The organism is Paraburkholderia sp. BL9I2N2 (genome assembly GCF_004339745.1).
Lineage (GTDB): Bacteria > Pseudomonadota > Gammaproteobacteria > Burkholderiales > Burkholderiaceae > Paraburkholderia.
In genome coordinates, this window is sequence record NZ_SMGP01000002.1 from 807,403 (window position 1) to 1,036,307 (window position 228,905).

The following is a 228,905-nucleotide window of genomic DNA, read 5'->3' on the forward strand; positions in this document are numbered from 1 at the left end:
GAAAAAATTTCACTATGCGCATTCCACCGGTCAAAGCCATCGTCGCGTTCGAGAGCGTGGCCAGAACGAAAAGCGTCAACCGGGCCTCCGAAGAGCTCGGCTTGACCGCGTCGGCCGTCAGTCATCAGATCAGCAATCTCGAGTCGGTGATCGGCCAGCCGCTCTTTTATCGCTCGGGCCGTGGGCTCGTCCTCACGCCGACCGGCGAGCGTTATCTGTCCGATGTGACGGGATCGCTGGCGGATCTGAGCCGCGCCACTGAGCGCGCGTCGAGTCGCACCGACGTCGATATCCTGCGGGTGCACTCCAGTCCCAGCTTCGGGCTCATGTGGCTGCTGCCGCGGCTCGCGTCGTTTCAGGAAGCCAATGGCGATATCCAGTTGAATCTCGCCTGCTCATATGAGGACGTCTCGTTTACCAGCGGTTATTACGACATCGACCTGCGCCACGGTTACGCGAATTGGCGCGACCTTGAAGTCAGAACATTGCGCGGCGAATTCATCACACCTCTCGCGTCGCCGACCTATCTGGAGAACCATCCGGTAAAAACGCCTGAAGACCTGCTGCAACATCGCCTGATCTATTCGGAGACGCCGCTCGTACAGTGGAAGCAGTGGTTCGGGCGTACCGGCGTATCGGCCGCCCACAAGACCTTCGACTTCTCCTTCGACCGCTCGTACATGTCGTTGGAGACAGCAGCGCTCGGCCTCGGCATCGCGCTGGAAAGCGTGATGCTCGCCTCGGTTCGGATCAGGGAAGGCAAGCTCGTGCCGGTATTCGACGAGACGCACGCCGTGGAGGTCGGCGCGCATCATCTGGTCTACCCGCCGCAAAACGCCGAGCTTCCACGTGTCACGCGCTTTATCGCGTGGATCGAGCGCGAGGTCGGGCGCATGGAGCGCAAAGCCTGAGTCCGCGTCGATCTTTGCCAGGGTTTTCCAGCATCACATGCGCTGAGAGTGCGAATGCGGCGTCGCACCATACAACGCCTGCTTCGAAGCAGCACGTCACCTGAAAATTTCTCAAACATAGTTGAGCAGTACGTCGTTGATGCGACCGGCCGCGCAGTAGACACTTCGGCCATCACATCAACACTCAGGAGACAATCATGCTGTTGGAGAACAAAGTCGTCATCGTGACCGGCGCCGCCTCACCGCGCGGAATCGGCAAGGCAACCGCTAAAGCACTCGCCGCTCAGGGCGCACGCATCGTCATTCTCGATCTGCGCGAAGAAGACGCGCAGCGCGCCGCCGCCGATCTCGGCGACGCGCATCTGGGCCTCGCCTGCGACGTTACCGACAAAGACGCGTGCGTCTCGGCCGCCAAAGCGACGCTCGAGCGCTACGGCCGCATCGACGGCCTCATCAACAATGCCGGCATCACGCAACCGGCGCGCACGCTGGACATCACGTCCGAAAACTTCAACGCGATCGTCGACGTCAATCTGCGCGGCACGCTCTACATGTCGCAAGCCGTGCTGCCGGCGATGAAAGAGCAGAGGAGCGGCAGCATAGTCTGCATGTCGTCGGTCTCCGCGCAACGCGGCGGCGGCATTTTCGGCGGCCCGCACTACAGCGCGGCGAAAGCCGGCGTGCTCGGGCTTTCGCGTGCAATGGCCCGCGAGTTCGGCGGCGACAGCATTCGCGTGAACTCGATCACGCCCGGTCTGATCCAGACCGACATCACCGGCGACAAGCTCACTACGGACATGCGCGCCGACATCATCAAGGGCATTCCACTCGGCCGTCTCGGCGACGCGAGCGACGTGGCGAACGCGTGCCTGTTCCTCGTCAGCGACCTGTCGACCTATCTCACGGGCATCACGCTCGACGTGAACGGCGGCATGCTCATTCATTGACGCGTTGCCGCTTGCAGAGAGCGGCAAAGTGCCCGGCACCCTGGCCATCCCGGGGCCATGGAAGGAGACACACATGAAAACGAAATACCCCGCGGCATCCCTTGCCGCCGACCTACCGAACCAGGCGGACTCGACGAGCTTCGAGTCGAAAACCTACGCGAAAGTCAGCCGCCGCCTGATCCCGTTCCTGATGCTGTGCTATCTCGGCGCCTATCTCGACCGTGTCAACGTCGGCTTCGCGAAGCTGCAGATGCTCAACGACCTGCGCTTCAGCGAAACCGTGTACGGCATGGGCGCAGGGATTTTCTTTCTCGGCTATTTCCTCTTCGAGGTGCCGAGCAACCTGGTGCTGCATCGTGTCGGCGCACGCAAGTGGCTCGCGCGGATCATGTTGACGTGGGCGGTGATCTCCGCGTGCTTCATCTTCGTGAAATCGCCTACAGCCTTCTACGTGCTGCGTTTTATGCTCGGCGTCGCCGAGGCCGGCTTCGCGCCCGGTGTGATTCTCTATCTGACCTACTGGTTTCCGGCCGCGCGCCGCGCCAAAGCGTTGTCGCTGTTCTTCATGGCGATACCGCTGGCCGGCATTATCGGCGGCCCGCTGTCGGGCTGGATCATGCACTCGCTGCAAGGCGCGATGGACATGGCCGGCTGGAAGTGGCTGTTCCTACTGGAAGCACTGCCTTCGCTCGTGCTCGGCGTCGCGATCCTGCTCTATCTCGACGATGGCATCGCGAAAGCGAAGTGGCTGACGGATTCCGAAAAGACGCTGCTCGCCCGCAATGTGGCCGGCGACAACGCGCATAAGATCGCCCACGTCTCGGTCAAGTCGTTCATCGGCGACCGCCGCTTGTGGCTGATGGCTGCGATCTACTTCTGCGTGGTGCTCGGCCAGTACGGCCTGACGTTCTGGCTGCCGACCATCATCCGCAAATCCGGCGTCGCTGATCCGCTGTGGATCGGCGTGTTCACGGCGATTCCTTATCTGTGCGCCATCATCGCACTGCCGTTGGTCGGCATGAGCGCGGACCGTCATCGCGAACGCCGGCTGCATCTGGCGATTCCGATGCTGATCGCCGCGGCGGGCTTCATCCTGCTGCCCGCAATCGGCAGTGTGCCGGCCTCTATCGTCTGTCTGAGCGTCGCTGCCGCCGGCATTCTCGCGTCCTCGTCGCAGTTCTGGTCGCTGCCGACCGCGTTGCTCGGCGGCATGTCGGCCGCAGCCGGGATCGCCGCGGTGAACTGCATCGCCAATCTCGCGGGCTTCTTCTCGCCGGCGATCGTGGGCTGGCTCAACGATCTGACTGGCAAGTCGACAGCTGGACTGATCTTTATCTCGGTGGCCGTCACGCTCGGCGCTTGCCTCGTGTTTCTGGTGCCCGCGAAGTCCGTGAACCGCTGAACCCTTCTTACTCTTTACGACTGATCACAGGAGACAACATGAACAGTCCAGAACGCGTGCCGACGGCAAGCCTTGCCGAACACGCATACCGTATCCGTAGAAACGCACTGTTGATGGGTGAAGTGCAGGGCCAGGGTTATATCGGCCAGGCGCTCGACATCGCCGATGTTCTCGCTGTCGCTTACTTCGGCGCCATGCGCTACCGGCCGGAAGATCCAGAATGGGAGGAGCGCGACCGCTTCCTGCTGTCGAACGGACACTACGCGATCGCACTGTATGCGGCGCTTTTCGAAGCCGGCATTCTGCCCGCGGAAGAACTCGAAACCTACGGCAGCGACGACAGCCGCTTGCCCATGTCGGGCATGGCGAGCTACACGCCCGGCATGGAGATGTCCGGCGGCTCGCTCGGCCAGGGCTTGACCATCGCGGTGGGCCGCTGCCTCGGCCTGAAGCGCAAAGGTTCGAAGTCGTTCGTGTACACGCTGTTCTCCGACGGTGAGCTGGACGAAGGCGCGATCTGGGAAGGCCTGATGTCCGCGAGTCACTGGAAGCTCGACAACCTGATCGCCGTGGTCGACGTGAACAACCAGCAGGCCGACGGTCCATCGACGCAGATCATGGCGTTCGAACCGCTCGTCGAGAAACTGGAGTCGTTCGGCTGGTTCACGCAGCGCGTGGACGGTAACGATATCGCCGCCGTGGCGGCCGCGTTCGATGCGGCCCGCCAGCATCCGGTTGCGCAACCACGCATCATCATCGCCGATACGCGCATGGGTTGCGGCGTGCCGTTCCTCGAACAACGCGAGAAAAACCACTTTATCCGCGTCGATGCCCATGAATGGCAATTGGCGCTCCAGGCACTCGAAGTAGGGAGACAAGCATGAGCAACGCAACCGCGAGCAAACCGCGCCTGAAGACCTCCGCGATGATCGCGTCGATCGCGAGCGAAGGGCAGGTCACACGTTCCGCGCCCTTCGGCCACGCGCTGGTGGAACTGGCTCGGCAAAAGCAGAACGTGATCGGCATGACCGCCGACCTCGGAAAATATACGGACCTGCATATCTTCGCCAAGGAATTTCCGGAGCGTTTCTACCAGATGGGCATGGCCGAGCAATTACTGATGGGCGCGGCATCGGGATTCGCGCATGAAGGCGCGCAACCGTTCGTCACGACCTACGCGGTTTTCGCCACGCGCCGCGCGTACGACTTCATGCATCAAACGATCGCCGAAGACAATCTCGACGTGAAGATCATCTGCGCGCTGCCGGGCCTGACGACCGGCTACGGTCCCAGCCACCAGGCCGCGGAAGATCTCGCCCTGATGCGCGCGATGCCGAACATGACCGTGATCGATCCGTGCGACGCGCTCGACATCGAGCAGATGGTGCCCGCGATCGCCGCGCATCAGGGCCCTGTCTATGCGCGCCTGCTGCGCGGCAACGTGCCGGCAGTGCTCGACGAATACGACTACACGTTCGAACTCGGCAAAGCCAAGCTGTTGCGCGACGGCGCGGAAGTACTGGTCATCTCGTCCGGCATCATGACGATGCGCGCGCTCGAAGTGGCGAAGGCATTGGAGAACGACCGGATCGGCGTAGCCGTGCTGCATGTGCCGACGATCAAGCCGCTCGACACGGAAACGATCGTGCGCGAAGCGAAGCGCTCGGGGCGGCTCGTGGTGGTCGCCGAAAATCATACGGTGATCGGCGGTCTGGGCGAAGCGGTCGCCGCGGAACTGATGCGCGCGGGCGTGGCGTGTCACTTCCGGCAAGTGGGTCTGCCCGATGCGTTCCTCGATGCCGGCGCGTTGCCGACATTGCACGACCGCTATGGCATTTCGACTGCCACGATGTCCGAGGCGATCAAGGGCTGGTTGAACTGAACGTGTGTTGATCGGCGACGCCGGCATGCAGCCGGCGTCGTCTTATCCGACCAGCGCGGCCTTGCGGATCGACTCGCCCGCCCGCGCCACGCTGATGACAATCAACTCATTTCAGCCAGCAGCCACGACGTCGATCCGCAACGCTTCGCCACCCGCCGCGATCGCGAGCAGGATGTCGACGTTCGGGTGCGCACCCGACCGATTGCGCGCATCGGCCGTATGCTCGGCGAACACCACGAGGCCGTGCTCGGCCGCTTTGGCGTCGAGCGTGCCGAACGCTTGCCGCAGATAGTTGTACACCGCAAGCGAGCCCTGCTTGCCCGGCTTGTTCTCGATGCTGGCCACCACGGCGCCCTTGCCGTCCAGCAGATCGATACGCGCGATACCGTCGATAGCCGGCATCTGCGCGAGGTTGTCCTTGAATACGTTGCCCGGTTGAATCATTGAAACCACTCCTTGTGTTCGGAAAATTGCGGCGCGGGCCGTATCTTATCCGATAGGGAGTGTCATAGCCGAGCGCACGGTCGTCATGGCGTCCAGCGATACACCACCATGCTCGAACCGTTGTAGTTGTCTTTCGTGATCACATACTCGCCCGCGGCTCTGAGATACGCCCGCAGGCCGTACATCGAATCGACGTCGTTGCCGACATCCACGGTTCCCGGACTCGAATTGATCAGCGTGGTGACGAGCTGACCCGTAGTGAGATTGAAGACGTCGATATTCGGCACTGTGTGCACATAGCCGACGAACAGATAATTGCCCGCCGCCGTGATCGACTTGGGATTGGCGCTGGTGAGAGTGATCACCGGGTCGGGCCGCGTGGCGTTGCCCGCGCTCCAACCGTGATAGACCTCGATGCGTGACTGCATGGCCGTCCAGTCCCAGCTTCCCGCAATGCCCTGCGCGAGGATCATGGTGTCGCTCTCCGCGAGGTAGAGGATGCGCGTGAGCGGCCGGATGCTCTGCGGAATGGAGATCGTGACCGCCGGGCCCCAAGTCGGTTTGCCGTTGCCGTCGAAGCCGCTCAGCGGATAGTGGTAGATGTGATTCGTCCGGTCCAGACCGGCCCACACGTCGCCCCTGCTATCGATGCTGAAGCCGCCCGTGACCTGCAGATTCGTATTGAACGCCGCTCCCGGAATCGACGCGTCCGGTATTGCTATGTAGCCGCTCGCCGGATTGAAATGGAAAAAATAGAAGACGCCGGGGTTCTGTCCGGACGCCACCAGAATCCGGTTGCCGCCGACCGTGACGAGCTGGCCGAAGTGCTCGTCGCGCTGCGTGTCGTTCATGTTCAGGCGCGGATCGGACGGATACGTGAACGGGTCGACCGTGTTCGCGACGAAGGTGCCGCCCGCCGTGCCGGTGTAAATGTGCGTACCGCTGTAGAAGTAGGCGCCGTCCGTCGACGGGTCCGGGGCCGCGACCGCCTCGAAGTTGAGCGACTGCAGCTTCCATTCGAGGTTGCCGGCGCCGTCGTAGGCGTGAAGGTCGGTGGCGCCGTTGCGCCCGAGGTCCCAGCCGCCGCCCCACGGGTTGTTGAGCACGTACAGGTTGCCGGCGGCGTCCTTGCCGATGCCGACCACACGTGTGAAGCGCTTGTCGCCCACCTGCCCTTTGATACCGCTGGTGGTGTCGAGATAGCCGCCCTGAATGCCGAACGTGCCGATGAGCGTCGGCGTGCCCGCGATCGTGTAGCGCTTGATATTCATGTCCGGCCCCTGGTCGCCGACCATGAGTTGCGCGGACGCGGCATCGAAATACAGCGCCGAGGGCCGCGACGTCGCAGGCATCTGGATGGTGTTCAGCAGCGCGCCGGCCGGACTGAACTCGACGATCGTGGCCGCGCTCTGCTGCGCGACCCACAGATTGCCGGCGCTATCCAGCGCCAGCGCACCGGGACCCGATACCTTGATGTCTTGCTGCCAGACGCCGTCGGTCGTGAAGACGCGCACGCGATTGCCGTAGAAGTCGCTTGCGTACAGCAATGAGCCCACGGTCGCGAGACCGGTGATGACATCGGCATGCGGTATCGCCGTCCACACGCTGACGGGGATGATCAGGTCACGCGTCTGGGTGGCGCGGTTGTACCGCCCCACCGAGCCGCTGCCGAACGACCTGTTGTATTGCAACGCTGCGAAGATCGACGTGGCATTGCCGGTAATGGCGCTGCCCTGAAAGTCGGCGTGCGTGCCGATCGAGCCAAGGCTCTGGCCGTTCTGATAGATCGCGACGCCGCCCTCGTTCTCGTCCCACAACGAAGCCGTGTAGATCACGCCTTCCGGCGCGACCCATAGCGAGCGCGCGGTGTTGCCCACGTGCGCGGCGAGTGTGCCGAACGTATTGCCCAGCCAGTCGGTGGTGTATTGCGCGTAACAGGTCTGCGCGAACAAGATCGCCGCGCACAGGAGCGCGGCACGGATTTGGTGCTTGACCATGAGTAATGCTCTCCGAACAATCATTTCTCGACAATGTAACTCGCCAGATATGAAAAGTCGGTGATTCGTATGAAGATATGTTCAAGGCACAGCAGTTAAACCATGCAGCGTGCATGTAAATGGAAATGGGCCGCCCACGAGCAAGCGGCACACCCCTCTTTTTCGCACTTTACCTACGCCTGGTCTCAGGCGCACAATCTCTGCGGATAGGACGGTCCGCCGTCGTCTCCGGTCCATGCAGACCGTTCGCGCCGATGCGGCATCCGGCAGCAAGCTCACCACGGCGCGCAGCACGCGCCCTCCATTCGGAACGCCCCATGAGCAATAAGTCGTCAAGCAGACGTGAAGACCTGGTGCCCGGCGGCAGCCGCCACCATCAGATTTTTCCAACGCTCGATGAACGTCAGTTTGCGGTGCTGGAACGATACGGCGAACGGCGCCGGCTGAAGGCAGGCGACATCCTGTTCACCGAAGGCGACCGGCACATTCCTATGTTCACCGTCGTCTCCGGCGCGATCGAGGCGACGCGAGGCGCCGGCGACAAGCGCCACGTTCTGGGCACGCACGGCCCCGGCTGCTTCACCGGCGAGGTGGGCACGCTCGCGGGCCGCGGCGCGGTAGCGACGGCCCACGCCATCAGCGATTGCGAAGTGATCGTGATCGACGAGGAATCGCTGCGGGCGCTCGTCGTCGCGGAAGCGGAGTTGAGCGAAACGATCATGCGCGCGTTCATCCTGCGGCGCGTCGCGTTCATTCAGGATCAGCACGGCGGTCTGCTGGTAATCGGCAGTTCGGCTTCGTGGAGCACGCTCGTGCTGCGGCATTTCCTGAGCCGCAATGCGCAGCCTTTCGCCTACTTCGATATCGTCGAACACGAGGAAGCCAAGGGGTTGCTCGAGCGTTATGACGCAACCGAAGCCGATATTCCCGTGATCGTCACCCTGCAAGGCAATGTGCTCAAGCAGCCGACCAACCGGGCGGTAGCCGATGCGATCGGCCTGAGCCCCGACCGGCTGAACGGCGAACGGTTCGACGTGGTCGTGGTCGGCGCGGGACCGGGAGGTCTTGCGGCCGCGGTGTACGCGGCCTCCGAAGGACTGAGGGTCGCGGTGCTCGACACCAAGGCGCCCGGTGGCCAGGCCGGCACCAGCTCGAAGATTGAAAATTACTTTGGATTCCCGACCGGCATCTCGGGACAAGCGCTTGCCGGCCGGGGCCTGTCCCAATGCCGCAAATTCGGTGCGGAAGTCGGCGTGCCCATCGAAGTGCTCGGCATCGAATGTGAGAACGCGCCGCCCTTTCACCTGCGCCTCAATTACAACGAGCACGTGTATGCCAGCGCGGTCGTCATCGCGACCGGCGCGCGCTATCGAAAGCCACTCCTGCCGCGCCTCGAAGAGTTCGAGGGCAGCGGCATCTATTACAGCGCGACCTATATGGAAGCCGCGTTCTGCAACAACCAGGAACTGGTCATAGTCGGTGGCGGGAATTCGGCTGGGCAGGCCGCGGTGTTCCTGTCGGGATTCGCGCGTCACGTGCATATCGTGATTCGCGGCGACGGACTCAGCGCGAGCATGTCGAACTATCTGATCCGACGGATCGAAGCGGCGGCGAACATCAGCGTTCATATGCGCACGCAGATCGTCGAACTGAACGGCGAGGCCCAACTCGAATCGATCAAGTGGGACAGTCAAGGCCGCATCGAGGAGAAACCGATCCGCCATGTGTTCCTGTTTCTCGGCGCACAGCCGAGTACCGGTTGGCTAGGCGATTGCGTCGCGCTCGACAAACACGGCTTCGTCCTCACGGGTCCCGATGCGGTTCCGCAGTGGTCGTCGGACCGCCCGCCTCATTATCTGGAGACGAGCCGGCCCGGCATCTTTGCGGTAGGCGACGTGCGCAGCGGCTCGGTGAAGCGGGTTGCGGCCGCCGTCGGCGAGGGAGCGGCCGCGATCCAGTCGCTGCATCAATATCTGGCGCTGAACAGGTGAGACCGGGCGCTGCGTGCGCCTGGCCGCCGGCGACAAGCGCAACTACGCCTTGCGCAGATTCCTCAGCGTCAAGCGCGCGTCCAGGCCGCCGCCGGGACGGTTGTGCAGCGTGAGTGTCGCATCCATCGCCATCGCAAGTTGCCGCGCGATGGCGAGGCCCAATCCCGTGCCGCCCGTATCGCGATTGCGTGAGGCTTCGAGCCGGTAGAACGGTTCGAACACCGCCTCCAGCGACTCAGCCGGTATGCCGGGGCCGCGGTCGAGCACGGCGATCGCTGTTTCTCCGCTGGGCAAAGTGGCCGCCGTGATCTCAGCCGCGCCGCTGAACTTCAACGCGTTGTCCACCAGGTTGCCGAGTATGCGGCGCAATGCCTGCGGACGCGTCACCAGCGAATCGCCGAGCCGCCCTTCCAGGCTGACCGCCTGGCCGGCGTCCACATAGTCGCAGACGAGACTGTCGAGCAGCGCGTCGGGATCGACGCGGCAAGGCACTTCCGTCGCGCCGTGCAGCGTGCGCGCGTACGTCACGCCCTCCTTCACCAGGCTTTCCATTTCCTGCAGATCCTGGCGCAGCTTCGCGCCCTGCGCGTCGTCGTCCATCACGTCGACGCGCAGGCGCATGCGCGTGATCGGCGTTTGCAGATCGTGCGAAATCGCCGCCAGAATTTGCATGCGTTCGGTCATGTAGGTGGCAATGCGGTCCTGCATCGCGTTGAAGGCGCGCGCGGCGCGCGACACTTCCGACGGCCCGTCCTCCGGCAGGCGCGCCGCCTTCAGGTCGGGGCCGAGCGTATCCGCGGCGAGCGCCAGCTGATGCAACGGGCGCGTGGCGAGCCGCACCGCCAGCCAGCAGCACGCGACCAGCATCGCCAGTTGCAACGCGAGCACGAGTGGCAACCAGCGCGACAGCGGCGCGCCCGACATGGGGCGCATATCGATCGTCAGCGGCGTGCCGTCGCTCAGTTGCAGATGAACCTGCAGGCGCTCCTTGTCGCCGGGGACGGCATTCACCGTCAGCGGATAGTGCCTGCCGATGCCGTCCGCGATGGATTGCGCCACACGCTCGGACAGATGCGCATCGATCGGGCTGCCGGCAATGCCCGGCCCCAGAATGAACTCGTAGCTGCGCCGCGCGAGCCGCGGCAGCCACTGCGCGCGTTCATTCGGCGGCAGATGATCGAGCAGCGCCACCGAGCTGCTCACTTCGCGCTCGATGTAGCCCATCATCACGTTGGTCATGGTCTGGTCGCGCTCGGTCAGCGTGAGCCAGAACGACAAGGTCTGCGCCAGCGCGAGGCCGACGAAAAGAATCAGCGCAAGCCGCGCGAACAGCGTGCGCGGCCAGTGCAGCCAGGACCAGCGGTTCATTGCGGATCCTCGATGGCAGTCACCGCCGCGGAAAAGACATAACCCTCGCTGCGCAGCGTCTTGATGTAGCGCGGCTCGCGCGCGACGTCGCGCAACCGTTGACGCAGACGGCTCACCATCAGATCGATCGAACGGTCGAACTGGTCGGCCTGACGGCCCTGCGTGAGGTTGAGGAGTTGATCGCGCGTCAGTACCCGCTGCGGATTGTCGAGAAACACGCGCAGCAAGCGATACTCGGCGCCGCTCAGTGCCACCATGGTGCCTTCGGCGTCGAGCAGATGCCGCGCGGTGGTGTCGAGTCGCCAGTCGCCGAAGGCCAGCATCGGAGCGGATTCCGTCACCTGCATGCCGGGCGGCAGCATGCGGGCGCGGCGCAGCACGGCGCGAATGCGCGCGAGCAATTCACGCACGGCGAAGGGCTTGGGCAGGTAGTCGTCGGCGCCCATCTCCAGGCCGACGATACGATCGGCTTCCTCGTTGCGCGCCGTCAGCATCAAGACCGGCACCGAACGGAATTTGCCGGCACGCAGTTCGCGGCACAGCACCAGACCGTCCTCGCCGGGCATCATCAGATCCAGCACGATCAGATCGGGCGCGCCCTGCTCCAGCGCCGCGCGCATCTGGCGCCCATTCGCCGCGAGCGACACGCGCATGCCGTTCTTCTCGAGATAACCGGCCAGCAATTCGCGGATGCCGCGGTCGTCGTCGACAATCAGTACGTGATCGATGGTTTCCATCAATGCATCATCTCTTTTGGCGTTTCAACTGCACCCGGCTCGCATACATCAATGAACACTGCACCGGATGCGCCAGTTCGGCGGCAAGGCCGCCCGTCACGAAGACGACGATAGCCAGCAGGCGTTTCATGCGTCCTCCAGCACGGAGAGGCCCGCGCCGTCCGCGACTCCCGCTTCCAGACTATACGGATCGACGCCTTCCAGGCAACCGATGTTGACTCGCCACTGCTGCGGGTCTTTACGCGTCTGATGAAACGGATAGACACCGCAGTGTTTGCAAAAATAGTGCCGGGCCACCCGCGTGTTGAACTGATAGAGCGTCAGTGAATCTTCGCCGCTCAGGATCTTCAACTGGCTTGCCGGGAACAGCGGCGTCATCAAGGCGCCCTTGCGGCGGCACAGGCTGCAGTTGCAGCGCCCGGCCGGGACGATCGGGGTACGCACTTCGAATTTGACGGCCCCGCAGTGGCAGGCCCCTTGCAGCAAGTCGGCGCTCATGGTGCTCTCCGTGATTGGCAATGCCTGCTTTATAGCCTGGCTCGCACGGCGAATTGTGTCGCAGTGTATCTGGACCCCGTACAGATACACAACATTGCACCCAGGAGGTCTAGACGACACATGCCAGATACCTGCGGAGGCTTCAATACAGTCATTCGCGGCTGATACGCGAACTGCCGTTTTTAGCCTCCTCCTGAAAGGACACTGACATGCTCTGCGCATCCAAGATCAAAACATTCGCCGTCGCAACCGTGATCGCCGCCGCAGCCGCGAGCGGTATTGCCGCCTTCGCGGGGTCGCCCGAACCGAGCGCGCCCGCCCTCGCAGCCAACGCCCCGGCCCCCGAATTCGCCGGCATTTCGCAATGGCTCAACAGCGATCCGCTGACGTTGCAGCAACTGCGCGGCAAGGTGGTGCTGGTCGATTTCTGGACCTACACCTGCGGCAACTGCATCAACACGCTGCCCTACGTGAAAAGCTGGAATCAGAAATACAAGGACCAGGGGCTGACGGTTATCGGCGTGCACACGCCCGAATATCCGTTCGAGCGCGACACCGACAACGTGAAGACCGCCATCAAGCGCTTCGGCATCACTTATCCGGTCGCGCAGGACAATCGCTATGCGACCTGGAACGCGTACAACAATCAGTACTGGCCGGCTTTCTACCTGCTCGACAAGCAAGGCCGGATCGTCTACACGCATTTCGGCGAAGGCGACTATGCGAAGACGGAAGCGAAGATTCAAGCCCTGCTCGCGCAGCAAGGATAAACGCGGGTTCGTATCGGAATGTATCCGCGGTTTCCGGCGATACACAACATTGCAATTCGCCGCTTTCTCGACACATGCCCGATACACCCGCGCGGTTCAATACATCAACGCCGCGACTCTGAGAAGAATCGCATCGCAGCAAGTCCAGGTCGACCTCTGCTCGTGCTTTCTGATCCGCGGACGTCTCTTATCCAACCGTTCAAGGAGAACGATATGAAAGTTTCCATGATTGCTTTGACTCTTGCTGCCAGCGTGATCGGAAGTGTTGCTCACGCTGCGGTACCGACGCCCTCGACCGGCACTGTGGATTCTTCGCAGATCGCTCAGGCTGCGCAGCCGCAATGGTCCGCGAGCACGGCCAGCGTTGCCGGCAAAACGCGCGCACAGGTCCGTCAGGAACTCGTGCAAGCGGAGAAGGATGGTCAACTGGCCAACCTGAATCGTTCGCTTTATATGGGTAGCTGAGTGGCGGTTTGGCGTTGACGTCGCGAGGAGTGCTCCGGGCGTTCCTCGTGATGTCGGGTGCCCGGCGCTCGTGATGAAGCTGACGATCGACGCGGGTCAACTTTATTCCGGCGACGTATCAGGTACTTTCGTGCCGACGCCTTCGTTCAAATTCATGCCTGCGAAGACGTCTTGAAGCGGCTTTGAACTGAACCGCGTTCGTCACGCGGCTTGAGTGGTTCGCGCGATGAGCGCTTGCACGGCGCGCAGATCGGCCGCCGAGGCCGGCGAAAACACGACCATGCTCAAGCCGTCTCCACCATCCACCGCGAAGGCCGAATACTCGAGCGTGATCGGCCCGGCCTGCGAGTGGCGCAGACGTTTTGTTCCAATCCAATGACTGCGCACGTCGTTCTCCGCCCACAGGCGGCGAAAGTCCGCGCTGCTCGCCTGCAATTCGGCCGCAAGCGCCGCGGCTTGTGCCGACCCGCCGATGCGCGCGATATCGATGCGAAAGACGGCGAGTGCGGCACGCGCGCTTTCCTCCCAATCCGGCTGGCTTTCTCGCACTGCCGGGTCTCCGAACAGACGCCTTAGCACATTGCGCTCGCGCGCCGGCACAGCCGCGTAGTCGCCGAGCACCGCGACCGCGGCCGCGTTCCAGGCCACGACATCCCACGTCGGCGTCTTCACGATGGCGGGACTGCCGGGCATGCCGTCCAGTACGCGCTGCAAGGCAGGCGTGACTTGCGGCGGCGCAAACGGGCTGAGCGGCGGCGGCCGTTGCTGGGCCAACAGGAACAGCATCTCGCGGCCCGCGGCGTCGAGTTCCAGTGCGCGGACGAGCCGCTCCAGCACCTCGTTCGACGGCAGGCCGCCACGTCCCTGCTCCAGCCACGTGTACCACGCGACGCTGACGTTCGCCCGCGCCGCCACTTCTTCGCGCCGCAAACCCGGCGTACGACGCCGGCTCGGTGCGTCCGGCCCCGGTTGCAAACGCGAGCGGCGATCGCGCAGGAAGCCGCCCAATGAATTGCAGGCGGCGCCGAGCGGATCAGGCAGAGTGTTGACGGGCATAGAGGATCTCGACAATTCGCGGGTTCGGCGGAATGCGTGGAATCGCGGCGGGGCCGCTGTCGATACTCTAGCGCGAATGGGTACCTGGATGCTGCGGGTCGTGCGTTAGCCTATTCTCGACCCGCGGCAACTCAGTACTCGACGAGAATAGTCACACGACGATTCGCGGCGCGCGCCGCCGCGTCATCGCCGATGATCAAGGGGAAATTGTCGGCCCGCCCGATCGCGGCCATTCTGTGCGCTTCGATGCCTTTGTCCGCGAAGAAGCGAACCACCGCGCCGGCTCGTGCGGAAGACAGCTCCCAATTAGACTCGTATTTCGCCGTCGAGATCGGCGCGTTGTCCGTATGTCCTTCCACGAGAATGTTGTTCTTCGACTTGTCACGCAGCACGCCGGCAATCTGATTCAACACGCCAAATGATTCCGGCAATAAACGCGCGTCGCCCGAATTGAACAGAACCTTTGCGTTGATGGCGATTTCCACGCCGTGAGCCGCGTTCGTAATCGTAATCTGGCGATTGTCCTGAAGTGGCTCCAACAGAGAAAGAAGCCGCTTCTTCGAGGCATCCGGCGTAGCGGACGTCGCCTCTGTTTTCACGTGGCGCTCAAGCGCGTTGATTTCCAGCTCCCTCGTTTTTGCCAATTGGAGCACATAGAGCGCGAGGAACAACACCATCAGCGTCGTGATGAGATCGGCGTAGGAGATCAGCCAGCGCCCCGACTGCTCCTCGCCTTCGTCGGCGGCGTCATAGCCGGTCTTATCCGCCGTGAGGCGCTTGTTACCTGAGGAGGTGTTCATACCCGAAAAGCCCGCGTCCGAAATTACGTGTGATGGGTTCCGGCTCGCTCGTCGTATGCGCGAGCCGGACCCGGCTAGCCCAGCAACTCGGCCGATCTTTCCCGCACGTCACCCGCGAGCCGCGTCTCGATGGTGTGAGGCGACTCCTTGCGCGAGATCGCGAGCAAGCCGTCGAGATATAAACGCCGGAAGCGCAATTCACTATCCACCTGCGCCCTGATCTTTCCGTACAACGGCAGAAAGACCAGATTAGCGAGAGCGAGGCCATATAGCGTCGCGACGAAAGCCACCGCGATACCTTGCCCGAGTTGCGCGGGCTCGAGCATATGGCCGGTCACCTGAATCAGACCAAGCACGGCGCCCAGAATGCCGAACGTCGGCGCGTAACCGCCCGCCTGTTGCCAGATCCGCGCGGCCGCCATGTGATTGCGCTCGTATGCATCCAGTTCCCGTTGCAAGGCGTCTTCGAGCACAGCCGTCGAAACACCGTTTGCCAGCAGTTCCAAACCTCGTTTGGCAAACGGATTGATGCCCCCCGCCTCGATCGACTCGAACACCAGCATGCCGTTCAGCTTCGCCTGATCGCCCCATTCGAGCAGGACGGACAGGCTCTCGCGATCGACCTGCCGCGCCTTCACAAAAGCCAGGCGCAGTTGCTTGATGCCGTCGTAAAACCTCGCCCAGGTGTTCTGAATCATCACCGCACCGAAGGTGCCGCCCAGAACGATGACGAATGCCTCCAACTGAAACAGCGAAGTGAAGTGCCCGCCCTCGAGTGAAAAGCCCGCGACGATCGCGCTCACGCCGAACACCGCGCCAAATAGCGTCAAAAGATCCATACGTCCTCTCGAATGGCCGCCCGCGCCTTCGAAGCTCGAAGTCGACAGTGCGTGCCGTTTGCGTGTTGCGCGTCAGGCGTCCAGATTGGACAGCGGCGCAGGCGCGGCCGCCGGAGCTTTGATCGCCCGCACGGTCTCGAGAAAGCGTTCTTCGATCTCGGCAATTTCGAGCGGATCGATCTTGATCTCACGACGCATGACCCACGAGACTTCTTTCTTTCTCGCCTCGGTCATCACCGAGAGCAGGCGCTCGGCGATCGGCTGGCCCGTCACGGCGGAAAGCAGTTTCGCGAGGTCGTATGTGTCGAATGCGCTCACCGCTTCGAACAAGGTTCGCTGGTCGACAAACTCCAGATCGTCGAGCGACTTCAGTTCGCTCAGACCACGAGTATTGCGGCGCGAGAAATAGCTGATGCCCTTTTCTTCGACATAGTTCAGCACCCTGGTCTTGCGAAAAGCGAAGATGTCTTCCGCGATTTCAGCGTGGGACAGCTTGTTGAGAATCACCTTCTTCTCGACGCCGATCAAGGCTTCCAGGTCGTCCAGTTCGATCAGTTCCAACTCGCTGCTGATGGAGAGATCGAGATCGTGGTCCGCCACCTGTTGCGCACGCTCGGTGATTCGAAGCGGATCGAACGTGACCAGTTGCCGGCTCGTCGCGCCGTCCTGCGCGGAATAGCGCGCCGACGTGTTGCTCGAGCGATCGGAGCGGCCCGGTTCGAGCGAGACGAGATTGAGTTTCTCCATCCGTTTGAGCATGGCCATCACATGCGGACGCGAATGACCGGCAATCGCATGGCACTTCCTGATCACGTCGGGCAGTGGTACCGAGAATTCCTCGCCTTGCGCTCGGCGCATGCGGCCGTCCGGTCTGTCGGCGTTCTCGCCGCCCGCCATCAACGAAAGGACATGCGCGTACGACACGACGCCCGGCAGAAAATCAGCGTGCGTATTGGTGGCGAGAACGTCGTCCTTCTTTTTCACTCGCCGGATCAGCGTGCGTACGATATGGCGAAGCAACGGCGAGACGCGCTCGAGTTCGTCCTCCACCACGTTGGCCGCGATGACGGTCAATTGGCAGAAGCTCAGCGCTTTCGCGGTATGTGCCCGTGGTTCGGGCGGCAACAAAGCCGCCTCGCCGAAAAACTCGCCTTTGCCTAGTGTCGCGAGAATCACTTTCTTCTCGTCGCACTGGGTGGAGATTTCGACTTTGCCATCCGCAATGACGTAGACGACGGCGTCGCCCGCGAAGCCTTCGGAATAGATGACTTCGCCCGGAGCCGCTGTACGCGACCATGGCGATCGTTGGTGATTCAAGATGATTCCCCCGAAGAGCTATTTCCTCGTCCAGCGCCAGCCGTGCTGAAGGCTCGCGCATGTCCGATGGTCCACATTATTGGACTGGATAACGACATGCAAAACGCAAAGCTTTAATAAACGTAATCCTCAGACTTAACAGCGCAAACGTTTGGGAGCCTTACTGGACAAGGATTGGCGCGATGCAGCTTTTTTCGACAGATGACAGAAAGGTCCGCCGTCGACGCACCGGACGTTCATGAAAATGTAAGACTCAATTTTTTCGTCACAATCGCGAAAAAATTTGGAATAAGCGGAAACCCGAGGTGTTTGCCCCTACATGACAGCGACGAACGCTGCACGGTAGTGACGAAACAGACATGTACGCGCTGCTCTCGTTGCGAGCGGGTCATGTCAGTGGACGAGTAAAGACGTAGCTTCACTTAATTCGCAAGGCATCTTCAATCTTTTACTAGTTAGGTATCCAAATGAAAAGCAAACTTTCCATCATTCTCTCGCTGATCGTTCTCGCTTCGGCAGGTTTCGCTACCCAAGCCTCGGCGAAGGAACATATGCACACGAACACGCAGCAGTGTGTCGGCCCCGCAGGTTTCTGCACCCCGTACTTCGGCAGCTAATTCAGCACGCTTTCCAGGCAATCGTTGCCACCCAACTCATCGCATTTACGAAGGAATTTTTATCATGAAAAAAGCTCTTGTTTGTTTCGCTCTCGCCGTCGGCACGTTGGCCGCTCCTGTTCTGAGCTTCGCACAATCAAATGCCCCCGTCACACGCGCCGAAGTGCGTGCCGATCTGGTGCGCCTCGAACAGGCGGGCTACAACCCTTCGCTCGGGGACGATGCTAATTACCCCGCCGCCATTCAAGCCGCCGAAGCGAAGGTCGCCGCGCAGAACGCTCCGCAAACGACGCAGTCGTCGTACGGCGGCGTGGCGCAGGACGGCAGCTCTTCGTCCGGCATGCACAAGCACGCGTCGACGGATTCCAGCTGCGTCGGCCCCGTCAGCTTCTGCAACGTCTTTTTCGGCAGCTGAATGACACGTATCGGGAATCCTGTTCCGCCTTCGATATCAACAGGATTCCTACTTTTCACAAGAAATTAGAAATACATTCAAGAAGAATCTCTCACTTGTAAACCGGAGTTTGTCATGAAAGTTTTGCCTCTCGTCGCCACGGCCTTGTCGTTGTCCTGACAGACTGACCAAAGACGGTTATCACGTCACCATCGTGCAGGAGCCGCTGACCTCGCTCGACGACGACGTCGCCGCGACCAAACGCGTGCTCGATCAGCAGAACGGTCCGACGATTCTCGTGGCTCACAGCTACGGCGGTTCGGTCATTACCGAAGCCGGCGTGAACCCGAACGTGGTGGGCCTGGTGTACGTGGCCGCGCACGCACCGGCAGTCGGCGAAGACGAAAGCGGCCTTGGCAAGGGCATGCCGAGCTACACGTCGAAGCAGCCGGGCGCGATCATGAAGACTAGCGACGGATACACCTATCTGAATCCCGCGGACTTCCCCAAGGATTTCGCTGCCGATTTGCCGCTCAAGCAAGCGCAGTTCGAATCGCATGCGCAAATCCTGACAGCCGCAAAAGTCTTCTCCGCGCCGATGACAGTCGCCGCGTGGATGACCAAGCCGAGCTGGGGCATCGTAGCGGCCGACGACAAGATCATCAACCCCGATCTCGAACGCTGGTATTACGCACGCGCACATAGCCACACGACGGTGATGCCGGGCGCGAGCCACTCGGTCTACGAATCACGGCCGAAGGAAGTGACCGCTGTCATCGAGGACGCGGCAAAGCATGCGCAGTCTTGAACTGCCGTATCGACAATCCACAGCGATTCGAAGAGCCTCATTTCGCCAAGCAATCGCTCTCTGCCCGCCACGCTGCTCTCAGTGTGGCGATGCTCGTGCATCTGCAACAAGCCATCCTCTGAACTTTAGCGCCCACGGCTGCAACTTCGTCGCAGCCGGATGAGCGACGTCGTCTGCGACGGCAACAATTGCCTGGTCGGCTCGACAAAACCGCTCGACACGCGATCAAAAACCGCCCTCCCGCCGCCTCAGCCGGCGCGCGACACGCACGACCGACAAGACGCGCCGAACGACGACGACTGTCCGAAACCGGGCAGCCGCGTGCCTACGAATTACGCTCGCCATCTCATCCCGCGCCGCAAAACCAACGCGCCATCAACTTGTTATTGTTTTCCATGAATGTAATGATATAACATTCCGGCGACGTTTCAAAAGACTACCGCAGTTGAAAGGAGATCCGCACCGCTATCCAGCGCCGCGCACGTTCAGCCCCAGGAAATCCGTCGACCAAAACAGAAAAAACGCATCGACCCAGTCGCCAACACACTCGAATACATAACGATGAAAAACCGCACGCGCGTCTCCTCTGCAGCCTTGATGCTGTTCGCAATGGCCGCCCACGCCCACGCCGCAATCGACGAAAGTTCAATAAGCGGCGCAGTCACAGATGCCACTGGCCACCCCGTCGATGACGCCACAGTGACCGTGCAGAACGCGAGCGGCGCCGCTGTCAGCGAGGCGAAAACGAACGCCGAAGGCCGCTTTGCCATCGCGCACGTGACACCGGGCACCTACGCGGTCGTCGTCACCGCAGCGGGCTTTGCGAGCGGCAACAGCATCACGACCACGAGCGCCGGCACGGAAAGCACCGTCAGTGTCAGTCTCGCGAAGAGCGGCACACTCGACGTTCAGGTGAACGCGAAACGACTGGACAGAGCACGCAATGGGTTGTTGCCGGAGACCGGCAGCAGCGTGTACCGCTTCAGCCAGGCCGATATCGATGCGCTACCCGCGGGCCAGGACACGCCACTGAATCAGGTGCTGCTGCAGGCGCCCGGCGTAGCCGGCGATTCATACGGTCAATTGCACGTGCGCGGAGACCACGCCAATCTGCAGTACCGTATCAACGGCATCATGATTCCCGAGCCGATCAGCGGTTTTGGGCAGGCGCTCGACACGCGCATCATCGACCAGATCAATCTGCTGACCGGCGCGTTGCCGGCACAGTACGGCTACCGCACGGCCGGTGTCGTGGACATCCGCACGAAGACGGGCGATGCGGGCAATGGCGGCACGATCGACGTATTCGGCGGCAGCCACCAGACCCTCAAGACCAGCGCGGACGTGTTCGGCACGCAAGGTCCGTTCAGCTACTACTTCAGCGGCTCGCTCGGCGTCAACAACCTCGGCATCGAGAATCCCACTGCAAGCGCAAACGCCATTCACGACCACACCCGTCAGGGCGACGCGTTCGGTTATATGTCGTACATCATCAATCCACTCACGCGCGTGAGCCTGATGTTCGGCACCACGAGCAACCAGTTCGAAATCCCGAACACCCCCGGTCTGCCGACCAATTTCACGCTCAACGGCAACAGCACGTTCGATTCGAGTCAGTTGAACGAAACGCAATCGGAGTTGAACAATTTTGCCGTGGTGGCGCTTCAGGGTACCAATGGCGGCGCACTGGACTACCAGGTAGCGCTATTTACCCGCTATACGCGAACGCAATTCAATCCCGATCCGGTGGGCGACCTGCTGTTCAACGGCGTAGCGTCGCAGGACTTTCATAGCAACTCGGCCAATGGCGCGCAGGTTGACACCACGTGGCGACTCAACGCCAAGCATACGATTCGCGCCGGCCTGTTCTTCCAGCAGGAACACGCCGTATTCGACGACAGCGTCAACGTCTTCGCAACGGACGCCGACGGCAATCAGCTATCCGACCAGCCCTTCAATATCCACGACTCGAGCAGCAAAACCGGCTACCTGTACAGCGCTTATGTGCAGGACGAATGGAAAATCACCGACAACCTCACACTCAACTACGGGCTACGTTACGACAAGATGGACGAATACGTCAGCGCGAGCCAGCTGAGTCCTCGCATTGGGCTTGTCTATGCGCTGACGCCGACCACCACCTTTCACGCCGGGTACGCGCGCTACTTCACGCCGCCCGCGTTCGAACTGGTATCGGGCTCAACCATTAGCCGCTTCAACGGCACGACAAACCAGAGTCCGTCGAGCCAGAACGATCAGGTACAACCCGAACGCAGCCACTATTTCGATCTCGGCGTCACGCAGCGCCTCGGTTCGAACGTGACAGTCGGCATCGACGCTTACTACAAGAAATCCACCAACCTGCTCGACGAAGGACAGTTCGGCTCCGCCCTCATCTTCACGCCGTTCAACTATCAGTACGGACGCGTGTACGGACTCGAGTTCACCGCGAACTACAAGCAGGACAACGTGTCCGCCTATCTGAACCTAGCCTACAGCCGGGCGCAGGGCAAACAGATCGATTCCGCCCAGTTCAATTTCGAAGCGGACGAACTCGCCTTCATCAACGACCATTGGGTGTATCTGGATCACGACCAGCGCGTGACCGCGTCATTCGGCGGAACGTACGACCTCGGCAGAACGACGTTCACCTTCGACGGCCTCGTGGGCAGCGGCTTGAGAAGCGGTTTTGCCAATACCGATCGCCTGCCCGTCTATGCGCAGATCAATCTCGGCGTGATCCAGCACTTCAACCAGCCTCTCGTCGGCAAGTTCGATGCACGCTTGCTGGTCGTCAATGCATTCAATCGGGTCTATGAGTTGCGCGACGGCTCGGGCATCGGGGTGGGCGCGCCGCAATACGGCCCGCATTTCGCCGTCTATGCCGGTATCACCAAGCATTTTTAAATCTGTCACACGGCAACGAGGTCGGTTATGCAGGATTGGACGAATATTCTGGCGGCGGTGCGTGTGGGCGGATGGGTTATCTATCCGCTCACGGTACTCGCTGTTCTGGCGGTTGCGATCGTCCTCGATCGCGCCTATGTGTTTTTGCGTTTTGGCCGCTTGCCGCCAGGCATTCAGGCCGCACACGATATTCAGAAGGTTGGATCAACCATTCATCTGGATAACGGATTGAATCACGCCGCGAGTCAGAACGCATTCAGGCGGATGAACGCACCGTGGCTGCCCGACCCGTCCATTCCGCTGTGGTTGCGCGAAGCCAATGCGCAGTCGGTCGCTTCGCAAATCGAGCGCGATATGAGCAAGGGTTTCTGGGTGCTGGAGACGATCGTCACGGCCGCGCCGCTGCTGGGCCTGCTCGGCACCATCGTCGGCATGATGCATTCGTTTCAGTTGTTCGGCGGCACGGGGCTCGTCGATCCGGCCGGCGTCACCGGCGGGGTGGCACAGTCATTGGTGGCGACTGCGATCGGTCTCGTCGTCGCGCTGTTCGCACTCTTCGCGTTCAACTACTTTTCACGGCGGCTTGAACGTCTGATGGATGAACTCGAATCGTTCGCGAATGCGCGGCTCGGTGAAATCCGCCTTGCCGCTGCCGCTGCCGCTGCCGGAGCGCACTCGTGAAGTTCAAACGCTCGCGCGCGGCCAGGCGCGGCCGCATCGAAATCATCCCGATGATCGACGTGATGTTCTTTCTGCTGGCGACGTTCATGCTCGCTTCCCTCGCCATGCAGCGGCTCAATGCCGTCAAGCTGACCTTGCCCGCGGGCCGCGCGCAGCAGATGGACGCGCACGAACCGTTGACCATTTCGGTCGATCGCCGCAATGAGATCTTCGTGAACCATCTGCCCGTGCGTCCCGATCAGATCGAGCCGACGATAAAGCGCCTGTTGCAGCCCGACGCAAATGTCGTCATTGCCGCCGACGACGCAGCGGGCCACGGCACGGTCGTGCAAGCCATGCTCGCCGCACGCCGCGCCGGCGCGGCGCATTTTCTGATCGCCGTGCATCGTGAATAGCGCGATGCGTCTGACCACCACCGTCGATGGTTCGCCGAAGCTTCGGATCGGGCTGGCGATTTTTATCGCGCTCGTGCTCTGGCTCGTGTTTCTGTTCGCGCTCGGACATTGGCTCGACGCAACGACATCCAAACCGGCACCAGACAAGCCGCTGGAGGTGCGCGTGGTGGAACTCGATCCACCGGCGGCAATACATACCGAGCCAACGCCTGTGGTTAAGCCACCGCGGCCGGTTGAGCCACGCCCGCACGTCGTGCCTAGACGCACTGAAGCACCCGCTCCACGGACGCCGACGCCGGATAGGCACCCAGCCCAGATCGCTGCTCCCAATGAACCCAGCGCGCCCGCCGAGGCCCCCGTGCATTCAACCAACTCGTCGGAGGAAAGACAAAGCACATCACAACCCGCCGTCTCTGCCGGTGATGCAGCCGCGCGCGCCATCGCGCAACCGTTACCTGAGTTGCCCGACGACCTACGCGAGCAGGCCTATCAAACCGTCGCGACCGCGCGCTTCGTAATTCACGCCGATGGCTCGGTCGATGTCGAACTGCTCAAGCCGACTCCCAGTCCACGCCTCAACCAGCTTCTCCTCGAAGCCCTTCGCAAATGGCGCTTCTTTCCGGCGTTGCAGAGCGGCCGTCCGGTCGAAAGCCGGCAGGACGTCCGCGTGCATTTCAACGTGAACTAGCGCGCCGAGGCGTCGCGCCCACCGACGCGCCATCACCGCCGGCAACTACTGTGCACTAGCAGTCGTCGCGTTCGCAGCGGACTCGCCCTTCATCTTCCGAACCGCATCGGCCGCCGAAGGCGCAAGGTTCTGCCCGGCCAGCGACGCGTCGAACGCGTCGCGGCGCGCCTGCTTCGCTTGCTCGTAGTCGGCGTCCAGTTCAGCGATACGGCGGTCGTACCAGCTCTTCACGCAAGCCTGATCGGTACAGTTGTGCTGGCGCCACAGCCATTGATGCGTGCGCGCGGCTTCAAGCGCGGCCGTGTCGAGCGTGGTGTCTTTCGCGCGCTGCCACGCCGCGGCGAGACGGTCGTCGAGTGCCGACAGTGCCGGATCTTTACAGACGATCTTTTCCGACGCGGACGACTTGCTCGTGCACTTGAAGCTTGCTGCGGACGCATCCATGGCGAGCGTGGCGCCTGCGACCAGTAAGCCGATCGACAGCAATGCGCACGGCGTCGTGAGGCGTTGAAGGGTGCGGGAGAAAACGGTGTTCAAGGTGGACATACCGGGCCTCTGTTCAGGGAAATAACCAGGCTCAGGCGCGGCGAGACTGTGTCGCGGCCTGCTGCCATGCAATCAAGGATTGCGATAGCGGTGACAGCAGGATAGCGCTCATGAAATGGCCCGATGACGGGAGAACATGCCGTGATTCAAAAGTGCTTACACGATATTTCCACACAGCACCGGCGGCTTCGATGACGGTATCGATCAGGCAACGATTGCGAAAGTTATGCAATCCAATCTATTTTTCTTATCGGGTGGAATGACACACGCGACGGAGTCGCTCGACGCGCCACCTCGTCGAACCACCCGACACCCTGCCCTACCCCATTGATTTTGCGGCGCTTTCTAATTAATGAAGCGCTCCAGTTCGCGCCCGCAATTAGCGGCAACAACCAGAAAGATTCGGATAGCTTATTTCGATCGTCTTCTGGCAGCCGCGCCACGCCTTCTTTCCCCTATCACGCCCGCCTATATTGAACCCGCGCACCGAGGTCGATTGCGGTGCGCATCGAGCGGTCCCCATTCCGATGGCCGCGGACAATGTCCGCCCCGCGTCAATCGACGACAATGACAGGAGACAAAGATGCCTGGTCTTTTCAAAACAGGATGTGCAACACGAGGCTGGCTGCTAGCAGTGCGGACCTGGCTTCTTCAACAGACCGTCGGCGGCAGATCATTTGCCGCGCTAATGGGCGCCGCGCTGATTGCGATGCTCGGCATGCCGATCAACGCAAGCGCTGCCACCACCGGTTTAGCCAACCTCCCCGCCGTCATGCCGGCCATGAACTGCGCCGCCGTGATGAGCATGGACCTCAGCGGCGTCACCGATGGCACGGTCACCATTACGTCCGCGACGGTGCTCCCTGCAGGCACCGTCGTGGGACAGAACACACTGCCGGCAGCCGTGTGCGACGTGAAGGGGACGATCGGACCGGGCGCCTCGCTATTCGAGTTGCAATTGCCGACACAAGGCTGGACGCAGCGCTACTTGCAGGCCGGTTGCGGCGGCCTGTGCGGCAACCTGTCCGTCAATGCGCCGATGGCCTCGACCTGCGTACCGGTGACCAACGGACAGATCGCGATGGCCGCGACCGACATGGGCCACGAAGGTGGTAACGACGGCTCGTGGGCACTCAATCCGCAAACCAGGATCGATTTCGCGTATCGTGCGGGGCATGCCACCGCACAGGTCTCCAAGGCGATCATCAACAAGTTCTACGCGCGGCCAGCGAAGTACTCGTATTTCGATGGTTGTTCCGATGGCGGACGTGAAGCGTTGATGGAAGCACAGCGTTTCCCGGATGACTTCGACGGCATCGCGGCGGGCGCGCCTGCAAACGACCTCATCGTTCAGAACACATTCCATCACGCGTGGCCCGCGGTGATGAACCTCGATCCCAAGACCGGCAAGTACATTCTGCTCGCGAGCAAGCTGCCGCTGATTCACGCTGCCGTGCTGCAAGCGTGCGATAGCATCGACGGTGTGACTGACGGTGTGATCGACAATCCGCAAGTGTGCCACTTCAATCCGCAGTCCATGCTGTGCGCAAAAGGCCAGGCGGCATCCACCTGTCTGTCGCAAGCCGAAGTGAATGTCGTACGCGAGATTCATGACGGTGCCACCGATGCGAACGGCGTCCACCTCGAGCAACCGGTCTCGCGTGAATGGGGCGGCGAGTTGAACTGGAGTCTGTTCGTGCCGGCCACCGACGCCGGGCCGAGCGGGAGCATCAACTTCGTTCTGCCGTTCCTGCAGTACCTCGACTATTTCAACGGTTCGAATCCTTCCGCCACCTTGAGCAACCTCAAGTTCACGATCGAAGGCTTCCTGAAGACCGTGCCGGTGTCGAGCTATCTCGCGGCAACCGATCCGGACCTGAGCCCGTTCGCCCGCCGCGGCGGCAAGCTGATCCTGTGGCACGGCCTCGAAGATCAGCACATCACGCCGCGCGGCACGATCGAGTACTACGAGCAGATGAAGTACTACATGGGTAGCGACAAGGTCGATCAATTCACGAGGCTCTATCTGTTCCCCGGCGTCGCGCACTGCGGTAGCGGCAACGGCCCGAACACGTTCGACATCGTGACGTCGGTGATGGCGTGGGCGGAGACCGGCACCAAGCCGGGCAAGATCGTCGCCTCGATCGTGGACGCGAACGGTCAAACGACGCGGACGCGTCCGGTGTTCCCGTATCCGGCCGTAGCTCACTACACGGGCTCGGGCAGCACGGACGACGCCGCCAACTTCGTGGCCTCCACGCCGTCATCGGATCCGCACGTCGATCTGCACTGGATCGGCGAGTGGCTCTACTCACCGGGTTATGAAGTCTGGTGTCAGACCCACGGTTCGGATCTGATCTGCAAAGGCGGCAATAACTGGAGCAGCTATCGTAAGGTTCCGACTCACTGGAACAATAACTGAGGCCATTCAGGCTTTAGTGAACTGAAAAGACTAGGCTCCTGCTATCCGCACCTCTTGCGAGGCAATGCGGTTAGCAGGAGTTTCAGCAACAAAAAAGCCCGCTTTCGCGGGCAACCCTTCTCGATACGACACACAACCCCTTCAACCCTTCGTCGCCCCAAACGTCAACCCGGCCACAAAATGTTTCTGCATCGCAAAGAACATCGCCACTGACGGCAATGCCGCGAGAATCGATCCCGCCGAAACAAGATTCCACGCCGTGGTCCACTGCCCTTTCAATGCGGCCACGCCCACGGTAATCGGCGCGGCGTCGTCGCCTTGGGTCAGACACAGCGCCCAGAAGTAGTCGTTCCAGACAAACGTGAACACGAGGATCGCCAATGCCGCGAGTGCCGGCCGGATCAACGGCAGCACGATCTTGAAGAACACTGTCCACTCATTCGCGCCTTCGATGCGTGCCGCCTCGACCAGTTCGAACGGCAACTGTTTGATGAAGTTACGCAGAAACAGCGCGCAAAATCCCGTCTGAAACGACACGTGAAACAGAATCAGCGCACTGACGGTATTGAAGAGACCAAGTTGCAATGACAGATCCCGCACCGGAATCATCAGCACCTGCACCGGCACGAAATTGCCCGCCACGAACGTTGCGAACAAAGTCGAATTGCCACGGAACCGGTAGATCGCCAACGCGAAACCGGCCATCGCCGCCAATGCAATCGAGCCCACCACGGCAGGCACCGTGATCAACACACTGTTCCAGAAGTAATGCAACATCGGCGACGTGGTCAGCGCCTCGCGATAGTTTTCGAACATTGCGAAGTGCTTCGGCCAGCCCCAATAGTTGCCCTCGCTCAACTCTTCTGTCGAACGCACGGACGTGACGAGCACCGCGATCATCGGCAGCAGCCAGATCAGCAGCGCGACCGGCAACGTTAGTTTGTACATGCGGCGAGTGGCCGGCTTCCATTTGTCGATGGGAATCGGAAACATGGTCGGCTCCTTATTGCTCGGCGCGCAGCATCCGCCGCAAGTGATAAACGATGTACACCAGCATGATGGCAAACAGCACGACCGCCACCGCCGCCGAATAGCCGATGCGGTAGTACTTGATCGCCTGGTCGTACATGTAATACGCGAGCACGGTCGAGCTTTCGAACGGACCGCCGCTCGTCATCACCGAGATCAGATCGAAGCTGCGCAGCGCGCCGATGATGGTCACCACGATCGCCATGAAGGTGGTCGGCCGCAGTTGCGGCAGGATCACGTGCCACAGCATCGACCAGCCGCGCGCGCCTTCCATGCGCGCGGCCTCGATCTGTTCGGCGTTCAGCGACGTGAGGCCGGTCAGATAAAGAATCATGCAGTAGGCGGTTTGCGGCCACAGCGCCGCGAACACGATGCCGAACGTCGCATAGCGCGGGTCGCCGAGCACCGGCACGCCGTGGCCGAGAATCATCGCGAGCAGGCCGAAGGTCGGGTCGTAGAACCACGAGAAGATCAAACCGACCACCACGCCCGACAACACGAACGGCGCGAAGAAAAGCGATTTGACGATACGGATGCCGGCCACCGCCTGATTCAGATACAACGCGACGGCGAGGCCCATCGGCGGAGCGAGCAGGAACAGCAGCAGCCAGATGACGTTGTTCTTGAGCGCCGTATAGAACGTCTGCGCATGGAACAACTCCACGTAGTTCGCGAGGCCGACGAACGACGGGTCGCTCATGCCATCCCAGTTGAAAAAGCTCAGGCGGATGGTCGACAGGATCGGCCACACCACGTAGATGGCCACCATCACGCAGGCCGGCGCCAGAAACAGAAAAGCGGCGCGCCGCTGCCGGCGCGCGGTGGGCGACGGACGGCGGCGCCGTGCGGTGGCCGGCTTGCGGCCACGCAAGGCGCCGCCCGGCGTGGGCAAACCCGGACCGCCGGGTTCAGCGGGACCGCCGACAGTGTGGCGGGTGACGGAATGCGACACGATCGTTCTCTCCAGATCAGATGCAACGGAAGGCGGCCTCGCGGCCGCCGCCGCTCACTTCTTGTAGATCCGCTTGCGCGTCTGCTCGAGTTGCGCGAGCACGTCGTCGAGCTTCGTGGGATCGGAGATGAACTGCTGCATCCCCTTCATGCCTTCGTCGGCCATTTCCTTGGTCATGTCGCGATCATAGAACTGCGCGATGCCGCCCTTGGTGTTCGCAAGAATCTGGAAGCCGATCTTGGAGATCGGATCTTCCGGTTCCGGCGACTTGCTGTTCGCCGACAACGAGCCGAGCCCGGTTGCCAGCTTTGCGCCGATTTCCGGTGTCTCGACGAACGCCAGGAACGTGTGCGCGTCCGCCTTGTTCTTCGCCTTCGACGGAATATGCAGCGACTCCACCGGACCGTCTTCGGCCGTCGGCACCTTCGCGTCGATGATCGGGAACTGGAAGTAGCCCATTTCCGGCTTCACGTTCGGCGGGAAACCAGCGGTGATGAACGTGCCCATCAGCATCATCGCGGCCTTGCCCTGGAACAGGAACGGCTGCACCGAATCGAGATCGTAGGAGAGCGAGTTGTCGATGAAATAGCCCGCGTCGATCAATTGCTTCCACGTCGTGTAGACCTTCTTCACGCGTGGATCGGTGTACGCGATCTCGCCCGCCATCAGCTTCTGATGGAACGCATTGCCGTTCAAACGCAGGTCGAGATAGTCGAACCAGCCCGCAAGCGTCCATGCGTCGCGGCCCGCCACGGCGATCGGCGTGATGCCGGCCGCCTTCAGCTTCTTGCAGTCTTCGAGAAACTGATCCCACGTTTTCGGCTCGCCGCTAATGCCCGCCTTCTGAAACAGATCCTTGCGATAGAACATGCCCCACGAGTAGTACACGGTCGGGGCGGCGTACTGCTTGCCCTTATACGACGACGCTTCCTTGGTCGACGCATACATCTCGTTCCAGCCGTTCTTCGCCCAGTCGCCGCTCAGGTCTTCGAACAGGCCGCGCTGCGCGTAATAGGCCATGCGTTCGCCGTCATGCCAGTTGACGATGTCGGGCGCGACCGTTGTCAGCCAGCCGGGCAGTTGCACCTTGTACGCTTCTTCGTCGACGAACGACACCTTTACGTCGATGCCGGGATGCGCCTTCTTGAAGTCGTCGACGACCGATTGCCACACCGCGCGCTGGCTCGCGCCCTTGAACGCGATATTGGCCGTGAGCGTACCCGCCTGGGCCGTGCTGACGGCCGACGTCCCCACAGCCGCGGCGGTCAGCGCAAGTGCCAACAGAATTTTGCGTGGTTTCAGTTCATGTTGCCTGTCTCCTTTATTCCTTGATTTTGCGTCGTTGTCTTTACTGCATGGAATTTCGTTGGACACTGCGTCGGTGCATCAGACCACTATCGGGTTCGATAGACTGCCACGCCTTGCGGTTCGATTGCATGCGAACCGATCACGAAGGCATCGTCGGCTACATCGGCGAGCGTGTGCGTCGCGTCGCCGTAGTTGAACACGTAGGTCAGCGCGCCGCGGCGGCTCACTCGCACGCTATCGCCGAGCGGCATCGTTGCCACACCCGCTTCCTGCGCGATCCGCTCGAACAGGCGCAGGGTAAGTGCATCATCGAACAGACTCGCGAGGTAGTGGAACGCGCCGCTTCGAACATACGCGGGATGGCCGTCCGCGAATCGGGCGCGCACGTCAAGCGAATCAGCCGCATCGCTCTCAACGAAATCACGCCAGTGACGCGCGAAACCGTCCGCTTCACTCGAGGCCGGATTGCCCAGTAGCCGCACTGCTTCGGTCACATTCGGCCGCATCGATTCGACACGCCATACGCGCAATGGCAGCACCGACCCCAGCGCGCCAGGTGGCAGGCTCGCGGGAATCTGCAAATCCTGAGTCTTCGAACCCGTGCGCGGCCCGAGTACGACCTGCGCGCCCGAACTCGCCAGACGCTCTGCAAAATCAGCCGGCACGACCGGCAGCGGCGGCACGACGATCAGACAGTAACCATCCAGCGGCGCGTCGACCGGCACGATATCCACGTCGAGGCCGAGCGCGCGCAGCGCCGAGTAATACTCGAAGGCAAAGCGCGGATAGTGAAAGTCCGCTCCCTGCGGATGAATCTCGAACAGCCACTTCGCCTCGTAGTCGTAGACGAGCGCGACTTTCGAGCGGATCGCGGCATTGGCGTCTGCATTCGCGGCGAGCACTGTGCGAATCTCGCCGGCAACTTGCGCCGCCTCGTTGCCTCCCACGTCGAGCCGGTTATCGGGCCTGTTCAGTCCCGCATGCATCTGTTCCTGCGCGAACGGCGCCTGACGCCAGCGGAAGTACGACACGCAGCCCGCGCCGTGCGCGAACGCTTCCCAACTCCACAGCCGTACCATGCCCGGCAGCGGCGCCGGATTCCACTGCGCCCAGTTCACCGGACCCGGCTGCTGCTCCATCACCCAGAACGGCAGCTTCGACATGCCACGATAGACATCGTGATTGAACGACGCGAAGTCGGGATGCCCGCTGCGCAGCCAACGCGCCTTTACCTCCGGCGCGAACCATTGTTCTTCGAGCGCGCCGAGCGGATAGCTGTCCCACGTCGCCACGTCGAGATCGGCGGCGACCTTGTAGTGATCGAACTCGGTGAAGAGTTGCATGAAGTTGTGCGCGACCGGCCGTCCCGGCGAATGCGCGCGGATGATCTCGACCTGCATGCGGTTATAGCGCGCCACCTCGTCGGACGCGAACCGCCGGTAATCGAGGCGATGCGAAGGATGCGCTTCCGTCACGGTCGCCACCGGCGCGTCGATCTCGTCGAAGCTGCGGTACTCCATGCTCCAGAACACCGTGCCCCATGCGCGGTTCAATGCGTCGATGGTGTGATAGCGCGCTTTGAGCCACTCGCGAAAGCGCCCCACCGCCGCCGGCGAATAACTGACCACCGTCTGATGGCAGCCGAACTCATTGTCGGTTTGCCAGTACGCGACAGCCGGATGCTTGCCGTAGCGCTCGGCCACCGCCGTGCAAATCCGCTGCGACGCGGCGAAATACGACGGCGAAGAAAAGTCGTAATGACGACGCGAACCGAACGCACGGGGACGGCCGTCCGCACCGACCGGCAGAATGTCGGGATGGCGGTCGATCAACCACTTGGGTGGCGTCGCTGTCGGCGTGCACATCACCACTTGCAGGCCGGCTGCACCCAGCACATCGATCGAGCGGTCGAGCCAGCCCCAATCGTATTCGCCCGGCGTCGGCTCGATCCGGCTCCAGGCAAATTCGGCGATTCGCACCTGTTCGATGCCGAGGGCTTTCATCCGGCGAGCGTCGTCTTCCCACATCGACTCCGGCCAGTGTTCCGGGTAATAACAGACTCCAAGGCGCATCCGAATGTCCTCTATGCGTAGTGTTCGACGGATTCGAGCGAAGCGGCGGCAAAGCCGTCTTCGGTAAACAAATGACAGGCGGGACGGGGCACGCGCAAGCTCGCGCGCTCGCCGGGCGCAAGGCGTGTATTGCCCGGCGCTTTGGCGATCAGCGCGGCGCCGCCAGGCTGATCGAGGTGGACATAACTGTGTTCGCCGAGTTGCTCGACGAGCGACACGGTGCGCGTCAGCACGGCGTCGTCAGGCGCGACGGACGATGCGTCGACAAACTCCAGGTGTTCAGGACGCACGCCGAGCGTGACCGCTTGCGAGGTTTGCAGCCCCGCGCCGTTCACCGGCACGCGCACGGTTTCTTCCGTGTGATCGAGCGTGACGGTTACGCCTTGCGCATCGACCGAGGCCACTCTTCCCGGCAGAAAATTCATCCGCGGCGAGCCGATGAAACCCGCGACGAAACGGCTCTTCGGACGGTGGTACAACTCGAGCGGCGCGCCGATCTGCGCGATGCTGCCGTAGCGCTCGGTGTCCTTACCGGCATGCAGCAGCACGATCTTGTCGGCGAGCGTCATCGCTTCAATCTGGTCGTGCGTCACGTAGACCACGCTGGCCTTGGCGAACTGCTTGTGCAGCCGCGCGATTTCGATGCGGGTTTGACCGCGCAGCGTGGCATCGAGGTTGGAAAGCGGCTCGTCGAATAGAAACACGCCGGGCTCGCGCACGATCGCACGGCCAATCGCCACACGCTGCCGCTGACCGCCCGACAACGCCTTGGGCTTGCGATCGAGCAACGCTTCGAGTTGCAGAATGCGCGCGGCTTCACGCACCTTGCGGTCGATTTCATCCTTCGGGGTTTTAGCGAGTTTCAGGCCGAACGCCATGTTCTCGAACACGCTCATATGCGGAAACAGCGCGTAGCTCTGGAACACCATCGCCACGCCGCGTTGCGCGGCCGGCACGTCGTTCATGAGTTGGCCGCCGATCGAGAGGTCGCCGTCGCTGAGGTCTTCCAGGCCGGCGATCATGCGCAGCAAGGTGGACTTGCCGCAGCCGGACGGACCAAGAAACACGCAGAACTCGTTTTCGCCGATTTCGAGATCCACGTCGCGGATCACCAGCGCGCCGTCGCCATACGCCTTCTGCACGCCTCTTAACGAAATGCTCGCCATCTCATCGACTCCGTGATTTAATCGGCTCGAAGTCGGAGATTAAGCGCTTAATCAGCAGGGCCGAAAAAATCGATCGCTTTGGATCGTTGGGGCCTTGCCTGTCTCCGAGATCGTTTTGTCTGTGCGACAGATGGTGCCGCGCCTTCGCTCGTGATGCAAATGTCGGGCAGGCATCCCAAATACTGAAAACTCATGCCCACACTCAGCGAAGTCGCGCGTCATGCCGGCGTCACCCCGGCCACGGTGTCCAACGTGCTGCGCGATCGCGGCCGGGTCGGCGCGAGCACGCGACAGCGCGTGCTCGAGGCCGTCGAAGCACTCGGCTACCGGCCGCATCTGGCCGCTCGCGCCCTCGCCGAAGGTCGCGCGCCGACGCTCGCGCTGATGGTGTCGAGCATCGCCAATCCGTTCTATCCGGAGTTCGCGCTCGCCGTCGAACGCGCGGCGCGCACGAGCGGCCACTTCGTGATCATCTGCAATACGAACGAAGATCCGCTGACCGGCCGCGCGTATCTCGACCAGATCGCCGGCACGCTTTCCGAAGGCGTACTCGTGACGAATGCGAACCTCGATTTCGCGGACCTTCATACGACTGAATCGCGCGGCACGCCGGTGGTGCTGTGCATGTGGGAACGGCCTAACGAGCCGCCGGGACTGCCGTGCGTCGCTGTCGATTTCCGACGCGCCGGCGAGCTGGCCGGCGCGCATTTGCTGGAGCTCGGCCATCGACGGATCGGCGCGATTGTCGGCAGTAAAGCCTCGGGCATTCATGCGGCGCGTTACGAAGGTTTCGTCGACGCACTACGCGCCGGGGGCGCGCCGAAAGGCCGCGTGAAACATGGCGCCGACACGATTCAGGGCGGCTACGAAGCAGCACGCGCATTGCTCGAAAGCGATCCGAAGCTCACCGCGATCTTCGCGACCAACGACCTGCCCGCGCTCGGCGCGATGCACGCCGCCGCCGACCTCGGCCTGAACGTGCCGGCGGATTTGTCCGTGATCGGCATCACCGATATCCAGCTCGCGCGCGAGTCGCGCCCCGCGTTGACGACGGTCGCCGTCCCGACGGTCGAAGTCGCCGGGCTCGCGGTATCCCTGTTGCGTGAGTTGATCGAGACATCGTACGGTCAGGCGACTCGCGGCGCGGCAAGCGTGCCGATGCGGGTCGCCTCGCCGCCCGAACTGGTCGTACGCGCATCCACCGGCGTGCCGCGTCCGCGGTGATGCGGCCATAGCAGCGTCGCGCACATTACGCGGCGAATCCTTCATTCGCGCACGCGGTCTTGCGGGCAAGCACTCGCGCCTCAGACGCCGATAAAACCTCAATCTGCCTTCAATTACCTTTCAATCGAGCCAGGACTTTCCCCAACTCCGAACGCTCGATCTCGCACCGCACAACTCTATCCAAGCCCCACCACATAAGGCGCGCAGCCTTCCGACGAGTTTCTGCACGTCATCTTCCATTCCGATCATTTCCTTGACGCGCGTCGACGCGCCTGCTGTACTAAATCAACCAAAGTGATTTAGGCGGCGCGAATCAACCCGAGTCCAGGTCGTTTCGAACCACCTTCATCCTGCATCAGGCCATAAACCAGGTTGTCAGCGCGCAGCGTTCGCGCAGGCAGCCGCCAGCAGTCCACAACGTCGTTGCCAAAAACCGGAGGAGCGTCCCATGAATCTGAATTCCCGCAGGCTTCCTGTCGCCAGGAAAATCGTGTCGATGTGCGTCGCGGCATCGGCGGTATGGTGTGCGAGCGCGAGCCAGGCGGCTGACCAGCCTGTCGTCGGCCTCATCACCAAGACCGACACCAACCCGTTCTTCGTGAAGATGAAACAGGGCGCCGAAGCGGCCGCCTCGAAAGACGGCGCGAAGCTGATCACCGCCGCCGGCAAGTTCGACGGCGATAACGCGAGCCAGGTCACCGCCATCGAAAACATGATGACGGCCGGCGCGAAAGCGATTCTGATCACGCCGAGCGACACCAAGGCGATCGTGCCGAGCATCAAGAAAGCGCGCGCCGCCGGCGTGATGGTGGTCGCGCTCGACACGCCGACCGATCCGCAAGACGCCACCGACGCCCTCTTCGCCACCGACAACTTCAAGGCCGGCGTGCTGATCGGCAAATACGCGAAAGCCGCGCTGAACGGCAAGCCCGCGAAGATCGCCACGCTCGATCTCGCGCCCGGCGTCTCGGTGGGCGTGCTGCGTCATAACGGCTTCCTGGAAGGCTTCGGCGTGAAGGAAGGCGATCCCTCGGTGGTCTGCAGCCAGGACACGCGCGGCGATCAGGCCAAGGGCCAGACGGCGATGGAAAACTGCCTGCAGAAGTCGCCCGACATCAATGTGGTCTACACGATCAACGAACCGGCGGCGGCGGGCGCGTACCGCGCGCTCAAGGCGGCGGGCAAGGATAAGAGCGTGATGATCGTCTCGATCGACGGCGGCTGTGAAGGCGTGCGCAACGTCAAGGCCGGCGCCATCGCCGCGACCTCGCAGCAATATCCGCTGAAGATGGCCTCGCTCGGCGTGACGGCCGGTGTCGAGTATGCGAAGACCGGCAAGAAGGTCTCCGGCTATCAGGACACCGGCGTGACGCTGATCACCGACAAGGCGATGTCCGGCATCGACAGCAAGGACACCAAGTTCGGCCTCGACAACTGCTGGGGCAACAAGTAACGCGCACTGAACAGCGGCCCGCTTCGCCGGGCCGCCATCGGATTTGCCGCGTGGCCAGCCCGCCACGCTCATGTATCGAGGTCATCCATCATGTCGACTCCTTCCGCGCCCGCCGGCCACTCGCGTTCGTTCGCCGAGCGCATGCCATCGCTTGCCGAAGTCGGGCCACTCATCGCACTGGTACTGGCTTGCGGCTTCTTCATTTCGCAGAGCGACCGCTTCCTGTCGTTCCAGAACCTCTCGCTGATCCTGCAGCAAACCATGGTGGTCGCGGTCATCGCCATCGGCCAGACGCTGATCGTGCTGACCGGCGGCATCGATCTGTCGTGCGGCATGGTGATGGCGTTCGGCTCGATCATCATGACCAAATTCGCGGTCACGCTCGGCGTGCCACCGGCGCTCGCGATTCTCTGCGGGGTTGGCGCGAGCACGCTGTTCGGCGCGCTCAACGGCGTACTGATCACGCGTATCAAACTGCCGGCCTTCATCGTTACGTTGGGTACATTGAATATCGCGTTCGCGCTCACGCAGATCTATTCGAACGCCGAGAGCGTGTCGAACCTGCCGGACGCGATCATGTTCTTCGGCAACACGTTCAAGCTCGGCCCCGCGGATGTCACGTACGGCACCGTGCTCACCTTGCTGATGTATCTCGCCACATGGTTCGTGTTGCGTGACACCGTGCCGGGCCGGCATCTGTACGCGCTCGGCAACAATCCCGAGGCCGCGCGCCTGATGGGCTTGTCGTCGCAGAAGATCCTGCTGACCGTGTATTCGCTGGCCGGCGCGATCTACGGCATCGCTGCGCTGTTGTCCGTGTCACGGACCGGCGTGGGCGATCCGCAGGCGGGGCAAACCGAGAATCTCGACAGTATCACCGCGGTCGTGCTCGGCGGCACGAGTCTGTTCGGCGGACGCGGCTCGATTGTCGGCACGTTGCTCGGCGCGTTGATCGTCGGCGTGTTCCGCAATGGTTTGACTCTGATCGGCGTCTCTTCGGTCTACCAGGTGTTGATCACCGGCATGCTGGTGATTCTCGCGGTGGCCGCGGACAAACTTTCCCATCGTCGCGGTTAAAAACGCAATCGCACTTCGTGCATGGGGCCGGAGTAAGCGCTGAAGCGCCAACTCCGGCCAACAGAGGAGCCCGTCATGTCGACACCAATTTCCGCTTCTGCCGCGATGCCCGTTCTGCAGGCGCGCGGACTCATCAAACGCTATGGCAACGTGACCGCGCTCGACGGTTGCGATTTCGAAGTGATGCCCGGCGAAATCATGGCCGTGATCGGCGATAACGGCGCGGGAAAATCGTCGTTGATCAAGGCCCTTTCCGGCGCCACGGTGCCGGACGAAGGCGAGATTCTGCTCGACGGCAAGCCCGTCAAATTCCGCAGCCCGCTGGATGCCCGCGCGCAAGGCATCGAGACGGTGTATCAGGAACTCGCGGTGGCGCCGGCCATGAGCATCGCCGAAAACCTGTTCCTCGCCCGCGAACTGCTGAAACCCGGCTGGCGCGGCTCGATCTTCAAGATGATCGACAAGCGCCGCATGCTGGACGAAGCGACCGCGCATATGAAGGACCTGCAGATCGGCATCCGCTCGATGCGCCAGGCCGTCGAAACGCTCTCGGGCGGCCAGCGTCAGGGCGTGGCCGTGGCGCGCAGCGCGGCGTTCGCGCGGCACGTGGTGATTCTCGACGAACCGACCGCCGCGCTCGGCGTGAAGGAAGGCAATATGGTGCTGGAGTTGATCCGGCGCGTGCGCGATCGCGGCTTGCCGGTGATCCTGATCAGCCACAACATGCCGCACGTGTTCGAGATCGCGGACCGCATCCATATCCAGCGGCTTGGCCGGCGCGCGGCGCTGGTGAACAGGAAAGACATACATATGTCGGAAGCCGTGGCGATCATGACGGGCGCAAAGGAAGCGGACGTCAAGGCGATTGCATGATGCGTGCATCCTGCTGAGCGGGCTCTCACCATGGAAACCACCGGCACCCGCTCGCCCCTCAAACGCACGGTCGGCTCGAATCAGGTCGGCATGCGGCAGTTCAACGAGCGCATCGTGTTGCAGGCGATCCGCTTGCATGGGCCGCTGCCGAAAGCCGACGTGGGCCGTCTCACGCGTCTTTCGATGCAGACGGTGTCGATGATCGTCGAGCGTCTCATCGAGGACGGCCTGCTCGAAAAGCAGGCTCGCGTGCGCGGCAGGATTGGCCAGCCATCCGTGCCGATCGCGTTGCGCGCGCAAGGCGCGTACACCATCGGCGTCAAGGTGGGACGTCGCAGTCTCGACGTGCTCGCGATGGATTTCGCCGGCCACGTGGTGCACCGCGATGTCTTCGACTACGCCTACCCCGATCCGCGCACGCTGTTTCCCGCGCTCGAAAGCAAGCTGGCGCGCGTGAATCAGACGCTCGGCGCGAAGGCCAGCCAGGTGGTCGGCGTGGGCGTCGCGGCGCCCTTGTGGCTCGGCGGCTGGCGCGACTTTCTCGGCGCGCCACCCGATGCGCTGGAAGCGTGGCACGAGATCGATCTGCGCTCGCGCATCGCCACCATGACGGGCCTGCCCGTGGAGTTCGCCAAAGACACCACGGCCGCCTGCGCCGCCGAACTCGTCATGGGCCAGGGCCGCGGCATCCACAACTTTCTGTATCTGTTCGTCGGCACGTTTATCGGCGGCGGTCTCGTCATCGACGGCCGTTTGCATAGCGGCCCGCACGACAACGCGGGCGCGGTCGGTTCCATTCCGCTGCGCGAAGGCGGCGCGCGCAAACCCGCGCGGCAGCTGTTGCACGCGGCCTCGGGTTTCGTGCTCGAAAAACTATTGACCGATGCCGGCGCGCCGGCCGCGGCCGCGCACGATCATCGCGCGTTGTCGCCGGAATTGTGGCGGCATACCGAGCAATGGCTCGATAGCGCGTGCCCCGCGATAGCCAACGCGCTAACCAATGCGGCGGCCCTGCTCGATCTCGACGCGATCGTGATCGACGGCGAACTCGACCGGCAACTAGTGCGGGAGATCATTCGACGCACCGAGCGCGTGCTCGACCGTTTCGAATGGGAAGGCATGGTGCGGCCGCAATTGCTGGAAGGCGCGATCGGCGCCGATGCGCGTGCGATGGGCGGCGCGATTCTGCCGCTCTACGCGCATTTCGCGCCGGTGCATGAACTCTTCCTGAAGCCGGCGGCGGAGACGGCTTACTAGGCGCTGCCGATGTGGCCATCGACACCGGCACGCTTCACTTCATGCTCATTGCTCGGCGACCTTCGTGATGGAAGCCGTTTTCGCAGGCGGATTGTCGAGCAACGGTTGCAACACGGGCGCCAGCGACTTCAGCAATTGCACCGACAGCGCGCTGGTGAACTCGTAATGCGCGGCATACGGTTCATGCACCCAGGCGGTCAAGGTGCCATAGAACCGGTCGCCCATCGCGAACACGAAGGTCGCGCTGCGGTTCACCTTGCGCGACTCGATCAGCCGCGCGCCTTTGGCGAACACATTGAAGCGCTGATCGCCGGTGCCGGTCTTGCCGTACACCTGGAGCGTCTGGCCGTCGGGGAACGTCATGCCTTGCGCGAGACGCCGCGCCGTACCGCCCGTCACCACATCGCGCAACAGCACTTTTACGACGCCGGCGATTTCCGGCGACAACTGCTGTTGCGGCGCCACCGCCGCGCGCTGGAAATGCGTTTCGTAAGGCGTGTCTTTCGCGAAGTCGAGTTGCGTGAGGCTTTCGGTCGGCACCTTGTTGCCGTTGTTGGCGATCACGCCGATCAGTTGCGCGAGCGCAGCCGGCCGGTCGCCCGACGCGCCGATTGCGGCCGCATACGAAGGCGTGAGCGTCGCGAACGGATAACCAAGCGCCTGCCATGACTTGCCGATGGCATCGTAGGCACGCAGTTCGACCATCCGTTTGATGCGGCGGTCCTGCGTCGCGTGATAGCGCGTCTTGAAGAGCCACGAATACGTCGACAGACGCACATCGCGGCTCGCGCTCTGGATCTGTTCGAGCGTAGCGTCGGGATGCGCGCGCAGATAGTTGAGCGTCCACAGTTCCAGCGGATGCACGCTCGAGATATAGCCGCGATCGTTCAGATTGAAGCGGTCGATCGCGTATTTGGCATACAGGTTAGCCAGGTCTTCGTCGTCCAGCACAGAGGCGGCGGGTGTGTTTTTCAGCGCGGCGCGCATCCTGGCATTGAACCACGCATTCGACTCGTCAGGCGCGACGCTGCGCAACACCGTCGCCACCTTCGGCGGCGATTTGCGCACGCCGAGCAGAAGCAGCGCCAAGGCCTGATCGGGTGCCTTGCCGTGATACTTCGTGTAGAAACGGTTCATGTACACGCGGCTTTCCTGATCCGCGAAACGCGTCAGATACATCTTGCGCATCTCTGGATCACCCAGCCATTGCGCCGACGGCCCGGTGGTCTGCACCATTTCGTAATGGACGATGTCGCGCATCAGCCGCACGAACACCAGATTCACCGAATGCTGGAACGCGCGGTGCACGGTCAGGATGCGGCCGTTGTCGTCGGATTCGAAATTGTTGAAGGTTTGCGCCCCGCCGCCCGTGTAGAACGTTTCACCGGGACTAGCCGAGTATTTGCGCTCCACGGCCGCGTCGAGCATGGCCTGCAGCGAACGGTCCGAAGTGTGCGCGAGATAGTTGAGCGCCCAGCGCGTGAGCTGGTCGTTCGGATCGTACTTGACGGCTTTCAGCTCCGCTGTGCTCAGCGGTGCATAACGCTTGTGCAGATCCGAGACGATCTGCAAATACGTCACCACAGTACGCAGTTTCGCCGTCGAACCGAGGTTCAGGCGTGCGCCGGAGTTGATGTCGAACGGCTGGTTGACGCTGTCGGTTTGCACCCGCACGAGGTTGGCGCCGTCGCGCCGCTCGAACAGCGTGAAGCTATAGGCGATTCTCGACGGATCGTCCGACGCGCGCAGCATTTCGAAGCCGACCAGACCCGCCGCTTTCGCGCCATCGCGCGTGGCGGCGGCGGCAAGCCGCTCGCTCACGGCCTGCTGAACGGCGTTGTTGAGCGTGCCCTTCGCCTGCAGATCGAGGCGGTCGAGTTCGTAAAAACTCGGAATGCCGAGCGCGGCCAGTAGATGCGAACGCATGGACGTCACCGCCTTGCGCGACACGAAGGAATCCGTGCTGGCCGTTTTGACGGGCGCGCGGTGCAGATCGACTACCGCGGACAGCGCGGCGTCGCGCAACGGAATCGAAACGATGCCGCCGTTCGCCAGCAGCCGCAGATAACTGTCGGTCAGCCGTTCGAGTTCCTTGTAGCCGTGATGCAGGAAATACGACGGCGCGCGTTGCGCGATCATCAACGAGAGCACCTGCCGGAACGCCACGCCCTGCTCCGGCAGATTCTGTTCGGTCGACGGCGCTGCCAGGATGCGGTTGACATCGTTGAAATCGCGGCCATACCAGGCGGCGAGACCGTCGCCGATCCCGTTGATTTCGCCGATGCCCGGCTGCGCGGCCAACGGCACCGAGTTGAGATAGCGGACGACGATCTGCCGGCGCGCCGGCATGGTTTGCGGGCCGTTCAGATAGGCGCGCACCGAAGCCGATGCAATTTGCCGCAATTTCTCCGGCGGCGTCGCCGTGCGGCCGCCCGCGGAGTGGCGGAATTTTTCGATCTGCGTGGCAAGCGTGCTGCCGCCGGGCTGCGACTGATGGTGATTGAACACGCGCACGCCCTGGTCGGCCAATGCACGGCTGAAGCGCCCCCAGTCGATTGCCGGATTGCGGTTCGGCTGGTTCGGATCGAGCAGATAGCGGTCTTCGATAAACAGCAGCGAATTCACGACCAGCGGCGGAATCGCGTCGAAGTCGTCGTACACGCGGCCGGGAAACTGCGCGGCGAAGAGCGGCGCGCCGGTGCCGTCGAAGAGTTGCAAGCCCGCCCGATCTTTTTCTTCGTACGGCAGAAAGAGGCCGTTATCCGCCAGCGATAGCATCCGGTCGGAATCGCGCGCCTGGGCGGTGATTTCAAATCCGCGTTGCAGCAAGCGCTGCTGGATCGACGGCAGCAGCGCGTAGCCCAGTCGGCTATCGTATGGGCCGTTGTCGGCTTGGGGAAAACGGATGGAATGACTGGCACCGTCGGCGACGGAAAAGCCCACGTCGCGAGTCAATTCGGAGAGATAGTGCGCCTGCAATCGCGAGGTTTCGATCTCGTTCTGGCAAAAGCGTACCGCCAATGCCAGCGCAAGCAAGAATGCCGCCACCAGCGCCCATTTGAACCACTTGCGCACAGACGTCGTGCCCGTCGCGCGAAACGGTAATCGAACCAGCGGCCGATTCATGGTGCTCTCCCCGAGCGGACGCCGGTTTCTTCTGGCCCGGCGCACCTTCAAGGCAGTGTAGCGCGGAACGCGAACCCAGGATCGGTTCGGATTTACCCGAGAGTGTCGCGGCTACAACACCTCTTCGCAAGACATGGCGCGGCGCCAATTGCCATGAGATATTCAACGTCTTTCGCGTGATGAAAAACCGCCGCTTCAGGCGGTTTTTTGCTTTCGAGCCGCATGTGCTGGCAAGCGGGCTTGCGCCTGCTCCGCCGGCTGCGTACGCAGCAATTCGATGAACTGTTCCGCCGGTGGCGACAGCACCCCGCCCTTGCGCGTCACGACGCCGAAAGTTTGCGAGGGCGACTTGAGCTTCACCGGCACGAGACGCAGCATCTTTTGCCTGACGAACAGCGCGGCGATCGCCGTCGGTAATAACGAAACCAGGTTGTGACTGCTTTGCAGGAGCGCGACCGTCACGAACGTCGAGGCCGTCGAAACCGGGTTATCCGGCATCTCCAGACCGGCCAGATCCATCTCACGCTCGAGCAGCGCGTGCAACGGCATATGCGACGGATACATCACCCAGCGGTGTCCGGCCAGATCGCGCAGTTTCACCTCTTTCTTCGGCAACGGCGGATGGCCGTAGCCCACCACCACCGAGAGCGGCTCGTCGCCTAGCGGACGATAGTGATATTTCGACGGATCGGCCGCTACCGCAGCGCGGCCGATCACCAGATCGAGCCGGCCGTCGTCGAGTTGCTGGAGCATTCGCGCGCTCGTGTCTTCCACCACTTCGACGGAAAGATTCGGCTGGCCCGCATGCAGTTGATTCAGTGCCGGCACGACGCACTCCGGAATCGCCCCCATGATCGCGCCGATCGCGAGACGCCCGCCGCGCCCGGAACGTATCTCGGCGACGTCCTGGCAGAGCGCGGTGAGATCGGTCGCCACGAGGCGCGCGTAGCGGATCACGCAGTGGCCGAGCTGGTTCGGGATCATGCCGCTTTTGGAGCGCTCGAAGAGCGGCGCTTCGAGCATCGACTCCAGTTCCTGCAAGGCCTTGCTGGCGGCCGACTGTGTCATTGACATCGCACCGGCGGCTTTGTGCAGCGACTTCAGGTCGTCGAGCGCGATCAGCAATTGCAGTTGTTTCATGCGCAGTTTCGACAGCAGGACGTTGAGGGTGTCTTTCATGGCAGCGTATCGGGGCTAAAGCGGGGGGCTAAAGCGCGGGCTGAAGCGGAGGTGAGTCGCAAAAGCGATCACAAGATGGAAACAATTCAATATACCCGCCGTGTTCAGCGCCGTATAGTCGACTGCGTTGCATGGGATCCGAGTCAGCGCCAAAGCGCAAACTCGGGTCGACACGGAGACATTCCAAACTACGAAAACACCTATCATCATGACCCAGTCATCCCATCCTGCTGCATTGCGCGGCGTGTTCCCCGTCGCGCCGACCATCTTCGACGACGCCGGCCGTCTCGACCTCGAAGGCCAGAAACGCTGCATCGACTTCATGATCGACGCGGGCTCGAACGGGCTGTGCATTCTGGCGAACTTCTCCGAACAGTTCGCGCTATCCGACGACGAGCGCAATACGCTGATGCACGTGGTGCTCGACCACGTCGCGGGCCGCGTGCCGGTGATCGTCACGACCACGCATTTCAGTTCGTACCAGTGCGCCGAGCGCAGCCGCAGTGCGCAGGCCGCGGGCGCCGCAATGGTCATGGTCATGCCGCCATACCACGGCGCGACGATCCGCATCGGCGAACGCGGCATCTACGAGTTCTACCGCACTGTGTCCGACGCGATCGGCATTCCGATCATGATTCAGGATGCGCCGGTCAGCGGCACGCCGTTGTCCGCGCCGTTTCTCGCCCGCATGGCGCGCGAGATCGACAACGTGTCGTACTTCAAGATCGAAGTGCCGCAGGCGGCGAACAAGCTGCGCGAGCTCATCGAATTGGGCGGCGATGCGATCGTCGGTCCGTGGGACGGCGAAGAGGCGATCACGCTGATGGCCGATCTGGATGCGGGCGCAACCGGTTCGATGACGGGCGGCGGCTACGCCGACGGCATCCGTCTGATCATCGACGCCTATGCGTCCGGCGACACCGAGGCGGCCGCCGCGCACTATCAGCAGTGGCTGCCGCTGATCAATTACGAAAACCGCCAGGGCGGTCTCGCATCGTGCAAGGCGCTGATGAAGGAAGGCGGTGTGATCCGTTCGGACGCGGTGCGCCATCCGTTGCCGCAAATGCACCCGGCCACGCGTGAAGGTCTGTTGAAGGTTGCGCGGAGGCTCGATCCGCTGGTGCTGCGCTGGGGCCGTTAAACGCCCATTCCGGTCCAGGGCGGTTGCCGATCGGTCGACAACCGTCCCGGACCTCATCAGGAATGAGCCGTGCCCCCCCGTACTTCGTCATACCGCCCGCAACGCGTTAACCGCCCTTGCATCGCGTGGCTCCGTTGCCGGTCTTTCACTTTCAGCAGACCAGCGCAACGGCCCCGCCCTCGCTGCACACCACCCCGTGTCCCGGACCATCCGGCAAGCACACCCAACGCCGGACTCTGCTCCACATACGTTGACATCTCATCAACGGATGCACGTCGAAGAAAAAAACCCGCATATAAGGCAGTGGAGAAATTGAGTACCATAGGCGCGCAAGCTCACCCTATCTCCTTCCATGACCGCCCATCCTCGAGAACTGACGCCGGACACGCTTGCCGAGCTGCTCGAACGTGTCGCCAAGGAAGACGCCGCGGCATTGCGCGAGCTCTACGATCTCGCCGCCCCGAAACTGTTCGGCCTCGCCCTCCGTATATTGAACAAGCATGAGTGGGCCGAAGAGGTCTTGCAGGACAGCTTCGTCAATATCTGGCGCTTTGCCGGCGACTATCGCCGCGCGCTGTCCGCCCCGATGACGTGGATGTCGGCGATCGTCCGCAACCGTGCTCTCGATCACCTGCGGCGGGTCAACACCCAGGAAACGGAATGGAGCGATGCGTTGGACGATCTCGTGGCAACCGGCGATCCAGATCCCGAAGCGCTGACCGCGGTCAGCCTGCAGGCGCGTCTGCTCGCCGGTTGCATGCAACAGCTGGAACCGGCGCAGCGCCAGGCGGTGGCCCTCGCGTACCTACGCGATCAAAGCCATAGCGAGATCGCCGACGTGCTGGCAGTGCCGCTCGGCACCATCAAGTCATGGATCCGGCGCGGCCTCGCCAAGCTGAAGACCTGTCTGGGAGGCGAGTGATGAATCTCCATCGCTATCCTCAGCTGGTCGACCTGCTGGCCGCCGAATATGTGCTCGGCACGCTGCGCGGCGGCGCACGGCGCCGCTTCGAACGCTACGCGGACCACGACACGACGATCCGCCGTGCCGTCGACGAATGGCAGCGGCGCATCTCGCCGCTGGCCGAACTCGCCGAGCCGCGCATGCCACCGTCCGCCGTATGGGACGCCATCGAACGGCGTCTCGGCCTCGCGGCCACGCGCGAGGCCGCACGTCCCCGCACCGTGGTGGCAACACCGGCGCGGCCGTCGCGCAGCGTGTTCGAGAACCTGGCGTTCTGGCGCGGCTGGGCACTCGGCGTCACGGGCCTCGCCGCGGTTGCCGTGGTGGTCGCCGCGCGCTCGCTGTTGCCGTCCACCACGGCGCCTGTCACCGCGCCGACCGTGGCTCAGCAACCCGAAACGGCGGTATCGCATGTCGCCGTGCTGAACAACAAGGACGCGCATCCGGTCATGCTGGTCGCGTGGGACGAAGCCCATTCGACCATGACGGTGCATCCGCTCGGCAAGGTCGAGCTGCCCGCGGGCCGGGCGATGGAACTGTGGGGCATTCCGGCGAGCGGCCATCCGGTCTCGCTCGGCATGCTGCCGGACAGCGCGAACGGCAAGGTTACGGCCGGCCAGCAGAAGCCGGAGAATTATGCGGCGCTGGCCGTGTCGATCGAAGCGCCGGGCGGCTCGCCGGATCACAACGCGCCGAGCGGTCCGGTGGTGTTCACCGGCAAGCTGTTGCCGGTGTCGTAGGCGTTTCATGATCAGCCGGAGAAGGTCGGCATTCGCTCGAGGCGAGTGCCGGTCTCTGTTTCATCCGCCCTTCGACTCGGCAATCGCGCGACGGCTGGACGTGAGCGCGCGATTGCCGCTAACCTAGCCCTTATGCAAAGCTTTTACGAAGCCACTGTCACCCGTTCGTCCGCCTATGCGCCGTTGGCTGGCCGGCGAAACGCCAATGTCTGCGTCATCGGCGGGGGCCTGGCGGGCTTGTCCACGGCGTTGGGACTCGCCGAGCGGGGCGTCGCCGATGTCGCCGTGCTCGAAGCCCGGCAAGTGGGTTTCGGCGCATCCGGGCGCAATGGCGGGTTTGTGTTCGGCGGCTACAGCCTCGATTGCGCCGATCTGCTCAAGACCCTCGGAGCCGTGCACGCCCGCGAACTCTATACGCTGACTACCGACGCCGTCGATCTGATGAGAAAGCGCATCGCGCGCTATCACATCGACTGCGACGCGACCGACGCCGGCGTGATCCTCGCCAACTGGTTCGACGAACCGGCGCGGCTCGAGTCGCAGCGGCGCCTGATGCGCGATTCGTTCGGCGTCGAGTGGGAACCGGTGGCAGCGGAGCAGCTCGCTGCGCAACTGAAAACGCGCCGTTATCACGGTGGTCTGTTCGAGCGCAACGCGTTCCACTTTCATCCGTTGAAGTACGTCCTCGGCGTGGCTAACGCCGCTGCGCATGCCGGCGTGCAGATCCACGAGGACTCGCCGGTCGTGCGTCTGCAGCGCGACGGCGCCGGCTTCGTGGTGCACACGCAGCACGGCGCGCTCGACGCGCAACACGTCGTGATGGCGGGCGGCGGCTACGCGCGCCGTGTCTACCCGCTGGTCGAACGCGCGGTGCTGCCGATCGCCACCTACGTGATGGCGACCGAACCGCTCGGGTCACGTCTGCAAGACGCAATCGATACACGCGCCGCCGTCTACGACACCCGCTTCGCCTTCGACTACTACCGGCCGCTGCCCGACACGCGCATTCTGTGGGGTGGCCGCATCTCGGTGCGCGACCGCGCGCCCGAGGTGATCGCGCGCCTGTTGCGGCGCGATCTGCTGAAGGTCTATCCGCAGTTGCATGACGTGGGTATCGAGTACGCGTGGGGTGGCCTGATGAGCTACGCGCGGCACAAGATGCCGCAGATCGGCCGCAGCGCGGATGGCGTCTGGTACGCGGTCGGCTTCGGGGGACACGGCATGGCGCCGACCACCGTGTCCGGCGAACTGCTGGCGGCGGCGATTGCCGGTGAGCGTCCGGTGCCCGAGGCATTTGCGTCGTTCGGCCTGACACCCGCTTACGGCGCGCTCGGCCTCGCGGCCGCACAACTGACCTACACCGCCATGCAGACACGCGACGCGCTCGCCGCACGCCGGCGGCCTGCCGTTTGACGTCGACCAATACGTTGCCGCTCATGCCCGAGACCCGCTCCAGAGGCCAATTTCGCCATGCTAGAATGCGCCGTCACTGCCGCTCGAATACACAATGAAAAAGGGAAGCAAGGCCGCCGAGCCTGATACCAACGGCATCCCGTCCGACAGTCCGCGTACCGACGCCCGGCGCAAGTACGATCCCGAACAGACGAAGCGCAACATCCTCGAGGTCGCGACCCAGGAGTTCTCCGCGATGGGACTGACGGGCGCACGCGTCGACGCGATCGCGGAGCGCACGAACACCACCAAGCGCATGCTGTACTACTACTTCGGCAGCAAGGAAGGGTTGTACCAGGCGGTGCTGGAAAAGGTGTATGGAGACATTCGCGCGCTCGAACAGGATCTGCACGTCAGCGAACTCGATCCGATCGAGGGGATGCGCGCACTCGTCGAGTTTACGTTTGACTATCACGACAGGCAGCGCGATTTCGTGCGCCTCGTGACGATCGAAAATATTCACGGCGCGAAGTACGTCGAGCAGGTCAAGACGTTCAAAGGCCGCAACGTCACCGTGATTCATACGATCGAGGATCTGCTGACGCGCGGCATCGCGGCCGGGCAGTTTCGCAGCGACATCGATCCGATCGATCTGCATCTGCTGATCAGTTCGCTGTGCTTTCACCGCGTCGGCAATCGCCATACCTTCGGCACGGCGTTCGGGCGCGATCCGTCGCATCCGCGTTTGCGTGCGCGGCATCGCGCCATGATCGTCGATGCGGTGCTGCGGTTCGTGCGCAAGGACGATTGACGCCTGTAAGCCTCAAGTAAAAACGGGACGTGGCCTGCGTCACGTCCCGTTTTTTTCGTCCGGCGCGAGGCCGCTCAATCCACCAGCACGATCCGCTTGATATCTCCGACGATGAAGATGTACGACAGCGCGCCGACCAGTGCGATCGCGCCGATGAACACCAGCGCCCCGACAAACGAGCCGGTTGCCGCGACGATGAAACCCACCACCAGCGGCGTCACGATGCCGGCCAGGTTCGCCGCGAAGTTGAAGATGCCGCCGGTCACGCCGAGCAGGCCGTCCGGCGCGATGTCGGACACCAGCGTCCAGCCGAGTGCGGCCATGCCCTGCGCGAAAAACGCCACCGACAGAATCGCGATCACCAGCAGGTTGCTCTCGACATAGTTGGCGAGAATGATGGTCGACGCGAGCAGCAGGCCGGCAATGATCGGCAGCTTGCGCGCCACGTTCGGCGACTTGCCGCGGCGCAACAGCCAGTCGGAGAAGAAGCCGCCGAACATCACGCCGATCGACGCGGCAATGAACGGCATGATCGCGAAGAAGCCGATCTTTAGCCACGCCATATGGCGTTCGGTGGCGAGATACGTCGGAAACCAGGTGAGGAAGAACACCAGCGTCGAGTTGCCGGCGAACTGGCCGAGGCAAATGCCCGTCAGTTGACGATGCTTGAGCAAGCGTCCGATGGTGCGCCATTCGAAGCCGCTCTTCGCCGATACGAGCTTGCTGGCTGCCGCCTCAGCGTCCTTCTTCCGATGCGTGAGACCGCCGCCCGCTTCGATATAGTCGAGCTCCGCCTGATTCGCCGACGGATGATCGCGCGGCTCACGATAGAACATCCACCAGATCACGCCGAACACGAGGCCCACGCCGCCCACCACGTAGAACAGCGAACGCCAGCCGAACGCGCCCATCAGCATGAACAGGAATGGGCTGAAAAAAGCGAGGCCGATATATTCGCCGACCGTGTACGTGCCGGTCGCCATCGCGCGTTCGCTCTGCGGGAACCACGTGGCCACCACGCGGCTATTGGTCGGGAAGCACGGCGCCTCCGAGACGCCGAGGCCGAGGCGGAATGCGAACAACGCGCCGATGCCATGCACCAAGCCTTGCGCTAGCGTGCACAGGGACCAGAAGGTCATCGACAGGAAATACGTGACCTTGCTGCCGAAACGGTCGAGAAACAGGCCGCCCGGAATTTGCGCGGCCACATAGCTCCAGGAAAACACGGAAAACAGCAGCCCCATCAGCGCGGCGTTGATGCCGAGCTCCTTGGTCAACTGTGGCGCCGCGATGCCGAGCACCGTACGGTCGAGATAATTGATCATCGTCCCGACCGCGAGCAGCGCCAGAATCTGAAAGCGGGCTTTCGAGCGGCGCCCGGTGCTCACCGTGACGCCTTGCGGCGTGGCGGTGTCGATGGGACTGGATTGAATCGGTTGCTGCATATGGTGTGCGTCTCCTCGATCGGGTTGTTACCGGTTGGCGCGCTGCCGGTTAGCGTTGCAACAACGACTGAAAATGGGTGTAGACCCGTTCCCCGTCCGGTTCGAGACCGGTGAAAATGCGCATGGCGTCGACCGCCTGATACACCGCCATGCCGCCGCCGCTCAGCGTGCGGCAGCCGAGCGCTTCCGCCGCTTGCAAAAGCGCGGTGCGGATCGGGAAATAGACGATGTCCGAGACCCACAGATCGCGGTGCAGCAATTCGACCGGCAACGGCAAGCCGGGCAATTTCGCCATGCCGGTCGGCGTCGCGTGAATCAGGCCATTGGCGGCCGCGAGCGATTCGGCGAGCGAACTGCCGGCGCTGACGGTGGCGGCCGGAAAGCGCTTCTGCAATTCCTCGGCGAGCGACGCGGCGCGCGTGGCGTCCACATCGAATAGCGTGAGCGATTTCGCGCCCATGTTCAGCGCCGCGTGCGCGACCGCCGCGCCGGCGCCGCCCGCGCCAAGCTGCACGACGCGCTCCAGCGACACGTCCGGCAAACCGCGCTGGAATGCACGCGCGAAACCTGACCAATCCGTGTTGTGACCGATGCGTTTGCCGTCCTTGAACAGCACCGTGTTGACCGCGCCGAGTGCGCGCGCGTCGTCGGACAGTTCGTCGAGCAGAGGAATGACGGCCTGCTTGCACGGGTACGTGATGTTCAGACCGTTGTAGCCCATGCGTTCGGCGGCCATCAGCAGATCGGGCAGCGAGGCGACGTCGAGTTTCAGCGCTTCCAGATCGATACGCCGGTACACATAGTGCAGACCGAGCTTGCTGCCCTCTTCCTCGTGCATCGCGGGCGTCAGCGATCCGCTGATGCCCGCGCCGATCAGGCCGACCAGATAGGAATGAGGTGTTGCCTGTGAGTTCGTTTGTACGTTCGCTTGTGAGTTCGCTTGTGAGTTCATTTCGCCGCCCTATCCTTAAGAATGGTCGCCATCCGCTCCAAAGCCAACACATAGCCCTGCGTGCCGCAACCGATGATGATCGCGTCCGCCACGGCCGACACGTACGAGTGATGCCGGAACGCCTCGCGGCGATGCACGTTTGAAATATGCACTTCGATGACCGGCTTTTCGATTGCCGAAAGCGCGTCGGCGATGGCCACCGACGTATGCGTGTAGGCCGCCGGATTGATCACGATGCCGTCGACCTTGGTACGCGCCGCGTGCAGCCAGTCGATCAGTTGATGTTCGGCATTCGACTGGCAGAAGTCGATCGCGAGATTCAGGCGCTCTCCCGCATCGCGGCAAAGCTTCGCGACGTCGTCGAGCGTTTCCGAGCCATAGATGGTCGACTCGCGCGTGCCGAGCAGATTGAGGTTTGGTCCGTTGAGGACCAGTACTGACGCAAAACTCATGACAACCACTCCTGCTAAGTAAGGCAAGAAGCCAGCCACGGCGAGCGCCGTGGTTTTGCAACCTGAGCGAAGTGTGCGCGCATTGAGCGCCGCCGTCATTCGGGGTTTCTACGAATTTGTACCATCTAGTTAGTTTGTATAAACTGTCGATAACTTCGGTTACAGTGGGTGATTGTGGCCTGCCTCTTGCCGATGCGTGTAACGAACTGGTCCATTTTCCGCATTGCAGCATGCCAGCCAGCGGGATCTGCGAGCGGTCGCGCGCCCCGGCCGTTGCGCGCCCTATTCAACAGCCGTTTGATTGTTTTAGCAGGAGCCGTCCATGCAACGTTCGATTGCCACCGTGTCGATCAGCGGAACCCTCGTCGAAAAGCTGACCGCGATCCAGGCGGCGGGCTTCGAAGGCGTCGAGATCTTCGAGAACGATTTGCTGTATTTCGACGGCTCGCCCGCCGACGTGCGGCGCATCGCTGAAGATCTCGGGCTGAAGATCATGCTGTTTCAGCCATTCCGCGATTTCGACGGTGTCAGCCCGGAGCGCCTCGAGCGCAATCTCGACCGCGCGAAGCGTAAGTTCGACGTCATGCATGAACTGGGCACAGACCGCATTCTGGTGTGCAGCAACGTTTCGCCCGACACCATCGGCGACGATGCGCTGATGACCGACCAACTCGGCGCGCTGGCCCGCGCGGCTGAGGCGGCCGGCGTGATCGCGGGCTATGAAGCGCTTGCGTGGGGCAAGCACGTCAAGACCTACCGGCACGCGTGGAAGCTCGTGAACGCCGTGAATCATCCCAATCTCGGGCTCGTGCTCGACAGCTTTCACACGCTGTCGCTCGACGACACGGTGGACGCGATCGCCGACATTCCGGGCGACCGCATCGCCTTCGTGCAGATTGCCGATGCGCCGAAGCTCGCCATGGACGTGCTCGAATGGAGCCGCCACTATCGCTGCTTCCCGGGCCAAGGCGATTTCGATCTGGCCAATTTCACGGCGCAGGTCGTGAAAACGGGCTACAGCGGGCCGCTTTCGCTGGAAATTTTCAACGACGGCTTTCGCGCCGCCCCCACCACCATCACAGCCGCGGACGGTCATCGCTCGCTGCTGTTCCTCGAGGAACAGACTCGCGCGCTGCTCGACAGCACGCAGCAGCCGATCGGTGACCTCTACCGCTCGCCGGCGGCGCCCGCGCACGTCGGCTATCAGTTTCTCGAGTTCGCGGTGGACCACACCACGCGCGCGCAACTCGTCGACTGGCTCGGCAAACTGCGCTTTCGCGAGGCGGGCCGCCATCGGTCGAAAGAAGTCACGCTGTATCAGCACGGCGCGGCTTCGATCGTGCTGAACGCGGAGCCGGATTCGTTCGCCAACGCGTTTTTTCCAGCAGCATGGCTTGTCGCTGTGCGCGTCGGCGTTTCGCGTGGACGACGCCAATCAGGCGTTCGAGCGCGCCGCCGGCTTCGGCTACGCGCCGTTTTCCGGGCAAATCGGCCCGAACGAGCGTGTGCTGCCCGCCGTGCAGGCGCCGGACAGCAGCCTGAACTATTTCGTCGACGAAACGCCGGATCAGCCCACCTTGTTCGAGGCCGATTTCGTCCTCACCGACATCAACGGCCCGACCGAAGTGGGGCCGCTCAGCCGCATCGACCATGTGTGCCTATCGGTGCCGGCGAATTCGCTGGATACGTGGGTGCTGTTTCTGCGGACCGCTTTGGGCTTCCAGGCCGAGCCCGGCGTGCTGGTGCCCGATCCATACGGCCTCGTGCGCAGCCGCGCGCTGCGCAGCCACGACGGCTCGGTGCGCATCGTGCTGAATGCCTCCGTGGACCATCACACGGCGGTGGCCGAGGCGCTGCATACCTATCACGGCTCTGGTCTGAACCACGTCGCCTTCAGCACCAGCGACATTTTCAGCGCGATTCCTGAGTTCGTCGCCGACGGCTTGCCGGTGCTGCGCATCCCGCGCAATTACTACGAGGATCTGGCCGCGCGCTACGCGCTGCCGGACGACACGCTCGACGCATTGCGCGTCAATAACATCCTCTACGACCGCGACGAGCGCGGCGGCGAGTTTTTCCACGCTTACACGGAGCAGCTCGACCAGCGCTTCTTCATGGAGATCGTCGAGCGGCGCGGCGGTTACGACGGCTATGGCGCGGCCAATGCTGCCGTGCGGCTCGCCGCGCAGGCTCAGCGGCGCAAATAGGCATCCAACGCGTCACGCAGGCGAATTCGGGTCCGGCGATTCCGGCCAGGCGGGCACGGCGTGTGCGGCATCGGCGGGGGTAGCCGCGCCGCACCGATATAATGTCGCCTGATTCGCGGTCGATGCCGCGCGGCTGTGGCACGTGCGGGCGTCGCACGTATCGTCAGCCGAATGTAACGCCAGGAGAGATATGAAGAAGTTTGCCGTAGTCCTGTCAGTTCCCCTGCTCCTCAGCGCTTGCGCGTACTTCCAGAAGAATCCGGATGCCGGCGAGCCGGTCACGGACACCAACACGCAGCGCTCCGTCAACGACGTGGTCGCGTGCCTCACGCAACTGGCCACCAGCCACGACGCCGCGTTCAAATCCACGGCGATCCCGCAAGGCCAGATGCTCGACTTCGGCGACTCGAATATCGTCAAGGTGCGTAGCGACAACGGCGCGACGACTTACCGTTTCTATGCGGGCAAGCGCCACGTGAACAACCTGTGGATCGAGTCGGCGGGCAAAACCTGCGCCCCGTAAGGGTTTGCGGACGTAAGTGTGACAATCGGTAACATGGTCAGGTGCAATCATCGTGTCACGGTGTTACAGGACAATGGTGTCTTAAGAATCGTTTAAGACTTCGTCCGCATCATCCACCCGACACTATTCCGCACAAGGTGCGACCATGAACCAGCCCGATCACAACACGAACGACGCACCGGCGCCGGCCAAGCGGCCTACCATCCTGCGCCGCCTGCTGAGCCACCACGAGCTGGCGACGTTGCTGCTGTTGCTGCACGCGCCGATCGACGCGTCCGCGAAACCCGAAATTCCGCAGCTTCACGAAGCCGGCCTGATCGAAACGATTTCCGGCGACGCCGGCGCTTCGCATATCCGTTTGACGCCCGAAGGGAACGCCGTGCTGCGCGGCCTCGGTGTGAAGTGACGCGCGCTGTTCAATTGCGTTCGAAGGCGCGCACGTACAGGTCTCGGGCCCTTTTTTAACAGCCGAGCGCCGGCCGGATCCTTTGACGAACGCCACGCCGCATTACACGGCTCACGCCTGCCACACGCCGTACCCCGCTTCACGTAGTCCGATCGCCAATTCCACTTCCATGTCCTGTGCGCCGCGGTAAGGCATGGGATTGAATACCTCATACAGTTCGGGCACGAGGCGCAAGCCATAATCGCGCACATAGCGATTGGCCTGGATGCCGGCCTTATGCCGGTCGAAGCGCAGATCCGGGTCCAGTCCCGTCATTCCCACATACACGCAAGGCTTGTCGAACCGGTAGTCCGGATTCGCACGGCGAAAACGCGCCTCGTTCCAGACCTTGTCGTCCAGCGCGACGACGTAGACGTAGTAATGATGCTTGCGACGGGCCATGTGCAGCGGTTCAGCTCCGCGAAGTACCGTGCAGCAGCATGCGGTATTCGGTCGGCGTCACGCCGACTGTCGCCTTGAATTGCCGTGTGAACGCGCTGTGGTCGGTGTAGCCGCACAGCGCGGCGACGTCGGTGACCTTGTCGTGCGAAACCAGCAGCGCGGTGGCGGCGTCCAGCCGGGTTTTCAGTAGCACCTGACGCGGTGTCAGATGAAACACTTTGTGAAAGTAGCGCTCCAGTTGCGCGACGGACATATCCGCCATGGCCGCAAGCTGCTTCAGATTCAACGGCTGAACGTAATTTTCCTGGATGGACTGAACGACCGCGGCGAGACGGCTGTAGGCCGGGTGACTGCTTTCGTCCGCTTTCAGATCGCGGGAAATGCCGGCGAGGCCGACCACCTTGCCGGCGGGATCGCGCAGCGGCTGCTTGCAGGTCAGACACCAGCCCGGCTGGCGGCCGGGATACAGATGCAGTTCCAACTGATCGATCATCTGATTGCCGACGTTGATGATCGCCTTGTCCTGCGCCGTGTAGATGCGCCCGAAGCGGCGCGGGAACACGTCCTCGGCGGTCCGGCCGAGCAGCGCGGACTTTTCTTTGAAGCCGCAACGCGACGCTAGCGTGCGATTGACCAGCGCGTAACGCGCCTCGGCGTCCTTGACGAAGAACACGACGTCCGGCATCGCGTCGAACACCGGCTCGAGCAGCCTGAAGTGCGACAGCATGCCGGACAGCGTTGCATCGTCCGGTTCGAGCGGATGAGCCAGCGTGTTCATCGTGCGGGTTCCGTTGGTCCGTGCGTTGATGGGGGCGGTCGGGCGAGCGTTCGGTATTTTCGGCGTTGGGTTGTTACGGTTGCTCTGTTGCCGGGTGACGGTTGCCGCCTGACGAGCGACGCTCGGGGCTTGCAGCCTCGTGCCAGCGGCCTGGTCCGTGCGGTCGATTATAGGGCCGCGCCGCCGCCGACAATATCCGTTGACTTGTCGGTGAACGGGTCATTCAAGCTGGGGCGGCTCCGCGACCGCCGCCATCAACGTGCCGATTTGCGCTGGACTGAAGGGCGGGCGCGGCGCGCCGGACTGCCAGCCGAAGTACAGGTTCGCCGCCGTGCCGCAGATTCGTCCCTGGCAGGCGCCCATGCCGCAGCGGGTGTGGAGCTTGGCTTCGCGCCAGTCGGCGAAGGCGCGCACCTCGCCGATACTCACGTCCTCGCAGCGGCACAGCAGCGTGGCATCGGGCGGCGGTGTGCGCGCGGCGCCCCGCAGGGCGAAGGCGGTTTCGACGCGGCGGCCGAATCGGCGCCAGCGCGCGCGCTGCGCGTCGAGGGCGGCATGGTCCGCGGCGGCGCCACCGCTTGCCAGGAGGCCGGCAACCTCACCTTCCACGCCGGCCAGTTCAGCGCCGCCGATGCCGGTGCACTCGCCCGCCGCGAATACGCCCTCGACAGACGTCCGCTGCTCGTGGTCGACGACGATCTCGCCCGCTTCACTGATCGCGCAACCGAGCGCCTGAGCCAGCGTGATGTTCGGCACGAGTCCATAGCCGCAGGCGATGCGGTCGCAATCGAGCGTGACGCGTTTGCTGTCGCGGCCGCGCCGGATGGTGACACGCTCGACTCGGCCGTCGCCCTGCGCCTCTTCCACGATGCTGCCGGTCCAGTAACGCAGGCCCGCGAACCCGCGCGTCATGCCGACGGCTTGCCGCAACTTGGCCGGCGCGGCCAGTAGCGAGATGCCGAAACGCGCGACGTCAAACGCCGAAGCTTGCTCCACCACTGCCACCACCTGTGCGCCCGCCGCGCGCGCAGTGGCGAGTGCCGCGATCAGCAAAGGCCCGCTGCCGGCAATCACGATCCGCTCGCCACCCACCGGCATGCCGCCTTTGATGAGCGCCTGCAGCGCGCCCGCGCCGGTCACGCCGGGCAAGGTCCAGCCGGCGAACGGCAGAAGCCGCTCATGTGCGCCGGTCGCCAGGATCAGGTGCTCATAGGTGACGCAGACGCCGCCGTGCTCCGCCGATTCGAGCAGCAAGCCGCGTAGACCCAGCGGCGCGATCACGCGAGTCGACGGCCAGTGCGTGATGGTGCTTTGCCCGCTGACCGCAGTGAGGAGGTTATGCAACGGCGCTTGCGGCGCGTGGCCTGGACCTTGACGCCAGATCTGGCCGCCCGCGCGTGGATTGTCGTCAAGGAGCGCCACAGATGCGCCCGCGCGCGCAGCGGCCGCCGCGGCGTTCAGACCAGCGGGACCGGCGCCGACGATGACAATGTCGAAGCGCTGTCTCATCGCGTGCCCGCCCCGTCCTGGGTATGAACGTTCTGGCCTTCGCGGCACAGAGTCTGACACGCCAGCGCATGCGCCCGGCCGTCGATCGTCACGCGACACTCCTGACACACGCCCATGCCGCACAGCGCGGCGCGAGGCTGGCCGTTCACCGATAGGCGCGTGCCGTGAACGCCAGCCAGGACGAGCGCCGCGGCCACGGTTGTGCCGGCTTCGACATCGATACGGTGGCCGTCGATCGTCAAGCTGACGCGTGTCGTGGCGCTCGCGCTACTCATGAATCACTTTCTCAACAAAACGAACCGGCAAATAAGGCTCGACAGGAATCGGCGCGAGGGTCCCTACAATCTGCGCGGCAAGCAGCTTCGCGGTGGCAAGCGATGTCGTCACGCCCAAACCCTCATGACCGGTGGCAAGCCATACGCCGGGAGCAAATTCGCCGGCCGGACCGATCAGCGGCAGGCCGTCCGGCGAGGCCGCGCGAAACCCGGTCCACGCGCGAATGCCGTTGAGCGTCGGCAGCACCGGCAGATAATGCGCGGCACGTTGGAGCATCTGCGCGAGCACAGGCATCTCGACGGTGGGGTCCGTGGTGTCGAACTGGCGCGACGAGCCGATCAGCAACTGCCCCGTGGGCCGCGGTTGCGCGTTGAACGCCACCGAGGTGCCGACCGCGTGATGCGCACTCTTGATGTACCCGAGCTCGAGCAATTGATGCCGGATCAGTCCGGGATAGCGGTCCGTGATCAGCAGATGGCCTTTCTTCGGCTGCAAGGGCAGCGACGGCACCAATTGCTGCGCACCCAACCCATTGGCCACGATGACTTGCCCTGCGCCAACACGCTCGCCGTCAGCAAGCGTCACACCGCTCGCGTCAACCGACGTCACCGTCGCGCCCAGTCGCACACGGATATTCGCGGCGCCCGGCGACCGCGTCAGCAGCCATTCAGCGACGGTCGGCGCATACACGATGCTGTCGTGCTCGATCCGCAAACCGCCCGCCATCGACGCCGCCAGCGCCGGCTCGCAAGCCCGCAACGCGGGCGCGTCGAGCAATTGCGCGACAACGCCCTGAGCCTCGAACGCGGCATGCATTGAACGGGCGGCCTGCCACTCCTCATCGTCGGCGGCGACCCAGAGCGTGCCGCAGCGCGCGAACGCGTCGCGTGGACGCAGTTGCGGCGCGAGATCCAGCCACAAGTCTCGTGAATAGCGGCTCAGCGCGAATTCCGCCGGCGAGTCATTCATCACGACGATGTGACCCATGCCCGCCGCCGTTGCGCCGCCACCGATGCCCTGCGCGTCGAGCACCTCGACGCGCATGCCGAGCGCCGCCAGTTCCGCCGCGCACGCCGCGCCGACAATCCCCGCCCCGACGATCAGCGCGTCCGCCGTCATGCCGTGCGGATGCCCCAGGCGAAGGGATCGCGCTCATCGAAGCACAGGCGCGCCTCTGCCGTGACGTACGCGTGACCGGTGATGGTGGGAATCACGTGAGCGCCATCGCCGGCATGGCGATAGCTCGCCTCGAACACGCTGCCGATAATGCTCTCCTGCCGCCATACCGCGCCTTCAGCCAGTTTGCCGTCGGCCGCGAGGCAGGCCACCTTGGCGCTCGTGCCGGTGCCGCATGGCGAGCGGTCGTAAGCACTGCCGGGGCAAAGCACGAAGTTGCGGCTGTCGACGCCATCGCGCGAACCGGGTCCGAATAACTCGATGTGGTCGATCAACGCGCCATCCGCGCCGGTGATGCGCTGCGCGATCAGCGCGTCGCGAATCGCCCCGCTGAACGCCGTCAATTCGCCGATCCGCGACGCCTCCAGCGCGCGCCCGTGGTCGGCGACGAGAAAGAACCAGTTGCCACCCCAGCCGATATCGCCGGTCAACACGCCGTGGCCCGGCACGTCCACCCGCACGGATTCGCGATAGCGATACGCCGGCACGTTGCGCACGGCGACACTGCCGTCGTCGTTGAGCGTCGCTTCGACAATGCCGACCGGCGTCTCGATCCGATGCCGCCCCGGCCCGATCCGTCCCAGGTACGCCAGCGAGACGACGAGGCCGATCGTGCCGTGCCCGCACATGCCGAGATAGCCGACGTTGTTGAAAAAGATCACGCCGGCCGCGCACGTCGGGTCGTCCGGCTCGCAGAGCAGCGCGCCCACCACCACGTCCGAGCCGCGCGGTTCGGTGACGATGCCCGCGCGCCAGTCGTCGAACTGGGTGCGGAACACGTCGAGCCGTTGCGCCAGTGTGCCGCCGCCGAGATCCGGGCCGCCCGACACCACGAGGCGGGTCGGTTCACCGCCGGTGTGCGAGTCGATGATGTCCAAGGTTTTCATGATGCTCATGGTAGAAACCGCGGCCGGTCGAGTCTTGGTGTGCTTGCGCGTGGATTGTGACGATTTCGGCATAGTTTCGCGATGCCGGGCGACCTCACGCCGCCGCCCGGACCGCGGCCCGTGTACCTGCGCTGGACGCACGACGGGCATGACCCCGAGCACATGCCGTCGTGCCGGTCACGCGCTCTAGACGCGCCTCGCCCGCCATCCTGAAATAGGCCATCCGCCTTGTTCCGGCGATACTACGGGCAAAGCGACTGTGCTGAAATCGTCATCCGTCGCGCGCGATTCACGCAAGACGGCGGGATTTTCCCTGCTTACACTGCGCTTGAACTCATCACACTCAGGAGAGCAGTCGTGGCGCATATCTGGGAAGGCGTATTGCCCGCAGTCACCACCAAATTCAACGCGGATTTCAGCATAGACCGTGCGTGGACCGGCAAGAATATCGAGGCGCAGATCGACGCGGGTGTGGACGGCATCATCGTGTGCGGATCGCTGGGCGAAGCGTCGACGCTCTCGCTGGATGAAAAGCTGCAAGTGCTCGACATCGCTGTCGAAGCCTCGCGCGGCCGCGTTCCGGTCCTGTTGACGATCGCCGAGAACAGCACGCTCGACGCCTGCCGTCAGGCCGAAGCGGGCAGCCGTCATGGCGCGGCCGGTTACATGGTCCTGCCGGGGCTGCGTTACCTGTCGGACCGCCGCGAGACGCTGCACCATTTCCGCAGCGTCGCCGACGCGAGCGCGCTGCCGCTGATGATCTACAACAATCCGCTCGCCTACGGCGTCGACATGACGCCCGACATGTTCGCGGAAATCGCCGACGAGAAGAAGATCGTCGCGATCAAGGAATCATGCGGCGATGTACGGCGCGTGACCGACCTGATCAACGCGGTCGGCGACCGTTTCGCGATTCTCTGCGGCGTCGACAATCTCGCGATGGAGGCGATCCTGATGGGCGCGCATGGCTGGGTGGCCGGTCTCGTGTGCGCGTTTCCGCGTGAGACCGTGGTGATCTACAAGTTGCTGAAGGCGGGACGCCTCGAGGAAGCGCGGGCGATCTACCGCTGGTTTGCGCCGCTGCTCGCGCTCGACGTATCGGCGAAGCTGGTGCAGAACATCAAGCTCGCCGAAGCGATCGTCGGACTGGGCACGGAGCCGGTGCGCCCGCCCCGTCTGCCGCTGGCCGGCGACGAACGCAAGGCGGTCGAAGCATTGATTCGCAAGGCGCTCGAAACACGCCCCGCGCTGCCGCAGATTTGATCTGACGCGGCTGGTTGACTTCAGGCCGCTTTCTTCTCGACATCGATATCCGCATCGATATCGGCGGCTGCGCCCTGACGCAAATGCAGCAGCCGGTAGCCGCTTTTATACACCGGCTGCAGCCGGAATTCGTTTTGCGGCTCGATTTCGAGCAGAAGGCGCAGCCGCGAAACGTGACTGTCGATCGTGCGGGTGAATTCGCGGAACTCGCGGCCCCACACCATCGCAAAGATGTGATCGCGCGACAGCACGCGTCCGATGTTGGAGAAGAACAGCGACGCCAGACGGTACTGCGTGCCGGACAACTGGACCGGCTCGCCGCGCAGCATGACGAGTTGGCGGTGCGTGTCGAAGTGGTACGGACCGACGTCGAAGCTCGCGGAGCTGAAGCGGTCCGGATACGCCCGCCGCAGCAGCGCCGCGACCCGCTCGCGGAACTCGGCCGCGCGCAGCGGCAGCGCGACATAGTCGTCCGCGCCGGCGACGAACGCGCGCACGATGTTTTCCTCCGCCGTGTCCACCGATGCGAACATGACCGGCAGACGGTCGCCGCCCACCGCGCGCGCCGCGCGCAAAACATCGGCGCCGGACAGACGCAGGCCGTGCCAGTCGAGCACCAGCAGATCCACGGTGGAACGCGCGAGCGTTCTCGACATGCTCAGGCCGTCGTCAAAGGTCGTGCAGGAATGCCCGGTGGCCGTCAGGACCTTTTCGATCGACTGACGCATGACCAGGTCACGTTGAAGAATGGCAATACGCATGGGATGACTCGTAACTGATAGCTCGGACGCGATTCTCAGAGGCGGGCCCGATCCATCCCATAGGAGCAATCCTAATTTACATATGAATCAATCCGCTCGGACAAAGCCGCTCTGCATTCCTACATTCGCCAGGGAAAAGTCCCGAAAACACTGTCGTCGCGCTCGCTTCCGAAAAGGCACATTCCCGGGAACTTTTCTCAATCTAATTAAGGACTTCCCGAAGCATTCCGCTTTCATCCTGTAAAATCCCCGCCTGGCCTTAATCGTCATCGCGCTTGCCCTACCCGGGCGGCGTGCCGGTGTCCCGTGCTCTACCCAGCGCTTGCCACACTTCTCGCCCGACGACCGCCGTATTTCCACGCGCTACGTGTGGCTCCCAATTCAAGACAAGACACAAGCAATGCAAGCGACAAATCTGGGTGGAGCGCAGGCTGTCACCCCACGCCCTCTTGGGCGCAGCGATTACAAGACGCTCGGCCTCGCCGCCCTCGGCGGGGCGCTGGAGTTCTACGACTTCATCATCTTCGTATTTTTCGCGCCGGCGATCGGCCAGCTATTCTTCCCGGCGGCAATGCCGGACTGGCTGCGCCAGGTGCAAACCTTCGGCATCTTCGCCGCGGGCTATCTGGCGCGGCCGCTCGGCGGCATCATCATGGCGCACTTCGGCGATCTGTTCGGCCGCAAGCGCATGTTCACACTGAGCGTGCTGCTCATGTCGGTGCCGACGCTGATGATGGGCCTGCTGCCCACCTACGCCAGCATCGGCGTGCTGGCGCCGGTCCTGCTGCTGCTGTTTCGCGTGATGCAAGGCGCGGCGGTCGGCGGCGAAGTGCCGGGCGCCTGGGTGTTCGTCTCGGAGCACGTGCCGCAGCGGCACATCGGCTATGCGTGCGGCACGCTGACGGCCGGCCTCACGGCGGGCATCCTGCTCGGCTCGCTGATTGCCTCGGCGGTGAACCGCAACTTCGCGCCGGCGGAAATCTCCGCGTACGCGTGGCGCATTCCGTTCCTGGTGGGCGGCGTGTTCGGCATGTTCTCGGTCTACCTGCGCCGCTGGCTGCATGAGACGCCGGTGTTCGCCGAACTCAAGCAGCGCAAGGCAATCGCCGCCGAAGTGCCGCTCAAGGCCGTGCTGCGCGACCACGGCCGCGCCGTGATCGTCTCGATGCTGCTCACGTGGATGCTCTCGGCCGCGATCGTCGTGGTGATTCTGATGACGCCGACGCTGCTGCAAAAGCAGTTCCATATCGCGCCGGCCACCGCGCTGCTGGCGAACTGCGTGGCGACGCTGTGCCTGACGATCGGTTGCGTGATGGCGGGCTCGATTGCCGGGCGCATCGGCGCGGGGCGCACGATTTTCATCGGCGGCCTGGCGCTGGCGGTGACGTACTACGTGATGTTTCAGCAACTCGCCGCCGACACCTCGGCGCTGGTGCCGCTGTACGCGCTGGCGGGCCTGTTCGTCGGCGTGATTGGCGCGATTCCGTTCGTGATGGTCAAGGCGTTCCCGCCAGTGGTGCGCTTCTCGGGCATCTCGTTCTCGTACAACGTGGCGTACGCCGTGTTCGGCGGCCTTACACCGATCGCCGTGTCGCTGATGATGAAGTCGAACCCGATGGCCGCGCCGATGTACGTCGGCGCGATCTGCATTCTCGGCGCACTGACCACGCTGTTCATCAAGGACGCGCCGCAGAAGCGCTGATCGGCTGCTTGTGCTTTGCAACGACGGCGCACCGCAAACGGTGCGCCGTTTTTGTTTGCACCATCGGTGCTCGACGCCCTGCGCTTGCGCGTGACATCCACACTTCACGCCGCCCCGAAACATGGTGCGCTGCATCGGGCCTACGATGTATCGCATGAACTCCTCAAATTCCCCTCACTCGTCGGCACTCGGCCGTGTTCTCGCGACGGTCAGTGTCGGCTTCGTCGTCACGCAACTCGACGTGACCATCGTCAACATCGCGTTGCCGAAAATCGGCGCGGATCTGCATGCGAATGTCGCGGGCCTGCAATGGGTCGTCGACGCCTACACGCTCGCGTTCGCCGTGCTGATGTTGTCCGCCGGCGCGCTCGGCGACCGCTTCGGCGCGCGACGCCTGTACGCGGCCGGCATCGTGCTGTTCGCGCTTGCGTCGCTCGCCTGCGGCCTCGCGCTCGACGCAACCATGCTGGTCGCCGCGCGCGCAGTGCAAGGCATCGGCGCCGCCGCCATGCTGCCGAACTCGCTGGCGCTGCTCAATCAGTCGTACGGACACGATCCCAAACTGCGGGCTCGCGCAGTCGGTCTGTGGACCGCGGCGGGCGCGATTGCGATCGCGGCGGGGCCGGTGGCCGGCGGCCTGCTGATCGCGGCGTTCGGCTGGCGCAGCATCTTTCTCGTCAATCTGCCGATTTGCGCCGCCGGCTTTCTGGCCACCCTGCTTTGGGTGCCACGGCCCGAGGCCACGACGCGTCAAGGCCCGCAAGCGGCGGCAGCCGCTCGTTCCGACATGAAGCCGCGCGGCATCGATCTGAGCGGCCAGTGTCTGGCCATCGTCGCGCTGACCGCGTTCGTCGCCGCTGTGATCGAATGGCGGCCGCTAGGGCTCGGTCACCCGCTCGTGGCCGGCGGCTTCGTGCTGGCGCTCATCGCAGCGGGCGCCTTTATCGTGGTGGAATCGCGCGTCGCGGCGCCGATGCTGCCGCTCTCGCTCTTCGGCAAGCGCTCGTTCAGCGTGGCGGTGCTGTTCGGCATTTGCGTGAATCTGACCTACTACGGCATGGTGTTCGTGCTGAGCCTGTATTTGCAGCGCGTGCGCGGCTACACGCCGTTGCAGGCGGGCCTTGCCTTCCTGCCGCTGACGGGCGGCTTTCTGCTGTCGAACGTGGCGAGCGGCTGGGTGGTCGGCCGCTTCGGCGTGCGCGTGCCGATGATCGCGGGCGCGATCACGGCCGGGCTCGGTTATGGCCTGCTGCATTTCGTCGACGCCGGCACGCCGCTCATCGGCCTGCTGCTGCCGTTCCTGCTGATTCCGTCCGGCATGGGCCTCGCGGTCCCAGCGATGACCACGGCCGTGCTCGCCTCGACGGACGCGGCACGTGCAGGCACGGCGTCCGCCGTGTTGAATACCGCCCGGCAGGCAGGGGGCGCGGTCGGCGTGGCGGCTTTCGGCGCGTTGGCGAGCGGCGCGGCCGCCACGCAGATCGTCTCGGGCATGCGGGCATCGACTGCCGTCTCGGTCGGCTTGCTGGCGATCGGCGGCGTGCTGAGCTGCTTCGTGCATCCGCAACCGCAGTCGTCGGACTCCGCGCGTCGCCCTGCATGTCGCGAACGGGCCGGCGAATCGCGCTGAGTATGGCGCCTCCCGATATCGCGCGCACAAAAAATCGACCCCCGCGATGCTTGCGCATGGCGGGGGTGGTTACGGACAGTTTGTCAGTAGCGCGCTACAACCTTGTACTGCGTGGCTATAGCGACGCTTCCTGGATCGTGCCGGTGTCGATTGCGCGCTCGATCAGCCCTTCGTCTCGCGCTTTGGCGATGGCGTCGGCGATCAGCTTTTCCGGCTCCTCGATCTCGGCCTTGATCGTGCTGATGAACCCGGACGCATCCAGAACCACCAGTGTCTTCGCCGAATCAGCCAGGCTGATAATCACCCGATGCGGCGTGGGCCCTTCACCAAGACTCGCGCACAGCTGCGTAACTTTGCCGCCAATGGTTTGCTCAAAACTTTGAATCATTATTTGCTCCCTTGGTTACAGCCAGAATCGAAAGCGACCCGCACAGACTACCTCAACTGCCGTGTCAAAGCCCGAGTCCGCCACGCGGCGCTCGCGCACCGTCGATGCTGAGACGCCCCGCGCCCGTCACGAACAGCAGCAGGAAACCGCCGGCAATGCCGATGTTCTTCCAGAAATGGATGACCATGTCGCGTTGCAAGGCGGCGTCGGTGACATTCCAGAAATCGTGGCCCAGCACCGCCGCCGCCACCGTGTACACCGCCAGGATCAGCGCGAGCGGGCGCACCTTGAAGCCGACGATCAGCAACAGACCGCCGAGCGCCTCGACCGCCGTAGCAATCGGCGCGGCTACCTGCACGAACGGCACGCCCTTCGAATGCAGGTAGCCGACAAACCCCGCATAGCCCAGCAGCTTCATCACACCGCCCCACAGGAACAGCACGGCAAGGGCGATACGAGCGATGAGGATAACGCCGGAATCGACGGGACGCGACATGAGGGGCTCCTGTAAATGAATAAGCAGCAGACCCCGCCGACAGCCCGCAGTTCCCGACTTTGCACCTGACAATAGGCGGTTTGGCCGCCTTTTCCTAGCTCGGACCAGAATGAGCGGCGCGGGACGCGCCGCATGTCGGGAAGGAAAAAGGTGTCCGGGCGATCCGCTCGTTAGCGTCCGCGGTGCATGCCGACGGCGGAATCGCCGCCGTGTTTATGCTTGAGGATACGTTGCGACTTCGATCAGATTGCCGTCCGGATCGCGGCAATACACCGAGGTCATCTTGCCGCGCGCGCCGTCGCGCTCCACCGGTCCGGCCTCGATTTCGACGCCTTGGGCGAGCCAATGCGCCTTGACCTCGGCCGGGCTCGTGGTCGTGACGAAACACAGATCGGCGCTGCCGGGCACCGGCTCGCGGCCGGTGAACCACGCGACGGTATCGGCGGTCGCGGGACGCAGATTGATCTTCTGATTGCCGTAAAACATCGCCACCCGCGTGCCCGTGCGCGACTCGAACTCGGCGCGCCGCATGCCGAGCATACGTGCGTACCACGCCGCGCTGACTTCCACGTCGGCGACGTTCAGAACGAGATGATCGAGACTGTCTATCGAGAAGCTCATGGTTTTCGTCACCGTGATGTCAAGCGATGCGCCGTGGCGGATCAGGCTGATCAGCCGACGGCGATCAGACGAAAAGTTAGCACGTGCGCGAGATTCGCGTGCGGCGACCGGCACGTTGCGCGCACGGCGTTGCGCCGCGATGGCACTGACGAAAGTTACGACTGAGGCGCGTCCGGCGCGAGCAGAACGCCCTTCGTGAAGACGAAGCAACCATAGCCGCGCTCTTCACCGGTCGCGATCACGCAATACGCTTTGCGCGCCCGCTCATAAAACGCAAACCGCTCGATCGACGCGAACGGCACATCGCGCCCTTCCGCTGCGTTGATCTCGACCTGTGCCTCGCGCTGCACGGTGGGAATCGTGTGCGGCTCGCCCACCACTTCCATGCGCGACGCGGGATGCTCGATGAAGGTATCCAGCGGCATCACCGACAGCACCGCGCGAATCGCGCGCGGCGCACTCACGCCGTCGAGGCGCAGCACTTTGCCGAGGACACTCTCACGCGCAACCGAGTCGCCGGGAAAATTGGCGTCGCAGATGACGAGTTCGTCACCATGGCCCATCGCGCGCAATGCATGCAGTATGTCGGCGTTCAGCAGCGGGTCCAGATTCTTCAGCACGGTGTCTCCTTGTAGTCCAATTGGCGGTTGGCCGCCGAGGTTTGGACGGTGGTTATCGGGTCGCGCGAAGCGAGCGGTTCACGCCCGCGTTCGTGTCGGGCCGAAGCAGCAGCTGCCCGGCTAGACCGAAGCGTGTCCGCGCGTCGAATAGCATTCCAGCGGACGATTGTAGCAAGCAACGTCGCGGCCATTCGTCGAGGGTGGCGCGTGGCGGCTGCACGTTGCGTTGCCGGAGCGAGTCGTCGGCCGGACGTTTCGCATCGCCGGTAGAGACTCGGCTGCGCCGCACTGCCAGCGCAGCCAGCCGACCACCGCCAGCAGCACGAGACCCGCGCCGCCCAACACCGGCTCGCGCCAGCCCAGCAGCGCGATGAACATGAAGGCACGCGCACCGGCGAGCAGCGCGAAGCCGGCGATTGCGCTGGAAAGCGAGTCGACGGCGCCCGACAGGCGCGCCAACGCGATGGCCGTTTGGGGTGCCGTGGCAGCAGCGGGCTCGTGCATGATTGTCTCCGTAAAAAAAGGCGGTGCTCAGGCGCCGTCCGGCACCTGGTCGAGGAAGCCGGTGACGGCCCGCAAGCGTCCATGCGGATCGACCACGCCGAAGTCGGATCCCTTCACGATCGCGTCGCCCGCGGGCGTGGTCAGTTCCCATGCGAAACGCAGCCGGTCGGCAAAGCCGTCGACCTGGCCCGTACGGCGAAACGTGTGATGCGGGAAGCGCTCGTGCACCGCGCGGATCATCGCGTCGATGCCGTCGTGGCCCGCGCCTGCCAGCAGCGGGTCGCGATAGTCGGCGTCGGCGCTCCATGTCGCGGCGATCAACTCGCGACGGCGCGCGCCGTCGGTTTCGTTCCAGGCGTCGAAATAACGGTCGATCAGATCGGTATGCGCGTTCATCTTGAGACTCCTTCGTTGGCATGACTGAGCACTACGCTCGGCAGACAGGTTGTATGCGGCGGGCTCGGAGTGAAGATTGACGGCTTGGGCGCGGTGCGTCGATTACGCGGGAGGTAAGCATTCGCGCGCGTTTCGTTGTCCGTCGAATTGGCCATCCGGCCGAGTCGTCAGCCGCGGCGGCAGCCGCTAACCTCGTGTGGCGAATGGGGCCGCGCGGCGCGGCGCGCGGCATACGACGTACTCGACCGACACGGACACGGGGGCGCTTTTTCAATATGGTTTTCACACTTGCAAGACCGTATCCACACGGATACAATTCTCAACAGATCGGTTCACCACCTGTGTACACGGTCAACCGCACCGAGGAATTCGACGCCTGGCTTGCGCGGCTCGCGGATGTACGAGCGAGGGCAAAGATACTCGTGCGGATCCGGCGTGCGGAACGCGGGCATTTCGGCGACGTGAAATTGCTGGAAGACGGTGTATCCGAGATGTGCATCGACTGCGGACCGGGGTATCGGGTCTACTTCGCGCGTGAAGGGCGCATGGTGTATCTGCTGCTCTGCAGTGGTGACAAGTCCACCCAGCCGGCCGATATCAAGCATGCCAAAACAATGTGGATAGCAATCAGAGAGGAACTGTCATGAGCAAGATCAAAACCGCGCGGTTCGACGCGTCGGACTACCTCGATAGCGAGGAAGCGATTGCTGAGTATCTCAACGCAGCGCTTGAAGACGGCGACGCCGACGTCCTGCTCGCCGCTATCGCCGACATCGCCAAAGCGCGCGGTATCGCCAGAGTTGCGGCAGACGCCGGACTCGGGCGCGAAAGCCTCTACAAAACGCTCGCGCCCGGTTCGAAACCGCGCATGGACACGGTGTTCAAATTGCTGCGCGCGCTCGGCGTCAAACTCAACGCGGTGCCGGAAGGTGCGGCGGCGGCCTGAATCGCGTTTGCCGTTCTGCCGGTGCCGCAGTTCACCAGTACGTTGGATTGACTTTGCTATCAGACGCGTTTCCGGGGTTTCGTAGGCGTGGCCGGGTGTATTCCGGGGTATTCCATTACCTCCCAGGTAATGGATCGCTGGCGCGGTTTGGCTATCATCGGTGGCATGAATACACTATCTCTTGCGCAAACCGTCCCGTCGCATGCGCCGGCGGCCAGCCGCACAGTCGGCGATCTGCTGCGTGAATGGCGTCAGCGGCGAAGAATGAGCCAGTTGCTGCTTGCGGCTGAAGCCGATATTTCGACCCGGCATTTGAGCTTCGTCGAATCGGGCCGCGCGGTACCGAGCCGGGAAATGGTCATGCATCTTGCCGAACGGCTCGACGTGCCGCTGCGAGCACGCAACGCGCTGCTGGTCGCGGCCGGTTACGCGCCGCTGTTCCGGGAGCGTCCACTATCGGATCCGCAATTGGCCGCCGCGCGCGAGGCCGTCGACCTGGTGCTGAAGGGACACGAGCCCTACCCGGCGCTCGCCATCGACCGGCACTGGACCATCATTGCCGCGAACAACGCGCTCGCGCCTCTGCTGACCGGCGCCAGTCCGGAACTGCTGAAGCCGCCGGTCAATGCGCTGCGCCTGAGCTTGCATCCGGAGGGCATCGCGGCGTCGATCGTCAATTGGCATGCCTGGCGCGAGCACATACTGGCTCGGCTGCAGCGGCAAATCGACGTGAGCGGCGACGACACGCTGAGCGCGCTGCGCGAGGAGCTGGCCACCTATCCTGCGCCGCCGGACGCGGAACCGGCCGAGCACGACAACGCCGCCGTCAATCAGATCGCGGTGCCGCTGCGGCTGCGCACGCCGATCGGCGTGCTGTCGTTTTTCAGCACGACCACGGTGTTCGGCACACCGGTGGACGTGACACTCTCGGAGCTCGCCATTGAGGCTTTCTTTCCGGCCGATCAGCAAACTGCGGCGGCACTGCGCGAATTCGGCGAAAGCCATCGCGCCGAGGCAGCACGCCAACCGTAGCCTGACGGTAGAAGACGGAGCACACTCCTGCATCGAACCTTTGTCCTTTCACTCGCTGATTTACGCGGAGAGATGCACTTGAACGACAACGCCGTACTCGTACGCCAACTCGGTCCGAATGACCGCGACGACTACTTCCAGCTTCGCCTGCGTGGGTTGAAGGCGCATCCGGATTCGTTCGGCCAGAGTTACGAGGAAGCGCTCGCCAAAGGTGCGTCACAACACGAGGCAATGCTGAAGGACTCGCGTGCGGCTGAAGGCGATTTTTTGCTCGGCGCTTACGCATCGGCTGGAACACCGTTGATCGGCGTGGTCGGTCTGATCCGCAACCCTAGCGACAAGCAGCGGCACAAGGCCGCGGTGATCGGCATGTATGTCGCCCCGGAAGCCGCGGGCCGCGGCGTTGGGCGCGCGTTGCTCAACGAGTTGCTGGCGCGGGCCTCGCGCGTCGAAGGTCTACGGCAAATCCAGTTGCTGGTCGGCAGCCGCAACGAAGCTGCGAGAAAACTGTACGAGTCGTTTGGCTTTCGCAAATATGGCTGCGAGGTCGGCGCGCTGAATGTCGGCGGTGTGTTTCATGATGCGGATCTGATGGCGCTGTTTATCTAGTCGATACTGGACGCGGCGGGTATCGCCCCTCGTCACTCTCATTCAACCGCCCTGCCGCAGCACACGATCCGTGCTATCTTTTTTGACTGCCCTTTCGGCATACTCGCCCCGAACGTGGCTATCCAGCCGTCCTCGGGCTGCCTTCGACCCGTCGCTTGTCAGTCAACTCACACATGTCCGACCTCTCCACTTCGCTCCCGCGTGTGCCACGCCGTTTCGATATCAATCCGAAACCGCTCGGCGCCGCCCTCGTTCTGATCGCGCTCGGCGCCGTTTATCTGGCGCAGACGGTCAGCGGCCGCCAGGCGGCGCTCTATCTTGTCGGCGCCCTGCTCGGCATGTCGCTTTACCACGCGGCATTCGGCTTTACGTCGGCATGGCGGCTTTTTATCGCCGACGGCCGTGGCGCCGGCCTGCGCGCCCAAATGCTGATGCTCGCGCTCGGCGTATTGCTGTTTTTTCCCCGCGCTACAGGCCGGCACGCTGTTCGGCCATCCGGTCGTCGGGCTTGTCGCGCCGGCGGGCACGTCCGTGCTGGTCGGGGCGTTCATGTTCGGTATCGGCATGCAATTGGGCGGTGGCTGCGCGTCCGGCACGTTGTACACCGTGGGTGGCGGCAGCACCCGCATGATCGTTACGCTGGCGGCATTCGTTATCGGCTCGGTCGTCGCGACCGCGCATATGCCGTTCTGGACCGCCTTGCCGTCGCTCAAGCCGCTCTCATTGGTGAGCGCGCTCGGCGCGGGCTGGGCCATCGCGCTGAACCTGGTCATGTTCGCGGCCATCGCGGCACTTACCGTTCTGATCGAACGGCGCCGTCATGGCCAACTGATCAATGAGCCGCCGCGCCAGCCGCATACGTCGCCGTGGCTGCACGGTCCGTGGCCGCTGTTCGTCGGCGCGATTGCGCTGGTTCTGCTCAACTTCGCGACGCTGGCGCTCTCCGGGCGCCCGTGGGGCGTGACGTCGGCGTTCGCGCTCTGGGGCGCCAAGTTCTTTGCCGTGCTCGGCATCGACGTGGCCAACTGGCCGTATTGGGCCGCTCACGCCAACGCGGGCTCCCTCGCCGCTCCTGTTACACACGACGTCACCTCGGTGATGGATATCGGCATCGTGCTCGGCGCGATGGCGGCCGCGGCGCTGGCCGGACGTTACGCACCGGTGTGGAAAGTGCCGGCGCGCTCACTGATTGCGGCGGTGGTCGGCGGCCTGATGCTGGGCTACGGAGCCCGTCTGGCCTACGGTTGTAACATCGGCGCCTACTTCAGCGGCATCGTGTCAGGCAGCTTGCACGGCTGGCTGTGGCTGGTCGCCGCCTTTGCCGGGAATGTGCTGGGCACACGCCTGCGGCCGGCGTTCGGTCTCGAAGTCGAACGCGTTCGCGCTAACGGCTGCTAGAAGTTACGCAAGAAGTTACAAATGCGGCTCCGTTTGTAACTGGGGTCGCTCCAACCTGTTACATCTCTGTTTTGTCCCCATAGCAGCGCTTTAGAGCGGTATTTATTACTCTATATTGAGCTCGCTTTCTATTTCCTTTCTGCGCTCACCTGGAATTACCGACCGACTTGCGGGCAGCGCCGTTTGCTCATACGAATGAACGAAACGCCCGTCATACAAGGGTTTTCATGGATCAGACAAAAATCCTCGATGGCGGAAAATTCGCTAGGCATCGGCTATTACAGGACCGTGAAAGAGTTACCGAAATTTGATGTATCTTTTTGAGATATTTTTTTGAGAAGGGATTGATTTCTTGTTTTACCCTTCATACAATTCGTCCCAAGCTGTTACGAAATGTAACGCGATGTATCAAAAGGTCGCTGACTGTATCAGGCGGTGACAGTAGCCGGAGGACAACGTTTCCGGCGAGGCACAAAAGACATAACGGCAAAAAATGCCGACATAGTAATTCGGGGCTTCGGAAAACACAGAAATGGACCGTAGCAGCGAGACGCTGGATTCAATCCGCGAGATCAACTTGTCTTACATCATGCTCGCGCAACGTATGTTGCGCGAGGACAAACCGGTCGGCATGTTCCGGCTGGGATTGTCGTCGGAACTGGCTGATTTGCTTGCCGGGCTGTCGCTCGCGCAGATCGTCAAGCTGGCCGCTTCCGATCAGCTTTTGTGCTTCTTCCGCTTCAACGACCACTCGATGTTGTCGGCGTTGACGCAAACGACGAAGCACGCCGCCGTTGCACCGACTCACGCGGCGATCCTGCTTGCAGGCCAGCCGGCTGAACAGTTCGCTTAATCGAGGTGACTGCGATGCTCAAGCGTAGCCTGACGGAAGACGCACAGGAAGTATTCCGCGCCATTGCGCTGATCGAACTGGGCGCACGCATGCAAGTGCTCGAGAGTGAATTGACGCTCTCGCGCGATCGCATGATCCGCCTGTATCGTGAGGTCAAGGGCGTATCGCCGCCCAAGGGCATGCTGCCGTTCTCGGCGGACTGGTATATGACGTGGCTGGCGAACATCCACGCGTCGTTGTTCTATAACACGTACCTGTTCCTGAAGAACGAAGCGCGCTGCTCGCATCTGGATGCGCTGACCAAAGGGTATCGGCTGTATCTGGAACATTGCCAGCACAGCGAAACCGAACCCGTGCTGGACTTGACGCGTGCGTGGACGCTGGTGCGTTTCTTCGACGCCGACATTCTGCAATTGACCAAATGCTGCCGCTGCACCGGCAAGTTCGTGGCGCACAAGCACGATCTGCAACATAACGTGGTGTGTGGCGCATGCCAGCCGCCGTCGCGTGCCGGCAAGACGAAGAAAGCCGCGGCGGCTCGCCAGGAAGCGCTCGAAGCAGCGCAGATCGCGCAAGCAGCGTGATCACCTCGAAGAGGGCAGGTCCAGCCCGCTTCGAACCGAAGCCTTGATTAGAAAGTCCGCCTCCGCGCGGACTTTTTTTTCGTCCCCTCTCTGCCGTGGCGGTCGGCAGCGGGCAACCAGCGGCCGGCGGCCACACAAGGCACGCGTCGAAAGGCCGGATCAGCCGGCCAATCCCACCGTCTGCACCACCAGCCACAAATTCGCCGCACTGATCACCACGAACAGCGTCCACGCGACGAACCGCGTCAGCAGCGTGTTGGCGAATTCGCCCATCAACGAACGGTCGCTGGTCATGCGGATCAGCGGATAAAGCGCGAACGGCAATTGCAAGCTCAGCACGACCTGGCTGGCAACCAGCAGTTTGCCGACTGCGCCATTGCCCATCATCTGCACGCCGATCAGGGCGGGGATCAAGGCGAGTGCCCGCGTAATGAAGCGCCGTTGCCAGCACGGAATCTTCAGCTTCAGGAAGCCTTCCATGATGACCTGCCCCGCCACGGTGCCGGTGAAGGTCGAGCTTTGTCCCGAAGCGAGCAGGGTCACGGCGAACAACACCGCCGCGAAACCGGTGCCGACGATGGGCGCGAGCAGCTTGTAGGCATCTTCGATTTCGGTGACCTGATTGTGGCCGGTGGCATGGAACGCCGCGGCGGCAAGAATCAGGATCGCCATGTTGATCAGCAGCGCGAGCACCAGCGCGGCGATCGTGTCGATGCGCGACATGCTGATCGCCGAGCGGATGCTGGCGGGGTCGCGCTTCACCGCGCGTGTCTGCACAATCGACGAATGCAGATAGAGGTTATGCGGCATGACGGTCGCACCGAGAATGCCGATTGCCAGATACATGGGTTCGCGCGAACTCAAAGCCTGCCACGACGGAATCAGCCCCTGCGCGACCGACGGCCAATGCGGCTGCACCAGCGCCAGCTCGATGATGTATCCCACGCCGATGGTCGCGATCAGCCCGAGCATGATCGCTTCGAGGTCGCGAAAGTTCTTGCCCTTCAGGCCGAGCACGATCAGCGTATCGAACGCGGTCAGCAGGACGCCGGTGGTCAGCGAGCATTTGAATAGCAGATGGAAGGCGAGCGCGCCGCCCAGTACTTCGGCCAGGTCGCACGCCACAATCGACAGTTCCGCGAGCAGCCACTGAAAGCGCGCCACAGCCGGCGAATAACGATCTCTCGACAACGCCGCGAGATCACGCCCGGTCGCGATGCCAAGGCGCATGCTCAGGCATTGCAGCGCCATCGCCGCGAGACTCGACAGCATGACGACGAACAGCAGGCTGTAGCCATAGCGCGATCCGGCCTCGATGTCGGTGGCCCAGTTGCCCGGATCCATGTAGCCGATCGAGATCAGCAGGCCGGGCCCTGCGAACTGCAGGATTTTCTTCCAGAAAGGCGCGCCTTGCGAGACGGCCACCGAGCCTTGCACTTCGGATGGGCAAAACGGCGCCGTTGCGGTGGTCGGTAATTTGAACTGCAATCCGGGAATCTCTTGAAGGGGATCAAACACGGCGCCTCGTACAGGCCGCCGCGAACCGCCTCAAGTGTACAAAGAAACTTCCGGCAACGCGCCGGTGAGCGCGTACCGGCCGACGTCGCGCACCCGATAGTCGAGCGGATCATGCAGCGTATGCACACGGGCGTTGCGCCAGAAACGGTCGAGCGCGAGCGGCGCGTGCGTGGCGCGGGCGCCACAGGCATCGAACAGTTTTTTCGCTGACGTCGAGCGCGGCGCGATGCGCGACGATCTTCGCCTCCGACGTGGCGAGCGCAACCTGCGCGCGTGTTTCAGCGCTAAGCGATGGGCCTTGCTGCCAGGCGTCCTCGAGCAACCAGGCCGCACGCATGGCCAACGCTTCCGCGCTCACTGCCTGCAGGCGCATCTCGCCGAAACGCTGGATCAGGTAGGGATCGTCGGTGGCCTTGTCGACGCCGGAATAGATCCACGCCTTGCCGTGTTGCGTGACGTAAGCACGCGCTTCGTCGAGCGCGCCTTGCGCGATGCCCACGAACAGATTCGTCAGCACCTGCTGCGAGATCAGCGTGCGCAAACTCGCGTGCGGTGTGTCGGGCCGCACCATCACTTCATCGGGTTCGAGCTTGACCCGCACGAAGGACACGCTGCCGCTGTCGGTCTGCCGCTGGCCGATCGGATTCCAGTCCTCGTGAACGGTGATACCTTCGCGCGTGGTCGGCACCACGCCGAAGACCGGTTTGCCGGTGAGCGGATCGTGTGCGGAAACCGTCATCATGTGCGAGCCACGTGTGCCGGAGCAAAAGCCTTTCTGGCCGTCGAGCAGGTAGCCGCCGTCATCCGTTGCACTTGCAACGAGTCGCGTGTCGAGCGGATTGACGGCGTTGCCCCACCACCATCGTTCTCTCACGGTGCCGCCGAGATAGCGGGCACGTTGTTCTGGATTGCCCCATACATTGACGCTGACCACCTGCAAGCAGGTGAAGCCCAACAGATGCGCGAGCGCGCTGTCTACTTGCGCAATCTTGCGGATCGTCTCGTAGATGTCAGGCCAACGCGCGCCGAGGCCGCCGAATTCGCGCGGCACCGCGAGCGTGAGCAGCCCCGCGTCGGCGATCCATTGTTTCTCCTGCGCGGCATGGCCGCCATCGATATCGCGCTGCGCGGCACTGGCGTGCAATGCGTCGAGCAAACCCGTGAGATCGCGCACCGCCGGCGCAGCGAATGCCTGAGGCGTTTGCAACGCATCGGCATGACGAGGATCGTTCATGCAATTTCCACGTGAAGAGATTTTGGGCGAGCGGCGGCAAGCGGCACGCCTACCGCGGCGCTCAATGCCCTAGCTAGCATGATAGGCCTTGATGTAGGCGCCGCAAACTTGCGCGGTTATTCTTCATGCAAATAGCGGCCGCGCGGTAAATACGATCACGTCCGCTGCGCAAGCCGCCGCGCGAACCGGTCGCCGACGAACTGCACGGCCGTGACGATCGCGATCAGCAGCACGATCACCGTCACCATCACAGTCGTATCGAAACGCTGATAGCCGTAGCGGATTGCCAGATCGCCAAGGCCGCCGGCGCCGACCGCGCCCGCCATCGCCGACGAACCGATCATCGCCACCACGGTAATCGTGAAGCCGCCGAGAATGCCCGGCAGCGCCTCGGGCAAGAGCACATGCCAGATGATATGCCGGCGTTGCGCGCCCATGGCCTGCGCGGCTTCGATCAAACCGCGGTCCACTTCGCGCAGGCTCACTTCAGCCACGCGCGCGAAAAACGGAATCGCCGCGATACTGAGCGGCACGATCGCCGCCCATACGCCGATCGTCGTGCCGATCAGCAAACGCGTGAGCGGCAGCAACGCAACCAGCAGAATGATGAAGGGCGTCGAGCGGAACGCGTTGACGAGCGCACCGAGCGTGCTGTTCACCGCCCGCTTCTCGAAGATGCCGCCGCGCGTCGTCGTGACCAGCACCAGCGCCAGGGGAATGCCGACCAGCGCCGCGACGAATGCGGACACGCCAACCATGACGATGGTGTCGCGAATCGCGTCGGCGAGTTCGGAAAGCCACAACTCAGACATAGCCCAATACCTCGACATGGTTGGCGTAACGGCGCGCGCCTTCGAGCAGCGTCGCGATCTGTTTCTGCACGGTGGTGCCCGCATTCGCACGCACTTGCGCCGACACGACAAGGCGCCCTTGCGCATGCCCCTGAATCCGGTCGATGCCGCCATGCACGAAACTCACGTTTCCGCCTTCGACACTCAACGCCGCGGCAAGGCCACCGAGATCGGGCTCACGCGCATCCACACCGGTGAAACGCACGTCCAGCAGAATCTGCGCATCCACTTGCGCGATGTCGTGCAGCGGCTTGACCCGTTCCGCAAGGTCCGTCGGCAAGTCATGCACCAAGGTCCGCAACAACGCGCGCGTCGCATCATGTTGCGGATCGCCGAACACGCGCCACACGGGGCCGGTCTCCACCACCTCGCCGCGCTCGATCACCGCAACCGTATCGCAGACCTCGCGAATCACCTGCATCTCGTGCGTGATCAATACGATAGTCAGGTTCAGGCGCTGATTGATATCGCGCAGCAGCGTAAGAATGGCTTGCGTCGTTTCCGGATCCAGTGCGGAGGTGGCCTCGTCGCAAAGCAGAATGTCCGGGTCGGTGACCAACGCGCGCGCAATGCCGACGCGCTGCTTCTGGCCGCCGGACAAACTCGCCGGATACGCGTCGCGTTTGGCGGACAAGCCCACCAGTTCCAGCAGCGCATCGACTTTTTTATCGATCGCCGCTTTTGGCACACCGGCGATTTTCAGCGGCAACGCAATGTTCTCGCGCACCGTCTTCGCCGAAAGCAGATTGAAGTGCTGAAACACCATGCCGATGCGCCGGCGCAACGCCACGAGGCCGCGCTCGTCGAGTTCGCCGACGCTCACGCCGTTCACGCGCACCGCGCCTGAACTCGGTTTCTCCAGGCCGTTGACGAGCCGCAACAATGTCGACTTGCCCGCACCGCTGCGGCCAATGATGCCGAACACTTCGCCTCGCGCCACATTCAACGTGACGTTGGCGAGCGCCGCAGTCGACACGCCGCGCGCGTTGGCGAACACTTTGCCGACATCGTCGAATATCACGGCGGCTTGCGTCGCTGTCTGATCCGAACCGGAATGCACAGCGAGAGACGGCGCGTCTTCGATGAATAGCGGCACGTCGAAAAGATTGGCCATGGTTTCGCTCCCCTCTTACGCTTCCGCAGTGGCCGGCGCGGCGGCTTGCACCCGGCGACGATGCTGCGCACCCGCATGTACGTCGGGCAGCCGGGCACGCCCGCCGCCGAACAGTTTCTCGCGTAGCGTCGGCGCAGGATCGTAATCCTCCTTGTACACGCCGCGATTCTGCAATTCCGGCACCACCAGATCGACAAAGTCTTCGAACGATTCAGGCATCACGGTGCGCGTCAGATTGAAGCCGTCGACGCCCGCTTCCTCGATCCACGACACCAGTTCATCCGCGATCTGCTGCGGCGAGCCGACCACCGGCTTTGCGCGTCCGCCGAGCGTCATCTGTTCGAGCACTTTGCGTTTGGTCCACACGCCGCTCACGCTCTTCTTCGAAATCGCCTCGACGGCCGATTGCATCGACTCGGTCTTCACGTAGGAGATCGGTTCGTCCAACTCGTATTGGGAGAAGTCGATGCCGGTCGAACTGGAAAAATGCGCGATGCCGCCTTCGGCGCTCGCATACCGGCGATATTCCTCGAATTTTTCCTGCGCGGCCCGTTCTGTTTCACCGACTACAACGGTGATGCCCGCGAAGATCTTGATGTCGTCCGGTGCGCGGCCGAAACTCACCGCACGTGCGCGGATGTCATCGACAATCGAGCGCGTCAACTGCTTGTTCTGACCGCCGACGAACACGCATTCCGCGTGACGCGCCGCGAAATCGACGCCACGGCTCGACGAGCCCGCCTGATACAACACCGGCGTGCGTTGCAGCGACGGCTCGCTCAGATGAATCGCGTCGATCGAATAGTACGGACCGTCGTGCTTCACGCGATGCACCTTGTCCGGATGCGAGAAGATGCGCGCCGCGCGGTCGCGCACCACGGCGTCGTCTTCCCAGCTCTGTTCCCACAGCTTGTAGACCACGTCCATGTAATCGTCGGCACGGTCGTAGCGGTCGTCGTGGCTGATCTGCTGCGCGAGGCCCATGCCGCGCGCCGCGCTGTCCAGATAGCCCGTCACGATATTCCAGCCCACTCGGCCTTTAGTCAGATGGTCGAGCGTCGACATGCGGCGCGCGAACAGATACGGCGGCTCGTATGTCAGATTCGACGTGACGCCGAAACCGATGTGTTTCGTCACGTGCGCCATCGCGGGCACGATCAGCGACGGATCGTTGATCGGAATCTGCACCGATTCGCGCAGCGGCGTTTCCGGGCCGCCCTGATAAACGTCGTACACGCCGACGATATCCGCGAGAAAGATGCCGTCGAACTTGCCACGCTCCAGCGTTTGCGCGAGGCTCGTCCAATAGTCGAGATCGGTGTAATGCGCCGAACGGTCGCGCGGATGCGTCCACAACCCGTGATTGATGTGGCCGACCGCATTCATGTTGAAGGCGTTCAGCAGGATCTTTTTCTTGGCCATCATGCGGCTCCTTTGGCTTTCCGGTTTCGGCTAACCGCGCGGGTTACCAGGCAACGGCGTAGAGATTGCCGAACGCCTTGTCGAGTGCGGCGCGCACTGCCGGCGAATGCTGATAGATCGAGATGAACTTGCGGATACGCGGATCGTTCGCGCTTTCCGGACGCACGACCCACTGGATCGCGTAGTTCTTGTTTTCCAGGCCGTCGAACAGCAGCGCGCTATTCGGATCGGTGGTGCCGGCGAGCTTGATGAAACTCGGGTAGCCCTGTGCGAGATCGACGTCGTCGAGCGAACGCGCCAGTTGCGATGCTTCGAGCTGCACGATCTTCAGGTGCTTCGGGTTGTCGATGATGTCGAGCGTGGTGGCGCGATAGTCGATGCCCGGTTTCAGCTTGATGAGACCGGCGCGCTGCAGCAATAACAGGCCACGTCCGCCGTTGACCGGATCGTTGGCGATCGCGACCGTGGCGCCGTCTTTCAATTCGTCGAAGCGTTTGATCTTCTTCGAATACAGGCCGATCTTCATGATCGTGCCCGGTGCGATCGCGACGAAGTTATAACCGCCTTGCTTCTTTGCATTCTCGAGAAACGGAATGTGCTGGAAGTAGTTGACGTCGATGTCCTTGTTCGCGAGCGCCGCGTTCGGCGTGTTCCAGTCGGTGAATTCGATGATCTTCACGTCGAGGCCCTGTTCTTTCGCTTCGCGCGCGGCGATTTTGAGCGCTTCGATTTGCGGACTGGTCGCGGTGCCGATTTTCAGCGTGGGCGAGTCGGCCGCTGAAGCGGGCACGGCCTGCAACGCGAGTGCGAGACCGAACGCACTGATGAGCGAGACAGCCGGTGTGTGGAAAAAGCGCTGCACGGTGGATAGAAAAATGCGCATGGTGAACTCGTGAGTTTCGGGCGTGGTTCGATTCGAGGCGAGCCGATCCAGCGGCATGCGCCGAAGCGTCTACAAAGGGAGCCCCTTCGAGGCGCAATCAGGCTTGCCGGATAGGTCGGGCAACGGAAAATCCACTACGTGCGGCTTAAACCGCGCGTGGCAGCGACAGGACGCGCAATCGGGTCAGCTCGGACAGCGGAAGGTCGGACAGGTCATCGCCTCTCTCCAGATGAGGTGCGACTCATCATAGTGGGCGGCAAAGCGGCGGTCTACGAAGGGATTTTCGGAAGGAAAGCGGGAAAAATGATTTGGGCGTGACCGTGCGTCGTGGCTGGTCCTTCGCCGCGTTACTCCCGCTTTTCCGAGCAATTGTGTTAACGAAAAAACGCCGGGCCGCGCTTTCGCGCGACCCGGCGTCTACCGCTCGACTCTGACTTGAAAACTTACTGCTTCGCTACCTGCTGGGCAGAAGCGGAAGCGAGCACAGGACCAGACGCAGCCACCGGCGCAACCGCACCCACCGCCGTATCCGACGCCGTCACATCACCCCAACCGCCGCCCAGCGCGCGAATCAGATTGACCGTCGCCACCGCTTGTGTACCAGACAGATGGCTCGCCTGCAGTTGCGAAGTCAGCACCTGCCGTTCACCATCGATCACATCCAGATAGCTCACTGCGCCCTCCGTGTACTGCGTACGCGACAAGTGCGCCGCCCGTTGCGAGGCCTGAACCGCATCGTTCTGCTCGCGCATCTGATCGTCGAGCAGACGCAAATCGGCCAGGTTGTCCTCCACCTCACGGAATGCCACCAGCACCTGCTGACGATACTGCGCCACGTCCTCGTCATACTTCGAACGGGCCTGCGCGAGGTTCGCCTTGCGGCGGCCGCCGTCGAACAAAGGCAGCGTCAACGCCGTGCCGGCAAACGGCCCGAGAATGAACGCGCGGCTCGACCACTTGAACAGATCGCCGAGCGTCGCCGATTCAAAGCCTGCCGCGCCGGTGATATCGAGTTTCGGGAAGAACGCCGACTTCGCGAGACCGACACGCGCATTCGCCCCCTGCATCGCCCGCTCCGCCGCAGAAATATCCGGCCGGCGTTCAAGCAACGCCGAAGGCAAGCCCGGCGGCACACGCACCGTCACCGGCGCGAGCGGCGCTTCCGCGAACGAGAAATCCGCCGGCGGCTTGCCGAGCAGAATCGCGAGGCTATGTTCCGACGCCGCCCGCTGACGCGCCACACCCACGGCGTCCGCACGCGCACTGGCGAGTTCATTACGGGCCCGCGATACATCCAGCTCGCCGATATCGCCTTCCTTGAAACGCCGCTGGACCAGCTTCAGCGTGTCCTCGCGCAATGCTACGGTACGGCGGTACAGGTCCTGATCCGTATCGAGCTCACGCAACTGGAAGTAGTTCTGTGCGACGTCCGCCTGCAGCGACAGTTGCACCGAACGGAACAGCGCTTCGCTTTGCTGCTCGTCCGCACGCGACGCGTTCACGTTCGAGCCGACCCGCCCGAACAGATCCGCTTCGTACGATACCGTGGTTTGCGCGCGCCAGATCGTGCCGGTGGTGCCACCCGCGCTATCCGGCTGGAATTGCGACGCTGCAGAAGCGCGCTCGCGCGTCGGGCCAAAGCCCGCGTCGATCTTTGGGAACCAGTCAGACTTCGCCGCCTGCGTCACCGCACGCGCCTGCTGCACGCGCGCCGCGGCCGCCTTCAGGTCCTGATTCGCGGCAGCAGCCTGCTCCTCGAGCGCGTTGAGTTGCGGGTCGCCGAAAATCGTCCACCATTCGCCACGGTGCGCGTCGTCGGCGGGCTGGGCCTGCTTCCACGTACCGTTGTCCTGCGCCGATGCACCCGGCGCAGCCGAAGGCGCTGAAGCAGCCGACGTTGCCGACGCCGCAGGCGTTTCCTTGAACGCAACCGGCGTATCCACCTCCGGCCGCTTATACGTAGGTTCCAGGGAGCAGGCGGCGAGCAACGCGACCAGCAAACCGCTGGCAGCCGCCCGGCCCCACCCGCTCAAAGATTCAAAGCGTTTCATTATTGTTTTCTCCTCAGGCGTCCGTCACCGGCGAGCCATAGTGCGGCGAATCTTTCTGCGCGACGTGAATCGTTCCACCCGCCAGCGTACGCAGCACCACATAGAACACAGGGGTCAGCATCAGACCGAACAGCGTGACGCCGAGCATGCCGAAGAACACCGCGATCCCCATCGCATGACGCATCTCCGAGCCAGCTCCGCTCGACAACACCAGCGGCACCACGCCCATGATGAAAGCGATCGACGTCATCAGAATCGGCCGCAAACGCAAGCGGCTCGCCTCGATTGCCGCTGACAGCGGCGTATGCCCGTCATGCTCCAGTTCGCGAGCGAACTCGACGATCAGAATCGCGTTCTTCGCCGACAAGCCCACCAGCACCATCAAACCGATCTGCGTGAAGATGTTGTTATCACCCCCCGTGAGCCACACCCCGGTCAGCGCGGACAGCACGCTCATCGGCACGATCAGGATCACCGCGAGCGGCAGCGTCAGACTTTCATACAGTGCGGCGAGCACGAGGAACACGAGCAGCACGCTGATCGGGAACACCCACAAGCCCGCATTGCCGGCCAGAATCTGCTGATACGTCAGGTCGGTCCACTCGAGCTTCACACCGCGCGGCAAGACTTCCGCCGCCACGCGTTCGGCCGCGGCTTGCGCCTGCCCCGACGAGAAGCCCGGCGCCGGTCCACCGTTGATGTCGGCAGCCGTATAGCCGTTGTAGCGCACCACCATTTCCGGACCGAACGTCGGCGTCACCGTCACCAGCGACGACAGCGGCACCATATCGCCCGCGGCGTTGCGCGTCTTCAGTTGCAGGATGTCGTCGGCGCGTTGACGGAACGGCGCGTCCGCCTGCACCCGCACCTGATACACGCGGCCGAAGCGGTTGAAGTCGTTCACATACAGCGAGCCGAGATAAATCTGCATCGTGTTGAACACGTCCGTGACCGGCACGCCGAGTTGCTTGGCCTTCACGCGATCCAGGTCGACGTTCAATTGCGGCACGTTGATCTGATAGCTCGAGAAGGTCGGGCCGAGTTCAGGCGTCTGCGCGGCCTTCTTCACGAACGCCTCCGCTGCCTTGTTCAACTCCGCGTAACCGAGCGCGCCGTGATCCTCCAACTGCATCTTGAAGCCGCCGAGCGTGCCGAGACCGAGCACGGGTGGCGGTGGGAACACCGCGACGAACGAATCCTTGATCGCACCGTATTGCTGGTTCAGCGCACCGGCAATCGCACCGGCCGAGAGTTTCTTGTTGCCACGATCCTTGAAGGGCTTGAGCGTGACGAACACGATGCCCGCGCTCGAGCTATTCGTGAAGCCATTCACCGACAGACCCGGGAACGCCACCGCGCTCTCCACGCCCGGCTGCTTCAGCGCAATCGAGCTCATGTCGCGAATCACTTTCTCCGTGCGATCCAGCGACGCACCGTTCGGCAATTGCGCGAAGGCAATCAGATACTCCTTGTCCTGCGCCGGCACGAAGCCGCCCGGCACGACGCGCGAGATCAGCACGGTCGCGCCCAGCAGAATCGCGTACACCGCGAGCATCGCGCCTTTACGGCGCAGCACGCCGGTCACGCCGCGGCCATACTCCGTCGAACCGCGATGAAAGACCTTGTTGAAACGCTTGAAGAAACCGCCCAGCAGGCGATTCATCACACGCGTCAGGAAGTCTTCCTTGGCGCCGTGGCTGCGCAACAGCATCGCGGACAACGCCGGCGACAAGGTCAGCGAATTGAACGCCGAAATCACCGTCGAAATCGCGATGGTCATCGCAAACTGCTTGTAGAACTGGCCCGTCAAACCGGTCATGAACGCGAGCGGCACGAACACGGCGACGAGTGTCAGCGCGATGGCGATAATCGGTCCGCTCACTTCCTGCATCGCCTTATAGGTCGCGTCGCGCGCACTCAGCCCGTTTTCGATATTCCGCTCGACGTTCTCCACCACCACGATCGCATCGTCCACCACGATCCCGATGGCGAGCACCATGCCGAACAATGACAACGCGTTGATCGAAAACCCGAACGCGAGCAGCAACGAGAACGTCCCGACGATCGACACCGGCACCGCGATCAACGGAATGATCGAAGCACGCCACGTCTGCAGGAACACGATCACGACGATCACCACCAGCGCAATCGCTTCGAGCAGCGTATGCACGACCGCCTCGATACTCGAACGCACGAACTGCGTCGGGTCGTAGACGATCTTGTATTCGACGCCCGCCGGCATATCTTCCGCGAGTTCCTTCATCGCGGAGCGCACCTGATCGGAAATCGCGAGCGAGTTCGCGCCCGGCGCCTGGTTGATGGCGAGCGCCACCGCCGGCTTGTTATCGAGCAGCGAACGCAGGCCGTATTCCGACGCCGCGAGTTCGATCCGCGCAATATCTTTCAGGTAGGTCACGCCGCCGTCCGGCGTGGTCTTGACGATGATGTCGCCGAATTCACCCTCGGTCCTCAGACGGCCACGCGCATTCACCGACAACTGCAATTGCGTGCCCGGCACCGAAGGCGATGCGCCGATCACACCGGCCGCCACCTGAATGTTCTGCTCACGGATCGCGTTGACCACTTCGGTCGCCGTCAAACCGCGTTGCGCCACTTTCTGCGGATCGAGCCAGACGCGCATCGCGTAGTCGCCCGAACCCCACAACTGCACTTCGCCGACGCCCTGAATCCGTGCAAGCCGGTCCTTGACGTTCAGCAGCGCGTAGTTGCGCAGATACGTCATGTCGTAGCGATTGTTCGGCGAGATCAGGTGGACCACCATAGTCAGCGTGGGCGAACTCTTGATCGTCGTGACGCCGAGCCGCTGCACGTCTTCCGGCAGACGCGGCAGCGCCTGGTTGACGCGGTTCTGCACGAGCTGCGTCGCGAGGTCCGGATTGGTGCCGAGCTTGAAGGTCACCGTGAGCGTGAGATTGCCGTCGCTATTCGCCTGCGACTGCATGTACAGCATGTTCTCGACGCCGTTGATCTGCTCTTCGAGCGGCGCCGCGACGGCTTCGGCGATCACTTTCGGGTTGGCGCCCGGATATTGCGCGTGTACCACCACCGAAGGCGGGACCACTTCCGGGTACTCCGAAATCGGCAGCTTGAAGAGCGCAATGATGCCGCCCAGCAGGATCAATACCGACAACACGCCGGCAAAGATCGGCCGATCGATGAAGAATTTGGATATGTTCATGGGAAGCTCTTAACGTTGGAGCATGCGCCGCGCAATCAGGCCGCGGCGCGCGAGGCTCACGAATTCTTGTCCGCTTTGGTGCGCGTCTGCGATTGGGCCTGCGATTGCGACTGCGGTTGCGTCTGCTTCTGTGCGAGCGGTGCGCTGTTCGGATCGTCATCCGTGGTCATCGGCACCATGTGTGCGCGCACCGAATCGCCCGGACGCACACGCTGGATGCCGTTCACGACGATCCGGTCAGTCGCTTTCAGGCCGCCCTTCACCACGCGCAGATTGCCCTGCATGCCGCCCACGTCGATCGAGCGATACACGACGTGATTGCCCTGATCGACCACCAGCACGAACTTCTTGTCCTGATCGGTGCCCACTGCGGCGTCGTCGATCAACAGCGCCGGATGCGGTTCGCTGCCGCCCACTTTCACGCGCGCATACAAGCCAGGAATCAGCGCGCCGTCCTGGTTATCAAAACGCGCACGCACGCGGATCGTGCCCGACGACGTGTCGAGGCGGTTGTCCACCGACTCGATCACGCCGCTGCGCGAGTAGCCGCTTTCGTCCGCGAGACCGAGTTCCACCGGCACCTTGCTGCCGTCTTTCGCGCGGCTCAGGTATTGCAGGTAGGTTTGTTCGTCCGCGTCGAACGATGCGTAGATCGGCGACACCGACACCAGCGTGGTTAGCGGCGCCGCGGTCGCGCCCGCCGAGATCACGTTGCCCACCGTGATTTCCGCGCGCGACACGCGGCCCGAAACCGGCGCGACAATCTTCGTGTAGCCGAGATTGATGCGGGCGGTTTCGAGCGCGGCTTGCGCGGCCTTCAGGTTGGCACTCGCTTCACGCGCGGCGTTCTGCTTCTCGTCGTAGTCACGCTTGGCGATCGCGTTATCGGTGATAAGACGCTGTGCGCGCTCCCAATCGCTTTGCGTGTAGCCCGTGCGCGCCTGCGCGGCGGCGAGCTGCGCTTCGGCGCGATCCACTTCGGCGGCATACGGACGCGGGTCGATTACGAACAGCGTGTCGCCTTTCTTCACGAGCGCACCGTCCTTGAAGTTGACGGACACGATCGTGCCCGGCACCTGCGAACGCACGTCCACTTTCTCGACGGCTTCGAGACGGCCCGAGTAGCTCTGCCAGTCGGTGATCGTTTTTTGCACCACCGTGGCCACATCGACTTCCGGCACGATGGTCGGCGCGGCGGGCGAGCTCGCGTCCACGCGAATCGCGCCGAACGTGCCCAGCCCGGCCACGACGATGACGGCAAGTGCGGCAATCGCCACGCGGCGACGGGAAAGAGGAAGGATAGTCATGTGAAGCTCCCGAGATCGTTGATTAAAGTTCTGCTTATTTCTGTTTCAGCGATGGGCGCATGCATCGAAGCGCCACTGAAAAAATCGCACCGCTTCCTGCAAGGCGGGCGGATGATCGGCCAGCGCGGCATGCGACACGCTCGGATAGCGGACCACCTGGGTCAGCACACCCGCGTCGATCAGACTGCTGGCGTATTTCTCCGCTTCCACATGCAGCACGTCGTTTTGCGCCGTCGCGATCAGCGTGGCCGGCAGGCCCGCGAGCCGCGACGATTCGAGCGGCGCGGCATACGGATGCATGCGCTGCGACGCTTGCGGCAGATACGCGCGATAACACGCCGCGCACTCTTTCGCGGTGATGTCCGAGCCGAGGCGCTTTTCGTCGCCCAGACGCGTGAGGCTCGGATCGAGCATCGGCCCGAACAGCGCCTGCGCGGAAATCCGCACGTCACCGCGATCCCGCGCGATGAAAGCGAGGCAATTGGCCAATTGCCCGCCCGCATCGTGGCCGGCTACGCCGACCTTCTTGCTGTTGCCGCCGAACGCACGCGCCCGCGTTTGCACCCACAGCGCCGCGCGGTGCGCGTCTTCAGGCGCGGCGGGAAACGGAAACTGCGGCGCCAGCGAGTAATCGACCGACACGACCAGGGCCGGTAAGTGTTCTGCGAAATACCGCGAGGCGAAGTCCGCCTGGTCGATCGATCCCTTCGTAAATCCACCACCGTGGAAATAAAGCAGTACCGGCAGTGCGGTTTTCTTTTCCTGCCGGTACAGACGCAACGTGATGTCCTGCGCGTGCCCTTCGATCTGCACGTCAGTGACTTCGAGTGCCGTGCTGTCGGCCTCTGCCGGGCTGCTGCCGGCGGGCACAAAGGAGTACGGCGGTTTAAATGCTTGCATGTCGAGCCGCGCAATGCGCATAGAACTTCAATGGTGCGAATTGTGGGTTCGGCAGACTCGTAAATAAATGCCTATAATCCGGCAACACAATTCGGCGCCCCTGAACAATCGAATGCGATTGTCTGCGGATTCGCGGTGGAGTCCATTCCTGCTCAGTGCGCCAGCCCCTATTGGAGGTCTGCAATGGACCGGCTTCAGGCCATGCAAGTGTTCACGCGTGTCGTCGACACCAACAGCTTTACCCGCGCAGCGGAAACGCTCGACCTGCCGCGCGCATCGGTTACCACGATTATTCAGAACCTCGAAGCGTTCCTCGGCACGCGTCTGATGCATCGGACCACGCGCCGTTTGTCGCTCACGCCGGACGGCGCGGCGTACTACGAACGCTGCGTGCGCATTCTCGCGGACGTCGAAGAGACCGAGGCCAGTTTTCAAAGCGGCAATAAAAAGCCGCACGGCAAGCTGCGCATCGACATGCCGGGGTCGATCGGCCGCTTGCTGGTGATTCCTTCGCTGTGTGAATTCCACACGCGCTATCCGGACATCGACCTGCAACTCGGCCTGACGGACCGGCCGGTTGACCTGCTGCAGGAAGGCGTGGATTGCGTGGTGCGGGTCGGCGCGCTACAGGATTCCTCGCTGGTCGCGCGTCGGATCGGTTTGTTCGAGGGCGTGACCTGCGCGGCCCCCGACTACATCGAGCGCGCGGGCATGCCGACTTCGCTCGACGACCTGGAGAATCACAAAGCAGTCAATTACTTTTCGAGCCGCACGGGGCGCACGATCGATTGGGCCTTCATGGTTGATGGCAAAGAAGTCGAAGTGAAAATGAAGAGCATCGTCTCGGTGAACGACGCGGACGCTTACGTGACTTGCGGGTTGGAAGGCTTCGGCCTGATTCAGCCTGCGCTCTTCATGGTGCTGCCGCATCTGCGTTCGGGCCAACTGGTGGAAGTACTGCCGGAGCTGAAACCTTTGCCGATGCCAATTTCCGCAGTCTATCCGCACAGCCGGCATCTGTCGCCTAAAGTCCGCGTTTTCGTAGACTGGATCGCGGAGCTGTTCGACCGTTGTCCGTTATTGAGTGGACGTGGCAGTCTCGACGCAACGTGTACGAAACGCACTTTCGAAGAACGCGAGTCTGCTCCGATGCTCGACACGCCGGTGATAACGGAATGGGTCGCTTGATACGCGCGAGTTGAAGGACAGAATCTGGAACAGTGAATTCCAACCGCGGCTCTAATGCCGCGGTTTTCATTTGCGACAACGCCCGCAAGGCGTTTCACGAAGCGTTAACGCGATTGTTCCGAAATCGCGACAATTCATTTCGCGAAAGCGCGATTTATCCACACTGCCTCGAAGTCTACATTTCACCCTGTCGCAGCGCCGCTCGTGCTGCAAACGAATCGACAGGAGTGAATCATGAAACGCAATCTCTTAGCAGGTCTGGCTCTTTCGCTGCTCGTGAGCGCACCGGTGTTTGCACAAAGCAGCAGCGGCGGCATTGGCCGCGCCGGCACTTATGAAACACTGCCGACTCCGACCGCCAGCGCGAAGACGCGTGAAGAAGTGAAGGCCGAACTCGTCGCGGCCTATCGCGACGGCTCGCTGCCCGCACTGAATCGCACGACGTATCCGAACAAAGGCCTGATCGGTCAAACCCAGGCCGAACGCATCGCGCTGCAGGAAGGCACGGGCGGCGACGTCACGCGCGTGGCCAACGGACAGTAAAACCAGCTTGCCGCAATGATTCGGTTTCCAGAAGAAATAGTCGTTGCGGCGCCATTCATGCACTCTTCAAAAAGGAGCTCATCATGACACCCTCGGAACTCGACCATTGGGATACCGACACCCCTGTGTGGACGCCGTACCGCGCGCCGCAACACTAAGTGTCGAAAGTAGCAGCAAGTGCCCGCGGACCCGGTCCGCGGGCACAGTCGCATTTGCAAAGACCTAGCGCCTCGGCACGCCGTCGCGCCACTCGCCCCAGTGTGTGGAGATATCCTGCACGAGCGGATTGCCCGAGAGGAACAGGTTCTGGATGGCGATCGTAAAGCCGCCTTGCGCGGCGTAGTTCAGCAAGTTGTCCGCACTCGTCTGCCCGTCGTAGGGCCGGTCGAAATCGGAGCCCGCCCGCAACACGGCAACCCGATTCAAATCGACTTTATGGACTGAAGCCGCGCGCTTGAGCGCCTCGTAAGTGGCGTTGTCCTCCTGCTGCGTGGTGCAGTAGACGCCCTTTCCATCGGTCAGAATCTTGGTCCAGTCGCGGGCTCTCTGCCCGAGGAGCGTGCCTGACCACCACGTATCACCGGCCAGCGTATCGCATTGAATGACAGTCGGCGGCCGATTGGCTGGTGCGTACGAGTACTTCGCCCGTGCAGCCTGAGCCTGCGGGTTATCGGAAAGCGTCACGTTGCGAGATAAGGCGAACGCCGTATGCGCGAGCCGGGGGTTCAACTGGAACACTTCGGTGCGGTAGTCGAGCGGCGGCTTGGCCGAAGGACTCGTGGTGTTGATGCCAAGGTAGCCGGTATCCCAGCCGGGCGGAATCTCGCGCCCGTCGATCTCCCATTGAATCCCGAAGTCGACCAGATAATTCGCCCACGCGGCGGAGCCCACCGTGCCCTGCTGCGGATCGATCCCGGCAATGCCGGCGACCATGAAGTACGTATGCCGCAAATCGAAACGCGGCGAGAACGTCAGCGCCATGATCGACGCAGCGGCGTTGCTATGCCCCATGCCGGTGGTCATCACGCACACGTCCTGCTTGTTGCAATGGACGGTCGGGTAATCGGGCGACAAGCCGTCCACCGCAATCTCGCGCCAGGGTCCGAGGTTATCGAGCCATACCTGCCCCTCCGGCCCGAACATCGAAATGATCATCACCTTGACGGGCTGCCCGCGCGAGCCGCCGTCGCCGTGCGAGAAACCGTCGTTGTCGTCCGCACTGGCCGGTCCGGACGAAAAGGCCGCGCAAGCCGCGAGGGTAATGGCGCAGACGGCGCCGAGTGAGCGAGTCAGCATCGTGATCTTCCTTTTTTTGCTTGTGATGCAGGTTGGGAGAAAGTGCTGCTTTCAAGCCGGAAGAAGTATAGGTGCGAAGAAATTATTTTCCACTACACGATGCGGTATCGATCGACGTCTCTGAACGCAGTAGGGCAAAACCATGCGAATCGGTTCAGCACGCTTTCTTCGGCGTTTTCTTATAATCGATAGTCCCCAGCGCACCGCCTTTGTGCACTTCACAACAGGAGCACCACGATGGACTATGTGAAACTCGGCCGCACCGGCCTTGATGTATCGCGTCTTTGTCTCGGTTGCATGAGCTACGGCGTGCCGTCTCGCGGCACGCATCCCTGGTCGCTCGACGATGAGGCCGCGCGCCCCTTCATCAAACAGGCGCTCGATCACGGCATCAATTTCTTCGACACCGCCAACGTCTATTCCGACGGTACGAGCGAGGAAATCGTCGGCCGGGCGCTCAAGGACTTTGCGAAGCGCGACGAGATCGTGCTGGCCACCAAGGTGAATAGCCGCATGCATCCGGGCCCGAACGGCGCCGGCCTGTCGCGCAAGGCGATCATGTCCGAGATCGACCACAGCCTCAGACGCCTCGGCACGGACTACGTGGACCTGTACCAGATCCATCGGTGGGACTACGGCACGCCGATCGAAGAAACCATGGAAGCGCTGCACGATGTCGTGAAGGCCGGCAAGGCGCGCTACATCGGTGCATCGTCCATGTATGCCTGGCAGTTCGCCAAGGCGTTGCATGTGGCTGAGAAGAACGGCTGGACGCGCTTCGTGACGATGCAGAACTACGTGAATCTGCTATATCGCGAAGAAGAGCGCGAAATGCTGCCGCTGTGCGAAAGCGAAGGTATCGGCGTGATTCCGTGGAGCCCGCTCGCGCGCGGCCGCCTGACGCGCGACTGGAACACCGAAAGCGCACGCTCCGAGACCGATGAATTCGGCCGCACGCTCTATGCGCAGACGGAAGACGCGGATCGGCGGATCGTCGAACGGGTCAGCCAGATCGCCAGGGAGCGCGGCGTGCCGCATGCCCAAGTGGCGCTGGCGTGGGTGTTGCAGAAGAAGCCGATCACCGCGCCGATCGTCGGAGCGACCAAGCTGCATCATCTCGACGACGCGGTGGCCGCGCTCTCCTTGAACCTGAGCGCGGACGAAATCCGCCAGCTTGAAGAACTGTACGTGCCGCACGCGGTGGCCGGGTTCCAGTAAGCGACGCACGTGCCGCTCAAATGCGCGGCACCTCGGGTTCGAAAAACACCCAGCGGACTTGCGGGAACGTGGCCTGCAAGTCCGCTTCGATCACATTGATCGCATCGACCATCGCGCGGCCGCTCGCGTAGTCGATCATTTCCGCCTGCACGGCCACGACCACATGACGGCCCCATTGCAGCGTAATCATATTGATGATGCTGCGAATCTCGGTGCGCCCGCGCAGATGCGCCTCGATGGCGCGCCGCACTTCGGGGCTCGCCGATTCGCCGACGATCATCGACTTCACTTCACGCGCCACCAGCCACGCAATCAGCATCAGCAGCAAGCCGACACCGATGGAGCCCAACGCGTCGTAGACAGGATTGCCGGTCACCATGGTGAGCAGCACGGCCACGAAGGCCATCGCCAGGCCCGCCAGCGCGGCGATATCCTCGCCCGCTACCACCAGCAGTTCGGATTCGCGCGTCTCCCGAAACCAGTGCCACATGCTTTTGTCGGGATGCGTCTTGCGGATTTCCTTGACGGCGCCCCACAAGGAGAGCGCCTCGAGCACCACCGACACGCCGAGCACCACCAGCGCCACATAGGCATACTGCAACGGCTCGTGCACGAACAGACGATGCACGCCCTCATACACCGAGAACGCGCCGCCGACAAAGAACAGCAGAAGCGCGACCAGCAGCGAATAGAAGTTGATCTCGCGCCCGCCGCCCATGGGATGCAGCGGGCTCGCCGGCTTGCGCGCTTCACGCAGACCGAAGAGCAGCAGCAGTTGATTGCCGCAGTCGGCGGTCGAGTGGATAGCCTCGGCGAACATCGAGCCGGAACCGGTGAACGCGGCAGCCGCGAACTTGCAGATGGCGATGCCGAGGTTGGCGGCGAGCGCGTAGAAAATGGCTTTCGGCGATTCTTCTTTCATCGTCGTGGAAGGCGTCCGTGAGTTTGCAAAGAGCTTTCGGTGAGCAACAGCCCGTATTATGGCCATGCCGGGCGGCATGCGTCCAACCGGGTGTTGTTTGCACCGCGCTCCGCTTGCGCTCTACCTCGTTCGCCTTCCCTCGCCTTGCGCCGTGTTATGCCCTTTCGAGCGCCGCCATTTCACGCACGATCACCAGCAGCATCGACAGACTCGCGCCGCCGGTGGCCCGCAGATCAGCCAGGAGGCGCGCGTAGCGCTCCAGTTGCGCGGTGCGCTTCTCACGCCATGCCTCGACCAGCGCCTCGGGTGTGGATGCTTCGTCAGCGTTGGCCAATGCGCTCGTCGTCAACGCGCGTTTGAGACGCGCGATGTCGGCCAGTGCCGTCGCTCGCGCCAGCATGTCCCAGTGCGTGGGCGCCGGCAACGCGGCCGCGCGTTCACTGATCCAGCCGGAATTCAGCAGCGTGCCGAGAGCGAAATAGACACCGGCCACCAGTTCGAGACTGCGCCCGGAGGTCGACGCCACTTCGGCGATATCGAGCAACGCAGCCGAAATCTCGCCGCTCGCGATCCGCACCGCCAATTCGCTATCCACACCGGCGTCCGCGAACACGCGCTGCCGCTCGGAGAGCGCTTCGAGATCGGCGCTCGGCAAGAGCGCAGGCCATTGCGGCGCAAGGCGTTGCGCCGCGTCGCGGCAACGCGCGAGCAGGCCGGCCACGTCGCGGTCGCTGACCGCGCCCGATTGCAGTTGCCGCAGGAACCACAGCGCGGAACGCTCGACGAGCCGCGCGACTTCGACGAACATGCGCGCCTGGATGTCGTCGGCGACGCGGTTGTCGAGCGCGTCGATACTGCGCCAGACGTCGTCGAGATCGAACACGTCGCGCGCCATGATGCAGGCCCGCACGATGTCGCCGGGCTGCGCGTCGGTTTCCTCCATCAGCCGGTGCACGAACTCGCAACCCACCCGATTCACCAACGCGTTGGTCAGATGCGTCGCGAGAATTTCGCGGCGCAGCGGGTGGCGCTGCATCGGCTCGCTGAAGCGCTGCCGCAACGGCTTCGGAAAGTATTCGACCAGCATGTCGCTGACGAGCGGGTCTTCCGGTATCGACGATTCGAGCAGCGCGTCGTACAGCCACATCTTGCTGTAGGCGAGCAGCACGGCGCGCTCCGGCGTGGTGAGCCCCTGTTTGGCGGCTTGCCGTTCGGCGACTTCTTCGTCGGTCGGCAGAAACTCGATCACGCGATTCAGACGCCCCGCACGTTCGAGGTAGCGCATCAGGCGCGCTTCCGCATCGAGCAGTTCGACGCCGTAGCGGCCCGCAATCGACAGCGCCTGCGTCTGGTAGTAGTTGTCCTGCAACACGAGCAAGCCGACTTCGTCGGTCATTTCGGCGAGCAGTGCGTTGCGTTGCTTCTCCGTCATTTCGCCATCGGAGACGACGAGCCCCAACAGAATCTTGATGTTGACCTCGTGGTCCGAGCAGTCCACACCCGCGGAGTTGTCGATCGCGTCGGTATTGATCCGGCCGCCGCGCTGCGCGAACTCGATGCGCCCAAGCTGCGTGAGACCGAGATTGCCGCCTTCGGCCACGACCTTGCAATGCAGATCGGCGCCGTTGACACGGATCGCGTCGTTGGCGCGGTCGCCGACTTGCAGATGCGTTTCGCGGCTCGCCTTCACATAGGTGCCGATGCCGCCGTTGTACAGCAGATCGACCGGCGCCTGCAGTATCGCGCGCATCAATTCAGCGGGCGCGAGCGCCGGCGCGCTGATGCCGAGCACCGACTGCACCGCAGGCGACAGCGGAATCGTCTTGGCGCTGCGCGGAAACACGCCGCCGCCCGCCGAGATCAGCGAAGGGTCGTAGTCGGCCCAACTCGAGCGGTCGAGAACGAACAGGCGCCCGCGCTCGGCAAGACTGGCCGCCGGATCGGGATTCGGATCGAGAAAGATATGCCGATGGTCGAACGCGGCCACCAGCTTGATATGCGGCGACAACAGCATGCCGTTGCCGAACACGTCGCCGGACATATCGCCCACGCCGACCACCGTGAAGTCCATGGTCTGCGTATCCACGCCCATTTCGCGGAAGTGCCGTTTGACCGACTCCCATGCACCGCGCGCGGTGATGGCCATTTTCTTGTGGTCATAGCCGACCGAGCCGCCCGATGCAAAAGCGTCGTCGAGCCAGAAACCGTATTCCTGCGAGATCGCGTTCGCGTAGTCGGAGAACGTGGCCGTGCCTTTGTCGGCGGCGACCACCAGATAGGGATCGTCGGGATCGTGGCGCACCACGTCGGGCGGCGGCACCACTCTCGTGACGGCAAGATTGTCGGTCAGGTCGAGCAGGCCGCGCAGGAAAGTCTGATAGCAGGCAATGCCTTCACGCATCCATGCGTCGCGTTCGGTTTGCGGCGGCGGATTCTTCACCACGAAGCCGCCCTTCGAACCGACCGGCACGATCACCACGTTCTTCACCATCTGCGCCTTCATCAGGCCGAGCACTTCCGTGCGGAAGTCCTCGCGCCGGTCCGACCAGCGCAGGCCGCCGCGCGCCACGCGTCCGCCGCGCAAATGCACGCCTTCCACGCGCGGCGAATATACCCAGATTTCGAACATCGGTTTCGGCTCGGGTAAGCCGGGCACCTGCGCGGGATCGAACTTGAAGGACAGATACGGCTTTGGATGTCCGTCGGCGTCGAAGCGATAGTAGTTCGTCCGCTTGGTGGCTTTGATGACGCCGAGAAATTGCCGCAGTATGCGGTCTTCGTCGAGATTCGGCACCTGGTCGAGCGCGCTGTCGATCGAGCGCAGCCAGCCGTCGACGCGCGCCTCGCGCGTCTCGCCCAATACCGGATCGAAGCGCGCGATGAACAGTTCCACCAGCATGCGCGCTATCGCCGGATTGCCGGTCACCGCGCGTTCGATGTACGCGTCGCTGAAGGTCGAGCCCACCTGCCGCAAATACTTCGCGTACGCGCGCAGGATTGTCACCTCGCGCGCATTCAATTGCGCGCGCAACACGAGTCGATTGAAATCGTCGCTTTCAATCGCGCCGGTCCACACCTGCTCGAACGCTTCTTCGAAGAGATCCTTCACGCGCTCGATGTCGAATTCCGCGTCGTCCGCGAGTTCGAGGCCGAAGTCGTGAATCCACGCGGGCGTCGCGCCCAGCGCCTCGATCAGATAGGGCCGCTCTTCATCGACACGCACGCCGAGATGTTCGAGCATCGGCAAACTGCGCGACAAGGCGATCGGCAAACCCGCGCGATACACCTTGAAGCGAAACGCGCGCGGGCCCAATTCGATCGGGCGGTACAGGTTCATGGCGAGCCGCTCGCTGCCTTGCACGCGTTCGATCAATTCGATATCGCGCACCGCCGTGCGGGCGGGATAATCGTCGCGATAGCCGGCGGGAAACGAATCGCCGTAGTGTTGCAGCAGACGGTTGCCCTGCTCTTCGCCGAAGGCGTCGAGCAACGCATCGGCGAGATCGTCCTGCCAGCGGCGTGAGACCTGCACGAGCCGCGCTTCCAGTTCGCGCGTATCGACGTTGGGCATGCCGCCCGGCTTCGCGTGCACGACGAAGTGAATGCGCGCCAGCGTGGACTCCGACAGCAGCGGCGTGAACTCGACACTCTCGCCGTTGAACGCGTCGGCCAGCAGATTGGCGATGCGCTGGCGCAGATCGGTGTTGTACTTGTCGCGCGGCACGAACACGAGGCACGAGACGAAACGATCGAAGCGGTCGCGCCGTACGAACAGCCGGGTGCGCTGATGCTCCTGCAAACGCAGCACGCCTAGCGCGATATCGTAGAGCTGATTCTCTTCGGCCTGAAAGAGTTCGTCGCGTGGATAGGTTTCCAGCACCGTGACCAGCGATTTCGCGAGATGACCTTTCGGCAGGAATCCGGCTCGTCTCACGATATTCGCGCATTTGCGCCGCACGATAGGAATCTCCGCGGCGGACACGAAATACGCCGTGGATGTATAGAGACCGATGAAACGCCGCTCGCCGGTCACCTTGCCGTCAGGGCCGGTCATCTTGATGCCGACATAGTCCAGATAGCCCGGCCGGTGTACGGTAGCCCGCGAATTGGCCTTGGTCAGAAAGATCGGCGACGAACCGGAAATGATCTCGGCCGCGGCCGGCGGCAAGGGTGTGATCTCGGCGGCGCCGGCGGCCCGCAATGCATCGCGCAGAATGCCCAGACCCGAACCCGGCACCGCGCGCAGGCCGTAGCCGATATCGTGCTGCACCAGTTCGTAATCGCGCTGGCCGAGAAAGGTGAAATGATCGGCCACCATCCATTCGAGGAACGCGCGTGCTTCCAGACCTTCTGGTCCGCCCTCGCCGGCTTTCATGCCTTTGATCGTGACGCGCGCGAGTTCGACGATCTTCGGCCAGTCTTCGACGGCCGCCCGCACGTCGCGCAACACCTTGGCGATTTCGTCACGCAGCGCGTCGAGTTTTGCGGCATCGCCGCAACGGTCCACCTCGAAGTGGATGAACGAGGTCAACTGCGAGCGCGTATCGGTCGCTTCTTCGGCACCCTGGATCAGCCGCGCGATACTGCCGTCGGGCGCACGCCAGATGCGAAACACCGGATGCACGACGGAATGCAGCGCGAGGCCCTGCCGGTTGACCGCCATCGAGACGGAATCGACCAGAAACGGCATGTCGTCATTGACGATCTCGATCACCGTGTGATCGGAGTGCCAGCCGTGCTGTTCGAGAATCGGGTTATAGACGCGCAGCCGTTCGGCGCCGGGCACGAAGCGCTGTGCCGTTTGCCAGTGCGCGAGCGCCGCGCCGTAGAGATCGGCAATCGAGCGGCTTTGCAGATCGTCGGCGTCGACGAAATCGTAGTAGTGCCGCAGAAAGGTCTCGACGACCTTGAAGGTTGGCTCGGGCAGGCGCCCTCGCGCAAATTCGACGACATCGTTCAGCAAGTGCGTGACGGCTTCTTCGTTCTTTGCTTGCATGATCAACTCCCCCGGCTGGGCGGCAATGGCGGGTATCGCTTGATACTCGCCTTGATTCGCATGCATCGTCTGAAGGGGAATTATGCACCTGCCGACCGGTATGCGACGGCTGACCGCACTTAGGTTATACCCGCTGCCGCTGAATGCGCCGCCACGGCGCGTCCGGCCGTTTAAAGCACGGCTCCCGGAACCGCGTGCTCCTGCGCGAGCCACGCGCGAACCTGCTCGCTGGTCCACGCCGGGTCGTCGTGCGGCAGGTCGTGGCCGGCCCACGGATGCTCGCAATGCAGGGCGCCCCACGCCGCCGCGAGCTTCGCCGAGCACACGGGGTCGACGAGTTTGTCGGCCCGCGAAGAAAGAATCAGCAACGGGCACTCCGGTCGCGCCGCGTCCGCGGTGAAACGTGCCGCGGCCCAGAGTTGCCGTAGTGCATTGCCACGGCTCACGGGCGCGCTGTGGCGAATCCGGCTCCAGGTGTCGAGATCGTCGCCCAGCGTTTCCACGTTGTTACACGTCAGCCGATGAATGCCGTGTTCCGCGCGCGGCGCGTCGCGCCAGTGCGCGGCCACGCCGAGCAGGTCCGCCCATGCCGAAGGGCGCAAGCGCTCCTGCATCTGGCTGAACGGCCGCATGCTCGTGTTGATCAGCACCAGCCGTTCGATCTCGTAGGGATGCCGCTGCGCCCAGTCTGTCGCCACCATGCCGCCGAGCGACATCGCCAGCACGCAGTACGGCCCGGGCATGCCGCTTTGCAGAGCAGCATTTCGCACGAAGCCGACCATGTCGGCGACCGTCGACGGCGCGCGCAAGTGCGTGAATTCGCCGTTGCCCGGCAGATCGAGCAGCAGCAGACGGCCGGGCGCGCCCATGTGAAGGGCCGATTCATTGACCGCGCCATGCAGCAAGCCGGGCAAGCGGCCCCAGTGGCGGATTTCACGCGTGAGTCCGCGTAGCAGGATCCACGTACTCATACGCTTTCCGGTTTATACCAATGGTCGATCGCGCTTTGCAGCAATTGCTCGCGACGATTGCCTTGCGGCAGCCAGCGTTGCGACGAGAAGGCCGCACGCGCCAGAAAGTCGAGCAGGTTCGCATGACGCCGCAGCACCCGCGCCGTGCGATGCGCCTTCACCGGATTGAACATGCCCTGACGCGAAAACAACTGGCGCGGATTCTTCTTGATCCACAGCCAGGAGCCGAGTTCGAGGGTCATCGGCAGAAAGACGTTGGGCGCGGGCGTGCGGTCGTAAGCGAAGTCCCACAGATCGCCGTGCAACAGATATTGATGGCTCTGTGGTTCGAATGCGTAGCCATGGTGGGGATGCGCGCGTTCGAACATGGTCTTCAGCACGTACATTTCCGGCAAATGCGGCATCACTTTGCGGGTGCGTGCGTACGGAAACCAGATACTGTCGCTCCAGCCGTAGCCCGAATGGCAATCGAGTGCGATGCTCAATGGCCGCGTGGCCATTTCGGTTTCGACCACCCGCAGGAGCGCGGAGGCCTCAGGTTCCATCGGCGCGCCCTCGCGGCCGCGATACCACGGCAGCCACGCGCCCACGCGCTGGCCGCCGGCGAGCAGCGGCACGCGTTCGTCGGCGTTCTGCGGCGCGTTGCGCATCAGGTCCACGCCGTTCGGGTTGGCGCGCGTGGCCGCCCACATTCCGCCCGGATTGACGATCGGCATAAAGATCAGACGAATCGACTGCAATTGGCGCACCAGCAGTTCGTCCCATTCGAGCCGCGCAAGCAGCGCGCGCATATAGTCGAGCACAAGTTGCGAGCCGATCCGCTCGAGCCCGTGAATGCCGGCAAAAAAGCCGATTGCCGGCGCTTGTGGATCGGTCGAACCGATGCTCGCGGTCTGAACGGCGAATGGCCGGCCGCGCACCGTCGTCTCGCAGACGGTGCGGATCGCGAAGCTCGCGCTGCCCTGCTCGAGGATCGTCCTGAGATCTTCGTACTCCGCAAAACTGTCGGGAAGGAAGCTCAGAGGCTGCATGACGATGTCGCGAGCAATTGCAAGGTTAATGGGGACGGCACACCGATTCACGCAATATAGCCTGGCCGGGCGCCGACATGCTGAAGTGGCGCGGGCCGATGCGAATCATGTCACACCCATGTCATTTTCCATTCGAACGGATGACTCCAATTTGTCTTTCCGCCGACGCAAAAAAAGACACGAGAAGATATAGTCGTCTAGACGTTGCGATGCCTTCACTCAACCGTCACAGACGCTTTCTAGAATGAGCCCCACACATGCCGGCAGCGGCCGGATGCATCAAGGGGTATTCATGGAAGCAATTCGGGAAGCAATTCGTATCGAACGGTTGAGCAAGACGTTCAGCAACGGCCGCAAGGCGCTGGACGAAATCGATCTGCGCGTCGAACCGGGCGAAATGGTTGCGTTGATCGGCGCCTCGGGCTCGGGCAAGTCGACGCTGCTGCGCCATATCGCGGGCTTCACGGCGTCCGACGCGCAGCCGTCGCAGATCGCGATTCTGGGCCGGCCGATTCAGCAGAACGGCCGCATCGTGCGGGAAGTGCGCAGCATTCGCCGCGACATCGGCTTCGTATTTCAGCAGTTCAATCTGGTGAACCGCCTCTCCGTCGAAACCAATGTGCTGATCGGCGCGCTCGCGCGGCTGCCTTGGTGGCGCCGTCTCAGCGGCCGTTTTCCGCGCGCCGAGCGGGCGTTGTCGATGGCCGCGTTGAACGAAGTCGGCATCGGCGAACATGCGCGCGAACGCGCCGCCAATCTCTCCGGCGGGCAGCAGCAACGCGCGGCACTCGCCCGTGCGCTGGTGCAGCGCGCGCGCATCGTGCTCGCCGATGAACCGATCGCCTCGCTCGACCCCGAGTCGTCACGCCGTGTGATGGAGATGCTGCGCACGCTGAACATCGAGCATCAACTCACGGTGCTGGTGTCGCTGCATCAGGTCGATATCGCGATGCAGTACTGCCCGCGCACGATCGCGCTGCGCCGCGGCAAGGTGGTCTACGACGGCCCCTCCGCCGCGCTCACACCGGCCCTGCTCAAGAAACTCTACGGCGACGATGCCCGCGAACTACTCGATGAATCCGCTCAAAGCGCGGACGATATCGACGCAAAAAATGCCGCCGGCGGCACTCCGCTTCAGAACGCCGCATCTGCTTCGACGCGCTACGCGTTCGCTCTCAATCCGGCGCACTCGAACTGAGCGCGCCCATTCAGTCTGTCAACTCAACCGGATCTCAAACGATGAAATTCCTGCGTTCATTGATCACGCTGGCCGTCGGCGCGGCCGCTTTTGCTGCTGTCTCCACCGCGCAAGCCGAAGACCTCAACCTCGGCATCATCTCGACCGATTCCTCCTCCGTGCTGAAACAGCGCTGGGAGCCGCTGATTCAGGACATGAACAAGCAGACCGGCCTGAACGTCAAGGCGTTCTTCGCGACGGACTACGCCGGCATCATCGAAGGCATGCGCTTTAACAAGGTCCAGGTCGGCTATTTCGGCAATGCGTCGGCGATCGAGGCGGTGGACCGCGCGCAAGGCGAAGTGTTCGCGAAGATCCAGTATGCGAACGGCGATGCCGGTTACTACTCGGTGCTGATCACGAACGTGAACAGCCGCTTCAAGACGCTCGATGACGTGTTCAAGAATACGAAGGACGTCACGCTCGTTTTCGGCGATCCGAACTCCACCTCGGGCACGCTGATTCCCGGCTACTACCTGTTCGCCAAGCACAACACGCCGGTCAACACTTCGTTCAAGACCATGCTGCCGTCGAGCCACGAAGCGAATCTGCTGGCAGTGGTGAACAACAAGATCGACATCGCGACCAACAATACCGAGATGCTCGACACGCTGAAGAAAGAACACCCGGACAAGTTCGCGCAAGTGCGTGTGCTGTGGAAGTCGCCGCTGATTCCGTCGGATCCGCTGGTGTGGCGCAAGGATCTGCCGCAAGCCACCAAGGACAAGCTGCGCAACTTCTTCCTGAACTACGCGAAGACCGATCCGCACGAAAAAGCGGTGATGGCGGCCATTACCGGTTACAGCGGCTTCGCGGCATCGTCGGATGCGCAGTTGCTGCCGATCCGTCAGGTCGCCTTGTACCAGCAGAAGCAGAAGATCGAGAGCGACGCGCATCTCTCCGATGACGATCGCAAAACCCAATTGGCCGCACTCGACGCGAAGCTGAGCGCGCTGAACACCGCGCAATCGAAGCAATGAACACAGTCGATCTGATCACGTCGCCGGCGCGTGCGAGCGAAGCGCTCGACGCCCAGGCGGCGCGTCATCGCGCGCCTGCTGCCGGCAAGCGTAGCTGGCTGTCGCTGCTCGGCTGGATCGCGCTGCTTGCGGTGTTGGGCGGCGCATGGCACAGCGCCGACATGCGTCCGCTGGATCTGCTCAGCGACTCCGGCAACATGGGCCAGTTCGCCAAGGACTTCTTTCCGCCCGACTTCACCGAATGGCGCAGCTATCTGCACGAGATGATCGTGACGCTCTCGGTGGCGGTATGGGGCACCGCTCTTTCGCTCGTGTGCGCGGTGCCGTGCGGACTGATGTCGGCTCACAACATGGCGCCGATGTGGATCGTGCAGCCCATGCGCCGCATGATGGACGCGTGCCGCGCGATCAATGAAATGGTCTTCGCCATGCTGTTCATCGTCGCGGTCGGCCTCGGTCCTTTTGCGGGCGTGCTGGCGCTGTGGGTGCACACCACCGGCGTGCTCGCCAAGCTGTTCGCCGAAGCGGTCGAGGCCATCGATCCGCGTCCGGCCGAAGGCGTGCGCGCCACCGGCGCAACCAGTCTCGACGAAATCATTTACGGCGTGCTGCCGCAAGTGCTGCCGTTGTGGATTTCGTACGCGTTGTATCGCTTCGAATCCAACGTGCGCTCGGCGATGGTGGTCGGCATGGTCGGCGCGGGTGGTATCGGCGTGGTGTTGTACGAAGCGATCCGCTCGTTCAACTATGCGCAGACGGCCGCGGTGATGATCATGGTGATCGTGGTCGTGACGGTGATCGATCTCGCGTCCGCGTGGCTGCGTGAGCGCGTGACCTGAAGCTGGCGGCCTGATTGCCCGGCGGGAAGTTTGGCGAAGCGCGGCTTCGTCTGCTTTCCGCCGCGCGCCGTTGCGCTGGCGGTTCGATTCGCATTCGCCGGTGTTCGCCCGCCTTCAGCGTCTTTTTGACGCCACAAATCGCCTCAATTTTCCAAATAAAACCCCTTCATTCGAGTCGTCCACTCCTCTATTCCGGCGTTCTGCTGGAATAATCACGGGCTCATGGCCCGGACCTGGGCCTTCGCTTCTCCTCTCCCCTGGTCTTCGATGGACACCTTTGTCGTTTTGCTGGTGCTGCTCTCCGCGCTGCTTCACGCTACGTGGAACGCGTTTCTCCATCTTTCCGAAGATCGCGTCTGGCTGCTCGGCATGATGGCGATTCCGTATCTCGTCGTGAGCGCGGTCGGCGTGGTCGTGCTGCCCATGCCGGCGCCGGCGGCGTGGCCGTACATCGTTGCATCGGTGCTGCTGGAATTCGGTTATCTGCTGGCGCTGATCCGCGCCTACAAGAGCGGCGACTTCGGGCAGATCTATCCGATTGCGCGCGGCCTTTCGCCGATGCTCGTGTTCGCCGGCGCATTGGTGTTCGCGCACGAAGCGCTCAAACCGCTCGCGGCGATCGGTGTGGCGCTGGTGTCGATCGGCATCGTCTCGCTGGCGTTTCGGCGCGGCATGCGCTTTTCGGGCGAGAGCGTGCCTTTCGCACTTCTCACCGGCTTCTTCATCTCGGCATATTCGGTTGTCGACGGAATCGGCGCGCGCCTGGCGGGCAATGGCCTGAGCTACGTCATGTGGGTCTATCTGATCTGGAACATCCCGCAGTTTCTGCTCGCCTGGCGTTGGCGCGGCGGCGCCAAAGGGCTGTTCATCGGCCGCGCGGTGGTGCTCAAGGGCATGGCGGCGGGCGTGCTCGCGTTGAGCGCCTACTGCCTGATCATCGAGGCCTACCGCTATCTGCCGATTGCGATGGTCTCCGCGCTGCGCGAAATGAGCTCGATCTTCGCGGTGGTGATCGGCTGGCTGTTCATGGGGGAGAAGCTGACCAGACGGCGGATCGTTGCGTGCGCGCTGGTGACGCTGGGGGCGGTTTTGATACGGGTTTGAGTCAGGCCCCTCACGCGAACTCCGGCAACGTCGCATCGATCGCATCGGCGAGCGTGTTGAAAGCCGGCGCGATCTCCTCATCCGGCACGCACGCGTAGCCGATCAGCAAACCGGAGGGCGCCAGGCCCGGTTGCGCGTAATACCCCGACAACGGCCGCACGACGATATTGCGCTCCAGCGCGGCGGTCGCCACCCGCCGGTCATCGGTGCCATCGGGCAACTGCATCACGAGATGCAAACCGGCGTCGCCGCCCACCGCCGGCAACGCGTCGCCGTAACGATGTGCCGCGGCGTCGAGCAGCGTCTGGCGGCGCTGTCCGTAGAGCGTGCGCATCTTGCGGATATGCGACGTGAAATGCCCTTCGGCGATGAACTCCGCGAGCATCGCCTGCTGCAGCAACTGCCCCTCGCGATATAGCTCGGCGCTCGCGGTGGCAAAGCTCTCCGCCAGCGCTTCCGGCACGACGAGGTAGCCGATGCGCAAACCCGGAAACAGCGTCTTGCCGAAGCTGCCCACGTAAATCACCTGCCCCGACGTATCCAGACCTTGCAGCGATGCCAGCGGCCGGCTGCCGTAGCGGTATTCGCTGTCGTAGTCGTCCTCGATGATCCAGCACTGGTTCTGCCGCGCGTATTCGAGCAACATGCGGCGCCGCGCGAGACTCATCACCATGCCGAGCGGATATTGGTGCGAAGGCGTGACGAGCATCAGCTTCGGCGGCTGCGCGAGGTCGTCGGCGGATGGATTGATGCCCTCCTCGTCGACGGCGATTGGCCGCGATTCCAGGCCGGACACGTGCAGCACGCTGCGCACGCCCCAATAACAGGGGTCTTCGGTCCAGATCACGTCGCCCGGATCGGACAGCAGGCGCACGGCAAGGTCGACCGACTGGTGAATCCCGGTCGTGATGATGATCTGCTCCGGCGTGCAGCGCACCGAGCGCGAGGTGCGCAGATAGTCGGCCAGCGCGTGCCGCAGCGAGGCCAGGCCGCCGCCCGGCGCATACGTCAGCAGGTCCGGGCGCAGCCGGCGCCAATATTTGTTGTGCAGGCGGCTCCAGACGCGCGCCGGAAACTTCGTGACGTCCGGCACGCCGGGCATGAACGCGCCCCACTGCCGCTTGGACACGCCCGCACCCGCGATCAGCCGCGCGCCGCGCGTGGAAAGCGCGCGCCGCGCCTGCAGCGGCGCCGGCTCGGGCCGCGCGGCGGGCGCTTCGGCATCGGGCACGCCGACAATCTCGTCCGGCGCACTGTCGGCGACGAACGTGCCGCGCCCGGTCGCCGAACTCACGTAGCCTTCCAGCACGAGTTGCTCATACACCTGCGTAACCGTATTGCGCCCAATGCCTAACTCCTGCGCCAGCAAACGCGACGACGGCACCTTGCTGCCCGGCGGCAATTCGCGCGACAGGATCGCCTGCTGCAACAGCCGGTGCAGTTGGCGATAGATCGGCTGCCCGTTGCCGCGATCGAGGCGCTGGGCCAGCCAGTCGGACAAAACGCTCGCGCGCATGATTGGCTCCTACATTTTTATTGAAATGGCTCTGAAGTTAAGAGCCAAATCTCATTATAGTCGCTGCATGTGCTGCGCTGAGCGCGCGGCGTCCGCAAAAACCGAGGAGCGAAGGAGATGACCATGAAGAACGCAGAACTGAAAAGCCGCAAAGACGCCGCCACGCCGCGCGGTGTCGGGGTGATGTGCGATTTCTACGCCGAGCGCGCTGAAAACGCCGAGCTGTGGGACGTCGAAGGCCGCCGTTTCATCGACTTCGCCGCCGGTATCGCCGTGTGCAATACGGGCCACCGCCATCCGAAGATCCTCGCCGCCATCCGCGACCAGCTCGATCACTTCACCCACACGGCGTATCAGATCGTGCCGTACGCGTCGTATGTCGAACTGGCTGAGAAGCTCAACGAGCGCGCGCCGGGCGACCATCCCAAGAAAACCGCGTTCTTCACGACCGGCGCCGAAGCCGTCGAAAACGCGATCAAGATCGCCCGCGCCGCGACCGGCCGCCCGGGCGTGATCGCCTTTACCGGCGGCTTCCACGGCCGCACGCTGATGGGCATGGCGCTCACCGGCAAGGTTGCGCCGTACAAGATCGGCTTTGGCCCCTTCCCGTCGGACGTGTTCCACGCGCCGTTCCCGAATCCGCTGCACGGCGTGACCACGGCCGACTCGCTGCAGGCCATCGAATTCCTCTTCAAGGCCGATATCGATCCGAAGCGCGTGGCCGCGATCATCTTCGAACCGGTTCAGGGCGAAGGCGGCTTCTATCCGGCGCCGGCCGAATTCGTGCGCGCCTTGCGCAAGCTGTGCAACGAGCACGGCATTCTGCTGATCGCCGACGAAGTCCAGACGGGTTTTGCGCGTACCGGCAAGCTGTTCGCCATGCATCACTACGACGTGGTGCCCGATCTGATGACGGTCGCCAAGAGCCTCGCCGGCGGCATGCCGCTGTCGGGCGTGATCGGCCGTGCGGAAGTGATGGACGCCGCGGCGCCCGGCGGACTCGGCGGCACGTATGCGGGGAATCCTTTGGCGGTTGCCGCCGCGCATGCGGTGCTCGATATCATCGACGAAGAGAAGCTCTGCGAGCGCGCCACGGTGCTGGGTGACCGCGTCAAGGCCAAGCTGATCGCGCTGCAAAGCGACGTGCCGCAAATCGCCGACGTGCGCGGCCCCGGCGGCATGGTCGCGGTCGAGTTCTGCAAGGCAGGCGGCACGGAGCCGGATGCGGAGTTCACCAAGCGCGTGCAGACGCGCGCGCTCGAACGCGGCTTGCTGCTGCTGGTGTGCGGCGTCTATTCGAACGTGGTGCGTTTCCTGTTCCCGCTCACGATTCAGGACGCGGTCTTCGACGAAGCCATGGCGATTCTCGAAGACGTGATCAAGGACAGCGTCACCGTTGCGGCCTAAGGATACATACATGACCACGTTGAGCTTGAAAGACCCGTCGCTTCTGAAGACCCACGCGTACATCGCGGGCGAATGGCAAGGCGCCGACGACGGCACCACCTTCGAAGTGAAGAACCCCGCCACGGGCGAAACGATCGCGACGGTGCCGCGCATGGGCACGGCGGAAACCCGCCGCGCCATCGACACGGCCAATGCGGCCTGGCCAGCCTGGCGTGCTACGACCGCGAAGCAGCGCGCCGTGATCCTGCGCAAATGGCATGACCTGATGATGGAGAACGCCGACGATCTGGCGAAGATCCTCACCACGGAGCAGGGCAAGCCGGTCGCCGAAGCCAAGGGCGAAATCCAGTACGCGGCATCGTTCCTCGAATGGTTCGCGGAAGAAGGCAAGCGTGTAAACGGCGACACCATTCCGACGCCGGCCAACGACAAACGCATCGTCGTGACGAAAGAGCCGATCGGCGTTTGCGCGGCCATCACGCCGTGGAACTTCCCTGCCGCGATGATCACCCGCAAAGTCGGTCCGGCGCTCGCGGCGGGCTGCCCGATCATCGTCAAACCGGCTGAAGCCACGCCGCTCTCGGCGCTCGCACTGGCTGTGCTGGCCGAACGCGCCGGTGTGCCGCGCGGAGTGTTCAACGTCGTGACCGGCGAGCCGAAAGCCATCGGCGCGGAAATGACGGGCAATCCGATCGTGCGCAAGCTGTCGTTCACCGGCTCGACGCCGGTCGGCCGTTTGCTCATGGCGCAGTGCGCGCCGACGGTCAAGAAGGTGTCGCTCGAACTCGGCGGTAATGCGCCGTTCATCGTATTCGACGACGCGGATCTGGACGCCGCGGTGGCCGGCGCGATTGCTTCGAAGTATCGCAATAGCGGCCAGACCTGCGTGTGCACGAACCGCTTCTATGTGCACGACAAGGTCTACGACGCGTTCGCCGAGAAACTGCGCGTCGCCGTCGAACAGCTCAAAGTTGGCCGCGGCACCGAAGACGGCGTCACGCAAGGTCCGCTGATCAACGAAGCGGCCGTGCTCAAGGTCGAATCGCATATCGAAGACGCGCTCGCCAAAGGCGCGCGCATCGTCACCGGCGGCAAGCGTCATGCGCTCGGCCACGGCTTCTTCGAACCGACCGTGCTCGCCGATGTCACGCCGGCCATGAAGGTGGCGCGCGATGAAACCTTCGGGCCGCTCGCGCCGCTGTTCCGCTTCTCGTCGGATGAGGAAGTGATCCGTCTTGCCAACGACACCGAGTTCGGCCTCGCGTCGTACTTCTATAGCCGCGATATCGGCCGCGTCTGGCGTGTTGCCGAAGCGCTCGAGTACGGCATGGTCGGCATCAACACGGGCCTCATCTCCAACGAAGTCGCGCCGTTCGGCGGCGTCAAGCAATCGGGCCTGGGCCGCGAAGGCTCGCATTACGGCATCGACGATTACGTGGTCATCAAGTACATGTGCGTCGGCGGAATCTGAACGCAAAGCTTGAAGTAAGAAACGGCCACGTCGGCATGTCCGGCGTGGCCGTTTTTTCGTTGGCTCGGCGGAAACAGACGCGCTGCGTGGTGACAACGCTTGCACTTCCGCCGGGAACCACGACGGATTCCTATTCTGCCGCGTCCTGTCGTTAAACTGCTGGCACAATTGCGGCAGTTGACCGCAGCGCACGCAGCCGAATAACGACCGTTAAATGAAACGCTTCGAAATGCTGGCCAACACCATGGCCGATGAAATTCGCTCGGGCAGCCGTCCGGTCGGCACCCGCATGCCATCTTTGCGGCACCTCACCGCACAGCACGGCGTCAGCCAGTCCACCGTGTTTCGCGCCTACTACCTTCTCGAAGAGTGGGGTTTGATTCGAGCACGTGAACGCTCTGGCTACTATGTGGCGCCGGGTGCCGCGCTCAAGCAGCAACCGGCGCCCCGCCCTCAGGTCGCGCTGGAATCCGCCAAGGTCGAGATCAGCGATCTTGTCTTCTCGGTGCTCGAAGCCGCGAAGCATCCCAACGTGGTTCCGTTCGGTTCGGCCTTTCCGTCGCCGCAGTTGTTTCCCCTTCAGCGTCTTGCCAGATCGCTCGGGCATTCGAGCCGTCTGATCAGTCCGTGGAGCACCGTCGTCGATCTTCCGCCGGGCAACGAACCATTGCGTCGCCAGATATCGCTGCGTTACATGGGCATGGGCGTCGCTCAACCGATGGAGCAGCTTGTCGTCACCAATGGCGCGCTGGAAGCCCTGAACCTGTGTTTGATGGCCGTGACGCGTCCCGGCGACGTGGTCGCGATCGAATCGCCCGGTTTTTACGCGGCACTGCAGGCCATCGAGCGGCTCGATCTGCGAGCCGTGGAGATTCCAGTCGATCCCGTTTCGGGCATCGATTTGCAAGCGCTCTCGGATGCGCTCGACAAGCACCCTATCCGCGCATGCTGGTTCATGACCAACTATCAGAATCCGACCGGCGCGGCGATGCCGCAGGACAAGAAGAAAGCGCTGGTCGAACTGCTCGCCCGGCATGACGTGCCACTCATCGAAGACGACGTGTACGGCGAACTGCATTATGCGGCGACCTACCCGCTGCCCGCCATCGCCTTCGACACAAAAGGCCTGGTGATGCACTGCAGTTCATTTTCAAAGACGCTCGCACCGGGATACCGCATTGGCTGGGTCGCGGCGGGACGTTTTGCCGAGAAGGTGCAGCGCCTGAAGTTGATGACCACGTTGTCGGCGAGCATTCCCGCCCAGGCAGCCATAGCGGACTATCTTCAGCACGGCGGGTACGACAAGCATCTGCGGAAACTGCGCGGCGCGTTCCGCAATCAGCTCGCCTCGATGGACGCCGCGCTGCGCCGCTGCATGCCGGCCGATTCGCATTGGACGCTGCCGTCCGGCGGCTATTTTCTGTGGCTCCGGCTGCCGTCGCATGTCGACGCGATGCAGTTGCACCGTCTTGCGATAGAGAACGGCATCAGCATTGCGCCCGGTCCGATTTTCTCCGCGCGGCACGAATTCCGGAACCATATCCGGTTGAACTTCGGTCATCCGTGGAGCGACAGCACGGAAAACGCTGTCCTAACGCTGGGTTCGCTGCTCGATCAGGCGAGCCGATGAACCACGTTCACCACGCTCTTCCCGCGAATGCACCGCAAGCCTCAATGCGCCACGTTGACCGCAAGTCTCGCGAGTGCAAACAGCGTCGCGCCGAATCCGGCGGCGAGGACTACCGCGACTAGCGGCAACAGGGGCAGCTTGACGCCCGCCATATCGGCCTGATGCGAAGCGCCACGGCGGATGCCGAAAAAACTCCACAGCACGATTCGCGTCATCTTCAAGAGGTTCATGGCATCACCTTCAAGGCAGGGTTGTTGTATCTCACGCGATAGTCTGAGCCCGTCAGGTCACGCATAACAGTAGCAGTTGCGATCAATTCCAGCGCAGCAGTCTTGCGCGACCGACCGTCCGCCGGGCCGCCGGTTCACTCACCATCTGCTAGCGTGTTTTCAGCGGCATCTGCTGCTTTTCAGCGTCCACCATTGCCTCTATCGTTCGCCAGAAGCCCTCGGGGCAAGCGCGGCACAGCAGGTGCCGCCGATGCGACCACGGCTCCTTCCACGAAACCGACGCTCAGCCAGACTGCGCCATCCAGGGCGGTAGTCGCACCGGACCATGTACCAATACACCGAGTTTGACAAATCATTCGTGCGCAGCCGCGCTGCGCAGTTTCGCGACCAGATCGAACGCTGGCAGTCCGGCAAGCTGAGTGAGGACGACTTTCGTCCGCTGCGTCTTCAGAACGGCTGGTATGTGCAACGGCATGCGCCGATGCTGCGCGTGGCGATCCCATACGGAGAGTTGTCGAGCAGGCAGTTGCGCATGCTCGCCCGGATTGCGCGCGAATACGATGAACCGGAGGCCGAGGTCTACCGGCTCGCCAGCGAAGCGCAGCGTAAGCTCGGCACCGTCCGCTTGCCCACGAACTATGCGCATTTCACGACGCGCACCAACGTGCAGTTCAACTGGATTCCGCTCTCGAAGGCCGCGGACGTGATGGACTTGCTCGCCAGCGTCGACATGCATGGCATTCAGACGAGCGGCAACTGCATTCGCAACATTTCCTGCGACGAACGCGCGGGTGTCGCGCCTGACGAAATTGCCGACCCGCGTCCGTTCGCCGAAATCATGCGGCAGTGGACGACCCTGCATCCCGAGTTCGCCTTCCTGCCACGCAAGTTCAAGATCGCGGTCACCGGTGCGAGCGAAGACCGCGCCGCGACGGACTGGCATGACGTCGGCCTTCGTCTGCTGCGCAACGAGGCGGGCGAACTGGGATTTCGCGTCACGGTGGGCGGCGGGATGGGCCGCACTCCTGTTATCGGCACCGTGCTGCGTGAGTTTTTGCCGTGGCAGCACATCATGAATTACATCGAGGCGGTGGTGCGCGTCTACAACCAGTACGGCCGCCGCGACAATAAGTACAAGGCGCGCATCAAGATCCTGGTGAAAGCAGAAGGCCAACGTTACATCGACGGCGTCGAGGAAGAGTTCCGCCAGATCGTCGAGCTCGACGGCGGCCCTCACACTATTCCGCTGGCCGAACTCGAGCGCGTCAGCGCGTGCTTCGCTCTACCCCAACTGCCTTCCGTGGATGCGCCGGTCGACCTCGAAGCGATTGCAACGTCAAACGACGTGGCTCTCGAGACGCCGCAATTCGAACGCTGGCTCGAGCGCAATGTCGCGCCGCACAGGAACCAGCGCTTGCGGATTGTCACACTGTCGTTCAAACGCCTTCTGCAAGCGCCCGGCGACGCATCGGCGCAACAGCTCGACCGCGTAGCCGACCTGGCCGAGCGGTTCTCGGCGGGCGAAGCGCGTGTCACGCACACGCAGAATGTCGTGCTGCCGTGGGTGCATGTCAACGACCTTCTGCCGCTTTGGGAAGCCGCGCGCGAGGCAGGACTCGCGAGCGCCAACGTGAATTTGCTGACGGACATGATCGCTTGCCCGGGTGGCGATTTCTGTGCGCTCGCCAATGCCCGCTCCATTCCGGTTGCTGAGGCCATTACCGAGCGCTATCAGGATCTGGACGAACTCAACGATATCGGTGAAATCGATCTGCATATCAGCGGCTGCATCAATTCGTGCGGCCATCACCATAGCGGGCATATCGGCATCCTCGGTGTCGACAAGGATGGCAAGGAGTGGTACCAGGTGACGTTGGGCGGCTCGGACGGTTCGAGCGCCAGTGGCCGCGCGCAAGCGGGCAAGGTCATCGGCCCGTCGTTTTCCGCCGTCGAGGTGCCCGAGGTCATCGACGCGCTGCTGTCCGCTTACCTCGACATGCGAGCGACGGTTGGCGAGAGGCGCGAGTCGTTCATCGAAACGGTTCGACGGGCAGGCATCGAACCGTTCAGGACAGCCGCGGATCGCGTGCGCACGCTCATGGAGAAAACGGCATGAACGGCATGACACGTATCAGGCTGCTCACGTTGCCCGAGCATGCATCGGACCCGTCCCGGCAGGTTGTCTCCCTGGCAAACGACGATGACCCGATCGAGCAAAAAGACGCAATCGCGACTGCTGCGCGCGTGGAGTTGCACTTCCCTAGTTTCACCGACGGCCGGGCATACAGCCAGGCGTATCTCCTGCGCCGCCGCCTGGGTTTCAAAGGCGATCTGCGAGCAACAGGCGACGTGCTCGTCGATCAGTTGATTCAGATGGAGCGAACCGGCTTCTCAAGTGCGGTACTCAAAGACGGCATCGATCCAGAGGATGCGCAGCGCCAACTCGACCGCTTCCCGGCGTTTTATCAGGGCGATGTTATTCACGATGCGCCCTTTGTGCGACCAGGTGCCGGGAACAAGGATGAGTGACGGCGCAAGAGACATGCGGGTGGTATCTACAAGCACCGCAATATCTGGGGACTACTGCGTAACGCAAGTCGTGTCGCGAGATAGCGGATCGCCGCCAGATGCATTTTCGGGAGCTTGTCCGTCCCGACTCGCTCTCGCACGCCTCGGTCAAAAGTGGACCGTATTGGCGATGATCGCATTGCGTGAGAAGCCTCTGCGCTTTGCCGAGATCAGACGTCGATTAGACGGTGTCTCCGACAAAATGCTTTCTCAGACGCTGAGATCGATGGAAAGAGATGGGCTTGTCGAGCGATACGTCGACGACCAGCATCCGGTGCGTATCGAGTATCGCTTAAGTCCGCTCGCTCGCACCGTGCTGCCGATCGTCACCGAGTTGAAGCGATGGGCCGAATGTTCCATCGACTCCATCGAGGCCAGTAATCACGCGTATGACCATAAGATCGGACGGTCCACGTGTCAGGCCGTTTCATAGGCGCTGGAAATATCACGGTTGGCATACCAATCAATCCAGCGCCCTGCTACAGCAACTACACACTACGCGATCGATTAACGACCGTAATTCACAACCGGAGCCGAGTACGAACTGTTCGTCGTGTCCGAACGGCCGCCTGCCTGCGACGAACCATTGGTGGCCGAACCGTAACCGCTCGTCTGAGCAGCGCTCTTTTGTGCGGCGACACGTGCTTCAGCAGCCTGAATGTTCGCCGGATAATCTTCGTCGTTTGCGGTGCCCGGGTTGTAGCCCGCCTTTTCCAGCTGGATCAGTTCCGCACGCACCTGAGCACGCGTAACCGGCTGATTCGATTGAGCAAAAGCGGCGAGCGGAGCGGAAATGAGAGCGGCGATAACAACAGCTTCGATCAGGGATTTCATGATACCTACCTCCAGAGATTGTTTTTTGCCATGCTGCGAACCTGTGTCCGCAGCGTATGGATACAGTCTAGGAGTCAATGTATATAGGGTAAACCCCAAATCACCTAATTCACTGTTGCGGTAATCGCGCTAATTGGGGTGCGGCAGCGAGGTTTCGGGCCTGTGACGGCGCCAGTTCGCCAGCATTTCGGCCGCCTGTCGCCTGCCGGTCGCTTCTCGGACTCGCGCCGAAACGCGCGCGATACGTCCGCGAGAAATGCGAGGGCGACTCGAACCCGCACGCCACGCAAATCGACGTAATCGACATGTCGGTCTGTTGCAGCAACTCGCGCGCACGCGTGAGGCGCAACTGCAGATAGAAATGCGTCGGCGTGTCCTTCAGCGAAGCACAGAACAGCCGCTCCAGTTGCCGCCGCGTCACGCCGATTTCCTGCGCGAGCTGGTCCGGCGCGAGCGGCTCCTCCATATGCTGTTCCATCACGCCGATCACCTGAATCAGCTTGCGGTTGTGCACGCCGTAACGCGCCGCGATCTCCATGCGCTGATGGTCCGAGCGCTGCCGGATACGGCTCACCACGAATTGCTCCGAGACGGCGGAGGCCAGCGCGGCGCCATGCTCGCGGCCGATCAGGTCGAGCATCATGTCGATCGACGCCGTGCCGCCCGCACACGTAATGCGGCGCGCGCCGATTTCGAACAGCTCCTGGCTCGCATCGAGCGACGGATAGCGCTCGCGGAACGCCGACAGCGCTTCCCAATGCACGGTCACACTGTCCGCGCCGCCGAGCAGCCCGGCTTCCGCGAGCACGAAACTGCCGGTGTCGATCCCACCGAGCGTCGCACCCGCGCGCTCGAGGCGCTTCAGACAATCGCCCAACGCGCGCGTGTAGCAGGCGAGCGGCTCGAAGCCCGCGACGACGAAGAGCGTCCGCGCCGCGTCGATGTCGCCGATGGCGGCATCCGCGTTGATCGAAATGCCGTTGCTGGCGGCCACCGGCGCGCCGTCGAGACTCAGAATGCGCCAGCGGTACAGATCGCCGCGAAAACGGTTCGCCACGCGCAACGGCTCCACCGCCGACATGAAACCGATCGCCGAAAAGCCCGGCAGCAACAGGAACGACATATCTTCGGGCATCGTGCTCAGACTCGATCAGGAGACAAAAAACGCGGGCGCGGGCGGGTTCCCGGCGAGCGTAGCAAGCAGCAGCCGGGCCGGCAAGGCACGCCAAAATTCGCGCTTGACTCGATGTTGCATCGCAAGGCGGGCGACGCAGGTTTTCCCTCATTGTCGCTTGGAAGCAAGAACCAGTCGCCGGCGGTCGCTTTGGCTGGAATATGGGGCATTAACGTTACGTCATTCGTGCAGTTCAGGCATCACAGGCCCTATCGCATGTCCGGGGGCCGCTTCGCCTGGTTTCGTTTGCTCAGGCGAAGCGGCCCGGTTCGAAACACGCTATCACCCGTGTCAGAAGAGGGAACGCCATGAAGTTACGCATCAAAGCCCTGCTCACCCATCTTGCATGCGTCGCGGCCGCCGCCGTTACCGCGCTACCGGCGTTCGCTCAGGATCCCGCTGCCTGCCGCGCGGTGCATTTCGCCGACATCGGCTGGACCGATATCACCTCGACCACCGCGCTAGCGTCGACCGTGTTCGAAGGACTCGGCTATCAGCCGGTGACGACGGTCGCCTCCGTGCCCATCTCGTTCGCCGGCCTGAAGAGCAAACAGCTCGACGTGTCGCTCGGCTACTGGTGGCCGGTGCAGGAAAAGGCGATCGCGCCGTTCGTCGATTCGAAATCGATCCAGGTGCTGCAGCCACCTAACCTCACCGGCGCCAAGGCCACGTTCGCCGTGCCGAGCTATGAATACGACGCGGGCCTGAAGACTTTCGCCGACATCGCCAAACACCGCGATCAGCTCGACGGCAAGATCTACGGCATCGAACCCGGCAGCAGCGCGAACGCGGCGATCCTGAAGATGATCGCCAACAATCAGTTCGGCCTCGGCGGCTTCAAGCTGATCGAATCGAGTGAAGCGGGCATGCTGGTGTCGGTCGATCGCGCGATCCGCGAGAAGAAATGGGTGGTCTTTCTCGGCTGGGAACCTCATCCGATGAACATCCAGATCGACATGAAATATCTCACCGGCAGCGACGGCGTATTCGGCCCGAACGACGGCGAAGCACGCGTTTATACGCTGACGTCCCCCGACTTTCTGACGCGCTGCCCGAACGCCGGCAAGCTCGTGAGCAATCTGCGCTTTTCGACGCAGCTCGAAAACGTGGTGATGCAATCGGTCATGAACAAGGAAAAGCCCGCCGATGCCGCCAAGGCGTATCTGAAGAAAAACCCGCAAGTACTCGATGCCTGGCTTGCCGGCGTGAAGACCTACGACGGCAAGGAAGGCTTGCCCGCGGTCAAGGCCTATCTGGGTCTTTGATCCCGAGCGTTGCGCATTTCATCCACAGGAACCAGTTCGCATGAATCATGAAGTCATCGTGACCTGCGCGGTCACCGGCGCAGGCGATACCGTCGGCAAGCATCCGGCCATTCCCGTCACGCCGAAGCAGATTGCCGAGGCCGCCATCGAAGCCGCGAAGGCCGGCGCCACCGTTGCGCATTGCCATGTGCGCGATCCGAAAACCGGACGCGGCAGCCGCGATCCGCACCTGTATCGCGAGGTGGTCGACCGGATTCGCTCGTCGGGCACGGACGTGATCATCAATCTGACGGCCGGCATGGGCGGCGATCTGGAGATCGGTCCCGGCGAAGACCCGATGCGCTTCGGCGCGAACACGGATCTGGTCGGGGGTCTCACGCGCCTTGCGCATGTCGAGGAATTGCTGCCGGAAATCTGCACGCTCGATTGCGGCACGCTCAATTTCGGCGACGGCGACTACATCTATGTATCGACGCCTGCGCAATTGCGGGCCGGCGCACGGCGCATCCAGGAACTCGGCGTCAAGCCTGAACTGGAGATCTTCGATACCGGCCATTTGTGGTTCGCCAAACAAATGCTCAAGGAAGGTCTGCTCGACGCGCCGCCGCTGTTTCAGATTTGCCTCGGCATTCCCTGGGGCGCACCCGCCGATACCACGACCATGAAAGCGATGGCCGACAACCTGCCGCCCGGTGCGCAGTGGGCCGGCTTCGGCATCGGCCGCATGCAGATGCCGATGGTCGCCCAGGCGATGCTGCTCGGCGGCCACGTACGCGTCGGCCTCGAAGACAACATCTGGCTCGACAAAGGTGTACCCGCAACGAACGGCACGCTGGTGCAACGCGCGGTGGAAATCATCGAACGGCTCGGCGCACGCGCGCTGACGCCCGCCGAAGGACGCCGCAAGCTCGGTCTGCCCGCGCGTGGCGAGCGTCAATTGGAGCGACGCGCGGCGGGGCAGTACGCTTAGTCGATTGCGAGAGTCGCGCCGCGCGTTCGATGCAACGCGCTTCTTTCTGAACCAGACAACACACAGGCAAAAAGGAAACGTCAGCAATGGCAGTGATCGTCGATATCAAAACATTCGCGGCAATCGGCGTGGGCGTGATCGGCAGCGGCTGGGTGGCGCGCGCGCTCGCGCACGGGCTCGATGTCATCGCGTGGGACCCGGCGCCGGGCGCCGAGCAGCAGTTGCGCGAGAACGTCGCGAACGCATGGCCGGCGCTGCTGCGCGTGGGGCTTGCCGAGGGTGCGTCGCCCGGGCGATTGCGCTTCGTCGATACGATCGAGGCCTGCGTCGGGCAGGCGGATTTCATTCAGGAAAGCGCGCCTGAGCGCGAGGAGTTGAAGCTCGCCTTGCACGAGCAGATCAGCCGCGCGGCGAAACCGGATGCGATCATCGCTTCGTCGACGTCGGGTCTGTTACCGAGCGATTTTTACGCGCGCGCGGTGAATCCGCAGCGTTGCATCGTCGGGCATCCGTTCAATCCGGTGTATCTGCTGCCGCTCGTCGAAGTGCTGGGCGGCGAAAGCACCGCGCCGGAAACCATCGACGCCGCGCTGCGGGTGTATCGTGCGCTGTCGATGCGGCCGCTGCGTGTTCGCAAGGAAGTGCCGGGCTTTATCGCCGACCGCCTGTTGGAAGCGCTGTGGCGCGAGGCATTGCATCTGGTCAACGAGGGCGTCGCGACCACCGGCGAAATCGACGACGCGATCCGCTTCGGCGCGGGCATCCGCTGGTCGTTCATGGGCACGTTCCTGACGTACACGCTGGCGGGCGGCGATGCGGGCATGCGCCACTTCATGCAGCAATTCGGACCCGCGCTGGAGCTGCCCTGGACTAAACTGGTAGCGCCGAAGCTAACGGACGAACTGATCGACCGGGTCGTGGACGGCACGGCCGAGCAGGTCGGGCCGCGGTCGATCAAACAGCTCGAACGTTACCGCGACGATTGCATTACGAGCGTGCTGGCGGCGATTGCGGAGGCGAAGGCGCGGCATGGAATGCTGCCGGCTGACTGAGGGGGACCGCGCGGAAGGACCGGAAGGCGCGCAAGGACCAAAGGGCGCGGAAACGGCGGAAGGGCCGCGCGTATTCAAGGGCGCGGAAACCGCAGCTGGCGCGCCACCCGCGTCACGCGTCAGCGACGCATGACCGCGCCCCCAGCCGCCGCCTTTGAAACGAACTACGGAGACGATCGCCGATGCCGCAACCCGCAGCCCTGCCTAGCTATCGCGACACGGTGCGCGCCGAATGGGTCGATTACAACGGCCATTTGCGCGACGCGTTCTACATGCTGATCTTCAGCTTCGCGACTGACGTCCTGATCGACCTGATCGGCTTGCCGGACGCAGTGCGCAAAGAACGCCAGCGTTCGATCTACACGCTCGAAGCGCATATCAACTATCTGCACGAGATCAAGGAAGGCGCGCAGGTGCGCGTCGACATGCGCTTGCTCGGGCACGATGCAAAACGGCTGCATTTGTACCTCGAGATGTTTGCCGGCGATGGCGACGAACCGGTGGCAGCAGGCGAACAGATGTTGCTGCACGTGGATACCAGCGGCCCGCGCGCCGCCGCGTTCGATCCGGACGTCGCGGCGCATGTGCGGGCATTGGCCGACGCGCATGCCGCACTGCCGCCCGCCGCCTTCGCCGGCCGCGTGATAGGCTTGCCCGCGAGGACAAAGCCCAGTGGGAGCGGACATGCTTGAGCCAGAGATTGCCGCGTTCATCGAAAGAACCGCCGCGATTTATCCGGGGCATTCGACTTCGTTGACGCCGGCTGAACAGCGCAAGATTTACGACCGCTACGCCGCGGCGCTCACTCCTGCGTTGCCGGATGAAGTCGTGACGCAGGACGCCGAATTCCAGACCGGCGCGGGCCATTCGATCGCGCTGCGGCTGTACCGCAACCGTGCAAGGCATCAGGAGGCGTCGCGTGGCGCCGTGCTGTATTTTCACGGCGGCGGCTTCGTGCTCGGCTCGCTGGACAGCCATCAGATCGTGACCGCGCGCCTTGCCGCGGACACCGGTCTCGATGTGATCGCAGTCGACTACCGGCTAGCCCCTGAACACCCCGCGCCGGCCGCGCACGACGATTGCATGGAGGTTACGCTCGCCGCTTTGGCAGGGCGCTTGCCGTTCGATCTGCATGCCGGCGCGCCGCTGCAACTGGCAGGCGACAGCGCCGGCGCCACGCTCGCAGCCAGCGCCGCGATGCGGTTGCGCGACGAGGCGATTCAAGGCGTGAGCGGCCTCGCTCTCGTCTATCCGATGCTCGGCACCGAACCGCAATTGCCCGCACGCGAAACCGAAGCGCAGGCGCCGATGCTCAAGCTGGCCGACGTTCATGCGTTCCGCGATCACTATTGGGGCACCCATCCGCCCTACCCCGCGTGGACGATCCCACTCGATGCGACGCGCTACGACCGCCTGCCGCCGACGCTGGCGATCGGCGTCGAACATGATCCGTTGAGGGATGACGCGCGCGTGTTTGCCGAGCGTATCAACGCGGCCGGTGGCGAGGCGCAACTCTGGATTGGCGCCGGACTTGTGCACGGATGCTGGCGCGCCATCGAATCGAGCCCCGGCGTCCAGAGGTTCCACGAAGAGGTATGCCGTTTTCTGTCCGCCCATGCGACGCCGGCGCCGTCCGCGGCCGGTCGTTAGCACTGAGTCAGGCCGCCGGATATTCGGTCGCAACGGCCACCGCTTTTCAACTTATGGACTATCAGTGTGGACGCCGGCGTGGCGAGCGTGCGGGCGTCTTGCGCAGTGCGCGATCGGCGGGCGTGTCCGGTGCCGGCAACCGCACGGTGAAGGTCGTGTGAATGCCTCGTATCGAACTGCACTCGATACTCCCGCCCAGCAACTCCGTCGCGCGACGGCAGAACGCGAGTCCCATGCCAGCGCCACTGCCATGCCGCTTAGTGGTGAAGAAGGCGTCGAAGATATACGGCAGGACATCAGGCGCGATGCCCGGTCCGGTGTCGCGGAATCGCAGCGCGCAGAAGTCCTGATCCTGAACGGCGCTGATCGTGATCTGGCCATCGCCGCCCACGCGAATGGCATGCAACGCGTTTTTCAGCAGGTTGAACAGCACGTAAACCACGACCGTATCCGAGCCCGAAAAAGACATGGCGGGATCGATGGGCATCACCGTGACACGCTCACGCTCGCCGCCGCTGAACGGATACCGCTCCAGCGCCGACATCACGCACTGGTGCACGGAATGCCGGCTGAAGCCGCCGCGGTCCAGTCGATCGAGCGTGAAAGACGCGAGCGCCATTTCGACCATCGCGCTGGTGCCGGAGACTTCGCGCCGGATCGCCGTCGCAAGCTGGCCGATGCGCTCGGATTGTCCGGACTCGTCGTGATCGTCATACAGCCCATGCGTAACGGCCGTCCGGTAGCCCTTGAACACGTGGCCCCATACGCTGGCGATTTCGTCGGCGTGCATGCCGATGGTCGCGAGCGGCGTCGAGATTTCGTGCGCGATGGTCGCCGCCACGGCATACGGGTGAATCAGGTGATACCGGACGATGGTGATCGCCAGCAGCCCAAGGCTCAGACCGATGAATAGCACGCCCGGCGGATAAAACCCGAAGCCGTAGTTGACCGCGTAATCCATCGCGGCAAACGAGTACAGGCAAAGGCTCGCCAGGCATAGATCGAGACGCCGGCGCGCGTCGCCCTCCGCCTTCTGGCGCGCGGCGAGCAGAAGCTGCGCGCTGCGCCCGGCCAGCAACACGGTTTGCACGACATGCACGGGATGCAGCGGCCCCGCGACCGGATAGTAGCCGAAGAAGAAATGCTGATAGCCGGCCACCACTTCGTTACCGGGCAGCAGTATCGCGAGAACGAAACACAGACCGTACGACGCGAGCAATATCGGCCGCTCACGGCGCTGCGCCGCCACCTCCGTCACGAAGTGGTAGAACGTTGTCGGCAGAAAGAGAATGAAGAGGTAGCCGAATCTGACCAGCAGGTCCGCGGTCTGCGGGTTTTCGGTCTGAAACAGCAGCGTCCATGCGCCTTGCCAGGCGAAGGTCGCGACGCACATCAGGATGAACGGCGTGAATAGACGCGTCGCGCCCTGCGTAATCAGAACGTACAGTGCGAACACCACGAACATCGCGGACACGAAGGCAGGCGGAATGGCGTACATGTGGCTCAACGTGTCGGCAAACTTTAGCGGGTCCGCTCATTCCGCCATTGCGCGAAGGTCACGAGGTCGAGGCCCACGTCGGCCCTGTCGATCGGGGTCCAGCAATAGAAAACGTCATCCCAGCCCGGAATGGTCCGCGGCGTCAGCGTCCTGACGGTCATGCCGGAGCGATACGCCAGGTTCGGCCAGAAGATCGGCATCACCTCGCGCACCGCCATTTGCTTCAGGAGTTCGGCCGGGCCGTCCTCATCCGCGACGATTTCGCCTTGGGAAATCCAGTCGTTCTCAGCCCACGCGACGAAAACGCTCGGGTTGCCGGCGCGATCGAACATCAGAATGGCGTCCTGTTCCGGGCGCCAGTAGTACTCGACGATACCGTTCGCGGCCACCACCTCGTCGATGACCTTGCGCGTTCGCGAGTCGCAATACGTCATGCCGTTCTCGCCCAAGGCCAACCAGCCGCCTTCCGAACAATGCCGGATTTTGGCGTCCTTCAGGAAATGGGCCAGCCGGTTAGCGGAGTCGGTATCCGTTTTTCTCAGGTATAAATCGACGATTCCCGCGTTAAAGGCTTTGACCGCGACGGTTTCGTCCGCGACTCCGGTCAGCAGCACTTTCGCGCAGCGCAGATTGGAGATGGACGAGAGGAATTCCACGCCGTTCATGCCGGGCATGTCGAAATCCACGACCACCGCTGCTACTTCCGCGAAACGGGAGCGGCGGGCCAGGATGTCCCGTTCCGCGGCGGTTTCCATGTAGCGCTCAAAACCCGTCTCGCTCACGCATGCCGACGCCGGCGCGAACTCCAGCGAATTTTCGCGAGCATGCTGACGGATGAAGGCAAGCGCGGTTTGTGGCCGCGTAAAAAACAGATTGGTGGCGGTATCCGGAAAGAAACGCCGCAGCGCGTCGAGGTAGCTGTCGTTGTCATCCACGAAAACAACCGTCGACGGATAGATAACAGGTGGTCGGATAAAATTGTTCATATTTTCACGTGGTTCGTCACGCCCCCGCTGGAGGACAACCGCGGCAGGCCGCCCGCCGTAGGGTCACAGCAACCCGCACGGCAGCGCCCTATTTGCCGCCTCCGGTTCCCGCATGTTCGCATATGGAACATTCCGGCGCGCCTCGGACCTGCTTATAGGCAGGATTCTCTCACGCCGGTCGCCAAGGCGGTTTTCCGCTGAACAATATAGTACAGGGCCTTGATACCGATCGTGCGAAGTCGCCAAGGCGATCAACGGCAGCGCTTATGCATTCTGGGAATCCGCGATAAAGAGCCGCCCTTTACGGCCGCGACGCAACCTCGTCCAGATGCTCCAGCAGATCGGCGGGATCGTCGTAGACCCGCAGTGCGCCCGCCCGTTCGAGTTCCTCCGTGCCGTACCCGCCCGACAGCAAGCCCACACCCAGCGCACGACAGCGCCGCGCCGCGAGCATGTCCCAGATGCTGTCGCCGACCACGACCGTGTTTTCGACCGGCACGCCGAGCCGCCCGGCCGCGGCGATGAACAGATCCGGATCCGGTTTTGCATATTTGACGTCGTCGCGCGTCACGACCACCGCCTTCGCGGGATCGACACCCAGCGCCTCCAGATTGAGCGCCGCCGTCTCCATGCGGCCGCTCGTCGCCACGGCCCACGGCGTTCCGGCTTGCGTCAACGCGTCGAGCAAGGCGCGCGCGCCCGGCAGCGGACATACCTGCGCGCGCAATCGCTGATAGGCCGCGGCGTGAGCATGACGAAGACGCTCCACCCGCTCGGCGCTGATTTCCCCATGCGTTTCCCGCAGAAGCTGATTGGTGAAGAGCCCGCCGCTCATGCCGATCTTGCGGTGAATTCGCCAGACCGACAAGGGAATGCCTTCGCTGTCGAGCGCTTCCTTCCAGGCCAGCACGTGCTGGTAGACGCTGTCGACCAGCGTTCCGTCGAGATCGAAAAGGAAAGAGGTCTGGATCCGCATGGTGTGCTCCTGTTGATGACTCCGTTCGCCAATATGCCATGTCCCGGGGTTCGCCGGTCGCGCGAATACGGCCTCGATTCCCCTTGACTCTCACGTGGCGTAAGGTTCTAACCCCAACGTGCACACTGACCGGAGGCTCGAATGCTGTTGAAAGTGGGAGAACTTGCGAAGCGCAGCGGACTGACCGTCCGCACGCTTCACCACTACGACGCAATCGGACTGCTGACACCTTCGGCACGTGCTGAGAACGGCTACCGGCTCTACGACCGCAGCGACGTCGCCCGGCTTCATCAGATCCAGGCGCTGCGCCGTTTCGGACTCGCGCTCGCCAGACGCCGAACCCGGAATGGACCGGACTCATCGGCCAGGTCCGCACCTTGATGGACAGCGGCGCGCCACCCGAGGGCGACGAGGCGCGCGCCTTGTCGATGCGCTGGATGACGATGCTCGTGCGCGACACGAATGGCGACCCGCGCCTGCTCGCCAAGCTGAATCTGATGCACGACAACGAACCGTCGATGCAAACGCACATCGGTATTTCGACGCAGTTGCGCGACTATGTGTCGCGCGCCTTTAGCGAAACCAAGCTGCCGATCTACGAGAAGTATCTGTCGCCCGAGCAGATTCGCTTCATGCGCGCCAATTACGGCAAGCGCGCGATGGAATGGCCGCAACTGATGGCCGACGTGCGCGATGCGATCGACGCGGGTGTCGGACCGCAGACATCGCGAGCGCGCGAGCTTGCGCTTCGCTGGCTCGAACTTTTCAGAAGCTACGCGGGCGACGATCCACGTACGCAGGCCAAGTTCCGCCATGCGCTGCAAACGGAGCCGGAGTTGATGGCCGGCACATGGGCGGATGAAACGCTGCTCGCTTTCATCCACGAGGCGATGGCGAACGTTGCGCAGCCGCTTTGATGTGACGCGCGGCTTCCCGTCGGTTTCGGCCGGCCGGGAGTTCAGTGGTCTGAACTGGGTCGATTCTCGCGCTGTGCTGTTCATGCTAGCCTCGTGACTTCCAATAACAGGACGTCGCATGAACACACCTCGATTGCGCCTTCATGGCCTGACCCGGCGACGCACGATCGCGATGCTTGCCGCGTTATTGACCATTTCGACCAGCCTGAATCACTCTGCCCTCGCGCAGACTGAGAACACGACTAGCGTCGAGTATTCCGGCTCAGTCGGCGAAGCGAAGGTCGGCATGACGCTCGTGCTGCATGGGAAGGTGGTCGGCAAAGGGCATTACTTCTACTACCGCTACCTCAAGGACATTGCGCTGACCGGCCAACAATCCGGCAGCGATCTGAAGTTGCAGGAAGCGAACGGCACGTTCAACCTGCACTTCGTGGGCAATGGATCGAACGGCGCCCAGCCACTCGATTTTTCCAATAGCGTGGGCCTTGCCGGCAGTTGGACTGGCGGCGGAAAGACCTTGCCGGTCAAATTCACTCTCGAAGGAATGTCATTCGCGGATGCGAATGCCGGACACCGCTACGGGATGATCACCGACGAAACGGACGACGCATTCGAAGCACGCGCTCAGGGCTTCTATTTCGCCGCTTTGAAAGGCGACCCGAAGCAGGCGGCGCGTTTCGTGCACTTTCCGCTGCGTGTGAACTGGAGCGCGACACATCACGAGATGATAGGTTCGGCGAATCAGCTTGCCGCCAACTGGAATCGCATCTTCACGCCCAGGTATCTTGCGGCGCTACGTGACGCCGTTCCGCACGATATGCCGGTGATCAAGAGCCAGTACGCGATGCTCGGCGCCGGGCTCGCTTTCTTTACGGATAAGGGTGTCGAGGTTTTGAATGCGCAGCGGTAGGCGTTGCGTGGGGTAGAGAATCTTGCAGCGCGGGCCGCTCTCTCCGTCTTTACGCGCGGCGAGCGCGGTCGGACTTGGTGGTTGCGATCGACATCGGCGCGCAATGGCTACAGGGTGCCATCGCCGACCTGACCGTGATGCGTAATCGACGCGCCGCTATTTCGGCGGCGCGTCGATCGTTTTCAGCGCTTATTGGACTGCTTTTTAGCGCGCTAGTCGAGCCGCTTATTGGCCCGTGTAACCGAGCGGAACAGTCGCATTGGCCTTGGCAACCGTGGCGTTGTTCGACACGATGTACTGCGGCACTTCGGTGAGGGTCAGCGCGACCTGGCCGTTGGTGTAGGCAACCGTGCTGACATTGCCGTAACCATCGATCTTCGTCACATTGCCCGACGTGCCAGCGTTGTCGACCTGCAGCGAATAGCTGGTCGAATAGCTCTGGCTATACGTGCCGTTGCTCGTCGGCCACTGCGCGTTGTTGTGCGTCCACGCCGCGGTCACGACCTTGCCATTGCCCAGTTGCTGGAACCCGTACGCAAAGACTCCGGCAGGCGCACTCTTGATGCGGCCCAGCGTATTCGTGCCGTCGAGAACACGCGTCATCGTTGCGAAGGCCATCGCTTCAGGCTTCGGCGAAAGGTTCGTCGCACCGAACGCGCCTTGTGCGTTGTTCAGGTCGAAGAACGAGCCGTATCCAACTTCGCCCGGATAGTCGGGACCGTAGAACAGCGTCGTGACCTGTGCACCGCCGCCCAGCACGATGATGTGCGCCCGCACGCCGACCGCCGCATGCGCGAACAACTGGTTCTGCGACGGCACATTCGGACCGTAGTTGAGACCCGGATCGTAGCTCACGCCGGCTTCCGTGAAGAAGAGCTTCATATTCGGCTTGCCTGCCTGCATGACCGAACGCAGTTGCGTCATCTGGTTGTCGAGCGCGTTGGCCTGGTTCGCCGGATTCGGATCGGAGTCCTGCAATTCAGGCGGATGGGCCGGGTACGTACCCGCATTCCAGTAGCCATGCGTGGAGACTGCATCGATGTAATTCCACAGACCGAGTGCGCCGAACTTCTGCAGATAACCCGTTGTACAGGTGTCGCAATTCGCGGCGAACGGATTGCCGGTGCCCATCACGACGGCATTCGGATCGGTCGAGTGAATGCCCTGGTAAGCAGCCTTGTACATGGCGACGAAGTTCGCGTCGCTATCCGCCCAGCCGAGGCTCGGTTCCCAGGTTACCTGATAGTAGTTCTTTTGCTGATTCGGGTAATTGGCAGCGCGGATCAGGCTCGTATCGGTGCCGACCTTGCTCATGAAGGTCTGGAACTCAGGCATGTTCGACGGCGCATAGTAGCTGTCGTTGAACTGACCGGTCTTCGAATCCCACGCCGGCAGTCCATCGAGACGCACGATACGCATCTGATCAGGATTGGCCTTGTAGAACGGATCGAGGTCGTTCACGTTCGGCGTATACGTATTGGGACCGTTGGGTTCCATGGCCGATACCTGACGGTCGTCGATCGTCCACGAGATGCCCAGAGCGTGCAGCGCGGCGATGTTGCCGTTGAAGCCCTGCATGCCGAAGCGGTGCTGATCCTGATGCGCATACGTCACGGTGCCCAGTGCCGAACTGAGGTTCGGCAACACGCCGAACGTCGCGATACCGACCGGCCGCGTGCCGCTTCTCGGCAACGTGCCGCCGTTCGAACGCAAGGTGGCGGTGAGTGCGCCATAGCCGGACCACGTCGACGTACACGGAATCGTGCTGGTCTGTACGCCTGCCTTGACTGCAAAACTGCCTTGCGTCTTGATCGCACCGTTGGAATCCGCTACGGACCAGACGACGGTATCCGCGCTCGGTGCGTTCGTGGTAATCGCCAGCTTGAACGGGGCGTTGTTCTGGAACACGCGCAGGCCGTCGGTGGTGGGCGTGTCGGCGCTGATCACGCCGTTCGCGGTTCCGCCGGCCGTTTGCGTCGGCGCGCTGCACGACATGGCCGAGCCGCCCGGCGTCGGGGACGGCGTCGCGCTCGGAGTCGGACTCGGCGCGGGAGTCGGCGTCGGGGTCGGCGTCGGCGTCGGAGTCGGCGTGGGCGTCGGGGCCGGAGTCGGCGTGGGAGTCGGTGTGGGGGTCGGGGTCGGGGTCGGGCTCGGGGTCGGGGCCGGAGTCGGCGTTGCGGCAACCGCTTTAACCCAGCAAGACTTGCCATAGCCGAACGCGGGGTCCGACTGCGACACTGCGCCGACGTAGCAGCCGACACCGTTGCTGAACGTGCGCGGCGCGCTCAACATCACCGAGGGCGAGGTGGGCGGAACCGCACCGAACACCACCGAACCCGTTCCGAGGAATGAGCACTTGCCATTTTCCTGCGCGCACAACTTGTATTGCTGCCCTGAGACCGTGATGGTGCTTGCCTGAGCCTGCGCGCTTTCCGCGGCAAACGATGCCAACACTGTTGCCGATGCAACGCCCAATAGTTTCAAGTATCTCGTCATTGTCCGTATGTTTCGCTAAAAGCAGGTTGTCCCCGAGAATTCAGCAAGATCGATCAGTCGTCCCGCCTTGACGTTATTGAGTCCAGAGAGAGGTGAACCTGAGAACGCGCTGACCGCGCTCATTGCTGATGAAGCTGAAGCTTTGATGCGCTGCTATCCGGTAGCGGACGCACTTGCCATCCGCTCGCATGCCGACTTTCGCCGAGCAGCGGCGCGACGTGCACCAACCCCACCCCGTGCGCACCGATAGCGTGAAAAACTCTGTCGACGCCGGGATGAAGAATCCCGCCGATCGAATGACCGGGAAAACATCACAAGGGGTTAATGCATGCCGCTGACGCGACTCGAACATCTGGCGAGGCTCGCACTGACAGGTCAGTGCACCTCAATTTGATAAACAAATTTCGCGCCAATATGCGCGACTTAAAAAGTTAGGATAACGAAAAATTAATGCAATTTTTTTTCGTTCACCGTTGACAGTCCGTTATTGACGTGAACCCGGCGACTCGACAGTGATCGAGAGGCACCCTCGCCTCGCGAGTCGGGTTCGGAACCCAAAAAACCGATCGACCCGCGGATTTTCTTCGCGCGATCCAGCGGCAGCGAAAGTGTCGATGCGTCAAAATCGAAGCGATCCACGCCTCCGCCAACGCCGCTTCGCGCTAAGAAAAGCGGCCTATCGCAGCGCAGCAACCGGTGATGTAACTGTTACAGAAGGGGCAGTGATCGACTAATCCGTCCGGTATTAGTTACAGAAGTTTTTGGCAGACGAATTATAAACGTTTCATCCGCGTAACGTGCCCGATTCAAGGGCGATAAGTGATAATTACAAAAAATTTCAATAAGATCCGTCCGAAGCTTTTCCAAACGAGGGTGAACGGAAAAGCTCTGCCTCATGGCGCGCGTGAAAACGTAAATGTTTGATTTGTCAGCTCATTGTCGGCATTTTTGTTCGTCGTTTTTGTTCGCGTGCAATTCTTATATTGGTAATACAAATACGCTGAAGCCGTTGCCAACCGCTTGGTCCGAACCAACCGGCCAATTCGAACGAAATGCAGAAATAGGTTCGCATCCTTTTTTATCGGAAATTCAGTCCGTGCCAGGACACAATGGAACTGAAAAATCGATGCGCCTATATCCCCGCATTTAGTTTGGATGACGAACCAACAGCGACGAGCAAAATCGACGCGGCATCTGCACCGGCAACACATCCGCCGCCAGCTCTTTTCGGCGGTCTTCTCGAACTACTAGCTGTTGGATACGCTGATCTCCGGCGAGGGCATGCTGACGACGGAAGCGCAAGACTATCTAGAACGCCTCGACATCGCGCACAAGGTGTCGGTTCGCGACGGCGCGTTCACCACTTCCGATCTGTCGACCGGCCAGCGCAAATGGCTCGCGCTGGTGCAGGCGTATCTGGATACGCCGCCCGGTGATGTTGCTCGACGAATGGGCCGCCAACCAGGACCCGAGTTTCCGCTGGATTTCCTATAGCAAGATCCCGCCGGACCTGAAGCGTCAGGGCAGAACGGCTGATCGCGATTTCGCACGACGATCGCCATTTCAGCGCGGCCCACCGTTATATCCGGCTGGAAGAGGGCCGCATCGTAGAAGAAGTGCGGCCCGTGCGTGTCAGCTCACGCCCTATCGCGCCGCCGTCACAAACAACACCGGATCGTTGCGATACAGATCCGGGAACATCCGTTTCAAGTCCGTCACTTTCGGCAGATCGTTGATCGCGATGTACGGGTAGTCCGGATGCAGCGCGAGGAAGTTCTGGTGATAACTTTCCGCCGGATAAAACCCCTTGAAGTCCTCCACGCGAGTCACGACTTTCGCCGAGAACACATGAGCGTTGTCGATCTGCGCGATATACGACTGCGCGATACCGCGCTGCGCTGCATTCACCGGAAAAATTGCCGAACGATATTGCGTGCCGTGGTCGGGGCCCTGATAGTCCAACTCGGTAGGATTGTGCGCGACCGAGAAGAATATCTGCAGTAGACGTCCATACGTGATCTGCGTCGGATCGTAAGTGATCTGCACCGACTCCGCGTGTCCCGTATCGCCGTCGCTGACGGTTTCGTATTGCGCCGTGGATGCCGCGCCACCGCTGTAACCCGACGCGACCTGCTTCACGCCGCGCACGTGTTCGAACACGCCCTGCACGCCCCAGAAACAGCCGCCCGCGAACACCGCCGTTTCACTATGCGTCGTACCGGCTTTCTCGTCCTGTACGGGCGCGGGAATCTTCGTGGCGGCTTCGGCGGAATGCGCGACATGCTGCGCGGCCACCACGCCCAGAGCAACGACGACGAGGCCCATGATTCGAGTGACGGAGAAACGCTTCCGCAGCGACGCTGTGCTGGTAGATATCGTGCGCATGGTCAGTCCTTTTGGTCAGTTGAGAGTTGTTGAGGCGGCTCGCTCGCGCCGCCTTAGCCGAACGTGAAGGCAAACGCCTGCACGCCCGGGTCCAGAAACTCGATCGAGAAAGTGTGATCCCCGACTTCGCCGGTTTGCCGCACCAGTTGATAGAGACGCTGTCTGGTCACGGTGCCGCTGCCATCGGCAGCGACGTCGGTGCCGTGCGACGCGCCGGGCGCGGCGCCGTCGACGCTCACGCGAAACCGCACCGGCTTGCCATCCTTGCCCGGACCGAGCACTAGATGCAGGTCGCGTGCATGAAAGCGATACACGATGCGTCCCGACGGGGCCGCGAGCGTGGCGTGCTCCGCGCCCACGTTCCATGAACCGGCGAGACCCCAGTCGTTGACGCCAGGTTGCGACGGCGCTGCATACGTGTGCGTCTTGTCCGCCACTTCCCCGCCCGGCGACGCGAAATTCTCTGCCCGCTGATAACCGACGTAGGTTTCCGGCGATTGCATGTCGGCGTTGTCGGCCGCGGCCTGCACGCCTTGCGCGCCGCCGTTTGCAATACCGATAGCGACCTTCGACGCGTTCGCATGGCCCGCTTCGGTCAGCAGTTGCTGGATCACCTTCTCGGATTCCGCGTAATCGCCTTCGCCGAAATGGTGATAACGGATCTGCCCTTTCGCATCGACGAAATAGTGCGCGGGCCAGTACTGGTTGTTCAACGCGCGCCAGATCGCATAGTTGTTGTCGATCGCGACGGGATAGTCGACGCCGAGGTCGTGCGTGGCTTTCTTCACGTTGTCGATATTGCGTTCGAAGGCGAATTCCGGCGCATGCACGCCGATCACGACGAGCCCCTGATCCTTGTACTTCTGCGCCCATGCTTTGACATACGGCAGCGAGCGCAGGCAGTTGATACACGAGTAAGTCCAGAAATCGACCAGCACGACCTTGCCACGCAAGTCCTGCGTCGTAAGCGGCGGCGAATTCAGCCATTGGACCGCGCCGTTCAACGGGGGCAGCACGCCTTCGACGGGCAGCGGCGTCGCCTCGGCGGCGGTGCGCATCATCGCGCCGCCCTGCGCGGCATTGGCCACGGTGGAATCCGCATCGGCGTTAGCGGCCGGTTGCGGTGCAGGGTTGGCGCTCGCCATCGCGCCGCCGGACGCGTCGGCCGAATTGCCCGCGGCCGGCGCTTTGCCCGGCGCCGCGTTCGGCGACAGCTTATCCACGAGTTTCTGTTCGAGCCCGCCAGTTGCGACCGTGGAGACACGAGCGAGTATGCCGGTGTCGAAACCGAGCGCGATCGCCGCGACGCCACACAACATCAACGCGCCGATGCCGCGGCGGATCCATTCCCCCGCGCCCAGCGAACGCTTCATCGCCGTAAACACCTTGCCGCCGATCAGCAGCGCCACCGCCAGCGAAGTCGCCGCACCAGCCGCGTAGGCCGCCAGCAGCAACGTCGTGCCGACGCTCGCGCCGCGCAATGCCGCGCCTGTCAGCACGAGACCGAGAATCGGACCGGCGCACGGCGCCCAAAGCAGGCCGGTGGCAATGCCGAGCAGAAACGACGAACCCGCGCGGACCTGCTGACCGTCGGCCTGCGCGAAATTCGACAGGCGATTGCCGGCGCTCACAAGCGGCCGCATCAGATGATCGGCGAAGCGCGGGAACAGCAGCGTCAGCCCGAAGATCGCGAGCAGTGCGATGGCCAGCCAGCGGCCGTACTGGTTGGCTTGCGTGACCCAGCCGCCGCCCACTGCGGCAAGCGTCGCGACGAGGGCGAAGGTCAGCGCCATGCCCGCCAGCAAGGGCAAGCCGCTGCGCACGAAAGGTTGGTCGGCGCGCGCGAAAACGAAGGGCAGCACCGGCAGGATGCACGGGCTGAGAATCGTAAGGGCGCCGCCGAGATAGGCGAGAACGATGAGTAACATGTCAGTTCCGAACGTTCGTTTAGGTCGGTTAAAGTGGGCACGCTGGCTCAGGCGGCAGCCGGCGTGCAGTTCATCCAAAGCCTGATACTGCGGAAAGTGCCCACATCCTAGAGCGCCGCCGGTGTCGAAGTCCTCACGAAAAGTTAAATTAAATGTGATAACTCGCTGCCGGGAAATTTTGCACAATGGCGCAAGGGCCGTTTTTCCCGGCGGCCATGCCCGGCCCCTCTCCTCAACCACGCCCTGAACCGCGGCTGAAGCCCACCATGGACAATTTGAAGCGCATCCTCATCGTCGAAGACGACGTCGACATCGCCAACGTGCTGAGCCTGCATTTGCGCGACGAGCGCTATGAAGTCGTGCACAGCGCCGACGGCAATGAAGGGCTGCGCCTGCTGGAACAAGGCGGCTGGGACGCGCTGATCCTCGATCTGATGCTGCCCGGCGTCGACGGACTGGAAATCTGCCGGCGCGCCCGCGCGATGACGCGCTATACGCCGATCATCATCACCAGCGCCCGTTCGAGCGAAGTGCACCGGATTCTCGGCCTCGAACTCGGCGCGGACGACTATCTCGCCAAACCGTTCTCCGTGCTCGAACTGGTGGCGCGCGTGAAGGCGCTGCTGCGCCGCGTCGACGCGCTGGCGAAAGACTCGAAAATCGAAGCCGGCAGTCTGCGCATCGCCGGGTTGTCGATCGATCCGCTCACGCGCGAGGCCGCCGTCGACGGCAAGCCGATCGAACTCACGCCGCGCGAATTCGACCTGCTGTACTACTTCGCGCAGCATCCCGGCAAAGTGTTCTCGCGCATGGACCTGCTCAATGCGGTGTGGGGCTATCAGCACGAGGGCTACGAGCACACCGTCAACACCCATATCAACCGGCTGCGCGCGAAGATCGAGGCCGATCCGGCCCAACCCGAGCGCATCCTGACCGTCTGGGGACGCGGCTACAAGCTCGCTGTGCCCGGCGAGCCACCGGCGCCCGCCGGCGCACCGAAGGACCCATCGTGAATCTGACGCTGACCCAGCGGCTCTCGCTCGTTTTCTCCGTACTGTTGCTGGCATGCTGCGGCGCGTCGGCCCTCCTGCAAATCCGCTCGAGCGATCTGCACGAGAAGGAAGTGATACAGAGCCTGTCACGCAATCTCGCCGACCATATCGCTCATGGCAATTCGCTGATGGACGCCAACGGCTTGCGGCCCGACGCGGTCCGGCAATTGTTCGGTCAGTTGATGAGGGTGAATCCGAGCGTCGAGGTCTATCTGCTCGACAATCAAGGGCGCATCAAAGGCGACGATGCGCCCGCGGGACACGTCAAGCGCGAGCAGGTGAATCTTGCGCCGATCCGGCAGTTCATCGCGGGAGACGCGTTGCCGATTCTCGGCGACGACCCGCGCAGCGTCGACGGTAAAAAGGTGTTCAGCGCAGCACCGCTGCAATTGAGCGGACAGGCGCCGTCCGGCTATATTTACGTGGTCCTGCTCGGCGAGGAACACGATGCGCTCGCCGCGCGCGTGGCGGCCAGTTCCGTGCTGCGCACGACGTTGTGGTCGATGGCGCTAGTCGCCCTGTTGGGATTGCTCGCCGGTTTGACCGCGTTCGGCCTGATCACGCGGCCGCTGCGCCGCCTGACCGACGCCATGCGCCGATTCGATGCGGAGGGCGAACCCGACACCCAGCCGAGCGTGCCGCGTTCATCGCCGGCCGGTCGGCGCGACGAAATCGCCGTGCTCGAAGCGACGTTCGCGCAGATGGCACACCGCATCGGCGAGCAATGGCGTGCGCTGACGCGGCAGGACCAGCAGCGCCGCGAACTGATCGCCAATATTTCGCACGACCTGCGCACACCGTTGACCTCGCTGCACGGCTACCTCGAAACGCTGTCGTTGAAGTCCGACACGCTCGGCGAGACGGAGCGCAAACGCTATCTGGCGATCGCGCTCGCGCAAAGCGTCAAGGTGGGCCGGCTCGCGCAGGCCTTGTTCGAACTGGCGAGGCTCGAACACGGCAACGTGCAACCCGCGCTTGAACAGTTCTCGCTGGTCGATCTGGTACAGGACGTCTTTCAGAAATTCGAATTGCCGGCCGAAGCGCGGCACATTCAGTTGCGAGCGAATATTCCGCCACGCTTGCCCAACGTCTGCGCCGATCTCGGCATGATCGAGCGCGTGCTGACGAATCTGCTCGACAACGCGATTCGACATACACCCGCTGAAGGATCGGTCGAAGTCGATCTCGCGCATAAGGAAGGCAAGGTGTCGGTCACGGTCAGCGACACTGGCCCCGGCATTCCGCCCGAGCAGCGCGAAGGTCTGTTCGAGCGTCCATTCAGTTCGGGCGGCGCGCATCGGGGCGGTGGACTGGGGTTGCTGATCGTCCAGCGCATGCTGCAATTGCACCATAGCCAGATACGCCTGCTCGACACGGCGGGAACGGGCACGACCTTCTGCTTCGAGTTGCCGACGGCCGCTACCCGGTCGAGTGCCGCCGGTGTCCTGATGTAACTTACTTAACGAAGAGCGCCTTGCTTCGCTGCGGATTCAGGCTCAGACCAGCAAGTCTTCATAGAACGCCCCGAATGGCCGGGTCGGATGGGCAAGCTGGATTTCCAGAATCCACAGGCCGGCGTCCGGACAATCGGCGAAATCGCCCAGGTTGCCGGCCTTGTAGATCGCGTGCGGAAAGTCGCTGACGCGATGGCCCTTGATATCCAGATTCAGACGCCAACCGAGCGCGGCCGCGCGCTGCTCCGCAAAGTCGTATAGCGCTTTTCCGCCAGCGCGGGTCGTGCGCCAATGGTGTGCCACCTCGTCGAATACCGTTTTCGCGGCATCCGCGCAGGCCTTCATCCCAGCGTCGTTGCCGACCACCAAGGTGGCGCCCGCGTCGCCTTCGTGCCCATCCCAAACCACACCGAGGTCGACGAAGAAAATATCGTCTTCCTTGAGCCGCAGGTCGCCTTCCGATGGCTGCTTGAACACCTTCAGGGTGTTTTCGCCAAAGCGCACCAGAATCGGATGCCAGATACGGTCCATGCCCATTTCGTTGAGCACGTTATGGCATTCCGCCTTTGCCTCTGTCTCCAGCATGCCAGGCCGTACCCGTTGCGCCAGCCGGTTCACGGCTTCCCACGTCTTGCCCTGCGCGTATTTCATCGACTCGAGCACGTATCTGCTTCCGACCGCCTGCTTTGCCGCAGCTTCCATCCCATCTCTCCGGTTATATCCGCTTGAATATAGCGAGCGGAACAGCAGGTGTCCACGGCGCACGTCACCTTACTGTGTGTCATAAAGACGACAACTACCTACGAATTCGTTTACGAGAAGTTAACAGGCCGATATATTCCGCAAGACATAACGGGACAAGACGGCTCGCTTCTTTCAAAGACACTCGCGCGCCGGACCGATTCGCCGATGCTCCGACGCGTCCGTCACCAGGCGGCGCCGATCGCGCACAACGTGGTCGTCGTCTCGCCCCCGTTCAATCGCACTCTTCAGACATCGATCTTTCCCTGCGCGACCTCGTGCGGCTTTGCCGTGGGCGCTCGATTCATGTCTGGTGCCGTTTGCCAACCCGGTTCGCGCCGCGCGCAACAACCTGCGCCGCGCAGCCACCCTATAAGAAGAAGGAAAAGATGAAAAAGACCCTGCTCGCAACCGCCGTCCTCGGAAGCATGACGCTCAACGCACATGCACAAAGCAGCGTCACGCTTTACGGCCTGATCGATGCCGGTATCAGCTACGTGAACAACGCCCGCGCCGGCACGGGCCACGACCACCTCGTCAAATACGACGACGGCGTTGCGTCGGGCAGCCGCTGGGGCCTGCGCGGCACGGAAGATCTGGGCGGTGGCCTGAAGGCGCTGTTCGTATTGGAAGGCGGCTTTAACAGCGGCAACGGCACGCTCGGCCAAGGCGGCGCACTGTTCGGCCGTCAGGCTTATGTCGGTCTGTCGCAGAACAAGGTCGGCGCGCTGACGTTCGGCCGCCAGTATTCGTTTTCGACGGACTACCTGGGCGGCACGTATTCGACCGGCAGCCAAACCGTTGCAGGCAACTACGCTTATCACATCAACGACGTCGACCAGTTGACGTCCAGCCGTATCAACAACGCAGTCAAGTTCAGCAGCGCGAACTTCTCCGGCTTCACGTTCGGCGCGTTGTATGGCTTCTCGAACCAGGCAGGCGCTTTTGCCGGCGCACCGGCAAGCGGCACGGCCGCGGCACCGGTCGCGGGTTCGTCGCGCGCGTATAGCTTCGGGGCAAACTACGCGAACGGCCCGATCAGCGTCGGCGCCGCGTACACGGACATCCGCTTCCCGAGCCAGGCCGTCCCGACCTTCTCGACCACCCTTGCAAACGTGACGACAGGCAACGTGCGCGACTTGCGTACGTACGGTGTCGGTGGCCGTTACACGATCGGCGCGGCCACGCTGTGGGCGCTCTACACCAATACGCGTTTCGAAACGCTGACGGGCGCGGCGACCACGTTCACGGCTTACGATGCAGGCGCGAAATACGCGTTCACCGCGGCCTTGACGGTCGGCGCGGGCTATACGTACATGCATTTGAGCAACGCGAACACGGGCCACTGGAATCAGGGTGACCTGAGCGTCGACTACGCGCTGAGCAAACGTACTGACGTGTATGCGCTGGGTATCTACCAGATCGCTTCGGGCCACAACACGGCAACGGGCGATGTGCAAGCGCAGATCGGCTCGAGCACGAGCTTCTTCGGTCCGTCGGGTCCGGGCGCGGACAACCAGTTGGCATTCCGCGTCGGCATTCGCCATCGTTTTTGATGCATACGCAACTCGCCATGGCGAGTTGCGCTGTTAGTTGAACGGTATCTCGCCGCGCAACAACCGACGAGCTTCAGTGTCCGCACTTCTCTTTGTGCTGCACGCTGAAGCTCGTCGGCACATCCTGGGTCGTGAATGACACGCGATGAACGTCGAGAATCAGGCGTCAATCATCGCCTTCCGAAGCCGCCGACGTTCCAGCCAGTTACGTAGCTGGCCCGCCACGAACGCACCGATCAGCAACGACAGATACAGCATCAGGATGTTGTGGCGCCATGCATCGAGCGCGAGTTGATGCCCGACCAGCTTCGGGTCGGCGTGCAATGGTCCGACACGAAGTGCCAGGACCGCCAGCTTCATTCGAACAAAACCCACAGCGGACAGCGTAGGCAACAGAACGAGCAGTGCAATCAGAAAGGGCTTCGCGCGCCGCGCCCCTTCACGATGACGCATACGCAGCCACAGTCCCAGACAACCATGTACCCAGCCCGGCGCAAGCAGCGCAAGCTGCAAACCTTGCGTGCCGCTGGTGATGAGCGATATCACGATGCGCTCGTAGTTCGGTTCGAAACCGTACAGCGACGAGGCAAGGCGGGTGGACACCACATGGCGGATCAGCAGTAGAGGCAGACTCAGTCCCGCCCAAAGCCGAACCCATTCAGTGAGCGGCAGCTTCCAGTGACGGCGGCCATAGATCGTTCGCAGCGCCAGCGAAAAATGCAATAACGACGCGCCATAAAGGAGCACCGTTCCCGGCGCACTGCGCCACACCCGCAGCGCCAGCACAAGACCGCGCCCCGCAAGATCCAGCGACCAGATTCCGAGTGCGTGATTGACCAGGTGCAGGGAAAGATAGACCAGCAGAATCACACCGGACACGAGCTGACAGCGGCGCAGAAAAGTATGGACGGTCGATTCCCTCACAACGCGAGCAGACAAACTCAGCGGCCGCCGAAAAGGCATCAGCGGCGCGCGCCCGGCGGCTCGCAGCATATCGCCCGCAAGCAGAGGCTTCCAGGTCGCAATGCGCGTTCGATTCATTTCGGCCCCCACGCACGAGGCCGTTCCTGCCGGTTGCCACCCGTTTTGTGATTCACCGGCGCCTGGCGAATAGCGTCCGCAAATTTCTGTAGCGCCGACAGCGAACCGCACACGCTGTGGTATTCCTCCCGGCCGATCCGGGCGTCGAGAATAACCGCCATTCCCGATTGGCGGGCCATGTCGATGATGTCCATTTTGATCACCCCCAATTCGTGTCTTCACGCACTGCAAGACGCGGAATCCGAGGCGGTTATTCCCACGCTTTTCTCAGCGCGCTGCCGGGAATAAGAAATCCACTCCGCTGGTTTACCGGTTCAGAGCGTGCTGATGCCGACTCGCGTCGAGTTCGAACCTTGCGCTCGCATATCGAGGAGTATTGACATGAAACTGATCTCTCTGAACCGTCTCATGGTCCGCGCCGTAGCCGGCGCACTCGTCGCAAGCGCCGCCCTTCTGGCGACGGCGAGCGGTGCCTATGCGCAAACATCGGCCACGCCCGGCACGCATCAAGTCACGCGCGCAGAAGTGCGCCATGAACTCGAGGAGTTGGAAGCCGCCGGCTACGACCCGTCTCGCGGCGACGAAAGCGACTATCCGGCCGATATTCAGGAAGCGGAAAGAAAAGTAGCCGCCATGCACGCAGCCCAGCAGAGCGCGCTCAGCGACAATCAGCCGGCAATGCAAAACATGCCCATGCATTGATGGCGGTCCGGTGTGTGTGAACCTGTGGACAGCGGGTTCTCCTTTTGAGCGTCGGTCTTCTTCCGATCGACGCTCCTTTTTTCCCGGCATCGAACTCACCGCACGCGGGCGTTCGCGTCTAGCGGCTGGAAGCGAAACTGCGGCTGGAGATCGAGATGGAATTGCCGTCGGGGTCCTTGGCATTGGCAAATGTGTAGCCGTCCGCCCGATGCGTTGCGCCGAATTGAAGGCCGTTCTTTGCGCATTGCTCCTTGAACGCCTCCACGTCCCGAATATCGAAAACGAGTTTGACGGTCACTTGTCCGGACTTCACTGCCCTCCCCGCCTGATGAACCATGATGATGGCGCCGCCGTGCGGCGACACCAATTCGATGATGCGGTCATCTGGGTCGACTTTGCGGGCGAATCCGAAGTGTCGTTCATAGAACGCACAGGTCTTAGGGACGTCTTTCACATACAGCAAGATCCGGTTCAAAGTGGGCTGCATTGAATTCCCGATTGTTTTTATAACGATGACGCGCAGCAGCCTTGATCGTCACAGGCTCAATGCGATCGTCAAACTGTTGAAAAGCGCATGCGTTGCAAATGTGGCGCGAAAGGCGGGCCCCGACCGTCTGGCTTCGATGATAAAGATCGAAGTCAGAATTGCCGCGGTGGCCAGCATTCTAATCGCGCGCCAATCGGTATGCCCGTGTCCGAGGCCGAACACCACGGTGGATACGACGCCGGCAACTCCCCACGAACGACGCAACGGCCCTCGCAAGAACTTGATGATCAGCCACTGAAAGAGAAAAGTCTCATACAGCGGCGCAAATAAAGCGACCCATAGAATTTTGAGCCACAGTGGGCGTCCGGCAAACGGGTCGAGACCCGGCGTCGGATAACCGAATACTCCGCCCAAGCAAATGGAGATCGCATATTGCGCCAGCAGGATGGACGCTACTCCGGCAAAAATGAGGATCGGCGTAGGTACAGTGGTGAGAGCGGCGAGTGATCTGCTTCGAAGCGTCGATGTCGATTCCAGAATTGCCTCCGGTTTGCGGTTATTCGAGTTGTTATCAATCGTTGATTATCGACGAGAAACCGGCTGGTCGCACCACCACGTCATCGCTCCCCACGCAACGCCGCCCAACGGGAATACAACGAATGCCCACAATACTTCTCTGACGCTGATCGTCGAGTGAACATACCACCGGATGCCAAGAGAAATCAGTGCGCTGGAAACGCCGTACATCAATACGCCCCGGGTCACGATAAATCGAAGCATGGTCCATCCTTATGAGTTATTTGGGCAGATGTTCACCCGCGAGTGTTAACTCATCCGGACTTTGCGGCAAGACCCCGCTGCCGTCAAAAAAACGAGGCAGCCTTGCTGCCCCAGTCGTCATCACATCTGATTCAGCATCACACTGTTCAATGTGCGCCGCACGATCGGCGCGAGCGACGCGCCCAGCCGCTCGCCCTGAGGTTCGTCGATCAGGCTCGTCAGAAGTTTGGAAAAACGCGGCTCTTCAACCCCCGACACGATGTACTGCCAGCGATACGCATCCAGCATCCCGGCCTTCACGCGCGCCTGTTCGTGATCCGTGAACGTGCGCCCGGCATTGGCGAGAAAGTACTCCGCGTCGGCCTTGGCCTGCAATTGCAGCAATCCGTCCACCGCGCCGATCAATTCGATCAGGTCGCTAATCGCCGCATCCCGCGCCGTGGCATCGAGCTTCGCATCGTCGCGCACCCATTCGAGTTCGTCGATGATCGCGTGCTGCGACTCTTCTTTCCAGTGAAACAGGAACACGTCCTTGAACAGAGGCGACAGACTGTCATCGACTTCCATGCTCTGACGGTAATGCACCTGCGTCACGATTTCGATGCAGCAGGTCAGCGCGAGAATGGCCCATGTCGATTTGCCGAGAACGAAGTTCGCGACGTCGTCGGTCGGCGGCAAGAAGCGGTAACCTGTCGGCATGTCTTCACTGGCCAGTATCTCAATGCGGCGAAACAGTTCCTGATGCTTCAGTTCTTCTTCAGTGAAACGCATCACGGCTTCGAGCGCGATCTGGTCACCCAGCGCGTGATCGCGGCCTACTTCGAGCATCTTCGCGCCGACAAAACGCTCGACTAGCCGGAACATGTTCGCGTAGGTGCGTCCCTGCACCTGCGACATCAGCCGGCGTTCGCCCGCGTTCAGGAACGGCAGCCGGTCGACTTCCGTGAGACCGTCGGGCAGGAACTTGTGCGAGAGATCGAAGCGGCGTCCGCGAATCACGTCGCGGTCGATATCCCAGCGGATACGCCGGGACACTTCAATACATTTCGCGTAACGCTGGGACGGCAACTCAGCCTGGAAGGCATTCATGGCACTACTCCTCGATGGAAAAGGGATTCGAGCGGCGCAGCGAGACTTCGCATGGGTCACCGTCTGAATCGAATTTTCCGTGTGGGGGTCGTAGCGCACATGAGGCGGCGGTCCCGGCAAGCAGCCCGGATAGCGCGAATTAGTGCGGTGCCAGGGGGACCTGTGTCCCGGATGCCCGGGCGGGTCCGATACCGTCAGGCCGCGGGAGAATCGAAACCCGCCTTGCGGGCGAGCACGATGGCCTGAGAACGGTTCTCCACTTCGAGCTTCGCAAAGATGCTCGTGATGTGATTGCGCACGGTCTTTTCGCTGAGCGCGAGTCGCGCGGCAATCTGGGCGTTATCGCGTCCGCCCGCAATCAGTTCGACAATGTCGCGCTCACGCGGCGTCAGCGTGGCGAACACGGGGTCGATGGCGACGTCGGCGGAAAGGAAGTTTCTGATTTCCTCGCGCCAGCGCAGCCACGCGGGTTCCGTATCGAGCAACAGATGATTTTCGCTTTCGAGCGGCACGAATCGCGCATCTGGAATCTGTCCCGCAAGCAGGCGGCTTTCTTCGAAGGGCACGCGGGCATCGCCACTCGCGTGCAGCACAAGCGTCGGGCACGTGACCTGTTCGAGCAGATCGACGACATCGATCTCGTTGAAGACCCGCATGATTCGCGCGGCGTTGCGCGGCGTGGTGGTCATGCGTTCGAGTTCGTTGAACCAGCGATGCTGTTCGGGCGTGCCGCCAGGGATGAACTGCGTCGTGAAGAATTGCCGGAAAGCCGGATTCTGCTGCCCCCAGCCGAGTTCGGCGAGTTTGACAAGCGTTTCGGCCTCGTCGCGCATCGCGTCGCCGCCGTGCCGCTTGAGCTTGCCGCGCGCATAGCCGCCGTAGAGGATCAATTGCTTCACGCGCTCCGGATGCGCGACCGCGTAAGCGACGGAAATCGACGCGCCCTGCGATATGCCCAGCAACGTGAAGCGCTCGACGCCGCTCGCGTCGATCACCGCCTCGAGATCATGCAACCAGGCTTCGAATGAAATCTCCGCTACATCGCGATCAGACAAGCCGCAGCCGCGCTGGTCGTAGCGCACGAGCGTGTGATCGCGGCTCAGTTCCTCGACAAGATGGCTCCACACGGGACTCTTCAGATCGAGTTCGAGATGGCTCAGCCAGTTCGCCGCCTTGATGATCACGGGACCGGTGCCCGAAACCGCATAGGCGATGCGCACGCCGTCGCTGCTGGTACAGAAACGTATCTGCTGCCGGAGACTGGACGGAATTGCGGACATGACTCGCGGAATGTAGTTACGGGCTTGAGAGGCCGTGATTTGTCGGAGGAAAGAACTTCCCGCTAGCCGCGCGGGATGCCGGCATGAGCAGCTTTCAACATAGAAAGCCGTCACGATGTAATCAAACGCTGCAAACGTTCGAGCGCGAACGCGGCACGTGCCGTGGCACACGAGCATTCTTCAAACATCGCCTTCGTGATCGCCTCGCCGAGCTTCGTCTTTTCCGAACCTTCGCTTCGTAATTAGCAGGTTTATCCGATCCTGAACGCACCGCAGACTGGAGCTCATCTTCACTACGGACATCGTCCACGCAAGGAAAAAATCATGCGAACCTATCCGCGTAACAGCCCGCAAGCCGCAGCACGCATCGTCGCGCTGGCCCTCACTTCGGACGGTCACGTGTGCAGTTCGGAAGAGCGCGTGCTGCAACGCTTGAATATCGCCGGCGAACTCGGTCTCGCGCCCGCGCAGTTCGAGCAGATCGTGCAAACGCTGTGCGAGGACCACTCGGTCGCGCATCTGTCGTTCGCGCCGCCAGTGGGCCGTCTCGATCCGGCCATGCTCACGACCTTGATCGACGAAATCGACGATCCCGCGTTGCGCCGCAAGATCATTCGCCTAAGTGTCGCCGTTACGGTCGCCGACGATTATCTGGCGGACGGCGAAATCGCCCTGCTCGCGGCCATCCTGAACGCGTGGGGACCCAATCTGACGCCGGCCGCCAACCGTCACGGGCTTCCGTCGCGCGTCATGCGCAGTTATCAACGCGCGCCGGCCACCACCTGAGAAGCGAGCCCGTGATGTTGCCCGCGACGCGAGCGGATGGCGTGAATCTCCTCGATCACGCCATCCGCGCGGCCGAGCCAGCGCAGGCCCCGCAGCAGCGACAGGTCCTCCGCGCCGAGTTCCGCGAGCGGAAACACGCCGAGGCCACGCGCGGCGAACACCGCCATCAGCGCGCTGTCCTCGAATTCGCCGACGATGCGCGGCCGGATGCCCTGCGCGTCGAACCAGCGGTCGAGCCGCGCGCGCAAGGCGGCGTGGCGGGTCGGCAAAAGTACGGGCACGTCCGCGAGGCACTGCGGAAAGCCCGCGCGCGCGGACTTGCGGACGATGTCCGTCGGGCCATGCCAGTCGACCGGCGAACCGGCGAGGCGCTGGCTCAGCACGCGCAGGTCGGCATTGTGCGGCGCCGGCTGGCAAGCGAGCACCAGATCGAGCCGATGCAGCGCGAGTTCCGACATCAATTCGGCGTGCTCGCCCTCGTGACACAAGAGTCGCAGCGACGGCGTACCGAGCACCGGCGCCAGCAACGCGTGCGCCGCGAGCTTTGAAATGCCGTCGGACAGACCGACGGCGAGCCGCACCACGCCTTCCCCACCGGCCTCGCGCATCTCGTCGAGGAGCGCCTCGCCAAGCTGAAAAATCTGTTCCGCGCGATTGAACGCTGTCTCGCCGGCTTCCGTCATCGTGACGCCACGCCCCGCCGGTTTCAGCAATTGACGCCCGATCGATTTTTCGAGCTCCCGAACCTGCGCGCTGATGGTCTGCACCGCCATGTCGAGCCGTTCGGCCGCGCGCGCGAAGCCGCCCTCTTTCACGACGATCCAGAAATAGTACAGATGACGGTAGTTGAGCATGGCGTAACACTTCGAAAAAAACGATACGTCGCTCAGAGTATCACTGATTTATCCGAAGCCAGAAGATGGTGATCATGACGCTCATCCGACGTCACCCGCATTCATTCGCCAACGGACACCATGGACACTCTGCTCACACTCGTTGCCGACCCCGCCGCATGGGCCGCGCTCCTCACGCTGGTCGTGATGGAAATCGTGCTCGGCATCGACAACCTGATCTTCATCTCGATCCTGAGCAACAAGCTGCCGGAAGCGCAACGTGCTCGCACGCAGCGCATCGGCATCATGCTCGCGCTCGTGATGCGGCTCGGCCTGCTCGGCACGGTCGCGTGGATCGCGCAGTTGACCGCGCCGGCCATTACGCCCTTCGGCCACGCGTTTTCGTGGCGCGATCTGATTCTGCTCGGCGGTGGCCTGTTCCTCGTCTGGAAGGCGACGCGTGAAATTCACCATCACGTGGTCCATGCCGAAGAGGAACGCAGCAAGACGGGCAGCACCGTCCAGTTGACCGTCGCGGCCGCGATCGGCCAGATCCTGGTGCTCGATATGGTGTTCTCGGTCGACAGCATCATCACCGCGGTCGGCATGACCGAACACATGCCGATCATGTTCGTCGCGGTGATCAGCGCGGTCCTGGCAATGCTGTTCGCCGCACGCCCGCTGTCACGCTTTATCGATCGCAACCCAACCATCGTCACGCTCGCGCTCAGCTTCCTGCTCGTGATCGGCATGACGCTGATTGCGGAAGGTTTCGGCTCACACGTGCCGAAGGCCTACATCTACGTGGCGATGGCGTTCTCCGGTTTCGTCGAGGCGATGAACATGCTGGTGCGCCGCGCGAAATCGAAGCGCACTCAGCACCGGGCAACGGTCGATACCGTGTGATGGTTTGTTTCCGGATCGGGCGGCTCGCCCGGTCCAGCATTCGATGTCTTTCTACTCTTGAGGAGCGACACTATGAAATGCCCCGTTTGCAAGACCACCGACCTGCTGATGACCGAGCGTCGCTCGATCGAAGTCGATTACTGCCCGGACTGCCGGGGTGTGTGGCTCGATCGAGGGGAACTCGACAAGCTGATTGCGCAGGATGCGGCAAGTGCCGACGCACCGCCCGCGCCGCGTGGTGCAACCCGCGACGGCTACCGGGAGCGCGAGCATTCGTACGATAACCACCAGCGTGGATACGACGACCGTCGAACGGACTATCGGACGCAGAAGAAAAAGCGCTCGATTTTCGACGTGTTCGATTTCGACTGAGCGTCGTCAGCCATGAGGGAAGAAGCGCCGGGAACATTCCGGCGCATATCGCACTAGCGTGCTTTGCCGCGAGCGCTCTTGCCGGCGTTGCCGCCGCGAGGCGCGTCTTTACCGGTGGGCGCGGCGCCACCATTCATCTGCTCCATCCACGACAAGGCGTCGACATAGGACAGAAACTGCTTGAGGTAGCCCGGTGAAACTTCGCGCATGAGTGAGAGCGCCCGGTGCACGAGGCTGCTCGAGTTGAGCGGGCCGGCGTTTCCAGGCACCTGTTCCAGCGACTGCCGCATCTGCTTCTCGGTACGGACTTTCGACCAGACTTCCCTGAAATAATCCAGCGCGGGCAGTTCGGGATACGAAGCGGAGTGCGGCAATCCGCTCGCCACAGGCACATGATCCTGACTCGCGATGTAATCGACGAGGCCTTTCAGCGTTGCATCCGCGGATTCGCCCGCGCCGTGAGCAACTGCCTCGTTAGCCGAAGAGGCCGCGCGTTCGATTTGCGCGGCATACGCGTCCAGCAGACCCGACAGCCGCTCGTCCAGAATCCGTCGTGTTTCGCCGCCGTGGGCGGCCGCGCGCCGCTCGAACGCATCGATGAAATGGAAGCGCACAGGGTCCAGGCGATCCGCGCCGCGCTCGCGCCACGCGTCGAGCGTCGCACGGGCTCCGCTTGCCGGATCGCTGTCGCCGCCGTTAATCACGTGGCTTCACCGTTGCAGTCGACGGCCTCGGCACCGGCGCGATTTCCACACGACGGTTTTTGGCGCGTCCCTGTTCGTCCGTATTCGAGCTCACTGGTTGCCCGGAGCCGAACGCCGCCGCGAACAACGACGACGCGGGCACGCCGTCGTCGATCAGCGCGCGCGTCACCGTCAGCGCGCGCTGCGCCGACAGTTCCCAATTGTCGGCGAAACGGCGATTGCCTTCGCGCAACCGCTGGTCGTCGGTAAAGCCGCTCACCATCAGGATTTCGTCATTGGCGCCGAGATACGCGGACAGCGGCCCGGCCAGACTCTTCAGCAGATCCCGGCCTTGCGGCTGCAACTGATCCGAGTTCAGCGCAAACAGCACATTGCCGCTGATGCCGATGCGCCCATTCACCAGCGTCACGCGCCCCGCGGCGAGCGGCCCCGCGAGCGCCTGCTCGAGCGTCTTGCGGCGCTGCGTTTCCAGTTGACGCTGCTTGACCTCCTGCTCCAGCTTGCTCGAAAGCTCCAGTTGCACGCCGATCACGCCCACGAGGATGAGCACGAAGGCGCCCAGCAGCACCGACATCAGGTCGCCGAAAACCGGCCAGATCGGCGCGACCTGCTCCACGCCGCCGTCGATGTCCTCGCTCATGCCGCTTCAGCTCCCGCCGATGCGCGCCGGCCGGCGAGCCGCTGCAGGTCTTCGACGATCTGCTTCTGCGACATCACGCTCAGGTCGATGACTTCCCGCGCCTGCGCCACGTAGTACGCAAGCTGTTCGTCGCTGCGCGCAAGGGATTTGTCGAGCGCGCTTTCGATACGTTGCAGGTGCGTCACCAGCTTGTCGTTCGACTCGCCGAACACTTGCACGGCGGTGCCGAACGCTTCGCCGAGACTTGCCACTTCGACGGCGCTGCCGGTGACTTGCGCGGCAACGGAGCCCAGCTTGCCGGTTTCGAGTTCGATCTTGTCGGTGAAGCGCGTGCCCACGCGCTCCAGCAAATCCGCCGACGTGGCGACGAGCGCGTCGACCGCCGTGCGCTGCTCGGTGGACGCGTGATTGACGGCGTCGAGCAGGGTTTCCAGCGTTTCCAGCAAGCGAGCGCGCTCCTGCAGCATCGCGGTGTCGCGGACCATGCTGTCGGAGAGCTTCTGGCGCAGTTCGGCGACGACTTCGGCTGCGGCCTTCGGCGCTTCCGAGGCGGCTTGCACGAGTTGGCCGATCTCGGCGATCGTGTTGCTGGCGTGGGCCTGCGTCTGGGCCGAGATGTCGCGCGCGGTTTGCGCCAGCGTCTCGCAGATTTCCTGCTGACGGCTCGCGGTGCGTGCGCCCGCTTGTTCCCACTCCTGGCTCAGCGTCGTGGCCATCGCGCCGAGCGCTTCGGTCCAGGCTGCCAGACGTTGCTGATCCCGCGAGGCCAATTCGGCCTGGAGGTTCGCAGCAGCCTTCGGCGCTTCCGCCGCGGCCTGCACGAGCCGGTCGATTTCAGCAATCGTGTTGCTGGCGTGGGCTTGCGTTTGAGCCGATACGTCGCGAGCGGTTTGCGCCAGCGTCTCGCAGATTTCCTGCTGACGGCTCGCAGTGCGCGCGCCCGACTGCTCCCATTCCTTGCTCAAGGTCGCCGCCATCGCGCCGAGCGTCTCGGTCCAGGCTGCCAACCGTTGCTGATCCCGCGAGGCCAATTCGGCCTGAAGGTTCGCAGCAGCCTTCGGCGCTTCCGCCGCGGCCTCGACCAGCCGGTCGATTTCGGCAATCGTCTTGCTGGCGTGCGCCTGCGTTTGAGCCGAAATATCACGCGCCGTTTGCGCCAGCGTCTCGCAGATTTCCTGCTGACGGGTCGCAGTGCGCGCGCCCGACTGCTCCCATTCCTTGCTCAAGGTCGCGGCCATCGCGCCGAGCGTCTCGGTCCACACCGCGAGCCGCTGTTCATCCTTCGAAGCCAGCTCGGTCTGCAAGTCCGCGTGCGATTGCCCCACGCCACGCAGCAGGGACGCCGCGTGCTGCTCGAAAGTCGCAGCGGCCGCCGCCAATGCCTGCTGGTTGCTCGCCGCAAGCTTCTCGCCGGCGCTCTCCTGACGCGACAGCGCCTCGTTCCACGCCTGCGAGACATTTCCCGCCGTGCTTTCCAGCCGCGCGGACACGCCATCCAGCAGACCGGCCGAGCGTTGCTCGAAAGTGTCGGTGAAGCGATCCAGCGAGGCGCGCAGATGCTGCGCCAGTTCCTCGCTCGAACGTTGATGTCCCGCCAATGCCTTGTTCCAGATATCCGCGACGGTCATCGTGCTCGTCTCGAAGCCGTTCGTCAGGCCGTCCAGTTGCCGCTGCACAGCGTGCGTGACGGTGTCGTGCAAGGCCGTCGTCTCGCGCGCGAGGCCGGCCATCGTGGCTTCCATGACCGGCTGCAGCGCCGCGCCGGCGGCGCGCGTGCTGTCCGCCACGCTCTCCTTCAACGACTGTTCGACCGAACTGGCGAGGCGCGTATAAGCGGCCTCGGCCCTGCCGTGGAAGGCCTCCTGGCTGGCGATCTGCCGCTCATTCAACGCGAGGCTTTGTTGCTCGATGGCCGACATCATCGTCTGCAGCCGGTCGACCAGCGTGGGCATCACTTCAGTCTGACGCTGCAAAAGCCTGAACGCCTCTTCGCGCTGATGACTCTGCGAGTAGATGCGCAGCGTCGTCGCGATCTTCACGTCAAGCATCTGCGCTGCCTGCAGGCGCTCGCGACGGCACAACGCGGACAGCAGCCCCAGCATCGCGGAGGTGGCCACGCCCGCAATCGAGGTGCCGAACGCAAAGCCCAAGCCCTTGACCGGCGCGGCGAGCGAAGCGCGGATCGCTTGCAGGTCGGTCGCGCTTTCCAGCGCCATGCCGGTGCCGCGCAAGGTCACCACCATGCCGAGCAGCGTGCCGAGCATGCCGAGCAGCACCAGCAAGCCGACCAGGTAAGGCGTCAGCGCCGGACCCGGCAACGCCACCCGCTCGCCCTCGATACGCAGGCGCGCCGCGTTGCGCAAGCTCGGATGCACCGGCTCGAGCCATGCGCCGAGATTCGGCGGCGGCCCGGACAGCCCGGCGACCGCGTGCGCGAGCGTGGCGGTGGCCTGGTTGTAGCGGTGCAATTCGAGCGCGCCCGCCAGGTAGCACACGCCAATCAGTAAGGTGACGGCCAGCGCCAGCGGGTTCGAACCGAGGTAGCCGGCGGCGATCCAGCACACCGCGGCCAGACCGGCCAAAAACACAACGAGATCAATACGATATCTGGACATAGTGTCCCAGTTAGCTGGCGCGAAGGGCGGCGAGCAACCCTTCGACCGGTTGTAAACGAACATCCAGTTCGGCAAGCAACACGCTTTGCATGTCCTTGCGGAACACATTCAGCCATGCGCCGGGCGTGGGCGCCGCTGGGTTGCTTGCGGCGCTGCTTGCCGCATTGCTTCTGGCGTCGTCCGCGGATTCGGCGGATTCGGCGGACTCGCCGGCCTCGGCGGCGGCCAGCGTCGCCTGCTCGGCCGCGCGCAAGCGCTCGAAGTGCCCGGCCAGCAGCACGGGCACGGCAGCCAGCAGATTGCGCTCGCGCTCGCTCAGCGCGCGCTCCATCACCGCATCCACCACGGCAAGCCGCGCCATGGCGGGCGTTCTGGCGGCCAGCATGCCCCGCAGGCGGCCGCGCAGATTGCCGATCGCCATTTCCATCGACTGCTGGATGGAGAGGTAGCGTTGACGGAAAACCGCGTAATCGGCCACCGGCTCCGCGGGCGTATTCTGCGACGCCGCCTGTGCGGACGCATGCGCGGGACCACGCCGCCTGTCGGCTGCGAACACGCTATCGCCCGTGATGTTCTTCGCGAGCGAACTGCGCGCGCGCACGTACTCCGACTCTTCGGCGCTGCCGAAGCTTCGCGCGCCGGCGGCGACGGCCGGCGGATTGCCGCTTAGTGCCGAGGACAGCGCAATGGCGTCGGTCCAGCCGAGCCATTGGCTGAGCCGGTCCGAGAGCGATTGCCTGGATTCGGGGACATCGACATCCGCGAGGCGTGCCAGTAAGCGAATGAGCGCCGGGCCGCTGAGGGCGGTGCGCTGGGGGGCTTGCAACATACCACCGGAGACAAAAAAGTCGCCAGTTTACACGCTGTCGGCGCCCGGGCGGCCGCAAGTCGATCCGCGGAACGCGCGCGAGGCGCATTTTACTTGAGCGGAGCCGTGCTCGGCGGGGCGTTCCGGCTTGATGATTCGCCTGCTGCTTTGGCCTTCTTGGGCCTACTGCTTCGACCTTCCGCTCCGGCTCGCCGCTCCGCCCGATTGCGCGCTCACTGAAGCGACACGCCCTCGCTCATCAGAAGGTTTTCGCGCATCCACTGCTCCATGCTGCAAACCGCCATGCCGCGCTGCGCGTTGAACGTGCGATCCATGTCCCATGCCACGCCCTCACCTTCCGCAAACACCACGCGGTACTTCCTGATCGAGCTGTCGGGCTCCTCGGCCAGTTCGCTTTGCAATTGCGGCACGCTCCATTCGACGCGGCGAACCTTGCGCCCGAGCATCGCGTCGACGGCATCCGCCACTTGACGATATGTCACCGTATCTCCGGCGACGAACACGACCTCGTTCGCGATGCGCGGCTCGGCGAACATGATCTCCACGGTCAATCTGCCGATGTCGTCGGCCGTGGTGACCGTCACCGCGTTGTCCCAACTGCCGAGCGCGTGCACCGTGTTCTGCTCCAGATCCACCACGCCGAAGGACGGCTCGAACAGAAAACTCGTGAACATGCCGGTCGACACGATCACCCATTCGGTGCGGCCTTGCGCGCGCAGCAGGTCGCGCACGTCGAGTTGCTCATCGAACAGGTCCTGCGCACTGCCCCGGCCGATCACGTCGTAGTCCACGCCGAACTGCCACGGGAAATAACGCGCGACATCAGCCGCGAGCACGGCACGGGCAATCTTCAACTGCACGCCTTTGCCGCCGACAAACCCGGTGCAGGACACGACCGTGTCGAAGCGCCGAAACAGCGCCGCAAGCGAGGCTTCAGACTGCGCGGCCAGATCGCCCGGCACGAGTTCGATGGCGAGCGCGCGCAATTCGGCGATTTCCTTCTGCCTGGCGGCATCGCTCGATTGCAGGGTGGACGGTCGCAGGAGAACCGCGAGCGAGACGCCCGGCGTCGACGCGGCGCGCCGCGCGAGACTGCGCAATACAGCCATGCCGAGTTCACCGGCGCCGAGCACGAGAATGGATTGAGTGTGCGACATGTGTGAGACCTTTTCGAAGTTCGGGAATGGATCGAGTGGCGTTCGCTCGTGCGATCCGCCGTCACCGGTAGCACGCCGGTGCGTTGCAGCTTCACGCAGAAGTCAGCCGGACGAATTGGAGTCTAGGTGCGCAAGCCGCCGCCATTGTTCGCCCTCACGGAATTGAGAAAGCGCCCGCCTCGAACCAGCCGGCTCAAGTCGGATAAGTGAACGACTCCATGTAAGATGAACGCCCGCTGCAACGCGCCTGTCGACGGCGCTGTGCGAACCTGGACAGGTGCCCCGCTCATGGACAAACTTCAAGCGATGACGACTTTCATGCGCATCGTCGAGGCTCAGAGTTTCAGCAAGGCCGCGGAGACGCTTTCGCTGCCTCGTTCGTCGGTGACCACGATGATCAAGAATCTGGAGCACGAGCTGGGCGCCGCCCTGCTCCGGCGCAGTACCCGCACGCTCAGCCTGACCGATGCGGGCGAGCGGTACTACACGTCCTGCCGGGCGATTCTCGCGGAGATCGCGCGCGTGGAAAGCGAGTTGTCCGCCGATGCGGCGACCCCGCGTGGACGTGTCCGCGCGGACATGCCGGGCGTGATCGGGCGCGCGATGGTGTTGCCGCGGCTGCGCGAATTCGAGCAGCGCTTTCCCGGCATCGAACTCGTGCTCGGTCTGAGCGACCGGCCCGCGGACCTGATCTACGACGGCATCGATTGCGTGATCCGCACCGGCGCACTGGCGGATTCGAGCCTGATTGCGCGGCGGCTCGGAGAACTGAGCTGGATCACGTGCGCATCGCCGCGATATTTGAAAGAATATGGCGAGCCCGACAGCGTGAGCGCGCTCAACGATCACCGTGCGATCAATTACATCTCGAACTCGACAGGGAGGCCGCTCGACTGGCGCTTCCACGTACGAGGCGAAGATCTCGCGATGACCATGCCGAGCCGCTTCTCGGTCAACGAGACAGAGGCCTATCTGCAATGCGGCCTGGAAGGATTGGGGCTGATCCAGCTCTCGGAGTTCGTCGCGCTGCCGTATCTGAAATCAGGACGTCTGAAAGAAGTACTCGCCAGTGCGCGATCGTCGGCTGTGCCTGTTTCGATCGTCTATCCGCACGGCCGAAACGCAAGCGGCGCGACCCGAACGTTCGTCGACTGGATCGCGGAACTCTTCGAACAAAGCGACTTCAAGCGAGGCCTATAAGCAGAATGAAATTCGATACTGTTGTGCTCGGGGCAGGCATTGTCGGCGTATGCGTCGCCGTGCATTTGCAGAAACGCGGCCGCCAGGTCGCGCTGGTCGATCGCAAGCTGCCCGGCAACGAGACCTCGTTCGGCAATGCCGGACTGATTCAGCGTGAAGGCGTCTATCCCTACGCGTTTCCTCGGGGACTCGACACGTTGCTGCGCTATGCGCGCAACCAGTCGGCGGACGTTCGCTATCATGCCGACGCCATCCTCAAGACAGCGCCGTTTCTGTGGCAGTACTGGCGCAACTCACATCCGGCGCGGCACGCCGCCATTGCGAAGTCGTACGCGACACTGATCGAGCATTGCGTGAGCGAACACCGGGCGCTCGCCGCCGATGCCGGCGCAAGCGCGCTTTTACGCCCGATCGGCTGGATGAAAGTGTTTCGCACCGCAGCGGCTCGCGACGCGGAATTGCGGCTCGCCGAACAGTGGCATCGCGAATACGAGGTCGAGTTCGAAGCGCTCGACGCCGCCCGTCTGCAACAGATGGAGCCCGATCTCGACAAGACGCTACTGGGCGGCCTGCGTTATCCGGCATCCGATTCCGTGAGCGACCCGAACGCGCTCGTCACCGCTTACGCCAGATACTTCGAAGCGCTCGGCGGACAGTTTTTTATCGGCGATGCGGACACGCTTCGCGATGCCTGGCAGGTCGATACGGAAGCGGGAACGATCTCGGCTTTATCCGCGGTCGTGGCGTTGGGGCCGTGGTCGGATCGCGCGAGTACGCGCTTGGGTTACCGCTTGCCCCTCGCTGTCAAACGCGGATATCACATGCACTACGAGCCGCAGGGGACAGCACGTCTGAATCATCCGGTGCTCGACGCGGAAGGCGGCTATGTGCTGGCGCCGATGGCGCGCGGCATCCGCTTGACCACCGGTGCGGAAATCGCGAACCTCGATGCGCCCAAGACGCCGGCGCAACTTGCGGCAGTCGAGCCGGTTGCCCGCACGCTGTTTCCCTTGGGCAAGCGTCTCGACGAAGAACCCTGGATGGGCCGACGTCCTTGTACATCGGACATGATGCCGATCATCGGCCCCGCGAAAAAAACACGCGGGCTTGTGGTTCGCGTTCGGCCATGCACATCACGGGCTGACCTTGGGTCCGATAACCGGACGTCTGATCGCCGAGATGATGACCGGCGAGGAAACCGTGGTGGACCCGCGGCCGTTCAGCGTGGAACGGTTCTAACGGCGCGGGTCGCGCTCCGAGCCACAATAAAAAAACGCCGCGGACAAACAAGCTCCGCGGCGTTCCTTTATCTCGGCATCGATTGCTTAGGCCGCGGCTACCACTCTACGCGGCGACAGAACCGACACGGCGAAGCTCACGACGATATTGACCGCCAGCGCGATCAGGCCGATATACACCGGATAGACCGCATCGCCGAGATGCAGGGCGAACACCGGCTTGAGGCCTTGCGAAATCGCCAGCCCGGTTCCGAGCACGATCCCGGCCAGCCAGCCGAGGAACAGACCCGGCGTGTTCAAACGACGCGTGTACAACGAGAACACGATCGCCGGGAAGATCTGCAGAATCCACACGCCGCCCAGCAGTTGCAGGTCGATCGCGTATTGCGTCGGCAAAAACACGATGAACAGCAGCGCACCGAACTTCACGACGAGGGAGACGATCTTCGCCGTGGAAGCCTCGCCTTCAGGCGAGATATTCGGCGAAACGAGCGGACGCCACAGATTGCGCGTGAACAGATTGGCCGCGCCGATCGACATGATCGCCGCCGGCACCAGCGCGCTGATCGCAATCGCCGCCGCCGCGAAGCCGACGAACCACGACGGGAACAGCGTGTTGAACAACGCCGGCACCATGTCCGAAGCCGACTTCACATGCACGCCGGCCGCAATCGCCATATAGCCGAGCAACGCGATCAGACCCAGCAGCAGCGTGTACGCCGGCAGGAAGATCGCATTCTTGCGCACCGTATTCGCCGACGAGGACGACAGCACCGCCGTCATCGTATGCGGATACATGAACGCCGCCAGCGCCGAGCCCAAAGCCAGCGACGCATACGCGGTGAATTGCGTCGGCTTCAGAATGATGCCGGTCGCGCCGCCCTTGGCCTTGAAATACGTATCGGCCGCGTCGAACACATGCGCGTAGCCGCCGAGCTTGGCCGGAATCAGCCACACCGCCGCGATCACGACGATGTAGATCATGATGTCCTTGACGAACGCGATCATCGCCGGCGCGCGCAGGCCGCTCGCATACGTGTACAGCGCGAGAATCACGAAGGCGACGATCAGCGGCATTTCGCCGGTCACGCCGAGCCCCTTGATCACGACCTGCATGCCCACCAGCTGCAGCGCGATATACGGCATGGTCGCGACAATGCCGGTGATCGCGACGGCTGCCGGGAACCACTTGCCGCCGTATTCGCCCTGCACGTAGTCCGCTGCCGTGATGTGGTTTTTCGCCTGAGCGACCTTCCACAGTTTCGGCATCACCGCGAACACGAACGGATAGACGATGATCGTGTACGGCAACGCAAAGAAGCCATACGCACCCACCGAATAGACCAGCGCGGGCACTGCGATCACCGTATAAGCGGTATAGAAGTCGCCGCCCACGAGGAACCACGAAATGACCGTGCCGAACTGGCGGCCGCCGAGACCCCACTCGTGCAATTGCGTCAGGTCACCCCGTTTCCAGCGCGCGGCAAAGAAGCCGATCACGGTAACGAGAACAAAGAATGCGATAAAGACGGTCATCGCAACCGGATTCACAGGATTCGTATCGCTCATTTGACACCTCGGTACACGACGTAAATCAGTAGCGAGGTCAACGGCACCCACAAGAACTGATACCAGTAGAAGAACGGAAAGCCGGCGAACGACGGACGCGTGTCGTTATAGAACGGCAGCCACAGCAATGCGATGTACGGGATCAGCAGGATCAGCCATAGCCATGAACGGCCGGCAGGGTGGGAGGTCTCCACAATCATCTCCTAAGTCTATTATCGACACCGCGCGCCAGGGCTTGTGGCCCGGCACGCGGAAACCGGTTTCGTGATATTAGTCGGCGAAACCGGAATGCGCTCCTCGCGCCGCGCAAACGCCCTCAAGGCGCACTACGCCGCGGGGATGTAGTATTCGCCTTCGTGAGCGTCCTCACAAGCGCGCAACTACGTAAGCCGGCTACGTAATACTACGTAGCCGGTCGGCCGTCTTTTCAACGATGAAACTCAAAGCCAAGATTGTCCTGCTGGCGATCGTGCCCTTTCTGGCCGCCATCGCGAGCATCGAAATCGGTGTGCGCCAGGAAGCCACGGCGCTCGCCGAGACGCAGCACGCGACCACGCAGGCCGCGTACATGGCCAGCAAGGAGATCGAGCTCAAGCATTACGTCGAACTCGCCACCACCGCGATCGCGCCGCTCTATAACGCTGGCCAGGACAATGCGCGCGACGACTCGATGCTGCGCATGCGCGCGCTCGATGTGCTGGAAAAAATGGACTTCGGCAAGGACGGCTATTTCTTCGTCTACGACATGCACGGCCGTTCGTTGATGCATCCGCGCGAGCCCGACCTCGTGGGGCGCGACCTGTGGGAAATGCGCGACCGCGAAGGCACGCTGACGATCCAGCAACTGCTCGCCGCGGCCTCGCGCGGCGGCGGCTATGTGCGCTACCTGTGGCATCGTCCGTCGACGGGCAAGGTGGCCTCGAAACTCGGCTACGTGGTGCCGCTGGAGCGCTGGGGCTGGATGATCGGCACCGGCATCTATCTCGACGACGTGGACAGCACGCTCGCGCATATCGACGAGGGCGCGGCCGCCAACATCGATCGTACGATGAAATGGATCGACGCGATCGCCGTGGCCGGACTCGCCGTGATCGCGCTATGCGCGCTCGTGCTCAACGTCACCGAATATCGCAGCGCGGACGCCAAGCTGAAGCGACTTGCGCAGCAGGTGGTGGAGTCGCAGGAAAACGAACGGGCGCGCCTGTCGCGTGAATTGCACGACGGCATCAGCCAGATGATGGTCTCCGTGAAGCTGCTGCTCGAATCCGCGCTGGCGCGCTTCGAGCGCAGCGAAGTGCGCGTGCCCGCGGCAGAGGCCGCGCTCACCACCAGCCTCACGCGGCTTGGCGACACCTTGCGCGAAGTACGGCGCATTTCCCATGCGCTGCGTCCGTCGATGCTGGACGATCTCGGTGTGGCGGCTGCGCTGGAGCAACTCTCGCGCGAACTCAGCGAGCAGTCGGGCATCGAGATCGGCTTCACGCAGATTGCCCACACGCACGCGGCGGCTTTGCCCGACGCGGTCAACACCGTGCTGTTCCGGATCGCCCAGGAAGCGCTGACGAATATTGTGCGCCACGCGCAGGCGTCGAGCGCGGCGCTCGCGCTGGAAGTATCGAACGACGCCGTCACGCTGAACATCGCGGACAACGGATGCGGCTTCGACGTGGCGCATGCGTTCGTCGGCCGGCGCTCGGGCGTGGGTCTGCGCAATATGCGCGAACGGCTCGAAGCGCTGGGCGGCACGCTGTCGCTCAGTTCACAGGCCGGCCACACTCTCGTCACCGCACGCGTGCCGCTGGGATCGACCGAGCCGACATTGCCGGCCTTGCAGGAAACCTGACCATGAACGACGCCTCACCCGCTATCGCCCGTCTGATTCTCGTCGACGATCATCCGCTCGTGCGCGACGGTTTGCGCGCACGGCTCGAAGCGGTGCGCAACCTCGAAGTGGTCGGCGAAGCGGGCAATGCGCAGGAAGCGCTCGCCCTCGCCGCGAGTGAGGAACCCCACCTAGTGCTGATGGATGTCGGCATGAACGGGATGAACGGCATCGCACTGGCCGGCATGTTTCATGAACGCTTCCCGGCGATTCGCGTGCTCATGCTGTCGATGCACGACAATCTCGAGTATGTGACCCAGGCGGTGCGCGCGGGCGCGAGCGGCTACGTGCTCAAAGATTCGCCCGCCACCGAAATCATCCAGGCGATCGGCGCGGTGCTCGAAGGCAAACAGTTTTTCAGCGCGGGACTGGGCGCGCGTCTGATTCAGGCTTCGGCAACGCAGTCGCCCGTCGAGCGGCTCACGCCGCGTGAACGCGACATTCTCGACGCGCTCGCGGAGGGCCTGTCCAGCAAGCAGATCGCTCAGCGCAACGATCTCTCCGTGCGTACGGTGGAAACGCATCGGCTGAATCTGAAACGCAAGCTCGATATTGAAGGTCAGGCCGAGTTGATCAAGTTCGCAGTCGAGAATCGTCGCACGAGCCGGTAAAAACCTGACTGACGCGAGTGCGCGATCGCAGCATAATTAGCACAGCATCCACTCGAACCACTGCCGTCGTTCCGTCTGATCTACTCAACGCCCGACACCTGGAGCTGATGAGGATGAAACGTTCGATCCCATTGCGGCTAGCGAGTCTGCTGATCTGTTTCGCCGCTACTCACGCGCATGCCGAACCGGCGCGCGTCAATCGCGGCCACGATCCGTTCTTTCAGATCTCCAAAGCGATCGGCGACTGTCCGGTGCCTTTGGGCCCGCTCGAAACCGAGCAGGAATGGCTCGACGACAGCCATTACCGGATCGAGCGCGGCAATAGTTGCTGGGTGGAAGGCCGCTGCCGTTTGTCGAACGCCTATCTGTACGACGTGGAAATCGCCGACGCCGTGCAGCGACGCCTCACCAACATCAACTTCGCCACGCACTGGCGCGAACAGTCGACGCTCTGGCTGACGCTGCAACGCCGCTTCATCTACGTCGAAGGTTGCGTCGCGCCAGGTTTCGACAAGCAGGCCTTCCTCACCGAACTCGCGAAAACGGCGGACGTCGAGCGTGTGATCGACGACACGACCACCAATCCGCATGCCGCACAACTCCCCTACAAAACGCTTGCGAATCCGGACAAGCCGGTACTCGATCCAGGCAACTAGCCGTACACGCCGACGAGCGAAAGCAGCGCGCGCGTGATATCCGGTATCACGCTGCAACGCCTATATCGGCGATCGAACATAGCAACGCAGAAATCGAACTTTGGGTGTTTCGACGTCATTGCTACCATCGGCGACCCGACATATCCGGTCACGACAACAATGACGACACAACGATCGCAGCGCCCTTCTCTTCGCCTTGGCATGATCGGCGCCGCCGTTGCCAGCCTCGTCGCACTCGCGTCGTGCGGCGACGACAATCTGCCCGGCCCGACGCCCTCACCCGTAGCCGCGCAGAAACGCCCGAACATTCTGTACATCATGGCCGACGACCTCGGCTATTCCGACATCCACGCGTTCGGCGGCGAGATCAACACGCCCAACCTCGACGCGCTCGTGCAATCGGGCCGCATCCTGACAAATCACCACACGGGCACCGTCTGCGCGATCACGCGTTCCATGCTGATTTCCGGCACCGACCACCATCTGGTCGGCGAGGGCACCATGGGTGTGCCGACCGATGAGCGCAAAGGCCTGCCGGGCTACGAGGGTTATCTGAACGACCGCGCGCTCTCCGTTGCGCAGCTGCTGAAGGACGGCGGTTATCACACGTATATGGCCGGCAAATGGCATATCGGCTCGGGCATTGTCGGCAGCACGACGGGCGGTGGGCAGACGCCCGACCAATGGGGCTTCGAACACAGCTATGCATTGCTCGGCGGCGCCGCGACCAATCACTTCGCGCACGAACCGGCGAACTCGCAGAACTACACCGAAGACGGCAAATACGTGCAGCCCGGTCAGCCGGGACAACCGGGCGGCGCGGGCGGCAGCCCCGCGGTGTTCTATTCGACCGACTTCTACACGCAGCGCCTGATCTCGTACATCGACTCGAACAAGGGCGACGGCAAGCCGTTCTTCGCCTATGCGGCCTACACGTCGCCGCATTGGCCGCTGCAAGTACCCGAGCCTTATCTGCATAACTACGCCGGCAAATACGACGCCGGTTACGACGCGATCCGCAACGCGCGCATTGCGCGGCAAAAGGCGCTCGGCATCATCCCGAACGACTTCGTGCCGTACGGCGGCGCGTCGGAAACGCTCGCCGCGGCCGCGGCCACCGCGAACAACGGCACGGTGAACGCGAAGTACGTGAGCGCCGTGCATAGCGCGGCGCAAGGCTATACCGACTATGGTCCGGGCACGGTGAACAAGACGTGGGCGAGCCTCTCGCCCGCCGAGAAGAAGGCCCAGGCGCGCTACATGGAAATCTACGCGGGCATGGTCGAAAACCTCGACCACAACATCGGCCTGCTGATCCAGCATCTGAAGGATATCGGCGAGTACGACAACACGTTCATCATGTTCCAGTCGGATAACGGCGCGGAAGGCTGGCCGATCGACTCCGGCGCCGACCCGACCGCGACCGATACCGCCAACGCCGCCGACCCGGTTTATTCGGCACTCGGCACCGACAACGGCAAGCAGAACGCGCAACGTCTGCAGTACGGCTTGCGCTGGGCCGAAGTGAGCGCCACGCCGTTCCGTCTGACCAAGGGCTACTCGGGCGAAGGTGGCGTATCCACGCCGTTGATCGTGCATCTGCCAGGTCAGACCACGCAGAAGCCGACGCTGCGTGACTTCACGCACGTGACCGACAACACCGCAACGTTCCTCGCCGTCGCGCAGATTCCTCCGCCCACGCAGGCCGCGCCGGCGCTCATCAATACGCTGACCGGCGTCGATCAGAACAAGGGCAAGGTGGTCTATAACAATCGCTACGTGTATCCGGTGACCGGACAGTCGCTGTTGCCATTGCTGAACGATCAGGCCACGAGCGCCGTGCACACCGCATCGTTCGGCGACGAAGCCTACGGCCGCGGCTATCTGCGCAGCGCCGACGGCCGCTGGAAAGCGCTGTGGACGGAACCGCCGCTCGGTCCCGTGGACGGTCATTGGCAACTGTTCGACATGAGCGCCGACCGTGGCGAAACGCAGGACGTCTCGACGCAGAATCCCTCGGTGATCGACGGTCTCGTGCAGCAGTGGAACAGCTATATGAGCAGCGTCGGCGGCGTCGAACCGTTGCGTCCGCGCGGTTACTACTGAGCACGCAATGACCGTCAGATTCAAGCTCAAAAGCAACGCGGCGCTGTACGGCGTCTACGCGGCGATCGCCACGGTCGCCTTCGCCGCTGCATTTACCGCCGCGACGGCCGCTTCGGCGGTCTTTAGCGGCGGCAAACAAGGGGCGTTCGACGAACTCAATGCATCGCGTCCGTTGGCCGCGCTCGGCTCCGAGCGGCAATGCGAGCGTTACGCCGGCCTGCCTTCGCGCTGGCGCGACGATCCGAAAGCCGGCATGGTGCATCTGCATGGCGGTGATTTCGTGTTCGGCAGCAAGCTCGGTTATGAAGACGAGCGTCCGGCCGGCGACGGCAAGACGCTCGTCGCGGGCTTCTGGATCGATCAGACCGATGTGACGAATGCGCAGTTCGCGGCATTCGTGAAGGCCACGGGCTACGTCAGCGATTCGGAGCGCCAAGGCGGCGCCGTGGTATTTCATACGCCGACACGCGACGAGATGAATACACGCGATCTCGCGTGGTGGACGTGGGTGAAAGGCGCCGCGTGGAATCATCCCACCGGACCCGGCAGCACGCTCGAAGGCCGCATGAACCAGCCGGTGACGATGGTCACGCAGGCCGATGCGCTCGCCTACGCGCGCTGGCTGGGCCGCGATCTGCCCACCGAAGCCGAATGGGAATACGCGGGCAAGGCGGGCCGCGAAGGCGCGGAGCTCGACACTGCGCCGCGCGATGATCACGGCAAACCGGGCGCGAATTACTGGCAAGGTGTGTTTCCCGTGCTCAACACGAATGAGGACGGTCACGTCGGCCTCGCGCCCGTCGGCTGCTATGCCGCCAACGATTTCAAGCTCTACGACATGATCGGCAATGCGTGGGAATGGACCAAGGATGCTTATAGCGGTCCGCACCAGTCCCACACCAATGGCGATACCGCGGCGGTCGCGCCGCTCAGCCGCAAACACGACACGCCGATGGTCATCAAAGGCGGCTCGTTCCTATGCTCGCGCGACTATTGCGTGCGCTATCGGGCGGCATCGCGCGAACAGCAGGAAGCGGATTTGCCGGCGTCGCATATTGGTTTTCGCACGGTGTTGAGGGACGCGTCATGAAGTCACGGTTATTCGCAACGGCCGTGCTGCTGGTCGCCGCTTCGATGGTTCAGCACGTGCAAGCTGCCGCGTCGCAAGTCATCAAGGTAGGTGTGAGTGCGGGCGCGCATGCCGAGATCATGGACGAGGTGCGCCGCGTCGCCGCCAGTCGCGGACTCACGCTCGACGTGGTCGTATTTGATCAGCCCGAGCGTATCGACGCCGCGCTTGCCGCGAAGCAGATCGACGCGGCGAGTTTCGAAGACGAGCCACGCTTCGACGCACAGCGCAAACAGCACGGCTTTGCGCTCGCGAGCGTCGCCACCACGGTGACGTTTCCCATCGCCTTGTACTCGCGCAAACTGACGAACCTTGGCCAACTGCAACGCGGCGCGACGATCGCCATTCCGGACGACCGGGAAGGCACGGCGCGTGCCTTGATCCTGCTGCAGAACTTCACGCTGCTGACGTTCAAGGACACGGCTGGCCTGCACGCGACGCTCGCCGACATCACGAGCAACCGGCTGAATCTGCGGATCCGCCAGGTGCCGCGCGCACGTCTATTCGACACATTGAACAGCGTGGCCTTCGCCGTGATCGATAGCGACGACGCGGCGCGCGCGGGTCTTTACCCGGCGCGCGACAGCCTCGGTCTCGAAGATGCCCGCTCGCCTTACGCCAACGTGTTGACGGTGCGCGATTCCGACCGCGCTCGGCCTTGGGTTGCGCAACTGGTGGCGGCTTACCATTCGAACGACGTCGCGCGTTTCATTCTGACGCGCTATCAGGACTCGGTGCGCCGGCCGTGGTGAACGCTTTCTCGTTCGCGTGCACGGCGTGCGGCAAGTGCTGCAATAGTCCGCCGGCCATGTCGTTACCCGAGCTGTTCCGGCATCGCGACCGGTTCATCGGCTGCCTTGCGATCGGCCGCGTACCGCGCAGGCGCATCGGTGAGCGGGTGCGCGTCGGCGGGCACGAAGCCGTGCTCGACGAGGCGGATATCGCCGCCTTCGAATCGATCGCGGACACGCTGCTCCATCACGCGGGCGACACCTTCAGCATCATGACGCAGGGCTACGATTACCCTTCTCTGGCGCGCTGTCCCGCGCTCGCCGATGATGGACGCTGTGCGATCCATCTGAACGGCAAGCCGGTCACGTGTGAAGTCGTGCCGCTCGATCCGCTCGTGCCGGATACGCTGCAACATCTCGTACTGGCAGGCCGCAATCAGAGCGCCTCGTACCTGGGCGCCGACTGCATTCAGGAAGGTGAACGCGCGGACGCCGCACTAATGACAGCAGACGGCGAGATAAAGGACGCGAATGCGAGGGACGCGTTGGCGCGTCGCCGCCGCGCGCTCGAAAGAGAACGTGAGGTGTGGGGCCGTGCAGTATTCGAATCGCTGCGTAAAGATCTTTTCGACTCGCCCGCCGCGTTGGCGCGTATTCCGCCGCGCGGCTTTCTGACGATCTCGATCGTGCCGGCGCTGTTGGCCGTGGCCAGTACTTCCGCGCGCTGTCGCCAGTTGTGTCTCGACTATATCGACAGCCAACTCGCGTTGATCGACCGCAGTATTGAGCAAGCGCTTTTGCGCCGCCGCCTGGACGATCGTCCGGTAACTCAGGAATTGCGCGGATTCGCTCATGCGTATCAACGCGCACAAACGCTTCTTGGCACACCACTCCCTGCCATGGAAGTGGAAAGCGGCACTCCCTCTTCTCTATCACCTATCGAAGCCTATCTCTCTGGCGCAGATCGGTAATCAAAAGAATCGTCAGAGTTGCGTATCCAGCAGCGGCACGAACTTTTCGATCAGCTTTTCCGTAAAGGGCCGGTGCATCCATGCTTCGAGCGTGACCTGCTGCGACTTCTTTAGATCCTCCGCAAAAACGGCGGTTTGCTGCTTCGCGAAGTCGCGGTCGTAGATGTTCAGATTCGCTTCGTCGTTGAGCTTGAACGAACGATTATCGAAATTGGTCGAGCCGACCGAAACCAGGTATTCGTCCACCACCAGCAATTTGCAGTGAAACATGGTCGGCTGATACTCGTACATTTCCACGCCCGCTCTGAGCAGATCGCCCCAGCACGCGCGCGACGCTTCGCGCACGGTATGCGTGTCGATCCGTTTGCCGGGCATGATGATCTGCACTTTCACGCCGCGTTTCGCCGCCTCGACAATCGCGTTGATGGTCAGCTTGTCGGGAACGAAATAGGCACTCGCCAGATGAATGGAATGCGTCGCCGCCGTGATCGCCATCAGATACATTAACTGCATGTCGTCGCTGCCGCCCGAGGGCGAGCTGCTGAACATATGCGCGAGGCCGTCGCCCATTGACTCGACATCGGGAAAATAGCCGGGACCGTGCAGCACATTGCCGGTTGCCTTGACCCAGTTGTCCATGAATACGGCCTGCATATGGCCGACCACCGGACCCGCCACGCGGAAATGCGTATCGCGCCAATGCTTTTCATTCTGTGCGTGGCCGGTCCACTCCGGCGCAATACCCACACCACCTGTAAAGCCGATATGCCCGTCGATCACCAGCAGTTTGCGGTGCGTGCGATCGTTCATGCGGCCAAGGCCGGTCCAATGGGGCTTGTGATACTGAATCACTTCCGCGCCGGCATCGCGAAGCAGATCCAGATAGCGCTTGTCCATTTTCGACGAGCCGACCCAGTCGAGCAGCACATGCACCGCGATGCCTTCGCGCGCTTTATCCGCGAGTGCCTGCGCAATCTGCTCGCCAATCTCGCCGGACCAGTAGATGAAAGTTTCAAACGTGATCGTTTGCCGTGCGGAACGGATGCCTTCCAGCATCGAAGGAAAAATGTGGTCGCCGTTCAGCAGCATCTCGAAGCGATTGCCCGAGATGACGGGCGGCCCGAGCAGCAAACCCATCGAGCGAAGGAATTGCGGATCGTCGCTCGCATAAAGGCGTTCGATCTTGTGTTCGATCTTCTTCTCGCCGCTCGATAAATTGGCAATCACCAAGATGATGACGAGCGTGACGAAGGCGGTAATGGAAATCGTCAGCATGCGTGGCCTCGATGCTAATCGGCGGGACGCGTCGGATGCGCGTCCTGCGGTTTGACGAAGACTCCGGGCCTCAGCCCCGGCTGTTACGACGAACGCAGGACGCATTGCGCGTGCCCGTTGCAGGCCCGCACCTTGCTACTCGACCTCATTACCTGACCAGCGAGAACGCTTCCCGGATGGCTATTTCACCCGCGCCATAGACACCGACCACCGTATAGTCCGACGCTACGCATTCGAATGTGGACTGCTGAAACGTGATGAGAAAATGGCGCTGCGCGGGTCCCGTCGATGCGACCGCCGCAAGCTCGGCGGCAAGCGACGAATTCATGACTTCATGTACCGAGTAGCTAGTGAGACCCTGCGAGGCGAGTGGATGGATCTCGAGATCGCCGTCGCCGGGCGGACCCAGGCGATGAAATACCGTGTCCGGAAATAGCACGGCGCAAAATGGGTCGTCGTCGGGATCGAATGGTCCGAACCGTTCAAAGTCGGATTCCGCAATCGGATAAGAGAGAATGACCCGGCGGTCACTCGCGACGATGAAGGGTTCGCCGGCATCTTCTGCCGGATGAGGAACGGAGTCCAGCAGGACGACCTGGTCTTCCTGCTGGGTTGTTTCAAGCGTACTGGTCATCTACTTCACGACTCGGTTACGCTCATGCACCGGCTGACGCCGGCGCGGCTTGCGGTGTGGCCGCGACAGTCGCCGCGACGGCTTTTTTGGCTGCGGTCTTGCGCACAGGTGCTTTCCTGACTGCTTTAGTCGCGGCGCTCTTCTTCGCGGCCGGCTTTGCGGCGCCTTTCTTTGCCGCTACTTTCCTGGTGGCCGCCGTGGCTTTCTTTGCAACTGTCTTTTTGGCCGCGCCGGCTTTCTTTGCCACGACTTTTCGGGCTGCGGCTTTCTTGCTCACTACGCCGCTAGTTGCCGCCGACTTCACTTTGCCCGCCTTCTTTGCGGCTTTGTGACCAGCATCCGCCACGCTTGCCGAAGCGCTATCGATCAGGAATCTGGTGCGGTCCTTTACCGTGGCGAGCCATGCCGGCGCCGGGCCGCGGCCGCTCCAGGTCGCGCCGGTTTTCGGATTGATGTACTTGGGCGGTTGCGCGCCTTTCGGCTGACCTTTGCTGCCTTTCGCATGGGTGACAGCCGCCTTGGCCGCCGACTTCAGTTCGCTCGCGCCTTCGACCAGGAACTGTGTGCGGTCTTTCACGCCGGCAATCCAACCCGGCGCGCGGCCATGACCCGTCCAGGTCGCACCGGTTTTATGGTCGCGGTACTTTGCTATTGCCTTACCGGAGCTGCCGGCTTTCACCTTGCCATTGCCATTCAGGCCTCTCGCGGCGCGCCGGGCTTTTGCCTGGGCTTCGATATCCGCGGTAGTCAGGCCATGTTTGAGCATCAGGTCACGAATCTGGTCGACCGCGACTTGCGCTTTCCTGGCAATAAGGACGTCAGCTTGCGCCTGAAGCTTTTTAAGCTTTGCTTGGATTTGCTCTAACGTGGGCATTTGATTGCTCCTTATGTGGTAATCGATCGAACTATGCCACGAATGACGCGAGAAAGGCAGATCGGCGTGGCTATAAAAACACGAGTCGGAGTCGATCATGCATCCGGTGGAGTACGAACTTTTTGGGTTCTTTACTCCGTTGCCGCACTTTTTCTGTCTTTTCCTTTGCCACTCCCCCTTCTCTTCTATTGTCTTTCCAATTGTTGGGCCGGCGATCACATAGGCGTAAACACGACGGCCTGACGGTCGGCGATATACCGCACGCTGCGCATGAACCGGTACTGCTGGTCATCCGCGGTAATGCGGTTGAGGCCCATCCGGGTCAACGACAGCATCTCGTCAGCCTGACAGGCGGCCACCACACCATGCTCGGTCAATTCCTCCAATGCGCCGGACGGGTCGCCGACATAAACACTGCGCACATGCGTGCCGACTCGCATCAGGACCACGCTTTCGCCTTCGTCGAGCGCCAGTTCGAGATAGCCGGCAAGCGCTCGTAAGGACTCCGGCGTCGACGCCCGGGACTGATAGATCGCAGCATTCGATGGTGTCATTTTCGTTTCCCCGTCACACGCATCAAGAAAGGCAGCCGCTGTGCATCGCGGCATTAGTCGCTTCTACTATAGGCAAGCATTCGAAGATTCAAAGGACGGCAGTACATTTTTTATTGCTTTCGTACGTTTGCGCCGGTCATTTTTTATAAAAACACTTTTTGCCTGCCAGGAAATCCAGGTTTCCCGAGATGCAATGCGCTAGCCCGAACCTCCGTAACCCCGCGTTACCAATCTCGCAGCGCTGTTTCACCTGTGTCCGGACCACCCTCCTACACTCCGAACCGTAACTCGACGCAAAGCTCTGGAAAGCTCGCAAGGGCGAACCTGAGGCAATCGGAAGCATCGCACTTCGATATGCAAGGAGAAGGCAAATGAACAAGAAGATCATCGGCGCGGCATTGGGTCTGGCAGTACTGGCGGCATCGTCGGCGGCCTCGGCGCACGTGGATGTGGCCGTCGGAGTCGGCATTCCAGTCGGCGTGGTTGCAGCGCCGCCGCCTGTTTATGTCGCGCGCGGTCCGGCGGTGGTCCCGGTTGCCTATGGCGGTTACGGCGACTGGCGCGCACGCGAGTGGCGCGAGCGCCGTGAATGGCGGGAACGCGAATGGCGCCGTGAGCATTGGCGCGAACACGAGTGGCGTGAACGGCACTGGGGCGGCTATTGAAATGACGCCGAATAGCGCCACGTTAGAACACCTCAATTGAACGGGTACTTTTCAGATGAAAGCGGGTTACATCAAAACCGCCCTCGCGGCGGTCGCACTCACTTCAGCAGCGGTCGGCACGGCAAACGCGGCCGGCTGCATGAAGGGAGCGGTCGTAGGCGGAGTGGCGGGTCACTATGCCGGACACCACGCGGTGGTCGGCGCGGTCGGCGGCTGTCTGGTGGGGCGGCATATGGCCAAAAAACATGCGGAAGAACAGGCCGCGCAACGTCAGCAAGCCAGAGTGGAATAACCGGGGTTCGGGGCGCTGGCGCCCCGTTCAGGCGATTCGCAATCCGTGCGTCGGCAGAATCTCCTGCGTGGTCACGAAGCGGTGCTGCTTGACCGCGTCGTGAAATAGCCGGTAATCGCTTTTCTCAAAGGCGTCCGTCCATACCGGCTTGTCTCCAGTGTCGTCGTCGAACTTCAAACCGGTGGCCAGGAACTTCCAGGAGCCGGGACCTTTAGGCACGTATTCCGGAATCGACTCTTTCAAACCCGGAATACCGCCGGCCTTCACGACGCGGCAAATGTGCCGCAAGCGATCGTTGTCGTCCTCGAGCCGGTTCGTATTGAGCAGGTTCGTGAGCACGTCTCTCACATCGTCCGGCATGCCGGGCAGGTTCTCGAAATCTTGCCGCCCCGCCAGATAGGCGCGCACCGCGCGGCATGCCATCTCGGCCGCTTGCACGAATTCCGGCAGATTGTGTCGTTGGACGAACTCGTTTCTACCGTCGATGTAATGCCATTTTGCCCACGGCTGGTCAGGATAGTGCAAGGCAGCGCCATGACCGACCGGCAACGCAACGGTCAGCACGTCCTCTTCGATGTGCTCGATCAGGTGCTCGCTGGCGAGCCTGAGTTTGGCGAACCAGCCTTTGCGCGTACAGTCCTGAGCCTCCAGCAGATGAACCCGATTCCACGGACTTTCGATGCCGGCGAAGCCCTGGTGCGCCCATGTATCGACATAGGTGTGAAGCGTCACGCCCAGCCGATGCAATCCCGTCTCGGTGTCCCGGCGCAGGATCGCGCGCCGCACCACCTCGCGCGCGACCGCGCTATCCGGGCGGCACACGGCCTTTTCGTGCAACGTCGAACCAACGGCGGCCGGCAGAAAATGAAAGGGCGTCCACACCAGCCGGTTTTTGTCGTCCTCCGTGGTGGCGTAGTCGAATAGCTTGTGCGCGGTGGCAAAGCGTTCGAACGTCTCGCCGCCCTTGAAGCGCAAGATGCCCGCGGTCGTCGCATCGTCCACGTATTGGCAGGCATGCGCCACGGTGATCGCGTCGCCGGCCGGCATGCCGGCCACGCGGGCGGCAATATAGACGACACCATAATGAAAGTCGATATTCATGGCAGGCGCTCCTGACGCGCGACGAATGACGACGGGGGATTCTGGACTGCGCGGCGAGGTGGATGCCGCGTCGGCGCGTGAGTAGATAGTAGACGACCGAACGCGCCGGGACTTTAAAAAACCGCTCGCCGCCCTGCTTCATGCGGAGTCCGGCCCATACACGCCGCTCCACTAAATAGACTTGTGACAATCGGGCGCTGCATTTACCCGTTTTTGTTATTTGCACTGTCCGGCGGCTCAGCTATGCTGTGCCATTGGAAACTATTCGTAATGCGAAAGGGCATAGCCGGGCCGCACCACTCTCCAGTCCAAACCTTCGGGCAGTACACGCTAACTCAAAGGATAAATCCTGTGAAACTCGACAATTGGAAAGAAGGCGCAAGTCCGGAACGGCGCAAGCTGCTACGCAGCAAGCTTCACGTCCTGCTGGCCACGATCGGCACGCTGGCGTCCGTGGTCGGGATCTGCGTGGCCATTAACGGCGGACTGGAATTCAATCGCACCAAAGTTTTCATCGGAGTCGGCATTACTGTCGTCTCCACCATCATTTATATCTCGATGCTGTTCGCGCCATCCGAGTGAATCCGGCCTTCTCCCGTTGCGCAAAAGCGCCGCCATCGAGTCGGCGGTTACGACAGATGGGTAATTTTCAGGCGGCTATTCCAACGCGAGTTGAGGTATTCGAGTGCGAGCCGCCGGTGGCAGTGGTGTGGTAAATGTTCACTGCAAAGCAGGCAGGCCGAGCGGAATAGATCGACGTCCAGATTGCTTTCCACCCGGCGCTTTGCGATCAACTCGACGTAAGCCGCGGAGAAATCGTCCCACGTCAGTTCTTTGGCCTTGTAGCGCTTGAACAAATCGGGCTCCGGAGCCAGGTCGGGCATTTCCTCGTAAGCAGCGCCGCACAACTTGTCGAGAAAGAAAGGCAGATCCTGTTTTTTCGCGAAGCCGGCAAGTTGCGACGTGTTGCTCAGGCGGATGTCGAGCACCGTCCGCACCTGTGCGTTTTTCAGCAAGTCAAAAAATTCCTGAGCCGTCTTGCCGGTAAATCCGATGGTGGCCACCTGCACGGCATTGGTTTCACGTTTCATCTCGGGAGTACCTGGCAGCGGGCAGACGCAGTGCCCGGAAAAAGAAAAACCCCGCTGCGATATCCGGAGCGGGGCTCAGTCTCAATTCACGTCGCGCTGGTTTACTTGACGATACCGACCAGTTCGACTTCGAAGGTCAGGTCGCTGTTCGGCGGAATCACGCCGACGCCGCGATCGCCGTAAGCGGTCGCTGCCGGGCAGGTCAGTTTGGCCTTGCCACCCACCTTCATCTTCTGCACGCCTTGCGTCCAGCACGGAATCACGCGATTCAGCGGGAACGTGGCCGGCCCGCCGTGTTTCGCCGAGCTATCGAACTCGGTACCGTTGGCGAGCGTGCCGCGGTAGTTGACCTTCACGACATCTTCTGCGGCCGGTTGGGCGCCAGTGCCTTGCGTCAGGTGTTCAACCACGACGCCGGAAGGCAGTTTTTCGGTGGTGGGCGCGGCGGCCATTGCCGTCGAAGACAGAAGAGCTGCTGCGACCAATGCAACGATAGATTTCAAAGCGAGTCTCCAGATGGGTAGTGCGCGTCATTGTAACGGATCGCATGTGACGCACCAGCACTGCCGGCTTGCATGGCGAAGCTGTACTGCGGACGCCGGCTATTACGGCCCGTTCATAAGCGAGGCGGCCCGTTTCACGTTAGTGAGCGCGGGCATGATCGCACTGCTCCGTGCGATGCCCGCGTCGCACCGCAATACTTTGAGCGCGGTGCAGCCTGTTGCTTCGAATTGACTTACGGCGAGCGTTTTTAGTCAGTCCAGACTTTGTACCGCGTAGGCTCCCGTCATCGCCTCGCCGCGCGCGTCGAAGTCCGCGAGCACCGTCTCGCGTTCGCGGACATCGGCCAGCACGGCCGGATCGAGTAGCGCGGTAATCACTTGTTCGCGCTCGCGGCTCGCTTCCGCCACCACGTCGCCAGACGGGCTCCAGATTGCGCTCGCACCGCACGTGGCCCAACCGCCGGTCGTGCCGATGTGATTCGACAACAACGCGTACACGGTGTTGTCGAATGCCCGCGCGGGAAACCAGATGCGCGACTGGTGGTAGCCGGTCTTCACGCTGAAGAGCGCGCTCACCAGATACGCGTGCGCGCCGTTGACCGCCGCAAGACGCGCGTGCTCCGGAAAGCCGGAGTCGTAGCACACGCCGAGCGCGAGACGCCATCCGTCGATTTCAAGCATGCGGCCTTGCGTGCCCGGCCGATAGATCTTTGTCTCGCTGCTGTACAGGTATTGCTTGTGATACGGATCGAGTTGCTCGCCGGAACGGCTGAACACCAGCGAAGAAATATGCAAGCCGCCCTCGCCGTGCGTCGCCGCGCCGACGATCACGGCAATCTCGCGCTGCCGGCAAATGTTCCGAATCGGTTCGAGGCGTGCGTCGTTTGCGTCGAACGCGTATTTCGCGGGGTCGCCGGCGATCAGGTCGGGTTCGTAGCCGCTCAGGAATTTCTCGGGAAAAACCACCAGTTTTGCACCGGCGTCGGCCGCCAGAGCGGTCAATTCGACCGTTCTGGCGATGTTGGCCGTGACGTCACCGGACACCGGTTGAGCTTGCGCAGCCGCGATTCGCAATGAAGTTTGCGGCAGCAATGCCTGTGTGTGATTCAACGCGCACTCCGTGATGAATGAACCGTTGCGATGCGCCCGCCTACGTTCAACCCCGGACATAGGCGGGCAAAGCCTCGGCATTTAAACACGAGCAGCACGCCGCGTGTAAGTGCGAAGATGCGTGGTGAACCACCTGTGCGGTTTGGCGGTCCACATAGAAGATCCCCTCCTTCGAGTTGTTCGCCGACACGCGAATCCGATGCTAACGAGCGCTTTTCGATGACCGAGCCGGCTGATTCCGACGAGACCACGGCTCCGGCGCCGTCTGTTCTTCCGGAGCGGCGCCGCGCGCCCCGGCCGCGCCGGATTCCGCGCAGCCGCGAGCAACAGGCGCGGCTCGACGCGCGTGAGCCGGCGTTCGAGCCGCTGCCTTTTTCCATCGACGAAACCGCTGCACAACGCCCCTTTGCCGTAAAACTCGCCGAGTGGTTCGACGCGCGCCGTTGGCAGCCATTCGAGTTTCAACGCGAGGTCTGGCAGGAAATCGGCCGTGGCGCGAGCGGTTTGCTGCACGCCACGACCGGCGCAGGTAAAACATGGGCGGTATGGTTCGGTGCACTGGCCGCCTTTGCCGCCCTGCCAACCACGCGCAAACGCACGCCCCGCACACAGCCGGAGCCGCTCACCGTGCTGTGGATCACACCGATGCGCGCGCTCGCTGCGGACACCGCGCGCGCGTTGCAAAGTTCAGCCGCGGAACTCGCCGTGCCGTGGAGCGTCGGGTTACGCACAGGCGATACGTCGTCGGCCGAGCGCGCGCGGCAGAACCGGCGCATGCCGTCGGCGCTGGTCACGACGCCTGAAAGTCTCTCGCTCATCCTCACTCGCCCGGATGCACGCGACGTGCTCGCGCACGTGCGATTGGTGATCGTCGACGAATGGCACGAGTTGCTCGGCAATAAGCGTGGCACGCAGACCCAACTCGCGCTCGCGCGTCTCGCGCATTGGCGGCCTGAATTGCAGGTATGGGGCTTGTCGGCGACGCTCGGCAATCTGTCCTTCGCCGCCGATGTCTTGCTCGCGCCCGTGAAGACGCCACGCGTGAGCGTGCATGGCGCGCTGCCGAAAGCACTGATCGTCGATACGGTGATTCCCGGGACCATCGAGCGGTTTCCGTGGGGCGGCCATGTGGGCATGCGCCAGGTCGGCGCAGTGGCCGAAGCGATCGGCGAGGCTCAAACGTCGCTCGTGTTTACCAATACGCGCTCGCAATGCGAGGTCTGGTATCAGGCGCTGCTCGAAGCGCGTCCCGAATGGGCCGGCCTGATCGCGCTGCATCACGGCTCGCTCGATCAGGAAGTGCGCGAATGGGTCGAGCGTGGCCTCAAGAGTGGCTTGTTGAAAGTGGTTGTGTGCACATCGAGCCTCGATCTGGGCGTCGATTTTCTGCCGGTGGAGCGCGTGTTCCAGATCGGCTCGCCCAAAGGCGTCGCGCGTTTGATGCAGCGCGCGGGGCGTTCGGGTCACGCGCCGGGGCGGCCGTCGCGTGTCACGATCGTGCCGACGCATGCGCTCGAACTGGTCGAGGCCGCCGCCGCGCGCGAGGCTGTCGAGAAGCGTCAGATAGAAGGACGCGAGACGCCCGAGAAACCGTTCGACGTGCTGGTGCAGCATCTCGTCACCGTGGCGATCGGCGGCGGTTTCGACACGCGCGAACTGTACGGCGAGATTCGCAGCACCTACGCCTACCGGCAACTGACGCAGGCGGAGTTCGACTGGGCGCTCGGCTTCGTCGAAGGCGGAGGCACGGCATTGCGCGCCTATCCTGACTACCATCGCGTGGTACGCGAAAGCGACGGCCTGTACCGCGTGCCGCGCGAGGACCTGGTGCGAAGGCATCGCAACAACATCGGCACGATCGTCGCGAATGGCACCTTGAATGTCGCTTATCTCTCGGGCGGACGGCTCGGCGCGATCGAGGAATCGTTTATTTCGCGGCTGAAACCGGGCGATATTTTTACCTTCGGCGGCCGTGCACTCGAATTGATCCGCGTGCAGGATATGACCGCGTGGGTTCGGCGCGCGACATCATCGCGTGGAGCCATGCCGCAATGGGCGGGCAGCCGCATGCCGCTGTCCTCCGAACTCGCCGACGCCACGCTGACGATGCTCGCACGCGCGGCCGGCGGCATCTACGACGAACCCGAAATGCGTGCCGTGCGGCCGCTGCTCGAATTGCAGCAGAAGTGGTCGGCCTTGCCTGAGCCGGGCGTGCTGGTGGTGGAGTTAGTGAAATCGCGCGAGGGACATCATTTCTTTTGCTATCCGTTTGCCGGGCGCACGGCGCATATCGGTTTGGGCGCATTGCTCGCATGGCGCGTCGCACGCGAAAAGCCCGGCACCTTTTCTATTTCGATGAACGACTACGGCTTTGAATTGCTGTCCACGCAACCATTCGATTGGGCTGCGCAACTCGAAAGCGGTTTGCTCTCGCCCAAAGAACTGGATCACGACATTCTCGCCAGTCTCAATTCTTCGGAACTCTCGATGCGGCGCTTTCGCGAGATTGCGCGCGTGTCGGGGCTGGTGTTCCAGGGGCATCCAGGGCAGCAGAAAAGCGCGCGGCAATTGCAGGCGTCGAGTGGCCTCTTCTACGAAATCTTTCGCAATCACGATCGCGGCAACCTGTTGCTCAACCAGGCCGACGACGAAGTGCTGCTGCAGGAACTCGACGCCCGCCGCATTCGCATTGCGCTCGAACGCATGAACGCGAGCCGTGTGGTCGTCACGCGACCGAAAAAGCCGACCCCGTTTGCGTTTCCGCTGATCGTCGGACGCCTGCGGGAAAAGGTCAGCACGGAGAAACTCGCGGATCGCGTCGAGCGGATGCTCGCGGAACTCGAGAAGGCGGCCCGCACATGAAGCCGGCATCCTTGCCGGTGGAGATCGCCGGGCATGCTTTTGTGCTGTCGAGCTTGCGCGCGATGTTCGATCCGGCGCTGCGCTATCTGTTCGTCGCCGATGCGCATTTCGGCAAGGACGCGGTGTTTCGCGCACGCGGCATTCCGGTGCCGATCGGCTCGACCGCCGACAACCTGATGCGCCTGGATATTCTGATCGCCGAGTTCGAACCGGCCATGCTGGTGTTTCTCGGCGACCTGCTGCATGCGCGCGAGGCGCATGCCAGCGAGACGCTCGACGCATTGCATGTCTGGCGCGCGCGGCATGCGGGGCTGCGGGTTGTGTTGGTCGAGGGCAATCACGACCGGCATGCGGGCGCGCTGCCGGCGACGCTCGACGTCGAGTATGTGCGGGAGCCTTGGCGTGTGGGGCCGTGGGCGTTGTGTCATCACCCGCAGCGGGTGGAAGGTGCGTATGCGCTCGCGGGGCATATGCACCCGGTGTATCGGATTGCGACGCGCAACGATTCGGTACGGGTTCCGTGTTTCCGGTTTGGGACGGCGTGTGGGGTGTTGCCTGCGTTCGGGAGTTTTACTGGAGGCGCGCGTGAGGATGGTCGCGTGGCCGGGGAGAAGGTTTTCCTGGTGGTGCAGGAGAAGGTGATTGAAGTGGTGTGATGCGGGACTTCGTTCTGATCTCTTGAGCAACTGGTTCGTGGAGGTTGAGGGTGGGAGCGAGTGGACGGGGGTCGTTCGCTCGCTCCGTTTGGCATCGGTAGGGAGGCCGGTCTCCCGGCCTCCGTGCGATGAAGGAGCGTCGCTCCGTTAGTGGTTGCCGCCGCCGTGGCCGCCTCCGCCGCCGCCTCCGCCGTAGCCGCCACCGTGGCCGCCAAAGCCGCCACCGAAGCCGCCGCGGCCTGAGCCGAAGCCGCCGCCGAAGCCGCCGCCGTGGCCTTGGCCTCCGTTGCCGGAGCCTGGGCCGTTACCGCCGCGACCGTGGCCGCCGTTGCCGGGGCCACCTGCGCCAGGACCGCCGTTGCCGGGGCCGCCTGCGCCAGGACCGCCGTTGCCCGGGCCGCCTGCGCCAGGACCGCCATTGCCCGGGCCGCCTGCGCCGGGACCGCCATTGCCGGGGCCGCCTGCGCCGGGACCACTTCCGCCCTTGCCGCCGTTGCCGGGACCGCCGTTACCCGGCCCGCCTGCACCAGGACCGCCATTGCCGGGGCCACCTGCGCCAGGACCGCTTCCGCCCTTACCGCCATTGCCCGGGCCACCATTACCCGGGCCGCCTGCGCCAGGACCGCCATTGCCCGGGCCGCCCGCGCCGGGGCCGCCTCCGCCCTTGCCGCCGTTGCCCGGCCCGCCTGCACCAGGACCACCATTGCCCGGGCCACCTGCGCCAGGACCGCCATTGCCAGCGCCGCCTCCGCCAGGACCGCCTCCGCCCTTGCCGCCGTTGCCGGAACCGCCGTTACCCGGGCCGCCCGCGCCAGCACCGCCATTGCCCGAACCACCTGCGCCCGGACCACCATTGCCAGCGCCGCCTCCGCCAGGACCGCCTCCGCCCTTGCCGCCGTTGCCGGAACCGCCGTTACCCGGGCCGCCTGCGCCAGGACCGCCGTTGCCGGAGCCGCCCGCGCCAGGACCGCCGTTGCCGGAGCCGCCCGCGCCAGGACCGCCATTGCCAGCGCCGCCTCCGCCAGGACCGCTTCCGCCTTTGCCGCCGTTGCCGGAACCGCCGTTACCCGGGCCGCCTGCGCCAGGACCGCCGTTGCCGGAGCCGCCTGCGCCAGGACCGCCATTGCCGGAGCCGCCATTGCCCGGGCCGCCCGCGCCAGGACCGCCATTGCCCGAGCCGCCATTGCCCGGGCCGCCTGCGCCAGGACCGCCATTGCCCGAACCACCTGCGCCAGGACCGCTTCCGCCTTTGCCGCCGTCTCCGTGACCACCACTGCCGGGACCGCCCGCGCCAGGACCGTTTCCGCCATTGCCTCCGTCGCCGTGGCCGCCTTCTCCATGGCCACCATTGCCCGAGCTGCCTGTGCCGGGACCATTTCCGCCCTTGCCGCCGTCGCCCTTGCCGCCGTCACCATGACCACTGTCGCCGTGACCGCTAGCGCCATGGCCGCCGTCACCATGACCACTGTCGCCGTGACCGCTAGCGCCATGGCCGCCGTCACCGTGACCACCGTCGCCATGGCCACCATCGCCGTGAGCGCCGTCGCCGTGACCACCGTCACCATGGCCACCATCGCCATGACCACCGTCACCGTGACCGCTAGCGCCGTGACCACCGTCGCCATGACCACCGTCACCATGGCCGCCATCACCATGGCCACCGTCGCCATGACCGCCATCGCCGTGACCGCCGTCACCATGGCCGCCATCGCCATGACCGCCATCACCATGGCCACCATCACCATGGCCACCATCGCCATGACCGCTACCCCCATGACCGCCATCACCATGGCCACCGTCGCCATGGCCACCATCGCCATGACCGCCGTCACCATGACCGCCATCACCATGGCCACCATCGCCATGACCGCCGTCACCATGACCGCCATCACCATGGCCGCCATCGCCATGACCGCTACCACCATGACCACCATCGCCATGACCGCCATCACCATGACCACCATCGCCGTGGCCGCCATCACCATGGCCACCATCACCATGACCACCATCGCCATGACCGCCGTCACCATGATGACCACCATCGCCATGACCGCCGTCACCATGATGGCCGCCATCGCCATGATGACCACCATCGCCATCGCCATCGCCATGACCGTGATGACCGCCGTGACCATGATGGCCACCATGGCCATGACCATGACCGCCGCCATCGCCGCCGTCGCCGCCGTCGCCACCGTCACCTCCATCGCCGCCGGTGCCACCGCCATCACCGCCATTACCCCCTGTGCCGGTTCCGCCGCCGCCACTACCCGTGCTTCCGGAACCCAACCCCGACGAGCCGGAGTTAGCCCCACCATTCGCGCCGCTATTGCCCGCGCCCGTCGCCCCCACCGACGAAGGCCCGTTGCCGCCGCTGCCCGTAGCCGATACCGACCCACCCGCAGCCGCGGCGATTCCACTTCCACCAGGCATCACGAGGCTGCCGATTTCCCGCTTGCACCCAAGCGAGTCCAGACAATCGGCCGGCAACGCTTGCGCCAACATCATCTTGTTCGAACTGACCGACGGCGCGGCCGACGCAGCCGGATTCGTTTGCGCACCCGCCATCGCCGCATACAGACTCACAGCAACTGCGAATACCGCCCGGCGCGTCCCCAGCGCCAGCGCGTCCCCGTTTTGCTTTTTCATTTCATTCTCCTAACTATATGCTTTGAGTGACCGGCCCTGGTAACAGGTGAATCTCTGTTCACTGTCAAAAATGAAACCTCAACGCCCAGTCGTCTTTGCCTCGCGTTACGCTAAAAAACCACATGACGCTCGGCCTCTCTCGCGCGGAAAACCCCGGTCCGATTCAACGTGATTCGAGAGAAGACAACTGGCTGTGCGCGAGCCTGTTTTTTAAAACCGCACAGCTGGGCCTGATGGACGTTGAAGTTATGCGGAGTGCCATTTAGTGACCGTGCGCTACCCCACGCAATGCGATATCGCCGCGTTTTTTACGATTAATTGCGCAGCGGAACTGTCAAAGATCGTCAGTTACCGGCCTTATAAATAGTCGAAGATTCGAGTCTTTAGATACGCAGTCCAAACTATTATTTTTTACGTTTTCCTTAATCCGCTTGATCAGATGAATCAAGCCGATACGTTCGAATGCTTCATATACGTGTGCATGCGAACACAAAAAGGAAACTGCCCATGCGCGAGTGAGGGCAATCACACAGACGGCACAACTCGGACTATTTACTCTGCGCCATAATCACCTCCGTACTTCGGCAAGGCGCAAAGACGTCGAGCGAACAAAAGCCTTTCATCATTCGGATCGACTACCCCTCCTCGCCATATAAAACTTGCGGTACGCACCGCATTCCAGCTGCCGCGCGATCCACCACCAATTCCTTTTTGAATTCGTTCGCAATGTATGCGCCATCGCACGGAGCGAGCGCGAATCCTGAATCGGGCGACAATACGAGCATCGCCATTTCATCGACAACAGGAAAACATATGCTTCTATCCGAACAATGGGTGCTGGTCACGGGCGGCGCTCGCGGACTCGGTGCGGCGATCACGCGCGCGCTGGTGCGCGAAGGCGCGAGCGTGGTCGTGAACTACCGTAACAGCGAAACAGCGGCTCTCGCGCTGAAAGAGGAATTGGGCGATCGTGTGCTGCCGCTTCGGGCGGACGTCACCGACGCGGCCGCCGTCACGCGCCTGTTTGAAAAAGCACAGGTGCAAACCGGGCAACCCATCGTGTCGGTAGTGAACAACGCGCTGGCCGACTTCCAGTTCGACGGCGACGCTCGCCCGAAAATCGACTCCATCGACTGGGCGCGTTTCCAGCAGCAACTCGACGGCTCGCTCAAAGGCGCGCTCAATACGATTCAGGCGGCGGTCGCCGGCATGCGTTCGCGAGGGTTCGGCCGCATCGTCAACGTGGGCACCAATCTGTTTCAGAACCCCGTGGTTCCCTATCACGACTACACCGCGGCCAAAGCGGCGCTGTTGTCGCTTACGCGTACCGCCGCACACGATCTCGGTCCGGACGGCATCACGGTGAACATGGTGTCGGGCGGACTGCTGCGCACCACCGACGCAAGCGCGGCCACGCCGGAATTCGTCTTCGACCTGATCGCGAGCTCCACGCCGGTGCGCCGCGTCACGACACCGGAAGAGTTCGCGGATGCCGTTCTGTTCTTCCTGTCGCCGTCGTCACGCGCGGTGACCGGCCAGAACCTGATCGTCGACGGCGGCCTCGTGAAGGGCTGAGCGGTTCGCTCACGATTCGTGCGCCTCCCATTCGCGCGAGCCAAACCAGGAAGTGTCGCTGCGCACCCACCACGCCGCGGCGCAACCAACACTTCCCGTCAGTATCTTTTTCCGAAGCATTTCCACCATCCGCGGCGCCGGGATGGGCTAGCGCCACCGCCAAGGCCCGCGGACGCTTGCCGCGCGAGCTCCTGCGCACAATCGGTAAAGAACGCGGGTTTACCTTTGTTTGACTTCAGGAGGCAGACTCGTTTACTGGACGCAAAACAAGCTTTCAGAACACTTCCGATTTGCTTTGGTCAGCTGAATAGTGTTCTGCGAATCTCCACCACTATCAGGAGTTTGAGCCATGGTTAATGTGTCCAGCAGCGCCGTCGACGAATTGAAAACCGCCATGCGGGGCCAGGTTCTGCTGCCCGGCGACGCGAGCTTCGATGAAGCCCGCAGCATCTGGAACGCGATGATCGACCGGCGTCCGGCGATCATCCTGCGTTGCGCAGGCGTAGCCGACGTGCGCCGCGGCGTGGCGTTCGCGCGCGACAACGGCCTGCCGCTCGCAATTCGCGGCGGCGGCCACAATATCGGCGGCAGCGCATTGTGCAACGACGGCGTCGTGCTCGACCTGTCGCAGATGAAATCGGTGCGCATCGATCCCGCGGCCCGTCGCGCGTATGTCGAACCGGGCGCGACGCTGCGCGATTTCGATCATGAAGCGCAGGCCTTCGGACTCGCCACGCCGCTCGGCATCAACTCCACCACCGGCGTCGCGGGCCTGACGCTCGGCGGCGGCTTCGGCTGGCTGAGCCGCAGATACGGCATGACCGTGGACAATCTGGTGTCGGCCGACGTCGTCACCGCCGACGGCGAACTGGTCCACGCGAGCGCCGATTCGCACGAAGATCTGTTCTGGGCCATTCGCGGCGGCGGCGGCAATTTCGGCGTCATCACGCGATTCGAGTTCGCCCTGCATCCGGTCGGACCGCTGGTGTACGGCGGCCTCGTGGTCCTGCCGATCGACCAGGCGAGGGACGCCCTGCTCAAATACCGCGCCGCTAACGCCGGCATGCCGCAGGAACTGAGCGTGTGGGCCGTGCTGCGACTCGCGCCGCCGCTGCCGTTTCTGCCACCCGAAGTACACGGCAAGCCGGTGATCGTCTTCGCGATGTGCTATACCGGCGACGTCGAAAGCGGTCCGGCCGCGGTGGAATTCGTGCGCGCCTTTGGAACGCCGCTCGGCGAACATCTCGGCCCAATGCCGTTTGTCATGTGGCAACAGGCGTTCGACCCGCTGCTCACGCCGGGCGCGCGCAACTACTGGAAATCGCACAATCTCGACGAAATTCCGGACGGCCTCATCGACGCGCTGCTCGCCGCGATCGACAACCTGCCGTCGCCGCAATGCGAGATTTTCTTCGGACAGATCGGCGAGCAGACCCAGCGCGTCCCAGTCGAAGCCACCGCCTATTCGAGCCGCGACACGCTGTACGCGATGAACGTGCACGGCCGTTGGGACGATGCGAGCGAAGACGAGCGCTGCGTCGGCTGGGCCCGCGCATTTTTCGATGCAGCGGCGCCGTTCGCGCTCGGCAGCGTCTACGTCAACTTCATGACGGAGGAGGAAGGTGGACGCGTCGCCGATGCGTACGGGCCGAATTACGAACGCCTCGTCGGCGTAAAAAACCGCTACGATCCACGCAACCTGTTCCGTCACAACCAGAACATCCGGCCGTCGGCGTAGTCATAGACAGGCGGGGAACGGGCGCCGGGATCTCGCGCCATGTCCCCGCTAACGCGTGCCAGGGCTGCCGTGAACACGCGCCCGGCGGGGCCGGGCACGCAAAGTGCTGGTTAGCAATTGACGTACGGGCGTGCCGGCGTCACGGCCCTACCGCCTCAATGGAAACGAAAAACGCCACTTCATAACGTCAATAACGCAAAAGGAAAACAATCATGCGCAGACGACAATTCATCATGACCACCAGCGCCGCGCTCGCCACCGCAGGTTTCGGCCTCGCGGGCTGCACGACGACGTCGCCGTCCTCGAGCGCATCGCCTTCGGCCAACGCCGGCAAGCGTGACAGCATCAACGCGGGAGTCGATTCCACGCTGTCGCGTCTCTACGAGAACGTCGCCGGCTCGCGTGAACTGGTGGCCAAAGCACGCGGCATTCTGGTGTTCCCGAACGTCATCTCGGCGGGCTTCTGGGTCGGCGGCCAGTACGGCGAAGGCGCGCTGCGCGTGGCCGGCCGCACGACCGGTTACTACAGCACAGTCGCGGGCTCGTTCGGTTTGCAGATCGGCGCGCAGTCGAAGGCCCTTATATTCCTGTTCATGACGCAAGATGCACTCGACAAATTCACCAGCAGCCAAGGCTGGGCTGCCGGCGCCGATGCCACCGTCGCCTTGCTGAAGATCGGCGCGAACGGCGCGGTCGACACGTCGACCGCCACGAGTCCGGTCGAAGCCTTTGTGCTGACGAACGGCGGCCTGATGGCCGGCATATCGCTCGAGGGCACCAAGGTCTCGCGTCTGATGATTTGAGTATTTGAGCCTGAACGCACACGCGCATTGCCACGCAGCCGCCTCGTCGGTTGCGTGGCACCTCCGCCTAGCATGGCCCGGCGCGGAAGCTGCCACTGCGTTGCCCGCCTCCCAGTCACCCTGACCGCAGTGCTGTAAAATCCACGCTTTTTGCAATCTTGCCCGGCCACCGCTGCGCCCCAGGCCGGGACACTCATCTGTCCGCATACGCGCGTCTCGCATGCATACGCGCCGTTTGCCCGGACTTCCCACCTCGCAGAAGATGAACACCGCTCGTCCCACTCACGGCTGGCTCGCCACGCTGCCCGGCATCAAAAGCAATGTCCTCGCAGGACTGACTTCTTCGTTCGCGCTGGTGCCGGAATGCATCGCCTTCGCGCTGGTCGCCCACCTCAATCCGTTGATGGGCCTGTACGGCGCTTTCTTCATCTGCGCCATCACGGCGTTGTTCGGCGGACGGCCCGGCATGATTTCCGGGGCTGCCGGTTCGATGGCGGTGGTCATCGTGGCGCTCGTCGTGCAACACGGTGCGCAATATCTGCTCGCGACAGTAATCCTCAGCGGCATGCTGATGGTGCTATTCGGCGCGCTGCGACTCGGCAAACTGATCCGCATGGTCCCGCATCCGGTGATGCTCGGCTTCGTCAACGGGCTGGCGATCATCATCGCGATGGCGCAGCTCGCGCACTTCAGACAGACCACGCCGCAAGGCGAACAATGGCTGCACGGCAGCGCGCTGCTGATGATGTGCGGACTCGTGGCGCTGACCATGGCGATCGTCTATCTGCTGCCGCGGCTCACGCGCGCGGCGCCGCCCGCGCTGGTGGCGATTGTCGGCGTGGGTCTGTTCACGCAGTTGCTGCATGTGCCGACGCGCACGCTAGGCGACATGGCGCACATTGCGGGCGGCCTGCCGAGTCTGCATATGCCGAGCGTCCCGCTGAATCTGGACACGCTGCATGTGGTGCTGCCCTACGCGGTGCTGATGGCGATCGTCGGTCTGCTGGAAACGCTGCTCACGTTCAATCTGACTGACGAGATCACCGAAACGCGCGGCCAGCCGAACCGCGAATGCCTCGCGCTCGGCGCGGCGAATATCGCCTCGGGTTTGTTCGGCGGCATGGGCGGCTGCGCCATGATCGGCCAGACCATGATCAATCTGAATTCAGGCGGCCGTTCGCGCCTGTCGGGTATCGTCAGCGGCGTGATGATCCTGATGTACATCCTGTTCCTGTCTCCGCTGATCGAGCGCATTCCGCTGGCGGCACTGGTCGGCGTGATGTTCGTGGTCGCGCAGCAAACTTTCGCATGGGGCTCGCTGCGGGTGCTGGACAAGGTGCCGCGCAACGACGCGCTGGTGATCGTGGCGGTCACCATCATCACCGTGTTCTCCGATCTGGCGATCGCCGTGCTGTGCGGCATCGTGATCGCCGCGCTCAATTTCGCGTGGCAGCACGCTCGTGAAATTCACGCCCATGTCGAAGATCGCGCCGGCGACAAAATCTACGCGCCGCGCGGCACGCTGTTCTTCGCATCGACCACGCGTTTTCACGAGCTTTTCGACCCGGTAAAAGATCCCGAGCGCGTCACGGTCGACTGCCGCGATCTGCTGTTGGCCGATCATTCCGCGCTTGCGGCATTGCAAGGCTTGGTCGAACGTTATCGAAAAGCCGGCAAGGAACTACGTATGAAGAACTTGTCCGAGCGCAACCAGCGTCTGCTGAGCCGCGGCGGAATTGCATTTGCATGACGAATGGCAGCACGGACACCTGAAAGTTGCGCGCGCAACCTGACGAATTTCCAACGCCAATTTGCACCTGGTGCAAACACTGATCGAAGGTAATATTTCCCGAGACCTTTGGTTTTTCGTACTACAGTAGACATTCCGCGTGCAGTCTTCGGAGGCCACCGTGACAAGACGCGTATCGCTCGACGATGAAACCGAGTTTGCGATCTGGAAACGCAGAAGCGCAGCGGATGCCACGCAATCGCGCCGCGTTCTAATAGGACATCGTGACAAGGCGATCGGCGAATCGCTGGTGCTGCTGCTTTCGCTGAAGGGCTACGACGCGATCTACGCCGCAGATCTGATCAAGATGCAAAGCTTTCTGAAGTGGTGGAAGCCGCACGCGGTTTTGCTCGACACGCGCCTCGACTCCGTTTCCAGCTATGAATTCACGCGCACGGCGCGCGCGGAACGATCCAATGCCGACGTCCTGATGCTGGCCATGAGCAACGTCTGGCCGCTCGACCCGATCGGCCTGCTGAAAGACGCCGGTTTCGACGGCCATTGCCGGCGCCCCTGTTCGCTCTGGCGCGTGGCGGATATTCTCGAAAACCACTTCGCCCAGGCGTGAGCGGCCGGTCAGCGGCCTTCCGGCAGTGTGAACACGGCAATCGCCGCGCTGAGCTGCCCGGTCTGCGCTTTCAGCACATCCGCTGACGCGCTCGCTTCTTCCACCAACGCTGCGTTCTGCTGGGTCGTCTGATCCATGCTCGCCACCGCGATGTTGACCTGCTCGATGCCCGAGCTTTGCTCCACCGAAGCCGCGCTGATCTCTCCCATGATGTCCGTCACGCGACGCACCGCCTGCACGACTTCCTGCATGGTTTCGCCGGCGCGGCTCACGTACTGCGAGCCGCCTTCGATCTGTGCCGCGGACTCTTCGATCAGCGTCTTGATCTCCTTCGCGGCCGCCGCGCTGCGCTGCGCGAGGCTGCGCACTTCGCCCGCCACCACGGCGAAGCCGCGTCCTTCCTCGCCGGCGCGCGCCGCTTCGACCGCCGCATTCAAAGCAAGAATGTTGGTCTGAAACGCGATCCCCTCGATCACACCGATGATGTCGCCGATCCGATGCGACGACTGCGAAATGCCGCGCATCGTCTCGACCACCTGGCCGACCACTTCGCCGCCGCGCGCCGCCGTCTCCGATGCGTTATGCGCCAACTGGCTCGCCTGCTTCGCGTTGTCGGCGTTCTGCTTCACGGTCGCGGTGATCTGCTCCATGCTCGACGCGGTTTCGCCGAGCGCGGTGGCCTGCTGCTCGGTACGGCGCGACAGGTCTGCATTGCCGGCGGCGATTTCGTTGGACACCGTCGAGATCAACGTTGCGCCGCCGCGAATCTGCGCGATCGCCTGCGCGAGGCGCTGCTGCATGCGCTGCATCGCGGCCAGCAGGCTGGTTTCGTCGCCGGCTTTCGTCTCCACCGTCACGTCGAGGTCGCCATCGGCGATACGCGCGGCGATCTGCGCCGCGTACGCCGGTTCGCCGCCGAGTTGCCGCAAAATGCTGCGCAGAATCACGCCGATCACGAGCGACACCACCAGGCACAGCAGCAACGCGGCGCCCACATACTGGATGAGCGTCGTGTAGAACGCGGCGTCGATATCGTCGGTGAATACGCCGGTGACGATCGTCCAGTCCCACGGCTTGTACAGCCGCACGTAGTTGATCTTTGGCGCCATTTCGTTGGAGCCCGGCTTCAGGAACTGCAAGTGGATGAAGCCTTCGCCTTCGCGCTGGGCCAGATCGGAGCCGTCCTTGAATACATGGCGGCCTTGCGGGTCGGTGAAGCCGCTCATGTCCTTGCCTTCGAGGTCGGCGCGCACGCCGTGCATCAGCACGCGGGCATGCGCGTCCTCGATCACGAGGTAGCCGCCTGCACCGTCGTAGCGCATGGCGCGCAGATCGGCCATCGCCGTGCGCTGCGCGTCGGCGAGCGGCATGGTGCCCGCGGCGACCAGGCCGTTATAGCGATCGAGCACGCTGTACGCCACGCTGACCACGCTCTTCAGTTCCGCCTGGCGGTCGGCGATCATCGTGTCGCGTGTTTTGAAAGCGCCCCACAGGCCGATTGCCAGAATTCCCATGCACATGACTGCTAGTGCAAGCCAAAGCCGCACCTTCAGGCGAAACCGTTCCATCTCCGTATCCCTTGTACTTGTCGTCGACGCGCCGCCTCGCGGCGGACGCCGCGGCGGTTCATGTCACTCTTTGGATTAACGGCGGAGCGGGGGAAAACTTCAGGCTTTGCCGGTCGGCTTCGGACGCCGGGCCAGGACGTGGGTGTGGCAGGCTCCGGCCAGAGCGCGAACCCGGCTGGCTCTGTTTACTAAGAGACACGCGCGCGGCGGCGCCCTTCGCTTAATTTGATGTCGTACTTGCGGATCGGGCCGAGCCTCACTCGGCCGGCAGCGTCAGCGACGCAACTTCGCAGCGCGGCCATTGACGCAACACGTCGGGCGCCAGCAACAACTTGGCGGCTCGCACGCCCGCGCCCATGACGATCTGGGTCCGCTCCATGACGGCGGCATCGACGAGAATGCGCCAGTCGTCCGGCAAGCCGAAAGCCGTGATGCCGCCGAACTCCATGCCGCTGTGCTCCACCGCCGCTTCCCGCTTGGCGAACGAAAGCCGCTGCGCGCCCAGCGCCGCTTTCACCGCGCCGTTGATGTCGAGTCGCAGCGAACCCAGCGAGACCACCGCCGCGTAATGCTCGCCGCCCTCTTTCTTGTAGCGGATCACGATCGTGTTCGCGCAGTCTTCCAGACCGAAGCCGTAGCGCGCGCTGAATGCGGCGGTATCCGACGCGTCGTCGGTGACGGAGAAAACCGTTACGCCATGCGCCGGCAATTGCTCGACCACATGCGCAGGCAAATGCGCGCCCAGTTGTTCCGCTGCAATGACGTCCAGCCGCTGTACGAGTTCGTGCGAGTGCATAGTGAGCAATAGTGTAGGAGGATCCCTCGGCATTCTAACGGCACTCTTCGCCCGAGGTGCGCCGCCCGGCACGCAGGCGGCGCGCGCCGGTCACGCTTGTTATAGTGACAGGCACAAGGTTTGCGAAAGGCTTTGACGTGAAGACCGTGGCTAAGCTTCTTGAACAGTCAGCCCCCGGTCCGCACCCGCCACCTCGTCTTGCCCGCGCGGCGCCAGCACCCATTGGGAAACACGACCATGGACATCGACACGCTTTCCGCCGAGAACCTCCAACTGGTGGCCCGCAAGCAGGCCAACTGGGCCATCGGCGCCTTCAAGCAGTTCTCCGAAGACCGCTGCGCGGCGATGGCGGCCAGCATCGCCTTCTATGCCGCGTTCTCGCTCGCGCCCACGCTGGTCATGGTGATCGCCGTGGCCGGCTGGTTCTTCGGCGCCGAAGCCGCGCGCGGCGAGTTGTTCGACCACATTCACGGCTTGCTCGGCGATCAGGCCGCCGCGGGCGTGCAAACCATTGTCGAGAACGCCCATCACAGCGGCAGCGCCGGCGGCGTAGCAGCGATCATTTCGCTCGCGACACTGGTGATCGGCGCTTCGGCCACCTTCTCGTCGCTCAACAGCGCACTCAATATAGTGTGGCCGTACACGGGGCCGCGCTCGTCGAGCGTGATCGCGCTGGTGCGCGTGCGCCTGATCTCGTTCGGGCTGGTGCTGGGCGTGGCGTTCCTGCTGATCGTGTCGCTGGTGCTCGATACGGTCATTACCTTCATCGGCAAATGGCTGTGGGGCGACTCGCCGTATGTCGTGATCGGCAATCTTATGCAACTCGGCGTCGGTCTGCTCGTGCTGGCGTTCGCCTTCGCCGGCTTGCTCAAGTTCCTGCCGGATGCCCGCGTGCGCTGGCGGGATGCGCTCGTCGGCGGGATAGTCGCGGCCGTGCTGTTTTCGGCGGGCAAGAAGCTGTTCGCGCTGTATCTCGCGCACGCCGGCATGGCCACCTCGTTCGGCGCAGCCGGCTCGCTCGCCGTGCTGCTGATGTGGCTGTACTTCTCCGCCGCCGTGCTGCTGCTCGGCGCGGAATTTTCGGCGGCGCGCGGGCGCATGCACGATCCGCGTGGCGGCTGGGGCATGCAGGACGACACGCCGCCCGGCAGCCGCGCCAAGCTCGCCTCGGTTCTGGCGGCATCGACGATGGCGGCGGATGCCGTGCCGCACGCCGACGCGGAACCGGACGGACGCACCGCTTTGGGCGACGCCGCGCTCGCCCCCGCGATGCGCGACGCAAAGGCGGGCGCACTCAGCGGCGCAGCGCCGGTGGGGACTTTCCGGGTGCAATCCGGAAACAGGCCGTCGGCGCGAGCGACGGCGCTCAAGGTCGGCCGCACGGTCGTGCTGGCCGAAGCGCAAGCGACGCGCATCGCGGCCGTCACGCTCATCGAGGCGAGCCGCAAAGCCGTTGCGGCTGATCGCTACGTGAGGCGCCATCCGTGGACGTCGGTGCTATTCGCGGCGACCGCCGGGCTCGCCGCGGCAATGGTCGCGTGCCGAAATACCGACGACAGCAACCACTAAATCGCAAGTTGCAACCAGGCCAGTTACCAGGGCTGCACCCGTCAGCCCGGACGGTAGCACCTGCTCACAGCGCCGAAACCCTGTCTAGCCGCGTCGTCACGCGAATCCGTCTCGATTTTTATGGAAACGCTACAAAACGGGCAGAAAACTTAGACGACTTCATTACAAAATCCATTCAAATCAGTGTCGAAAGTACACGTATTGGAGCAGTCACTGTCAACAAAACAACAATAATGCTGAGTCAATGAATAAATGTTGCGGAAACAGAAATAATCGTTAACGCGCTTTAAATACAAGGCTTTGCGTGGTTTGTCAGTTTTTGGAGACACTCTTTTTTTTCCAGTTCTTGCCAATTGACCCTCTGAGCTATTCTCCTTTCCGCAACAAAGAAACTAATCATCTGCGTGGAGAAATGGATGAAACGAATCGCACTGTCTACCCTCTCGCTGGCGCTGCTCGGCGTCACTGGCGTGGCACATGCTCAAAGCAGCGTAACTCTGTACGGCTTGATCGACGAATCGATCCAGTACGTTCACAACACGGTGGATTCCGCTGGCCAGAACAAGAACCTGGTAGCCATGTTCGCCGGCAACCTTCAAGGTGACCGTTTCGGCTTGAAGGGCACGGAAGACCTGGGCGGTGGCCTGAAGGCAATCTTCCAGTTGGAAAACGGCTTTGACGTGAACAGCGGCAAGCTGGGTCAAGGCGGCCGGATGTTCGGTCGTCAAGCGTTCGTGGGCCTGACGGGCGATCAATGGGGTACGGTCACGCTGGGTCGTCAGTACGACCCGCTGGTCGATCTGGTCCAGCCGCTGACGGCTGACAACTACTTCGGTTCCACCTTCACCACGCCGGGCGACGTCGACAACAACGACAACTCCTCGCGCACGAACAACGCCATCAAGTACACCTCGCCGGTGTGGGGCGGCTTCCAGTTCGAAGGCATGTACGCTCTGGGCGGCGTGGCTGGCGCAACGGGTTCGGGCCAAACGTGGTCGGGTGCGGCAACGTACGCAACGGGTCCGTTCAGCGTCGCTGCCGGTTACTTCCGCGCAGACAACGGCAACACGCTGGCTAGCCGCACGGCGGCAGGCTCGGTGGGCTGGAACGGCAGCACGTCGGACGGCACGTTCGACAACCAGGTCAACGGCGCATACGCCGCGGCCAAGTCGATCGGCATCGCTTCGGTCGCTTTGCAATACGTCGCAGGCCCGTTCACGGCTAACCTGCGTTACAGCAACGCACAGTACAAGCCGGATGCGAATTCGGGCTTCGGTTCGACCGAGAAGTACAACATCGGCGGCGCATACCTGGGTTACCAGGCAACGCCGGCAATGCTGGTTGGCGTGGGCTACATCTACACCAAGGCTAGCGGCGATTCGAGCGCAACGTATCACCAGGTTTCCCTGGGCGGCGACTACAACCTGTCGAAGCGCACGGACATCTACCTGGTCGGCGCATATCAGCACGCAAGCGGCCAGCAACGCACGTCGGCCGGCACGCTGGTCGATGCAGGCGCAGCAATCGGTTCGTATAGCTACAACTCGGCTTCCAGCTCGCAAGAGATGGTCAGCCTGGGCATCCGCCACAAGTTCTAATCGAACTTTGACGGACTGCTGAAGCAACACGCAGTTGAAGACCAGCCACGGGCGAGAAGCCCATGGCTGGTTTTTTTTCGTCCTGAGTTCTTTGCTTCTTCGGGACGACACAAATGAAAAAGGCCGTCAGCAAGCCTGATTCAGGCTGGCGACAACCTTTGGTGTGATGCCTCGCGCGCTCGAAGCGCCGGAGCGCTGAAGCAAGCAAGCGCGGATACGCCGCTCAGCCTACTTTCGCTGCGCCTTACCCCGCTCAGCCTGCGCCAACGTCTGCGCGGGCTTCGCATCGAGTTCATGCTCGATGCCGTCAGCGCCCACCGGCGCGCGATGCAGCACCAGCGCCCGCTCCCGCTGCAACAGCGGCACATTCGGCGATTCCTGCCAGTCCGGATCGGGGATCTCGCCGAACACCTGGCGCAACCGCTCGCCCCAGGTGCGGTGAATCATCTCGAAGTAGGTATTGTCGTGATCGATCGAGACGAAGCGCGTGACGCGCAGCGTGTCCTTTTGATAAACCAGCAGATCGAGCGGCAAGCCGACCGACAGGTTCGAGCGCAGCGTCGAATCCATGGAGATCAGCGCGCACTTGGCGGCTTCGTCGAGCGGCGTGGACGGCGTCAGCACGCGGTCGATGATCGGCTTGCCGTACTTGGCCTCGCCGATCTGGAAATACGGATTCACCGCCGACGCCTCGATGAAATTGCCCGCCGCGTAGATCATGAACAGGCGCGGCCGGTTGCCCGCGATCTGCCCGCCGAGAATGAAGCTGCAATTGAAGTCGACGCCGAATTCCTGCAGCGCCTCCGCCTCGCGCTGATGCACGCAGCGCACCGCGCGGCCGATCACGCGGGCCGCGTCGGCCATGGTAGGCGCGCTCCAGAGCGTGGGCTGGGAAGGATCCGTGGGCTCGGACAACTCGTGCAGCACCGCCTGGGTGAGCGACAGATTGCCCGCGCCCAGCAGCGTGAGCATGCGCTCGCCCGGCAGCTCGAACACCGACATCTTGCGCGCGGTGCTGATGTGATCGACGCCCGCATTGGTGCGCGTGTCCGAGAGGAACACGAGACCGTCGTCGACGGACATCGCTACACAGTAAGTCATAAGGAAAGGTACCCGCAAAAAACAACTGAACGCCGCTATTGTAATGCGGCGCGCATGCGCCTCTATCGTGCTTTGTTCCTGTTTATCGGCCTTTGCGGGCCTCAGCTGAATAGATATGAGGGCTGGCGCGCGCTCGCGCCTCCAGGCCCGCTCCGCGGACCGCCCTCCTTCTGCGTCTATTGTGACAGCTGCGAGCTGACCGTAACGGACACTTTGAGCTGTTCTTCCAGCCCGCCGATACGCCGGCCGCGCACCGGAGCAGCCGCTTCATAGTCTCGCGCGACGGCGAGGCGGCAGTAGATTTCGCTGGCAAACGCGGCATGCGTGACGTCGATGGAAATCCAGCCCTTGCCTTCGAGCCACACGTCCACCCACGCATGGCTCGCGCCGTGCGTCACCTCGCCGGGTTCGATATAGCCGCTCACGTAGCGCGCCGGGATGCCGCGCGCGCGGCAGCACGCGAGCATCAGATGCGCGTGGTCCTGGCACACGCCGTTGCCGAGCGCGAGCGCCTGGGCGGCCGTGCTGGTGACTTCGGTAATGCCGGGGTTGTACTTCACGCGCTGCAGGATCTGCTCGGACAGCGCGATCAGATTCGCCGAGCTCGTCAGGTTCGGCACCGATTCGGCCAGTTCACGGACCGCGCCATCGGCCTCGGTCAGCCGCGTGGAGCAGGTGAAATGCTCGAGCGGAATCGGGCCGACGGCGTCGGGCAAATGACCGTCGATCAGCGGAATCGTGTCCACTTCGCCGGCCACGTGCAGGCGAATCTCGCTATGCGGCTTGTTGATGACCAGCGTGTGCAGCACGTTGCCGTAGGCGTCGAAGGTCGCGTCGAGCTTGCCCGGCGCGTCGATGCTCCAGCGCCGCACGACCTGCGAGGCGCCGCTCGCCGGCGTCAGACGCAGTTGCTGGATCGAATAATGGACAGTCGCTTCGTAGCGATAGGACGTGTCGTGGCGGATCGTCAGGTACATAAAAGAACTCCGTCAGGCGACTGGCAACATCAGATAGGTACGCGCAACCAGATTGCCCAGCTCAAACACGCGAGCGAGGAACTGTGTCAGATAGGCGTGCAGGCCGGCTTCGAAAATCTGCCGGATGTCGGAGTACACGAGTTCGGCGCGCAGCTTGCCGGCGAACCGTTCGCACTGGTTGGAGCCCGATGTGCGCAGCATCGCCAGATTCACGCAGACGCCTTCGAGCGACGCCAGCAGCGAACGCGGCATCTGCTGATTCAGGATCATCAGTTCGACCACGCGCGCCGGCGTGACGACGTCGCGATACACCTTGCGATAGATCTCCAGCGCCGACACCGAGCTCAGAATCGAGGTCCAGTAATAGAAGTCTTCGAGCTGGCGCGCGGCGTCGCGTGAATTCGGTTCGACGTCGGCAAAGCGCACGTCGAGAATCCGCGCGGTGTTGTCGGCGCGTTCGAGAAAGGTGCCCAACTGTGTGAAGAAGAACGCGTCGTCCTGCAGCGCGGTGCCGATCGTCACGCCGCGCGACAGATGCGAGCGGAACTTGACCCATTCGAACAACGCGCCCGGATTGCTCGCGGCCTGGCCGGACGAAGCGCGCTCATTGAATTCGAGCCACGTATCGTTGATGGTTTCCCACCACTCGGTCGTCAGCGTGCCGCGCACGGCGCGGGCATTTTCGCGCGCGGCCTGCAGACACGAATGAATACTCGACGGATTGGTCGCATCGGCCACCATGAAATCGAGCACGTGTTCGCGGGTCGGTTCGTCGTAGCGCTGCGCGAACGCGGTTTCGAGTTCGGAGATGCGCAGCACCGAGCGTTGCGCGCGCGCCTCCTGGTCGGGCGTCTGCGGCAACAGCAGCGCCTTCAGGTTGATATCGAGCATGCGGGCGGTGTTCTCCGCGCGCTCCATGTAGCGGGCCATCCAGAAAAGGTGATCGGCGGTTCGGCTTAGCATGACGGCGTTCCGTATCTGATGACGCGAGGCCTCGTCGAAGTAAAAGGCTCGCGCTGGTTATCCGTGTGCGCCGGTGGCGTGCGAGTCGCGTATCGCGTGCTGCCCCGGCGCGTTGGGTTGCAGGCGCGGTTGCGTGAAGCCTGGGCAACCGCGAACGGCAACCGCGTCAGTCGACCATCCACGTATCTTTGGTCCCGCCTCCCTGCGACGAATTGACGACCAGCGATCCCTCCTGCAGGGCTACGCGCGTGAGTCCGCCGGCGACCATCGTGACGGTCTTGCCGGACAGCACGAACGGACGCAAGTCGATATGGCGCGGCGCGATGCCGGCTTCGACAAAGGTCGGACACGCGGAAAGCGCCAGCGTGGGCTGTGCGATGTACCCCGCCGGACGCGCGATCAAGCGCTCACGGAATGCTTCGATTTCGGCTTTCGTCGAAGCCGGTCCGACGAGCATGCCGTAGCCGCCCGCGCCGTGCACTTCCTTGACGACCAGCTCCGGCAAATGCGCGAGCGTGTACGCCAGATCATCCGGCTTGCGGCACTGGAACGTGGGCACGTTATTGAGGATCGGCTTCTCGCCGAGGTAAAACTCGATCATTTCCGGCACGTACGGATAGATCGATTTGTCGTCGGCGATGCCGGTGCCCATCGCATTCGCGAGCGCCACGCGGCCGGCGCGATACGCGGTCAGCAGACCCGGCACGCCGAGCGCCGAGTCGTTACGGAAGGCAAGCGGATCGAGAAAATCGTCGTCGACGCGGCGGTAGATCACATCGACGCGCTTCGGCCCCTGGGTGGTGCGCATGAACACATAGTTGTCGTCGACGAACAGATCCTTACCTTCCACCAGTTCCACGCCCATCTGCTGCGCGAGGAAGGTGTGCTCGAAATACGCGGAGTTGTACATGCCCGGCGTGAGCACCACCACGACCGGATCGTCGACGCCTTCCGGCGCGACCGAGCGCAGCGTATCGAGCAATAGATCGGGATAATGCGCGACCGGCGCAATGCGGTTCTGCACGAACAGTTCGGGGAAAAGCCGCATCATCATCTTGCGGTTTTCGAGCATATAGGAGACGCCCGACGGCACCCGCAGGTTGTCTTCGAGCACGTAGAACTCGCCTTCGTCGCCCGCGCGCACCACGTCGACGCCGGCGATATGCGCGTAAACACCGAGCGGCACATTCACGCCCTGCATTTCAGGCCGGTATTGCGCGTTGGTATAGACCTGCTCGGCCGGCACGATACCGGCGCGCACGATATTGCGGTCGTGATAGACGTCGTGGATGAACAGATTGAGCGCCTGCACGCGCTGGCGCAAACCAGCCTCGAGCGTCTGCCATTCACCGCGCGGAATGATGCGCGGAATCAGGTCGAATGGGATCAGCCGCTCGGTGCCGGACAGGTCGCCGTTCACCGCGAAGGTGATGCCGACCCGGCGAAACAGCAGGTCGGCTTCCGCACGCTTGCGTGCAATCGCCTCGTTGCCCTGCTTCACCAGCCACCGCTCAAAGCGCGCGTAGTGTGGCCGCACGGCATCGTCATGATGACGCATCTCGTCATAGCATCGCATGTCACGCCCCGCTCTTGTTGTCGGATAGAAGGCGAATGCGCTGCGCATTCGGTGTTCGACAATCGATCAAGCAAGCGCTATGCCATTGAGCTTTTCGCGTACTAAACAGGTTGCATGCACGCGAATAGCGCATCCCGGCCGGCATGGCTTCGATGCCATCGTACTGCGGCGGCCCATGATGCGCTAGTACGGTGCATTTGCGGCACCGCGGTGCGCCGCCGGGAAATCCCTGAGCCATCCAATGAAATCGAATACGCACTGAGCGCGCATGAAAAATCCCCGTGGATTTGCACCCACGGGGATTCGGACAACGTGCACTGCGGATCGTCCCCAAGGGGACTTCCTTCGAAGCGTCTCAAGCGTCAACCATTGTTAAGCAACGGCAACGCGTGCAACGCGATCAGCCTGCAGCTGCGTCTTTCAGCTTCTTCAGCGGACGTGCCTTGATGCGCACGCTAGCCGGCTTGGCCGGGAACCAACGCTCTTCGCCCGAGAACGGGTCTTTGCCGAAGCGCTTCTTCTTCGCCGGCACAGCTTGCACGACGATCTTCAGAAGACCCGACAGCGTGAATTCGCCAGCGCCCTTCTTGTGCACGGCGCCGAGGATCGTGTCTTCGAGCGCGGCCAGAACAGCCTTGGCGGTCTTCGGTTCCACAGCAGCGCGTTCAGCGACGTGTGCAGCCAGCGAGGCCTTCGTGAAGGTGTCCTTGATCGGCGACGGAGCGCTGGACGCCTTCACGGCGACCTTCTTAGCTGCGACGGCCTTCTTCGCAGGAACTTTCTTTGCAGCAACCTTCTTGGTCGGTACCGGGGCAGCAGCCTTCTTGGCCACCTTTTTTGCGGAAGTCGGCATGTTTCTCCTACCTGTTGTGGTCAGTGAATTGCACGAAGCGCACACGGTATGTGCACGCTTCAACGCCGGATTCTACAAGCGCTAATACGATTTGCGCGACTCTTTTATGTATAACAGCGAAGGTTTGTTGCGCGGCGCAGACTGCGCAACACATTTTGATGCTTGTTTTAGCGGGTAAACGTGCGTCGAGGGGCCTGGCAACACCAACACGTAACGTACGTTACACGCCATTTCGATGCATGAATAACGGCACTTTCTGCGTGGACGATGACCGGTGGCTCGCTCGTCGTCGCCTTCCATGCGGCGGAAAAAACACGCCCCCTGCTGCGAAAAGCGCTGCAAGGGGCGGCCAATCTCGCCCTGCGACAGAAAATCGCGGGCGGCAGTCGAAACACTTTTTTACTGCCGGCTGACGTGTTTGAGATCGTGTTCGCTCTCCTTCACGTGAGCCCAATACTCGTTTTCGTCGCGCAGCAAGCCGAGCTCGCCGTTGCGATACGCCATCGCCAACGCGAGGTTGGCTTCGGGTAACTCCGCATTGGCCGCGCGCGTGAGCCATTGCAGCGCCAACGCGTCGTTGTGCGGCAGCGTCGCGCCGAAGCGATACTCGTTGGCGAGCTGGAACTGCGCGAGCGGCAGCCCCGCTTGCGCCGCCTGTTCGAGCCAGCGAATCGCCAGGCCTGCGTCACGCGGCACGCCGTAGCCGTTGCGATAGAGCGTCGCGAGATCGTAGGCGGCCTGGGCATCGCGCGAATCATGCGATGCCGCCAGCGTCAGCCAACGGCGGCTTTCCACGTAGTCCGGCACGACGCCGGGCAAGCCGCGCAACAGCAGATGCCCGAGCGTGGCTTGCGCGCGCGGCGCGCCGTCGAGTGCGAGTTGCCGGTAAAGCTCGACGCCTTCGCGTTGCTCGTCGATCTGTGGCGAACTCACCAGCACGTCCGCGAGCGCTTCACGCGCGGCCGCGTTGCCGAACGCCGAGGTCAGCCGCAACCGCCACAGCGGCCAGGCCGCATGCGTCGCCGTGCCCTGCATCTGCCAGTCGTCGATCTGCACGTTGGACACGCGCGTGGCCGCCACCGTGGCGAGCGCCCCCGCGCAGATGGCCACGGCCGCCGCCAGCGTCAAAGAGACGCGCGCGTTCATTGGTTGAGGTTCACGGAGTAGACCGCGAGACCCTTGCCGGTACCGTCATCGGCCCGGATCTGGGCGACGTTGCTGATGCCGTTGGCCTGCGCGAGCGCTGTGAGGTTCGGCGCCGACAGGAAGGTCACCGGACCGGCTGTCGCCACCTTCGTGAAGCGCCAGCTACGATCGCTGCCGTTGCTCGCCGCCTTGATGGTCTGCGCTTTCTTGATGTAGGCGATCAGCACGTCGCGGCTCGCATCCGGCGACGCGTAAATCGTCTTGCTGCCGTCGAGCCCCGGGAAATTTCCGCCGCCGCTCGCGCGATAGTTGTTGGTCGCGACGATGAACGACTGCGTATCCGAGATCGCCGCGCCCTGATATTTCAGGTTGCGAATCCGGCTGCCGACCGCCTGCGTCACGTCGATTTCGTAGCTGAAGTCCTTCGACGTGATCATGTCGAAGTTATAGCCGGGATACGTGCTGACGAGTGCCTGCGCCGCCGTGTTGGCCGGATCGATCGTGTTGAAGCGCTTCGCCGCGGTTTCGAGCCACGCTTTCAGATCGGCGCCCGTCACCTTCACCGCGTAGATCGTGTTCGGATACAGGTACAGGTCGGCGGCGTTGTTGATCGCCACGTTGCCTTGCGCGACGTCGGTGAAATCGTTACCGCCGCCAAAGCCGCTCTTGAACGGCGCGCTCACCGACAGCACCGGAATGCCCGCATATTGCGGCAGATTCGCGTTGATGTAGTCCTGCGTGTAGGCCGCTTGCGCCTGGTTGACGATCTCGATGGCCGACACGTCGCCCACATCGGCAAAGTAGGTGGTCATGCGGAAATCGGTCGTGCCGATCGGCGTTTTCACATAGTTGATGGTCGCGGCGTGTTCGGCAGCGATCGCCTGCGAGACTGCCGGGTCGACCGCCACGTAGCTGTTATCCGCGTTCTGGATCGAGCGGGCTTGCGCGGTGCTCGCGTTGAGGTCCACCGTCCACGTGCCGTTCGTGTAGTTCAGCGCGAGCTTGATCACGCCGAGATGCTTGCCCCAGAAATTCGCCATCACGGTCGGCACGCCGTTGACGGTGCCCTTCACCTTGTCGACACCCGGCAGGTTGAATTGCGTGACGGTGCTGTTTTTATCGGGGAAAACCTGGTGCGAGTGGCCGATCAGCATCGCGTCGATGCCGGCCACTTTCGAGAGATAGTAGCTGCCGTTTTCCATCGACGGCGAATACGTCGAGTTATCGAGCCCGCCATGCGACATCGCCACGATGATCTGCGCGCCCTTCGCCTTCATTTCCGGCACGTACTTCGAGGCGCTTTCCACGAGCCCTTGCGTGTAGACGTTGCCGTCGAGCCAGCGTTTGTCCCACGCCATGATGGCGGGCGGCGTAAAGCCGATCACGCCGATCTTCACCGGCGCGCTGACGGTCTTGCCGTCGGGCGTCGTGGCCGTGATCGTGCGTTCGAGGATCGTGTACGGCTTGAAGATCGGCTGCTGCGATTTCGCGCCGAGCACGTTGGAGAGCACCAGCGGAAAGTTCGGCCCCGCGCAGGCCGGCTGCGACGCGACCGGGCTCATGTTCGGCACGTCGAACGCGCTGCCGGTCACTTGCGCGAGAAACGGCAGGCCGTAGTTGAATTCGTGATTGCCGATCGTGCCCGCATCGTACTTCAGCAGATTCATGACCTTGTAGACGCCGAGCGTGGTCTTGCAATCGACCGGCGCGACCTGCGCCTGATAGTCGGCGAGCGCGGTGCCCTGGATCGTGTCGCCGTCGTCGAGCAACAGGGTGTTGGGGAATTCCTTGCGCGCCGCCGCGATCAGCGTCGCCGTGCGCTCGAGGCCGAGCGACTTGTCTTCCGCCAGCTTGTAGTAGTCGTAGCTGAGCAGATTGGTGTGGATGTCGGTGGTCTCCAGCAAGGCGAGAGTCGCGGTCGTGCCGTTCGCCACTTGCGGCGCAGGCGTGTCGACACTGCTGCTGCATGCTGTTATACCGATCGCGCTCAGCGCACCCACGGTACCCAATGCGCCGATCGCGCCACGCGCGCGCAGCCGCTTTCCTGCCATCAAGGTCACTCGCATCCTTACCGCCCTCCGGTTTTATTGTGTTGTCATGCCGGACCATCGGGCCGGCTTTGCATTACAAACAATTACAGAGGCGCAAGAGTACGGTGGGTTTATGACACTGATTTGTATGGCATTAGATAGCCATAAGTAATCCGCACACGAGGATCACGGGCTTACCGCGCGAGCCGCGGCAGGATGCCGGCGAGCTTCGTGAGCGCGGCGTCGATGTGCTCGACCGCGATATTGCCGTAGCCGAACATCAGGCCCGGCTGCGCCTTCGCGCGTAGATGAAACGGCGCGAGTCCATACAGGCCGATCGATGCTTCACGCGCCGCGTTCACCACCGCTTCTTCCGTCAGCGGCGCTCTCAAACGCGCCGCCATGTGGATGCCGGCCGTCGGCACGATCGGTTCGAACCAGGGCGCGAGGCCGCCGCGCAGATGGTCGAGCAGCATCTCGCGGCGCGCCGCGTAAGTCTTGTGCATGCGCCGCAGATGCTTGGCGAAATCGCCGTTGAGCATGAAGGACGCGAGCGCGGTTTGCGTGAGCGTGCAGCCGTGCCAGTCGCCGATCTGACGCGCCTTGATGAGCGCACCATAGAGCGAGGCCGGCGGCACCACATAGCCGACTCGCAGTTCAGGAAAGATCGTCTTCGAAAACGTGCCGACGTAGGCGACGAGTCCGGCGCGATCGAGGCTTTTCAGCGGCTCCATCGGCCGGCCTTCGAAACGGTACTCGCAGTCGTAGTCGTCCTCGATGATCACCGCGCCGCGTTTCTGCGCCCATTCGAGCAACTCGACGCGGCGCTCGAGGCTCATCGGCATGCCGAGTGGGAACTGATGCGAAGGAGTCACGTAGACGAGCCGCGCCTTGTCCGGCAGTTTGCTGACGATCAGGCCTTCGGCATCCACCGGCACGGGCACCACGCGCGCGCCGGTGGCCTTCAGGCACGCATGCGCCGGCGTATATCCAGGGTCCTCGATCGCCGCAACTTCGCCGGCACGCAAAGTGATGCGCGCCAGCAGATCGAGCGCGTGCTGCGCGCCTTGCGTGACGATCACGTCTTCCCAGTTGCTGGCGACGGCGCGGTTGAAGGCCAGGTAGCGCGAGATCGCGAGGCGCAGTTCCTGCTCGCCGGCCGTGTCGCGATAGATGCCGGGGCCGCGCGCTTGCGCACGCAACGCGTGATTCACGCAGCGGCGCCAGACGTCGAAGGGAAACAGCGTCTTGTCGGTCGCGCCGCCGACGAAGTCCTGCGGCGACGCCACCGAAGGCCGCGGCAACGGCAAGCTCTCGGGCATCTCCTCCCACAGCGGCTGGGCGCGCGCGGCCGCCTTCACCTTGGCCCGCTCGCGCGACGACTCCGCCGCCCGCGCATGCGCGGAGCGCTCCACCGGCAGACGCTCCAGACCATCGGCGACGAAGGTGCCCGAGCCGCCACGCGCGCTCAGATAGCCCTCGGAGAGCAGCCGCTCGAACACGTCGAGCGTGGTCTTGCGCGACACGCCCAGTTGCGTGGCGAGATCGCGCGTGGACGGCAGGCGCGTGCCGCCCGCGAGACGCCCTTCGAGAATGCCGGCGCGCAACTGCCGATAGATCTGTCCGGAGAGATCGTGATGCCCTTCGACCGCGATATGGATTTCCATCCGGCTGGCTACCTTGCGTATCCGGGAAACGGTTATTTGAAAAGACCAATGGCAACCGTTAGCTTACCTCTGCCCGTGCTATCCGATGGCCATTCAAGCGCGTGCGCGGCGCCTCCAGATACAAAAATGGCGCGCCGTGCATTGCAAGGCGCGCCATTCAAGTTTTGCCAGCGCACGCCGTGACGTGCGCCGCGTTTGGCATCCGGAACGCGATTACTCCGCCACTACCCCATTCAATGCCGCGGTTTGCCGCGCGGTCGCACGCGCCTCATCGCTGCAACGTTGATGTTCGCGCGAAAGCTTGCGCATCAACGGCAGCAACAGAACCGCCACCAGCGCACCCACTGCCGCGAGCCAGCCGAGGCCGGTAAACAGCTTCGTATAGAGCGGCAACGATTCGAGCGGATCCATATCGCCCGCCGGCATCTGCGCGAAATTCGCGACCACGCTGCCCAGATATTGCGACACGCCGGTCGCCACGAAGTAAGCGCCCATCATGAAACCGCTCATGCGCGCCGGTACGTAGCGCGCGATCATGGCGAGTCCCAGGCCGCTCACCAGCAGTTCACCGAGCGAATACAGACCGTAGCCGCCCACCATGAACCACGACGACACGCGCCCGTTCACCGCGTACTTACCGCTCGCCGCGTAGACGAAGAAGCCGGCCGCGACCACCGCGAAACCGAACGCATACTTCACCGCTACCGGCACGTCCTTGCCGCTCTTCGCGAGCTTCGTATAAAGCAGTGCGAGCAGCGGGCTCAGCAACATGATCCAGATCGGGTTGAGCGCCTGGAACTGCGCGGCGCTCCACGTGAACAAGGTTTCGCCGAACAGCGTGAAACGCGGGTCGACGTTGCGCAGCGCGAACAGCGTAAGCGACGTCGACATCTGCACGTAGAACACGAAGAACAGGATCACTTGCGCGGTCAGGATCAGCGCGGCGACCAGCCCCGAGCGCTCCGAGCGTTCGCACTTCATCAGCATGTAGCCGAAGATCGCCAGAATCGCGACGCCCGCCGTGTATACGCAGGCCACCGCGATCGCCTTGTGCTGCAGCACGAACATGGTCGCCGCGCCGAGCGCGAGGCCACCCAGCGCGACCGCGCCGACGCGCTTCCAGCGCACCGGTTCGGCGTCCGGCGCGGAGCCGATATGCGCGAGCGTGCGGAACATGATGAAGTAGTTCAGCACCGACAGCAGCATCCCCGCGCAGCAGACGGCGAAGGCCGTATGCCAGCCCCAATGGTCCTTGATCCACGGCGTGGCGAGCATCGACACCGTCGAGCCGATGTTGACCGCCATGTAGTAGATCGTGAACGCGCTGTCGATGCGCGCGTCGTCGCCTTCATAGATGCGGCGCACGAGATTCGCGGCGTTGGCCTTGAAGAGACCGTTGCCGACCACGATCACGCCGAGCGACGCGTACATATAGGCAAGCTGGTCATTGGGCAACGCCAGCATGAAATAGCCGACGGACAGCACGCCGGCGCCGAAGATCATCGTGCGGCGCGCGCCGAGAATCTTATCGCCGATCCAGCCGCCGATCGACGGCGACGCATACACCAGCGCCGTGAATGCGCCCCACGTGAGGGTGGCGTGGCTGTCGGTGAATTGCAGCTTGTCGATCATGAACAGCACGAGCAGCGCGGCCATGCCGTAGTAGCCGAAACGCTCCCACATCTCGATCAGAAAGACGGTCGAAAACGAACGGGTCTGCGAGACGCGTGCGCTGGGCGGATTGGATGAATTCATCATGTACCTCTTGTTCAAACGGTTGCGGCGTCGCGCGAACTGGCCGCGCGGCGCGTGAAACGGAATCTGGAAAGACAGTCGGCGAAGCGTGCGCGTCACCGGTGCGATAGGCACCACACGGCACCGCGCGGCCACAGCGCGTAGGCGCGCTCATCCGCGCGCTAGAGCGCCAAACCAGCAGATAAACCAGGGGATGGGATCGAGGCCCGCCTCGCGAAACGCCCCGCAGGAAGTCCCCTTGAGGGAACCTGCGCCACACCGGGCTCGGACTCCGGCATGCGGAGCGGGCTCAATGATAAAGCATCGCGACGAACGGGGATTTCGAGGCCGACAGAGAGCGGCGTTGCCACGCGGTGGCAGGCGCAAAGCCCGCGGCGGGAAAAATCGGCAGTGATGGTCATGTCCTTACGCCGGCTGCCGTTCGGTTGGAACGTGCCGGACAGTGCTCCACCGCGCAGGATCGCCGCGGGCGGAATGAAAAACAGCGGCCGGGTTCGCGTGTGGTGTGCACGTGCGCGCCCTTCCGCAAGCGGGGCTGATTCTGCAAACAGAAACATCCTGAGTCACTCAGGGAATTCACTGATCCGGCGTCAATAACCTGTCGTTACACGCCATACGCCTTGGCCGCAGCGGCGCTTGCCATCGAAAATAGTCTTTCGTGTCATACGTTTAATCTTCCTGATACTCATATTGCATAACCGCGGTTAGCGGCGGGCAATACTGCAGCCGTTACTGCGTTTGTTTGCTATTTCTCGAAATAACCAGTCAATTTGGCTGGGATTAGTTTCGGTTCTGGCAACATAGAGTGTCGTCTCGAAATGTGGTCTCTCGCAGCACCGGGGCTAAAAGACCCGAAGCCCGGCCTGGACGCAATCAAACCATATTTACTTATATCAAACAAATTTTGACGGGCTAATTTCCTCCTGCTATGGTCACGACAATTCAAAAAAGCAATCCGGCACTAGAAATCGGCAGCAAGATCCGCGCACTGCGCCAACGGCTCAAGCGGACGCTGGATGACACGGCAACCGCGGCGGGGATTTCCAAGCCGTTTTTGTCGCAAGTCGAGCGCGGGCTGGCGTCACCGTCCATCACTTCGTTGGCCGGTATCGCCCACGCACTCGGGGTCACGGTGCAGTATTTCGTCGACACGCCCAGCGAAGAACGCAGCGTGAGTCGTGGCGATCAGTTGAAGTTTTTCGGTTTTGCGGACTCGGCCAATCTGTTTGCGCGGCTGACCAACGTGACGGGCGGCCGTCAGCTCGAAGCGATCCTCGTGAGGATGCCGCCCGGGCAGAAGCGCTCCGAAGTCACCACGCATGCCGGGGAAGAGTTTGTGTATGTGATCGACGGCGAAGTGTCGTTGACGCTGGAAGGCAAGACGTTCGTGTTGCACGCGGGAGACAGCGCGCATTACGAATCGACGGTGCCGCACAGCTGGGTGAACACCGCGCGCATCGAGTCGGTGGTCGTCTGGGTGGGCACACCAAGACTGTTCTAAAGAGCAGGCACCTTATCCGGTTGAGCCGGCCGGGGATTGCCTGCATTACGAAATGTAAGGAATCCTGCATGTCGCGCTACCACCACGAGCAACAAGGGCCGCCCTGGCCCGAGCAACGCAGCTAAACGGGCGCCTTGGCGCCAGCGCGTTTCTCTCTCGACCTTTCCTGCGATCTCAACCGATGAAAACCCCGTTCGTCTACGCGACGGCGCTGACTGCGCTCGTCCTCACGTTTGCTCCTTCCGCTTTCGCCATCACGGTGCCCGCGGGCGTCACGCTCGCCGCCAGCCAGGAAATGACCCGCCAGGTGCCTGGCGAAACCGAATCGCTCGACCCCGCGCATATCGAATCATGGACCGGCAATACGATCGGGCTCGACCTGTTCGAAGGCCTGACGCGCATGGATGCGAGCGGCGCGATCGTGCCGGGCGTCGCCGAATCGTGGTCGCGCACCGGGCCGAATACGTGGGTCTTCAAGCTGCGTCACGATGCGCGCTGGAGCAACGGCCAGCCGGTCACGGCGGCCGACTTCGTCTACTCGTGGCAACGCGTGCTCGATCCGAAGACGGGTTCGAAATACACGGTGCTGGTTGAATTCGTGAAGAACGCCAAGGCGATTCTCGCCGGCAAGGCGCCGCTCGCGAGCCTCGGCGTGCGCGCCGTCGATCCGTACACGCTCGAAGTCACGACCGAAGTGCCCGCCACGTTTTTCCCGCAGCTAACGGCGATGGCAACGATGACGCCGGTCAATCGCGCGGTCGTGACTAAGTTCGGCGGCGACTGGACCCGTCCGGGCAACTTCGTGGGTAACGGCCCGTATGCGCTGGCCGACTGGCAGCCAGGCAACCGCCTGGTGGCCACCAAAAGCCCGACGTACTGGAATACTGGCAAGGTCGTGATCACGAAAGTGACCTACCTGCCGATCGAGAACGACGAAACGGCAATGCGCATGTATCAGGCCGGCCAGTTCGACTACACCTACTCGGTGCCCTCGGGCATCTATGCACAGGTGAGCAAGCAGTTCGGTTCCGAGCTGAGAACCGGCCTGCAGATCGCCACGTACTATTACAGCCTGAATAACGACGACCCGGCCTTCAAGGACAAGCGCGTACGCCAGGCGCTGGCGATGGTGCTGGACCGTGACCTGCTGACCAAGCGTCTGACGGCCGACGGCGAAGTGCCGATGTACGGCCTGATCGCCAAGGGCACCGAAGGCTCGGGCGTGTTTACGCCGGAGTGGGCGAGCTGGCCGATGCCCAAGCGCATCGACTACGCGCGCAACCTGCTGAAGACCGCGGGCTATTCGGACGCGAAGCCGCTGACGTTCACGCTCACCTACAACACCAACGACCTGCACAAGAAGGTCGCGTTGTTCGCCACCTCCGAATGGCGCACCAAGCTCGGCGTGACCGCCAAGCTTGAAAACGTCGAATACAAGGTGCTGCTCAAGCAACGCCACGACGGCAAGGTGCAGGCCTCGCGCGACGGCTGGTTCGTCGACTACAACGATGCCAACTCGTTTTTCGATCTGATCCGCTGCAACAGCGTGCAGAACGACCAGCACTACTGCAACCCGCAAGTGGACAAGCTGATCGACGAAGGCAACCAGCAGCTCGACGACGCGAAGCGCACCGCGTTGTTCACGCAGGCACACGATCTGGCCATGAACGACTATCCCGTGGTATCGCTCTTCCAGTATTCGGCCGACCGGCTGGTCAAGTCGTATGTAGGCGGCTACAAACCGACCAACTACCTCGACATGCGCGCCACGCAAGACATGTATCTCACCAAGCACTAAACGCGGGGAGCACCGTCATGCTGGCCTATACGCTGCGCCGCACGCTCTGGGCGATCCCGACGATTCTCGCCGTGATCACCGCGTGCTATCTGCTGCTGCATCTCACCCCGGGCGGCCCGTTCGACACCGAGAAGCAACTCTCGGCGGCCGTGCTGGCGAACCTGAACGCCAAGTATCACCTCGACGAACCGTTGTGGTTGCAGTACCTCCACTACCTCGGTTCGCTGCTGCACGGCGACCTCGGGCCGTCGTTCCGCTACGCCGACTGGTCGGTCAACGACCTGGTGTGGAAAGCGCTGCCGGTCAGCCTCGGCGTGGGCGGCGTGTCGGTGCCGATCGCGGTCGTGATCGGCGTCGCGCTCGGCACGGTGGCCGCGGTGCGGCGCGACCGTTTCGTCGATCACTTCGTGATGGTGCTCGGCAATATCGGCAACGTGGTGCCGCCCTTCGTGCTCGGTCCGGTACTCGTGTGGATCTTCGCGATCCTGCTGAAAACTTCCGAAGGACACGGCTGGCTGCCGGCCGGTGGTTGGGGCGACGGCGAGTGGCGCTATCGTGTGCTGCCGATCGTGCTGCTCACCATCATCAACGTCGCCGCGATTGCCCGCGTGATGCGCGGCAGCATGATCGAAGTGCTGTCGGGCAACTTCATCCGCACGGCGCGCGCCAAGGGTTTGCCGGGCCGCACGATCGTCCTGCGCCACGCCATGAAGCCCGCGCTGATGCCGGTCGTCTCGCTGCTCGGCTCGATCTGCATCTCGTCGATCACCGCGGCGGTGGTCACCGAATCGGTGTTCGCGCTGCCGGGCCTCGGCCAACTGGTCGTCAACGGCGCGATCAACCGCGACTACACCCTCGTGCTCGGCCTCGTCGTGCTGACGACCGCCGTCGCCGTGCTGTTCAATCTGCTGGTCGACCTCGCGTATGCGTGGCTCGATCCGCGCATCCGGTACTGATCCATGCCCCGCTCTCTTCAATCGACTGCCGCGGCGCTCGACCCGCTCGCGGCCATCGCGAAGGCGCCGCGCTCGCGCGGCCCGCTCGCCACCGCCGCGTGGCGCTTCGTGCGCAACCGCGCCGCTTTTACCGGCTTCGTCGTGCTGATGCTGATCGTGATCGCCTGCGTGGCGGGTCCGTGGTTCCTGCCGAACAACCCGATCGATAGCGACTGGAGCGCGATCAGCCTGCCGCCCACGCTGCAAAACATGCACTGGTTCGGCACCGACGAACTCGGCCGCGATCTGCTCGCGCGCGCGCTGCAAGGCGGGCGCGTGTCGCTCGAAGTCGGCCTGCTCGGCACGCTGGTGTCGGGACTGATCGGCGTCGCGTACGGTGCGACCGCGGGCTATCTGGGCGGACGCGTCGACGCCGTGATGATGCGTATCGTCGACATGATGTACGCGATTCCCTACATGCTGATCGCCATCCTGATGATGACGATGTTCGGCCGTGCCTTTTATCTGGTCGTGCTCACCATCAGCGCGTTTTCATGGCTCGACATGGCGCGCGTGGTGCGCGGCCAGACGCTGTCGCTGCGCTCGCGCGAATTCATCGACGCCGCGAAGGCGATCGGCGTGAGCTCGCGTTCGATCATCGCGCGTCACATCGTGCCGAATCTGTTCGGCGTGGTCGTGGTATATGCGAGCGTGACCGTGCCGAACATCGTCCTGACGGAATCGGTACTCTCGTTTCTCGGCCTCGGCGTTCAGGAGCCGATGACGAGCTGGGGCGTGCTGATTCAGGACGGCGCGCAGAAGCTCGAATCGATGCCCTGGCTGCTGCTGTGCCCGGCCGTGATGCTGTGCGTGACGCTGTATTGCGTGAATTTCGTCGGCGATGGTTTGCGCGACGCATTCGATCCAAAGGACCGTTGACATGCCGCTACTCGAAGTCAAAGACCTCAGCGTGCGCTTTACGCGCCGCGAAGGCGCACCCGTCGACGCGGTGCAAGGCGTGTCGTTTTCGCTCGAAGCGGGGCGCACGCTCGGCATCGTCGGCGAATCCGGCTCCGGCAAGAGCCAGACAGTGATGGCGTTGTTGGGTCTCCTCGCTGGCAACGGCAAGGTATCGGGCGCCGCGACCTATCGCGGCGAGAACCTGCTGAACATGAACGAAGCGGCGCTGAACAAGATTCGCGGCGACCGCATCGGCATGATCTTTCAGGACCCGATGACCTCGCTCAATCCGTTCCTGACGATCGAACGGCAGATGACCGAGACGCTGCAACTGCATCGCAAGATGTCGCGCCGCGAAGCGCGCCGCCGCGCGATCGAAACGCTCGAATCGGTGCGCATTCCCGATGCCGCACGGCGTATCAACATGTATCCGCACGAGTTTTCCGGCGGCATGCGGCAGCGCGTGATGATCGCGATGGCGCTGCTCTCCGAACCGGAAATTCTGATCGCCGACGAACCCACCACCGCGCTCGACGTGACCGTGCAGGCGCAGATCATCGAACTGCTGCGCGAACTGAATTGCGAACGCGGTACGGCGATCATCCTGATCACGCACGACATGGGCGTGGTGGCCGGGCTGTGCGACGACGTGATGGTGATGTACGCCGGCCAGACCGTCGAGCAGGCGAGCGCCGCCGCGCTATTCGCCGCGCCGACGCATCCGTACACGCTCGGCCTTCTGAACGCGCTGCCGCGTCTGACCGACGATGACGACGACCGTCCGTTGCAAACCATTCCGGGCAATCCGCCCCTGCCCGGCGAAGTCGGCGCGGGTTGCGCATTCGCGCCGCGTTGCGGATATTGCACCGACCGTTGCCGCGAATCGCGCCCGCCCCTTTCCGCCGCCGCGGGCCACGCCGACGCGCTGCGCGCGTGCCACCGGCCGGTCGGGGAAATTCTCGAGGCACAACACGTATGAACACCACTCCTCTGGCAAACCAGGACGCGGCCACGCTGTTGCGCGTCGACAATCTCAAGGTGCAATTCGGCGTGCCGCGCGGCGGCTATCCGTGGTCCGGCAAAGCGACGCTGCGCGCCGTGGACGGCGTGTCGTTCAACGTGCGGTGCGGCGAAACCGTGGGGCTCGTCGGTGAATCGGGTTGCGGCAAGTCGACGCTCGCGCGCGCGATCATCGGACTCGCGCCGGTGGCGAGCGGCAGCGTGCGCTGGCTCGGCGACGAAACCGTGCTGCCGGGCGCGCGCCGCGATACCTCGCGTTTGCGCCGCGACGTGCAGATGATTTTCCAGGACCCGCTCGCCTCCCTCGACCCGCGCATGACGATCGAACAGATCGTCGCCGAGCCGCTTCTCACGCACGGCCAGGACATTGCGCGTGCCGACGTGCAGCGGCGCGTGCTGACCATGCTCGAACGCGTGGGTCTCAACGCGCAGCATCTGCGCCGTTATCCGCATGAGTTTTCTGGTGGCCAGTGTCAGCGCGTCGGCATTGCGCGCGCGCTGATCGGCGAGCCGCAACTGGTGATCTGCGACGAGCCGGTGTCCGCGCTCGACGTGTCGATCCAGGCGCAGATCGTCAACCTGCTGCGCGATCTGCAACGCGAACTGTCGCTCTCACTGCTGTTCGTCGCGCACGATCTGGCCGTCGTCAAAGCAATCAGTCACCGCGTGCTGGTGATGTATCTGGGACGTGTGATGGAGTTCGGCGACAAGCGCGAGGTGTACGGCACGCCCCGTCATCCGTACACGCGGGCGTTGCTCTCGGCCGTGCCGGTGCCCGATCCGGTCGTGGAGCGCGCGCGCCGTCATCTGCTGTTGCGCGGTGAGATTGCCTCGCCGCTCAGCCCCCCCTCCGGTTGCGCGTTTCGCACGCGCTGCCCGGATGCGATCGAAGCCTGTGCCCGCGAGATTCCGCAGCCCGTCACGCACGGGGCCAAGGCGACACGCGTCGCTTGCATTCGCGTGGGAGACACCGCGAAGTAAATGCCCTCGGGCAAAGCTACAGCAAAGAACCTGAGAAGCTAAAACCAGAAAGTTAAAACCGTATTCCCGGCGCGGCGGGCCGTCGCGCCGTTGGATTCGTTCGTCCTGCCAATCGCGGGACGAACGATAAGCGTGGACTGGCTAACCGCCAGCCAAAGATTCACCACAATAATCAGAGACGTACTCAATGAAAGATAGCCGATCAAAAAACCGGTCAAAAAAAACCGGAGCAGCAACCTTCTTTTACTGCGCATTCACGCTTCCCGCACTGACACTAGCCGCTAACGCGTATGCCGACGACGGCGTCACGGAGCCCGCCTCCGAGGCGTCGAAAACTCAAACGCTCGCGCAAACGTTGTCGTCCCCCGCGCAACTCGCGCAGGCCACACCGACGCAGCAAAACGATACGTCCGGCAAGCGCCGCGCGGAGCAAGGCGGCCAGGTGCGCAACGATCAGCCCGACACCACCAACGCCATCGTCAACGCCGAGGCCAATCAGACGGTCACGCCGCCCGCGCAGTTGTCGAGCCAGGCGGCGAGCAAGGGTTTCATCGCCGACAGCCATCTGAATCTGCAGTTTCGCAATTACTCCGACTACTTCCAGGCGCCCAACACGATCTACCGTCACGCGTGGGTCCAGGGCATGCAGGCCAACTACGAATCCGGCTACACGCAAGGGCTGGTCGGCTTCGGCGTCGATGCATCGCTGTTCGGCGCGCTCAAACTCGACGGTGGCAACGGCGCGGGCAACATGGTGCACGTGGGCAAGGACGGCGGCGGGTCGGAGCAGCTCGCGTGGGCTTATCCCGGCATGTACGATATCAAGGGACGCATTTCGGAAACGGTCGTGAAATACGGTTTGCAGATCGTCACCAACCCGTTCCTCGAACCGCACGACAACCGCGCGCTGCCGCCGACCTTCCTCGGCGTCTCGATGGTCAGCAACGATCTCGTGCACACCACGCTCGAGGCCGGCAGCTTCACCAAAGTCGACGCGCGCGGCCACACGAACCTGAGCAATCTCACCACCTCGTATGGCGGCACGCGGATCGATCGCCTCACGTATGTGGGCGGCACGTGGCACTACGCGAAGAACGGCGAGATGGCCCTGTATGTCGATCAGGCCGACGACGTCTGGCGTCAGTACTACGGTTCGGTCGCGCAGTCGTTCGGCGATCCGACCACCATCAAGTGGAGCGGCCTCGCCAACATCTACTCGACGCACGACACCGGCGCGTCGCGTCAGGGGCACATCAACAGCAATGCGTACAGCGTGTCGGTCTCCGCGCAGCACGGCCCGCATGCGCTGCTGCTCGGCTACCAGCAGGTACTCGGCGACCAGTTCTTCGACTACGTCAACGAGACCAACGGTATCTACCTGACCAACTCGATGGACGTGGACTACAACGCGCCGCACGAGCAATCGCTGCAATTGCGCTATACGTTCGACGGCAAATACGCCGGCGTGCCGGGGCTCAAGGCGATGTTCTGGGGGCAATACGGCTGGGGCGCGGATGCATCGGCGGGCGCGGCGGAAAACGCCTCGCCTTCCGCGCCGCTGCATGATCTGTACTGGAAGAACGGCGAACCGGTGCATGGCCATCATCACGAGTTCGGCTTCATTCCGAGCTACACGCTGCAAAGCGGACGCTTCAAGGATACGAAGATCACGTTCATCGCGATGTGGCACAACAGCCAGTACCACTACTCGGATGGCAACAACATGGAATACCGGCTGGTGGTGAATGTGCCGGTGAAGGTGTTCTAAGCGCTTCCAGCGCGATTCGGGGCGGCGCGGTTTGCGCGCTGCCTCGGTGATCGCGCTTAGGCTCAGCCCGTGATCCGTTCAGTCGTCATCGCGCGCGACAAGCCGTGCATTGGCCGGCGCAACGCGACATCGAACGGATTGGTTTGCGGGCCGATCGCATCGGCCTGCCGACGCAGCAATTCGACCACCATCGGCAGACGGTCGTCGCCCAGACGCGCGGCCAGCGTGCCGACGCTCAACGCCGCCACCGCCACGCCGGTGCGATCCAGAATCGGCACCGCCACGCCCGCCATGCCGTCGAGCACGCCGCTATTGCGCCCCGCGTAGCCCAACTGGCGCACACGCTCGATCTCAGTGCGCAAATACACTTCGTCGAGCACGCCGTACCCACGAATGCGCGGCACGTTGAAGCGGATGATCTCCTCGCGCTCGGCCTCGGGCAAAAACGCGAGAATCGCCAGACTGCCCTGCCCGACACCCAACGCCACGCGCCCGCCGATATCGCCGGTGAACGAGCGGATCGGAAACGGCCCTTCGCAGATGTCGAGGCACACTGCGTCGAAACTGCTTTTGACGAGCAGAAAGATCGTGTCGCCCAGACTCGCGCACAAGCGCAGCAACGCGGGACGGCACAGTGTGCGCATGCCGCTCGGATTGCCGGCCTGCGCCGCGAGCGCGAAGAAATCGACACTCAGTCGGTACAGCTTGGAGTTCTCGTCCTGTTCGACGATGCCTTCCGCGATCAACGCATGCAGGATGCGATGCACGGTGCCCTGTGTCAGCCCGACTGCTTTCGCGAGACGCGTGACGCGGCCGCCATCGGGTTGCGCTTCGGACAACGCGCGGATTACCGCGAACGCACGTTCCAGCATGCCGGGGCCGGGCGCGCCGCCGGTCTCGTCGGCGGCGGATGGGTCGGTATCTCGTTTGGCGGCAGCGTTCATCTTTACGGTTCGCAATTATTTCACTGATCGGAACACTATAAAGTGTTTTATCCGCAAGTGGAATCCGGCCCGTCATCCTCTGTGTCGCCGTTGCGTTAATGATTCATAGGGATTTTCCGGACATCACGCAGCGGAACGTTTGCTATCGATCTACCGAATACATTCCATCAAATGGAATTTTTTCCAATCTTATACCGGCAAACGGAATTTGAAATTGACTGACGGTAATTTGGCTAGCTAGAGTCGGCGTCATCGAGGCAGTAGTCGATTGAACCGGTGTCGCAACATCCAAAGGCCAGATCATGTCGTTCCTTACACTCACGGACGTAACGAAATCGTTCGGCGATCTGCAGGCAGTCGCCGACGTGAACCTGTCGGTGGAAAAAGGCGAGTTCGTTTCGTTGCTCGGACCGTCCGGCTGCGGCAAGACCACCACCTTGCAGATGATCGCGGGCTTTGTCGAAACGACGCGCGGACGCATCACGCTCGACGGCCGCGACATCACGCACATGAAACCGAACAAGCGCGGTCTCGGCATCGTGTTCCAGAGCTACGCGCTGTTTCCGCACATGAGCGTCGCCGACAACGTCGGCTTCGGGCTGGAGATGCGCAACATCGACAAGGCCGAGCGCAAGGAGCGCATCCGCGAAGCGCTGGCGCTGGTGCGCCTCGACGCGCTCGCGCATCGCTTTCCGCGCGAACTCTCCGGCGGTCAACGGCAGCGTGTGGCGATTGCCCGTGCCATCGTGATCGCGCCACCGGTGCTGCTGCTCGACGAACCGATGTCGAACCTCGACGCCAAGCTGCGCGAAGACATGCAGTTCGAACTGCGCGGCATTCAACGCAAGATCGGCACGACCACCATCATGGTGACGCACGATCAATCCGAAGCATTATCGATCAGCGATCGCGTGGTGGTGATGGAAGCCGGCCGCATCACGCAGATCGACACGCCGTACGAAGCGTACGAGCGCCCGGAGAATCGCTTCGTCTCGCAGTTCATCGGCAAGGCCAACATGCTGCCCGGCATCGTGGTGGCGCGCGACGGCGACGCGATCCGCATCGACCTCGGCCACGATCTCGCCGAGACGGGGCACACGGCGCAGTTGCCGGCGCGCGAGCGCGTGGTCGGCGTCGGCGACGCGGTGACCTTGTGCATCCGCCCGGAAAAGCTGCGCCTGTGCGCACCGAACGCCGGACGTGTGCCGGCCACCGTGACGAGCCGCTTCTTCCTCGGCAGCCAGTGGCTGTACCGGCTGGACAGCCGGCTCGGCGAAGTGCTGGTGTGTTGCCAGAACGAAGGCACGGAGCCGCTCGCCGAAGGCGCGGCGGTCGGCGTCGACTGGAACAGCGAGGCAATCCGCTTCATTCAACGGGACGCGCATCATGGCTAGTACGCTGCCCGCCACCGACGACCGCGACATGAAATCCGGCAACAGCCGCCGCGCGCCCTGGCATGCGTTTTTGCCGCTCTGGCTGATGTGCGCGCCGGCCTTTCTGCTGTTCGTGGCGCTCGTGCTGGTGCCGCTATTGATGACGCTAGTGCTGACGTTCTATCGCTTCGATCCGGCCAGCGGGCCGATCGCCGCATTCCAGTTCGGCAATTACGCGGAAGTGCTGAGCTCGTCGTATTACCACACCATCTTTTTGCGGACCTTCGGCATTGCGTTTCTGGTCACGCTGCTGTGTATCGTGATCGGCACGCCGGAAGCGTACGTGCTCTCTCGCATGCGCGATCCGTATCGCTCGATGTTCCTGCTGGTGATTCTCGCGCCGCTGCTGGTCTCAGTGGTGGTACGGGCGTTCGGCTGGAGCATGCTGCTCAACACCAACGGCCTCGTGAACCAGGCGTTCGGTCTGGTCGGACTCGGGCCGTACAAACTCGAGTACACCACCTTCGCGATCGTCATTGCACTCGTTCACGTGATGCTGCCGTTCATGGTGATTCCGGTATGGACCGCCTTGCAGAAGCTCGACCCGCAAACGGAAAACGCCGCGCTTTCGCTGATGGCGTCGCCGGCCACCACCCTGCGCCGCATCGTCCTGCCGCAACTGACGCCGGGCATTCTGTCGGGCAGCCTGATGGTGTTCGGTCTGTCGGCAAGCGCCTTCGCGATTCCGGGCCTGCTCGGCGGACGACGCCTGAAGGTCGCCGCCACCGCCGTCTACGACGAATTCCTCGGCTCGCTGAACTGGCCGCTCGGCGCAACCATCGCGCTCCTTTTGCTGGTCGCGAATCTGATCGTGATGCTCACGTACTACCGGGTTCTGGAACGCAAGTACGCCAGAAGCCTCGGCTAATTCATCGGCATACATTGGCTCACTCAATGAAAACATCATGAGAAAAAACGGCCCCATCGCGCTGATTTTCCACACGCTCGTGATCGCGTTCGTGCTCGCCCCGCTCGTGATCGTCGTGCTGGTCGCCTTCACGCCCGACGAAACGCTCACGTTGCCCACGCACGGCGTCTCGCTGCGCTGGTTTCGCGCGATCCTCAATTACCCGGATTTCATCGGCGCGTTTTTTAACAGTCTGAAGCTGGCATTCGCTTCGGCGACGCTGTCGCTGATCGTGGCGCTCCCCGCCGCGCTCGCCATCGGCCGCGCGCGCTTTCCGGGGCGCAGGTTCCTTAACGGGCTGTTGCTGTCGCCACTCGTGATTCCCGGCCTCGTACTCGGCATCGCGCTGCTGCGCTTCTTCGCGCTGATCGGCGCGACCGGCTCGTTCGCATGGCTCGTGGTCGCGCACATGATCATCATCACGCCGTTCGTCATGCGGCTCGTGCTGGCTTCGGTGAGCGGCCTCGATCGCAGCGTCGAGCATGCCGCGCACTCGCTCGGCGCCGACCCGTGGACCACGTTTCGCCGCATCACCTTCCCGATGATTCTGCCGGGCATCACCGGAGGCTGGCTGCTGGCCTTCATCAACAGCTTCGACGAGTTGACCATGTCGATCTTCGTCACCTCGCCGCAAACCGTCACGCTGCCGGTGCGCATGTACATGTACGCGACCGAATCGATCGATCCGATGATGGCCTCCGTCTCGGCGCTGGTGATCTTCATCACTGGTGGCGCGATGCTGCTGCTCGACCGCGTGTACGGCCTGAACCGCATTCTGATCGGCCAGCACTGATGTCCTCTTCCGACCACGCTCTCATGCCGTCCACCTTGCCGCCTACTCACGCTCCCGCGTCACGCCGCGAGCCGCAGTTCATCCGCGTGGCGGAAACGCGGCGCGAACCGTTGCACTTCTTTCTCGATGGCCAGGAAGTCACCGCGCTGCAAGGCGATACGCTGCTGACGGCCGTGCTGATGCAACAACGCCGCGTGCGCGAAAGCGAATTCAGCGGCGCGCCGCGCGCGGGTTTCTGCCTGATCGGCGCATGCCAGGACTGCTGGATGCGCACCGAAGACGGCAAGCGCGTGCGCGCGTGCTCGACGCTCGTAAGCGAAGGCATGCGTGTGCTCACGCGACTCGCCGCTGTGGAAGCCGGCGCCGCGGATGAAACCGGAGACGCCCGATGAGCGACGAACGCCGCATCGTGATCGTCGGCGCGGGGCCGGCCGGCGTACGCGCTGCCGAGACGCTGGTCGCGGCCGGCGTGAAGCCGATCGTGATCGATGAAAACGCACGCTGGGGCGGCCAGATTTATCGGCAACCGCCCGCCAACGGCGGCTTCGAGCGCTCGAAAAAAACGCTCTACGGTTTCGAAGCGCACAAGGCCGAAGCCCTGCATTCGACCATGGCCGCGCTTCTGCCTCATCTCGACTATCGCCCCGACACGCTCGCGTGGGCCTGCGAAGCGGGCCGCCTCGATACCTTGCACGCGGGGCGCGAGCTGCGCGTGCCGTTCTCGCATCTGATCATCGCCAGCGGCGCGACCGACCGAGTGCTGCCGGTGCGGGGCTGGACGTTGCCGGGTGTCTACACGCTCGGCGCGGCCCAGGTCGCACTGAAGGCGCAAGGCTGCGCGATCGGCCGGCGCGTCGTGCTGGCCGGCACCGGACCGCTGTTGTATCTGGTGGCGTACCAGTACGTGAAAGCCGGCGCGCAAGTCGTGGCCGTGCTCGACACGAGTCCGCTCTCGCAGCAGATCGCCGCAGCGCCGAAACTCGCGCGCCTGCCGTCTACTTTCGCGAAAGGACTGTATTACGTCGGCTGGCTGAAAACGCATGGCGTGCGGATCGAGCGCAATGTGACGCTGGTCGGCATTCGCGGCGTCGATGGTGTGCAAGCGCTCGAATGGCGCGCGTCGCGTGAAGATTCGCCGACCGAAACCATTGCATGCGACGCGGTCGGCGTGAGCTTCGGCCTGAAACCGGAAACGCAGCTGGCCGATCTCGCGGGCTGCCGCTTCCGTTTCGACGCGACCAACCGTTGCTGGCTCCCCGAAGTGGACCCGGCGGGACGCAGTTCCGTGCGCGGCCTTTATCTCGCCGGCGACGGCGCAGGCATCGCCGGCGCGGACGCCGCCGAACTGGCCGGCCGCCGCGCCGCATTGGCCTTGCTCGACGATCTCGGCATCGCGCATCCACGCGGTCCGGGCATGCCGGACGCCGCATCGATCGAGCGCAGCCTGAAACGTATCGCGGTATTTCGCGAGGGCATCGAAATGGCCTTCGCGCCGTCGGCCAAATGCGCGTCGCAATGGCCCGACGACATGACCGTGTGCCGCTGCGAAGAGGTCGACGCGGGCACGATGCGGCGCTGCATCCGCGACGGCGAAGCGAATGAGATCAACCGGCTGAAGGCGCTCACGCGCGTCGGCATGGGCCGCTGTCAGGGACGCATGTGCGGCGAAGCCGCGCTGACCCTGCTCGCCGAGGAAACCGGCCAATCGCTCGACGCGGTGGGCCGCCTGCGCAGCCAGCCGCCCGTCAAACCGATTCCGCTCGCGCCGGAGATGGTTGCCGACGACATCGCCGACATCCCCGTGGAGGCGCGCGATGAGTGACACATTGCACTACGACGTCGCGATCGCGGGCGGCGGCCTGGTCGGTTCATCGGCTGCGCTGGCTTTAGCGAAGCGAGGCTTGCGCGTCGGCCTGTTCGAGCGGCGCTATTGCGGCGCGCAAGCAAGCGGCGTGAACTACGGTGGCGTGCGCTGCCAGGGACGCCCTGTCGAACAGATGCCGCTCGCGATCCGCGCGCGGCGTATCTGGGACCGCTTGCCGGAGCTGATCGGCATCGACGGCGAATTCACGGTGTCCGGACACTTGCGCCTGGCTCGCAGCGAAAGCGATCTGGTCGCGCTGCAAACGTGGGCCGACATGGCGCGCGATTATGGACTGCACGCGCAACTGATCAGCGGCGCGGCGTTCCGCCAACGCTATCCGTGGCTCGGGCCAGCGGCCGTTGGCGGCTCGCTGTGCGCGACGGACGGTCATGCGAATCCGCGGCTGGTGTCGCCCGCATTCGCACGAGCCGCGCGGGCCGCCGGCGCGGACGTGCGCGAGCAAACCGAACTCACCGACATTCATCACGACGGCACGCGCTTTCAACTGCGCGCCGGCGACCTGCGCATCAGCGCCGACTGGCTCATCAATTCCGCAGGCGCGTGGGCGAATACGGTGGCGGGCTACTTCGGCGAGACCGTGCCGATGAAACCGATCTACCCGAACATGTGGGTCACCGAACCGCTGCCGCTCTTCATCACGCACAACCTGGGCGTGTATGGCGGCGGCATCTACGCGCGGCAAGTGGCGCGCGGCAATTGCGTGATCGGCGGCGGACGCGGACATGGCGACGGCGAATACGGCCAGCCGTCGACGGACACCACGCGCGCCGTGATGCGCGACGCATGCGCGCTGCTGCCCGCGTTGCGCGAGGCGCTGCTGATCCGCACATGGAGCGGCGTGGAAGGCGAAACGCCCGACAGCAATCCGATCATCGGTGCGAGCCGTACCGTGCCGCGTCTGTTGCATGCATTCGGTTTTTCAGGCGGCGGCTTCCTGCTCGCGCCGGGTGTCGGTGACGTGCTCGCCGATCTCGTCGTCGACGGCGCCACCGCCACGCCACTCGACGCTTTTTCGATTGGCCGCTTTGCTGCTGTCGCGACCTCACCGGTCGCTTAAGTCCTCGTTTAGTGAATCTCAGGAGCCCCTCAATGAAACTGTTCAAGACGCTCGCGGCGCTGGCCGCAATGTGTGCATTCGGCGCGGCCGCGCCGGCGTGGTCGCAAAGCAAGACGATCTACATCGGCATGAACGGCGGTCCGATGGAGAAGGCTTATACGAGCCAGGTGCTGCCCGACTTCGAGAAAGCCAACAATGTGAAGGTGGTGGTAGTGCCGGGCACGTCGTCGGACATTCTCGCCAAGCTGCTCGCCAACAAGGCCAGCCCGCAGATTCACGTGGTGTTTCTCGACGACGGCGTGATGGCGCGCGCGGTCAGCATGGGCGTGTGCAAGAAGCTCGACGACGCGCCCGTGCTCAAGGAACTCTATCCGTTCGCGCGCATGAAGGACGACATGGGCGCGGGCGTGCAGCTCGGCATGACCGGCATTGCCTACAACAAGAAGCTGTTCGCTGAAAAAGGCTGGGCCCCGCCAACCTCGTGGATGGATTTCGCCGATCCGAAATACAAGGGCAAGGTGGTGTTCCAGTCGGCGTCGAGCAGCACCTTCGGGCTGCACGGCTTTCTCGCCATCAACCGCTTGATGGGCGGCAGCGAACAGAACGTGGAGCCGGGCTTTACGAAGTGGGCAAGCACGGTGGGACCGAACGTGGTCGAGTATGTGCCGAACTCGGCGAAGATTTCCGAAATGGTCCAGACCGGCGAAGCGGGCTTGTTCCCGTTGACGCCGACCGCCGTGGGCGATCTGGCGGACAAGGGCATTCCGGTCGGCTATGTGAATCCGAAGGAAGGTCCGGTGCTGTTGCTGGTCGACCTGTGCGTGGTCAACAACAACCCCGATCCGCAACTGGCGCAGAAGCTCGCGCAATTCCTGTTGTCGGCGCCGGCGCAAACCAGGGCCGCCGAGGCCGGCCGCCAGATTCCCACCAACCATCTCGCGAAGATGACGCCGCCCATGCAGCAGAGCCTCGGCAATGTGGACGATCTGGTGCGCAAGGTGACGGTGGTGGATTGGGATACGATCAACGCGCACCGCGCGCAGTGGGATACGCGCTGGAACCGGCAGATCGAGCGTTAAGCGCTGATTGGTTGCGCTTCAACGAAAACGCGCGCCTTGCAAAGCTGCAAGGCGCGCGTTTTTTTGTGCGGGAGCGTCGTGTTGCGTGGTTGCGCTAGAAGATCACCGACATCGCCACCGCAAGCCAGATTCCCACCACGCCGACAAGAAACAGATGCCGCGCAATGCGAATCCGGCTATCGCTGGATTCGGGCTCGACGGGACTCGTCGCGACCCACGGCACGAGCCCGAGACACCCGAAACCGATGAGCGCTGACACGAAGACGAAGACGTCGGCAACTCGCCATGTGGTCGGTTCATACAAACCCCAGTAGCCGAGAAAGACGATGCCGATCGAGAAGATCGTGGCCGAAGCGGCACTGAGTGCGGGCACTGATCCGATTGGACTCGGCATGCTTCACCTCTGATCGTTAGGCTGTTTTGGCCATGCCAGCGGAGTCCCGATTCGTGCCCGTGGTATCGCTCAGGACGTGCGGGCCTGCCTCGCTTCGTACGTCTTCAGATGACTATAGGCGATGCGCAGCAACGACAAGCCGTGCTCGCCCTTTTGCGCGTCGCCGCCGCGCGAAATCAGATCGCCGAGAATGTGATCCGCCTCGGTATGCGAGTGGTTTTCCACGTCCCGCAACATGGACGCGGTGAGCGGCGATGGCGTGAAGAGCGTTTGCGTGGCGCGTGCATCGAAGTCCGGGCCCATCGTGAAACCGTTGTGCTCCGCCACCGCGCGGCATTCGCCCAACAGATTCTCGATCACGCGCTTGCCGTCCGGCGCAGCCAAAATATCGCCCACCGAACCGCGCATCAAGCACGTGCCGGCCGCCAATGTGGCCAGGAACACCCACTTCTCCCACATGCGCAGCAAAATGTTGTCGCTGACCAGTGCGTCGAAATTCGCGCCGGCCATCGCGTCGGCGATCGCCTGGACACGCTCCGACGTGCCGCCGGCCGGTTCGCCGAAAGTGATCGCGTGGGTGTCGTTCAGATGCACGATGTGCTGCTCGGCATTGAGCGTCGCGGCAATCACGCATTGACCGCCCAGCACGCGCGCGGCGCCGAACTTTTCGTTGAGCACGTCGATATGGCGCATGCCGTTGAGCATCGGCAGAATCAGCGTCGACTCGCCGACCAGCGGCGCGAAGGAATCGATGGCGTCGTCGAGACTGAAGGCTTTGCAGCTCAACAGTACGAGATCGAACGGCTCGGCGCTGACGCCGGCGAGAATCGTTTGCGGATCGGGCAGCTTGAGATCGCCACGCACGCTGCTGATGACGAGTCCGTCACGCTTGAGCTTTTCCGCCCGGCCGGGACGCACGAGGAAGGTCACGTCCTGGCCCGCCGCTGCGAGACGCCCGCCGAAGTAGCCGCCCACGGCGCCCGCCCCTACTACTAGAATTCGCATCTTTTGGCCTCTTGATAGATTTCGGTCACGCACCGGCGTCCATGAGCCACGGCTTCAGGAGGCGCTTATGCAGTGCGTGTGCAGAAATGTAGCAAAGATTGAAGATCGGCACCGGCCAGGATTGCCGTGGTCCGGCGTGTTGCATTGCACAGCGGCTTACGTCAGATCAATCCGCGCCTGCCGCATGTGAGTCTGTCATACGACCGCGTCATTCTCAAAGCGTGCCGCAAATGGTGCGCTCGTAAAGCGCCAGCATGCCTGGCACATCCACTTCGACACATACTTTGCAATCGGGCCGGCTATCCCAGGCAGGGGCGGGCACGGGCATGGCCGACGGCTTCTGGATGGTTTGGCCCACCGCGATGCCGTCCGTCAACACGCGCACCGGACCGCTGCGCGTCGTATAGAGTTGCGGCGCCAGCACATAGGCCACCGCCGACGAATCGTGCACGTAGATGCCCTCAAGCTGCGCGCTTTGCTCGTGAAACGCCTCGTAATGCCGCGACACTTCCCACACGAACTGACCGGCCGCGCCGCCGCGCTCGCGCAGCGAAGCCAGATACTCGTGGCTCATGATGGTGCGCTGCGTGACGTCCAGCCCGACAATCGCAACCGGCCACGCCGCGCCGAACACGATGTCGGCGGCATCCGGGTCGCCCAGGATATTGGCTTCCGCCGCGGGCGTGACGTTGCCGAGCACGCCGTCCGTGCCGAACGCACCGCCCATGATGACCACCTGCTTGACGAGGGAGGCGATCTGCGGATCGTCGGCAAGCGCGAGCGCAAGGTTCGTGAGCGGACCCACGGCAAGCAGCGTCACTTCGCCAGGATGCGCGCGCACCGTCTCGATGATGAAGCGATGCGCGGGGCGCGCATCGAGCGCGGCCGCGTCCGTTGTATCCAATGTGATATTGCCGACCCCGTTGTCGCCGTGAATCCACGCGAGCGGTTCAGGCGCGCTGCGCTCGAGCGGAGCCGCCGCACCCTGCGCGACCGGCACGCCGGCGGCGAACCGTCCGGCGAGAACGCGCGCGTTGCGCGTGGTTGTTTCGATCGTCGCGTTGCCGAATACGCTCGTCAGACCGAGCAGTTCGATATCCGGATGCAGCGCCTGAAACACGAGCGCCATTGCATCGTCCACACCTGGGTCGGTGTCGTAGATGACCTTGTGCCTGCTCATAGATAGAACGCGTCCGGCAATTGTTCGCGCGCGGTGGTGTCGCGCGTGGCGCCATGCAGATTGCCGAGGCGAATCGGCAATTCAGGGCCGCCCAGTTCGATGATCACCTGGCGGCACGCGCCGCACGGCGCAATCGGGCCGTCCGTATCGCCGATCACCGCAAGCGCGGCGAACTGGTCGCGCCGATAACCCGCCGCAATGGCGCTGAAAAACGCGGTACGTTCCGCACAATTGCACAAACCGTACGAGGCGTTCTCGACGTTGCAGCCGTCGAACACCCGGCCGTCTTTGGTCAGCAGCGCCGCGCCGACCTTGAATTTCGAATAAGGCGCATAGGCCTTTTCTCGCGCGAGCCCCGCGCGTTCCAACAGTTGTTCCATATTCATCCAGCAATCCTCGATTCAATTCAGCGTAATGAACATGCCCGCAATCGTGGCGCTCATCAGGTTCGAGAGCGTCGCGGCGAGCACGACACGCAGGCCGTAACGCGCGACTTCGGCACGGCGTCCGGGCGCGACGGCGCTAAAGCCGCCCGTCAGCACCGCGATCGACGAAAAGTTCGCGAAGCCGCACAACGCAAACGACAGGATAGCAATGGTACGCGGATCGAGCGCCTGCAGACCGGCCGCGGTCACGCTCGCGGCGTCTTTCAGATAGGGCGACAGCGACGCATACGCGACGAACTCGTTGAGAATGACCTTCTGGCCGAGGAAATTGCCGGCGATCGTGGCCTCGTTCCACGGCACGCCGATCAGATAGGCGAGCGGCGCGAAGATGACGCCGAGCACCGATTGCATCGACAGTTGCGGATGGCCGAACCAGCCGCCCACGCCGCCCACGATCCCGTTGAGCAATGCAATCAGCCCGACGAACGCGATCAGCATCGCGCCGACCATCACCGCGATTTTCAGGCCCACGGTCGCGCCGGAACTCGCGGCCTCGATGATATTGGCGGGACGCTTCTCGTCGAAGTTGAGGTTGTCCAGATGTACCCGGCTCGGTTCGGTGGACGGATGAATGATCTTCGCGAACAGCAAGCCACCCGGCACCGCCATGAACGACGCCGCCAGCAGATACTCGATGCGCACGCCGAGCCCCGCATAGCCCGCCAGCACCGACCCGGCGACGGCCGCCATGCCGCTCGACATCACCGCGAACAATTCAGCGCCGGTCATGTCGCGCGTAAACGGTTTGACCACGGCGGGCATTTCGCTTTGACCCAGGAAGATCGTGGTGACCGCGGAGAACGATTCGAGCTTCGACACGCCGAGCAGCTTCTGAAACACCGTGCCGAGCACGATCACGATCCAGCGCATCACGCCGAGGTAGTACAGCACGGAGATCAACGCCGTGACGAAGATGATGGCCGGCAACACGCGCACGGCGAACACGAAACCGCCGTCGCCGAAGACCTGGAACATCTTCGCTTGCACGAGGCCGCCGAACAGGAACTCGATGCCCGCGTTGCCGTAGCCGAGCACATTATTGACGGCGGACGCCGCGCCCGAAAGTATCGACTTGCCGAACGGCACGAACAGAATGAATGCGCCGATACCGATCTGCGCCAGCAGCGCGCTGATTACAGTCCGTAAGCGGATAGCGCGCCGGTTGGTGGAAAAGATCAACGCGATGAAAAGCAGTACGGCAATACCGAGGATATTTCGAGCGATCAGTGCCATGTCTCGTGATGTTCTTGTGAAAATGGCAATGATGCTAAACGAAACTGATGCCGGAAGAAAAACTTTAAATATGGAACGGCACTCTAGTGCCGAAGAATGCATCACGGTTGATGCGAGACGCATCTGCGAAACTTCGACAAGGGTGCGTCGACATGTATTTCGCATGCCGACGCACCCTGCAGCTATCGACTCAAAGTCACAGCATTTCCAATGCCAGCGCTATACCTTGGCCACCGCCAATACAAAGCGTCACGATGCCGCGTTTGAGGCCGTCGCGCCGCATCGAATGAAGCAGGCGTGTCGTCAGCACGGCACCGGTCGCGCCGATCGGATGGCCATGCGCAATCGCGCCGCCTTGCACGTTGATCAGTTCGTCGGCAATGCCGAGTTTGCGCGCGACCGCGATCGGCACGGCGGCAAACGCCTCATTGATTTCGAAGCGCTCGACATCGCGCAATTGCCAACCGGCTCGCGCCAACGCCATCTCCACGGCCGGCACGGGACCGAGGCCGAACATGCCGGGCTCGACCGCAGCAACGCCATAAGACACGAGACGCGCGAACGGCGCGATACCGTGTGCTTCCGCGAAACCACGGTCGGCCACGAGCATTGCGGCCGCGCCACTGTTCAATCCGGGCGCATTGCCTGCGGTGATCGTGCCGTCGGGACGAAATGCCGGACGTAGTTTGGCCAGCGTTTCCACGGTGGTGTCGGGACGCGGCTGTTCATCGCGCGTGAAGTGCTGCGGGCCTTTGCGCCCTGCTATTTCCACGCCAACCAGTTCGGCGTCGAAATCGCCGCGCGCCTGGGCTTCGCTAAATCGCTGCTGCGAACGCGCGGCCCAACGGTCCTGAGTTTCGCGCGTGATGTCGAATTGCGCGACGAGGTCTTCCGTGTGCCAGCCGGAATGCTCGCCGGAAAACGCGTCGTTCAGGCCATCGCGCAACAGGCTGTCGTGGATCTGCGCGTTGCCCATGCGGTAGCCCCAACGGCCGCCGTCGAGCAGATACGGCGCGCGGTCCATGTTTTCCATGCCGCCCGCCACGGCCGCATCGCCGAGACCTAGCAGGATTTCCTGGGCCGCCGATGCGATTGCCTGCGCGCCCGAGCCGCACACGCGATTGACCGTCAATGCCGGCACGGCCACTGGCACACCGCCGCCGATCGATGCCTGGCGCGCGGGATTCATCTTGTTGCCGGCCTGGATCACATTGCCCATCACCACCGACGCCAACTCAGCCGCGTCGAGTCCACTGCGGCGCAATGTCTCACGCACGGTGACCGCGCCGATTTCGGTTGCCGGCACGTCCTTCAACGATCCGCCGAATGCGCCGATCGGCGTTCTCACCGGATTGCAGATCACTACTTCTCGCTGGTTCGCCATCATTTCTCTCCAGTTGGTTCAACACCTCATTGGCCATGCGCGTGCATCGTTCGATCAGTTGTTCGCCGATACCGCCGTGACCGCGTCAGGCACATCCCAGCCGCCGCCGAGCGACCGGTACAACGCGACAGCCGAAAGCGCATGCTCGCGCTTGGCCTGGTTCAACGACTCCGCGTCACGCAGATACGCCTCCTGCGCGGTCAGCACATCGAGAAAATCCGCCGCGCCGCCCTTGTACAGTTCGCTCGACAGACGCAGCGCCTGGTTCGACGCATCGAGCGCGCCGCCAAGACGTTGCACCTGCACGGCGCCGCTCACCAGATCGCTGCGGTTGTCCTCGATTTCCTTCAGCGCTTGCAGCATGGTTTGCTGCAAGCCGAGTTGCGATTCGCGCATGCGGCTTTCGCTCGCGTCGATATTCGCGGTGATGCGGCCCGCGTTGAAGATCGGGCTCGTCGCGTTCAAGGCGGCGCTGAAGAGGTTGTCGGTCAGCGTCGGCAAGCCGAGATAGGACGAGGCCAGCAAGCCGTCGGCGAGATTGAGGCGGAACTGCGGATAGCGCTGCGCTTTCGACACGCCCACTTCCGCCGCGCGCTGTTCGACCGTCGCGTAGGCGGTGCGCACGTCGGGACGCTGCAGGAGCGCTTCCGAGGGCAGCATCTGCGGCACGCTTTGCGCGGGCACCGGAATGTCGCGTGCATTGGCGAGCAGCAAGCTGTCGACGCTCTCCGGCGTGCGGCCCGAGTACACCGCGATCAGACTCAATTGATGCTGCACCGCCGATTGCACGCGCGGGATCTGCGCCTGCAAATCCTCGAGCTGGTTCTGTGCGCGCGCGACGTCGAGTTGCGTCGACAGGCCGTAGTGCAGACGCTGCTGCGTGAGCTTCAGCGCGCGTGCGCGGATCTGCTCGTTGTCGCTCAGAATCTGCAACTGCGATTGCGCCCAGCGCAGATCGATATACGCTGCCGCGGTATTCGCCGCGAGCGCGAGGCGCACCTCGTTCAATGCGGACTGACGTCCTGACACTTGCGCCTGCGCCGCTAATACCGCGAGACGCTCGCCACCAAACACATCCGGCGTCCAGCTCGCGGTCAAGCCAACGCCGGCCTGACGCACATAGCCGAGCGGCGGCGGCGTGTTCTGACGCGAGTTGGACGCGGTCGCGCTCGCATTCAACTCCGGCAGCAGCGCCGCGCGATTCTGCTTCGCCAGATCCTGCGCCTGCCTGACGCGCTCCACCGCCGCCTGCACATCGAGGTTGCCGGTCAACACGGATTCGACCAGTTGATGCATGACCGGGTCGCCGAACTGCGCCCACCACGCGTTGGCGCTCACGCTGTCTTGCGGCGCGTCGACATTCCATGCGGCAGGCGCGACGGTCTTCACGGTTTGCGGCAAATCCGCGTGCGTTGCCGGTTGCACCGCGCACGCCGCGAGCGCCAGCAAGGCGGCGCTCGCCAGTACTTTGACAAGGATCGGTTTCATGTTGAATTCCTCAATGAGCATCGGGCGGCGGTGCGGTGTTGCCGAACGGGCGCGAGAACAGCACGCTCAGCAGGCCGACCAGGAAACAGAGCGACAGGGCGTAAAACGTGTCGGAGAACGTGAGCACGAGTGCTTCGCGCATCAGCAGCGCGTGCAGTTGGCCGAGCCCGGCGTTGGCCGCGTTCAGCGCGTTGCCGCCCACCGCCGCAAAATGCGCGCTTTGCTGCTGCAAGATCGATTCGACCACCGGACGGCCCACGTTCAGATGTTCATCGAGCCGCTCGTAGTGCAGGTTCAGGCGGTCGTTGAGCATCGTGCTGCTCACCGCAATGCCGATTGCGCCGCCCAGGTTACGCATCAGGTTGAACAGACCGCTTGCGGAGCGAAGCCTCGACATCGGCAATGAACCGAGCGCCATCGTGACAATGGGCGGAATGCAGAACTGCTGACCGATGCCGCGCAACGCTTGTGGGATCAGCAACTCCTGCCAGCCCCACTGATTGGTCAGCGGCACATACAGATAACAGCCGACGCCGAACAGCACCAGGCCGAACACCAGCAGGATCCGCATGTCGATGAAGCGCGCGACCACCGAATACGCCACCATCGCGACCAATTGAAAACAGCCGACCGACAGCAACGCCACGCCGATCTGCAACGAATCGAAGCCACGCACACGGGACAGGAACACCGGCGTCAGGAACACCGCGCAGAAAATCCCGATCCCGGTGATGAACGACAGCAGACTGCCAATGCCGAAGTTGCGGATCGCCAACGCGCGCAAATCGACGATCGGCTCTTTCGCGGTGAACGCATGCACGATGAACAGGAATCCGCAGATCGCCGTTATCCACGCGCACGTCAGGATCACGTCGTCGCCGAACCAGTTCTTGCGCGGCCCCTCCTCCAGCACGTATTCGAGGCAACCGAGAAAACCGGACATCAGAAGGATGCCCAGGTAATCGCCTTTCTTCAGCAGCGACAGTTCGACGTTGTCGAAATGCACGTATTTCGGCACCATCAGCGCGACGGCCAGACCCGGCACCAGGTTCAGATAGAACAGCCAGTGCCACGACCATTGCGACGTGATCCAGCCGCCGATCACCGGACCAATGGTCGGCGCGAGCGTGGCGAGCGCGCTGATGGTGGTGGATGCAATCAGCCGCTGCTTGCCGGGAAACAGCACGAAGGCCGTGGTGAACACCGTCGGGATCATCGCGGCGCCGAGCGCGCCCTGCAAACCGCGGAACAGGATCATCGAGTTGATGTCCCACGCGAGACCGCACAACATGCTGGTGATCGTGAAGCCGAGCGCGGAAAACGCGAACACCCAGCGCGTGGAGAACACGCGGGTGAGCCAGCCGGACATCGGAATCACCAGAATCTCAGCGATCAGATACGAGGTTTGCACCCACGAGAGTTCGTCCTGGCTCGCGGACAAACCGCCGCCGATATCCTTGAGCGACGACGCCACGATCTGGATATCGAGCGTCGCCATGAAAAACCCCACGCACATCAGCGTGAACGCCAGGACTTTGGTTCGCGTCGGCAGGTCGGCGGGGTTGGCGAGAACTTGGGTCATGATCGGCTCATCCGCGCGCCGGCGCGTTGCCGGAACTCACATGCACTTTCACCGTGGCCGACAGACCGGGGCGCAGCACGCCTTGCATTTCCTTCGGCACATTCAGCCGCACACGCACCGGCACGCGCTGCACGATCTTCGTGAAGTTGCCCGTGGCGTTCTCGGCAGGCAGCACGCTGAACGTCGCGCCGGTGGCCGGGGCCAGACTTTCCACCACACCGTGAATCGCAGTGCTCGATGCGTCGAGATCGACATCGACGCTGTCGCCGACGCGCATCTTCTTCAACTGGTCTTCCTTGAAGTTGGCGTCGATCCACAATCCGCTCGACGGCACCACGGTCAGCAGCGACACGCCGGTGTTCGCCAGCAGGCCGACACGCGCCGTGCGATTGCCGATATAGCCGTCGATCGGCGAGCGAATCGTCGTGTACTCCACATTCAGCGCCGCGACACGCTGGGCGGCTTGCGCCGTCGCGATACGCGCCTCGGCGTCGCCGATTTGCGCGTCGAGCACCGCGATCTGACGTTGCGCCGCGATCAGCGCGGCGCCGCTGCGATCGACCGCCGCACGCGCTTTGGTCAGATCGGCATCCGCGCGTTCGACCACCTGGTTCGATACCGCGTCGTCCTTCACCAGTTCGCGGTAGCGCGTCTGGTCCGCGGCGCTGCGCGTCAATTCGGCGCCGGACGCGCGCACCTCGGCGGCCTGCTCGTTGATGGTGGCGAGTTGCAAGGATTTCTTCGCCTGCAGTTCGATCACCGCGGCTTGCGCGCTCTGCACTTCCGCCGTGGCCTGGGCGAGCCGCGCGTCGTAATCGCGCGCATCGAGCCGGATCAACACCTCGTTCGCGTGGACGAACTGGTTGTCGTGCACGAGCACATCCGTAACGAAGCCGTTCACCTTCGGCGCCATCACGGTGACATCGCCGCCCACGTAGGCATCGTCAGTCGTTTCGACGAAGCGGCCGACGAAGAACCAGTACGACGCAGCAAGCGCCAGCACGGCAATCACCGTGATGACCGCGAGCAGCATCCACGGAATGCGCCGTGCCGGTTTGGCGGTCTGCGCCGCGCTCGGCGGGGCGATAGTCGATGGAGTAGTGGACATGGTTTCGATATGTGCGTATGCACTCGTTACGTTAAAAAAAACGGCGCGTGGATTGCGCCGGCTGTACGTCGCCGTATCCGCGACTTCAGATTGAATCCCGTGTGATGGCGAACAATTCGCCTCGCAATGCAGCCGCGCGCCGTTCGCCGAAACGATGCTCGAATTCGGCTTGCGCGGCATGCCAATGCTCGCCCCCTGCCTTGAGACGCGCCTCGCCTGCAGGCGTGAGCGTGATCGTCAGCGCCCGCGCGTCGGCACCGAGCGCCTCGCTCGACACGAGGCCGTTGCGGCGCAGCGGCTGAATCGTGCGGACCAGGGTGGTGCGTTCCATGCGCATGACTTCGGCCATTTGCTTCATCGTCATGGGGCCGGTGCGTTTGAGCCGTCCCAGCAGCGAAAAC

201 protein-coding genes and 6 pseudogenes (1 of these 207 running past the window's edge) are annotated in these 228,905 nt (G+C 63.0%); 103 read left to right on the forward strand and 104 right to left on the reverse strand.

Annotation, left to right across the window (positions count from 1 at the left end; translation table 11 throughout):
- Positions 1 to 14 precede the first annotated feature (14 nt).
- The 5 genes from B0G74_RS25560 (at position 15) to B0G74_RS25580 (ending at position 5,142) form a co-directional block, all read left to right on the forward strand.
- The gene (locus tag B0G74_RS25560; RefSeq protein WP_132377634.1) at positions 15 to 911 is read left to right on the forward strand and encodes a LysR substrate-binding domain-containing protein; all 897 of its coding nucleotides are present in this window, start codon (positions 15 to 17) and stop codon (positions 909 to 911) included.
- A 197-nt stretch (positions 912 to 1,108) separates the two neighbouring features.
- On the forward strand, positions 1,109 to 1,858 hold the full coding sequence (locus B0G74_RS25565; protein ID WP_132377635.1) for an SDR family NAD(P)-dependent oxidoreductase: 750 nt from the start codon (positions 1,109 to 1,111) through the stop codon (positions 1,856 to 1,858).
- A 73-nt stretch (positions 1,859 to 1,931) separates the two neighbouring features.
- Positions 1,932 to 3,260 carry an MFS transporter gene (locus B0G74_RS25570; protein ID WP_132377636.1) on the forward strand — a complete coding sequence of 443 codons (1,329 nt, stop codon included), beginning with the start codon at positions 1,932 to 1,934 and terminating at the stop codon, positions 3,258 to 3,260.
- A gap of 38 nt (positions 3,261 to 3,298) precedes the next feature.
- Positions 3,299 to 4,144: a transketolase gene (locus tag B0G74_RS25575; protein ID WP_132377637.1), complete on the forward strand. Its 846-nt coding sequence runs from the start codon at positions 3,299 to 3,301 to the stop codon at positions 4,142 to 4,144.
- Positions 4,141 to 5,142 (forward strand): transketolase family protein, encoded by a 1,002-nt coding sequence (locus B0G74_RS25580; RefSeq protein WP_132377638.1) that lies wholly within the window; start codon positions 4,141 to 4,143, stop codon positions 5,140 to 5,142. Before B0G74_RS25575 ends, B0G74_RS25580 begins: the two co-directional genes overlap by 4 nt.
- A 111-nt stretch (positions 5,143 to 5,253) precedes the next feature.
- Here the strand turns inward: B0G74_RS25580 and B0G74_RS25585 are convergent, their stop codons facing one another.
- Positions 5,254 to 5,586: a DUF2322 family protein gene (locus B0G74_RS25585; protein ID WP_132377639.1), complete on the reverse strand. Its 333-nt coding sequence runs from the start codon at positions 5,584 to 5,586 to the stop codon at positions 5,254 to 5,256.
- 83 nt (positions 5,587 to 5,669) lie between these two features.
- Positions 5,670 to 7,583, reverse strand: coding sequence for an SMP-30/gluconolactonase/LRE family protein (locus B0G74_RS25590; protein ID WP_132377640.1), 1,914 nt, complete (start codon positions 7,581 to 7,583; stop codon positions 5,670 to 5,672).
- 317 nt (positions 7,584 to 7,900) lie between these two features.
- Between B0G74_RS25590 and B0G74_RS25595 the strand changes: the two genes are divergently transcribed.
- A complete protein-coding gene (locus B0G74_RS25595; RefSeq protein ID WP_132377641.1) occupies positions 7,901 to 9,574 on the forward strand; it encodes a cyclic nucleotide-binding domain-containing thioredoxin-disulfide reductase in 1,674 nt (557 codons plus the stop codon).
- A 42-nt stretch (positions 9,575 to 9,616) separates the two neighbouring features.
- Here B0G74_RS25595 and B0G74_RS25600 read toward each other — a convergent pair whose 3' ends face one another.
- The 4 genes from B0G74_RS25600 to B0G74_RS25610 are packed head-to-tail and all read right to left on the reverse strand — an operon-like array spanning position 9,617 to position 12,177.
- Positions 9,617 to 10,942 (reverse strand): ATP-binding protein, encoded by a 1,326-nt coding sequence (locus B0G74_RS25600; protein ID WP_132377642.1) that lies wholly within the window; start codon positions 10,940 to 10,942, stop codon positions 9,617 to 9,619.
- Positions 10,939 to 11,679: a response regulator gene (locus B0G74_RS25605; protein WP_132377643.1), complete on the reverse strand. Its 741-nt coding sequence runs from the start codon at positions 11,677 to 11,679 to the stop codon at positions 10,939 to 10,941. The genes B0G74_RS25600 and B0G74_RS25605 overlap by 4 nt, the downstream gene beginning before the upstream one ends.
- 7 nt (positions 11,680 to 11,686) lie before the next feature.
- Positions 11,687 to 11,809, reverse strand: a complete 123-nt coding sequence (locus B0G74_RS47505) for a hypothetical protein (RefSeq protein ID WP_279388619.1) — start codon at positions 11,807 to 11,809, stop codon at positions 11,687 to 11,689.
- Complete coding sequence (locus B0G74_RS25610) at positions 11,806 to 12,177, reverse strand: GFA family protein (protein WP_132377644.1); 372 nt, start codon at positions 12,175 to 12,177, stop codon at positions 11,806 to 11,808. Before B0G74_RS25610 ends, B0G74_RS47505 begins: the two co-directional genes overlap by 4 nt.
- A 209-nt stretch (positions 12,178 to 12,386) precedes the next feature.
- Between B0G74_RS25610 and B0G74_RS25615 the strand changes: the two genes are divergently transcribed.
- Both B0G74_RS25615 and B0G74_RS25620 read left to right on the forward strand, forming a co-directional pair.
- On the forward strand, positions 12,387 to 12,947 hold the full coding sequence (locus tag B0G74_RS25615) for a thioredoxin family protein (RefSeq protein ID WP_132377645.1): 561 nt from the start codon (positions 12,387 to 12,389) through the stop codon (positions 12,945 to 12,947).
- A 213-nt stretch (positions 12,948 to 13,160) separates the two neighbouring features.
- The gene (locus B0G74_RS25620) at positions 13,161 to 13,412 is read left to right on the forward strand and encodes a DUF4148 domain-containing protein (RefSeq protein WP_132377646.1); all 252 of its coding nucleotides are present in this window, start codon (positions 13,161 to 13,163) and stop codon (positions 13,410 to 13,412) included.
- 201 nt (positions 13,413 to 13,613) lie between these two features.
- Here B0G74_RS25620 and B0G74_RS25625 read toward each other — a convergent pair whose 3' ends face one another.
- From B0G74_RS25625 to B0G74_RS25640, 4 genes are all read right to left on the reverse strand, one after another.
- Entirely contained in the window at positions 13,614 to 14,468 is an 855-nt protein-coding gene (locus B0G74_RS25625; protein WP_132377647.1) for a helix-turn-helix transcriptional regulator, read from the reverse strand.
- 131 nt (positions 14,469 to 14,599) lie between these two features.
- Positions 14,600 to 15,268 carry an OmpA family protein gene (locus B0G74_RS25630; RefSeq protein ID WP_132377648.1) on the reverse strand — a complete coding sequence of 223 codons (669 nt, stop codon included), beginning with the start codon at positions 15,266 to 15,268 and terminating at the stop codon, positions 14,600 to 14,602.
- 74 nt (positions 15,269 to 15,342) lie between these two features.
- On the reverse strand, positions 15,343 to 16,107 hold the full coding sequence (locus B0G74_RS25635) for a flagellar motor protein (protein WP_132377649.1): 765 nt from the start codon (positions 16,105 to 16,107) through the stop codon (positions 15,343 to 15,345).
- 72 nt (positions 16,108 to 16,179) lie between these two features.
- Positions 16,180 to 17,424 (reverse strand): Crp/Fnr family transcriptional regulator, encoded by a 1,245-nt coding sequence (locus B0G74_RS25640; RefSeq protein WP_132377650.1) that lies wholly within the window; start codon positions 17,422 to 17,424, stop codon positions 16,180 to 16,182.
- 467 nt (positions 17,425 to 17,891) lie between these two features.
- On the opposite strand from B0G74_RS25640, the gene B0G74_RS45860 reads away from it, so the two are divergent.
- The 7 genes and pseudogenes from B0G74_RS45860 (at position 17,892) to B0G74_RS25670 (ending at position 23,914) form a co-directional block, all read left to right on the forward strand.
- On the forward strand, positions 17,892 to 18,041 hold the full coding sequence (locus B0G74_RS45860) for a hypothetical protein (RefSeq protein WP_165923924.1): 150 nt from the start codon (positions 17,892 to 17,894) through the stop codon (positions 18,039 to 18,041).
- Positions 18,042 to 18,105: 64 nt separating this feature from the next.
- Positions 18,106 to 18,456 (forward strand): DUF4148 domain-containing protein, encoded by a 351-nt coding sequence (locus tag B0G74_RS25645; protein WP_132377651.1) that lies wholly within the window; start codon positions 18,106 to 18,108, stop codon positions 18,454 to 18,456.
- A gap of 163 nt (positions 18,457 to 18,619) precedes the next feature.
- A pseudogene (locus tag B0G74_RS25650) lies at positions 18,620 to 19,243 on the forward strand (alpha/beta hydrolase); the annotation flags it as partial.
- A 561-nt stretch (positions 19,244 to 19,804) separates the two neighbouring features.
- On the forward strand, positions 19,805 to 22,150 hold the full coding sequence (locus tag B0G74_RS25655) for a TonB-dependent receptor (protein ID WP_132377653.1): 2,346 nt from the start codon (positions 19,805 to 19,807) through the stop codon (positions 22,148 to 22,150).
- Between the two features lie 27 nt (positions 22,151 to 22,177).
- On the forward strand, positions 22,178 to 22,831 hold the full coding sequence (locus B0G74_RS25660) for a MotA/TolQ/ExbB proton channel family protein (protein WP_132377654.1): 654 nt from the start codon (positions 22,178 to 22,180) through the stop codon (positions 22,829 to 22,831).
- Positions 22,828 to 23,226 (forward strand): biopolymer transporter ExbD, encoded by a 399-nt coding sequence (locus tag B0G74_RS25665; protein ID WP_132377655.1) that lies wholly within the window; start codon positions 22,828 to 22,830, stop codon positions 23,224 to 23,226. The genes B0G74_RS25660 and B0G74_RS25665 overlap by 4 nt, the downstream gene beginning before the upstream one ends.
- A 4-nt stretch (positions 23,227 to 23,230) precedes the next feature.
- The gene (locus B0G74_RS25670; protein WP_132377656.1) at positions 23,231 to 23,914 is read left to right on the forward strand and encodes an energy transducer TonB; all 684 of its coding nucleotides are present in this window, start codon (positions 23,231 to 23,233) and stop codon (positions 23,912 to 23,914) included.
- 45 nt (positions 23,915 to 23,959) lie between these two features.
- Here B0G74_RS25670 and B0G74_RS25675 read toward each other — a convergent pair whose 3' ends face one another.
- Entirely contained in the window at positions 23,960 to 24,460 is a 501-nt protein-coding gene (locus tag B0G74_RS25675; protein WP_132377657.1) for a hypothetical protein, read from the reverse strand.
- A gap of 583 nt (positions 24,461 to 25,043) precedes the next feature.
- Between B0G74_RS25675 and B0G74_RS25680 the strand changes: the two genes are divergently transcribed.
- Positions 25,044 to 26,882: a tannase/feruloyl esterase family alpha/beta hydrolase gene (locus B0G74_RS25680; RefSeq protein WP_132377658.1), complete on the forward strand. Its 1,839-nt coding sequence runs from the start codon at positions 25,044 to 25,046 to the stop codon at positions 26,880 to 26,882.
- 141 nt (positions 26,883 to 27,023) lie between these two features.
- Here B0G74_RS25680 and B0G74_RS25685 read toward each other — a convergent pair whose 3' ends face one another.
- From B0G74_RS25685 to ugpC, 5 genes are all read right to left on the reverse strand, one after another.
- On the reverse strand, positions 27,024 to 27,875 hold the full coding sequence (locus B0G74_RS25685; protein ID WP_132377659.1) for a carbohydrate ABC transporter permease: 852 nt from the start codon (positions 27,873 to 27,875) through the stop codon (positions 27,024 to 27,026).
- 10 nt (positions 27,876 to 27,885) lie between these two features.
- Positions 27,886 to 28,863 (reverse strand): sugar ABC transporter permease, encoded by a 978-nt coding sequence (locus B0G74_RS25690; RefSeq protein ID WP_132377660.1) that lies wholly within the window; start codon positions 28,861 to 28,863, stop codon positions 27,886 to 27,888.
- A 54-nt stretch (positions 28,864 to 28,917) separates the two neighbouring features.
- On the reverse strand, positions 28,918 to 30,150 hold the full coding sequence (locus tag B0G74_RS25695; RefSeq protein ID WP_243658365.1) for an extracellular solute-binding protein: 1,233 nt from the start codon (positions 30,148 to 30,150) through the stop codon (positions 28,918 to 28,920).
- A 107-nt stretch (positions 30,151 to 30,257) separates the two neighbouring features.
- The gene (locus tag B0G74_RS25700; protein ID WP_132377661.1) at positions 30,258 to 32,243 is read right to left on the reverse strand and encodes a beta-galactosidase; all 1,986 of its coding nucleotides are present in this window, start codon (positions 32,241 to 32,243) and stop codon (positions 30,258 to 30,260) included.
- A gap of 11 nt (positions 32,244 to 32,254) precedes the next feature.
- Positions 32,255 to 33,409, reverse strand: a complete 1,155-nt coding sequence (gene ugpC, locus B0G74_RS25705) for a sn-glycerol-3-phosphate ABC transporter ATP-binding protein UgpC (protein ID WP_132377662.1) — start codon at positions 33,407 to 33,409, stop codon at positions 32,255 to 32,257.
- 192 nt (positions 33,410 to 33,601) lie between these two features.
- On the opposite strand from ugpC, the gene B0G74_RS25710 reads away from it, so the two are divergent.
- The 5 genes from B0G74_RS25710 (at position 33,602) to B0G74_RS25730 (ending at position 39,293) form a co-directional block, all read left to right on the forward strand.
- Positions 33,602 to 34,633 carry a LacI family DNA-binding transcriptional regulator gene (locus tag B0G74_RS25710; RefSeq protein WP_132377663.1) on the forward strand — a complete coding sequence of 344 codons (1,032 nt, stop codon included), beginning with the start codon at positions 33,602 to 33,604 and terminating at the stop codon, positions 34,631 to 34,633.
- A gap of 448 nt (positions 34,634 to 35,081) precedes the next feature.
- Positions 35,082 to 36,086: a sugar ABC transporter substrate-binding protein gene (locus tag B0G74_RS25715; protein ID WP_106301095.1), complete on the forward strand. Its 1,005-nt coding sequence runs from the start codon at positions 35,082 to 35,084 to the stop codon at positions 36,084 to 36,086.
- 90 nt (positions 36,087 to 36,176) lie between these two features.
- Positions 36,177 to 37,163: an ABC transporter permease gene (locus tag B0G74_RS25720; protein WP_132377664.1), complete on the forward strand. Its 987-nt coding sequence runs from the start codon at positions 36,177 to 36,179 to the stop codon at positions 37,161 to 37,163.
- A gap of 75 nt (positions 37,164 to 37,238) precedes the next feature.
- Positions 37,239 to 38,036, forward strand: coding sequence for an ATP-binding cassette domain-containing protein (locus B0G74_RS25725; RefSeq protein ID WP_132377665.1), 798 nt, complete (start codon positions 37,239 to 37,241; stop codon positions 38,034 to 38,036).
- A gap of 30 nt (positions 38,037 to 38,066) precedes the next feature.
- Positions 38,067 to 39,293: an ROK family transcriptional regulator gene (locus tag B0G74_RS25730; RefSeq protein WP_132377666.1), complete on the forward strand. Its 1,227-nt coding sequence runs from the start codon at positions 38,067 to 38,069 to the stop codon at positions 39,291 to 39,293.
- Between the two features lie 45 nt (positions 39,294 to 39,338).
- Here the strand turns inward: B0G74_RS25730 and B0G74_RS25735 are convergent, their stop codons facing one another.
- Both B0G74_RS25735 and B0G74_RS25740 read right to left on the reverse strand, forming a co-directional pair.
- Positions 39,339 to 42,419 (reverse strand): transglycosylase domain-containing protein, encoded by a 3,081-nt coding sequence (locus B0G74_RS25735; RefSeq protein WP_132377667.1) that lies wholly within the window; start codon positions 42,417 to 42,419, stop codon positions 39,339 to 39,341.
- A gap of 195 nt (positions 42,420 to 42,614) precedes the next feature.
- A complete protein-coding gene (locus B0G74_RS25740; RefSeq protein WP_132377668.1) occupies positions 42,615 to 43,598 on the reverse strand; it encodes a LysR family transcriptional regulator in 984 nt (327 codons plus the stop codon).
- A 208-nt stretch (positions 43,599 to 43,806) separates the two neighbouring features.
- Here B0G74_RS25740 and B0G74_RS25745 point away from each other — a divergent pair, with 208 nt between their 5' ends.
- The 5 genes from B0G74_RS25745 (at position 43,807) to B0G74_RS25765 (ending at position 48,646) form a co-directional block, all read left to right on the forward strand.
- Positions 43,807 to 44,739 (forward strand): dihydrodipicolinate synthase family protein, encoded by a 933-nt coding sequence (locus tag B0G74_RS25745; protein WP_132377669.1) that lies wholly within the window; start codon positions 43,807 to 43,809, stop codon positions 44,737 to 44,739.
- A 352-nt stretch (positions 44,740 to 45,091) separates the two neighbouring features.
- On the forward strand, positions 45,092 to 45,661 hold the full coding sequence (locus tag B0G74_RS25750; RefSeq protein WP_132377670.1) for a sigma-70 family RNA polymerase sigma factor: 570 nt from the start codon (positions 45,092 to 45,094) through the stop codon (positions 45,659 to 45,661).
- Positions 45,661 to 46,443 carry an anti-sigma factor gene (locus tag B0G74_RS25755; RefSeq protein ID WP_132377671.1) on the forward strand — a complete coding sequence of 261 codons (783 nt, stop codon included), beginning with the start codon at positions 45,661 to 45,663 and terminating at the stop codon, positions 46,441 to 46,443. The genes B0G74_RS25750 and B0G74_RS25755 overlap by 1 nt, the downstream gene beginning before the upstream one ends.
- Positions 46,444 to 46,575: 132 nt before the next feature.
- On the forward strand, positions 46,576 to 47,856 hold the full coding sequence (locus B0G74_RS25760; protein WP_132377672.1) for an FAD-binding oxidoreductase: 1,281 nt from the start codon (positions 46,576 to 46,578) through the stop codon (positions 47,854 to 47,856).
- A 94-nt stretch (positions 47,857 to 47,950) separates the two neighbouring features.
- Positions 47,951 to 48,646 carry a TetR family transcriptional regulator gene (locus tag B0G74_RS25765; protein WP_132377673.1) on the forward strand — a complete coding sequence of 232 codons (696 nt, stop codon included), beginning with the start codon at positions 47,951 to 47,953 and terminating at the stop codon, positions 48,644 to 48,646.
- 74 nt (positions 48,647 to 48,720) lie between these two features.
- Here the strand turns inward: B0G74_RS25765 and B0G74_RS25770 are convergent, their stop codons facing one another.
- The 3 genes from B0G74_RS25770 to aroQ are packed head-to-tail and all read right to left on the reverse strand — an operon-like array spanning position 48,721 to position 51,495.
- Positions 48,721 to 50,091 carry an MFS transporter gene (locus tag B0G74_RS25770; protein ID WP_132377674.1) on the reverse strand — a complete coding sequence of 457 codons (1,371 nt, stop codon included), beginning with the start codon at positions 50,089 to 50,091 and terminating at the stop codon, positions 48,721 to 48,723.
- Positions 50,092 to 50,140: 49 nt separating this feature from the next.
- Positions 50,141 to 51,043, reverse strand: a complete 903-nt coding sequence (locus tag B0G74_RS25775) for a shikimate dehydrogenase (RefSeq protein ID WP_132377675.1) — start codon at positions 51,041 to 51,043, stop codon at positions 50,141 to 50,143.
- Positions 51,040 to 51,495 (reverse strand): type II 3-dehydroquinate dehydratase, encoded by a 456-nt coding sequence (gene aroQ, locus B0G74_RS25780; RefSeq protein WP_132377676.1) that lies wholly within the window; start codon positions 51,493 to 51,495, stop codon positions 51,040 to 51,042. Before aroQ ends, B0G74_RS25775 begins: the two co-directional genes overlap by 4 nt.
- A gap of 322 nt (positions 51,496 to 51,817) precedes the next feature.
- Between aroQ and B0G74_RS25785 the strand changes: the two are divergent.
- From B0G74_RS25785 to B0G74_RS25795, 3 genes and pseudogenes are all read left to right on the forward strand, one after another.
- Positions 51,818 to 53,702, forward strand: a pseudogene (locus B0G74_RS25785) (TIM barrel protein).
- Between the two features lie 190 nt (positions 53,703 to 53,892).
- Positions 53,893 to 54,225, forward strand: coding sequence for a hypothetical protein (locus tag B0G74_RS25790; RefSeq protein WP_132377677.1), 333 nt, complete (start codon positions 53,893 to 53,895; stop codon positions 54,223 to 54,225).
- 145 nt (positions 54,226 to 54,370) lie between these two features.
- Positions 54,371 to 54,631: a hypothetical protein gene (locus B0G74_RS25795; protein ID WP_132377678.1), complete on the forward strand. Its 261-nt coding sequence runs from the start codon at positions 54,371 to 54,373 to the stop codon at positions 54,629 to 54,631.
- 111 nt (positions 54,632 to 54,742) lie between these two features.
- Here the strand turns inward: B0G74_RS25795 and B0G74_RS25800 are convergent, their stop codons facing one another.
- The 6 genes from B0G74_RS25800 to B0G74_RS25825 all read right to left on the reverse strand — a co-directional run bounded on the left by B0G74_RS25800 (position 54,743) and on the right by B0G74_RS25825 (position 59,707).
- Positions 54,743 to 55,072 (reverse strand): hypothetical protein, encoded by a 330-nt coding sequence (locus B0G74_RS25800; protein WP_007177862.1) that lies wholly within the window; start codon positions 55,070 to 55,072, stop codon positions 54,743 to 54,745.
- Positions 55,073 to 55,082: 10 nt separating this feature from the next.
- Positions 55,083 to 55,850 carry an AraC family transcriptional regulator gene (locus B0G74_RS25805; RefSeq protein WP_132377679.1) on the reverse strand — a complete coding sequence of 256 codons (768 nt, stop codon included), beginning with the start codon at positions 55,848 to 55,850 and terminating at the stop codon, positions 55,083 to 55,085.
- Between the two features lie 219 nt (positions 55,851 to 56,069).
- Positions 56,070 to 57,359, reverse strand: a complete 1,290-nt coding sequence (locus tag B0G74_RS25810; protein WP_132377680.1) for an FAD-dependent oxidoreductase — start codon at positions 57,357 to 57,359, stop codon at positions 56,070 to 56,072.
- Complete coding sequence (locus B0G74_RS25815) at positions 57,356 to 57,634, reverse strand: (2Fe-2S)-binding protein (protein ID WP_132377681.1); 279 nt, start codon at positions 57,632 to 57,634, stop codon at positions 57,356 to 57,358. The genes B0G74_RS25810 and B0G74_RS25815 overlap by 4 nt, the downstream gene beginning before the upstream one ends.
- Positions 57,627 to 58,754 carry an FAD-dependent oxidoreductase gene (locus tag B0G74_RS25820; protein ID WP_132377682.1) on the reverse strand — a complete coding sequence of 376 codons (1,128 nt, stop codon included), beginning with the start codon at positions 58,752 to 58,754 and terminating at the stop codon, positions 57,627 to 57,629. The genes B0G74_RS25815 and B0G74_RS25820 overlap by 8 nt, the downstream gene beginning before the upstream one ends.
- Positions 58,751 to 59,707: a 4-hydroxyproline epimerase gene (locus tag B0G74_RS25825; RefSeq protein WP_132377683.1), complete on the reverse strand. Its 957-nt coding sequence runs from the start codon at positions 59,705 to 59,707 to the stop codon at positions 58,751 to 58,753. Before B0G74_RS25825 ends, B0G74_RS25820 begins: the two co-directional genes overlap by 4 nt.
- Before the next feature lie 348 nt (positions 59,708 to 60,055).
- Between B0G74_RS25825 and B0G74_RS25830 the strand changes: the two genes are divergently transcribed.
- On the forward strand, positions 60,056 to 60,961 hold the full coding sequence (locus tag B0G74_RS25830) for a dihydrodipicolinate synthase family protein (protein ID WP_132377684.1): 906 nt from the start codon (positions 60,056 to 60,058) through the stop codon (positions 60,959 to 60,961).
- Positions 60,962 to 60,981: 20 nt separating this feature from the next.
- Here the strand turns inward: B0G74_RS25830 and B0G74_RS25835 are convergent, their stop codons facing one another.
- On the reverse strand, positions 60,982 to 61,722 hold the full coding sequence (locus B0G74_RS25835) for a response regulator transcription factor (protein ID WP_132377685.1): 741 nt from the start codon (positions 61,720 to 61,722) through the stop codon (positions 60,982 to 60,984).
- Positions 61,723 to 62,122: 400 nt separating this feature from the next.
- Between B0G74_RS25835 and B0G74_RS25840 the strand changes: the two genes are divergently transcribed.
- Entirely contained in the window at positions 62,123 to 63,424 is a 1,302-nt protein-coding gene (locus B0G74_RS25840) for an MFS transporter (protein WP_132377686.1), read from the forward strand.
- A gap of 154 nt (positions 63,425 to 63,578) precedes the next feature.
- A complete protein-coding gene (locus tag B0G74_RS25845; protein WP_207915698.1) occupies positions 63,579 to 65,054 on the forward strand; it encodes an MFS transporter in 1,476 nt (491 codons plus the stop codon).
- 115 nt (positions 65,055 to 65,169) lie between these two features.
- Here the strand turns inward: B0G74_RS25845 and B0G74_RS25850 are convergent, their stop codons facing one another.
- From B0G74_RS25850 to B0G74_RS25875, 6 genes are all read right to left on the reverse strand, one after another.
- A complete protein-coding gene (locus B0G74_RS25850; protein WP_132377688.1) occupies positions 65,170 to 65,442 on the reverse strand; it encodes a hypothetical protein in 273 nt (90 codons plus the stop codon).
- Between the two features lie 64 nt (positions 65,443 to 65,506).
- Positions 65,507 to 65,938 (reverse strand): DoxX family protein, encoded by a 432-nt coding sequence (locus tag B0G74_RS25855; RefSeq protein WP_132377689.1) that lies wholly within the window; start codon positions 65,936 to 65,938, stop codon positions 65,507 to 65,509.
- A gap of 213 nt (positions 65,939 to 66,151) precedes the next feature.
- Complete coding sequence (locus tag B0G74_RS25860; RefSeq protein ID WP_132377690.1) at positions 66,152 to 66,559, reverse strand: VOC family protein; 408 nt, start codon at positions 66,557 to 66,559, stop codon at positions 66,152 to 66,154.
- Between the two features lie 155 nt (positions 66,560 to 66,714).
- Positions 66,715 to 67,179 (reverse strand): RbsD/FucU domain-containing protein, encoded by a 465-nt coding sequence (locus B0G74_RS25865; protein ID WP_132377691.1) that lies wholly within the window; start codon positions 67,177 to 67,179, stop codon positions 66,715 to 66,717.
- A 120-nt stretch (positions 67,180 to 67,299) separates the two neighbouring features.
- Positions 67,300 to 67,683: a hypothetical protein gene (locus B0G74_RS25870; RefSeq protein WP_132377692.1), complete on the reverse strand. Its 384-nt coding sequence runs from the start codon at positions 67,681 to 67,683 to the stop codon at positions 67,300 to 67,302.
- A gap of 27 nt (positions 67,684 to 67,710) precedes the next feature.
- Positions 67,711 to 68,079 carry a nuclear transport factor 2 family protein gene (locus tag B0G74_RS25875; protein WP_132377693.1) on the reverse strand — a complete coding sequence of 123 codons (369 nt, stop codon included), beginning with the start codon at positions 68,077 to 68,079 and terminating at the stop codon, positions 67,711 to 67,713.
- A gap of 275 nt (positions 68,080 to 68,354) precedes the next feature.
- Between B0G74_RS25875 and B0G74_RS25880 the strand changes: the two genes are divergently transcribed.
- The 7 genes and pseudogenes from B0G74_RS25880 (at position 68,355) to flhC (ending at position 73,501) form a co-directional block, all read left to right on the forward strand.
- Positions 68,355 to 68,726, forward strand: coding sequence for a type II toxin-antitoxin system RelE/ParE family toxin (locus tag B0G74_RS25880; RefSeq protein ID WP_132377694.1), 372 nt, complete (start codon positions 68,355 to 68,357; stop codon positions 68,724 to 68,726).
- Entirely contained in the window at positions 68,723 to 69,025 is a 303-nt protein-coding gene (locus B0G74_RS25885) for an addiction module antidote protein (protein ID WP_132377695.1), read from the forward strand. Before B0G74_RS25880 ends, B0G74_RS25885 begins: the two co-directional genes overlap by 4 nt.
- Before the next feature lie 165 nt (positions 69,026 to 69,190).
- Positions 69,191 to 70,057 (forward strand): helix-turn-helix transcriptional regulator, encoded by an 867-nt coding sequence (locus B0G74_RS25890; protein ID WP_243658304.1) that lies wholly within the window; start codon positions 69,191 to 69,193, stop codon positions 70,055 to 70,057.
- Between the two features lie 72 nt (positions 70,058 to 70,129).
- Positions 70,130 to 70,666 (forward strand): GNAT family protein, encoded by a 537-nt coding sequence (locus B0G74_RS25895; protein WP_132377697.1) that lies wholly within the window; start codon positions 70,130 to 70,132, stop codon positions 70,664 to 70,666.
- 173 nt (positions 70,667 to 70,839) lie between these two features.
- Positions 70,840 to 72,064 (forward strand): annotated as a pseudogene (locus B0G74_RS25900) (YeeE/YedE family protein).
- A 532-nt stretch (positions 72,065 to 72,596) separates the two neighbouring features.
- Positions 72,597 to 72,917: a flagellar transcriptional regulator FlhD gene (gene flhD / locus B0G74_RS25905; protein ID WP_028194930.1), complete on the forward strand. Its 321-nt coding sequence runs from the start codon at positions 72,597 to 72,599 to the stop codon at positions 72,915 to 72,917.
- Between the two features lie 14 nt (positions 72,918 to 72,931).
- On the forward strand, positions 72,932 to 73,501 hold the full coding sequence (gene flhC / locus B0G74_RS25910) for a flagellar transcriptional regulator FlhC (RefSeq protein ID WP_007177883.1): 570 nt from the start codon (positions 72,932 to 72,934) through the stop codon (positions 73,499 to 73,501).
- Between the two features lie 159 nt (positions 73,502 to 73,660).
- Here the strand turns inward: flhC and B0G74_RS25915 are convergent, their stop codons facing one another.
- From B0G74_RS25915 to B0G74_RS25960, 10 genes and pseudogenes are all read right to left on the reverse strand, one after another.
- Positions 73,661 to 74,989 carry an Nramp family divalent metal transporter gene (locus B0G74_RS25915; RefSeq protein ID WP_132379360.1) on the reverse strand — a complete coding sequence of 443 codons (1,329 nt, stop codon included), beginning with the start codon at positions 74,987 to 74,989 and terminating at the stop codon, positions 73,661 to 73,663.
- Positions 74,990 to 75,049: 60 nt separating this feature from the next.
- Positions 75,050 to 76,253 (reverse strand): annotated as a pseudogene (locus B0G74_RS25920) (acyl-CoA dehydrogenase family protein).
- Positions 76,254 to 76,408: 155 nt separating this feature from the next.
- Entirely contained in the window at positions 76,409 to 77,065 is a 657-nt protein-coding gene (locus B0G74_RS25925) for a methionine ABC transporter permease (RefSeq protein WP_132377698.1), read from the reverse strand.
- Positions 77,058 to 78,218 (reverse strand): ATP-binding cassette domain-containing protein, encoded by a 1,161-nt coding sequence (locus tag B0G74_RS25930; RefSeq protein ID WP_132377699.1) that lies wholly within the window; start codon positions 78,216 to 78,218, stop codon positions 77,058 to 77,060. Before B0G74_RS25930 ends, B0G74_RS25925 begins: the two co-directional genes overlap by 8 nt.
- A 15-nt stretch (positions 78,219 to 78,233) precedes the next feature.
- Positions 78,234 to 79,643 carry an LLM class flavin-dependent oxidoreductase gene (locus tag B0G74_RS25935; protein ID WP_132377700.1) on the reverse strand — a complete coding sequence of 470 codons (1,410 nt, stop codon included), beginning with the start codon at positions 79,641 to 79,643 and terminating at the stop codon, positions 78,234 to 78,236.
- Between the two features lie 40 nt (positions 79,644 to 79,683).
- Positions 79,684 to 80,523, reverse strand: coding sequence for a MetQ/NlpA family ABC transporter substrate-binding protein (locus B0G74_RS25940; RefSeq protein ID WP_132377701.1), 840 nt, complete (start codon positions 80,521 to 80,523; stop codon positions 79,684 to 79,686).
- A gap of 443 nt (positions 80,524 to 80,966) precedes the next feature.
- Entirely contained in the window at positions 80,967 to 82,574 is a 1,608-nt protein-coding gene (locus B0G74_RS25945) for an efflux transporter outer membrane subunit (RefSeq protein WP_132377702.1), read from the reverse strand.
- 13 nt (positions 82,575 to 82,587) lie between these two features.
- A complete protein-coding gene (locus tag B0G74_RS25950; protein ID WP_132377703.1) occupies positions 82,588 to 85,773 on the reverse strand; it encodes an efflux RND transporter permease subunit in 3,186 nt (1,061 codons plus the stop codon).
- A gap of 56 nt (positions 85,774 to 85,829) precedes the next feature.
- A complete protein-coding gene (locus B0G74_RS25955; protein ID WP_132377704.1) occupies positions 85,830 to 87,080 on the reverse strand; it encodes an efflux RND transporter periplasmic adaptor subunit in 1,251 nt (416 codons plus the stop codon).
- Positions 87,081 to 87,125: 45 nt separating this feature from the next.
- Positions 87,126 to 87,980 carry an alpha/beta hydrolase gene (locus B0G74_RS25960; protein WP_132377705.1) on the reverse strand — a complete coding sequence of 285 codons (855 nt, stop codon included), beginning with the start codon at positions 87,978 to 87,980 and terminating at the stop codon, positions 87,126 to 87,128.
- A 183-nt stretch (positions 87,981 to 88,163) separates the two neighbouring features.
- Between B0G74_RS25960 and B0G74_RS25965 the strand changes: the two genes are divergently transcribed.
- Together B0G74_RS25965 and B0G74_RS25970 are read left to right on the forward strand one after the other, a co-directional pair.
- Positions 88,164 to 89,168, forward strand: a complete 1,005-nt coding sequence (locus B0G74_RS25965) for a LysR family transcriptional regulator (RefSeq protein ID WP_132377706.1) — start codon at positions 88,164 to 88,166, stop codon at positions 89,166 to 89,168.
- A gap of 234 nt (positions 89,169 to 89,402) precedes the next feature.
- Positions 89,403 to 89,711, forward strand: a complete 309-nt coding sequence (locus tag B0G74_RS25970) for a DUF4148 domain-containing protein (RefSeq protein WP_132377707.1) — start codon at positions 89,403 to 89,405, stop codon at positions 89,709 to 89,711.
- Between the two features lie 222 nt (positions 89,712 to 89,933).
- Here the strand turns inward: B0G74_RS25970 and B0G74_RS25975 are convergent, their stop codons facing one another.
- Complete coding sequence (locus B0G74_RS25975; protein WP_132377708.1) at positions 89,934 to 91,007, reverse strand: purine nucleoside permease; 1,074 nt, start codon at positions 91,005 to 91,007, stop codon at positions 89,934 to 89,936.
- Positions 91,008 to 91,244: 237 nt separating this feature from the next.
- On the opposite strand from B0G74_RS25975, the gene B0G74_RS25980 reads away from it, so the two are divergent.
- Positions 91,245 to 92,225, forward strand: a complete 981-nt coding sequence (locus B0G74_RS25980) for an aldo/keto reductase (RefSeq protein WP_132377709.1) — start codon at positions 91,245 to 91,247, stop codon at positions 92,223 to 92,225.
- Between the two features lie 16 nt (positions 92,226 to 92,241).
- Here B0G74_RS25980 and B0G74_RS25985 read toward each other — a convergent pair whose 3' ends face one another.
- The 4 genes from B0G74_RS25985 to B0G74_RS26000 all read right to left on the reverse strand — a co-directional run bounded on the left by B0G74_RS25985 (position 92,242) and on the right by B0G74_RS26000 (position 100,145).
- Positions 92,242 to 93,147 (reverse strand): cation diffusion facilitator family transporter, encoded by a 906-nt coding sequence (locus B0G74_RS25985; RefSeq protein ID WP_132377710.1) that lies wholly within the window; start codon positions 93,145 to 93,147, stop codon positions 92,242 to 92,244.
- A gap of 154 nt (positions 93,148 to 93,301) precedes the next feature.
- The gene (locus B0G74_RS25990) at positions 93,302 to 98,143 is read right to left on the reverse strand and encodes an NAD-glutamate dehydrogenase (RefSeq protein WP_132377711.1); all 4,842 of its coding nucleotides are present in this window, start codon (positions 98,141 to 98,143) and stop codon (positions 93,302 to 93,304) included.
- Positions 98,144 to 98,313: 170 nt separating this feature from the next.
- On the reverse strand, positions 98,314 to 99,114 hold the full coding sequence (locus B0G74_RS25995; protein ID WP_132377712.1) for an alpha/beta hydrolase: 801 nt from the start codon (positions 99,112 to 99,114) through the stop codon (positions 98,314 to 98,316).
- On the reverse strand, positions 99,111 to 100,145 hold the full coding sequence (locus tag B0G74_RS26000; RefSeq protein ID WP_132377713.1) for a M14 family zinc carboxypeptidase: 1,035 nt from the start codon (positions 100,143 to 100,145) through the stop codon (positions 99,111 to 99,113). Before B0G74_RS26000 ends, B0G74_RS25995 begins: the two co-directional genes overlap by 4 nt.
- Before the next feature lie 292 nt (positions 100,146 to 100,437).
- On the opposite strand from B0G74_RS26000, the gene phnC reads away from it, so the two are divergent.
- The 4 genes from phnC (at position 100,438) to B0G74_RS26020 (ending at position 104,305) form a co-directional block, all read left to right on the forward strand.
- Positions 100,438 to 101,343 carry a phosphonate ABC transporter ATP-binding protein gene (gene phnC, locus B0G74_RS26005; RefSeq protein WP_132377714.1) on the forward strand — a complete coding sequence of 302 codons (906 nt, stop codon included), beginning with the start codon at positions 100,438 to 100,440 and terminating at the stop codon, positions 101,341 to 101,343.
- Positions 101,344 to 101,384: 41 nt separating this feature from the next.
- Entirely contained in the window at positions 101,385 to 102,362 is a 978-nt protein-coding gene (gene phnD / locus B0G74_RS26010) for a phosphonate ABC transporter substrate-binding protein (protein ID WP_132377715.1), read from the forward strand.
- Positions 102,359 to 103,201: a phosphonate ABC transporter, permease protein PhnE gene (gene phnE / locus B0G74_RS26015; protein WP_132377716.1), complete on the forward strand. Its 843-nt coding sequence runs from the start codon at positions 102,359 to 102,361 to the stop codon at positions 103,199 to 103,201. The genes phnD and phnE overlap by 4 nt, the downstream gene beginning before the upstream one ends.
- Positions 103,202 to 103,468: 267 nt before the next feature.
- Positions 103,469 to 104,305 carry a DMT family transporter gene (locus B0G74_RS26020; RefSeq protein WP_132377717.1) on the forward strand — a complete coding sequence of 279 codons (837 nt, stop codon included), beginning with the start codon at positions 103,469 to 103,471 and terminating at the stop codon, positions 104,303 to 104,305.
- Between the two features lie 10 nt (positions 104,306 to 104,315).
- Here B0G74_RS26020 and B0G74_RS26025 read toward each other — a convergent pair whose 3' ends face one another.
- On the reverse strand, positions 104,316 to 105,821 hold the full coding sequence (locus tag B0G74_RS26025; protein WP_132377718.1) for a PLP-dependent aminotransferase family protein: 1,506 nt from the start codon (positions 105,819 to 105,821) through the stop codon (positions 104,316 to 104,318).
- Between the two features lie 123 nt (positions 105,822 to 105,944).
- Here B0G74_RS26025 and B0G74_RS26030 point away from each other — a divergent pair, with 123 nt between their 5' ends.
- The 3 genes from B0G74_RS26030 to B0G74_RS26040 all read left to right on the forward strand — a co-directional run bounded on the left by B0G74_RS26030 (position 105,945) and on the right by B0G74_RS26040 (position 110,329).
- Positions 105,945 to 107,228 carry a 4-aminobutyrate--2-oxoglutarate transaminase gene (locus B0G74_RS26030; RefSeq protein ID WP_132377719.1) on the forward strand — a complete coding sequence of 428 codons (1,284 nt, stop codon included), beginning with the start codon at positions 105,945 to 105,947 and terminating at the stop codon, positions 107,226 to 107,228.
- Between the two features lie 10 nt (positions 107,229 to 107,238).
- A complete protein-coding gene (gabD, locus tag B0G74_RS26035) occupies positions 107,239 to 108,699 on the forward strand; it encodes an NADP-dependent succinate-semialdehyde dehydrogenase (protein WP_132377720.1) in 1,461 nt (486 codons plus the stop codon).
- Between the two features lie 214 nt (positions 108,700 to 108,913).
- Complete coding sequence (locus B0G74_RS26040; protein ID WP_132377721.1) at positions 108,914 to 110,329, forward strand: PLP-dependent aminotransferase family protein; 1,416 nt, start codon at positions 108,914 to 108,916, stop codon at positions 110,327 to 110,329.
- A gap of 41 nt (positions 110,330 to 110,370) precedes the next feature.
- Here the strand turns inward: B0G74_RS26040 and B0G74_RS26045 are convergent, their stop codons facing one another.
- Positions 110,371 to 110,559 (reverse strand): DUF2970 domain-containing protein, encoded by a 189-nt coding sequence (locus B0G74_RS26045; RefSeq protein WP_106300927.1) that lies wholly within the window; start codon positions 110,557 to 110,559, stop codon positions 110,371 to 110,373.
- 325 nt (positions 110,560 to 110,884) lie between these two features.
- Between B0G74_RS26045 and B0G74_RS26050 the strand changes: the two genes are divergently transcribed.
- The 3 genes from B0G74_RS26050 to B0G74_RS26060 are packed head-to-tail and all read left to right on the forward strand — an operon-like array spanning position 110,885 to position 113,560.
- On the forward strand, positions 110,885 to 112,675 hold the full coding sequence (locus tag B0G74_RS26050) for a nitrite/sulfite reductase (RefSeq protein WP_132377722.1): 1,791 nt from the start codon (positions 110,885 to 110,887) through the stop codon (positions 112,673 to 112,675).
- Entirely contained in the window at positions 112,672 to 113,088 is a 417-nt protein-coding gene (locus tag B0G74_RS26055; protein ID WP_132377723.1) for a DUF934 domain-containing protein, read from the forward strand. Before B0G74_RS26050 ends, B0G74_RS26055 begins: the two co-directional genes overlap by 4 nt.
- A 13-nt stretch (positions 113,089 to 113,101) precedes the next feature.
- The gene (locus B0G74_RS26060) at positions 113,102 to 113,560 is read left to right on the forward strand and encodes a helix-turn-helix domain-containing protein (protein WP_279388627.1); all 459 of its coding nucleotides are present in this window, start codon (positions 113,102 to 113,104) and stop codon (positions 113,558 to 113,560) included.
- A 74-nt stretch (positions 113,561 to 113,634) separates the two neighbouring features.
- On the opposite strand, the gene B0G74_RS26065 is transcribed toward B0G74_RS26060, so the two are convergent.
- Both B0G74_RS26065 and B0G74_RS26070 read right to left on the reverse strand, forming a co-directional pair.
- Positions 113,635 to 113,961, reverse strand: a complete 327-nt coding sequence (locus B0G74_RS26065) for a DUF4148 domain-containing protein (RefSeq protein ID WP_132377724.1) — start codon at positions 113,959 to 113,961, stop codon at positions 113,635 to 113,637.
- A gap of 109 nt (positions 113,962 to 114,070) precedes the next feature.
- Complete coding sequence (locus B0G74_RS26070) at positions 114,071 to 115,096, reverse strand: GlxA family transcriptional regulator (RefSeq protein ID WP_132377725.1); 1,026 nt, start codon at positions 115,094 to 115,096, stop codon at positions 114,071 to 114,073.
- A gap of 347 nt (positions 115,097 to 115,443) precedes the next feature.
- Here B0G74_RS26070 and B0G74_RS26075 point away from each other — a divergent pair, with 347 nt between their 5' ends.
- The 5 genes from B0G74_RS26075 to B0G74_RS26095 all read left to right on the forward strand — a co-directional run bounded on the left by B0G74_RS26075 (position 115,444) and on the right by B0G74_RS26095 (position 120,072).
- Positions 115,444 to 116,400, forward strand: a complete 957-nt coding sequence (locus tag B0G74_RS26075) for a choline ABC transporter substrate-binding protein (RefSeq protein WP_132377726.1) — start codon at positions 115,444 to 115,446, stop codon at positions 116,398 to 116,400.
- Between the two features lie 40 nt (positions 116,401 to 116,440).
- Positions 116,441 to 117,370, forward strand: coding sequence for a 3-keto-5-aminohexanoate cleavage protein (locus B0G74_RS26080; protein WP_132377727.1), 930 nt, complete (start codon positions 116,441 to 116,443; stop codon positions 117,368 to 117,370).
- An 86-nt stretch (positions 117,371 to 117,456) separates the two neighbouring features.
- Entirely contained in the window at positions 117,457 to 118,422 is a 966-nt protein-coding gene (locus tag B0G74_RS26085; RefSeq protein ID WP_132377729.1) for an L-carnitine dehydrogenase, read from the forward strand.
- Positions 118,423 to 118,604: 182 nt separating this feature from the next.
- A complete protein-coding gene (locus tag B0G74_RS26090; protein ID WP_132377731.1) occupies positions 118,605 to 119,114 on the forward strand; it encodes a thioesterase family protein in 510 nt (169 codons plus the stop codon).
- Complete coding sequence (locus B0G74_RS26095; RefSeq protein WP_132377733.1) at positions 119,107 to 120,072, forward strand: alpha/beta hydrolase; 966 nt, start codon at positions 119,107 to 119,109, stop codon at positions 120,070 to 120,072. Before B0G74_RS26090 ends, B0G74_RS26095 begins: the two co-directional genes overlap by 8 nt.
- Positions 120,073 to 120,133: 61 nt before the next feature.
- On the opposite strand, the gene B0G74_RS26100 is transcribed toward B0G74_RS26095, so the two are convergent.
- The 3 genes from B0G74_RS26100 to B0G74_RS26110 all read right to left on the reverse strand — a co-directional run bounded on the left by B0G74_RS26100 (position 120,134) and on the right by B0G74_RS26110 (position 123,532).
- Positions 120,134 to 121,570 carry a sensor histidine kinase gene (locus B0G74_RS26100; protein WP_132377735.1) on the reverse strand — a complete coding sequence of 479 codons (1,437 nt, stop codon included), beginning with the start codon at positions 121,568 to 121,570 and terminating at the stop codon, positions 120,134 to 120,136.
- Positions 121,571 to 121,593: 23 nt separating this feature from the next.
- A complete protein-coding gene (locus tag B0G74_RS26105; RefSeq protein ID WP_132377737.1) occupies positions 121,594 to 122,556 on the reverse strand; it encodes a response regulator in 963 nt (320 codons plus the stop codon).
- A gap of 301 nt (positions 122,557 to 122,857) precedes the next feature.
- Positions 122,858 to 123,532, reverse strand: a complete 675-nt coding sequence (locus B0G74_RS26110) for an HAD family hydrolase (protein WP_132377739.1) — start codon at positions 123,530 to 123,532, stop codon at positions 122,858 to 122,860.
- Between the two features lie 141 nt (positions 123,533 to 123,673).
- Here B0G74_RS26110 and B0G74_RS26115 point away from each other — a divergent pair.
- Positions 123,674 to 124,449: pseudogene (locus tag B0G74_RS26115) on the forward strand (MerR family transcriptional regulator).
- A 118-nt stretch (positions 124,450 to 124,567) separates the two neighbouring features.
- Positions 124,568 to 125,359: a hypothetical protein gene (locus B0G74_RS26120; RefSeq protein ID WP_132377741.1), complete on the forward strand. Its 792-nt coding sequence runs from the start codon at positions 124,568 to 124,570 to the stop codon at positions 125,357 to 125,359.
- Between the two features lie 225 nt (positions 125,360 to 125,584).
- Here the strand turns inward: B0G74_RS26120 and B0G74_RS26125 are convergent, their stop codons facing one another.
- Positions 125,585 to 127,855 carry a hypothetical protein gene (locus B0G74_RS26125; RefSeq protein WP_132377743.1) on the reverse strand — a complete coding sequence of 757 codons (2,271 nt, stop codon included), beginning with the start codon at positions 127,853 to 127,855 and terminating at the stop codon, positions 125,585 to 125,587.
- A gap of 1,254 nt (positions 127,856 to 129,109) precedes the next feature.
- On the opposite strand from B0G74_RS26125, the gene B0G74_RS46245 reads away from it, so the two are divergent.
- Entirely contained in the window at positions 129,110 to 129,349 is a 240-nt protein-coding gene (locus B0G74_RS46245; protein WP_207915699.1) for a hypothetical protein, read from the forward strand.
- A gap of 150 nt (positions 129,350 to 129,499) precedes the next feature.
- Here B0G74_RS46245 and msrA read toward each other — a convergent pair whose 3' ends face one another.
- On the reverse strand, positions 129,500 to 130,240 hold the full coding sequence (gene msrA, locus B0G74_RS26135; protein ID WP_132377745.1) for a peptide-methionine (S)-S-oxide reductase MsrA: 741 nt from the start codon (positions 130,238 to 130,240) through the stop codon (positions 129,500 to 129,502).
- Between the two features lie 53 nt (positions 130,241 to 130,293).
- Positions 130,294 to 132,168 carry a cytochrome c biogenesis protein DipZ gene (locus tag B0G74_RS26140; RefSeq protein ID WP_132377747.1) on the reverse strand — a complete coding sequence of 625 codons (1,875 nt, stop codon included), beginning with the start codon at positions 132,166 to 132,168 and terminating at the stop codon, positions 130,294 to 130,296.
- Positions 132,169 to 132,434: 266 nt separating this feature from the next.
- Here B0G74_RS26140 and B0G74_RS26145 point away from each other — a divergent pair, with 266 nt between their 5' ends.
- Together B0G74_RS26145 and B0G74_RS26150 are read left to right on the forward strand one after the other, a co-directional pair.
- Positions 132,435 to 133,181 carry a response regulator transcription factor gene (locus B0G74_RS26145; protein ID WP_132377749.1) on the forward strand — a complete coding sequence of 249 codons (747 nt, stop codon included), beginning with the start codon at positions 132,435 to 132,437 and terminating at the stop codon, positions 133,179 to 133,181.
- Positions 133,178 to 134,674: a HAMP domain-containing sensor histidine kinase gene (locus B0G74_RS26150; RefSeq protein ID WP_132377751.1), complete on the forward strand. Its 1,497-nt coding sequence runs from the start codon at positions 133,178 to 133,180 to the stop codon at positions 134,672 to 134,674. The genes B0G74_RS26145 and B0G74_RS26150 overlap by 4 nt, the downstream gene beginning before the upstream one ends.
- A 42-nt stretch (positions 134,675 to 134,716) precedes the next feature.
- Here the strand turns inward: B0G74_RS26150 and B0G74_RS26155 are convergent, their stop codons facing one another.
- Positions 134,717 to 135,376: a M24 family metallopeptidase gene (locus tag B0G74_RS26155; protein WP_132377753.1), complete on the reverse strand. Its 660-nt coding sequence runs from the start codon at positions 135,374 to 135,376 to the stop codon at positions 134,717 to 134,719.
- 428 nt (positions 135,377 to 135,804) lie between these two features.
- Here B0G74_RS26155 and B0G74_RS26160 point away from each other — a divergent pair, with 428 nt between their 5' ends.
- Entirely contained in the window at positions 135,805 to 136,971 is a 1,167-nt protein-coding gene (locus B0G74_RS26160; protein ID WP_132377755.1) for a porin, read from the forward strand.
- Between the two features lie 159 nt (positions 136,972 to 137,130).
- Here the strand turns inward: B0G74_RS26160 and B0G74_RS26165 are convergent, their stop codons facing one another.
- Positions 137,131 to 138,012, reverse strand: coding sequence for a hypothetical protein (locus B0G74_RS26165; protein ID WP_243658305.1), 882 nt, complete (start codon positions 138,010 to 138,012; stop codon positions 137,131 to 137,133).
- The gene (locus tag B0G74_RS26170; RefSeq protein ID WP_132377757.1) at positions 138,009 to 138,206 is read right to left on the reverse strand and encodes a hypothetical protein; all 198 of its coding nucleotides are present in this window, start codon (positions 138,204 to 138,206) and stop codon (positions 138,009 to 138,011) included. Before B0G74_RS26170 ends, B0G74_RS26165 begins: the two co-directional genes overlap by 4 nt.
- A gap of 187 nt (positions 138,207 to 138,393) precedes the next feature.
- Between B0G74_RS26170 and B0G74_RS26175 the strand changes: the two genes are divergently transcribed.
- A complete protein-coding gene (locus tag B0G74_RS26175; RefSeq protein WP_132377759.1) occupies positions 138,394 to 138,714 on the forward strand; it encodes a DUF4148 domain-containing protein in 321 nt (106 codons plus the stop codon).
- 118 nt (positions 138,715 to 138,832) lie between these two features.
- Here B0G74_RS26175 and B0G74_RS26180 read toward each other — a convergent pair whose 3' ends face one another.
- The 4 genes from B0G74_RS26180 to B0G74_RS26195 all read right to left on the reverse strand — a co-directional run bounded on the left by B0G74_RS26180 (position 138,833) and on the right by B0G74_RS26195 (position 142,350).
- Entirely contained in the window at positions 138,833 to 139,201 is a 369-nt protein-coding gene (locus tag B0G74_RS26180) for a VOC family protein (protein WP_132377761.1), read from the reverse strand.
- Between the two features lie 48 nt (positions 139,202 to 139,249).
- The gene (locus B0G74_RS26185; protein WP_165923926.1) at positions 139,250 to 139,615 is read right to left on the reverse strand and encodes a CPBP family intramembrane glutamic endopeptidase; all 366 of its coding nucleotides are present in this window, start codon (positions 139,613 to 139,615) and stop codon (positions 139,250 to 139,252) included.
- A 486-nt stretch (positions 139,616 to 140,101) separates the two neighbouring features.
- On the reverse strand, positions 140,102 to 141,070 hold the full coding sequence (locus tag B0G74_RS26190) for a hypothetical protein (protein WP_132377765.1): 969 nt from the start codon (positions 141,068 to 141,070) through the stop codon (positions 140,102 to 140,104).
- Positions 141,071 to 141,264: 194 nt separating this feature from the next.
- On the reverse strand, positions 141,265 to 142,350 hold the full coding sequence (locus B0G74_RS26195) for an alpha/beta fold hydrolase (RefSeq protein ID WP_132377767.1): 1,086 nt from the start codon (positions 142,348 to 142,350) through the stop codon (positions 141,265 to 141,267).
- A 324-nt stretch (positions 142,351 to 142,674) separates the two neighbouring features.
- On the opposite strand from B0G74_RS26195, the gene B0G74_RS26200 reads away from it, so the two are divergent.
- Complete coding sequence (locus B0G74_RS26200; protein ID WP_132377769.1) at positions 142,675 to 143,136, forward strand: TerB family tellurite resistance protein; 462 nt, start codon at positions 142,675 to 142,677, stop codon at positions 143,134 to 143,136.
- Here the strand turns inward: B0G74_RS26200 and B0G74_RS26205 are convergent.
- On the reverse strand, positions 143,112 to 143,990 hold the full coding sequence (locus B0G74_RS26205) for a LysR family transcriptional regulator (RefSeq protein ID WP_132377771.1): 879 nt from the start codon (positions 143,988 to 143,990) through the stop codon (positions 143,112 to 143,114). The genes B0G74_RS26200 and B0G74_RS26205 overlap by 25 nt on opposite strands.
- 120 nt (positions 143,991 to 144,110) lie before the next feature.
- Here B0G74_RS26205 and B0G74_RS26210 point away from each other — a divergent pair, with 120 nt between their 5' ends.
- Together B0G74_RS26210 and B0G74_RS26215 are read left to right on the forward strand one after the other, a co-directional pair.
- A complete protein-coding gene (locus tag B0G74_RS26210; RefSeq protein WP_132377773.1) occupies positions 144,111 to 144,875 on the forward strand; it encodes a TerC family protein in 765 nt (254 codons plus the stop codon).
- Positions 144,876 to 144,947: 72 nt separating this feature from the next.
- Positions 144,948 to 145,247 (forward strand): zf-TFIIB domain-containing protein, encoded by a 300-nt coding sequence (locus B0G74_RS26215; protein ID WP_132377775.1) that lies wholly within the window; start codon positions 144,948 to 144,950, stop codon positions 145,245 to 145,247.
- Positions 145,248 to 145,300: 53 nt separating this feature from the next.
- Here the strand turns inward: B0G74_RS26215 and B0G74_RS26220 are convergent, their stop codons facing one another.
- From B0G74_RS26220 to B0G74_RS26240, 5 genes are all read right to left on the reverse strand, one after another.
- Positions 145,301 to 145,948, reverse strand: a complete 648-nt coding sequence (locus B0G74_RS26220) for a DUF2894 domain-containing protein (RefSeq protein ID WP_132379366.1) — start codon at positions 145,946 to 145,948, stop codon at positions 145,301 to 145,303.
- The gene (locus tag B0G74_RS26225; RefSeq protein WP_132377777.1) at positions 145,944 to 146,591 is read right to left on the reverse strand and encodes an OmpA family protein; all 648 of its coding nucleotides are present in this window, start codon (positions 146,589 to 146,591) and stop codon (positions 145,944 to 145,946) included. The genes B0G74_RS26220 and B0G74_RS26225 overlap by 5 nt, the downstream gene beginning before the upstream one ends.
- On the reverse strand, positions 146,588 to 149,206 hold the full coding sequence (locus B0G74_RS26230) for a DUF802 domain-containing protein (protein WP_132377779.1): 2,619 nt from the start codon (positions 149,204 to 149,206) through the stop codon (positions 146,588 to 146,590). The genes B0G74_RS26225 and B0G74_RS26230 overlap by 4 nt, the downstream gene beginning before the upstream one ends.
- Before the next feature lie 10 nt (positions 149,207 to 149,216).
- Positions 149,217 to 150,035, reverse strand: coding sequence for a DUF3348 domain-containing protein (locus B0G74_RS26235; protein ID WP_132377781.1), 819 nt, complete (start codon positions 150,033 to 150,035; stop codon positions 149,217 to 149,219).
- A 212-nt stretch (positions 150,036 to 150,247) separates the two neighbouring features.
- Positions 150,248 to 151,192: an aromatic alcohol reductase gene (locus tag B0G74_RS26240; protein WP_132377783.1), complete on the reverse strand. Its 945-nt coding sequence runs from the start codon at positions 151,190 to 151,192 to the stop codon at positions 150,248 to 150,250.
- Positions 151,193 to 151,480: 288 nt separating this feature from the next.
- Here B0G74_RS26240 and B0G74_RS26245 point away from each other — a divergent pair, with 288 nt between their 5' ends.
- Both B0G74_RS26245 and B0G74_RS26250 read left to right on the forward strand, forming a co-directional pair.
- Positions 151,481 to 152,392: a LysR family transcriptional regulator gene (locus B0G74_RS26245; protein ID WP_132377785.1), complete on the forward strand. Its 912-nt coding sequence runs from the start codon at positions 151,481 to 151,483 to the stop codon at positions 152,390 to 152,392.
- A gap of 5 nt (positions 152,393 to 152,397) precedes the next feature.
- Positions 152,398 to 153,631 (forward strand): annotated as a pseudogene (locus tag B0G74_RS26250) (FAD-binding oxidoreductase).
- An 86-nt stretch (positions 153,632 to 153,717) separates the two neighbouring features.
- Here B0G74_RS26250 and B0G74_RS26255 read toward each other — a convergent pair.
- Together B0G74_RS26255 and B0G74_RS26260 are read right to left on the reverse strand one after the other, a co-directional pair.
- Positions 153,718 to 155,199 (reverse strand): sodium:solute symporter, encoded by a 1,482-nt coding sequence (locus B0G74_RS26255; protein ID WP_132377787.1) that lies wholly within the window; start codon positions 155,197 to 155,199, stop codon positions 153,718 to 153,720.
- Positions 155,196 to 155,393, reverse strand: a complete 198-nt coding sequence (locus B0G74_RS26260) for a DUF3311 domain-containing protein (protein ID WP_132377789.1) — start codon at positions 155,391 to 155,393, stop codon at positions 155,196 to 155,198. Before B0G74_RS26260 ends, B0G74_RS26255 begins: the two co-directional genes overlap by 4 nt.
- 239 nt (positions 155,394 to 155,632) lie before the next feature.
- Here B0G74_RS26260 and B0G74_RS26265 point away from each other — a divergent pair, with 239 nt between their 5' ends.
- From B0G74_RS26265 to B0G74_RS26295, 7 genes are all read left to right on the forward strand, one after another.
- Positions 155,633 to 157,042 carry a cache domain-containing protein gene (locus B0G74_RS26265; RefSeq protein WP_132377791.1) on the forward strand — a complete coding sequence of 470 codons (1,410 nt, stop codon included), beginning with the start codon at positions 155,633 to 155,635 and terminating at the stop codon, positions 157,040 to 157,042.
- Positions 157,043 to 157,044: 2 nt separating this feature from the next.
- Entirely contained in the window at positions 157,045 to 157,692 is a 648-nt protein-coding gene (locus tag B0G74_RS26270; RefSeq protein WP_132377793.1) for a response regulator transcription factor, read from the forward strand.
- A 113-nt stretch (positions 157,693 to 157,805) separates the two neighbouring features.
- Positions 157,806 to 158,348 (forward strand): hypothetical protein, encoded by a 543-nt coding sequence (locus B0G74_RS26275; RefSeq protein WP_132377795.1) that lies wholly within the window; start codon positions 157,806 to 157,808, stop codon positions 158,346 to 158,348.
- A gap of 159 nt (positions 158,349 to 158,507) precedes the next feature.
- The gene (locus B0G74_RS26280; protein WP_132377797.1) at positions 158,508 to 160,454 is read left to right on the forward strand and encodes an arylsulfatase; all 1,947 of its coding nucleotides are present in this window, start codon (positions 158,508 to 158,510) and stop codon (positions 160,452 to 160,454) included.
- A gap of 7 nt (positions 160,455 to 160,461) precedes the next feature.
- Entirely contained in the window at positions 160,462 to 161,544 is a 1,083-nt protein-coding gene (locus B0G74_RS26285) for a formylglycine-generating enzyme family protein (RefSeq protein WP_132377799.1), read from the forward strand.
- Positions 161,541 to 162,335: a MetQ/NlpA family lipoprotein gene (locus B0G74_RS26290; protein ID WP_132377801.1), complete on the forward strand. Its 795-nt coding sequence runs from the start codon at positions 161,541 to 161,543 to the stop codon at positions 162,333 to 162,335. The genes B0G74_RS26285 and B0G74_RS26290 overlap by 4 nt, the downstream gene beginning before the upstream one ends.
- On the forward strand, positions 162,329 to 163,285 hold the full coding sequence (locus tag B0G74_RS26295; RefSeq protein ID WP_243658306.1) for a hypothetical protein: 957 nt from the start codon (positions 162,329 to 162,331) through the stop codon (positions 163,283 to 163,285). The genes B0G74_RS26290 and B0G74_RS26295 overlap by 7 nt, the downstream gene beginning before the upstream one ends.
- A 12-nt stretch (positions 163,286 to 163,297) precedes the next feature.
- Here B0G74_RS26295 and cls read toward each other — a convergent pair whose 3' ends face one another.
- The 4 genes from cls to B0G74_RS26315 form a co-directional block, all read right to left on the reverse strand.
- On the reverse strand, positions 163,298 to 164,560 hold the full coding sequence (gene cls, locus B0G74_RS26300) for a cardiolipin synthase (RefSeq protein WP_132377803.1): 1,263 nt from the start codon (positions 164,558 to 164,560) through the stop codon (positions 163,298 to 163,300).
- Positions 164,561 to 164,708: 148 nt separating this feature from the next.
- On the reverse strand, positions 164,709 to 165,194 hold the full coding sequence (locus B0G74_RS26305) for a hypothetical protein (protein WP_132377805.1): 486 nt from the start codon (positions 165,192 to 165,194) through the stop codon (positions 164,709 to 164,711).
- Positions 165,195 to 165,216: 22 nt separating this feature from the next.
- Positions 165,217 to 166,068, reverse strand: a complete 852-nt coding sequence (locus tag B0G74_RS26310) for an H-NS family nucleoid-associated regulatory protein (RefSeq protein WP_132379370.1) — start codon at positions 166,066 to 166,068, stop codon at positions 165,217 to 165,219.
- 215 nt (positions 166,069 to 166,283) lie between these two features.
- Positions 166,284 to 166,622 carry a hypothetical protein gene (locus B0G74_RS26315; RefSeq protein ID WP_132377807.1) on the reverse strand — a complete coding sequence of 113 codons (339 nt, stop codon included), beginning with the start codon at positions 166,620 to 166,622 and terminating at the stop codon, positions 166,284 to 166,286.
- 371 nt (positions 166,623 to 166,993) lie between these two features.
- Between B0G74_RS26315 and B0G74_RS26320 the strand changes: the two genes are divergently transcribed.
- Together B0G74_RS26320 and B0G74_RS26325 are read left to right on the forward strand one after the other, a co-directional pair.
- Entirely contained in the window at positions 166,994 to 167,287 is a 294-nt protein-coding gene (locus B0G74_RS26320; RefSeq protein WP_132377809.1) for a hypothetical protein, read from the forward strand.
- 55 nt (positions 167,288 to 167,342) lie between these two features.
- Positions 167,343 to 167,579, forward strand: a complete 237-nt coding sequence (locus B0G74_RS26325; protein WP_132377811.1) for a hypothetical protein — start codon at positions 167,343 to 167,345, stop codon at positions 167,577 to 167,579.
- 27 nt (positions 167,580 to 167,606) lie between these two features.
- Here the strand turns inward: B0G74_RS26325 and B0G74_RS26330 are convergent, their stop codons facing one another.
- The gene (locus tag B0G74_RS26330) at positions 167,607 to 168,680 is read right to left on the reverse strand and encodes a DUF6765 family protein (protein WP_132377813.1); all 1,074 of its coding nucleotides are present in this window, start codon (positions 168,678 to 168,680) and stop codon (positions 167,607 to 167,609) included.
- A 351-nt stretch (positions 168,681 to 169,031) separates the two neighbouring features.
- Between B0G74_RS26330 and B0G74_RS26335 the strand changes: the two genes are divergently transcribed.
- Positions 169,032 to 169,262 (forward strand): DUF2964 family protein, encoded by a 231-nt coding sequence (locus B0G74_RS26335; protein WP_132377815.1) that lies wholly within the window; start codon positions 169,032 to 169,034, stop codon positions 169,260 to 169,262.
- A gap of 47 nt (positions 169,263 to 169,309) precedes the next feature.
- Here the strand turns inward: B0G74_RS26335 and B0G74_RS26340 are convergent, their stop codons facing one another.
- The 3 genes from B0G74_RS26340 to B0G74_RS26350 form a co-directional block, all read right to left on the reverse strand.
- Positions 169,310 to 169,771 (reverse strand): DUF488 domain-containing protein, encoded by a 462-nt coding sequence (locus B0G74_RS26340; protein WP_132377817.1) that lies wholly within the window; start codon positions 169,769 to 169,771, stop codon positions 169,310 to 169,312.
- 101 nt (positions 169,772 to 169,872) lie between these two features.
- On the reverse strand, positions 169,873 to 170,223 hold the full coding sequence (locus tag B0G74_RS26345; protein ID WP_012426354.1) for an FKBP-type peptidyl-prolyl cis-trans isomerase: 351 nt from the start codon (positions 170,221 to 170,223) through the stop codon (positions 169,873 to 169,875).
- 303 nt (positions 170,224 to 170,526) lie between these two features.
- Positions 170,527 to 171,384: a carbon-nitrogen hydrolase family protein gene (locus B0G74_RS26350; protein WP_132377819.1), complete on the reverse strand. Its 858-nt coding sequence runs from the start codon at positions 171,382 to 171,384 to the stop codon at positions 170,527 to 170,529.
- Between the two features lie 219 nt (positions 171,385 to 171,603).
- Between B0G74_RS26350 and B0G74_RS26355 the strand changes: the two genes are divergently transcribed.
- The 8 genes from B0G74_RS26355 to B0G74_RS26390 all read left to right on the forward strand — a co-directional run bounded on the left by B0G74_RS26355 (position 171,604) and on the right by B0G74_RS26390 (position 184,024).
- Positions 171,604 to 174,246: a ligase-associated DNA damage response DEXH box helicase gene (locus B0G74_RS26355; RefSeq protein WP_132377821.1), complete on the forward strand. Its 2,643-nt coding sequence runs from the start codon at positions 171,604 to 171,606 to the stop codon at positions 174,244 to 174,246.
- Positions 174,243 to 174,902: a ligase-associated DNA damage response endonuclease PdeM gene (pdeM, locus tag B0G74_RS26360; RefSeq protein WP_132377823.1), complete on the forward strand. Its 660-nt coding sequence runs from the start codon at positions 174,243 to 174,245 to the stop codon at positions 174,900 to 174,902. Before B0G74_RS26355 ends, pdeM begins: the two co-directional genes overlap by 4 nt.
- 270 nt (positions 174,903 to 175,172) lie before the next feature.
- Positions 175,173 to 177,581: a hypothetical protein gene (locus B0G74_RS26365; protein WP_132377825.1), complete on the forward strand. Its 2,409-nt coding sequence runs from the start codon at positions 175,173 to 175,175 to the stop codon at positions 177,579 to 177,581.
- A 783-nt stretch (positions 177,582 to 178,364) separates the two neighbouring features.
- Positions 178,365 to 179,126, forward strand: coding sequence for a 3-oxoacyl-ACP reductase (locus B0G74_RS26370; RefSeq protein WP_132377827.1), 762 nt, complete (start codon positions 178,365 to 178,367; stop codon positions 179,124 to 179,126).
- Between the two features lie 349 nt (positions 179,127 to 179,475).
- Entirely contained in the window at positions 179,476 to 180,864 is a 1,389-nt protein-coding gene (locus B0G74_RS26375; RefSeq protein ID WP_132377829.1) for an FAD-binding oxidoreductase, read from the forward strand.
- A gap of 212 nt (positions 180,865 to 181,076) precedes the next feature.
- A complete protein-coding gene (locus tag B0G74_RS26380) occupies positions 181,077 to 181,667 on the forward strand; it encodes a YSC84-related protein (RefSeq protein WP_132377831.1) in 591 nt (196 codons plus the stop codon).
- A 262-nt stretch (positions 181,668 to 181,929) separates the two neighbouring features.
- The gene (locus B0G74_RS26385) at positions 181,930 to 183,417 is read left to right on the forward strand and encodes a SulP family inorganic anion transporter (RefSeq protein ID WP_132379372.1); all 1,488 of its coding nucleotides are present in this window, start codon (positions 181,930 to 181,932) and stop codon (positions 183,415 to 183,417) included.
- A gap of 160 nt (positions 183,418 to 183,577) precedes the next feature.
- Positions 183,578 to 184,024, forward strand: coding sequence for a histidine kinase (locus B0G74_RS26390; RefSeq protein WP_132377833.1), 447 nt, complete (start codon positions 183,578 to 183,580; stop codon positions 184,022 to 184,024).
- An 8-nt stretch (positions 184,025 to 184,032) separates the two neighbouring features.
- Here the strand turns inward: B0G74_RS26390 and B0G74_RS26395 are convergent, their stop codons facing one another.
- Both B0G74_RS26395 and B0G74_RS26400 read right to left on the reverse strand, forming a co-directional pair.
- On the reverse strand, positions 184,033 to 185,592 hold the full coding sequence (locus B0G74_RS26395; RefSeq protein WP_132377835.1) for a methyl-accepting chemotaxis protein: 1,560 nt from the start codon (positions 185,590 to 185,592) through the stop codon (positions 184,033 to 184,035).
- 256 nt (positions 185,593 to 185,848) lie between these two features.
- Complete coding sequence (locus B0G74_RS26400) at positions 185,849 to 186,388, reverse strand: YbaK/EbsC family protein (protein WP_132379374.1); 540 nt, start codon at positions 186,386 to 186,388, stop codon at positions 185,849 to 185,851.
- A gap of 237 nt (positions 186,389 to 186,625) precedes the next feature.
- Between B0G74_RS26400 and B0G74_RS26405 the strand changes: the two genes are divergently transcribed.
- Together B0G74_RS26405 and B0G74_RS26410 are read left to right on the forward strand one after the other, a co-directional pair.
- The gene (locus tag B0G74_RS26405; protein WP_132377837.1) at positions 186,626 to 187,957 is read left to right on the forward strand and encodes a YihY/virulence factor BrkB family protein; all 1,332 of its coding nucleotides are present in this window, start codon (positions 186,626 to 186,628) and stop codon (positions 187,955 to 187,957) included.
- A 416-nt stretch (positions 187,958 to 188,373) separates the two neighbouring features.
- Positions 188,374 to 189,555, forward strand: a complete 1,182-nt coding sequence (locus B0G74_RS26410) for a porin (RefSeq protein WP_132377839.1) — start codon at positions 188,374 to 188,376, stop codon at positions 189,553 to 189,555.
- 228 nt (positions 189,556 to 189,783) lie between these two features.
- On the opposite strand, the gene B0G74_RS26415 is transcribed toward B0G74_RS26410, so the two are convergent.
- From B0G74_RS26415 to B0G74_RS26455, 9 genes are all read right to left on the reverse strand, one after another.
- On the reverse strand, positions 189,784 to 190,656 hold the full coding sequence (locus tag B0G74_RS26415) for a proteasome-type protease (protein WP_132377841.1): 873 nt from the start codon (positions 190,654 to 190,656) through the stop codon (positions 189,784 to 189,786).
- A 176-nt stretch (positions 190,657 to 190,832) separates the two neighbouring features.
- Positions 190,833 to 191,633, reverse strand: coding sequence for a transglutaminase family protein (locus B0G74_RS26420; protein ID WP_132377843.1), 801 nt, complete (start codon positions 191,631 to 191,633; stop codon positions 190,833 to 190,835).
- A 12-nt stretch (positions 191,634 to 191,645) separates the two neighbouring features.
- Complete coding sequence (locus tag B0G74_RS26425; RefSeq protein ID WP_132377845.1) at positions 191,646 to 192,596, reverse strand: alpha-E domain-containing protein; 951 nt, start codon at positions 192,594 to 192,596, stop codon at positions 191,646 to 191,648.
- A 166-nt stretch (positions 192,597 to 192,762) separates the two neighbouring features.
- A complete protein-coding gene (locus B0G74_RS26430) occupies positions 192,763 to 194,172 on the reverse strand; it encodes a circularly permuted type 2 ATP-grasp protein (RefSeq protein ID WP_132377847.1) in 1,410 nt (469 codons plus the stop codon).
- Between the two features lie 400 nt (positions 194,173 to 194,572).
- Complete coding sequence (locus B0G74_RS26435) at positions 194,573 to 195,025, reverse strand: HU family DNA-binding protein (RefSeq protein WP_007177969.1); 453 nt, start codon at positions 195,023 to 195,025, stop codon at positions 194,573 to 194,575.
- Positions 195,026 to 195,424: 399 nt separating this feature from the next.
- Positions 195,425 to 196,171 carry a tetratricopeptide repeat protein gene (locus B0G74_RS26440; RefSeq protein ID WP_132377849.1) on the reverse strand — a complete coding sequence of 249 codons (747 nt, stop codon included), beginning with the start codon at positions 196,169 to 196,171 and terminating at the stop codon, positions 195,425 to 195,427.
- On the reverse strand, positions 196,168 to 198,237 hold the full coding sequence (locus B0G74_RS26445; protein WP_132377851.1) for a bifunctional 2',3'-cyclic-nucleotide 2'-phosphodiesterase/3'-nucleotidase: 2,070 nt from the start codon (positions 198,235 to 198,237) through the stop codon (positions 196,168 to 196,170). Before B0G74_RS26445 ends, B0G74_RS26440 begins: the two co-directional genes overlap by 4 nt.
- Before the next feature lie 158 nt (positions 198,238 to 198,395).
- Entirely contained in the window at positions 198,396 to 199,868 is a 1,473-nt protein-coding gene (locus tag B0G74_RS26450; RefSeq protein WP_132377853.1) for a PLP-dependent aminotransferase family protein, read from the reverse strand.
- 213 nt (positions 199,869 to 200,081) lie between these two features.
- Positions 200,082 to 201,623 carry an oligopeptide:H+ symporter gene (locus tag B0G74_RS26455; RefSeq protein ID WP_132379376.1) on the reverse strand — a complete coding sequence of 514 codons (1,542 nt, stop codon included), beginning with the start codon at positions 201,621 to 201,623 and terminating at the stop codon, positions 200,082 to 200,084.
- A 928-nt stretch (positions 201,624 to 202,551) separates the two neighbouring features.
- Here B0G74_RS26455 and B0G74_RS26460 point away from each other — a divergent pair.
- The 7 genes from B0G74_RS26460 (at position 202,552) to B0G74_RS26490 (ending at position 210,586) form a co-directional block, all read left to right on the forward strand.
- The gene (locus tag B0G74_RS26460; protein WP_132377855.1) at positions 202,552 to 203,124 is read left to right on the forward strand and encodes a cupin domain-containing protein; all 573 of its coding nucleotides are present in this window, start codon (positions 202,552 to 202,554) and stop codon (positions 203,122 to 203,124) included.
- A 181-nt stretch (positions 203,125 to 203,305) separates the two neighbouring features.
- Positions 203,306 to 204,922 (forward strand): peptide ABC transporter substrate-binding protein, encoded by a 1,617-nt coding sequence (locus B0G74_RS26465; RefSeq protein WP_132377857.1) that lies wholly within the window; start codon positions 203,306 to 203,308, stop codon positions 204,920 to 204,922.
- A 17-nt stretch (positions 204,923 to 204,939) separates the two neighbouring features.
- Positions 204,940 to 205,878, forward strand: a complete 939-nt coding sequence (locus B0G74_RS26470) for an ABC transporter permease subunit (RefSeq protein WP_132377859.1) — start codon at positions 204,940 to 204,942, stop codon at positions 205,876 to 205,878.
- Between the two features lie 3 nt (positions 205,879 to 205,881).
- Positions 205,882 to 206,796, forward strand: a complete 915-nt coding sequence (locus tag B0G74_RS26475; RefSeq protein ID WP_243658307.1) for an ABC transporter permease subunit — start codon at positions 205,882 to 205,884, stop codon at positions 206,794 to 206,796.
- 1 nt (position 206,797) lies between these two features.
- Positions 206,798 to 207,796 (forward strand): oligopeptide/dipeptide ABC transporter ATP-binding protein, encoded by a 999-nt coding sequence (locus B0G74_RS26480; RefSeq protein WP_132377861.1) that lies wholly within the window; start codon positions 206,798 to 206,800, stop codon positions 207,794 to 207,796.
- On the forward strand, positions 207,793 to 208,818 hold the full coding sequence (locus B0G74_RS26485) for an oligopeptide/dipeptide ABC transporter ATP-binding protein (protein ID WP_132377863.1): 1,026 nt from the start codon (positions 207,793 to 207,795) through the stop codon (positions 208,816 to 208,818). Before B0G74_RS26480 ends, B0G74_RS26485 begins: the two co-directional genes overlap by 4 nt.
- 187 nt (positions 208,819 to 209,005) lie before the next feature.
- Entirely contained in the window at positions 209,006 to 210,586 is a 1,581-nt protein-coding gene (locus B0G74_RS26490) for an OprD family outer membrane porin (RefSeq protein ID WP_132377865.1), read from the forward strand.
- A gap of 62 nt (positions 210,587 to 210,648) precedes the next feature.
- Here the strand turns inward: B0G74_RS26490 and B0G74_RS26495 are convergent, their stop codons facing one another.
- A complete protein-coding gene (locus tag B0G74_RS26495) occupies positions 210,649 to 211,530 on the reverse strand; it encodes an IclR family transcriptional regulator (protein ID WP_132377867.1) in 882 nt (293 codons plus the stop codon).
- 302 nt (positions 211,531 to 211,832) lie between these two features.
- Here B0G74_RS26495 and B0G74_RS26500 point away from each other — a divergent pair, with 302 nt between their 5' ends.
- Genes B0G74_RS26500 through B0G74_RS26530 form a run of 7 tightly spaced genes read left to right on the forward strand, consistent with a single transcriptional unit; the run spans position 211,833 to position 218,684 of the window.
- Complete coding sequence (locus B0G74_RS26500) at positions 211,833 to 212,924, forward strand: ABC transporter ATP-binding protein (RefSeq protein WP_132377869.1); 1,092 nt, start codon at positions 211,833 to 211,835, stop codon at positions 212,922 to 212,924.
- A complete protein-coding gene (locus B0G74_RS26505) occupies positions 212,917 to 213,831 on the forward strand; it encodes an ABC transporter permease (protein WP_132377871.1) in 915 nt (304 codons plus the stop codon). The genes B0G74_RS26500 and B0G74_RS26505 overlap by 8 nt, the downstream gene beginning before the upstream one ends.
- 37 nt (positions 213,832 to 213,868) lie before the next feature.
- Entirely contained in the window at positions 213,869 to 214,663 is a 795-nt protein-coding gene (locus B0G74_RS26510) for an ABC transporter permease (protein WP_132377873.1), read from the forward strand.
- A gap of 23 nt (positions 214,664 to 214,686) precedes the next feature.
- Positions 214,687 to 215,055, forward strand: a complete 369-nt coding sequence (locus tag B0G74_RS26515; RefSeq protein ID WP_243658367.1) for a (2Fe-2S)-binding protein — start codon at positions 214,687 to 214,689, stop codon at positions 215,053 to 215,055.
- Positions 215,052 to 216,485, forward strand: coding sequence for an FAD/NAD(P)-binding oxidoreductase (locus tag B0G74_RS26520; RefSeq protein ID WP_132377877.1), 1,434 nt, complete (start codon positions 215,052 to 215,054; stop codon positions 216,483 to 216,485). Before B0G74_RS26515 ends, B0G74_RS26520 begins: the two co-directional genes overlap by 4 nt.
- Entirely contained in the window at positions 216,478 to 217,605 is a 1,128-nt protein-coding gene (locus B0G74_RS26525) for an FAD-binding oxidoreductase (protein WP_132377879.1), read from the forward strand. The genes B0G74_RS26520 and B0G74_RS26525 overlap by 8 nt, the downstream gene beginning before the upstream one ends.
- Positions 217,606 to 217,637: 32 nt before the next feature.
- Positions 217,638 to 218,684, forward strand: a complete 1,047-nt coding sequence (locus B0G74_RS26530) for an ABC transporter substrate-binding protein (protein WP_132377881.1) — start codon at positions 217,638 to 217,640, stop codon at positions 218,682 to 218,684.
- A 94-nt stretch (positions 218,685 to 218,778) separates the two neighbouring features.
- On the opposite strand, the gene B0G74_RS26535 is transcribed toward B0G74_RS26530, so the two are convergent.
- The 10 genes from B0G74_RS26535 to B0G74_RS26580 form a co-directional block, all read right to left on the reverse strand.
- Positions 218,779 to 219,078 (reverse strand): hypothetical protein, encoded by a 300-nt coding sequence (locus B0G74_RS26535; RefSeq protein WP_132377883.1) that lies wholly within the window; start codon positions 219,076 to 219,078, stop codon positions 218,779 to 218,781.
- Between the two features lie 69 nt (positions 219,079 to 219,147).
- Positions 219,148 to 220,083 carry a 2-dehydropantoate 2-reductase gene (gene panE / locus B0G74_RS26540; RefSeq protein ID WP_132377885.1) on the reverse strand — a complete coding sequence of 312 codons (936 nt, stop codon included), beginning with the start codon at positions 220,081 to 220,083 and terminating at the stop codon, positions 219,148 to 219,150.
- Positions 220,084 to 220,297: 214 nt separating this feature from the next.
- Complete coding sequence (locus B0G74_RS26545; protein ID WP_132377888.1) at positions 220,298 to 221,263, reverse strand: nucleoside hydrolase; 966 nt, start codon at positions 221,261 to 221,263, stop codon at positions 220,298 to 220,300.
- Positions 221,260 to 221,649 (reverse strand): cytidine deaminase, encoded by a 390-nt coding sequence (locus B0G74_RS26550; protein ID WP_132377890.1) that lies wholly within the window; start codon positions 221,647 to 221,649, stop codon positions 221,260 to 221,262. The genes B0G74_RS26545 and B0G74_RS26550 overlap by 4 nt, the downstream gene beginning before the upstream one ends.
- A gap of 15 nt (positions 221,650 to 221,664) precedes the next feature.
- The gene (locus B0G74_RS26555; protein WP_132377892.1) at positions 221,665 to 222,942 is read right to left on the reverse strand and encodes a NupC/NupG family nucleoside CNT transporter; all 1,278 of its coding nucleotides are present in this window, start codon (positions 222,940 to 222,942) and stop codon (positions 221,665 to 221,667) included.
- Positions 222,943 to 223,138: 196 nt separating this feature from the next.
- Positions 223,139 to 224,326, reverse strand: coding sequence for a thiolase family protein (locus tag B0G74_RS26560; protein WP_132377894.1), 1,188 nt, complete (start codon positions 224,324 to 224,326; stop codon positions 223,139 to 223,141).
- Between the two features lie 54 nt (positions 224,327 to 224,380).
- Positions 224,381 to 225,814 carry an efflux transporter outer membrane subunit gene (locus B0G74_RS26565; RefSeq protein WP_132377896.1) on the reverse strand — a complete coding sequence of 478 codons (1,434 nt, stop codon included), beginning with the start codon at positions 225,812 to 225,814 and terminating at the stop codon, positions 224,381 to 224,383.
- Positions 225,815 to 225,824: 10 nt separating this feature from the next.
- Positions 225,825 to 227,396: a DHA2 family efflux MFS transporter permease subunit gene (locus tag B0G74_RS26570; protein ID WP_132377898.1), complete on the reverse strand. Its 1,572-nt coding sequence runs from the start codon at positions 227,394 to 227,396 to the stop codon at positions 225,825 to 225,827.
- Positions 227,397 to 227,403: 7 nt separating this feature from the next.
- Positions 227,404 to 228,504, reverse strand: coding sequence for an HlyD family secretion protein (locus B0G74_RS26575; protein WP_207915700.1), 1,101 nt, complete (start codon positions 228,502 to 228,504; stop codon positions 227,404 to 227,406).
- Between the two features lie 85 nt (positions 228,505 to 228,589).
- A protein-coding gene (locus B0G74_RS26580; protein ID WP_132377900.1) for a MarR family winged helix-turn-helix transcriptional regulator crosses the window boundary here: on the reverse strand, positions 228,590 to 228,905 show its 3' portion. Its footprint extends 107 nt past the window's final position; 316 of the gene's 423 nt are visible here — the last part of the coding sequence; its start codon lies off the right edge, out of view; it ends in the stop codon at positions 228,590 to 228,592.

What these genes read in the sequence shown, in the direction of transcription:
- B0G74_RS25560 (WP_132377634.1), top strand. Translation starts at nt 15, where the DNA reads ATGCGCATTCCACCGGTCAAAGCCATCGTCGCGTTCGAGAGCGTGGCC.
- B0G74_RS25565 (WP_132377635.1), top strand. Translation starts at nt 1,109, where the DNA reads ATGCTGTTGGAGAACAAAGTCGTCATCGTGACCGGCGCCGCCTCACCG.
- B0G74_RS25570 (WP_132377636.1), top strand. Translation starts at nt 1,932, where the DNA reads ATGAAAACGAAATACCCCGCGGCATCCCTTGCCGCCGACCTACCGAAC.
- B0G74_RS25575 (WP_132377637.1), top strand. Translation starts at nt 3,299, where the DNA reads ATGAACAGTCCAGAACGCGTGCCGACGGCAAGCCTTGCCGAACACGCA.
- B0G74_RS25580 (WP_132377638.1), top strand. Translation starts at nt 4,141, where the DNA reads ATGAGCAACGCAACCGCGAGCAAACCGCGCCTGAAGACCTCCGCGATG.
- B0G74_RS25585 (WP_132377639.1), bottom strand. Translation starts at nt 5,586, where the DNA reads ATGATTCAACCGGGCAACGTATTCAAGGACAACCTCGCGCAGATGCCG.
- B0G74_RS25590 (WP_132377640.1), bottom strand. Translation starts at nt 7,583, where the DNA reads ATGGTCAAGCACCAAATCCGTGCCGCGCTCCTGTGCGCGGCGATCTTG.
- B0G74_RS25595 (WP_132377641.1), top strand. Translation starts at nt 7,901, where the DNA reads ATGAGCAATAAGTCGTCAAGCAGACGTGAAGACCTGGTGCCCGGCGGC.
- B0G74_RS25600 (WP_132377642.1), bottom strand. Translation starts at nt 10,942, where the DNA reads ATGAACCGCTGGTCCTGGCTGCACTGGCCGCGCACGCTGTTCGCGCGG.
- B0G74_RS25605 (WP_132377643.1), bottom strand. Translation starts at nt 11,679, where the DNA reads ATGGAAACCATCGATCACGTACTGATTGTCGACGACGACCGCGGCATC.
- B0G74_RS47505 (WP_279388619.1), bottom strand. Translation starts at nt 11,809, where the DNA reads ATGAAACGCCTGCTGGCTATCGTCGTCTTCGTGACGGGCGGCCTTGCC.
- B0G74_RS25610 (WP_132377644.1), bottom strand. Translation starts at nt 12,177, where the DNA reads ATGAGCGCCGACTTGCTGCAAGGGGCCTGCCACTGCGGGGCCGTCAAA.
- B0G74_RS25615 (WP_132377645.1), top strand. Translation starts at nt 12,387, where the DNA reads ATGCTCTGCGCATCCAAGATCAAAACATTCGCCGTCGCAACCGTGATC.
- B0G74_RS25620 (WP_132377646.1), top strand. Translation starts at nt 13,161, where the DNA reads ATGAAAGTTTCCATGATTGCTTTGACTCTTGCTGCCAGCGTGATCGGA.
- B0G74_RS25625 (WP_132377647.1), bottom strand. Translation starts at nt 14,468, where the DNA reads ATGCCCGTCAACACTCTGCCTGATCCGCTCGGCGCCGCCTGCAATTCA.
- B0G74_RS25630 (WP_132377648.1), bottom strand. Translation starts at nt 15,268, where the DNA reads ATGAACACCTCCTCAGGTAACAAGCGCCTCACGGCGGATAAGACCGGC.
- B0G74_RS25635 (WP_132377649.1), bottom strand. Translation starts at nt 16,107, where the DNA reads ATGGATCTTTTGACGCTATTTGGCGCGGTGTTCGGCGTGAGCGCGATC.
- B0G74_RS45860 (WP_165923924.1), top strand. Translation starts at nt 17,892, where the DNA reads ATGAAAAGCAAACTTTCCATCATTCTCTCGCTGATCGTTCTCGCTTCG.
- B0G74_RS25645 (WP_132377651.1), top strand. Translation starts at nt 18,106, where the DNA reads ATGAAAAAAGCTCTTGTTTGTTTCGCTCTCGCCGTCGGCACGTTGGCC.
- B0G74_RS25655 (WP_132377653.1), top strand. Translation starts at nt 19,805, where the DNA reads ATGAAAAACCGCACGCGCGTCTCCTCTGCAGCCTTGATGCTGTTCGCA.
- B0G74_RS25660 (WP_132377654.1), top strand. Translation starts at nt 22,178, where the DNA reads ATGCAGGATTGGACGAATATTCTGGCGGCGGTGCGTGTGGGCGGATGG.
- B0G74_RS25670 (WP_132377656.1), top strand. Translation starts at nt 23,231, where the DNA reads ATGCGTCTGACCACCACCGTCGATGGTTCGCCGAAGCTTCGGATCGGG.
- B0G74_RS25675 (WP_132377657.1), bottom strand. Translation starts at nt 24,460, where the DNA reads ATGTCCACCTTGAACACCGTTTTCTCCCGCACCCTTCAACGCCTCACG.
- B0G74_RS25680 (WP_132377658.1), top strand. Translation starts at nt 25,044, where the DNA reads ATGCCTGGTCTTTTCAAAACAGGATGTGCAACACGAGGCTGGCTGCTA.
- B0G74_RS25685 (WP_132377659.1), bottom strand. Translation starts at nt 27,875, where the DNA reads ATGTTTCCGATTCCCATCGACAAATGGAAGCCGGCCACTCGCCGCATG.
- B0G74_RS25700 (WP_132377661.1), bottom strand. Translation starts at nt 32,243, where the DNA reads ATGCGCCTTGGAGTCTGTTATTACCCGGAACACTGGCCGGAGTCGATG.
- ugpC (WP_132377662.1), bottom strand. Translation starts at nt 33,409, where the DNA reads ATGGCGAGCATTTCGTTAAGAGGCGTGCAGAAGGCGTATGGCGACGGC.
- B0G74_RS25710 (WP_132377663.1), top strand. Translation starts at nt 33,602, where the DNA reads ATGCCCACACTCAGCGAAGTCGCGCGTCATGCCGGCGTCACCCCGGCC.
- B0G74_RS25715 (WP_106301095.1), top strand. Translation starts at nt 35,082, where the DNA reads ATGAATCTGAATTCCCGCAGGCTTCCTGTCGCCAGGAAAATCGTGTCG.
- B0G74_RS25720 (WP_132377664.1), top strand. Translation starts at nt 36,177, where the DNA reads ATGTCGACTCCTTCCGCGCCCGCCGGCCACTCGCGTTCGTTCGCCGAG.
- B0G74_RS25725 (WP_132377665.1), top strand. Translation starts at nt 37,239, where the DNA reads ATGTCGACACCAATTTCCGCTTCTGCCGCGATGCCCGTTCTGCAGGCG.
- B0G74_RS25730 (WP_132377666.1), top strand. Translation starts at nt 38,067, where the DNA reads ATGGAAACCACCGGCACCCGCTCGCCCCTCAAACGCACGGTCGGCTCG.
- B0G74_RS25735 (WP_132377667.1), bottom strand. Translation starts at nt 42,419, where the DNA reads ATGAATCGGCCGCTGGTTCGATTACCGTTTCGCGCGACGGGCACGACG.
- B0G74_RS25740 (WP_132377668.1), bottom strand. Translation starts at nt 43,598, where the DNA reads ATGAAAGACACCCTCAACGTCCTGCTGTCGAAACTGCGCATGAAACAA.
- B0G74_RS25745 (WP_132377669.1), top strand. Translation starts at nt 43,807, where the DNA reads ATGACCCAGTCATCCCATCCTGCTGCATTGCGCGGCGTGTTCCCCGTC.
- B0G74_RS25750 (WP_132377670.1), top strand. Translation starts at nt 45,092, where the DNA reads ATGACCGCCCATCCTCGAGAACTGACGCCGGACACGCTTGCCGAGCTG.
- B0G74_RS25755 (WP_132377671.1), top strand. Translation starts at nt 45,661, where the DNA reads ATGAATCTCCATCGCTATCCTCAGCTGGTCGACCTGCTGGCCGCCGAA.
- B0G74_RS25760 (WP_132377672.1), top strand. Translation starts at nt 46,576, where the DNA reads ATGCAAAGCTTTTACGAAGCCACTGTCACCCGTTCGTCCGCCTATGCG.
- B0G74_RS25765 (WP_132377673.1), top strand. Translation starts at nt 47,951, where the DNA reads ATGAAAAAGGGAAGCAAGGCCGCCGAGCCTGATACCAACGGCATCCCG.
- B0G74_RS25770 (WP_132377674.1), bottom strand. Translation starts at nt 50,091, where the DNA reads ATGCAGCAACCGATTCAATCCAGTCCCATCGACACCGCCACGCCGCAA.
- B0G74_RS25775 (WP_132377675.1), bottom strand. Translation starts at nt 51,043, where the DNA reads ATGAACTCACAAGCGAACTCACAAGCGAACGTACAAACGAACTCACAG.
- aroQ (WP_132377676.1), bottom strand. Translation starts at nt 51,495, where the DNA reads ATGAGTTTTGCGTCAGTACTGGTCCTCAACGGACCAAACCTCAATCTG.
- B0G74_RS25790 (WP_132377677.1), top strand. Translation starts at nt 53,893, where the DNA reads ATGAAGAAGTTTGCCGTAGTCCTGTCAGTTCCCCTGCTCCTCAGCGCT.
- B0G74_RS25795 (WP_132377678.1), top strand. Translation starts at nt 54,371, where the DNA reads ATGAACCAGCCCGATCACAACACGAACGACGCACCGGCGCCGGCCAAG.
- B0G74_RS25800 (WP_007177862.1), bottom strand. Translation starts at nt 55,072, where the DNA reads ATGGCCCGTCGCAAGCATCATTACTACGTCTACGTCGTCGCGCTGGAC.
- B0G74_RS25805 (WP_132377679.1), bottom strand. Translation starts at nt 55,850, where the DNA reads ATGAACACGCTGGCTCATCCGCTCGAACCGGACGATGCAACGCTGTCC.
- B0G74_RS25810 (WP_132377680.1), bottom strand. Translation starts at nt 57,359, where the DNA reads ATGAGACAGCGCTTCGACATTGTCATCGTCGGCGCCGGTCCCGCTGGT.
- B0G74_RS25815 (WP_132377681.1), bottom strand. Translation starts at nt 57,634, where the DNA reads ATGAGTAGCGCGAGCGCCACGACACGCGTCAGCTTGACGATCGACGGC.
- B0G74_RS25820 (WP_132377682.1), bottom strand. Translation starts at nt 58,754, where the DNA reads ATGACGGCGGACGCGCTGATCGTCGGGGCGGGGATTGTCGGCGCGGCG.
- B0G74_RS25825 (WP_132377683.1), bottom strand. Translation starts at nt 59,707, where the DNA reads ATGAGCATCATGAAAACCTTGGACATCATCGACTCGCACACCGGCGGT.
- B0G74_RS25835 (WP_132377685.1), bottom strand. Translation starts at nt 61,722, where the DNA reads ATGCGTATTGCCATTCTTCAACGTGACCTGGTCATGCGTCAGTCGATC.
- B0G74_RS25840 (WP_132377686.1), top strand. Translation starts at nt 62,123, where the DNA reads ATGCAAGCGACAAATCTGGGTGGAGCGCAGGCTGTCACCCCACGCCCT.
- B0G74_RS25845 (WP_207915698.1), top strand. Translation starts at nt 63,579, where the DNA reads ATGAACTCCTCAAATTCCCCTCACTCGTCGGCACTCGGCCGTGTTCTC.
- B0G74_RS25850 (WP_132377688.1), bottom strand. Translation starts at nt 65,442, where the DNA reads ATGATTCAAAGTTTTGAGCAAACCATTGGCGGCAAAGTTACGCAGCTG.
- B0G74_RS25855 (WP_132377689.1), bottom strand. Translation starts at nt 65,938, where the DNA reads ATGTCGCGTCCCGTCGATTCCGGCGTTATCCTCATCGCTCGTATCGCC.
- B0G74_RS25860 (WP_132377690.1), bottom strand. Translation starts at nt 66,559, where the DNA reads ATGAGCTTCTCGATAGACAGTCTCGATCATCTCGTTCTGAACGTCGCC.
- B0G74_RS25870 (WP_132377692.1), bottom strand. Translation starts at nt 67,683, where the DNA reads ATGCACGAGCCCGCTGCTGCCACGGCACCCCAAACGGCCATCGCGTTG.
- B0G74_RS25875 (WP_132377693.1), bottom strand. Translation starts at nt 68,079, where the DNA reads ATGAACGCGCATACCGATCTGATCGACCGTTATTTCGACGCCTGGAAC.
- B0G74_RS25880 (WP_132377694.1), top strand. Translation starts at nt 68,355, where the DNA reads ATGGTTTTCACACTTGCAAGACCGTATCCACACGGATACAATTCTCAA.
- B0G74_RS25885 (WP_132377695.1), top strand. Translation starts at nt 68,723, where the DNA reads ATGAGCAAGATCAAAACCGCGCGGTTCGACGCGTCGGACTACCTCGAT.
- B0G74_RS25890 (WP_243658304.1), top strand. Translation starts at nt 69,191, where the DNA reads ATGAATACACTATCTCTTGCGCAAACCGTCCCGTCGCATGCGCCGGCG.
- B0G74_RS25895 (WP_132377697.1), top strand. Translation starts at nt 70,130, where the DNA reads ATGCACTTGAACGACAACGCCGTACTCGTACGCCAACTCGGTCCGAAT.
- flhD (WP_028194930.1), top strand. Translation starts at nt 72,597, where the DNA reads ATGGACCGTAGCAGCGAGACGCTGGATTCAATCCGCGAGATCAACTTG.
- flhC (WP_007177883.1), top strand. Translation starts at nt 72,932, where the DNA reads ATGCTCAAGCGTAGCCTGACGGAAGACGCACAGGAAGTATTCCGCGCC.
- B0G74_RS25925 (WP_132377698.1), bottom strand. Translation starts at nt 77,065, where the DNA reads ATGTCTGAGTTGTGGCTTTCCGAACTCGCCGACGCGATTCGCGACACC.
- B0G74_RS25930 (WP_132377699.1), bottom strand. Translation starts at nt 78,218, where the DNA reads ATGGCCAATCTTTTCGACGTGCCGCTATTCATCGAAGACGCGCCGTCT.
- B0G74_RS25935 (WP_132377700.1), bottom strand. Translation starts at nt 79,643, where the DNA reads ATGATGGCCAAGAAAAAGATCCTGCTGAACGCCTTCAACATGAATGCG.
- B0G74_RS25940 (WP_132377701.1), bottom strand. Translation starts at nt 80,523, where the DNA reads ATGCGCATTTTTCTATCCACCGTGCAGCGCTTTTTCCACACACCGGCT.
- B0G74_RS25945 (WP_132377702.1), bottom strand. Translation starts at nt 82,574, where the DNA reads ATGAAACGCTTTGAATCTTTGAGCGGGTGGGGCCGGGCGGCTGCCAGC.
- B0G74_RS25950 (WP_132377703.1), bottom strand. Translation starts at nt 85,773, where the DNA reads ATGAACATATCCAAATTCTTCATCGATCGGCCGATCTTTGCCGGCGTG.
- B0G74_RS25955 (WP_132377704.1), bottom strand. Translation starts at nt 87,080, where the DNA reads ATGACTATCCTTCCTCTTTCCCGTCGCCGCGTGGCGATTGCCGCACTT.
- B0G74_RS25960 (WP_132377705.1), bottom strand. Translation starts at nt 87,980, where the DNA reads ATGCAAGCATTTAAACCGCCGTACTCCTTTGTGCCCGCCGGCAGCAGC.
- B0G74_RS25965 (WP_132377706.1), top strand. Translation starts at nt 88,164, where the DNA reads ATGGACCGGCTTCAGGCCATGCAAGTGTTCACGCGTGTCGTCGACACC.
- B0G74_RS25970 (WP_132377707.1), top strand. Translation starts at nt 89,403, where the DNA reads ATGAAACGCAATCTCTTAGCAGGTCTGGCTCTTTCGCTGCTCGTGAGC.
- B0G74_RS25975 (WP_132377708.1), bottom strand. Translation starts at nt 91,007, where the DNA reads ATGCTGACTCGCTCACTCGGCGCCGTCTGCGCCATTACCCTCGCGGCT.
- B0G74_RS25980 (WP_132377709.1), top strand. Translation starts at nt 91,245, where the DNA reads ATGGACTATGTGAAACTCGGCCGCACCGGCCTTGATGTATCGCGTCTT.
- B0G74_RS25985 (WP_132377710.1), bottom strand. Translation starts at nt 93,147, where the DNA reads ATGAAAGAAGAATCGCCGAAAGCCATTTTCTACGCGCTCGCCGCCAAC.
- B0G74_RS25990 (WP_132377711.1), bottom strand. Translation starts at nt 98,143, where the DNA reads ATGCAAGCAAAGAACGAAGAAGCCGTCACGCACTTGCTGAACGATGTC.
- B0G74_RS25995 (WP_132377712.1), bottom strand. Translation starts at nt 99,114, where the DNA reads ATGAGTACGTGGATCCTGCTACGCGGACTCACGCGTGAAATCCGCCAC.
- B0G74_RS26000 (WP_132377713.1), bottom strand. Translation starts at nt 100,145, where the DNA reads ATGCAGCCTCTGAGCTTCCTTCCCGACAGTTTTGCGGAGTACGAAGAT.
- phnC (WP_132377714.1), top strand. Translation starts at nt 100,438, where the DNA reads ATGGAAGCAATTCGGGAAGCAATTCGTATCGAACGGTTGAGCAAGACG.
- phnD (WP_132377715.1), top strand. Translation starts at nt 101,385, where the DNA reads ATGAAATTCCTGCGTTCATTGATCACGCTGGCCGTCGGCGCGGCCGCT.
- phnE (WP_132377716.1), top strand. Translation starts at nt 102,359, where the DNA reads ATGAACACAGTCGATCTGATCACGTCGCCGGCGCGTGCGAGCGAAGCG.
- B0G74_RS26020 (WP_132377717.1), top strand. Translation starts at nt 103,469, where the DNA reads ATGGACACCTTTGTCGTTTTGCTGGTGCTGCTCTCCGCGCTGCTTCAC.
- B0G74_RS26025 (WP_132377718.1), bottom strand. Translation starts at nt 105,821, where the DNA reads ATGCGCGCGAGCGTTTTGTCCGACTGGCTGGCCCAGCGCCTCGATCGC.
- B0G74_RS26030 (WP_132377719.1), top strand. Translation starts at nt 105,945, where the DNA reads ATGAAGAACGCAGAACTGAAAAGCCGCAAAGACGCCGCCACGCCGCGC.
- gabD (WP_132377720.1), top strand. Translation starts at nt 107,239, where the DNA reads ATGACCACGTTGAGCTTGAAAGACCCGTCGCTTCTGAAGACCCACGCG.
- B0G74_RS26040 (WP_132377721.1), top strand. Translation starts at nt 108,914, where the DNA reads ATGAAACGCTTCGAAATGCTGGCCAACACCATGGCCGATGAAATTCGC.
- B0G74_RS26045 (WP_106300927.1), bottom strand. Translation starts at nt 110,559, where the DNA reads ATGAACCTCTTGAAGATGACGCGAATCGTGCTGTGGAGTTTTTTCGGC.
- B0G74_RS26050 (WP_132377722.1), top strand. Translation starts at nt 110,885, where the DNA reads ATGTACCAATACACCGAGTTTGACAAATCATTCGTGCGCAGCCGCGCT.
- B0G74_RS26055 (WP_132377723.1), top strand. Translation starts at nt 112,672, where the DNA reads ATGAACGGCATGACACGTATCAGGCTGCTCACGTTGCCCGAGCATGCA.
- B0G74_RS26060 (WP_279388627.1), top strand. Translation starts at nt 113,102, where the DNA reads ATGCGGGTGGTATCTACAAGCACCGCAATATCTGGGGACTACTGCGTA.
- B0G74_RS26065 (WP_132377724.1), bottom strand. Translation starts at nt 113,961, where the DNA reads ATGAAATCCCTGATCGAAGCTGTTGTTATCGCCGCTCTCATTTCCGCT.
- B0G74_RS26070 (WP_132377725.1), bottom strand. Translation starts at nt 115,096, where the DNA reads ATGCCCGAAGATATGTCGTTCCTGTTGCTGCCGGGCTTTTCGGCGATC.
- B0G74_RS26075 (WP_132377726.1), top strand. Translation starts at nt 115,444, where the DNA reads ATGAAGTTACGCATCAAAGCCCTGCTCACCCATCTTGCATGCGTCGCG.
- B0G74_RS26080 (WP_132377727.1), top strand. Translation starts at nt 116,441, where the DNA reads ATGAATCATGAAGTCATCGTGACCTGCGCGGTCACCGGCGCAGGCGAT.
- B0G74_RS26085 (WP_132377729.1), top strand. Translation starts at nt 117,457, where the DNA reads ATGGCAGTGATCGTCGATATCAAAACATTCGCGGCAATCGGCGTGGGC.
- B0G74_RS26090 (WP_132377731.1), top strand. Translation starts at nt 118,605, where the DNA reads ATGCCGCAACCCGCAGCCCTGCCTAGCTATCGCGACACGGTGCGCGCC.
- B0G74_RS26095 (WP_132377733.1), top strand. Translation starts at nt 119,107, where the DNA reads ATGCTTGAGCCAGAGATTGCCGCGTTCATCGAAAGAACCGCCGCGATT.
- B0G74_RS26100 (WP_132377735.1), bottom strand. Translation starts at nt 121,570, where the DNA reads ATGTACGCCATTCCGCCTGCCTTCGTGTCCGCGATGTTCGTGGTGTTC.
- B0G74_RS26105 (WP_132377737.1), bottom strand. Translation starts at nt 122,556, where the DNA reads ATGAACAATTTTATCCGACCACCTGTTATCTATCCGTCGACGGTTGTT.
- B0G74_RS26110 (WP_132377739.1), bottom strand. Translation starts at nt 123,532, where the DNA reads ATGCGGATCCAGACCTCTTTCCTTTTCGATCTCGACGGAACGCTGGTC.
- B0G74_RS26120 (WP_132377741.1), top strand. Translation starts at nt 124,568, where the DNA reads ATGAACACACCTCGATTGCGCCTTCATGGCCTGACCCGGCGACGCACG.
- B0G74_RS26125 (WP_132377743.1), bottom strand. Translation starts at nt 127,855, where the DNA reads ATGACGAGATACTTGAAACTATTGGGCGTTGCATCGGCAACAGTGTTG.
- msrA (WP_132377745.1), bottom strand. Translation starts at nt 130,240, where the DNA reads ATGCGCACGATATCTACCAGCACAGCGTCGCTGCGGAAGCGTTTCTCC.
- B0G74_RS26140 (WP_132377747.1), bottom strand. Translation starts at nt 132,168, where the DNA reads ATGTTACTCATCGTTCTCGCCTATCTCGGCGGCGCCCTTACGATTCTC.
- B0G74_RS26145 (WP_132377749.1), top strand. Translation starts at nt 132,435, where the DNA reads ATGGACAATTTGAAGCGCATCCTCATCGTCGAAGACGACGTCGACATC.
- B0G74_RS26155 (WP_132377753.1), bottom strand. Translation starts at nt 135,376, where the DNA reads ATGGAAGCTGCGGCAAAGCAGGCGGTCGGAAGCAGATACGTGCTCGAG.
- B0G74_RS26160 (WP_132377755.1), top strand. Translation starts at nt 135,805, where the DNA reads ATGAAAAAGACCCTGCTCGCAACCGCCGTCCTCGGAAGCATGACGCTC.
- B0G74_RS26165 (WP_243658305.1), bottom strand. Translation starts at nt 138,012, where the DNA reads ATGAATCGAACGCGCATTGCGACCTGGAAGCCTCTGCTTGCGGGCGAT.
- B0G74_RS26170 (WP_132377757.1), bottom strand. Translation starts at nt 138,206, where the DNA reads ATGGACATCATCGACATGGCCCGCCAATCGGGAATGGCGGTTATTCTC.
- B0G74_RS26175 (WP_132377759.1), top strand. Translation starts at nt 138,394, where the DNA reads ATGAAACTGATCTCTCTGAACCGTCTCATGGTCCGCGCCGTAGCCGGC.
- B0G74_RS26180 (WP_132377761.1), bottom strand. Translation starts at nt 139,201, where the DNA reads ATGCAGCCCACTTTGAACCGGATCTTGCTGTATGTGAAAGACGTCCCT.
- B0G74_RS26190 (WP_132377765.1), bottom strand. Translation starts at nt 141,070, where the DNA reads ATGAATGCCTTCCAGGCTGAGTTGCCGTCCCAGCGTTACGCGAAATGT.
- B0G74_RS26195 (WP_132377767.1), bottom strand. Translation starts at nt 142,350, where the DNA reads ATGTCCGCAATTCCGTCCAGTCTCCGGCAGCAGATACGTTTCTGTACC.
- B0G74_RS26200 (WP_132377769.1), top strand. Translation starts at nt 142,675, where the DNA reads ATGCGAACCTATCCGCGTAACAGCCCGCAAGCCGCAGCACGCATCGTC.
- B0G74_RS26205 (WP_132377771.1), bottom strand. Translation starts at nt 143,990, where the DNA reads ATGCTCAACTACCGTCATCTGTACTATTTCTGGATCGTCGTGAAAGAG.
- B0G74_RS26210 (WP_132377773.1), top strand. Translation starts at nt 144,111, where the DNA reads ATGGACACTCTGCTCACACTCGTTGCCGACCCCGCCGCATGGGCCGCG.
- B0G74_RS26215 (WP_132377775.1), top strand. Translation starts at nt 144,948, where the DNA reads ATGAAATGCCCCGTTTGCAAGACCACCGACCTGCTGATGACCGAGCGT.
- B0G74_RS26225 (WP_132377777.1), bottom strand. Translation starts at nt 146,591, where the DNA reads ATGAGCGAGGACATCGACGGCGGCGTGGAGCAGGTCGCGCCGATCTGG.
- B0G74_RS26230 (WP_132377779.1), bottom strand. Translation starts at nt 149,206, where the DNA reads ATGTCCAGATATCGTATTGATCTCGTTGTGTTTTTGGCCGGTCTGGCC.
- B0G74_RS26235 (WP_132377781.1), bottom strand. Translation starts at nt 150,035, where the DNA reads ATGTTGCAAGCCCCCCAGCGCACCGCCCTCAGCGGCCCGGCGCTCATT.
- B0G74_RS26240 (WP_132377783.1), bottom strand. Translation starts at nt 151,192, where the DNA reads ATGTCGCACACTCAATCCATTCTCGTGCTCGGCGCCGGTGAACTCGGC.
- B0G74_RS26245 (WP_132377785.1), top strand. Translation starts at nt 151,481, where the DNA reads ATGGACAAACTTCAAGCGATGACGACTTTCATGCGCATCGTCGAGGCT.
- B0G74_RS26255 (WP_132377787.1), bottom strand. Translation starts at nt 155,199, where the DNA reads ATGAGCGATACGAATCCTGTGAATCCGGTTGCGATGACCGTCTTTATC.
- B0G74_RS26265 (WP_132377791.1), top strand. Translation starts at nt 155,633, where the DNA reads ATGAAACTCAAAGCCAAGATTGTCCTGCTGGCGATCGTGCCCTTTCTG.
- B0G74_RS26270 (WP_132377793.1), top strand. Translation starts at nt 157,045, where the DNA reads ATGAACGACGCCTCACCCGCTATCGCCCGTCTGATTCTCGTCGACGAT.
- B0G74_RS26275 (WP_132377795.1), top strand. Translation starts at nt 157,806, where the DNA reads ATGAAACGTTCGATCCCATTGCGGCTAGCGAGTCTGCTGATCTGTTTC.
- B0G74_RS26280 (WP_132377797.1), top strand. Translation starts at nt 158,508, where the DNA reads ATGACGACACAACGATCGCAGCGCCCTTCTCTTCGCCTTGGCATGATC.
- B0G74_RS26285 (WP_132377799.1), top strand. Translation starts at nt 160,462, where the DNA reads ATGACCGTCAGATTCAAGCTCAAAAGCAACGCGGCGCTGTACGGCGTC.
- B0G74_RS26290 (WP_132377801.1), top strand. Translation starts at nt 161,541, where the DNA reads ATGAAGTCACGGTTATTCGCAACGGCCGTGCTGCTGGTCGCCGCTTCG.
- cls (WP_132377803.1), bottom strand. Translation starts at nt 164,560, where the DNA reads ATGCTGACGATTTCCATTACCGCCTTCGTCACGCTCGTCATCATCTTG.
- B0G74_RS26305 (WP_132377805.1), bottom strand. Translation starts at nt 165,194, where the DNA reads ATGACCAGTACGCTTGAAACAACCCAGCAGGAAGACCAGGTCGTCCTG.
- B0G74_RS26310 (WP_132379370.1), bottom strand. Translation starts at nt 166,068, where the DNA reads ATGCCCACGTTAGAGCAAATCCAAGCAAAGCTTAAAAAGCTTCAGGCG.
- B0G74_RS26315 (WP_132377807.1), bottom strand. Translation starts at nt 166,622, where the DNA reads ATGACACCATCGAATGCTGCGATCTATCAGTCCCGGGCGTCGACGCCG.
- B0G74_RS26320 (WP_132377809.1), top strand. Translation starts at nt 166,994, where the DNA reads ATGAACAAGAAGATCATCGGCGCGGCATTGGGTCTGGCAGTACTGGCG.
- B0G74_RS26325 (WP_132377811.1), top strand. Translation starts at nt 167,343, where the DNA reads ATGAAAGCGGGTTACATCAAAACCGCCCTCGCGGCGGTCGCACTCACT.
- B0G74_RS26330 (WP_132377813.1), bottom strand. Translation starts at nt 168,680, where the DNA reads ATGAATATCGACTTTCATTATGGTGTCGTCTATATTGCCGCCCGCGTG.
- B0G74_RS26340 (WP_132377817.1), bottom strand. Translation starts at nt 169,771, where the DNA reads ATGAAACGTGAAACCAATGCCGTGCAGGTGGCCACCATCGGATTTACC.
- B0G74_RS26345 (WP_012426354.1), bottom strand. Translation starts at nt 170,223, where the DNA reads ATGGCCGCCGCGCCCACCACCGAAAAACTGCCTTCCGGCGTCGTGGTT.
- B0G74_RS26355 (WP_132377821.1), top strand. Translation starts at nt 171,604, where the DNA reads ATGACCGAGCCGGCTGATTCCGACGAGACCACGGCTCCGGCGCCGTCT.
- pdeM (WP_132377823.1), top strand. Translation starts at nt 174,243, where the DNA reads ATGAAGCCGGCATCCTTGCCGGTGGAGATCGCCGGGCATGCTTTTGTG.
- B0G74_RS26370 (WP_132377827.1), top strand. Translation starts at nt 178,365, where the DNA reads ATGCTTCTATCCGAACAATGGGTGCTGGTCACGGGCGGCGCTCGCGGA.
- B0G74_RS26375 (WP_132377829.1), top strand. Translation starts at nt 179,476, where the DNA reads ATGGTTAATGTGTCCAGCAGCGCCGTCGACGAATTGAAAACCGCCATG.
- B0G74_RS26380 (WP_132377831.1), top strand. Translation starts at nt 181,077, where the DNA reads ATGCGCAGACGACAATTCATCATGACCACCAGCGCCGCGCTCGCCACC.
- B0G74_RS26385 (WP_132379372.1), top strand. Translation starts at nt 181,930, where the DNA reads ATGAACACCGCTCGTCCCACTCACGGCTGGCTCGCCACGCTGCCCGGC.
- B0G74_RS26395 (WP_132377835.1), bottom strand. Translation starts at nt 185,592, where the DNA reads ATGGAACGGTTTCGCCTGAAGGTGCGGCTTTGGCTTGCACTAGCAGTC.
- B0G74_RS26400 (WP_132379374.1), bottom strand. Translation starts at nt 186,388, where the DNA reads ATGCACTCGCACGAACTCGTACAGCGGCTGGACGTCATTGCAGCGGAA.
- B0G74_RS26405 (WP_132377837.1), top strand. Translation starts at nt 186,626, where the DNA reads ATGGACATCGACACGCTTTCCGCCGAGAACCTCCAACTGGTGGCCCGC.
- B0G74_RS26410 (WP_132377839.1), top strand. Translation starts at nt 188,374, where the DNA reads ATGAAACGAATCGCACTGTCTACCCTCTCGCTGGCGCTGCTCGGCGTC.
- B0G74_RS26415 (WP_132377841.1), bottom strand. Translation starts at nt 190,656, where the DNA reads ATGACTTACTGTGTAGCGATGTCCGTCGACGACGGTCTCGTGTTCCTC.
- B0G74_RS26420 (WP_132377843.1), bottom strand. Translation starts at nt 191,633, where the DNA reads ATGTACCTGACGATCCGCCACGACACGTCCTATCGCTACGAAGCGACT.
- B0G74_RS26425 (WP_132377845.1), bottom strand. Translation starts at nt 192,596, where the DNA reads ATGCTAAGCCGAACCGCCGATCACCTTTTCTGGATGGCCCGCTACATG.
- B0G74_RS26430 (WP_132377847.1), bottom strand. Translation starts at nt 194,172, where the DNA reads ATGCGATGCTATGACGAGATGCGTCATCATGACGATGCCGTGCGGCCA.
- B0G74_RS26435 (WP_007177969.1), bottom strand. Translation starts at nt 195,025, where the DNA reads ATGCCGACTTCCGCAAAAAAGGTGGCCAAGAAGGCTGCTGCCCCGGTA.
- B0G74_RS26440 (WP_132377849.1), bottom strand. Translation starts at nt 196,171, where the DNA reads ATGAACGCGCGCGTCTCTTTGACGCTGGCGGCGGCCGTGGCCATCTGC.
- B0G74_RS26445 (WP_132377851.1), bottom strand. Translation starts at nt 198,237, where the DNA reads ATGCGAGTGACCTTGATGGCAGGAAAGCGGCTGCGCGCGCGTGGCGCG.
- B0G74_RS26450 (WP_132377853.1), bottom strand. Translation starts at nt 199,868, where the DNA reads ATGGAAATCCATATCGCGGTCGAAGGGCATCACGATCTCTCCGGACAG.
- B0G74_RS26455 (WP_132379376.1), bottom strand. Translation starts at nt 201,623, where the DNA reads ATGAATTCATCCAATCCGCCCAGCGCACGCGTCTCGCAGACCCGTTCG.
- B0G74_RS26460 (WP_132377855.1), top strand. Translation starts at nt 202,552, where the DNA reads ATGGTCACGACAATTCAAAAAAGCAATCCGGCACTAGAAATCGGCAGC.
- B0G74_RS26465 (WP_132377857.1), top strand. Translation starts at nt 203,306, where the DNA reads ATGAAAACCCCGTTCGTCTACGCGACGGCGCTGACTGCGCTCGTCCTC.
- B0G74_RS26470 (WP_132377859.1), top strand. Translation starts at nt 204,940, where the DNA reads ATGCTGGCCTATACGCTGCGCCGCACGCTCTGGGCGATCCCGACGATT.
- B0G74_RS26475 (WP_243658307.1), top strand. Translation starts at nt 205,882, where the DNA reads ATGCCCCGCTCTCTTCAATCGACTGCCGCGGCGCTCGACCCGCTCGCG.
- B0G74_RS26480 (WP_132377861.1), top strand. Translation starts at nt 206,798, where the DNA reads ATGCCGCTACTCGAAGTCAAAGACCTCAGCGTGCGCTTTACGCGCCGC.
- B0G74_RS26485 (WP_132377863.1), top strand. Translation starts at nt 207,793, where the DNA reads ATGAACACCACTCCTCTGGCAAACCAGGACGCGGCCACGCTGTTGCGC.
- B0G74_RS26490 (WP_132377865.1), top strand. Translation starts at nt 209,006, where the DNA reads ATGAAAGATAGCCGATCAAAAAACCGGTCAAAAAAAACCGGAGCAGCA.
- B0G74_RS26495 (WP_132377867.1), bottom strand. Translation starts at nt 211,530, where the DNA reads ATGAACGCTGCCGCCAAACGAGATACCGACCCATCCGCCGCCGACGAG.
- B0G74_RS26500 (WP_132377869.1), top strand. Translation starts at nt 211,833, where the DNA reads ATGTCGTTCCTTACACTCACGGACGTAACGAAATCGTTCGGCGATCTG.
- B0G74_RS26505 (WP_132377871.1), top strand. Translation starts at nt 212,917, where the DNA reads ATGGCTAGTACGCTGCCCGCCACCGACGACCGCGACATGAAATCCGGC.
- B0G74_RS26510 (WP_132377873.1), top strand. Translation starts at nt 213,869, where the DNA reads ATGAGAAAAAACGGCCCCATCGCGCTGATTTTCCACACGCTCGTGATC.
- B0G74_RS26515 (WP_243658367.1), top strand. Translation starts at nt 214,687, where the DNA reads ATGCCGTCCACCTTGCCGCCTACTCACGCTCCCGCGTCACGCCGCGAG.
- B0G74_RS26520 (WP_132377877.1), top strand. Translation starts at nt 215,052, where the DNA reads ATGAGCGACGAACGCCGCATCGTGATCGTCGGCGCGGGGCCGGCCGGC.
- B0G74_RS26525 (WP_132377879.1), top strand. Translation starts at nt 216,478, where the DNA reads ATGAGTGACACATTGCACTACGACGTCGCGATCGCGGGCGGCGGCCTG.
- B0G74_RS26530 (WP_132377881.1), top strand. Translation starts at nt 217,638, where the DNA reads ATGAAACTGTTCAAGACGCTCGCGGCGCTGGCCGCAATGTGTGCATTC.
- B0G74_RS26535 (WP_132377883.1), bottom strand. Translation starts at nt 219,078, where the DNA reads ATGCCGAGTCCAATCGGATCAGTGCCCGCACTCAGTGCCGCTTCGGCC.
- panE (WP_132377885.1), bottom strand. Translation starts at nt 220,083, where the DNA reads ATGCGAATTCTAGTAGTAGGGGCGGGCGCCGTGGGCGGCTACTTCGGC.
- B0G74_RS26545 (WP_132377888.1), bottom strand. Translation starts at nt 221,263, where the DNA reads ATGAGCAGGCACAAGGTCATCTACGACACCGACCCAGGTGTGGACGAT.
- B0G74_RS26550 (WP_132377890.1), bottom strand. Translation starts at nt 221,649, where the DNA reads ATGAATATGGAACAACTGTTGGAACGCGCGGGGCTCGCGCGAGAAAAG.
- B0G74_RS26555 (WP_132377892.1), bottom strand. Translation starts at nt 222,942, where the DNA reads ATGGCACTGATCGCTCGAAATATCCTCGGTATTGCCGTACTGCTTTTC.
- B0G74_RS26560 (WP_132377894.1), bottom strand. Translation starts at nt 224,326, where the DNA reads ATGGCGAACCAGCGAGAAGTAGTGATCTGCAATCCGGTGAGAACGCCG.
- B0G74_RS26565 (WP_132377896.1), bottom strand. Translation starts at nt 225,814, where the DNA reads ATGAAACCGATCCTTGTCAAAGTACTGGCGAGCGCCGCCTTGCTGGCG.
- B0G74_RS26570 (WP_132377898.1), bottom strand. Translation starts at nt 227,396, where the DNA reads ATGACCCAAGTTCTCGCCAACCCCGCCGACCTGCCGACGCGAACCAAA.
- B0G74_RS26575 (WP_207915700.1), bottom strand. Translation starts at nt 228,504, where the DNA reads ATGTCCACTACTCCATCGACTATCGCCCCGCCGAGCGCGGCGCAGACC.